The organism is Roseibium sp. (assembly GCF_051016195.1).
GTDB lineage: Bacteria > Pseudomonadota > Alphaproteobacteria > Rhizobiales > Stappiaceae > Roseibium.
The window spans coordinates 5484709-5715394 of the sequence record NZ_CP134616.1 but is presented as its reverse complement, the minus strand read 5'-3'; the positions used below and the strand labels follow the sequence as shown (position 1 = coordinate 5715394).

At 57.1% G+C, this 230686-nt stretch carries 192 protein-coding genes, 1 tRNA gene and 5 pseudogenes (1 of these 198 cut by a window edge); 100 read left to right on the top strand and 98 right to left on the bottom strand.

The annotated features are described in order from the left end of the window. Both RDA78_RS25940 and RDA78_RS25935 read left to right on the top strand, forming a co-directional pair. A protein-coding gene (locus tag RDA78_RS25940; RefSeq protein WP_434052640.1) for a hypothetical protein crosses the window boundary here: on the top strand, positions 1 to 173 show its 3' portion. It extends 337 nt beyond the left edge of the window; only the last 173 of its 510 coding nucleotides appear in the window; the start codon falls outside the window, past its left edge; the stop codon is at positions 171 to 173. Between the two features lie 12 nt (positions 174 to 185). After that, on the top strand, positions 186 to 1430 hold the full coding sequence (locus RDA78_RS25935) for an HlyD family secretion protein (protein WP_434052639.1): 1245 nt from the start codon (positions 186 to 188) through the stop codon (positions 1428 to 1430). Positions 1431 to 1535: 105 nt separating this feature from the next. Here RDA78_RS25935 and RDA78_RS25930 read toward each other — a convergent pair whose 3' ends face one another. Further along, positions 1536 to 1904 carry a cupin domain-containing protein gene (locus tag RDA78_RS25930; RefSeq protein ID WP_434052638.1) on the bottom strand — a complete coding sequence of 123 codons (369 nt, stop codon included), beginning with the start codon at positions 1902 to 1904 and terminating at the stop codon, positions 1536 to 1538. 227 nt (positions 1905 to 2131) lie between these two features. Then, a complete protein-coding gene (locus RDA78_RS25925; RefSeq protein WP_434052637.1) occupies positions 2132 to 2518 on the bottom strand; it encodes a VOC family protein in 387 nt (128 codons plus the stop codon). A 100-nt stretch (positions 2519 to 2618) separates the two neighbouring features. Between RDA78_RS25925 and soxR the strand changes: the two genes are divergently transcribed. Further along, a complete protein-coding gene (gene soxR / locus RDA78_RS25920; protein ID WP_434056213.1) occupies positions 2619 to 3098 on the top strand; it encodes a redox-sensitive transcriptional activator SoxR in 480 nt (159 codons plus the stop codon). Positions 3099 to 3231: 133 nt separating this feature from the next. On the opposite strand, the gene RDA78_RS25915 is transcribed toward soxR, so the two are convergent. Continuing rightward, a complete protein-coding gene (locus RDA78_RS25915; RefSeq protein WP_434052636.1) occupies positions 3232 to 3489 on the bottom strand; it encodes a YjhX family toxin in 258 nt (85 codons plus the stop codon). A gap of 787 nt (positions 3490 to 4276) precedes the next feature. Between RDA78_RS25915 and RDA78_RS25910 the strand changes: the two genes are divergently transcribed. Then, the gene (locus RDA78_RS25910) at positions 4277 to 4573 is read left to right on the top strand and encodes a phosphatidylglycerophosphatase (protein WP_434052635.1); all 297 of its coding nucleotides are present in this window, start codon (positions 4277 to 4279) and stop codon (positions 4571 to 4573) included. 294 nt (positions 4574 to 4867) lie between these two features. On the opposite strand, the gene RDA78_RS25905 is transcribed toward RDA78_RS25910, so the two are convergent. Then, entirely contained in the window at positions 4868 to 5110 is a 243-nt protein-coding gene (locus tag RDA78_RS25905) for a DUF6455 family protein (protein WP_434052634.1), read from the bottom strand. Between the two features lie 1211 nt (positions 5111 to 6321). Further along, on the bottom strand, positions 6322 to 6597 hold the full coding sequence (locus RDA78_RS25900) for a hypothetical protein (protein ID WP_434052633.1): 276 nt from the start codon (positions 6595 to 6597) through the stop codon (positions 6322 to 6324). 236 nt (positions 6598 to 6833) lie between these two features. Here RDA78_RS25900 and RDA78_RS25895 point away from each other — a divergent pair, with 236 nt between their 5' ends. The 8 genes from RDA78_RS25895 (at position 6834) to RDA78_RS25860 (ending at position 14484) form a co-directional block, all read left to right on the top strand. Further along, entirely contained in the window at positions 6834 to 7949 is a 1116-nt protein-coding gene (locus RDA78_RS25895; RefSeq protein WP_434052632.1) for a flagellar hook-length control protein FliK, read from the top strand. Positions 7950 to 7959: 10 nt separating this feature from the next. Next, positions 7960 to 8244 carry an EscU/YscU/HrcU family type III secretion system export apparatus switch protein gene (locus RDA78_RS25890; RefSeq protein WP_434052631.1) on the top strand — a complete coding sequence of 95 codons (285 nt, stop codon included), beginning with the start codon at positions 7960 to 7962 and terminating at the stop codon, positions 8242 to 8244. Positions 8245 to 8493: 249 nt separating this feature from the next. Then, on the top strand, positions 8494 to 9975 hold the full coding sequence (gene gatB, locus RDA78_RS25885; RefSeq protein WP_434052630.1) for an Asp-tRNA(Asn)/Glu-tRNA(Gln) amidotransferase subunit GatB: 1482 nt from the start codon (positions 8494 to 8496) through the stop codon (positions 9973 to 9975). A gap of 29 nt (positions 9976 to 10004) precedes the next feature. Next, positions 10005 to 10373, top strand: coding sequence for a GFA family protein (locus RDA78_RS25880; RefSeq protein WP_434052629.1), 369 nt, complete (start codon positions 10005 to 10007; stop codon positions 10371 to 10373). A gap of 247 nt (positions 10374 to 10620) precedes the next feature. Next, positions 10621 to 11301 (top strand): amino acid ABC transporter permease, encoded by a 681-nt coding sequence (locus RDA78_RS25875; RefSeq protein ID WP_434052628.1) that lies wholly within the window; start codon positions 10621 to 10623, stop codon positions 11299 to 11301. Beyond that, on the top strand, positions 11298 to 12008 hold the full coding sequence (locus RDA78_RS25870; RefSeq protein WP_434052627.1) for an amino acid ABC transporter permease: 711 nt from the start codon (positions 11298 to 11300) through the stop codon (positions 12006 to 12008). The genes RDA78_RS25875 and RDA78_RS25870 overlap by 4 nt, the downstream gene beginning before the upstream one ends. 38 nt (positions 12009 to 12046) lie before the next feature. Continuing rightward, entirely contained in the window at positions 12047 to 12835 is a 789-nt protein-coding gene (locus RDA78_RS25865; protein WP_434052626.1) for a transporter substrate-binding domain-containing protein, read from the top strand. A gap of 104 nt (positions 12836 to 12939) precedes the next feature. Continuing rightward, positions 12940 to 14484 carry an ArnT family glycosyltransferase gene (locus RDA78_RS25860; RefSeq protein WP_434052625.1) on the top strand — a complete coding sequence of 515 codons (1545 nt, stop codon included), beginning with the start codon at positions 12940 to 12942 and terminating at the stop codon, positions 14482 to 14484. Positions 14485 to 14493: 9 nt separating this feature from the next. Here RDA78_RS25860 and RDA78_RS25855 read toward each other — a convergent pair whose 3' ends face one another. Continuing rightward, positions 14494 to 15015: a hypothetical protein gene (locus RDA78_RS25855; RefSeq protein ID WP_434052624.1), complete on the bottom strand. Its 522-nt coding sequence runs from the start codon at positions 15013 to 15015 to the stop codon at positions 14494 to 14496. Positions 15016 to 15228: 213 nt separating this feature from the next. On the opposite strand from RDA78_RS25855, the gene RDA78_RS25850 reads away from it, so the two are divergent. Further along, positions 15229 to 15693, top strand: coding sequence for an N-acetyltransferase family protein (locus RDA78_RS25850; RefSeq protein WP_434052623.1), 465 nt, complete (start codon positions 15229 to 15231; stop codon positions 15691 to 15693). A gap of 511 nt (positions 15694 to 16204) precedes the next feature. On the opposite strand, the gene RDA78_RS25845 is transcribed toward RDA78_RS25850, so the two are convergent. Continuing rightward, positions 16205 to 16972, bottom strand: a complete 768-nt coding sequence (locus RDA78_RS25845) for an alpha/beta hydrolase (RefSeq protein ID WP_434052622.1) — start codon at positions 16970 to 16972, stop codon at positions 16205 to 16207. 321 nt (positions 16973 to 17293) lie between these two features. Here RDA78_RS25845 and RDA78_RS25840 point away from each other — a divergent pair, with 321 nt between their 5' ends. Beyond that, a complete protein-coding gene (locus RDA78_RS25840) occupies positions 17294 to 17563 on the top strand; it encodes a hypothetical protein (protein ID WP_434052621.1) in 270 nt (89 codons plus the stop codon). A gap of 122 nt (positions 17564 to 17685) precedes the next feature. On the opposite strand, the gene RDA78_RS25835 is transcribed toward RDA78_RS25840, so the two are convergent. Continuing rightward, entirely contained in the window at positions 17686 to 18378 is a 693-nt protein-coding gene (locus tag RDA78_RS25835; RefSeq protein ID WP_434052620.1) for a DUF930 domain-containing protein, read from the bottom strand. Positions 18379 to 18614: 236 nt separating this feature from the next. Here RDA78_RS25835 and RDA78_RS25830 point away from each other — a divergent pair, with 236 nt between their 5' ends. Continuing rightward, on the top strand, positions 18615 to 19379 hold the full coding sequence (locus RDA78_RS25830) for an SDR family oxidoreductase (RefSeq protein ID WP_434052619.1): 765 nt from the start codon (positions 18615 to 18617) through the stop codon (positions 19377 to 19379). A gap of 55 nt (positions 19380 to 19434) precedes the next feature. Here the strand turns inward: RDA78_RS25830 and RDA78_RS25825 are convergent, their stop codons facing one another. Beyond that, entirely contained in the window at positions 19435 to 20271 is an 837-nt protein-coding gene (locus tag RDA78_RS25825; RefSeq protein WP_434052618.1) for a helix-turn-helix domain-containing protein, read from the bottom strand. Positions 20272 to 20424: 153 nt separating this feature from the next. Between RDA78_RS25825 and RDA78_RS25820 the strand changes: the two genes are divergently transcribed. From RDA78_RS25820 to RDA78_RS25805, 4 genes are read left to right on the top strand one after another with little or no spacing between them, the layout of a single operon-like run. Then, positions 20425 to 22050: a sulfatase-like hydrolase/transferase gene (locus tag RDA78_RS25820; RefSeq protein WP_434056212.1), complete on the top strand. Its 1626-nt coding sequence runs from the start codon at positions 20425 to 20427 to the stop codon at positions 22048 to 22050. Between the two features lie 3 nt (positions 22051 to 22053). After that, positions 22054 to 23319, top strand: a complete 1266-nt coding sequence (locus RDA78_RS25815) for an alkyl/aryl-sulfatase (RefSeq protein ID WP_434052617.1) — start codon at positions 22054 to 22056, stop codon at positions 23317 to 23319. Beyond that, positions 23316 to 25397, top strand: a complete 2082-nt coding sequence (locus RDA78_RS25810; protein ID WP_434052616.1) for a TRAP transporter permease — start codon at positions 23316 to 23318, stop codon at positions 25395 to 25397. The genes RDA78_RS25815 and RDA78_RS25810 overlap by 4 nt, the downstream gene beginning before the upstream one ends. Before the next feature lie 36 nt (positions 25398 to 25433). Continuing rightward, on the top strand, positions 25434 to 26408 hold the full coding sequence (locus RDA78_RS25805; RefSeq protein ID WP_434052615.1) for a TAXI family TRAP transporter solute-binding subunit: 975 nt from the start codon (positions 25434 to 25436) through the stop codon (positions 26406 to 26408). Between the two features lie 284 nt (positions 26409 to 26692). Here RDA78_RS25805 and RDA78_RS25800 read toward each other — a convergent pair whose 3' ends face one another. Continuing rightward, positions 26693 to 26872: a hypothetical protein gene (locus RDA78_RS25800; RefSeq protein ID WP_434052614.1), complete on the bottom strand. Its 180-nt coding sequence runs from the start codon at positions 26870 to 26872 to the stop codon at positions 26693 to 26695. A 785-nt stretch (positions 26873 to 27657) separates the two neighbouring features. Between RDA78_RS25800 and RDA78_RS25795 the strand changes: the two genes are divergently transcribed. Both RDA78_RS25795 and RDA78_RS25790 read left to right on the top strand, forming a co-directional pair. Next, positions 27658 to 27747: transfer RNA gene (locus tag RDA78_RS25795), tRNA-Ser, on the top strand. A 110-nt stretch (positions 27748 to 27857) separates the two neighbouring features. Further along, positions 27858 to 29429 (top strand): DUF6538 domain-containing protein, encoded by a 1572-nt coding sequence (locus tag RDA78_RS25790; protein WP_434052613.1) that lies wholly within the window; start codon positions 27858 to 27860, stop codon positions 29427 to 29429. A gap of 124 nt (positions 29430 to 29553) precedes the next feature. Here RDA78_RS25790 and RDA78_RS25785 read toward each other — a convergent pair. After that, positions 29554 to 29682 (bottom strand): annotated as a pseudogene (locus RDA78_RS25785) (IS5/IS1182 family transposase); the annotation flags it as partial. Between the two features lie 349 nt (positions 29683 to 30031). Here RDA78_RS25785 and RDA78_RS25780 point away from each other — a divergent pair. Then, positions 30032 to 30340, top strand: a complete 309-nt coding sequence (locus RDA78_RS25780; protein ID WP_434052612.1) for an ArsR/SmtB family transcription factor — start codon at positions 30032 to 30034, stop codon at positions 30338 to 30340. Then, positions 30337 to 30744, top strand: a complete 408-nt coding sequence (locus RDA78_RS25775; protein WP_434052611.1) for a VOC family protein — start codon at positions 30337 to 30339, stop codon at positions 30742 to 30744. The genes RDA78_RS25780 and RDA78_RS25775 overlap by 4 nt, the downstream gene beginning before the upstream one ends. A 177-nt stretch (positions 30745 to 30921) precedes the next feature. Here the strand turns inward: RDA78_RS25775 and RDA78_RS25770 are convergent, their stop codons facing one another. Next, positions 30922 to 31926 (bottom strand): GlxA family transcriptional regulator, encoded by a 1005-nt coding sequence (locus RDA78_RS25770; RefSeq protein ID WP_434052610.1) that lies wholly within the window; start codon positions 31924 to 31926, stop codon positions 30922 to 30924. A 67-nt stretch (positions 31927 to 31993) separates the two neighbouring features. On the opposite strand from RDA78_RS25770, the gene RDA78_RS25765 reads away from it, so the two are divergent. The 3 genes from RDA78_RS25765 to RDA78_RS25755 all read left to right on the top strand — a co-directional run bounded on the left by RDA78_RS25765 (position 31994) and on the right by RDA78_RS25755 (position 37220). Continuing rightward, positions 31994 to 32953, top strand: coding sequence for an alpha/beta fold hydrolase (locus tag RDA78_RS25765; protein WP_434052609.1), 960 nt, complete (start codon positions 31994 to 31996; stop codon positions 32951 to 32953). Between the two features lie 699 nt (positions 32954 to 33652). After that, positions 33653 to 34261, top strand: a complete 609-nt coding sequence (locus tag RDA78_RS25760; protein WP_434052608.1) for a hypothetical protein — start codon at positions 33653 to 33655, stop codon at positions 34259 to 34261. Positions 34262 to 34379: 118 nt separating this feature from the next. Then, positions 34380 to 37220, top strand: coding sequence for a caspase family protein (locus tag RDA78_RS25755; RefSeq protein ID WP_434052607.1), 2841 nt, complete (start codon positions 34380 to 34382; stop codon positions 37218 to 37220). A gap of 18 nt (positions 37221 to 37238) precedes the next feature. Here RDA78_RS25755 and RDA78_RS25750 read toward each other — a convergent pair whose 3' ends face one another. The 4 genes from RDA78_RS25750 to RDA78_RS25735 form a co-directional block, all read right to left on the bottom strand. Then, positions 37239 to 37802: a DUF1353 domain-containing protein gene (locus RDA78_RS25750; protein WP_434052606.1), complete on the bottom strand. Its 564-nt coding sequence runs from the start codon at positions 37800 to 37802 to the stop codon at positions 37239 to 37241. Positions 37803 to 38146: 344 nt separating this feature from the next. After that, positions 38147 to 38599: a hypothetical protein gene (locus RDA78_RS25745; protein WP_434052605.1), complete on the bottom strand. Its 453-nt coding sequence runs from the start codon at positions 38597 to 38599 to the stop codon at positions 38147 to 38149. A gap of 566 nt (positions 38600 to 39165) precedes the next feature. Beyond that, on the bottom strand, positions 39166 to 40092 hold the full coding sequence (locus tag RDA78_RS25740) for a hypothetical protein (RefSeq protein ID WP_434052604.1): 927 nt from the start codon (positions 40090 to 40092) through the stop codon (positions 39166 to 39168). A 237-nt stretch (positions 40093 to 40329) separates the two neighbouring features. After that, positions 40330 to 41444 (bottom strand): IS3 family transposase gene (locus tag RDA78_RS25735; protein WP_434052603.1). Its coding sequence is split into 2 segments (ribosomal slippage): positions 40330 to 41189 and positions 41189 to 41444, totalling 1116 coding nucleotides; the frame shifts between segments, so codons are not numbered across the junction. 288 nt (positions 41445 to 41732) lie between these two features. On the opposite strand from RDA78_RS25735, the gene RDA78_RS25730 reads away from it, so the two are divergent. The 3 genes from RDA78_RS25730 to RDA78_RS25720 all read left to right on the top strand — a co-directional run bounded on the left by RDA78_RS25730 (position 41733) and on the right by RDA78_RS25720 (position 43948). Then, entirely contained in the window at positions 41733 to 42164 is a 432-nt protein-coding gene (locus RDA78_RS25730) for a hypothetical protein (protein WP_434052602.1), read from the top strand. After that, on the top strand, positions 42146 to 42670 hold the full coding sequence (locus RDA78_RS25725; protein WP_434052601.1) for a hypothetical protein: 525 nt from the start codon (positions 42146 to 42148) through the stop codon (positions 42668 to 42670). Before RDA78_RS25730 ends, RDA78_RS25725 begins: the two co-directional genes overlap by 19 nt. A 675-nt stretch (positions 42671 to 43345) precedes the next feature. Further along, positions 43346 to 43948 (top strand): hypothetical protein, encoded by a 603-nt coding sequence (locus RDA78_RS25720; RefSeq protein ID WP_434052600.1) that lies wholly within the window; start codon positions 43346 to 43348, stop codon positions 43946 to 43948. 76 nt (positions 43949 to 44024) lie between these two features. Here RDA78_RS25720 and RDA78_RS25715 read toward each other — a convergent pair. Beyond that, a pseudogene (locus tag RDA78_RS25715) lies at positions 44025 to 45123 on the bottom strand (IS3 family transposase). Positions 45124 to 45421: 298 nt separating this feature from the next. Here RDA78_RS25715 and RDA78_RS25710 point away from each other — a divergent pair. Continuing rightward, on the top strand, positions 45422 to 45634 hold the full coding sequence (locus RDA78_RS25710) for a hypothetical protein (protein ID WP_434052599.1): 213 nt from the start codon (positions 45422 to 45424) through the stop codon (positions 45632 to 45634). A 502-nt stretch (positions 45635 to 46136) separates the two neighbouring features. Here RDA78_RS25710 and RDA78_RS25705 read toward each other — a convergent pair. Continuing rightward, positions 46137 to 47219 carry a hypothetical protein gene (locus tag RDA78_RS25705; protein WP_434052598.1) on the bottom strand — a complete coding sequence of 361 codons (1083 nt, stop codon included), beginning with the start codon at positions 47217 to 47219 and terminating at the stop codon, positions 46137 to 46139. Between the two features lie 1384 nt (positions 47220 to 48603). Between RDA78_RS25705 and RDA78_RS25700 the strand changes: the two genes are divergently transcribed. Both RDA78_RS25700 and RDA78_RS25695 read left to right on the top strand, forming a co-directional pair. Beyond that, entirely contained in the window at positions 48604 to 48963 is a 360-nt protein-coding gene (locus RDA78_RS25700; protein ID WP_434052597.1) for a YybH family protein, read from the top strand. 44 nt (positions 48964 to 49007) lie between these two features. Then, on the top strand, positions 49008 to 51050 hold the full coding sequence (locus RDA78_RS25695) for a serine protease (RefSeq protein WP_434052596.1): 2043 nt from the start codon (positions 49008 to 49010) through the stop codon (positions 51048 to 51050). A gap of 4 nt (positions 51051 to 51054) precedes the next feature. Here RDA78_RS25695 and RDA78_RS25690 read toward each other — a convergent pair whose 3' ends face one another. Both RDA78_RS25690 and RDA78_RS25685 read right to left on the bottom strand, forming a co-directional pair. Further along, entirely contained in the window at positions 51055 to 52353 is a 1299-nt protein-coding gene (locus tag RDA78_RS25690) for a S8 family serine peptidase (protein ID WP_434052595.1), read from the bottom strand. A 568-nt stretch (positions 52354 to 52921) separates the two neighbouring features. Then, positions 52922 to 53647: a sugar transferase gene (locus tag RDA78_RS25685; RefSeq protein ID WP_434052594.1), complete on the bottom strand. Its 726-nt coding sequence runs from the start codon at positions 53645 to 53647 to the stop codon at positions 52922 to 52924. 722 nt (positions 53648 to 54369) lie between these two features. On the opposite strand from RDA78_RS25685, the gene rfbC reads away from it, so the two are divergent. The 5 genes from rfbC (at position 54370) to RDA78_RS25660 (ending at position 58944) form a co-directional block, all read left to right on the top strand. Continuing rightward, positions 54370 to 54921 carry a dTDP-4-dehydrorhamnose 3,5-epimerase gene (rfbC, locus tag RDA78_RS25680; protein ID WP_434052593.1) on the top strand — a complete coding sequence of 184 codons (552 nt, stop codon included), beginning with the start codon at positions 54370 to 54372 and terminating at the stop codon, positions 54919 to 54921. Between the two features lie 8 nt (positions 54922 to 54929). Beyond that, complete coding sequence (rfbB, locus tag RDA78_RS25675; RefSeq protein ID WP_434052592.1) at positions 54930 to 55985, top strand: dTDP-glucose 4,6-dehydratase; 1056 nt, start codon at positions 54930 to 54932, stop codon at positions 55983 to 55985. Further along, complete coding sequence (gene rfbD, locus RDA78_RS25670) at positions 55982 to 56830, top strand: dTDP-4-dehydrorhamnose reductase (RefSeq protein ID WP_434052591.1); 849 nt, start codon at positions 55982 to 55984, stop codon at positions 56828 to 56830. Before rfbB ends, rfbD begins: the two co-directional genes overlap by 4 nt. After that, positions 56827 to 57696, top strand: a complete 870-nt coding sequence (gene rfbA / locus RDA78_RS25665) for a glucose-1-phosphate thymidylyltransferase RfbA (RefSeq protein WP_434052590.1) — start codon at positions 56827 to 56829, stop codon at positions 57694 to 57696. Before rfbD ends, rfbA begins: the two co-directional genes overlap by 4 nt. A 348-nt stretch (positions 57697 to 58044) precedes the next feature. After that, positions 58045 to 58944 carry a glycosyltransferase family A protein gene (locus RDA78_RS25660; protein WP_434052589.1) on the top strand — a complete coding sequence of 300 codons (900 nt, stop codon included), beginning with the start codon at positions 58045 to 58047 and terminating at the stop codon, positions 58942 to 58944. Between the two features lie 148 nt (positions 58945 to 59092). On the opposite strand, the gene RDA78_RS25655 is transcribed toward RDA78_RS25660, so the two are convergent. Then, on the bottom strand, positions 59093 to 60112 hold the full coding sequence (locus RDA78_RS25655) for an O-antigen ligase family protein (RefSeq protein ID WP_434052588.1): 1020 nt from the start codon (positions 60110 to 60112) through the stop codon (positions 59093 to 59095). 826 nt (positions 60113 to 60938) lie between these two features. Beyond that, positions 60939 to 61529, bottom strand: a complete 591-nt coding sequence (locus tag RDA78_RS25650) for a hypothetical protein (RefSeq protein ID WP_434052587.1) — start codon at positions 61527 to 61529, stop codon at positions 60939 to 60941. A gap of 704 nt (positions 61530 to 62233) precedes the next feature. Here RDA78_RS25650 and RDA78_RS25645 point away from each other — a divergent pair. Together RDA78_RS25645 and RDA78_RS25640 are read left to right on the top strand one after the other, a co-directional pair. Then, positions 62234 to 68443 (top strand): Ig-like domain-containing protein, encoded by a 6210-nt coding sequence (locus RDA78_RS25645; RefSeq protein ID WP_434052586.1) that lies wholly within the window; start codon positions 62234 to 62236, stop codon positions 68441 to 68443. Between the two features lie 165 nt (positions 68444 to 68608). Next, entirely contained in the window at positions 68609 to 70465 is a 1857-nt protein-coding gene (locus RDA78_RS25640) for an FG-GAP repeat domain-containing protein (RefSeq protein ID WP_434052585.1), read from the top strand. Here RDA78_RS25640 and RDA78_RS25635 read toward each other — a convergent pair. The 3 genes from RDA78_RS25635 to RDA78_RS25625 all read right to left on the bottom strand — a co-directional run bounded on the left by RDA78_RS25635 (position 70454) and on the right by RDA78_RS25625 (position 74659). Continuing rightward, positions 70454 to 71443: a sulfotransferase gene (locus RDA78_RS25635; RefSeq protein ID WP_434052584.1), complete on the bottom strand. Its 990-nt coding sequence runs from the start codon at positions 71441 to 71443 to the stop codon at positions 70454 to 70456. The genes RDA78_RS25640 and RDA78_RS25635 overlap by 12 nt on opposite strands. A gap of 89 nt (positions 71444 to 71532) precedes the next feature. Further along, on the bottom strand, positions 71533 to 72918 hold the full coding sequence (locus RDA78_RS25630; RefSeq protein ID WP_434052583.1) for a lipopolysaccharide biosynthesis protein: 1386 nt from the start codon (positions 72916 to 72918) through the stop codon (positions 71533 to 71535). A 673-nt stretch (positions 72919 to 73591) separates the two neighbouring features. Further along, positions 73592 to 74659, bottom strand: coding sequence for a glycosyltransferase family 4 protein (locus RDA78_RS25625; RefSeq protein ID WP_434052582.1), 1068 nt, complete (start codon positions 74657 to 74659; stop codon positions 73592 to 73594). 1178 nt (positions 74660 to 75837) lie between these two features. Here RDA78_RS25625 and asnB point away from each other — a divergent pair. Genes asnB through RDA78_RS25610 form a run of 3 tightly spaced genes read left to right on the top strand, consistent with a single transcriptional unit; the run spans position 75838 to position 79654 of the window. Then, positions 75838 to 77709 carry an asparagine synthase (glutamine-hydrolyzing) gene (gene asnB, locus RDA78_RS25620; RefSeq protein ID WP_434052581.1) on the top strand — a complete coding sequence of 624 codons (1872 nt, stop codon included), beginning with the start codon at positions 75838 to 75840 and terminating at the stop codon, positions 77707 to 77709. A gap of 12 nt (positions 77710 to 77721) precedes the next feature. Further along, on the top strand, positions 77722 to 78621 hold the full coding sequence (locus RDA78_RS25615) for a glycosyltransferase (RefSeq protein ID WP_434052580.1): 900 nt from the start codon (positions 77722 to 77724) through the stop codon (positions 78619 to 78621). Between the two features lie 19 nt (positions 78622 to 78640). Continuing rightward, the gene (locus RDA78_RS25610; protein WP_434056211.1) at positions 78641 to 79654 is read left to right on the top strand and encodes a glycosyltransferase family 2 protein; all 1014 of its coding nucleotides are present in this window, start codon (positions 78641 to 78643) and stop codon (positions 79652 to 79654) included. A gap of 364 nt (positions 79655 to 80018) precedes the next feature. Here the strand turns inward: RDA78_RS25610 and RDA78_RS25605 are convergent, their stop codons facing one another. Together RDA78_RS25605 and RDA78_RS25600 are read right to left on the bottom strand one after the other, a co-directional pair. Then, positions 80019 to 80891, bottom strand: a complete 873-nt coding sequence (locus tag RDA78_RS25605) for a class I SAM-dependent methyltransferase (RefSeq protein ID WP_434052579.1) — start codon at positions 80889 to 80891, stop codon at positions 80019 to 80021. Positions 80892 to 81547: 656 nt separating this feature from the next. Beyond that, positions 81548 to 84868: a right-handed parallel beta-helix repeat-containing protein gene (locus RDA78_RS25600; protein ID WP_434052578.1), complete on the bottom strand. Its 3321-nt coding sequence runs from the start codon at positions 84866 to 84868 to the stop codon at positions 81548 to 81550. 274 nt (positions 84869 to 85142) lie between these two features. On the opposite strand from RDA78_RS25600, the pseudogene RDA78_RS25595 reads away from it, so the two are divergent. After that, positions 85143 to 85321, top strand: a pseudogene (locus RDA78_RS25595) (IS3 family transposase); the annotation flags it as partial. A 197-nt stretch (positions 85322 to 85518) separates the two neighbouring features. Here RDA78_RS25595 and RDA78_RS25590 read toward each other — a convergent pair. Beyond that, positions 85519 to 86757: a glycosyltransferase family 4 protein gene (locus RDA78_RS25590; protein ID WP_434052577.1), complete on the bottom strand. Its 1239-nt coding sequence runs from the start codon at positions 86755 to 86757 to the stop codon at positions 85519 to 85521. 286 nt (positions 86758 to 87043) lie between these two features. Between RDA78_RS25590 and xrtD the strand changes: the two genes are divergently transcribed. Beyond that, positions 87044 to 88654, top strand: a complete 1611-nt coding sequence (xrtD, locus tag RDA78_RS25585) for a VPLPA-CTERM-specific exosortase XrtD (RefSeq protein ID WP_434052576.1) — start codon at positions 87044 to 87046, stop codon at positions 88652 to 88654. Positions 88655 to 89151: 497 nt separating this feature from the next. Here the strand turns inward: xrtD and RDA78_RS25580 are convergent, their stop codons facing one another. The 8 genes and pseudogenes from RDA78_RS25580 to RDA78_RS25545 all read right to left on the bottom strand — a co-directional run bounded on the left by RDA78_RS25580 (position 89152) and on the right by RDA78_RS25545 (position 98711). Next, positions 89152 to 90066, bottom strand: coding sequence for an ExeA family protein (locus RDA78_RS25580; RefSeq protein ID WP_434052575.1), 915 nt, complete (start codon positions 90064 to 90066; stop codon positions 89152 to 89154). A 310-nt stretch (positions 90067 to 90376) separates the two neighbouring features. Further along, positions 90377 to 91081 (bottom strand): VPLPA-CTERM sorting domain-containing protein, encoded by a 705-nt coding sequence (locus RDA78_RS25575; protein WP_434052574.1) that lies wholly within the window; start codon positions 91079 to 91081, stop codon positions 90377 to 90379. 289 nt (positions 91082 to 91370) lie between these two features. Further along, a complete protein-coding gene (locus RDA78_RS25570; RefSeq protein ID WP_434052573.1) occupies positions 91371 to 92216 on the bottom strand; it encodes a CpsD/CapB family tyrosine-protein kinase in 846 nt (281 codons plus the stop codon). Between the two features lie 29 nt (positions 92217 to 92245). Beyond that, positions 92246 to 93799: a GumC family protein gene (locus tag RDA78_RS25565; protein WP_434052572.1), complete on the bottom strand. Its 1554-nt coding sequence runs from the start codon at positions 93797 to 93799 to the stop codon at positions 92246 to 92248. A 49-nt stretch (positions 93800 to 93848) separates the two neighbouring features. Continuing rightward, positions 93849 to 95966 carry a tetratricopeptide repeat protein gene (locus tag RDA78_RS25560; protein WP_434056210.1) on the bottom strand — a complete coding sequence of 706 codons (2118 nt, stop codon included), beginning with the start codon at positions 95964 to 95966 and terminating at the stop codon, positions 93849 to 93851. 99 nt (positions 95967 to 96065) lie between these two features. Next, positions 96066 to 96293, bottom strand: a pseudogene (locus RDA78_RS25555) (hypothetical protein); the annotation flags it as partial. Positions 96294 to 96546: 253 nt separating this feature from the next. Further along, entirely contained in the window at positions 96547 to 97080 is a 534-nt protein-coding gene (locus RDA78_RS25550) for a VPLPA-CTERM sorting domain-containing protein (protein WP_434052571.1), read from the bottom strand. Positions 97081 to 98057: 977 nt separating this feature from the next. Next, on the bottom strand, positions 98058 to 98711 hold the full coding sequence (locus RDA78_RS25545) for an NADPH-dependent FMN reductase (protein ID WP_434052570.1): 654 nt from the start codon (positions 98709 to 98711) through the stop codon (positions 98058 to 98060). Positions 98712 to 99132: 421 nt separating this feature from the next. Here RDA78_RS25545 and RDA78_RS25540 point away from each other — a divergent pair, with 421 nt between their 5' ends. The 5 genes from RDA78_RS25540 (at position 99133) to RDA78_RS25520 (ending at position 104247) form a co-directional block, all read left to right on the top strand. Then, positions 99133 to 100386 (top strand): ABC transporter substrate-binding protein, encoded by a 1254-nt coding sequence (locus tag RDA78_RS25540; protein WP_434052569.1) that lies wholly within the window; start codon positions 99133 to 99135, stop codon positions 100384 to 100386. Between the two features lie 67 nt (positions 100387 to 100453). Continuing rightward, complete coding sequence (locus RDA78_RS25535; protein WP_434052568.1) at positions 100454 to 101368, top strand: carbohydrate ABC transporter permease; 915 nt, start codon at positions 100454 to 100456, stop codon at positions 101366 to 101368. Between the two features lie 13 nt (positions 101369 to 101381). Continuing rightward, positions 101382 to 102221 (top strand): carbohydrate ABC transporter permease, encoded by an 840-nt coding sequence (locus tag RDA78_RS25530; protein WP_434052567.1) that lies wholly within the window; start codon positions 101382 to 101384, stop codon positions 102219 to 102221. Then, entirely contained in the window at positions 102218 to 103252 is a 1035-nt protein-coding gene (locus RDA78_RS25525; RefSeq protein WP_434052566.1) for a Gfo/Idh/MocA family protein, read from the top strand. Before RDA78_RS25530 ends, RDA78_RS25525 begins: the two co-directional genes overlap by 4 nt. Further along, the gene (locus tag RDA78_RS25520; protein ID WP_434052565.1) at positions 103249 to 104247 is read left to right on the top strand and encodes an ABC transporter ATP-binding protein; all 999 of its coding nucleotides are present in this window, start codon (positions 103249 to 103251) and stop codon (positions 104245 to 104247) included. Before RDA78_RS25525 ends, RDA78_RS25520 begins: the two co-directional genes overlap by 4 nt. A gap of 75 nt (positions 104248 to 104322) precedes the next feature. Here the strand turns inward: RDA78_RS25520 and RDA78_RS25515 are convergent, their stop codons facing one another. From RDA78_RS25515 to yghU, 5 genes are all read right to left on the bottom strand, one after another. Beyond that, a complete protein-coding gene (locus RDA78_RS25515; RefSeq protein ID WP_434056209.1) occupies positions 104323 to 104922 on the bottom strand; it encodes an RNA polymerase sigma factor in 600 nt (199 codons plus the stop codon). Between the two features lie 533 nt (positions 104923 to 105455). Then, positions 105456 to 107771, bottom strand: a complete 2316-nt coding sequence (locus tag RDA78_RS25510) for a calcium-binding protein (RefSeq protein ID WP_434052564.1) — start codon at positions 107769 to 107771, stop codon at positions 105456 to 105458. A gap of 232 nt (positions 107772 to 108003) precedes the next feature. Next, on the bottom strand, positions 108004 to 109437 hold the full coding sequence (locus RDA78_RS25505) for an NAD(P)(+) transhydrogenase (Re/Si-specific) subunit beta (protein ID WP_434052563.1): 1434 nt from the start codon (positions 109435 to 109437) through the stop codon (positions 108004 to 108006). A 12-nt stretch (positions 109438 to 109449) separates the two neighbouring features. Next, positions 109450 to 111033, bottom strand: coding sequence for a Re/Si-specific NAD(P)(+) transhydrogenase subunit alpha (locus tag RDA78_RS25500; protein WP_434052562.1), 1584 nt, complete (start codon positions 111031 to 111033; stop codon positions 109450 to 109452). Between the two features lie 386 nt (positions 111034 to 111419). Then, complete coding sequence (gene yghU / locus RDA78_RS25495) at positions 111420 to 112292, bottom strand: glutathione-dependent disulfide-bond oxidoreductase (RefSeq protein ID WP_434052561.1); 873 nt, start codon at positions 112290 to 112292, stop codon at positions 111420 to 111422. A 428-nt stretch (positions 112293 to 112720) separates the two neighbouring features. On the opposite strand from yghU, the gene RDA78_RS25490 reads away from it, so the two are divergent. Next, the gene (locus RDA78_RS25490; protein WP_434052560.1) at positions 112721 to 114121 is read left to right on the top strand and encodes a selenium-binding protein SBP56-related protein; all 1401 of its coding nucleotides are present in this window, start codon (positions 112721 to 112723) and stop codon (positions 114119 to 114121) included. An 18-nt stretch (positions 114122 to 114139) separates the two neighbouring features. After that, positions 114140 to 114781 carry a hypothetical protein gene (locus RDA78_RS25485; RefSeq protein ID WP_434052559.1) on the top strand — a complete coding sequence of 214 codons (642 nt, stop codon included), beginning with the start codon at positions 114140 to 114142 and terminating at the stop codon, positions 114779 to 114781. 50 nt (positions 114782 to 114831) lie between these two features. Here the strand turns inward: RDA78_RS25485 and RDA78_RS25480 are convergent, their stop codons facing one another. Then, positions 114832 to 116091 (bottom strand): M24 family metallopeptidase, encoded by a 1260-nt coding sequence (locus RDA78_RS25480; protein ID WP_434052558.1) that lies wholly within the window; start codon positions 116089 to 116091, stop codon positions 114832 to 114834. A gap of 96 nt (positions 116092 to 116187) precedes the next feature. Between RDA78_RS25480 and RDA78_RS25475 the strand changes: the two genes are divergently transcribed. Then, on the top strand, positions 116188 to 117075 hold the full coding sequence (locus RDA78_RS25475) for a LysR family transcriptional regulator (RefSeq protein ID WP_434052557.1): 888 nt from the start codon (positions 116188 to 116190) through the stop codon (positions 117073 to 117075). Between the two features lie 49 nt (positions 117076 to 117124). On the opposite strand, the gene RDA78_RS25470 is transcribed toward RDA78_RS25475, so the two are convergent. From RDA78_RS25470 to RDA78_RS25440, 7 genes are all read right to left on the bottom strand, one after another. Continuing rightward, a complete protein-coding gene (locus tag RDA78_RS25470; RefSeq protein WP_434052556.1) occupies positions 117125 to 117910 on the bottom strand; it encodes a substrate-binding periplasmic protein in 786 nt (261 codons plus the stop codon). Positions 117911 to 117944: 34 nt separating this feature from the next. Then, positions 117945 to 120320 carry an EAL domain-containing protein gene (locus RDA78_RS25465; protein WP_434052555.1) on the bottom strand — a complete coding sequence of 792 codons (2376 nt, stop codon included), beginning with the start codon at positions 120318 to 120320 and terminating at the stop codon, positions 117945 to 117947. 380 nt (positions 120321 to 120700) lie between these two features. Next, positions 120701 to 121135 carry a universal stress protein gene (locus tag RDA78_RS25460; protein ID WP_434052554.1) on the bottom strand — a complete coding sequence of 145 codons (435 nt, stop codon included), beginning with the start codon at positions 121133 to 121135 and terminating at the stop codon, positions 120701 to 120703. After that, the gene (locus RDA78_RS25455; protein WP_434052553.1) at positions 121132 to 123759 is read right to left on the bottom strand and encodes a TRAP transporter permease; all 2628 of its coding nucleotides are present in this window, start codon (positions 123757 to 123759) and stop codon (positions 121132 to 121134) included. Before RDA78_RS25455 ends, RDA78_RS25460 begins: the two co-directional genes overlap by 4 nt. 182 nt (positions 123760 to 123941) lie before the next feature. After that, on the bottom strand, positions 123942 to 124910 hold the full coding sequence (locus RDA78_RS25450) for a TAXI family TRAP transporter solute-binding subunit (protein ID WP_434052552.1): 969 nt from the start codon (positions 124908 to 124910) through the stop codon (positions 123942 to 123944). 53 nt (positions 124911 to 124963) lie between these two features. Further along, positions 124964 to 125833 (bottom strand): MurR/RpiR family transcriptional regulator, encoded by an 870-nt coding sequence (locus RDA78_RS25445; RefSeq protein WP_434052551.1) that lies wholly within the window; start codon positions 125831 to 125833, stop codon positions 124964 to 124966. Positions 125834 to 126128: 295 nt separating this feature from the next. Then, a complete protein-coding gene (locus RDA78_RS25440) occupies positions 126129 to 127616 on the bottom strand; it encodes an NADP-dependent isocitrate dehydrogenase (protein ID WP_434052550.1) in 1488 nt (495 codons plus the stop codon). 115 nt (positions 127617 to 127731) lie between these two features. On the opposite strand from RDA78_RS25440, the gene RDA78_RS25435 reads away from it, so the two are divergent. Then, positions 127732 to 128640 (top strand): LysR family transcriptional regulator, encoded by a 909-nt coding sequence (locus tag RDA78_RS25435; protein ID WP_434052549.1) that lies wholly within the window; start codon positions 127732 to 127734, stop codon positions 128638 to 128640. Here RDA78_RS25435 and egtD read toward each other — a convergent pair. Both egtD and egtB read right to left on the bottom strand, forming a co-directional pair. Next, the gene (gene egtD / locus RDA78_RS25430) at positions 128612 to 129559 is read right to left on the bottom strand and encodes an L-histidine N(alpha)-methyltransferase (RefSeq protein ID WP_434052548.1); all 948 of its coding nucleotides are present in this window, start codon (positions 129557 to 129559) and stop codon (positions 128612 to 128614) included. The two genes, RDA78_RS25435 and egtD, sit on opposite strands and share 29 nt — an antisense overlap. Continuing rightward, positions 129556 to 130821, bottom strand: a complete 1266-nt coding sequence (gene egtB / locus RDA78_RS25425; RefSeq protein ID WP_434052547.1) for an ergothioneine biosynthesis protein EgtB — start codon at positions 130819 to 130821, stop codon at positions 129556 to 129558. The genes egtD and egtB overlap by 4 nt, the downstream gene beginning before the upstream one ends. Before the next feature lie 548 nt (positions 130822 to 131369). On the opposite strand from egtB, the gene RDA78_RS25420 reads away from it, so the two are divergent. Both RDA78_RS25420 and RDA78_RS25415 read left to right on the top strand, forming a co-directional pair. Next, positions 131370 to 131951, top strand: coding sequence for a TetR/AcrR family transcriptional regulator (locus RDA78_RS25420; RefSeq protein WP_434052546.1), 582 nt, complete (start codon positions 131370 to 131372; stop codon positions 131949 to 131951). 52 nt (positions 131952 to 132003) lie between these two features. Next, complete coding sequence (locus RDA78_RS25415; RefSeq protein ID WP_434052545.1) at positions 132004 to 132291, top strand: YciI family protein; 288 nt, start codon at positions 132004 to 132006, stop codon at positions 132289 to 132291. 1188 nt (positions 132292 to 133479) lie between these two features. On the opposite strand, the gene metG is transcribed toward RDA78_RS25415, so the two are convergent. The 3 genes from metG to RDA78_RS25400 all read right to left on the bottom strand — a co-directional run bounded on the left by metG (position 133480) and on the right by RDA78_RS25400 (position 137787). Next, positions 133480 to 135000, bottom strand: coding sequence for a methionine--tRNA ligase (gene metG, locus RDA78_RS25410; RefSeq protein WP_434052544.1), 1521 nt, complete (start codon positions 134998 to 135000; stop codon positions 133480 to 133482). A 514-nt stretch (positions 135001 to 135514) separates the two neighbouring features. Next, entirely contained in the window at positions 135515 to 136510 is a 996-nt protein-coding gene (locus RDA78_RS25405; protein WP_434052543.1) for a YeiH family protein, read from the bottom strand. An 11-nt stretch (positions 136511 to 136521) separates the two neighbouring features. Continuing rightward, a complete protein-coding gene (locus tag RDA78_RS25400) occupies positions 136522 to 137787 on the bottom strand; it encodes a cytochrome-c peroxidase (RefSeq protein ID WP_434052542.1) in 1266 nt (421 codons plus the stop codon). Positions 137788 to 137844: 57 nt separating this feature from the next. On the opposite strand from RDA78_RS25400, the gene RDA78_RS25395 reads away from it, so the two are divergent. Then, positions 137845 to 138327 carry a tetratricopeptide repeat protein gene (locus tag RDA78_RS25395; protein ID WP_434052541.1) on the top strand — a complete coding sequence of 161 codons (483 nt, stop codon included), beginning with the start codon at positions 137845 to 137847 and terminating at the stop codon, positions 138325 to 138327. A gap of 254 nt (positions 138328 to 138581) precedes the next feature. Here the strand turns inward: RDA78_RS25395 and dctP are convergent, their stop codons facing one another. The 6 genes from dctP to RDA78_RS25365 are packed head-to-tail and all read right to left on the bottom strand — an operon-like array spanning position 138582 to position 144368. Then, entirely contained in the window at positions 138582 to 139640 is a 1059-nt protein-coding gene (gene dctP / locus RDA78_RS25390; RefSeq protein WP_434052540.1) for a TRAP transporter substrate-binding protein DctP, read from the bottom strand. Positions 139641 to 139667: 27 nt separating this feature from the next. Further along, complete coding sequence (locus tag RDA78_RS25385; protein WP_434052539.1) at positions 139668 to 141158, bottom strand: TRAP transporter large permease; 1491 nt, start codon at positions 141156 to 141158, stop codon at positions 139668 to 139670. Beyond that, a complete protein-coding gene (locus RDA78_RS25380; protein WP_434052538.1) occupies positions 141158 to 141748 on the bottom strand; it encodes a TRAP transporter small permease in 591 nt (196 codons plus the stop codon). The genes RDA78_RS25385 and RDA78_RS25380 overlap by 1 nt, the downstream gene beginning before the upstream one ends. 60 nt (positions 141749 to 141808) lie before the next feature. After that, positions 141809 to 142324: a flavin reductase family protein gene (locus RDA78_RS25375; RefSeq protein WP_434052537.1), complete on the bottom strand. Its 516-nt coding sequence runs from the start codon at positions 142322 to 142324 to the stop codon at positions 141809 to 141811. Then, the gene (locus RDA78_RS25370; protein ID WP_434052536.1) at positions 142324 to 143214 is read right to left on the bottom strand and encodes an aldo/keto reductase; all 891 of its coding nucleotides are present in this window, start codon (positions 143212 to 143214) and stop codon (positions 142324 to 142326) included. Before RDA78_RS25370 ends, RDA78_RS25375 begins: the two co-directional genes overlap by 1 nt. Further along, entirely contained in the window at positions 143214 to 144368 is a 1155-nt protein-coding gene (locus tag RDA78_RS25365; RefSeq protein ID WP_434052535.1) for an LLM class flavin-dependent oxidoreductase, read from the bottom strand. The genes RDA78_RS25370 and RDA78_RS25365 overlap by 1 nt, the downstream gene beginning before the upstream one ends. Before the next feature lie 219 nt (positions 144369 to 144587). Here RDA78_RS25365 and RDA78_RS25360 point away from each other — a divergent pair, with 219 nt between their 5' ends. Further along, complete coding sequence (locus RDA78_RS25360) at positions 144588 to 145298, top strand: GntR family transcriptional regulator (protein ID WP_434052534.1); 711 nt, start codon at positions 144588 to 144590, stop codon at positions 145296 to 145298. Between the two features lie 36 nt (positions 145299 to 145334). After that, positions 145335 to 146459 carry a Gfo/Idh/MocA family protein gene (locus RDA78_RS25355; protein WP_434052533.1) on the top strand — a complete coding sequence of 375 codons (1125 nt, stop codon included), beginning with the start codon at positions 145335 to 145337 and terminating at the stop codon, positions 146457 to 146459. A 104-nt stretch (positions 146460 to 146563) separates the two neighbouring features. Here RDA78_RS25355 and RDA78_RS25350 read toward each other — a convergent pair whose 3' ends face one another. Beyond that, positions 146564 to 146974: a hypothetical protein gene (locus tag RDA78_RS25350; RefSeq protein WP_434052532.1), complete on the bottom strand. Its 411-nt coding sequence runs from the start codon at positions 146972 to 146974 to the stop codon at positions 146564 to 146566. A gap of 242 nt (positions 146975 to 147216) precedes the next feature. Between RDA78_RS25350 and RDA78_RS25345 the strand changes: the two genes are divergently transcribed. Beyond that, the gene (locus RDA78_RS25345) at positions 147217 to 149931 is read left to right on the top strand and encodes an SH3 domain-containing protein (protein ID WP_434052531.1); all 2715 of its coding nucleotides are present in this window, start codon (positions 147217 to 147219) and stop codon (positions 149929 to 149931) included. A gap of 60 nt (positions 149932 to 149991) precedes the next feature. On the opposite strand, the gene RDA78_RS25340 is transcribed toward RDA78_RS25345, so the two are convergent. Beyond that, on the bottom strand, positions 149992 to 150453 hold the full coding sequence (locus RDA78_RS25340) for an Lrp/AsnC family transcriptional regulator (RefSeq protein WP_434052530.1): 462 nt from the start codon (positions 150451 to 150453) through the stop codon (positions 149992 to 149994). Positions 150454 to 150557: 104 nt separating this feature from the next. Between RDA78_RS25340 and RDA78_RS25335 the strand changes: the two genes are divergently transcribed. Both RDA78_RS25335 and RDA78_RS25330 read left to right on the top strand, forming a co-directional pair. Continuing rightward, the gene (locus tag RDA78_RS25335) at positions 150558 to 152024 is read left to right on the top strand and encodes an aminotransferase class V-fold PLP-dependent enzyme (protein ID WP_434052529.1); all 1467 of its coding nucleotides are present in this window, start codon (positions 150558 to 150560) and stop codon (positions 152022 to 152024) included. Between the two features lie 15 nt (positions 152025 to 152039). Beyond that, positions 152040 to 152825: a class II glutamine amidotransferase gene (locus RDA78_RS25330; RefSeq protein ID WP_434052528.1), complete on the top strand. Its 786-nt coding sequence runs from the start codon at positions 152040 to 152042 to the stop codon at positions 152823 to 152825. Between the two features lie 298 nt (positions 152826 to 153123). Here RDA78_RS25330 and RDA78_RS25325 read toward each other — a convergent pair whose 3' ends face one another. The 6 genes from RDA78_RS25325 to RDA78_RS25300 form a co-directional block, all read right to left on the bottom strand. Continuing rightward, entirely contained in the window at positions 153124 to 153489 is a 366-nt protein-coding gene (locus RDA78_RS25325) for an STAS/SEC14 domain-containing protein (protein ID WP_434052527.1), read from the bottom strand. 95 nt (positions 153490 to 153584) lie between these two features. Continuing rightward, positions 153585 to 154205 carry an HD domain-containing protein gene (locus RDA78_RS25320; protein WP_434052526.1) on the bottom strand — a complete coding sequence of 207 codons (621 nt, stop codon included), beginning with the start codon at positions 154203 to 154205 and terminating at the stop codon, positions 153585 to 153587. A 49-nt stretch (positions 154206 to 154254) separates the two neighbouring features. Further along, complete coding sequence (locus RDA78_RS25315; RefSeq protein WP_434052525.1) at positions 154255 to 154827, bottom strand: helix-turn-helix domain-containing protein; 573 nt, start codon at positions 154825 to 154827, stop codon at positions 154255 to 154257. A gap of 51 nt (positions 154828 to 154878) precedes the next feature. Then, positions 154879 to 155289, bottom strand: a complete 411-nt coding sequence (locus RDA78_RS25310) for a VOC family protein (RefSeq protein WP_434052524.1) — start codon at positions 155287 to 155289, stop codon at positions 154879 to 154881. Then, positions 155286 to 155723 (bottom strand): GFA family protein, encoded by a 438-nt coding sequence (locus RDA78_RS25305; protein ID WP_434052523.1) that lies wholly within the window; start codon positions 155721 to 155723, stop codon positions 155286 to 155288. The genes RDA78_RS25310 and RDA78_RS25305 overlap by 4 nt, the downstream gene beginning before the upstream one ends. Positions 155724 to 155802: 79 nt before the next feature. Next, positions 155803 to 156429 carry a DapH/DapD/GlmU-related protein gene (locus tag RDA78_RS25300; RefSeq protein WP_434052522.1) on the bottom strand — a complete coding sequence of 209 codons (627 nt, stop codon included), beginning with the start codon at positions 156427 to 156429 and terminating at the stop codon, positions 155803 to 155805. 394 nt (positions 156430 to 156823) lie between these two features. Between RDA78_RS25300 and phnC the strand changes: the two genes are divergently transcribed. From phnC to RDA78_RS25245, 11 genes and pseudogenes are all read left to right on the top strand, one after another. Further along, a complete protein-coding gene (gene phnC / locus RDA78_RS25295) occupies positions 156824 to 157657 on the top strand; it encodes a phosphonate ABC transporter ATP-binding protein (RefSeq protein ID WP_434052521.1) in 834 nt (277 codons plus the stop codon). 55 nt (positions 157658 to 157712) lie between these two features. Continuing rightward, positions 157713 to 158630 (top strand): phosphonate ABC transporter substrate-binding protein, encoded by a 918-nt coding sequence (gene phnD, locus RDA78_RS25290; RefSeq protein ID WP_434052520.1) that lies wholly within the window; start codon positions 157713 to 157715, stop codon positions 158628 to 158630. Between the two features lie 274 nt (positions 158631 to 158904). Continuing rightward, positions 158905 to 159753, top strand: a complete 849-nt coding sequence (gene phnE / locus RDA78_RS25285) for a phosphonate ABC transporter, permease protein PhnE (protein ID WP_434052519.1) — start codon at positions 158905 to 158907, stop codon at positions 159751 to 159753. 11 nt (positions 159754 to 159764) lie between these two features. After that, a complete protein-coding gene (gene phnE, locus RDA78_RS25280) occupies positions 159765 to 161102 on the top strand; it encodes a phosphonate ABC transporter, permease protein PhnE (RefSeq protein WP_434052518.1) in 1338 nt (445 codons plus the stop codon). Between the two features lie 91 nt (positions 161103 to 161193). Further along, on the top strand, positions 161194 to 161718 hold the full coding sequence (locus RDA78_RS25275; protein WP_434052517.1) for an isochorismatase family cysteine hydrolase: 525 nt from the start codon (positions 161194 to 161196) through the stop codon (positions 161716 to 161718). Positions 161719 to 161858: 140 nt separating this feature from the next. Continuing rightward, positions 161859 to 163058, top strand: coding sequence for a lytic murein transglycosylase (locus RDA78_RS25270; protein ID WP_434052516.1), 1200 nt, complete (start codon positions 161859 to 161861; stop codon positions 163056 to 163058). Between the two features lie 140 nt (positions 163059 to 163198). Then, positions 163199 to 163840 carry a ParA family partition ATPase gene (parA, locus tag RDA78_RS25265; protein ID WP_434052515.1) on the top strand — a complete coding sequence of 214 codons (642 nt, stop codon included), beginning with the start codon at positions 163199 to 163201 and terminating at the stop codon, positions 163838 to 163840. A gap of 204 nt (positions 163841 to 164044) precedes the next feature. After that, entirely contained in the window at positions 164045 to 169471 is a 5427-nt protein-coding gene (locus RDA78_RS25260) for an MG2 domain-containing protein (RefSeq protein WP_434052514.1), read from the top strand. 8 nt (positions 169472 to 169479) lie between these two features. Further along, positions 169480 to 171612: a penicillin-binding protein 1C gene (gene pbpC, locus RDA78_RS25255; RefSeq protein ID WP_434052513.1), complete on the top strand. Its 2133-nt coding sequence runs from the start codon at positions 169480 to 169482 to the stop codon at positions 171610 to 171612. A 120-nt stretch (positions 171613 to 171732) separates the two neighbouring features. Then, positions 171733 to 171909 (top strand): annotated as a pseudogene (locus RDA78_RS25250) (porin); the annotation flags it as partial. A 643-nt stretch (positions 171910 to 172552) separates the two neighbouring features. Next, positions 172553 to 173740, top strand: a complete 1188-nt coding sequence (locus RDA78_RS25245) for a porin (RefSeq protein WP_434052512.1) — start codon at positions 172553 to 172555, stop codon at positions 173738 to 173740. Between the two features lie 58 nt (positions 173741 to 173798). Here the strand turns inward: RDA78_RS25245 and RDA78_RS25240 are convergent, their stop codons facing one another. After that, positions 173799 to 175028 carry an alpha/beta fold hydrolase gene (locus tag RDA78_RS25240; RefSeq protein WP_434052511.1) on the bottom strand — a complete coding sequence of 410 codons (1230 nt, stop codon included), beginning with the start codon at positions 175026 to 175028 and terminating at the stop codon, positions 173799 to 173801. Here RDA78_RS25240 and dapA point away from each other — a divergent pair. Both dapA and smpB read left to right on the top strand, forming a co-directional pair. Beyond that, a complete protein-coding gene (dapA, locus tag RDA78_RS25235; protein ID WP_434052510.1) occupies positions 175021 to 175899 on the top strand; it encodes a 4-hydroxy-tetrahydrodipicolinate synthase in 879 nt (292 codons plus the stop codon). The genes RDA78_RS25240 and dapA overlap by 8 nt on opposite strands. 32 nt (positions 175900 to 175931) lie before the next feature. Next, a complete protein-coding gene (gene smpB, locus RDA78_RS25230; protein ID WP_319386839.1) occupies positions 175932 to 176411 on the top strand; it encodes an SsrA-binding protein SmpB in 480 nt (159 codons plus the stop codon). 185 nt (positions 176412 to 176596) lie between these two features. Here smpB and RDA78_RS25225 read toward each other — a convergent pair whose 3' ends face one another. The 3 genes from RDA78_RS25225 to RDA78_RS25215 all read right to left on the bottom strand — a co-directional run bounded on the left by RDA78_RS25225 (position 176597) and on the right by RDA78_RS25215 (position 178719). After that, the gene (locus RDA78_RS25225; RefSeq protein ID WP_434052509.1) at positions 176597 to 176965 is read right to left on the bottom strand and encodes an acyl-CoA thioesterase; all 369 of its coding nucleotides are present in this window, start codon (positions 176963 to 176965) and stop codon (positions 176597 to 176599) included. A gap of 86 nt (positions 176966 to 177051) precedes the next feature. Continuing rightward, positions 177052 to 178215: an iron-containing alcohol dehydrogenase gene (locus tag RDA78_RS25220; RefSeq protein WP_434052508.1), complete on the bottom strand. Its 1164-nt coding sequence runs from the start codon at positions 178213 to 178215 to the stop codon at positions 177052 to 177054. Between the two features lie 96 nt (positions 178216 to 178311). Continuing rightward, positions 178312 to 178719 carry a DUF2000 family protein gene (locus RDA78_RS25215; protein WP_434052507.1) on the bottom strand — a complete coding sequence of 136 codons (408 nt, stop codon included), beginning with the start codon at positions 178717 to 178719 and terminating at the stop codon, positions 178312 to 178314. On the opposite strand from RDA78_RS25215, the gene RDA78_RS25210 reads away from it, so the two are divergent. After that, positions 178718 to 179629 carry an AraC family transcriptional regulator gene (locus RDA78_RS25210; RefSeq protein ID WP_434052506.1) on the top strand — a complete coding sequence of 304 codons (912 nt, stop codon included), beginning with the start codon at positions 178718 to 178720 and terminating at the stop codon, positions 179627 to 179629. The genes RDA78_RS25215 and RDA78_RS25210 overlap by 2 nt on opposite strands. 1 nt (position 179630) lies before the next feature. Here RDA78_RS25210 and parC read toward each other — a convergent pair whose 3' ends face one another. The 10 genes from parC to rpoZ all read right to left on the bottom strand — a co-directional run bounded on the left by parC (position 179631) and on the right by rpoZ (position 190120). Continuing rightward, positions 179631 to 181883, bottom strand: a complete 2253-nt coding sequence (gene parC, locus RDA78_RS25205; protein ID WP_434052505.1) for a DNA topoisomerase IV subunit A — start codon at positions 181881 to 181883, stop codon at positions 179631 to 179633. Positions 181884 to 182044: 161 nt separating this feature from the next. Beyond that, positions 182045 to 182800, bottom strand: a complete 756-nt coding sequence (gene recO, locus RDA78_RS25200) for a DNA repair protein RecO (RefSeq protein WP_434052504.1) — start codon at positions 182798 to 182800, stop codon at positions 182045 to 182047. A gap of 57 nt (positions 182801 to 182857) precedes the next feature. After that, on the bottom strand, positions 182858 to 183757 hold the full coding sequence (era, locus tag RDA78_RS25195) for a GTPase Era (RefSeq protein WP_434056208.1): 900 nt from the start codon (positions 183755 to 183757) through the stop codon (positions 182858 to 182860). A gap of 99 nt (positions 183758 to 183856) precedes the next feature. Then, positions 183857 to 184564 carry a ribonuclease III gene (rnc, locus tag RDA78_RS25190; RefSeq protein ID WP_434052503.1) on the bottom strand — a complete coding sequence of 236 codons (708 nt, stop codon included), beginning with the start codon at positions 184562 to 184564 and terminating at the stop codon, positions 183857 to 183859. Positions 184565 to 184593: 29 nt separating this feature from the next. Beyond that, on the bottom strand, positions 184594 to 185346 hold the full coding sequence (gene lepB / locus RDA78_RS25185; RefSeq protein ID WP_434052502.1) for a signal peptidase I: 753 nt from the start codon (positions 185344 to 185346) through the stop codon (positions 184594 to 184596). Between the two features lie 277 nt (positions 185347 to 185623). Continuing rightward, the gene (gene acpS / locus RDA78_RS25180; protein WP_434052501.1) at positions 185624 to 186055 is read right to left on the bottom strand and encodes a holo-ACP synthase; all 432 of its coding nucleotides are present in this window, start codon (positions 186053 to 186055) and stop codon (positions 185624 to 185626) included. Positions 186056 to 186117: 62 nt separating this feature from the next. Further along, the gene (locus RDA78_RS25175) at positions 186118 to 186720 is read right to left on the bottom strand and encodes a DUF2062 domain-containing protein (RefSeq protein ID WP_434052500.1); all 603 of its coding nucleotides are present in this window, start codon (positions 186718 to 186720) and stop codon (positions 186118 to 186120) included. A 37-nt stretch (positions 186721 to 186757) separates the two neighbouring features. Continuing rightward, positions 186758 to 187339: an orotate phosphoribosyltransferase gene (pyrE, locus tag RDA78_RS25170; protein WP_434052499.1), complete on the bottom strand. Its 582-nt coding sequence runs from the start codon at positions 187337 to 187339 to the stop codon at positions 186758 to 186760. A 24-nt stretch (positions 187340 to 187363) separates the two neighbouring features. Beyond that, positions 187364 to 189610: a RelA/SpoT family protein gene (locus RDA78_RS25165; RefSeq protein ID WP_434052498.1), complete on the bottom strand. Its 2247-nt coding sequence runs from the start codon at positions 189608 to 189610 to the stop codon at positions 187364 to 187366. A gap of 108 nt (positions 189611 to 189718) precedes the next feature. Continuing rightward, positions 189719 to 190120 (bottom strand): DNA-directed RNA polymerase subunit omega, encoded by a 402-nt coding sequence (gene rpoZ, locus RDA78_RS25160; RefSeq protein WP_306145198.1) that lies wholly within the window; start codon positions 190118 to 190120, stop codon positions 189719 to 189721. A 379-nt stretch (positions 190121 to 190499) separates the two neighbouring features. On the opposite strand from rpoZ, the gene RDA78_RS25155 reads away from it, so the two are divergent. After that, positions 190500 to 191096 (top strand): NYN domain-containing protein, encoded by a 597-nt coding sequence (locus RDA78_RS25155; RefSeq protein ID WP_434052497.1) that lies wholly within the window; start codon positions 190500 to 190502, stop codon positions 191094 to 191096. A gap of 9 nt (positions 191097 to 191105) precedes the next feature. Further along, a complete protein-coding gene (locus RDA78_RS25150) occupies positions 191106 to 191771 on the top strand; it encodes a uracil-DNA glycosylase (RefSeq protein WP_434052496.1) in 666 nt (221 codons plus the stop codon). A 64-nt stretch (positions 191772 to 191835) separates the two neighbouring features. Here the strand turns inward: RDA78_RS25150 and RDA78_RS25145 are convergent, their stop codons facing one another. From RDA78_RS25145 to RDA78_RS25115, 7 genes are all read right to left on the bottom strand, one after another. After that, the gene (locus RDA78_RS25145; protein WP_434052495.1) at positions 191836 to 192603 is read right to left on the bottom strand and encodes an arginyltransferase; all 768 of its coding nucleotides are present in this window, start codon (positions 192601 to 192603) and stop codon (positions 191836 to 191838) included. 19 nt (positions 192604 to 192622) lie between these two features. Next, the gene (locus tag RDA78_RS25140; RefSeq protein WP_434052494.1) at positions 192623 to 194470 is read right to left on the bottom strand and encodes an SLC13 family permease; all 1848 of its coding nucleotides are present in this window, start codon (positions 194468 to 194470) and stop codon (positions 192623 to 192625) included. A 195-nt stretch (positions 194471 to 194665) separates the two neighbouring features. After that, entirely contained in the window at positions 194666 to 195346 is a 681-nt protein-coding gene (locus tag RDA78_RS25135) for a class I SAM-dependent methyltransferase (RefSeq protein ID WP_434052493.1), read from the bottom strand. A gap of 8 nt (positions 195347 to 195354) precedes the next feature. Then, a complete protein-coding gene (locus RDA78_RS25130) occupies positions 195355 to 195834 on the bottom strand; it encodes a pseudoazurin (protein WP_434052492.1) in 480 nt (159 codons plus the stop codon). Further along, positions 195818 to 196591, bottom strand: coding sequence for an ABC transporter ATP-binding protein (locus RDA78_RS25125; RefSeq protein ID WP_434052491.1), 774 nt, complete (start codon positions 196589 to 196591; stop codon positions 195818 to 195820). The genes RDA78_RS25130 and RDA78_RS25125 overlap by 17 nt, the downstream gene beginning before the upstream one ends. After that, positions 196588 to 197661, bottom strand: a complete 1074-nt coding sequence (locus tag RDA78_RS25120; protein ID WP_434052490.1) for a FecCD family ABC transporter permease — start codon at positions 197659 to 197661, stop codon at positions 196588 to 196590. Before RDA78_RS25120 ends, RDA78_RS25125 begins: the two co-directional genes overlap by 4 nt. Before the next feature lie 60 nt (positions 197662 to 197721). Next, positions 197722 to 198873: an ABC transporter substrate-binding protein gene (locus RDA78_RS25115; RefSeq protein ID WP_434052489.1), complete on the bottom strand. Its 1152-nt coding sequence runs from the start codon at positions 198871 to 198873 to the stop codon at positions 197722 to 197724. Between the two features lie 267 nt (positions 198874 to 199140). Here RDA78_RS25115 and RDA78_RS25110 point away from each other — a divergent pair, with 267 nt between their 5' ends. Continuing rightward, the gene (locus RDA78_RS25110; RefSeq protein ID WP_434052488.1) at positions 199141 to 199626 is read left to right on the top strand and encodes a TspO/MBR family protein; all 486 of its coding nucleotides are present in this window, start codon (positions 199141 to 199143) and stop codon (positions 199624 to 199626) included. Between the two features lie 54 nt (positions 199627 to 199680). Here the strand turns inward: RDA78_RS25110 and RDA78_RS25105 are convergent, their stop codons facing one another. From RDA78_RS25105 to hemB, 3 genes are all read right to left on the bottom strand, one after another. Beyond that, positions 199681 to 200199 (bottom strand): RDD family protein, encoded by a 519-nt coding sequence (locus tag RDA78_RS25105; protein ID WP_434052487.1) that lies wholly within the window; start codon positions 200197 to 200199, stop codon positions 199681 to 199683. Positions 200200 to 200307: 108 nt separating this feature from the next. Then, positions 200308 to 201561, bottom strand: coding sequence for a threonine ammonia-lyase (locus tag RDA78_RS25100; protein WP_434052486.1), 1254 nt, complete (start codon positions 201559 to 201561; stop codon positions 200308 to 200310). After that, a complete protein-coding gene (gene hemB / locus RDA78_RS25095) occupies positions 201558 to 202553 on the bottom strand; it encodes a porphobilinogen synthase (RefSeq protein ID WP_434056207.1) in 996 nt (331 codons plus the stop codon). Before hemB ends, RDA78_RS25100 begins: the two co-directional genes overlap by 4 nt. A 270-nt stretch (positions 202554 to 202823) precedes the next feature. On the opposite strand from hemB, the gene RDA78_RS25090 reads away from it, so the two are divergent. From RDA78_RS25090 to RDA78_RS25015, 16 genes are all read left to right on the top strand, one after another. Next, positions 202824 to 203963 carry an isobutyryl-CoA dehydrogenase gene (locus tag RDA78_RS25090; RefSeq protein ID WP_434052485.1) on the top strand — a complete coding sequence of 380 codons (1140 nt, stop codon included), beginning with the start codon at positions 202824 to 202826 and terminating at the stop codon, positions 203961 to 203963. Between the two features lie 54 nt (positions 203964 to 204017). Further along, complete coding sequence (locus tag RDA78_RS25085) at positions 204018 to 205052, top strand: enoyl-CoA hydratase/isomerase family protein (protein ID WP_434052484.1); 1035 nt, start codon at positions 204018 to 204020, stop codon at positions 205050 to 205052. Positions 205053 to 205070: 18 nt separating this feature from the next. Beyond that, on the top strand, positions 205071 to 205496 hold the full coding sequence (locus RDA78_RS25080; protein ID WP_434052483.1) for a DUF6163 family protein: 426 nt from the start codon (positions 205071 to 205073) through the stop codon (positions 205494 to 205496). 95 nt (positions 205497 to 205591) lie between these two features. Beyond that, on the top strand, positions 205592 to 206482 hold the full coding sequence (gene mmsB / locus RDA78_RS25075; RefSeq protein WP_434052482.1) for a 3-hydroxyisobutyrate dehydrogenase: 891 nt from the start codon (positions 205592 to 205594) through the stop codon (positions 206480 to 206482). A 156-nt stretch (positions 206483 to 206638) separates the two neighbouring features. Next, the gene (gene ldtR / locus RDA78_RS25070; RefSeq protein WP_434052481.1) at positions 206639 to 207154 is read left to right on the top strand and encodes a transcriptional regulator LdtR; all 516 of its coding nucleotides are present in this window, start codon (positions 206639 to 206641) and stop codon (positions 207152 to 207154) included. A 354-nt stretch (positions 207155 to 207508) separates the two neighbouring features. Continuing rightward, positions 207509 to 208828, top strand: coding sequence for a L,D-transpeptidase family protein (locus tag RDA78_RS25065; protein ID WP_434052480.1), 1320 nt, complete (start codon positions 207509 to 207511; stop codon positions 208826 to 208828). 175 nt (positions 208829 to 209003) lie between these two features. Next, complete coding sequence (locus RDA78_RS25060) at positions 209004 to 209231, top strand: DUF6898 family protein (protein WP_434052479.1); 228 nt, start codon at positions 209004 to 209006, stop codon at positions 209229 to 209231. A gap of 217 nt (positions 209232 to 209448) precedes the next feature. Then, complete coding sequence (gene glyA, locus RDA78_RS25055; RefSeq protein ID WP_434052478.1) at positions 209449 to 210756, top strand: serine hydroxymethyltransferase; 1308 nt, start codon at positions 209449 to 209451, stop codon at positions 210754 to 210756. A 26-nt stretch (positions 210757 to 210782) separates the two neighbouring features. Then, positions 210783 to 211259, top strand: coding sequence for a transcriptional regulator NrdR (gene nrdR, locus RDA78_RS25050; protein ID WP_434052477.1), 477 nt, complete (start codon positions 210783 to 210785; stop codon positions 211257 to 211259). Between the two features lie 19 nt (positions 211260 to 211278). Then, positions 211279 to 212403 carry a bifunctional diaminohydroxyphosphoribosylaminopyrimidine deaminase/5-amino-6-(5-phosphoribosylamino)uracil reductase RibD gene (ribD, locus tag RDA78_RS25045; protein ID WP_434052476.1) on the top strand — a complete coding sequence of 375 codons (1125 nt, stop codon included), beginning with the start codon at positions 211279 to 211281 and terminating at the stop codon, positions 212401 to 212403. A 1-nt stretch (position 212404) separates the two neighbouring features. Then, complete coding sequence (locus RDA78_RS25040; protein ID WP_434052475.1) at positions 212405 to 213016, top strand: riboflavin synthase; 612 nt, start codon at positions 212405 to 212407, stop codon at positions 213014 to 213016. A gap of 147 nt (positions 213017 to 213163) precedes the next feature. Next, positions 213164 to 213613, top strand: coding sequence for a 6,7-dimethyl-8-ribityllumazine synthase (gene ribH / locus RDA78_RS25035; RefSeq protein WP_422039196.1), 450 nt, complete (start codon positions 213164 to 213166; stop codon positions 213611 to 213613). A 5-nt stretch (positions 213614 to 213618) separates the two neighbouring features. After that, positions 213619 to 214137: a transcription antitermination factor NusB gene (gene nusB, locus RDA78_RS25030; protein WP_434052474.1), complete on the top strand. Its 519-nt coding sequence runs from the start codon at positions 213619 to 213621 to the stop codon at positions 214135 to 214137. A 1-nt stretch (position 214138) separates the two neighbouring features. Then, complete coding sequence (gene thiL / locus RDA78_RS25025) at positions 214139 to 215137, top strand: thiamine-phosphate kinase (protein ID WP_434052473.1); 999 nt, start codon at positions 214139 to 214141, stop codon at positions 215135 to 215137. A gap of 119 nt (positions 215138 to 215256) precedes the next feature. Then, on the top strand, positions 215257 to 216480 hold the full coding sequence (locus RDA78_RS25020) for an MFS transporter (protein WP_434052472.1): 1224 nt from the start codon (positions 215257 to 215259) through the stop codon (positions 216478 to 216480). Positions 216481 to 216698: 218 nt separating this feature from the next. Then, positions 216699 to 218837, top strand: coding sequence for a sodium-translocating pyrophosphatase (locus tag RDA78_RS25015; protein ID WP_434052471.1), 2139 nt, complete (start codon positions 216699 to 216701; stop codon positions 218835 to 218837). Positions 218838 to 218937: 100 nt separating this feature from the next. Here the strand turns inward: RDA78_RS25015 and RDA78_RS25010 are convergent, their stop codons facing one another. The 3 genes from RDA78_RS25010 to RDA78_RS25000 all read right to left on the bottom strand — a co-directional run bounded on the left by RDA78_RS25010 (position 218938) and on the right by RDA78_RS25000 (position 221699). Beyond that, on the bottom strand, positions 218938 to 219915 hold the full coding sequence (locus RDA78_RS25010) for a glycosyltransferase (RefSeq protein WP_434052470.1): 978 nt from the start codon (positions 219913 to 219915) through the stop codon (positions 218938 to 218940). A gap of 6 nt (positions 219916 to 219921) precedes the next feature. Next, a complete protein-coding gene (locus RDA78_RS25005; RefSeq protein WP_434052469.1) occupies positions 219922 to 220881 on the bottom strand; it encodes a UDP-glucuronic acid decarboxylase family protein in 960 nt (319 codons plus the stop codon). 380 nt (positions 220882 to 221261) lie between these two features. Next, the gene (locus RDA78_RS25000; RefSeq protein ID WP_029062388.1) at positions 221262 to 221699 is read right to left on the bottom strand and encodes an outer membrane protein assembly factor BamE; all 438 of its coding nucleotides are present in this window, start codon (positions 221697 to 221699) and stop codon (positions 221262 to 221264) included. Positions 221700 to 221813: 114 nt separating this feature from the next. Here RDA78_RS25000 and RDA78_RS24995 point away from each other — a divergent pair, with 114 nt between their 5' ends. The 6 genes from RDA78_RS24995 (at position 221814) to RDA78_RS24970 (ending at position 226251) form a co-directional block, all read left to right on the top strand. After that, entirely contained in the window at positions 221814 to 222362 is a 549-nt protein-coding gene (locus tag RDA78_RS24995; protein ID WP_434052468.1) for a ubiquinol-cytochrome C chaperone family protein, read from the top strand. A gap of 21 nt (positions 222363 to 222383) precedes the next feature. Further along, positions 222384 to 222953 (top strand): YceD family protein, encoded by a 570-nt coding sequence (locus RDA78_RS24990; RefSeq protein WP_434052467.1) that lies wholly within the window; start codon positions 222384 to 222386, stop codon positions 222951 to 222953. A 213-nt stretch (positions 222954 to 223166) separates the two neighbouring features. Beyond that, the gene (gene plsX / locus RDA78_RS24985) at positions 223167 to 224231 is read left to right on the top strand and encodes a phosphate acyltransferase PlsX (RefSeq protein WP_434052466.1); all 1065 of its coding nucleotides are present in this window, start codon (positions 223167 to 223169) and stop codon (positions 224229 to 224231) included. Next, positions 224228 to 225205 (top strand): beta-ketoacyl-ACP synthase III, encoded by a 978-nt coding sequence (locus RDA78_RS24980; RefSeq protein ID WP_434052465.1) that lies wholly within the window; start codon positions 224228 to 224230, stop codon positions 225203 to 225205. Before plsX ends, RDA78_RS24980 begins: the two co-directional genes overlap by 4 nt. A 143-nt stretch (positions 225206 to 225348) precedes the next feature. Continuing rightward, positions 225349 to 225663, top strand: coding sequence for an integration host factor subunit alpha (locus tag RDA78_RS24975; RefSeq protein ID WP_023003819.1), 315 nt, complete (start codon positions 225349 to 225351; stop codon positions 225661 to 225663). A 9-nt stretch (positions 225664 to 225672) separates the two neighbouring features. Further along, positions 225673 to 226251 (top strand): MerR family transcriptional regulator, encoded by a 579-nt coding sequence (locus tag RDA78_RS24970; RefSeq protein WP_434052464.1) that lies wholly within the window; start codon positions 225673 to 225675, stop codon positions 226249 to 226251. Between the two features lie 13 nt (positions 226252 to 226264). On the opposite strand, the gene RDA78_RS24965 is transcribed toward RDA78_RS24970, so the two are convergent. The 3 genes from RDA78_RS24965 to RDA78_RS24955 form a co-directional block, all read right to left on the bottom strand. Further along, the gene (locus tag RDA78_RS24965; protein ID WP_434052463.1) at positions 226265 to 227671 is read right to left on the bottom strand and encodes a hypothetical protein; all 1407 of its coding nucleotides are present in this window, start codon (positions 227669 to 227671) and stop codon (positions 226265 to 226267) included. A 100-nt stretch (positions 227672 to 227771) separates the two neighbouring features. Next, positions 227772 to 228929, bottom strand: coding sequence for a glycerophosphodiester phosphodiesterase family protein (locus tag RDA78_RS24960; RefSeq protein WP_434056206.1), 1158 nt, complete (start codon positions 228927 to 228929; stop codon positions 227772 to 227774). Between the two features lie 435 nt (positions 228930 to 229364). Further along, positions 229365 to 230615 carry a cytochrome P450 gene (locus RDA78_RS24955; RefSeq protein WP_434052462.1) on the bottom strand — a complete coding sequence of 417 codons (1251 nt, stop codon included), beginning with the start codon at positions 230613 to 230615 and terminating at the stop codon, positions 229365 to 229367. Positions 230616 to 230686: the final 71 nt, after the last annotated feature.

Sequence of the window (230686 nt, the reverse complement as noted above, 5' to 3'; positions counted from 1 at the left end):
AGAAATTTGACGGAAAGGGCGACGTGGCAGCCGATGACTACCTTGAGGCCCAGGAGATCATGAGCAGTGAGACCGGCGAGGGGCAGCCACCGGCTGAAGCTGCGCCGGAAGCCACAACAGAAAGCGCATCGGAAAGCCCGGGCTCCGAAACACGCGCCGACGTCAAGGCATAGGGAGCAGAACACGTGTTTGAGACCCTATTCTGTTCCATGATCACGATCCTGCCGGACTACCTGTTCCGCCGGTACGTCCAGGGCAAGCGGATTGGTCACGAGATCACGCTCTATTCCGTCTGGTACGAGTTGCGGTACGGCATCGTGTCCTGCCTGATGCTGACGATCTCGCTAATCACGCTCATCTTCTATTTTCATCCGTCATCCACCAGCGCGGTATCCACCTTCCGCGTTCTGCCGATCCTGCCTGAAGGCTCGGGACGGGTCTCGGAAGTCTTCGTACCCTTGTCGCTCGATACGGAGGTGAAGGCCGGCGACCAGCTGTTCAAGTTGGACAGCAGCCGCCAGGAAGCCGATGTAACCACGGCGAAGCAACAGGTTGCCGAAATCGAGGGCGAGATCGCGCTCGCCCAGGGCGAGCTCGCTGTCGCGAGCGCCCAGGTGGAGCAGGCGGAGGCCGCTCTTAAACAGGCGCAGGATGAACTTGATACCAAGCAGGAGCTGTTTGAGCGCAACGCCAATGTCGTCAGCGAGCGGGACATTGAAAAATTGCAGACCACGGTCGATTCCAGGCAAGGCGCTCTTTCGGCCGCACAGGCAAACAAGGAACTTGTCGAGACGAAGATCAACATTGCCCTGCCGGCCAGTCTCGAAAGCGCACGGGCGCGGCAGCAGGAGGCGGAAGTCGAACTGTCCAAAATGACTGTCTATGCGGGCGTCGACGGGACAGTCAGCCAGTTTGTTCTGCGGCCCGGCGATATCGTCAACCCGCTGATGCGCCCGGCTGGCGTGCTGATCCCGGCGGACTCGCAGCAGGAACGCATCGTTGCAGGCTTCAGTCAGATCGAGGCCCAGGTCATGAAACCGGGCATGGTGGCGGAGGCCTTCTGTCCTTCAGTGCCGTTCACGATCATTCCGCTTGTTGTCACCGATGTTCAGAACGTGATCGCGTCAGGCCAGGTCACGGCGGGCAGCAAGCTTTTCGACACGTCGCAGGCGGCGGCAAAACAGGGAACCGTCACCGCAATCCTGGAACCGCTCTATAAAGGTGGGCTCGACAGGCTGCCGCCGGGTGCCAGCTGTTCGGTCAATGCCTATACCAGCAACCACGACAGGCTGACATCTGACGAAAATCTCGGGACGGGCGAGTTTGTGTTCCTGCATGTGGTCGACACGGTCGGTATCGTCCACGCGATCATGATCCGGGGACAGGCTCTCAGATACCCGATCACGGCGCTGGTGCTTACGGGTCACTGAAGAGGCGCTCTGCCGCTTGGAATGGTGTGCGGCGCGCGCGCGAGCGCGCGCACCCGTCCGTGCGGGCCTGTGGCCGCGCTCAAGCTCGGACAACATGAAACTGCGTTAGTGCGCCTGTCGATCACACCAGAAAATATCGTTTTCGACGACGTTGGTTTTGAAAACTACATAAGTGAACGGAAAATCGTACTGGTTCTCGGTGCTGTGCACCTCGAGCGGTTCGCAGGTCAGCGTCTGCCCCGGTTCAAGATTGAACTCCCGGCCGTCGATCCGGAAAGTCCCCTTGCCGGACAGGACATGAAAGACCTCCGTGCACGACTTGTGATAATGCTCATTTACCTGAGTGTGCGGTGGAATCTCGACAATCTGGACGAGACCTCCATTCATGTTGATGTCCGCGTCCCGCAGCAGAACCTTTTTTCTGTAACCGGGACCGTTGGCCCAGGCGATGTCTTCGTTTCGCACCAGCTTCATGCTTCCCTCCCGATAGTTTCCCGGTTTCCTTCGATGTTTTCTCTCGTGTTTCGGACATTGGGAAATTTACACAGAAAGGGAGTGTTTCAGAAGAAAGTGCCAAAATAGGGCCACGCACCCATATGGCACTTTGCCGCGAAGACGCGGGGTTCGAGTATTGGACACCAGCTATTTGTGAGTGCGCGGCCGGTTCTCGGGAATAACTCCCCGCAAACCGGCCTATCATGTCACTCGTAGCTCACAATCTCGAATTCGATACCGTCGTCGTCATCGAAATAGAACCGGCGGCCGGGCTCGTAGTCCTGATGATTGTGCGTCTTGTAGCCACCAGCCCTGATCCGCTTCTCTGTCGCGTCGAGATCGTCGACGACAACGGCGATATGGTTCAGGCCGCCATGATGGCTGTAGCTTTCGCCCGTAACCGGCGTCGTATCGTTGGAGGGTGAGTAGGCTGCGATATAGCTGGTCTCGTTGCCGATGTGGTAGGTCGTGCCGCCATTGAGAGCGGCCCCTTTCCACCGGACTTTCCAACCGAACCAGTCTTCCAGCCGTTTTGCCGTTGCTTCGGGGTCGGTAACCGTCACGTTGACATGTTCGAGGAAGGCAGTGCTCATGGTGTTGTCCTTTCCGGGTTTGACTCCTCATGGACACATGAGATAATTCCTCAACTATACTTGAGGTCAAGGTCAAAAAGGAATTTATTTGAAAAAGGTTATGAAGGGGAGTGATCTTCTCTCGATCGGCGAGCTTGCGGACAGGACAGGGTTGTCCGTTTCGGCAATCCGCTTCTATGAAGAAAAGGGGCTTGTCCATCCCGCCAGAAACAGCGGTGGCCAACGCAGGTTCATGCGCGCCGACATTCGCCGATTGTCCTTTGCGCTCGTTGCCCAGGAATTCGGGTTCACGATATCGGAGATTGCCGTCCGGCTCGCACAGTTGCCTGAAGGGCGCGCGCCGAACAAGGCGGACTGGAGCAAAATGAGCCGTGAGTTCCGCAAACATCTCGACGACCGCATCGAGAGAATGACGGCACTTCGTGACAAACTGGATGCATGTATCGGGTGCGGATGCCTGTCCATGAAATCCTGCAATCTTTATAATGCGGGAGACGCCGCTGCGCGTCATGGACGGGGTCCGAGATATCTGCTCGGCGACGCGCCTGACCTGGCGGGCACGGATGAGGGGACGTCGTGAGCACGATCGAACATACGATCGGTCGGACTTGGTTTGCCGAACTGTGGCGGAACATGTCGGCGAAACTCGGCAAGGAAAGATGCGCACCGGCAAACCGGTGCGCACCTTTCGGGTTTGGGAAAGTCCTCCGGTGTCATCTGTTGTCCAGTTGAGCACGGACCCTTTTCAGTCCGAGCTGGGTGATCCGGTAGGGACCGCTGTTTTTTGAGGCGATCAATCGTTTGTACTTGAGCTTTCGGAAAAGTCTCAGTGAGCAGCCGCCCCAGTACCAACCGTCGCGAGTGACGGTTTCCTGATTGATGATGCGGCCATCTTCGTCTTTCTCCACGAGGATGCAGCCGCCTTGCGCCAGCAGGTGCAGAACCCGCTGTTCGGCTTTTGATATGTCCATTTCGGAAGTGCCTGAGAAATCGATACAGGTTTATGGCCGCTGCGGCCAATCGCACGCAACGCCGGTATTCACTGTCCGGCTTTCAATCAGCCGGGACTTATCGGGACTCCAGTTGTCCGGACATAAAACCTCGCTATCGGAAAGCCCGCCTATCACGGGGTGGGAGCAGGTTCAATCTCGCGCCTGGCGATAACCCCGGGTCCGGACAAGCTTTTGCGTTTCTGTTGCGGAAATGCTGCAGGTGTCAGCTGCTCTCTGCAGGCCAGTACCCGTTGTCCGGGTTCCGGGATACGGCGACCGCCTTGACGTCGGTCGACCTGCAGGATGAGCAGATCAGCGTCTCGCTGAGCGCTGACACTTTCTGGTCTTGGGAGAAGCGCGCACCATTCATGTATCTGAATCGTCCGCAGTTTGCGCACACGATCCCAAGTCGCCGATCGGATTTTCCCAGGGCGCCTATAGTTGGATCATCACTGTGGACAGCTGAGGCTAAAGACATGATTAAATGATGTGCAAATAGAATTGACTTCCGACAGATGTCGGAGATTTAACTGAGGTTCATTTGCAATATATCACAGTTATTGAAGAAGTAAAACAGCCAAAATCACACATGAATGATCGTTCATGTTGGGCGAAATGATCTGTTTTCATCCAAATCGCAGGTAAAAGTCAGGGTGAGTTAGAGAAATATTTGACCAGATAGAAAAAATTATCTGGACTGCCTCTGAATTGCGTCATGAAAGGTCTCGCCTTTGAAGCAGCGTGACGCTATGTGAGGGGAATGGACATGCTTTCTGATACTTGGATTGATCTTTTCGGATTCTCGGGGCTGTTGAATCCGTTTGCTCTGCTGATCGGCGGATACTTGGGTTGGCGTGCCGACACGGCGCAGAAGCTCTGGATCGTGGGCTTCGCCGCGGCGGCCCTGTCACTCATGCTCGAGGCTGCCGTCGGCATGCTTCAGCTGCCACAGCCGATTTCGCAGGACGCGGGAGCGCTGGCAATGTTTCCGTTTCGATTTGTCGGCGGTGCGGCGTTGGGCGGACTGATGTTCTGGCTGCGCCGGCAGCGCAAGAGGACCTGATCCCCGGTTCCGCTGTGCACTAGGTGTGCTAGGGTCAGGACCCATTCATTTGGTTGAATTGGCGCGGCAAACGGCGATGAGCTGCAAGGAAAATCGCGACAAGCGGGCTTCCTGCCCGGTTGAGCGGTTTGACGGTGCGGATCGAAGCCGTTTTTGCGTCCCGGAGGGATAGGGTGAATTTGCCCGGCAACGTCGTTGCAAATCTTTGGAAACCGGACGGTTTCCCGCAGCTTTGCGCCTCGTATCCGAACAAATTCATCCCTACCAATCCATCCAAATGAATGAGTCCTGACCCTAGTCTTCCAGCCAGCTGTCGAACAGTTCGGCGTTTGGACAATTCTTCATCGGGTGCGCCGCGCCATCCGAGTGATCTTCCAGCCATTTTTTGCAGGCTTCGGCATTTCCGCAGCTAATGCAGCGCAGCGCGGCCGTCCGCAACTCGGCATCGGATCTTATCCCGGTGGGAATTTTTTCCATTGCACCGATGGTGTCGAGCATTCTGCCCATCAAGCCGGCACGCTCGTTCAGGCGGTCCATCCAGTTCACGCTGTTTCTCCCTTCACAGCTTTCAGTCCGGGTCAGCCCCAGGTTGTCCGCGCGCAAATCGAGTGGACAAGACGGTTTCACAAGTCATCCAGGCTGGCACAATGAGCCGTTAAGGCTGCGGCAGCATTGATCAGGGTCAAGTCTGTGCAGGTCGGGAGAAAGCGGTCATAATACGGCCTTGCGAATCTCTGCCACTGCGAATGCGAGAGGCGTTGCGATGGTTGAAACGGTGAGCGCCCAGCCCTCGGCCTTGGGGCAAGGCACATCCGTCGCGGCGGCGCGGCTTGAACCTGGAACAGAGTTGAGAGCCAGGGTAGAGGCAAATTTGCCGGGCGGCATAGTTCGGTTTGCGACCGATGATGCGAAGTTCGATCTCAAGCTCCCCGTGAGATTGCCGTTGGGGAGCGAGGTCATCGTTTCCGTTTCAGGCAACAGGACCAGTCCGGTGATCCAGGTGACAACCCCGCAGGTTCTGCCCGGGGATGCGGCGGCGCCTTTGACCGCACAACAGCCTCAGCAGGCACCGCAGCCATCACAGGCCCTGCCGTCATCGCAAGCTCTGCCAGGCAGACCGGCACCAGGTCCGGCGCAGGCGCTTGCCACGGCTGGGGCAGGGGTGCCTGCGGCGACGCAAGAGAAACCACCCCTGGAAACCCCACAGACCGCACAGTCCACCAAGACCGCTCAGACTGCTCAGACTGCGCGTGTGGTGTCCGCGTCACCGGCCACAAACCAGCCGCCGGCGCAAAGCCAGCCGCCGGCGCAAAGCCCGACTACGCAACAGGGAACAGTCCTGAGAGGTAGTTCTGAGCAACAAGCTGCAGGCCCGGCCCGGCAACCCGGCTCACCGGCAGCTTCCGCGCCTCAAGTCACACCGGCTCCCGGACAAGCAGCTGTTAAAGGGACGCAGTCTGACCCGGTTGTCTCAAATCGCCTGCCGCAGTCAGGTGCCGGATCCAGCGCACTCCCGCCACCTGTCGCGTCAAAGCCCGGAGCGAACGCATTCACACCAGCTACCGCGCTCCCGCAAGGCAGCGCCAGTTCGGCGAGCCCGCCCGCAGCGCCTGCTGCGCGCGGTGCATCATCCGTTTCCAACCAGACACAGGCGCTGGCGCCACCGGCTCAACCAGCCGCGCCCGGGATCGGACGTCCAGCCGCTACACCGGGGCCTCAGGTAAACCTGCAATCGGCGGCTGAAGCCGTCAGGCAGGTGCCGCCTCCGGCGCCGTCCAACCCGGCATCAGCGGCGGCGTCCGCGACCCTTCGGCCAGGCGCGCCGGTTCCCAGACCTGAATCGCCGTTGCCGCAGACGAACCCGGCCTCGGGAGCAAAGACACAGGCGCTTCAGCCCGCGTCACCACAAACAACGGGGCTAACGTCAGACGCAGCCGCCGCAGCGCGCGCCTCAACTGCACCACCCACATCAGCAGCACCACCCACATCAGCAGCGCCACCCACATCAGCCACGCCACCTGCATCAGCGTCGACCGCTGTCACTCCGAACAGCGCGCATGCGCCGCAGGTGCCATCGTCGCCGGCGTCCGGTCCCGTCGCCGCACAATCAACCGGGCCAGGTCAATCCGCGGTCCATCCGTCGCCGGCAGGTGCGGAAAGAACTGCCCCGGCGCAGGCACCGCTTCCGGCAACCGGCGCTTTGGCCGCCAAGCCTGGAAGCGCGGCCTTCGACGTTTCAAGGCCTCAGGTCCGCGCTCCCGTGAATACGCCAACATCTCCGGCGACGTCACCTGCAGCGACCGGTCAGGCGCCAAAGGGATCGCTACAAGCGGGAGACAGCCTGCGTGTGGCGCAACACCAGCCTTATCAGCCCCCTGCGGCTGGAACGGCTCCCCGGTCTGGAACTGCATCGGCGCCGGATGCGACCACGACAACGAAACCTGCAAATCAGATTGCGCGCCAGGCCTTCCAGGCGCTCGGCGAGCAGCAGTCCGGATTGGCCAATCTCTTCGTTCAGGCGGGAAATCTGGTGTCCATGCAGGCGACAGGAAAGGTTGCCTTGCCGGACCCTGTCGTCAAGGCGATGCAGCAGATCCTCGGTTTGCGGTTGAATGCGGGGCAAAGTCCGTCCGCCGGCGATCTTCAGCAGTCCATCCGCCTGTCAGGGCAGTTCAGGGAGGCTGACATCGCTTTTCCACGCGGCGGGACGCCGAGCGCACAGGTGGATCTCAAGTCTGTCTTGATGTCTTTCAAATCACTGTTGCAGCAATTTGGAGCCGAGGCACAGGTAACGCGTCCTGCGGCGCAGCCGAAACCGCCTTCGCGGCAGGAACCGCCACAGGGGCAGGCCCAGCCGGGCGCGAGAGGTTTCCTGCCGGGCAGCACGCCTCAGGTCCTGCAGGCGCTGCTGAAGGAGACCGACGCGGCCCTCGCGCGGGTCAGGATGACCCAACTTGTCAACTCCGGACTTGCAGGTGACGAGCGCTCCCAGGCGGCGTCTCGCCCCATGGACCTTGTGCTTGAATTGCCGTTGGCGCTCGGCCAGGAAACAGGCGTGTTGCAGCTACAGGTTGGCCGGGATGGTGGCGGCCAGGCGGATGACGGCGACGGCGAACCCGCTTGGAGGCTTCGTTTTGCGATGGACCTCACGGCGACCGGACCGGTCGAGGCCGCCGTCAGCCTGCGCGGTGGGGGAACCTATGTCAGCCTCTGGGTTGAGAGATCCGCTACCTATGACAATTTGAGAGCTCTTGAGGAAACCATGCTGGCCTCTTTTGCCGATGCCGGGCTGGATCTGCAGGAATTTAGGCTGATGCGGGGGCTGCCTCCCAGGGCGGCCGCCAAGTATGGCACGCTTGTCGACAGGCAATCATGAGGAGGTGAGAATGGAGCCGGGAGACAAGCCGGAGAAAAAACTTGCCGTCGCACTTCGATACGAGAACGAGGGAGCGCCTGTCGTTACCGCGAAGGGGGGCGGCTCGATTGCCGAGCAGATCGAGAAACTTGCGCGGGAGGCCGGAGTGCCGATCGAACAGAACCCCATGATGGCGGAAGCGCTCTCGCAGATCGAAATCGACCAGGAAATCCCTTTGGAACTTTATCAGGCCGTCGCCGTTCTGATCGGCTTCATCATGCGCACGGGAACGGCACAGAATCCCGGCGTGGAATGAGTGGCAGACCGTATCCCCCGTCATTTCCGTTTTCGCTCGTCCCAAACGGTTCAAACGGCCGGGCAACCGCGTATCCCGGGTGCAATCAGGACACTTTGTGCGAAAGCTGCTGCGGCACATAAGGAAACCCTTGCAGCCGGCGCAATTCCCGAATAGGTCATCAGGCAGCTTTAAATTCGCGCCGCAGCATTCCTGCCGACCTCCCTGATCGCGTGCGCGAAATAGAACAGAACAGGATTTTTGACGAAGATGACGCTTGTCGACGTACGCACACCCGATCCGAAGAAATTCATCAAGGGCGCGACCGGCGATTGGGAGATCGTGATCGGCATGGAAGTCCATGCGCAGGTCACGTCCGAAGCCAAGCTCTTTTCCGGCGCCTCGACCGAATTCGGCAGGGCCCCGAACGATAACGTTAGCCTTGTCGACGCAGCCATGCCCGGCATGCTGCCAGTAATCAACGAGGAATGCGTGCGCCAGGCGATCCGCACAGGCCTTGGCCTGAAGGCGGAGATCAACCTGAAATCCGTGTTCGACCGCAAGAACTACTTCTATCCCGATCTGCCTCAGGGCTATCAGATCTCGCAGTTCAAGCAGCCGATCGTCGGCGAGGGCAAAATCCTGCTCGACATGCCGGACGAGCAGGTCGAGATCGGGGTTGAACGCCTGCATCTTGAACAGGATGCAGGAAAGTCGTTGCACGATCAGCATCCGAGCATGTCGTTCGTCGACCTGAACAGGTCCGGCGTCGCGCTGATGGAGATCGTCTCCAAGCCTGACCTCAGGTCGTCGGACGAAGCCAAGGCCTATCTGACGAAACTGCGCACGATCCTGCGCTACCTCGGTACGTGTGACGGCAACATGGATCAGGGCTCCATGCGCGCGGACGTCAACGTATCGGTACGCCGTCCGGGTGGTGAATTCGGCACACGTTGCGAGATCAAGAACGTCAACTCGATCCGCTTCGTCGGTCAGGCGATTGAATATGAAGCGCGCCGTCAGGTGGGTATTCTGGAAGACGGTGGCGAGATCGACCAGGAAACCCGGCTCTTCGATGCAGTGAAGGGCGAGACACGCTCCATGCGGTCCAAGGAGGAAGCGCACGATTATCGCTACTTCCCGGATCCCGACCTGCTGCCGCTGGAGTTCACCCAGGCGTTCGTCGACGACCTCTCCGGTCATTTGCCGGAACTGCCGGACGACAAGAAAGCGCGGTTCATCGGCGACTACGGTCTGACGGCCTATGACGCCGACATTCTCGTTGTCGAAAAGGCGTCCGCCGATTTCTTCGAAGATGTCGCGAAGGGACGTGATGCGAAGCTGTCTGCCAACTGGGTCATCAACGAGTTGTTCGGCCGCCTGAACAAGGAAGGCAAGGATCTCTCCGAAAGCCCTGTTTCTGCGGATCAACTCGGATCGATCATCGATCTCATCAAGGCCGGAACGATCTCTGGCAAGATCGCCAAGGACCTGTTTGAAATCGTCTGGACGGAAGGCGGCGATCCGGCACAGATCGTGGAAGACCGCGGCATGAAACAGGTCACGGACCTGGGCGCGATCGAGGCGGTTGTCGACGAAATCCTGGCTGCCAACCCGGACAAGGTCGAACAGGCCAGGGAAAAGCCAAACCTTGTCGGCTGGTTCGTCGGTCAGGTCATGAAAGCCTCTAAGGGCAAAGCAAACCCGCAGGCCGTGAATGAGCTTCTGAAACAGAAAATCGGTCTCGAATAGAGATGTCCGCGGAGGGAACGGCTTCCACGGTGGCGCTTCCGATCAAAGGGGCGTGCCACTGTGGTGCGGTGACCTTCGAGATGTCGGCCCGGCCCCGTCACGCCGTCGAATGCAACTGTTCCATCTGCAGAAGCCTGGGCACTGTGTGGGGTCACGGGGACGCGGGAACCATTGTCATCAAGGCAGAGCCGGACGCCACCATCCGCTATTCGCGGGGAGATCACGAACTCGCCTTTCACACCTGCAAAGTGTGCGGATCGACAACCCACTGGGAAGCCATTGCCGGCGAAGCGAAAGGCCGCATGGCTGTCAACTTGCGGCTGGCAGCGCCCGGGACGATCGAAGAGATCGGTCTCCGCCATTTCGACGGCGCGGATACCTGGTCTTTTCTGGATTGAACTTGCTTTAGGGTACGGACCCGAGCCGTCTGTCGCTTTTCCCGCGCACTTGCCGGTGTCGTTTGGCTAATTGTTTGGCTGGCTGCCTTTTTTCTGAGCGTTCCCATCGTTGACATCGTTTGTTGCCGGGGTTTAGCGCAGTCTCCTGCACTCGTTTCTGTTTGGCACGACCGTTGCAAAGCGATCCCGAAACTGTTTTGGGGTTGGGGGCGTCCTTGCAGACACGAAGATTACCGGATCGGTCGCAGTGGCTGATCTGAGATTTTTTGAGATCTATCGAAATCCGGAGTATCTCTGGCTACTCTTTCAAGGAGCGCTGGTCAGCGGAATGCTGACCATCGGCGGTGGCATTTTCGGCTTTATCGCTGCGCTTCTGCTTGCCGCGTTCCGGCATTACCGGATCCCGGTTCTGATGCAGCTTGCGACGGCATGGGTCGAGTTCATCCGTAACACCCCGCTCATCGTTCAGATGTTTTTCATCGCGTTCGGTCTTCCGCTTCTGTTCGGCTACCAGTGGCCCTTCTGGGGACATGCATTGCTGGCGCTGTCCGTGAACTTCTCTGCCTATTTTGCGGAAATCCTAAGGGCTGGCCTGGCGTCACTTGACAGCGGCCAGGGGGAAGCTGCCGATGCTCTCGGGATCCCGAGGTGGCTCAGCTTCATCAAGGTCAGCCTGCCGCAGGCCGTGGCCGCCATGTATCCGTCTCTCAACAGCCAGTTCATCTTCCTGTTCCTGACAACGGGCGTGATTTCGGAAATCGGCGTGACCGACCTCACATGGGCAGGTGTCTTCATCGACAGCCGCAGCTTCCGTTCGTTCGAAGTGTTTTTCACTCTCACAGTGATTTATGTGCTCATGTCGCTGATGTTCAAAAGCGCGCTCGGTCTCCTGCATGTTCGCCTGTTCAAGTGGAAGGTGGTGCGGTGAAGGACCTGTTCGCAGAGGTTTTGGGAAAACCGTTCGGGATCGTCCTTTATCAGCTTTTGGACGCGACGCAGTTCACGATCTACCTCTCGCTGATCGCTTTCCTGGGCGGTGGCGCAATCGCGATGCTCATCACGGCCGCGCGGGTCGCGCCCGGGCGCCTCCTTGCCGGGCTTGCCACAGCCTACACATGGCTGTTTCAGTCGGTTCCGCTTCTGATGCTTCTGTTTCTGCTGGGACTCGGCGTTCCGCATCTCTTTTCCCTCAGGATCGATCCGTGGCACGCGGCGGGGCTGGCGCTCACGCTCTATACCAGCGCCTATCTGGCGGAGGTCTGGTGCGGCGCCATCTTTGCCGTTCCGGGCTCGCAGCATGAAGGCGGCAAGGCACTTGGCCTCACGCTGTTCCAGATCATGCTGCTCATCATCCTGCCGCAGGCCGTTCGTCTTGCCGTGGCGCCGACGATCGGTTTCATGGTGCAGATCATCAAGGGAACGTCTCTCGCCTATATCATCGGATTTCATGACCTGATGACGGTTGGCAAACGCTGGGCGAATTCGCCTGTGCCGGGAACGCAGCCATTCGTCATCTATCCGCTGATGGCGGTCATCTACTTCAGTCTCTGTTTTCCGTTGTCTGTCTGGTCGCGCCGCCTCGAAAGGCGGCTCGGCTCGGCATCTTCAAAGAGCGGGGGCAAAGCCGCCGCCTGAAAAATCGCGCTTGTTGAACCAAAAAGGAGGGTCGCGAAATGTGGAAGAAACTGACTGGTCTTGGAGGAGCCCTGCTGTCGGCTGCTCTGGTTTTCTCCAGTCCGGCTACGGCTGAGCTGAAAGATATCCTGCAATCCGGTACGATCAAGATCGCAACACCGGAAAATTTCCCGCCATTCGGTTCGCTCGGCGCAGACGGCGAATACGAGGGATACGACATTGACGTCGCGAAGATGATCGCCGAGGACCTCGGTGTCGAGCTTGAACTGGTTCCGGTCACCTCGAAGCAAAGGATTCCGTTTCTGGAAACCGACCGGGTCGATCTCGTGATCTCGACGCTCGGTGCCAATCCGGAACGCGCCAAATCCATTTGGTTCTCTCATGCTTATGCACCGTTCTTCTCCGGTGCTTTCGCCAAGCCGGATGTCTCCGTTGCTTCGATTGCCGATTTTGCGGGGAAGAAGATAGCCGTCACCGGCGGTACGCTTGAGGATCTTGCGATCACCGAAGATGCACCCGATGGGTCCGAAATCATCCGTTTCGGCGACAACGCCGCAACCATCGCTGCCTACGTCTCGGGCCAGGCCGACATCATCGTGACCGGCAACATGGTTGCGCTGGGAATTGCGAACGACAATCCGGATTTCAATCTCCAGACCAAGTTCATCATCGCCAACTCCCCGTCCTATATCGGGGTGAAGACCGGAAACATCGATCTTCTGCAGTGGGTGAACGTGTTTGTTCTGCACAAGAAGCTCAATGGCAAGCTTGATGAGCTTTCCAAGAAGTGGCTCAAGACACCCTTACCGCCGCTGCCTGCGCTCTGACACACCATAAAAACAAGAGAGAGCGCGGCGCTTCGCTGCGCTCTCTGGCCTTCTGATCCGTTCGAAGGGTTACAGGCAATCGGAAATCATGTATCCCGCTTGCCATGACCGTATTGCAGTCCTCTCAACGCGAAGCCGAAATCCCGTTTTATGCGACCCCGCTCGGGGTGTGGGGAATCGTCGCCTTGTGGGGCGTGCTGCATCTCCTGCTGAGGGCCGTGTCGACACCGGTTCTTGGCACCGATGACATGTTCGAAAACGTCCTCGTTCAGACACTTGAACCGGGCTACATGCTGCGTCAGCCGCCTCTTTACGAATGGCTTTTATGGTCGGCGCAACAGGCGTTCGGCCCCACCATCTGGGCTGCGCTTTTCGTCAAGTACAGCCTGATTTCCGTCGCCGCCCTGTTTCTGTTCCTGATCGCGCGCAAGGCCATCCATGCACCGCGCCTTGCGGCCCTTTGCGCTTTTTCCTATTCGCTCTACTACCAGTTCGGCTGGAACCTGCACGAAGGTGTCACGCACACGGTGGTGCTGACCACGGCCTGCGCAGCAAGTGCCTTTTTCTTCATAAAGGCCCTGGAGAGCGGGCGTTTGTCCTTCTATCTGCTGTTCGGTGCCGCTGCGGGGGCAGGCCTGATCGGCAAGCATTCCTACCCGATCTTTGCCCTTGCTCTTCTTCTGGCCGCCGTCAGCGACGGCGACTGGCGTCCGCGGATTCGTCTCGCAGGTCTGGTGCTCGTGCCCGTGGCTGCGGCGGTCGTTTACAGCCCCTACGCTTTCTGGATCCTGACCGAAGGCCTGCAGCTCTTTGCCTCCGTGTCAAAGACCATGGGCGTTGCGTCGGAAACGTCCCATGTGGCAAGGGCCGGCGAGGGGCTCGGCAAGCTCGCCTTCGGTCTCATCGGGTTTTCCGTGCTTTTGGTTCCCGTTTTGCTGCTGATTTTCTGGCAGCGGTATCTGGGAAGAACGGCGGCCGAAATGCCGGCAGTGAACAATGTCGCCCGGCTATGCGGACGAACCGTTGTCGCGATGATCCTGCTCACCGCATTCATGATCGCCGTCACCGGAGCCACCTATGTCAAGGAGCGGCACATGCATCCCCTGATGCTGCTGCTGCCGATTTATCTCTTCGCGGATCTGGAACGGTTCGGGTTCCACCGGCAATGGCGCTGGCTGGCAACCGTTGTCGCCGCCACCGTGGCCGTCGTGTTTCTGGCGCGCGTTCCCGGTCTTGTCGCTCCTGACAGGTTATTGTGCGGCGGCAAGTGCCGTCACATGAAACCCTACGAAGAACTCAGGCAACCGCTTGCAGACCTTGGCGCAGGTCGCGCGACACTGATCGCGGATGATGGCTACACCGGCGGCAACCTGCGTGTGCTCTTTCCGCATGCGCGTGTTGTCACCAAGGCCATTCCGGCACGCGTCCCGCCGAGGGACAAGTGTTTCTTCGTCTGGGAGCAGGGGGACGAAGAACCGGGTCTTCCGGCGGAGCAGCGCTTTGCAAAGGTTGCCTTTGGAAATCCGGGTACGCCGCTTTCCGCGACCTACCTCAGCGGCGCGTGGCCGCATCTGTGGAAGACCCCTGGTTGGCGCACCACGTGGTGGGGCGTTGCGGAACTGGACCCGCAGGAACCGCTCTGCCAGTGACCCGACGTGTCAGGTATTGTTGACCACGAGCATTTCTGCCTTCAGTTCAAGGAACCGCCCGAGGTCCTTGTGGCCGTTCTGGAAACTTGAGCACCAGATGCGGCCGATACTGGAAACCTCGAGAAAATTGACCTGAAACGCATTTGAATGACCGACATATTCCAGGTCATCCCAGCTCACTTTCTTGTTTCTCAGGAACGGGCTGTCGAAGTAGATCGCGTTTCGGTCATAACCAAAGCGAACGAAGAACACCTGATAGACGACAAACAGTGTGACCGCGAGAAACACGGCGGTGGCAACAAAGGCGAGCGCGATGTGTTTGGCCGGTGCATGGGCCATGGCGTAGATGACAAGCACGGAAAGCGGCACAAGAGCGGCTGCGACCCATTTGCATGGTTTGCTGTAGATCAGAAAACAGGCGTGGCCCTTCGTGTTCCCGTCCGGGCGAGCAACCGCTGACAAACCCCAGACGGAGGCCGCGCTCACCACGCCGCCTCCGACAGACATCGCCCAACCGCCCAAGTCAAACATGCCGGGTCATACTCCCAAAAGGGTTCGGCCACGGCACCTTTTTGCCTGAAGAGCCAACCTGTTCCGAGCAAATGGTATGGACCTCGCTTTAAATCTGGGTACATCAGTTGGATAAAGTTTGAGTCAAGTTTTACCGGACCGGATGCGCACGGCGGCTAGTGCATGCGTCGCCAGCCGGTTCTCTTCGCTGCTTCATTGGGGATACGAAGAAAAGTGGAAACAGAAATAAAAATCAAAAAAGCGGATCTCAGCCATTTGCAAGACATCGTCTCTATCATCAATGCGGGCGCGACAAGCATCCGCAAGGACAAGGAATTCGATGACTGGCAGGAATACCGTCCGGCTTTTGAGGCGCTCATCGCAGCCCCTGAAGCAGACATCTATGTTGCCCTCAGCGGCGACGGTGACGTGATCGGCACATACCAGATCCATTTTCTGAAAGGTCTTGCCTTCAAGGGTCGCCCGCGCGCTGAACTTGAATCGGTGCATGTACGCTCGGATCAACGGGGCACAGGTGTCGGCCGTCTCATAATGGAGCATGCGGAAGGTCTGGCACGCGCACAAAACGCCTGTATGGTGCAACTCACGTCCAATCGGGAACGCGAGGGATCTCATCACTTCTACCGCCGGCTCGACTATGACCAGAGCCATCTCGGTTACAAGAAGATGATGATCTGACGGTTTTCCCGCGCGCCGGTGTCGACGTGCTGTGGCGCAGAACCGGCCCCGCCACGCCGCTTGCTCCGATGCGCCACACAGTCGGAAAAACGAGATGTCGGGGCAGCCGGATCAAGGGGATCCGGCAATCTGCTCTTGCTTGCTGACAGTCTAGTGCGGTGAATTTGAAGTTCGCATCATTGCTTCTGCAGTCTCCGAAGCGAACTTCAAATTCGTAAACCGCACTAGAAACATAGACTTGCTAGTCACCTTCGTGAATCTGAAGTTCGTTCGAAGACCGCTGCAAAATGAGTCGAACTTCAGATTCAGGTGACTAGGTGAAGAACCTATAAATGAGGCCGTAACGGTTTGAGGCGGCTTGCTCCTCCTCGACGTTGCGAGAGGCTTGATAGATGGCCAAAACGATCCAAACCAGATTGACTTCAGTTATGAGTCCGTACACCAGGTCAATTTGGAAACTTTTTTCTGGAGCAGCCGAACTCGTCGTGGTTGGCATTGCCTGCACCACGCCTCACAAAGTGCGGATCCAGTCCAGGCAACGCTGGGCCAGCGCGTCGTGGTCTTCCTCAAGCTGCATGTAATGACATCGTCCCGGAACTTCGACGAATGTCGCGAACGGGCCGTACCTCTCCGCCATTGTCCTGGCAGTTGACGGAGGGACGACCTTGTCTTCCGATCCGGACAAGAACAACAGGGGGGTGTTGGCGCGATCGAAGTCGATCCGCGTGGTCTGGTTGACGTCATACATCCAGAAGAACAACTCGAACAGGACCTGACCGGACTCGGTGTTGAGCCGGTCGCAGATCTCGTGCTGCTGTTCCACCGGCATCGTGTTAAGGCCGTAAGTCGCCAGAAGCTCGAAATCCTGGCCCGGAACTTCGTTCCAGAACGGTCCCACGCTCATGAACATCTTGCCGAGCGCACGTTCCATCTCGGTCGTCGGCACCGCGCCGTTGATGATGCTGCTGTTGATCAACACCCCCGCGGCGATCAGGTCGCGCGCGGCAAGCAACTGCGTGATCAATCCGCCGAGTGAGTGGCCGATGACCACGGGTTTCGTATTCAGCGTTGCGAGAAAGTCCGCGATGTCCTGGACATAATCGGCAATGCTCGCACCCCTGAGCGCCTTGGTGCGGTCTTCTCCATCCGGCAGATCGTGGTGGCGGTATGTCGGCGAATGACATGTGAAACCCCTTTCCTCGAAGAAGCTTCGGAAGGGCTCCATTGTCCAGGGAGATGCATTGGTGCCGTGAAGAAAGACGATTGTCGGCTCTGACATGAGATCCCGGTTCACTCCGTTGAGGGTTGAGGCTTAGGGTCCAAAAAATACCCAAACTCGCAGCGTGGTGAATAGAGGGTTTATGCGACTTCTGAAAGTCGGGGGTAAATTCCTTGAAATTTAACACGAAATCGGCTGTGCATGATTACCGGCGGGTAAATTTCAGACTTGTTTAAACTTTTGTTTTGGTTGCGTTAAACCTGTTTTTTTACGAGCCATTTAACTGCTCCTGCTGAAGTAGACCTCAAGAAACGCCGGGGAAAAACTCGCAAATACTTGCGTTTCGGGGAAGTCTGAACAGAGGACAAAAAGGGGAGCATCATGGCTCGTTTTGAAATGCATTCGGCCGATATGGCCGCCATGGGTGAAAAGCCCGTAACTGCCGACATTCTTTTCCAGATGGGTCTGGACAGCGCGTGTGGCCGCACAGGCGAAACCGATCTTGTCACCGCACACAAGTGGTTCAACATCGCCGCCTTGAAAGGCAACAAGGACGCCGTTCAGTACCGCAAGGAAATCTCCGGTGAAATGAGCCCGTCTCAGATTGCCGAAGCGCAGCGCTCCGCGCGTGAATGGCTGTCAATGCATTGATCACGAGGAAGGCGGCCGGCCAAACGGCACCTGAACCTTGTGTTTATGAGTCCGCACCCTAACGCGGCAGAGAAATCTTCTGCCGCGTTTTGCGTTTGCGCCGACCAGTGTGCGGTCCGGTTTCAGTGCACCGGAGCAAGACCGTGTTCGTCCCAGAGCGAACGGTCTATCGGATCACCAAGCGCAAACTCAAAACCGATGACTTCGCTGCCGCTTGCCGAGAGCCGGCACCTGTAGGCGATTTCATACCAGATCCTGTTGCTCCTGACCGCAGCGGCGGAGGCAATGATCTCATTTTTTCGCTGAACGGAATTCCGGAACGCGTGCGGAGCCAGGCGCGTTGGCCGAAACTTCGGATCTGTGCGCCTGACCTGCTCCATGGCTTCCAGCGCGCAAAGCTGTTCGGCCCGGTCACCGCTCACCAGTGTCGCAAGCGCCACGCGTGCCTGCGCAGAACGCGGATCGCTGAGCACATCGGCGGCGTAGAATGACGTCGCCTGTTTCCACTCGGCTTCGGGCCGGGGGAGAGCCGTGCCTGGCAACGGCGGCCGCGCATCGGGAAACGCGGCCGTTTCAGCGCCGGTTTCCATTTCTGTCTCCGCTTGGAGCAAAGGCTCAGGCGGGGCAGGTCTCGAAAGTTCTCTAAGAGGGAGAAGTTCAACGACAAGAGGTACGGGAACGTGCGTGCCGTGATGCTCCTTGAACTCGGAACTCGCCAGAACGGCAAAAAGCAAAACATGAACCCAGACGGCAACGATCCAGGAAAACCGCTCCGCCACCAGCCGGTGTATGCCCTGATATTCGACAACGCCCATCGCGCGGTGCTCTTGGTATGATCGCAACTCAGACTAGCATTACGACCCGTTCAAAGTGTCGAAAATCAGGATTGGCAAAACGTGTGTGCAGAAGATTTACGAAATTTCCGAACAGTCCCGTTTTCTTCGCACACTCTGCCATGACGACCTGACGATCAGATTGAAAATCATTCGGATTTGACGCAGGCAGCCGTTGGCAGGAAGATCGCGAGTGAAACACGTCCTGGAGGATCGACATGCGCGTGGCGTTGACCGGCGGCTCATCGGGGATCGGGGCCGAAGTGGCCCGGAAACTGACAGAAATCGGGCACGACGTTACGGCGTTCGATATCTCTGAACCGGAAGTTCCGGTCGCAAAATGGATTGAAACGGATCTGAGCGATCCGGACTCGATCCGCTCCGCGGTCGAAGCTGCAGCCGGTCCCTTTGATGCACTCATCAACAATGCGGGCCTGCCACCGCGCGCGGGTCTGGAAGAGCTCATTCTCAAGGTGAACTGGTTCGGGCTGCGCGGCTTCATGGCCGGCATGCTCGACAAGCTTGAACCGGGAGGCGCGATCGTCAACACAGCGTCGAGGGCAGGGGCCATGTGGCGCGACAACCTTGAAGAGGTGAAAGCCCTGATCGCCCTTGAGCAGGACGCACTTCCCGATTTCATCCAAGCGCGCGGCATTGACGCGACACGGGCCTACAATCTTTCCAAGGAAGCGGTCATCGTTATGACAATGGCGGAGACCGAAAACATGATCGCCCGGGACTTGCGCATGAACGCCGTCAGCCCGGCTGCCGTCAGCACGGGAATCCTGAAAGATTTCGCCGCTGCCTTCGGCGACCGGATGGCCAGAAACGTGGCACGAGCGGGCCGTCCCGGTCTGCCCGAAGAAATTGCCGATGTGATCATCTTCCTGGCATCACCGGAAAGCGGCTGGATCAAGGGCCAGGACATCACGATCGACGGCGGCATGAGCGCCATCTCGGTGAGCGAAAAGCTGGGAATTTGAGGGAGTCAGCCGGAGTTTTTAAAGCACAGTCGGCCGCACTGAAGGTCATTGGCGGTCACATCGACAGAATTTCCGGAGCCCTTATGCGCTCCCGCTCCAGCACGCCGGCAATACGACCGGCGGCCTTTTGAAGGTCGTCCAGACAGCCGAAGGCCAGCACCTCGTCGATATTCATGTCGTCGATCATCCATAAAATACTGATCGACCCGTGCACACCGGACTTTGAAATGATCGGCACCGCCATCGCGCCGAGCTCCGGGCCGGGATCGAAAGGGGCCTGCCAGTAGGAAGCTTCCCTGAGACCGAAGCCACGCTGACGTGTCTCAGCGATCTCGGTCGCAAGGAAACCGCTCTCGATCAGGCGCAACTCTTCCTTGCTGGCGATTTTTCGCAGGCTTTCAAGATGCTTCTCCGCGACGGCTTCCGGCGAGAACGCAAGAATGGCGCGCCCGTGCGCGGAGAGCACCATCGATGGCCGGATACCAAGAGCCGTGCGGGTCGGTGCCATGGGGCCGCGCAGACGCGTGCTTTCGATGATTTCGATGCGCCCCGGACCGGTCACGGCGTTGAGGTCGGATGGCAGTCCTGTCTGCCGCCCCTTGAGGTCGAGGAGAATGGGTGCGGCCAGTTCCGCAAGCGGATGGGCACGGGCCTTGTCGCCCAGCACCTTGCCGATGGAATGGGAAAGTTCGTACTGGCCTTCGACAATGTTGCGCCGGACCCAGCCCCGGTGCTGGAGACTGGCCAGAAGCCGCAGCAGTGTTGCGTTGGAATAGCCAGTCGCACGCCGCAGGTCGGCGAGGGAGGAGCGCGTGCGGCGCGATAAGAACTCGATGATCTCGAGCCCGCGCTCAAGAGATCTGACCCGTTCGCTTTCAGAAGTATTCGTCATCGCATCATCGGTCCGCCTGGCGGACCGGAGATTAGACAGGCCGGAACTGAAGAGCAATACTTCTTTCACAAACGGGCCTTGCCCGAGGGAGGAAGCCGGCCGCAAAGGCTGGCAACAAAGTGGAGAAATCCGCGTTTGAATATTCTGTTCATCATGTATGACCAGCTGCGATTTGACTATCTCGGCTGCGCCGGGCATCCGCATCTGGAGACCCCGAATTTTGACCGGGTTGCCGCGATGGGGATCCGCTTTACCAACGCCTATGTCCAGTCCCCGATCTGCGGGGCAAGCCGGATGAGCTTTTACACCGGCCGCTACGTTTCCTCGCACGGTGCGGCCTGGAACGGATTTCCCCTGCGCGTCGGTGAATTGACGCTCGGTGACCACATGCGTGCTGCGGGCATGGACTGCTGGCTGATCGGCAAGACCCACATGAAGGCGGACAAGGACGGCATGCAGCGCCTCGGCCTGTCTCCTGACAGCATGATCGGAGCACGCCAGGCCGAATGCGGCTTCGATGTCTGGATCCGGGACGACGGCCTGTGGGGCTATGGCCCCGATGGCTACTACGACGAAAAGCGCTCGCCCTATAACGAATACCTGAGATCAAAAGGATATGCGGGTGACAACCCCTGGGCGCATTTCGCAAATGCCGGAATAGACAACGAGGGCGGCGTTGCTTCCGGCTGGATGTTCGATAATGCCGACAAGCCAGCGAACATTTCTGAAAAGGACAGCGAGACGCCCTGGCTGACCGCCCGGACCATCGACTTCATCGAGGAACAGACAGCGCCCTGGTGCGCCCATGTCAGCTACATCAAACCGCATTGGCCCTACATCGTGCCGGCACCCTATCACGACATGTTCGGCCTGAACCACGTCCCGGCCGCCTGCCGCCACGAGGTGGAACGCGAGGACGCGCATCCGGTTTTTGCTGCCTATATGGAAAACAAGATCGCTTCCGCGTTTCAACAGGAGGAGGTCCGGCAGAAAGTCATTCCCGCGTATATGGGCCTGATCAAGCAATGCGATGATCAGCTTGGCGTGCTGCTCGATTACCTGGAGCAAACCGACCGCCTGAACGACACCATGATCGTGCTGACCTCCGATCATGGCGACTATCTGGGCGATCACTGGCTCGGCGAGAAGGATCTTTTCCACGACCCGTCGGTCAAGATCCCGATGATCATCTGCGACCCGCGACCCGCCGCCGACGGCACCCGCGGCACGACCTGTGATGCGCTCGTGGAATCCATCGATCTTGCACCGACATTCGTTGAGGCGGTCGGCGGCAAGGTCGCCGATCACATCCTGGAGGGCCGCTCGCTCCTGCCCTGGATTCAGGGCGAGACGCCCGATTGGCGTGATTATGCAATTTCGGAGTTCGATTATTCGCCGACACCGCAGGCAGTGAAACTGGGGCTCGATCCCAAGGATTGCCGCCTGTTCATGGTGTTTGACGGCCGCTACAAGCTGATGCATGCCGAGGGCGGCTTCCGTCCAATGCTCTTTGACCTGCAGGAAGATCCGGAGGAATTCCATGACCTGGCAAAGGGCTCTTCGCACAAAAGCGAAATCGACCGGCTTTACACCGCGCTTGCCGAATGGGGCAGGCGCTGCGCGCAGCGGGTCACTCGCTCTGACGACGATATCAGGGGCATGCGCGGGCGCTCGCTCCGCAGAGGCATTCTGCCCTTCCTTGTCGATGGTTCGGAAGTGCCCGAAGAACTGATCGAGAAGTACCGCGGCCCGGCGCTTCAAAGGCACACGGGAGACTGAACGATGCCCAATGCCGCTCTTCTTCACCACAATGAAACCCAGTTCCGCAAATCGGTTGTGGAACTGGCGCCGGGCATGTGGACGGCGGTCGGCTATGCCGCATCGACACAGCATGTCATCGAGGGCGATACGTCTCTCACTGTCGTCGACACATCGGAAAGCACCGGCGCCGCCCGGAACGTGCTCGCGGAAATCCGCAAGCTCACGAAAAAGCCGGTCGGGCGGATCATTTACACCCATAGCCACCGGGATCACATTTCCGGTGCGGCGGTCTTCGCCGAAGGACGCGACACTCCGGTCTTTGCCAACGCGAAGTTTAAGTCGGATCTTGTCGGCCAGGACGCGGACAGCATCGCCCCCCATCAGGCCTTGAACCGCAGAACCGCGGCGCAGTTCGGTATCGGCCTTTCCCCGGAGGAACGCGTCTCGCTCGGCTGCGGACCTGGCGATCGCCCGATGGAGGGCCTCGGGGCCGGATTCCTGCCGCCAAGCATTTTTGTTGGTGAGGATCAGGACATCGACCTCGACGGCGTCAAGGCGCGGCTGATCATGGCACCCGGCGAGACCGAAGATCATATGGCGGTCTGGCTGGAAGAGGCCGGCGTCCTTATTCCCGGCGACAACTGGTATCACGCCTTTCCGAACCTTTATGCCATTCGCGGCACGCCTTACCGCGACTTCGCCGCCTGGGCGGACAGCCTGAAGCTGCTGGAAGCTCTCGGTGCTGCCGTGCTGGCACCCGGCCATACCATGCCGGTCTTCGGCGCGGACACGGTGAGCGAAGTGCTCACGACAACGCGCAAAGCCATCCTCCACGTGATGAAACACACGGCTGACGGCATGAATGCGGGCCTTTCCCTGGACGATATCGCCGCTACACTCAAGCTGCCGGATGACATAGCCGGCAAGCCCTGGCTCGGTGAGTTCTACGGCAAGGCGGGCTGGTCGGCCCGGGCCTTCGCCACTGGAACCCTAGGCTGGTACGACGGCAACCCGACACATCTGGGAACCCTGTCTTCTGCACAAAGAGCCGCGCATGTCAGCGAACTGGCCGGTGGGCCCGACGCCCTGATGGCGGCGGCGCGCGCAACCAAAGACCTGCAGTGGCGGCTTGAACTCTGCGATCACCTGATCGCGCTCGGGGAACCGGCCGAACTGCTCAAGGCGGAGGCCCTGGAAACCCTTGCCGAGAATGAGATCAACGCGACGGCCCGAAATACCTGTCTCTGGCATGCCCGCCGTTTGAGGAACGGGGAGGCGGCCAGATGACACCGGTCCGGATCGAGCAGCGTATTGCCGATCTTCTGGCGTTCCTGTTCACCATGGTCATCCTGGTCTATGCCGCGTCCGGACCTTTGTCGGAACTCGTGCGCTGGCTGATCGAGGCGACAACGCCCGGTTTCGACGAACTGTCACGCCGCCAGCAACGCCTCCTGATGCGCGAACACTGGCTTGGAGGTTCCTTCAGGTCGTTCGAAAGGACGTTTCTCCTGCCGACGGGCCTGATCCTGGGCCTGCCGATCCTGTTCTCCTTCGCGGTCTCCTTTCTCAATCTGCCTGGAACGCGGCCCTGGATGAAATGGGCGCTCGCGGCCCTGTCGACACTTGTTTTCAGCATCTGGGTTGCAAACCTGTTTGCCGTTGACGGCGGTGCCCTGCCGTCCGCGCAGCCGCTCGATTTTGTACTCTTCCCGATCGCAACCGCCCTCGTTCTCTATCTGACATGGCGCGGCTTCGGCGGTTTCATCGTGGGCTTTTGCCTCTTCTGGATCATCTACTTCTTCGTGCGCGGCTGGCTGCCGGACTGGACCGGCATCCTCGCGGGGTCCGAGGCGACACTGGCGCAGAGCATGCGCTCCATGGTGCTGAATTTCTGGTCGCAGACCGGCGGCATGTTCGGTCAGCCGCTGCAGGTCGTCTCCGGCAACGTGCTGATCTTCATTGTTTTCGGCGCCGTGCTCATGGCCAGCGGGGCAGGGGATCTCCTGATGAAGATCGCCAACCGGCTGACCGGTGGCCTGACCGGGGGCGCCGCCCACGCCGCCGTTGCCAGCTCCGCCCTCTTCGGCACCCTGAGCGGAGCGGCCATTTCCAACGTCGTCTCGACCGGTGTCATGACCATTCCGGTGATCAAGCGCTCCGGTTTTCGCCCGGCCTTCGCGGCTGCGGTCGAAGCCGCCGCATCCACCGGCGGGCAGGTGATGCCGCCGGTCATGGGTGTCGTCGCGTTCTTCGTGGCCGGCCAGATCGGTCTGGAATACCGCTATATCGTCATCGCGGCGATCATCCCGGCGATCTTCTTCTATCTCGGCACATTCCTGACGGTCTATTTCGAAGCAAGGCGGCAGGGCGTCGGTCCGCTCCCTGCCGAAGAACGTCCGAAACTTACGGGTGTGGACCGCATCCAGTGTCTTGTGTTCGTGCTGCCGCTCGGTGTCCTGAGCTATTTCCTGTTCGCGCAGCCATCCGTGCCCAAGGCGGGCTTCTACGGCTTCGTTGTCGCTTTGGTCAGCGCGCTTGTCCTCTTCCGCGGGTTCCGCTCGCCGGAAAAGCTTTACAAGGCCTTTGTCAGCGCCGGGCGCATGTCCGCTTCTATCATCGTGATCGTCACGGCAATCGGCCTGATTGTCGGCCTGATCCAGGTGTCCGGCTTCAGCGGACGCCTGTCCCTGCTTCTGGCGCAACTGGCCGGTGGGCCGTTGTTCGGCACGCTGGTCGTCGTTGCCCTTGGCGCAATTGTCCTCGGCATGGGGCTGCCGCCGGGGGCGACCTATTTCATCATCGTGATTGCACTGAGTTCCGGCATTGATGCCGTCGGCATCGCGCCGCTGACCCTGCATCTGTTTGTCGTCTTCTTCGCCGTGATTTCAACCGTGACGCCCCCGGTCGCACTCGCAGCCTTCGCAGCGGCGCCGATTGCCGGGGCAGATCCCGTACGCACGGGCTTTCAGGCCGCCCGGCTGGCGCTCGCCGGCTTCATCATTCCCTTCGTTTTCGTCTATCACCCCGCCGTTCTTTACAAGCTGCAGGTGCTGTTCGGCTGGTTCGGCGGCGAGGTACCGGTCTCGAAGGCGATGATGGATATCGCGAGCGTGAGCTGGCTCGACCTCGGCTGGATCATGGTGGCCTTTGCCCTTTCCATGTGGCTTCTGACATCAGCTCTCACCGGCTTTGAGAAAAACAGGCTCAACATGGTCGAGCGCATGCTGAGGATCGCGGCGGGAGGTGCATTGCTGATCCCGGACATGACGATCGCCGGACCGGCGCTTGCCGCCGGGATCTGTCTTGTTGTCGGACACAGGTTCTTGGGAGGAGACCCGTCACCGGTCGATGCAAAATCGGCCTGAACACATTTGAACAGCAACTTTCAGGGAGGAAATTGCATGCGGAAACTGGCACTGGCTGCAAGCGCGGCCATGATCTGGGCGGCATCGGCCCAGGCACAGGACACACTCAAGATGGCAACGATCGCCCCGAGCCTCGGTCAGGCGATCACGATGGCGACTTTCGCCAATATCGTCACCGATAATCTCGATGATGTCGAAATCGAGGTCTCAGGCGGCGGTGCGGCAACGCTACACATGATGGAAGTCGCGCGCGGCAATCTGGACATGTCGATGACCAGTCCGGTGATCTACAACCTGATGTCGGCCGGCAAGGCGATGTACGCCAAGGAGCCGGACGCGCCGGAGCTTGCCAATAACTACCGGCTGCTGATGTGGTTTCCCTATGGCCAGTATCACTTCGCGGTCCGTGCCGAAAGCGACATCCAGGTCCTGGACGACATCGAGGGCGCGTCCGTCTTTCTCGGGCCGCAGGGCGGTGGCGCCTACAACGCCGCGCGCGGCTGGATCGAGGCCACCACCGGGCTCGTCGTCGGCGAGGATTACGATGCGATCAAGGCCAACTGGCAGACCGGCTTCCAGGCGTTTCTCGACGGCAAGATCGATGTCTACGTGAACGGCTGTCTCGATCCGTGCGGCCAGTTCATCCAGTTCACCGAAACGGAGAACCTGCGCTTCATCGGCCCGGAAAGCGATCAGGGCGAGGAGGTCGACCAGTGGCTCGGCAAGTGGCGCTATCGCGCCGAAGTTCCATCCGGAATGTATGACGGCCAGACCAACGAAGGCCCGGTGATGTCCTTCGACACCGCCGTCGGGATCGGCGTGCGCGCGGACCTTGACGAGGAGACTGTCTACAAGATCACCAAGACCTTCTGGGACAACCTGGAGCAGGTGACCTCCGAGGCCCCCTGGGCCAAGGCGCTCGACGTCAAGTTCGCGGCATCCAAGCGCGGCCTGATGGAGCTGCACCCCGGAGCCGAACGTTACTACCGTGAAGTTGGCGCGGCGGAGTAACCGGACGAAACAGAACGCGGGGGCTAAGCTGCCCCCGGGTTCGTGCCCGAGGCGGCGCGGCAACCGGGGCCGAAGGTCTCTAGAATCCTTGCAGTACGTTTTCGGGACCGGACCCTGCTCCGGCACCGAAATGGCAGCGGTCATGTGCAAAAGATGGGAATGGCCGGATGTTGGCCGGGTGGACGGGCAATGAAGGAGGGTGATTGCTCAATCGGCGAAAGCGTGAGCAAACAAGTGGGGGCGGTTCGAGCGGGGCTTGATCCTTGCGGCGAGCCGAATTCGTTTCAGTTGGCGGGTTTGGGCATATGAGTTGCGACGTTCACGATTCTGCCGTCCGCACCGTTTCTTGTCAGAGCGACTGCGATCGCTTTTGTGATGTCCTGCTGCGCCTTCTTTGTGAAAGCATGTTTCTCCGCAGTGTCCACAGGCAGGTTTCTCAAGTCGATTTCCAGTCTGATCTTCATGGCTCTTTCCTGTCTGGCGCGCGCTTCTGCAGAACGGCGATCATCTTGTGAAACGGCACATTTTCAAGAGCATTTCGACGGATCGTTTCCGACCGGACCAACGTCTTTGCCGGGGTCATCCGATGCCGTGACATTGCCCTTGTGCAGGACAGATTTGGGACGCCGACCACAGTACCAAGAGTTCTGGGCCCTGGGCGGGCATTCCGTGTGCCCGAGAACGAAAAAGAGGCGTGATCTTGCGCTCGGCTTGAGACAGCGGGCATGTCGGTTGCGTAGCTGTCTGTGAGAGAATTTTCCGGGTTGGACATGCGCTGGCCCTGCATGGGATTTGCTGGCTTCCTCTGTTCAGACTACGCCCGGCTTTCCGCTGGTGTTATGCAGATTGCGCAACGGTCTCCTGATAGATGCTCTGACGCACGATGCTGATCATCCGCCAGGAACGTTTCGCGTTTCAGGCCGCTTCCGCCGGCGCTGCAGTTAGTGGTCGGTCTGAAACGGTCTCGCGATTGCTTTTTCGGTGCGCCTGCATTCCGTTCCGCTCACCGTGGCCCCGGAAAAGAAGAGGTCATGCGCCGAATTCGGGAAGGTGCAGGTTGGAGAAGCATCTTTCGACGGCGGCGCTCCGGCTGGCGAAGCCTTGGGCAAACTTCCCTTGATTTGCCGCTGAACTCCCTCAGCCAAACTGCGATGGCACAACCTCATCTTGATCGAACCTTGTTGAAACCAACACAGGTGACAAAAAAGGATCTTGCAATACCCCGTGAAATCAAGGAAAAGGGCGTGCCGGAGAGGTGGCCGAGTGGCTGAAGGCGCTCCCCTGCTAAGGGAGTATACCGGGAACGGTATCGAGGGTTCGAATCCCTTCCTCTCCGCCACCAGCCCCTTAAGTCCTTGATCTTCTTAAAAGTTCAATGATTGCAATTGACTGCGCTGAGTAAAGCTGAGTAAAAACTGAGTAAATTACCCAGTCTTTCAGGGGTCGGTGATGCCGAGCATCTATAAACGCGGGAATGTTTGGGGATACCAGCGCGGAGTACCGAAAGACCTCCGGGCGATTGTCGGTAAGACCAAAATCCAACACAGCTTAAAGACCGATAGCCAAAGGCAAGCGACGGTTGCCGGTCAGAAGCTCGATACCTTTTACGACGAAGAGTTTCGCCGCCTCCGCTCCCTCGACGCTCAAGCAATCAAGACCGCTCAAATCCGCCTAGCCGATCTCGGGGTCGTTCTCGAAGAGCCTGTCTATACCGCTTCCGGCTCTCAGGAGGCGATAATCGCTCTAGCCAAACTCGCGTCAAAGCTTATCGATACGCATGAAGACCGGGTTATCGACGGGCGCGCTTCTTTCAAGGCGATAGGCGATCAAGGATTGCGTGAGATCTTCCCTGACCCGGAAGAGCGGCGTGCAAAAGTCCGCGCCCTTCAAAAACACCTCGACAAGATGGGCGAGCATCAACTCGAAGCTGAATTAAAGCCCGTAGAGCAGGCTCAAGCGGCGGTAGGTATGATCGCTCCAAAAGAATACGAGAACGCTGCGGAGCAGGCTCCTAGAGCATCCTCGGCGGGCGATATCGATTTGATTGATACTTGGGTCGCCGCGAAGTCGCCTACAAAGCAGACCGAGGGCGATACGCGGGCGATTATCAAAGGACTCATGGAATACGCCGGAGTCTCCGACCTACTCTTTATCGAGAAGTCGCATGTAGCCGGTTGGCTTGCCGCGCTTCGGAAGTTCCCGGCAAGACGTAAACCCGCCGAGCTTGAGCTTACGTTCAACGAGGTTCTAAACCTCTACAAGGATTGCGACTACCCGGCCTTATCGTCGAAGTCGGTTCAAAAGAGGTTCAATCTCGCCCAGGCGGTTTTTACGAACGCTCTCAAGAGCGGTCTTATCGAGGAGACGCCCTTCAACGGGATTACGAGTCCGACCGTAAAAAGAGCGGTAGACCGGAAGCCGTTTACCCCGGAGATCGTTCGGAAGATCTTTACGACCGAGCCTCTCGATAGCGGTCCGGTCGACGGCTTCTATTGGACGGCGGCGTTAGCTCTCGCAAGCGGTATGCGTCTCGGCGAGATATGCCTTCTAACTCGAGAGGATCTCTTCAAGAGCGAAGGCGGGGTCTGGTACTTCGACCTAACGACCAAGAAGCTCAAGACGGAAAGCTCGCGCCGTCGCGTCCCAATTCATAAGGATCTAGTCGCCGCGAACTTTACGACCTGGTCCTTAGCGCAAGCCTCGGAAACGATCATGGGTTTCAAGCCGGACGTTAAAGGCTCACCCTCCGGCCTTGCTTCGAAGAAGTTCAATCGATGGTTTAAGCGCGACGTAAAGCTTACGGACGACGGGCTCGTTTTCCATTCCTTCCGCCATACGTTCAAAGACCTTTGCCGGGAGGCGGGGATTCCGTCCGACGTCCACTCGAGGCTTACCGGCCACGCTCCGGGCTCGGTCGGTGACTCCTACGGCGATTTCCCGCTTGCTGTCCTTTCGGACGCGGTCAATAAAATCAAGCTCCCGGTCCCGATCCGCGATCCGTTCGGCCGTGTCGAGGATTAACCCGCCGCAATACGCATCAAGCCTAGTCGCCAGGTATTTTTGGCTAGGGGCTCCGCGCCTCGGGTCAAAGAGATTTTAGGGTTACGGGCAATGATTAGAACGGTCTATCTACACGGCTCCCTTAGGGACCATTTCGCACAGGTAGGTCACGCCGAGGCGCTCTCGATCTCAAGATCCAGAAGATGCCGTTCAGTGCCCGTCGATCATTCAGGCATAAGACACGTCGTGGTTTGTTTTGCAACAGTTGTTCGATGAGGCATTACTCGGCGTTGGTCAGGGCGTAGCGAATTCTGACCGCCCCTTCTCGGAGCTTGAAACACGCAAACGGACCCCGTCCAATGTCCGCTTCTTCACTAACACTGAACGCTACCATCCGCAGGCTGTTCCTCTCAAATGAGCGCAACCATTATCGTTGATGCGCTGCTCTGAACTCGAACTTCGGGCGTGGAGCGGACTTTCATTCCAGCGTGGACGAAGGTCTGCACTGCGGACCAAGCAGCCGGTCGTTCCTCCATTGGGGAGGTCCGTTTTCGTACGAGGATTGATATGCAGTAAATTTACTGCACTTTACATGCTGTAATTTTGCTGCATATCTGCTTCTGATGACGGATGACCAACTCGACCTTGTTTTTAAGGCTCTTTCTGACAGCACGCGTCGCCGCATCATCGAGCATCTGAGCAAACAACCTGCTCAATCATTGTTCGAAGTGTGCGCCGCGTCGGTTGCCGAAGATGGTATCGCCTTGTCCCGTCAAACAGTTTCCCAGCACCTCGCTGTTTTGGAGAGGGCTGGACTAATCAAGACTTCTTGGAAAGGGCGGACGAAAGCACATTCGTTGAGCATCCAAGAATGGCACATCGTGGCTGCGTCATGGCTCACACGATACAAACAGAACGGAGGAGAAACATGAAAATCTATGTGACAAACATCTTTGTCGATAACCAGGACAAAGCAGAAAAGTTTTATACCGACGTGCTCGGCTTCGCGGTGAAGAACAACATCTCCCTTGGCGAAAGTCGTTGGCTTACGGTTGTGTCTCCCGAAGAACCCGGAGGTACAGAGTTGTTACTTGAGCCAAGCGACCATCCGGCAGTGAAGCCCTACAAAGATGCACTCGTCGCTGACGGCATTCCCGCGCACTCCTTTCAGGTCCAGGACCTTGATGCGGAGCGGAAACGGTTAGGCGATTTGGGCGTTGAGTTTTCTGTGGAGCCCGTGGATGCAGGGCCTGTCCGCATGGCTGTTTTCGATGACACCTGTGGAAACCTGGTTCAATTGATCCAAATGATGGAAACAAACCAGTCACCAACGTGACGAAGACGGAGTATTCTCGACCTGAACCTTGACAGCAGTCGTTCGGTCGCAACGCAGCATCGGTTATTCCGGGCTCACTTGAGACGTTAGCTGCGCTCTACACAAAGGTCCGCTCAGCGGACAAAACGGGCTTTCGCAAGGGTTGCGCCAATGGCCGCTAATCTCAGTTCCTGGCGGCTATAGCAGCGTTGGTGTGGCACCAAATTGTTGACGATACTCTGAGACTGAAACGCCCGAGACTCGCTGAAATATCTTGCCGAACGCAGAGGGGTCCTTGTACCCGACCTCCCAAGCAATCTGATCCAATGGACGGTTGGTCAGTTCCAGAATACCTCGGGCTTTGGCAACACGGGCCTGTTGGATGTACTCGGTCGGATTGAGCGAAGTCGCTTTGGAGAAACGGCGCATAAAGGTGCGCTTTCCCAAATGCGCAACATTAGAGAGATCGTTGAGGTTCAGCGACGCAGTCAAATCAGCGTGGATATGGTGCTGGACCCGCAGGATCGCCTCGTCCCCATGATCGAATTCCGGGATAAACTCGGTGAAGGGAAGTTGCGTGGCCCGCGGCGGTTGAATGACCAGAAATCGGGCCGTCGAGAGCATTGTGCTCCGCCCAAAGAGACGTTCGACTAGGGTAAGGCCAAGATCGGTCCAGGCAAGGATACCGCCCGCTGATATGACGTCGCCATCATCCAGTACCAGATTTCGGTCAGCAACTTCGATATCCTTGTAGCGTTGTGCAAGGTGCTTGGCGAAGGCCCAATGAGTTGTTACGCGTCGGCCTTGCAGCAATCCGCTTTCCGCCAGAACGAATGCTCCGGCACAGATCGAGCAAACGCGGCTGCCCTGTTTGTGTTGTGCGTTAAGCCACGCGGCCTCTTGTGGCATGGGCTGCATCTTGTCGGGCATAACGATGCTGGGCGGGGTAATTACGTAATCCAAGTGATGTGTCTGGTTCGGATGGGTATCCCAGACGCATATGAGCTCCTTACGATCTTCGGCGCGCCAATGCGTGACCCGGACCTTTCGCGGGTTGTCGCTATCTGTCCACTCACCCGCAATCCGGAACAGATCGGTCAGACCGTAGATCGCGGACAATTGGCAGTCGGGGTAAATCAACAGGCCGATCTCGCAAACCCAGTCTTTTTTCGCTTCTGTCACTTTTGAACCTTTTTTTGTCATTTGTGACACTCGTGGTTCGCCATCCAAATTGCAACATTCCCGTCATCGAACACGCAACGAGGACCCGATGACCATACCCCAAAACGAATTGACCAGACGCACGGTTTTGCAGGCGGGCGCCGCAACGACGTTGCTCGCCGTGATGCCTGCCGCGTTTGCGGCGCAAACCCTTACTCAACAACAAGGAGATATCACTATGTCGACTATTGAAACACGCGACGGAACCAGGATTTTCTACAAAGACTGGGGGCCACGTGACGCGCAACCCATCGTTTTTCACCATGGCTGGCCACTGAGTGGCGACGACTGGGACAATCAGATGTTGTTCTTCCTTGCCAACGGTTACCGCGTCATCGCACATGATCGCCGTGGCCACGGTCGTTCGGACCAGACAGACCAGGGTCACGATATGGCAACTTACGCAAATGATGTTGTCGACCTGGCTGCGGCACTGGACCTCAAGAATGCTGTTCATATCGGCCATTCGACAGGCGGCGGTGAAGTCGCAGCCTACGTGGCCAAAGCTGAGCCCGGCCGTGTCGCCAAGGCAGCGCTGCTGGGGGCCATCCCACCCCTTATGCTGAAGACCGACGCCAACCCTGACGGTGTGCCGATTGAAGTCTTTGACGGGTTGCGTGCGGGACTTGCTGCCAACCGAGCGCAATTCTTCCTCGATGTGCCGTCGGGACCGTTCTACGGCTTCAACCGCGACGGCGCAGAAGTCAGCCAGGGTCTGATCCAGAACTGGTGGCGCCAGGGGATGATGGGCAGCGCATCTGCACACTACCAGTGTATCGCGGTATTTTCCGAGACCGACCAGACCGAGGACCTCAAGGCAATGAACGTACCGACCCTCGTAATGCACGGTGATGACGATCAGGTCGTACCGATCGTAAACTCGGCTGAGAAGGCGGTGAAGCTTCTGCCGAACGGAACGCTGAAGGTATACGAGGGCCTGTCGCACGGCTTCTTCGCTACTCACCCTGATCTGGTCAATCCAGACCTGCTCAGCTTTGTTCAAAGCTAAATTGATTGAAATGGAATTCTTGACGGGAGGGCAATGTTGCCCTCCTAAACAAATTTGGAGAACAAGATGTCAGATACAACTTGGTGCGGTAAACATCCGCACGACTGCGCACGCTTTCAGAAGCAGCGAGAACGAGAATGGCTCCATAGCCATGACATTGCGTTTGGGCCACTGGATATCGTCGCTGCAGCAGCGGTTGTGTGTTTGTGTGTGATCGCAATGCTTTGAGATGTTGGCTACGGCGTACGAACGAATTTAGGCAACACCGGGTCGGACGCAGTTCCTTGCCCGAAAGCTAGTCTTTGATGCGAAAGCAGACGTTCAGGACGGCTGTAGCATTTTTCAGTATGGGCTCATTCCGGGCCTTCGCTGCGTTCTGCACAAAGGTCCGCATCGCGGACCTTTCGGACGTTTGACCAAATGGAAGAGACGGCCCGCTGCGGTCATTAGCCCCGATTGCAGCAAATGGTTGAAATCTCTCTTTTACGTCGTTGAAACTTTGTCGCAATCTAGACAAGGCTGAATTGAATAGATTTCTGTTCTTTGACCCATCTTGGAAGAGTGGTGGGCGTTGGCGAACATCAGCAAGATGAATATGCTAACATAAATTACAATGATCGTTTTGTCCGTAATAAAAATCTAAAACCGATCTCGCCAATTGACACTTAGGTCATTTCTGAACTTATAAAGGAATCCGAAATGCGCTCAGTTTATATCATAACTCTACTCTCGGTGGGACTGATCATTTTCATTTCAGGCAGTGCAGCAGCAGCGACTCGCACGTGTATAATCACCCCTTATGATGGTAAGTCACTTAACGTTCGCGATAAGCCGAATGGTAAGGTGATAAATGCGCTCCGGTTTTGGCGGTTAGTTGATGTAGTTCGTGTGCGCAATGATAGCAAAGGCCGACCGTGGGGTTATGCGACCGGAAAATACAAAGGGAAAAAGCGAAATTGGGGTTGGGTGTTCATGGAAGAGGTAAGCTGTTCTAAACGCCAGAGGAAAAAAAACACCAAGCAATGCGGTTGGTGGGTTTTCTTGGAAAAAACGAATGTGAACGGTGCGGGAGATGTAGTTCTGAACCGTAGTGAAGCGAGTAAACTGGCTGACAAATATAACGGGACCGTTCACAAAGGTACCAGCTGGGTCAATAGTGAATGGGCTTTGTTCAACGATTCCGGGTTTGTGGTAACAGTAGGCCCCTATAACACAAAAGCTCAGGCCGAAAGGGTCGCATACACTGTTCCAACGGCAACAATTTCAAACCCTTGCAATGACATATATCTAGTTATTGAAAAGGGGTAACGCAAAAAATATCCATTATTAGGGAACTCTTTTAGTGTTACGAGAACGTAAGGTTTCTTCTTGGATAGTTCTACTATCGCTATTAATGTCTGTTAGTTTAACTACTTTTGTTGAGGCAATGGATTCTCCCGTTTTACAGCTCAATACTGGCGGACATACAGCACAAATCAACCGGCTAGTCTTTTCTCCGGATGGCGAACATTTAGTATCTGTTTCTGATGACAAAACAGCACGTGTCTGGGAGACACAAACAGGTAAATCAGTTCGGACATATCGCGGTCAAATCGGAGAGCACCGATCAGGCCAATTGTACGCCAGCGCAATGACAGACGATGGAAAGACAATCGCGCTAGCTGGATGGATTGGCGATGGAACCAGAAAACCATGCTGTGGCGATATTAGGCTGATTGATTTTGAAACAGGGAATATCATTGGAGTTCTCAAACAGCACAGGAATATTGTTCTTGATTTAGAATTCTCCGAAGACGGAAGATTTCTTTTATCTGCCGATCAAAATGGAGTCGCAATTGTTTGGGATCTAGAGACACAAAAAGGGATTGCAAAATTTGAGCATAGCTACGGCTTGTACCAAGCGATTTTCATAAATGACTACAGACAAGTAGTGACGAGTGGGTCTAACTCAGTCGTACACGTATGGGATATCGCAACCGGCGAAATCATCCACCGCTTAGATAAACATGATGCACATGTTTTTGCGCTTGTAAGATTAGACAATGAAACTTTTGCATCTGGTGATTTAAATGGGGACCTGAGGTTTTGGGATTCGCAGACTGGTAAACAAAGGTTTGAGAACTTGCGAGTCAACGGTCAGATTACTGACCTTTCGACTACTGCGAATGGGGATCACCTAGCTGTTTCATCTGTAGGTAAATGGGCTGGTCCAAAGGTTAATTTGATAAGCACCCATACGAGAAGCATTGTCCATACCTATGAAGACTTTGATAACACAATCAGAGGCATAGCAATTAACCCAAGAGGGGATCGCCTGGCAATATCTGGTGGTAGTGGGAACGAAATACACATTTGGGAAATCAGTTCAGGCCGGCCAGCACGCACATCTAATCAGAATCCGCTAGTCATTAGAGGTGTTGGTCGCCCAATAAACTCCGTCGGATTTGCCCCAGATGGCACATATATTGGTTGGGGATCTCAATACGAATTCAATGGCGAAAATAACCGAGGCCCCTTGGAGTTCAAGCTTCGGCTCCCCGATGCCCAAAATTATATGGGAAGCCCTGTGAAGCTTAGTAACGGAGAACAAAATGGCTTTGATCGTGCTCTTCAAGATTTTGGTGAGATCAGACTATCGAGGCAGAAGGGTTTCAGCGATAGACACTACTCAAAACTTTTGATCTCTGATTCTAAAAAAATTCTTGGTGAAAATGTCCGGGACGTCAACAATGGTTACTCTCATGTTTCCTTCTCATTTTCTGCGAATGGCGACGAGATTATTTCAGGAGGCGATCTCGGAGTTTTGGAAAAACTAAATCTAAAAGGAGACGGCTTGGGCAGATTCCTTGGGCACACGGGTGTTGTCCGTGCAATAACCGTTTCGGATGATGATCGATTTGTTCTTTCAGGAAGCCATGACCAAACCGTCAAACTTTGGAATCGTCAAACAAGAGAGTTGATAGTCACAATATTTCATTCTTCTGATGGGGAATGGGCCGTATGGACACCTCAGGGCTATTACATTTCATCACCGAAGGGTGACGAGTACGTAGGATGGCATATAAATAGAGGCCCGTCACTTTCTGCTGACTACACTACTGCATCTCAGCTAAAAGACCGACTCAGGAATTTGGCGGTGGTTGAAAAGGCTATACTCTACGCTTCTGCTGAGAAAGCAATCAAAGAATTACGTCCTAGGGATATTGGATTTGCAAAATTGCTTCAAAGAGGGCCTCCGCAAAATCTCGGATATGACCCTATAAAAGCACACGACATATCTAGGGATGGAATTTTGTCGCTCAATCTAAGATTCCTTGATGACCGTTTCCCAATTCGTAAAGTGGAAGCGTATATCAATCGAATCAACTATACGCCGGACAGACCGGAAGGTTTTCTCGATCCAAACTATGTAGTAGATTTCGAACAGACTCTGTTTTTGCCACTTGCGCTTGGAAAGAATGATATCAGAATTACAGTTCATACAAATTGGGGATCTAAATCCATTTCAATTGAAGTAATGAGCGACTTCGATGGATTGAAGAAGGACGAGGGAACTCTTCATCTACTTGCGCTAGGATCACAATCCTACCGATTCCTTGATAACTATGATTTGGAGTTTCCGGCTACTGATGCCGAGACTGTAGCCGAATACCTCCAGCAGAAGATGGGAAAAGGCTTCAAAGACGTTAAGACGGAAGTCATAACTATGAATAATGATCTCGGCGCAAGCGCTGAGAATATCAAAGCAGCTTTGTCCCGTATCGCCGATAGCAGAATTGAAGACACCATAGTACTTTTTCTGTCCGGGCACGGTGAGAGGGATGGTGACAGGTATCTGTTCTTGCCTGAGGATGCTCGAAGGTTCGGAAATGGCTGGGTTGAAGAATCGGTTATTGATTGGTCACTAATTCAAAATGCCCTTCAGATGGCAAAGGGTGAAAGGATTGTGTTTATGGACACCTGTTACTCAGGTAATACTTATCATCCTCGAATCATGAATGATGCCAGTGATGCCGATATTTTCCTTTTGACTGCGTCTGATCAGAACACTTGGGCAGAGGAAGACAAGAGTCTTGGCCATGGGCTGTTCACCTACGCTTTAAAACAAGGTATGGATGGTCAGGCAGACCGCGACAACGATGGTGTAATCCGCTTGTTTGAATTAGCCAGCTTCGTTTCAAAAGAGGTGATGTCTTTATCTGGTGGTGAACAAATTCCAACAATTACCAGCCAGATATCGAAAGACAGTATAATCGTGAGGCCTTGAGAAAAATAGTGCACTTTCTTACTGGCCTGAGTCTGCCCGTTTCTCCAACTCATCTATTGATGGATCTTCCTTGAGAATCCAGTCTTGAAACTCTAGAAGGTCGTTTAGTTTTTCCTGCTGCGATAAGAACTTTGCGCTTTTTATCCTAGTTCCATCTTCTGTCCATCTGGGCCCGAACAGCCTGACCGCAGCATACATAGTTTTGGCGGACAATTTGTCGACCCCGGAAGTAAGCATAGCATCAAAGAAAACACGGTGTGTACGCTGCCAAGTTTCCTGCATGGTATCACAGTAGCGGTCATGAACGACGGCAGCTTTCAGGTACTTTCCAGCAAATGGTGGGAACAACGACCAGGCAACGCGCGGAACTGAAGCACCATCGGTTTTCATACCAGCCGGAACTGTCCAAACTTCACCATTTTGGTCGATGAAGGAAAATTGTTCCGCAACCTGCAGGTTGCGTCCATCTGCAGTTACTTTTAGCACTAATGAACCTTCGAATTTGCCACTCGCTAAAGCACTGCTAGTTGGTGGAAAATTAGACACAAGGAGCAAAAGAAAAATTCGAATAATATTTCTCATCAAGAACCACTTCTTTCTGACATACTCCGCTGAAATACTATCATTTCTAGCCATGTAAACAAAGACTTGCATTGGAACTAAGCGGATTGCAGTTATTGGGGTAAATCATTCTAAGAATCCCCAAAAAAAATCAAACACCATCCACAAGACTGCGTAAACATGCATTTAGCGTCGTTTTTTACGATTATGTTTTTTGCAACGGATTACACATGTTAGAGCCGACTGAGCCCATACTGAACGACGCGAATAGTATGGGAGTAATTTTACCGATGTATACACTGTAGGGACATGTTAGCATTCTTTCAAGTTTGTTGCTCTGCTGGCCAACAATGGACACTCCTAAATCACCCCTTGAAAATGATCAAATAGTCATCGTCGCAAGGGTTATCTACCAAATTAAACCCGATCATTTCGCCAAAGGACTCCGCATCTCTCCTTGACGCAAAGGGTCCATGCGCAACAATAAATAGCCCTTCATGCTCCTGAGCAAGGTCAGACCAAGATGAGTTGGGCCATGTAGAAGCAGAGAAAACTATTCCGCCAAATTCAGACAACAATCTCTGAGCTACATTCCATTCGTTCTCTGGAATCCACAGATCCTCTTCAATCTTGTCTTCAACTATGAGCCACCAACCACATGATTGAGCGAGCAACGTATTGTCGTCTTTTGTATGCTGCGCACTTGGAGTGCCCAGTAATTTGGCAACGTCAGCTTGGCTCGAGTGAATTTCTAGAGAGAACATACAGACAGCGAGTAGTGCTATAGATTTAGGAATGTGGTACTTGGATCTGGCCAATGTTATCTCCCATCGAGAAATTGGACTTTGAGTGATAAGTTAGGAACGCCGCCAATTCGTCAATAGCGCAATGCCGAATTCCAATTTGAACGAACGTCGATATTGGGCTCGATCCGGACCTTTGCTGCGGCAAGCGCGCATGTCCGCTTTGGTCGAAACTTCCAATACCCGCCGTAAGTGCTTCGACGAGGTCAATTACGCCCGTGACTTGGATGATCGCGCCTTCGGAGCTAGCGGAGGAGCTTTACTACGCGCGAGACTTGAACCTAGAGCGAGTTGACTCTTGGGACGATATCGACGCTATCCGCATCAACGACTTGACAGTCGAGGATTTCGTAAGCTGCTCCAAATACGCCCGAGGGCAGTGAAGATACGAACCGGACGTTTGTTGAAGCCCGCATGCGGATCTACGGGAGTAGGTAGCTCCGCGCTCTCTCGGCGATTTTTTTGAGCAGGTTTAAGGGCTTCCGGGTAGTTCGTACTCGACAGGTCCGTCTTGCCTGTAGGGCAGCCACTACGCTGATCCTTGAGCAGGTTTACTCAACCTGAACGCCGTTGCTTTCGATCTATTTAAACAAGATCCGGCTTTTCGCTACAGGCTCCTTTGAAGATACGGGGTCTGATAGCACCTTTTCAGCGTACTCGATTGCCTCCTCGCTAGGTGTCATCATTTTCATGATTGCGTTAACATCGTTTTCCCAAATCTCTTGCCTTATTGCGCCGCTGTCCTTCATCTCCTTGAGCATCTCGCTGGTTGCTAAGCCTACGCTAGCTAGCTTCATAGTTGCTTCTAAGTTGGCTTCATCAGCGGCTCGTTTGACGTTTCTCGCAAAAGACACAACGGTAATGTGAGAAGCCGTTTCGGCTACACTGTAGCCGCTCTCAAGCGAGAGCAGGGCAACTCCGCAGCCGTACTCCGTGATATCGTTCCCGAGTTGGAAAACTAACTTAGATACTTCCCTGAGAGGTTCGAGCTCATCGTTTTGCGATTGATTGCTAGTCGGCTTGGTTGGTTCGACTCTTTTCGGCCTTCTTGGTTCGAATCCAATAGGGATCTGGGTAAAACCCGAACAATTGAGGTTGGTTCCAGTCAATTCCTTGAAACCTAGCGCGGCTTCCTCGGCGCACGGCATGCCACGTTCTAGTACGCTCCACATTTCTCGAGCGAATTCCCTATTAGAGGGAGCGTGAGCCGCCCGCGTTGTGTGTAGCCAGACAGCTACACCTGGGGCCATGGCCTGCAGACCTCTTTTTTGAAGGTCTTGGTATTGCCTAACAAGCTGAAGAGGGACGCTTACATCGACGGTATTGATAGGGTCGAGCAGGTCGAACGGGGCCGACAACGAATTCCGGAAATCAGTAGCAATTGCGACAACAAGCCCTAACTCCTCATCGTCAGCTCCCCTTAGCATGGCTATAAAGTGTTGAAGCTCAGCGCGTTGAACCTCATCGGCCTTCCTCTGAACTGCGCCCTTAAGCCACCCGAACACCATGTTAAACCTGCCGTCGCGAATACAATCGGTCTGCAATATCTGATTGTACTTTGAGGTAGGCTCGATTTAAACAGAAATCCCTCTCGTAGGTAGTAACCTGTAGGGCCACGGGTTCGCTGCGTGGGTCTTTCAAGCTTAGAACAATAGATATCCGCGACCTTCCTTTAGTGGCGTGACTACAACCGTAGCGCTGTAGTTTGGATATCCCTCATGACCTGCTCCCCTGATTGTCCGCATTCATAAGTTAGCGCTGTTCACGTTGTGATCCGTCATGGACTGTTTTGCAAATTCGTATGGTGTGAGCCCGTCGAGGCTCGTATGCGGTCGGTTCAGATTGTAGTCTATCCTCCAGTTTTCGATGATCTCACGAGCATAACGATAGCTTTGGAACAGGTGCTCGTTGAGACATTCGTCTCTCAAGCGTCCATTGAAGCTCTCGACAAAGCCGTTCTGCATGGGTTTGCGTGGGGCGATGTAGTGCCATTCCACGCTGCGATCCTGTTGCCATTTGAGCATGGCGTTTGACGTCAGCTCAGTACCGTTGTCGCTGACCACCATCAAGGGATAGCGACCACGGCGCTCCGCGATCATGTCCAGTTCCCGCGATACCCGGGTTCCGGAGATCGAGTTGTCGACGACAGTTGCCAGACATTCCCGGCTGAAGTCGTCTATGACACACAGGATACGGAACCGGCGTCCGTCAATCAGGGCATCGGAGACAAAGTCAAGCGACCACCGCTGATTGGCGGCTTGCGGCACAGCCATCGGCACCCGCGTTCCAAGGGCTCGTTTCCGGCCTCCACGCTTGCGCACCGTGAGACGCTCTTCCCGGTAGATCCGGTAGACCTTCTTCCAGTTGGCCTCGATGCCTTCGCGCTTCAGCAGCATGTGCAGCCGACGATAACCAAACCGCCTGCGCTCTGATGCCAGTTCCCTGAGCCTTTGGCGCAGGTCAGCATCGTCGGATCTCGTGGACCGATAGCGGTACACGCGCGGGTCGATACCGACCAGCCCGCAGGCGCGGCGTTGCGAATATCCCTTGGTCTCGATTGCCCAGCTCACGGCATTCCTCCTCAAGCCAGGCGTCAGAAGTTTTTTCCGAGCATCTCACGAAGCGTCGATACATCCATCATCGACTCCGCGAGCAGCTTCTTAAGTTTCGTGTTCTCTTCTTCGAGGGTCTTCAGACGTTTGGCCTCAGACACCTCCATGCCGCCGTACTTTGAGCGCCACTTGTAAAACGTCGCATCGCTGACGCCATACTTGCGGCATAGCTCGGCGGCTGAGATACCCGCCTGATGCTCTTTCAAAATGCCAATGATCTGTTCTTCAGAGAACCTGGATCGCTTCATCGTCTGTTTCCTTCAATTGGGAACAGACTAACCTCAAAACGAGGAAATTTCAGGGGAGCAGGTCACCTTTTCTCTTGTCGGTATGTGCGCTTATATCGTGCAAGATATAGTCGTGATAGATATCAATAGCGCGACCTAAAGTATTGTTCTTATTGTAAATTCATCGAATAGGGTGACTTTCAAGCCCTCTCGCGATTTTTAGTAGAGAGTGCGTTTCGCACTACAATTGGCTCAATAAGACAAGAGCGAAAAGCGCTCAAAGCAACACGTCAAAGAGGCTTAAATCAAATGGGACCAGCAAAGCCGTTCTGGCAGCCGGGTTATACCTTCCTTATCGACCTTCCGCCCTTCTTGAGATCATTCGACTCGAAGAGCGATCACGCGTTTATCGAGGAAGGCGACGAAGATCTTCACGAATGGGCTCCGAGCCTCTCCGATCTTGAGGAGATCAAAGGCAAGGCGGAAAAGGGCGACTTTCCGGCTCTAATCCTACGCCCGATCTCCTGGCTCAAAGGTTGCAAGACGACCGTGATGATCCAAAACACCGCCGAGAGCGTTGTCGAGAACGTCTACGCCCGCGATATCAACTTCGACCGCGTCGCCGCAACAGCCGGCTGTCGTATCGCGATCCTATTCGACGACCGCGACTTCGACGCGATCCCTTCTCACGAATTTGAGGCAGTCAAAAGATTGGGTGAGCAATGCAAACAGTCCGACTAATCGAAGGCGTTGTCGATATCGACTTCGAAACTCCGAGCGTTCTAACCGCCTACGAAAACTCCCTCCTAAGCGGCAAGCGCTTGCTAGGGATTACTGAAAAGACGGTAGGGCTCCATCCTTGGGCACCGAAGGGAGAGGAGCGGAGCGCTTTTAGGGCGAAAGTCGCTTGTACCCCAGGACCGGTTCGGATCGTTCGCCCTTGGTCTTGGCTTCAAGGCTCTAAAGATATCGTCGTTGTCTATACGACCAAAAAACGCGCAACCGAGGTTCAATACGCGATTACGCTCGACGACGCGACAATCGTCCGAGACGGCTTTTCGTCCTGGTATACGCTTCTCCAAGGTTACGAGTGGCACGATATCCCGAAGTCGAAATTCGCAACTATCGGGAAGATCCTCCGGAAGATCGAAGGCGTCGATAACCCCGACGACCTTACCGACAACGCCGGGGTAGCTCTCGATGATGAAGCGGTAAGGCTCAAGCTCGCAGGGGCGGGCTCGATCTAAATCGAGAAGACGACCGCTCCGGCGTGGTCTTCTTCCTACCTAAGCGCTGGGCTCCAACGAGCTCATAGAGCAGGGGATGCGCCTGCGAAAGCTCGGTCGGGCAGTCTCTCGACGTACAACTCGACAAGCTACGCGACTGTGACAAGATCTTCTCGGAGAAGGCTTCGGGCGTCGACGGATCGCGCCCTACGCTCACGACGTCCTCCTCAAGGAGGGTTGGACGTTTATCGGGCTCGACCCACTTTGTCGCCGCCGTACCGGCCTATTCGGCTCTATCGAAGGCGTTTCGAGAAGCCCGACCGATCCGAGAAGATACCCTCGATTACGAGTTAGAGGCTTGAGGCCGCAAAAGTCCTTCAAATTCTAAGTAGAGCAGCGCCTAATAGTTGAGTTATCATCGTCGTAGCAACCACCGTATATGGGGAGTGCGGCGTGTTTAACAGTCTTATTGGTTACGTCTTTACTAGACGGTCCGTGATAGTCGGCTGCTGCATTGCGACAGTATTGTTCTTCCTTATAGCATTTTCTCACGAGTCAACGAGAAGGTACGCGAATGAATCACTAATAAACGACATGACAAGGCCATACGCCCCTCGGCCAGACTTCTATCCATGGCAGTCGGCAAATGATAACTCTTCTTACTTGGAGGATTGTCCTGTAGCCGACTGCTGGAGGATGTTTGTCGATGATGTTTTGGATCGGTTTCCAGAAGGATCGTTTATCTACAACAGAATTACTGAATTGCGGCGAGGAAGTCCGGAGGATGTTGTCTTTAAGCTAAACTTGGACGGATCAGTCCATATGGAACTATCGGATCTTTTGAAGGGAGAAACGTTTTCAGGATTAACACCCGTTACAACTGAGATGTCGGTAACTCTGCGAGGGACGTCTGGACTAGAAGTTGTTGCTTATGGAAATGATCGCAAAACAGTTTCCCCTCTTGCGCCAACAGAATGGGCATGGAGGGTTGAGCCGCTAGATTATGCCGACACAGAGTTATTGACCCTCAGTGTTTTTGCCCACGTAGAAGAAGGTAGGGCCGTTACACTTCAAACCTTCGAAGATGAGGTAGAGGTCAAAGTGTCTCGCTGGCGCTTGGTGCAAGATTTAGCCAGTGCTATAAATCCGTATTGGGCATTTACCGTTGCTGCACTACCCGTAATGTGGAGCGGCTTCGTTTTTTTTAGAGATGAAAAGTGGAAGAAAGCTAAACCGGATCACGAACCCTACTCTCCGCCAAGCTCGCCCAAAAAAGACAAAAAGAAACCCCGCCGTTGAGCGGGGTTTTTTGATGGTGACCTGAGACCCCATCCTCTTCCGACTTAGCGCGGAGTCCTTCGGTTGATTTTTGACCTCATGCGGCCTGTGTTTGCAATGTCATTTTCAATGCGAATTCGTAGGGCGTGAGATTGCCCAGGGATGAGTGGGGTCTGTTTCGGTTGTAGTCGTCCTTCCATGATGTGATTTGGGATCTGGCTTCGGCGAGCGACGAAAACAGCGTTTCGTTCAGGCATTCATCCCTGAAGCTGCCGTTGAAGCTTTCAACGAATCCGTTCTGCATCGGCTTGCCGGGTTGGATGTAGTGCCAGTTGACGCCTGTCTCTTGACACCATTTGAGTACGGCCATGCTAGTCAGTTCGGTTCCGTTGTCGGAAACCACGGTGATCGGTTTGCTACGCAGACGGATGAGCGCATCGAGTTCGCGGGTAACGCGCAAGCCGGATAACGACGTATCAGCCACCAGCGCCAGGCACTCGCGACTGTAGTCATCGACCACGGCTAAAACCCGAAACCGGCGGCCGTCCGTAAAGGCATCCGACACGAAGTCCAGGCTCCACCGCTCGTTTGGTCTGCTTGGCAACATCATCGGTCGTCTGGTGCCCAAAGCCCGCTTCCGGCCACCACGTTTGCGGACTTGCAGCTTTTCCTCGCGATAGAGACGTCTCAGCTTCTTCTGGTTCATTCGGATGCCCTGGCGTTCCAGCATCAGGTGAATACGTCTGTAACCGAAGCGCCGGCGCTCTCCGGCAACCTTCTTCATAGCTTCACGCAGATATGCATCGTTAGGTGAAGACTTCGATACCGAACACTCGACCGGTCAATTGCCAAGACCGCACACGCCCGACGCTGGCTCACGCCGTGCGCTCCGCACAGGTGAGCCGCAGCTTCCCGTCTTGCACCGGGCGTTACCATTTTTTTGAAGCAACGTCCTTCAGCATGGCGTTGTCGAGCATGGCCTCAGCCAAAAGCTTCTTGAGCTTCGCGTTCTCGTCTTCAAGCGCCTTCAGCTTGCGGGCATCGGATACATCCATGCCGCCAAACTTGGCCTTGTATTTGTAAAAGGTGGCTTCCGAGATCCCATGCCGCCTGCAAACGTCGACCGTCCTCTGACCGCTCTCCTGCTCCCGCAAAATGCCTATGATCTGTTCTTCTGTGAACCTAGAACGCTTCATTCCGTCCGTCTCCTGATTGGGACAGACTCTACACTAAACTGGACGAGTTCTGGGGTCTCAGGTCACGAGAAATGCCGCCATCGCTCGTACAATCGTCTTTTTAGCCATCACGAAATAACCCCCTCAAAAGCAATACTCTATGATAATTGCATCGATGGAAAAGTAGCGCAACGCGTGTGCTCCATCGCTCTCTAGCGTGGCATAGTGCCGGGCGCTGGGCGGAAAATAGGCGCTAGGCTTGTTGCCAACGTTCGCACAGGGTCTGACAATAACTAACGAGCTAGAGGAGGTTTCTAAAATGACGAGTTCCGCAACGCTCAAGCCCACCTGGACCGAGATACTCCCGACGATCATTACCGCCCTCGAAGACGGCACGCCGCAAGGCAAGCAAACCGCCAAAGAGGAGTTGTTCCGAATGGCAAGAGCCGCCGATCTAGCGGTTGAGGCGAAAACGGTCCTTGGGCAAGAGCCGCTTATCGCTCTCTACGTTCCGAAGGATCTCGAGCGATAAGGTCTCGTTATTCTTCCGGCATCGCCAAGCAAAAGAAAGCCCCGCCAATCGAGCGGGGTCTTTTTGCCTCTTGCTTTGCGTCTAGCTACCGGTCGCTTTGTTGTCCTAGTCGTCGTCTACCGCGAAGGCTAGCTCGAGCTTACCGTCGTCTCGCCAATTGATCATAACGTCCGCAACCTTGTTGCCGGTCTGCGCCATTACGCGCTCAAACTCGGCTAGCGCCTCGAAACTTCTTCGTAGCTCTCAAAGCCATCCTGCTCGGCTAAGACACCCTCCGCTAATGCTGGCAAATGCAGCGGGCGAGACAAGCCCGTCATGCTGACGAAAGGCGAAGATTTCTATCCCGCGCCGGCAGAAGGTAGGGTTGCAGCGCAAAACATGAACAACTCTCCGGTTGGGTGTCCCGGATCAAGGGGCCGTGTCACACTGCACAAACAATGTCATCTATGTTCATGCAAGGTTGCTAGACAAAAAAGGGAGCAGTATCGATCCTTACGGTTGGCTATTCGTCTAATTTTTGACAAATGAAATCTTTATTAGGATTGAGTGCTGCAGATCTCAATGGGTGTACTATTCGCCAATGCCCCCCCAGTTGGAAGACACGCCAACAATTGGGAGTATCACCAAAGTGACGAGCTAGTACGGTGGGGAATGTTTCATATGTAGTAAACTTGGGCATCGACGATCTGGAAATGTATCCTTCTACACCTTCTGAGCGCCCACCCCACTTAATGTTAGAATTCTTGTTGGAGTCTGCTGAATTGCAATCTGGTGTAAGTAATGTCTTTGAGCTGTGTAATAACTGATAAACACTACTATTCAGTAAAACATCGCATTTATCATAGTTTGCTTGAAACTGTTGAACTAGATCAATAACCCGAGGCGCTTGTAGATTTGAAAGTACGGCAAGTGTACCTCGTTTTTTGGTTTTATCAAATTTGCAGACTAAGTAGTTATACTTGAATGGTTCAACGTCAATTTCGAGATTTTTCTTCCAAGCATCGTCAGAGCGTGTCGCGGGCAGATCATTAAATTCGTCAAGCTTAGAATCAGAACCTGAAACAGAATTTGGGTTACAAGCGATGTCAGTCGCATCAATTTCATATCTAATTTTTTCCGTAGTATTTACTCGCGGAAAATAAGAGATCGTAAGGTAAATCTTATTTCCATTTTCCGGAAGCTTAGCTTTAACAAGTGGAGCTCCATTTTCCGGAGAGCAATTTTCAAGCAAAGACTCTAGTCCAGTGTCAAAAAAACGATCTTCAAAAAACTCTTTTAATTTATAACTACTATCCTTTACAAAAGTTCGGCATATGTCATCCACATCAATATTGTATCTTCTATCGTTCCTTCTCATCGAGAAGGTATCGTATATGATGTGCCACTGATCACTAGATATTCTTTCTGATTTTTGCTTTTGGCACTCGTGTTGTCTAATGTAATTATAAAGCTTTTCTTCTCTCCACGACGATACCTCGCGGAAAATACCTGCTTCAACAATGCTCTTGCATTGAACCGCTGCATGGGAAATCTGAGTCTGAACGACTAACGAAAAAACAATTCCTACCCAGAAAAAACGTGCCACAAGACGCCCCTTTTAGTACCTAAGATTGCTTCTGTTTAAAATACAATTGGATTAAATGCTATTTGAGTTAGCATTTCAAGTTTGGTTTGTTTTTACGTTTTGGCGTGACAACGAGACTGAATTTTCAATGGCTCCAAACAAGCGGCGACAGTCATTTCAATACCGTTTGATAACTAGCTGGCTTGTTTCTAGCGTCGAAGGTGTCGTGAGTTAACCAAGGCTCGTCGCACCGAAAAACGCGTATAGCTGACGAAGGATTCGAACCACGTAACACGATCCACATTCGCGCCGCGCCTGCGCCGCTTAACACTCAACAGGATCTAGACCCGATTTAGGACTGAGTAAAATTGAGTAGTTTTTGAGTAAAATTGAATACTCAGACTCGTCTAAGAAATTGAAATATATAGATTAAAAATCTCAGGGGGAGACTCCCTTCCTCTCCGCCACTTTTCTCGACAAGTTTTTCCTCAGAACCATGCGACCCGTTTTGGACCGTCGCTCGGAACGCCGGCTTTGGTTGTCGGCAGCATTGGGTTCCGGACACGCAATCATGTTCGCCGAACCTTTTAACGCAGATATTGATGATCCGATCCATCTCGTCATGACGAACGCAGTGAGTTCAGTACAATACCCGGGTCAGATGTACTCCTGTCCGGTAACACGAAACGGTTCCTGTAGGGCACGTTGCCGTATGCCGACTTGTCATCCCTGCTGAAGCGCAGCGGAAGGCAGGGAACCAGTACCCCCTTGTTTCTCCAGCTCCCAAAACCTCCAGTCACACGGCGCACTAGATCCCGGTTTTGCCGCTTGCGCGCCAAACCGGGACGACAAATCCAGAAAACAAGTCGATATCCCAACTGGATACCGGACGGAGTACTGCCGCTTTCTCAGTGACATGAGTTCGACAGCAACTTCCAAATCGAACAACGATGGGTCAGATAGGGGAACACTTCGTGAGCTCGGTGACAAATGGACGGATGAAAAGCCCGCAGCGCATCTATTTGATCGCTTCGAGCGGCAGGGTGACTGATCTCAACCGTAGCGCCAACCGGAAAGCAGCCTCATGACTGGCATCGCCACTACGCCTCTACGCCGGACCGCAGTTGTAAGTCTGACCTGTTCCTTGCGCCGGCCCTGCACTAAGTCCGCGCAATGCCGGAAGGCGATCATACCCATGCGCCGCGGTGTCGTTGCATGGATGGATCGGACCAGCCGCACGAACGGATATGATCGCATCAACCGGATCTGGCCCTGAACAGGTGAGAGCTTCGCTGTGACGTCAACACAGCCGACAAGCTATCTGCTCCCATTCGGGAAATCTTCCCGGGTCTTGCCGCCGCATGCGCGAACCGCGATAGTCACGTGAGATGTGCGCGGAGGAACCATGTCCGACAAACGGGAATTCCAGTCAGTTTTCGACGGCTATGTCGCCTGCTATCGCGCCGGAGATGCAGCCGGTTGCGCGGCGCACTTTTCGCCCGACGCGGAACTTTTCTCACCCTACGGCCCGCCGGCTGTTGGTCGCGCGGCCATCGAGGCTGCGCATCTGGACTGGTTTGACGAAGACGCTGTAAACAAGAAGATCGACGTGGAGAGTGCCGGAAGCTCCGGCGATCTTGGCTGGTGCCTTGCGATATACAGTGAAGGCGCTGCCGGTCGTGGATGCTCGTTGAATGTGATGACGCGCCAGGCGGGCGGAAACTGGCTGATCCTGCGGTGCAGCCTGAACGAAATACCGGCGTAAAGGCAAACGGATCCATGAATGCCATCCAACTGCGGAAAAAGCCGATGCAAGTGATCTGCCGTCTCTCGTTCCTGGTTGTCCTGCTGGGTCTGGTGATGTTGCCAACCGGCCGCGCGCAGGCATCGCCGGAACAGGCCTTTGAACATGTCGTGTCGGTTCTTCCGGTCTGGCCCGGCCAGCAGCAGGGCGGGGCCGGTGCCCCCCCGGGGACAGCGCCTGAAGGCAGCGGCGTGGTTGTCCGGCCGGACATGATCGCCACCGCATTTCACGTCGTCGAGCCGGCGGAGCGTATCGATGTGCGTCTGTCCGACGGCAGGATCGTACCCGCCCGTCTCGTCGCCGGCGACGAGGCGAGCGACATCGCGTTGCTCAAGGTCGAGGCCGGGCTGACACCCATCGAATTCGGTCCGGTTCCCGGCCTTGCCGAACCCGTCTGTGCGATCGGAAACACGTTCGGTCTCGGGCTGTCGGTCACATGCGGTGTCGTGTCGGCCACAGCCGTCACGAACGCGGGCTTCAACGCGGTGGAAGACTTCATTCAGACGGACGCCGCGATCAATCCGGGGACGTCGGGCGGTGCCTTGATTAATAGGGACGGGCAGCTGATCGGGTTGGTCTCCGCCATATTCGCTTCCGACGCGGACGCGAATATCGGGGTCAACTTCGCCGTTTCCAACGACCTGCTGATGCGCGTGGTCGATGCGCTTTCTGAAAAGGGAAACGTGGACTACCTGACCGCCGGTTGGCGTCTCGGGCCTGCCGGCCGCGCGCAACTGGCCACGCTTGCGGCGCCGCAAGTCCGGTTCGTCGAGCCGGGCGGAGCCGCGGCAGGAGCGGGCGTTGAGCCAGGTGACCAGATCGTTCAGATCGGTGAGCGGCGCACACAAACACCCAGGGACGCGATCACCGCGCTGGCGCTGCTTCCGGCTGAAACCCGAAGCGTCCCGCTGGTGCTGCAAAGGGCGGGCGTCCGGAGCACTGTCAGCTTGTCTTTTGCCGCAGAAGCTGAGGAAGACGCGGTTTCCTCCGGCGCATCCGATCCCGAATGCCCGTATCCGGAAGCCGTCTGTCGTCAGCGCCAGGCGGTGTTCCCGATTTCCGCGTACGATCCCGCCGCGAGCGCAACGCGCATCGCCGTAGATCTCCTCGTCACCAACAGGCACGTGCTTGGCGATCGCCTGGAAGCAACGGTGCATACACCCTCCGGGCCGAGGACCGCACAGGTCGTGCCATCGGCCTATGAAGGCGATCTCGTTTTGCTGAAAACGGAAGGCCTGCCCGCGGAGGGCGCCGTGCTGGAGCTGGACGGGGCAGGTCCCGAAGCGGATCTCTTCTATGCGGTCGGCGCGGATATTGCGCGCCGCGAGATCAGGGTGTTTGAACCGGGTAAACTGATCATGCTCCCGGCAGACGGGGCGAAGCTCGGCCGGCTGCACGTTGGTGCACACATGCAGCCGGGCGTCAGCGGCGGAGCGCTCGTCGTTGAAAATGGCCGTTTGAGGGGGATTGCTGTCGGCGGCGGTGACAACCGCTTCGAGGCGATCCCGGTTTCGGCCGTCGAAGACCTGTTGCGCCGGCGCGACGACCCGGACGCGGACCGGATGACCAGACGGCTCGGCGTAAACTTCGCCGCCTGTGCCGCGGCCATCGAGAGCGCGGCAAGTAGCCAGAACCCGGCTGAGCAAACGGATCCTTTGTCGCGCGCGTGTGCGCGGTCCACAAACCATGGCCAGTTGCTGGAAGCCGGCCGTGTTCTCGCCCGTGCCGGCGCGTTCGAAGCTGCGGCGGATTTGCACGCTCAGGCGGTCGAACAGGTGCCGAATTCCATCAATTCCAGGCTGTCCCTTCTCGTATCCCTGCAGTTGGGGGCGCGGTTTGAAGACATGACGGAACACGCCCGCTGGCTGATGGAAGCCGCACCGGACGACCCGCAGGCGCTTCGCTTTTCCATCCAGTCCGGCGTCTGGGGAGGTGATCCCGAGCTTGCCGAGGAAGGATACCGGGCGCTCCTGAAAGCCGACCCGAGGCAGGCGCAGGCGGCAAGGCGCTTCATCGATGCCGCTCCGCCAAGACCGGAACGCCGCTGACCGGTCAGTCGGCTTCCGGGTCAGGGATCCAGCCGGCCGAGACGAGCCGTTCCTGCTCGAACGGAGAGGGGACGGCGCGCTCCAGGATCCTGGCTTTCAATTCTAAAGCCGTGAGATCAGGTTCTTCGACCAGCAAACGGGCGGCAAGCGCAGCGAGCCGCGGCACGGCGTAGCTTGAGCCGGATGCCACGCCGGATGCACCGCGAAAATCCGTCACCTCCATGTTTTCGGCGGGCAGCATGAGGTCGACGCTTTGCGCACCCCAGTTGGATCCCTGCGCGAGGCGTCCGAATGCATCTGCGGACGTGACCGTGAGGATGTTGTCGAGGCCGAGCGCCGCCGGATAAACGGGATTGGCGTCGATGTCGCGGCCGTCGTTTCCCGCAGAGACGATTGCCAGGATATCCTGATCCTTGAGCGCAGCCGCGAATGCGTCCCAGTCCTCGGATTTCCTGCTGCCAAGGGGCATGGCGAGGATTTTCAAACCATTTGCGAGAGCATCGCCAACCAGCTCGGCCATGCGCGCCATGTCGGGTCTTGGATAGCGGTAGGGAACCAGTGATGCCCGGGGTGCTTCGCGCGCAACGATCGAGGCGACTGCGGTTCCGTGACGGATCGGGAGAAACGCACCACGGGATATATCTCCGTCGTAGGGCCACGGATCAAGATCCCAGTAGTCGTATCCGACGGGAACCCCGTCGGCATTGCGCGCAAGCCGGTCGCGGAAGAGAGGGAGGTCATAGGCGAGACCGGAATCCACCAGGCCGATGCGCACCCCACCGGCATCCTCGCCGGGCGGCCAGGGGGCCTGAAGCGTTTCCGTCCATCGCAGCGTTTTCAGGTCTCCATCCAACTGATCGAGAAACACCCAGGGATCTTCGCCGTCTCGAATTTCACGTGCAGAGCGCACAATGCAGCTGCCATCGGCAATCGCCAGAAAGCGTGACTGGAGCGTCTTGCCGTTCTGCAACGCCACGGAGGCACGATACTGGCGCAGGGTGCCGTTTGAAAGGCGCGATTGCAGCGTGAGTTCGTGGCCTTCAGGCAGCGCAAAACGCATCAGTATCCGACCGGGAGGTCCGGTCGGCGGTTGCCTTGTATCTTCCAGCAACCAGCTGCCGGGCAGGTCGTTTTGCACGGCCAGTCCTTCCTTGCTTGGATCATCGCAAACGCGTTCGATCGCGAGGGCAATCCAGTCGCGGGCATCTTCAGGAACTTGCGCAAACGCAACGGTGGACAGTGCGCTTAGCGCGCACATCCAGGGGAAAATGGCCCATCGCCTCTTCCGGTCTGCCTGGAGCATGATTGCAGCTTCTGCAGTCTCGAGCGCAGGAGCGAGATGGAGGCCAGGTTTCACCAAGCCGGTTGCCTCGCTGTTCTTTGGAACAAGTTCATTCGTCCGAGAGAATTCTAGGTGATGGACCCATAAATGAGATTGAAATGGTTTGAGGCGGCTTGCTTCTCGTCTAGGAGCGGAAGCGCAGGAAATGTCCCTCATTTTCAAGCCTTTCGCAACGCCGAGGAGGAGCAAGCCGGTCAAATCCGAAGGACATGGAAAGGGCGTCACCCCGTGGCGTCAGCGTGCTTGACCGGGCAGGAAGCCCGCTCTGCACACCCTTCCTAACGGGATTTCGCCATTTCGCATGCCATTTCAGTTTCATTTATGGGTCCATCACCTAGGGCGCGCGAAGCTTTGCGTCCATGCCGCGGAAAGCGCGAAAAACCCGCCTGCCATGTTCAGTCGCGGCAGATCGATTTGCGGGAAGAGAAGCAGAGAATTCTTCGGCGGCAAACAAAAAGAGCCAACGGCTGTCGCTGGCTCCATTGTGAGACAAGTTTTGTTGGTTCGCCCAAACGATTCAGGGCAAGGATCAGTACCCCTTGCCCCTGAAAAACTCCTGGATCACGGTGCGCATGATGATTTTCACATCAAGAACAACAGAACGAACTTCAATGTACTTGAGATCGTAATAGAGGCGCATGGAAGCTGCATGGGCTGTCTTGGTTTCGCCGCGGAAGCCTTCAACCTGAGCCAGTCCGGTGATCCCCGGTTTCACGCGATGACGCGACTGGTAGCGAGGATCGAATTGCTCGTAAGGCACGCCGTTCGCGAGCATCCCGGGAACGTGCGGGCGCGGACCCACAAGCGACATCTCACCCTTGAGAACGTTGAGCAGCTGCGGCAGCTCGTCGAAATTACTCCGGCGCAGGAATCTTCCGATCGGGGTGATTCTGGGGTCATTCTTCACGGTCTGGATGACACCGGAATGATCGCATTGATCGACATACATCGACCGGAATTTGTAGGCAATGAAGGTCTTCCCATCAAGCCCGTGCCGATCTTGCCTGAACAAAACCGGTCCTTTGCTCGTGGTTTTGATCGCAATCGCAAGAACAGCAAAAAGCGGAGCGAGAAAAATAAGACCGAATGTTGAGCCGAAAAGATCGAGGCCACGCTTTAGAAAACTTGAGGTCTGGGCGGGATCCGCTCCCTCAATCGCTTCTCCCAGATCCGTATTATGCAATCCATAAACATTGTCTGTCATAATTAAAACTCTGAGTTTATACTGCAAATGCTCGCCAAAAAATGCGAGCAAGAGACATCCTGTGAAATTACCTCACCACTAAAAAAAACCGTGGTATCCATAAATTTGGTTAATCGGACGTTAATTCAATGTGCGGCGCAGTGCAACCTCATTTTTTCCGTAGGTTGTGCGGCAAACAAAATCTGTTCGTCCATTCAGTCAATTAGGTTATTTCCCTTTTTCGTAATTTTTGACGATGCCGTAAAAAGAGGGACCCTGAGGTGCTATCGCTTGCGCCTTCGTTCAACCCCTGAGGTCAGGTCCGCACGCTTTCGCGATTGAAGAACCGCATCAGAATCGGGGTGCTCTGCGGAAGTGCGCGGTCGCCTCGGTTTTCGTTCATCGGGCGCGGGGGCTTCTTGCCGGAAACAAGGTAAGCGTTCCGTTTTGGTGTGAATTTCGACCGAGCATCGGGCAACCGTCTCCATCAAAGCGTGGCCGGCAACAGCAAACCAGCGGCACCAACGCCTCACGCAACCCGCTGGACGCTGCCGTTACGCAGAGAATTAGTTAAGATTTTCGTCGAATTTACCACAAACCCAACAGGTCGAATAAATCTTGTGTTTTCTGCCGTCGATATCGGTATAGTCGCCGCGAAAAAATAGATTGAAGGGCTGCTGTTAGCCGGTCATGCGAACCTGTTCATTGGGCTTGTTGACCAGTGAGTTTCAGCGTCGCCCGGAGCACGTAGCCTCTTTTGATACCTGCTCTGCAAAGTTTGTTTTGAGGTCAAAATGATTGTCGATGAGACCGGATTGCCCGGTGTTTTGCAGATAACACCCAAGCGGTTTGGCGATGACCGCGGCTTCTTTTCCGAAAGCTGGAGCAAAAGAGCATTTGCCGATATCGGTGTGAATGTCGAATTCGTGCAGGACAATCATTCCCTGAGCAGCGCCAGGGGCACTGTCAGAGGGTTGCACTTTCAGGCACCTCCGCACGCTCAGGCCAAACTTGTAAGGTGCGGCCGCGGCCGGATATTCGATGTTGCTGTAGACGTGCGCCGTGGGTCTCCGACCTATGGCAACTGGTTCGGGACTGACTTGAGCTTCGAAAACGGCAAGCAGCTCTTTGTGCCTGCAGGTTTCCTGCACGGTTTCATGACACTCGAACCCGACAGCGAGATCATCTACAAATGCTCCGACTTTTATGCGCCCGAATGTGACGGGGCGGTGCGTTGGGACAGCTGTGGGATCGAATGGCCGCTTGCGGATATCGAGCCGGCACTGTCTGAAAAGGATGCAGCAGCACCAGGTCTTGCTGCGTTCGAAACACCTTTCGACTATTGAGGGATTTGATGAAGATTCTTGTCACGGGCGGAGCGGGCTTCATCGGCTCAGCCGTAATCCGACTTGCAGTTCAGCGCGGACTGAACGTTGTCAATCTCGACGCGCTCACTTATGCAGCCTGCCTCGACAATGTCGCGATGGTTGCTGACAGCCCTCTTTACGCATTTGAGCAGGCGGACATTCGCGACAGAGAGGCCCTGAAGCGGATATTCGCGGAACATCGGCCCGACGCGGTCATGCATCTCGCCGCAGAAAGCCACGTAGACCGGTCTATTGACGGCCCGTCCGACTTCATTGAGACCAACATAACCGGTACGTTCAACATGCTCGAGGCATCGCGGACCTATTGGCAGGAAGCCGGCAAACCGGAAACCTTCCGCTTTCACCAGATCTCGACGGATGAAGTGTTCGGATCGCTCGGCGACACCGGCCTGTTCACCGAGACAACGGCCTACGACCCGCGCAGTCCCTACTCGGCGTCAAAGGCAGCGTCGGATCATCTTGTGATGGCGTGGCACGAAACCTACGGGCTTCCCATTGTCCTGACCAATTGCTCAAACAACTACGGACCGTATCATTTCCCCGAAAAGCTCATTCCCGTCGTCATTCTCAACGCACTCGCCGGAAAGCCGATCCCGGTCTACGGCAAGGGTGAGAACGTGCGCGACTGGCTTTATGTCGAGGACCATGCGGACGCGCTGCTTCTGGTTCTTCAAAAGGGCAGGCCCGGACGGAGTTACAACGTCGGCGGCGAAAACGAGCGCAGGAACATTGACCTCGTTCGGACGATCTGTGGCCTGCTCGATCAGAAGCGTCCGAAGGCCGAAGGCTCATACGCCGACCAGATCACCTTCGTCACCGACAGGCCCGGCCATGACATGCGTTACGCGATCGACCCGACGCGCATTAGAGAAGAGCTCGGCTGGAAGCCGAGCGTGAATGTCGAGGAAGGCCTGGAGAAGACGGTCGAGTGGTATCTTGGCAATGAGAGCTGGTGGCGGGCGTTGCAGGATCGCAAGGGCGTAGGCCAAAGGCTCGGCGTGAAAACGGATGCCAAATCATGATGCTGGTCTTTGGTTCCTCCGGACAGGTGGCAACCGAACTCCGGGGGCTGTTGCCGGATGCGGTGTTCTGGGGGCGGGAGCAGGCCGACCTCTCGACGGACCCGGATATCGGCCGCATGATTGAGGAAGCCCGCCCGGATGGGATCATAAACGCGGCCGCATATACCGCCGTTGACAAGGCCGAGGACGAAGAAGCCCTCGCATTGCAGATAAACGCAACCGCTCCCCGGAAGATGGCGGAAGCTGCTGCAAGGCTTGGAATCCCCCTGGTTCACATCTCGACGGACTATGTCTTCGACGGGGCTGGCGAAGAGCCCTTTGTGCCCGGAGGAATGACCGCCCCGCTTGGAGCCTACGGACGCACCAAGCTGAAAGGCGAAGAGGCAATTGCCGCCATCGCGCCGGACTACGCGATCCTGCGCACCAGTTGGGTGTTCTCCGCACACGGTGCGAATTTCCTGAAAACCATGCTGCGCCTCTCCGAAACGCGGGAGCATCTTACGATCGTTTCAGATCAGGTCGGCGGGCCGACGCCGGCTTCAGCGATCGCCGAAGCGTGCGTGAAAATTGCGGGGGCGCTTAAAGACCAGTCCTCGAAAACCGGCATCTACCACTTTTCCGGCGCGCCGGATGTGAGCTGGGCGGATTTCGCGCGTGAGATCTTCAGGCAGGCGGGACGAACGGTCAGTGTGGAGGATATCCCGACCTCGGCCTATCCGACGCCGGCACGCCGTCCTTTGAATTCCCGGCTGGATTGCCGGTCGCTATCCGCATTCGGGCTGGACCGGCCGGACTGGAAGGCGGGCATTGCAGATACTTTGGCTAAACTGGGTGTAACCTCATGACAAATCGTAAGGGCATTATTCTGGCCGGGGGATCCGGCACGCGGCTGTTTCCGCTGACAATGGCTGTCTCCAAGCAACTGATGCCGATCTACGACAAGCCGATGATCTATTATCCGCTGTCCGTGCTGATGCTGACTGGCATTCGGGAAGTTGCGATCATCACAACCCCGGAGGATCAGCCGCAGTTCAAGCGTCTTCTGGGCGATGGCAGCCAGTGGGGCATGCGTTTTGAGTACATTGTCCAGCCGTCGCCGGATGGCCTGGCGCAAGCCTATATTCTCGCCGAGGATTTCCTTGACGGCGCGCCGTCCACAATGGTGCTCGGCGACAACATCTTTTTCGGCCATGGCCTTCCGGAGGTGCTCGCTGCAGCCGACAGCCGCGCAAGGGGAGGGACCGTGTTCGGATATCACGTTGCCGATCCGGAGCGGTACGGGGTCGTGAAATTCAGCGATGAGGGCCTGGCGGAAGAAATCATTGAAAAACCGAGTGTGCCACCCTCGAACTATGCGGTGACGGGCCTTTATTTCCTCGACAGCGATGCGCCGCGCCGCGCACGCGAAGTGAAACCATCCGCGCGCGGTGAGCTGGAAATCGTCTCCCTGCTGGATACGTATCTGCGCGAAGGCGCGCTGAACGTGGAGCGCATGGGCCGGGGCTTTGCCTGGCTGGACACGGGAACACACGAGTCCCTGCTTGATGCAGGTAACTTCGTAAGAACGCTGTCGGTTCGGCAGGGCATGCAGTCAGGCTGTCCCGAAGAAATTGCCTATGCCAACGGCTGGATCGACCACAACAAGCTTCTGGAGCACGCAGAGCTGTTCGGGAAAACGGATTACGGGAAGTATCTGAAGGCGCTGGTGTAAGACAAGCGAGTTGTGCGGGAGCTTGCCTGAGTTTCGCTCTTGCTTGATCGAAATCGGTCTGGTGGTTCGTTCGGTGGCAAATCGAGACACCTGCCGGCAGCACGTTGGCAAAGCGGATCACACCTAGGAGCCATGCAGGTGAGGCGGAAGAAGTTTGTTCACACTCATCGATTACTTTGTCGGGCGCGAAGTTGAGTGGATCCTTCACACGTGATCGCACCGTACCGTCGGCGGTCTGGCGGCTTTCGCTGCAACCATTCTTGCTCGGTGTATTCGGGTGCAGGAAATGACGTGTGACCGAAGCGGATCGATAGTTTTCGAAGTTTTTTTGATTATGAAGGATCTCTTATGGCTTCTTCGGATAAATTGAGGGTGAATATTGTAGTTCCCTGTTACAACCGGGAAACAACGGTCAAAAATGCAGTAACCAGCATCCTTGAGCAAGACTATGATCGCTTCAATGTGATTGTAGCGGATGATAGATCGACTGACGGCACATTGAGCGTGCTTGAAGCAGTCTCCGATGAACGCTTGGCAATTACCTCCAACGAGGGTCCAAAGGGAGCTTCCGGCGCCCGAAACTGGGGCGTTGCGCAGGGCTCTGCCCCCTTTGTCGCTTTTCAAGACAGCGATGACGTTTGGTTGCCGGGAAAATTGTCGAAACAGATGGCTCGTCTCGAGGCTGATGAGAACCTCGTCGCCTGCTACTGCGCCATGGCGATTTTTGCGGACGGCAAACAAACCGGTCGCATTCCCTACGGATTGACCTCCAGATTTGAAGGCGACATTTCTGAAAACGTCTTGCGCGATAGCTTTATTTCCGCACAGACAGTCATTATCCGGCGAGACGTTTACGAAAAGGTCGGAGGGATGGATTCTGACTATCGATCCTTGAACGACTGGGAGTTGATGATACGAGTCTCTCAAGAGGGGCCCATCGCGTTTGTGGATGAGGTTTTGGTTGAGCAACACATGTCTTCAAACTCTTTGACGCACCTAAAGTCATCCAGGCTAAGATCACAGCAAATGATCGTCGAAAAACACGAGGCGCTGTTGGAGCCGTATCCCGAGATATTTGCGTTTCATCACAACCGCATCTCTGGCGCTTTGTGGGAGGCTGGTGACGTGGTGGAGGCCCGAAAGCATGCAAGAGAGGCAGTGCGACTGGCGCCTTTCAACGTGCGTTATCACGTCAAGAATCTGATATTGAGATTTAGGCGAAGCAATGCGCAGCGTCTGAAGACATGATGTTTTCAATCTCGAACGATTGACGATTGGGACCGGTATATTTGATGGGAAACGAGACAGTTGACGGATTAGACACGAGCACAGCTCAGACCCCATAAAAGGTTGATCCAGACTGCGGTCGGTTTTCCAACTTTGAATCGGTACATGTTCATGTCTCGTTCTTGCCTAGCCTCGTCCGAGACCTTTGTGCCCTCCGTCTGCGCGCTTGCGAAATGCGTTCGCGGTTGCTTTGATCGACTGTCTCGGCGGCCTCATCGTCCACTTTAGCGTCAACGGTCCAAAGGCCAACCCCAAGAACAAACATGTAGCTCACATAGGTCGCATTCCAGAAATGCACCGACAAGCCTGCCACGAGCAGCCCAACAAGGGAAAACAGATAAGCTTTGCTACAAAGGTTGATGCCGTGCGATTTGGGTTTCTGGCTGGCAACGGCATAGAACGCTGCGGCAAACACGAACAAGTTGAGGAACAGGCCCGGAAAACCGTATCGCACACCCGGGACGAGCCAATACATGTCGATACTTGCGCCGAGCCAAAAGGGACGTGCCCATTCATTCGGCCCATGGCCGAACATCGGGTAGTCCAACATGGACGCGTAGCCATAGTTGAAGATGTTTATCCGTGCCCATGCATTGCCGGAATTGAATGTAAGGTAACGGAAAGCCACCTCAATCGGAGAGGAATTGGCAAAAAGTGCGACCACGAAATAGACAGACAGCAGGCCAGTGATCAGGATTATCCATTTGCCGCGGATAGATTTGAAAATTGCTCCCCACGCCATCAACCCGAGTTGCGCTGCCATGCCCGCAAGTGGACCGGACGACAGCGAGGTGAAACCGGCCAGAAAGACAAGTACAGCATTGGTGACGCGGCTGAAAAGTTTGTTCTCCGGCGCGCTGAGGTAAAAAATGATTGAGAAGAAAGCAAAGCAGAAGACACCAAGCAATATTGGGTGGTCGAAAGGCCCCTGCGCCCTATCGAGGCCTAATCTAGATTCATGATCTACGTAAGGGAGTGTATTCAGTACCTTTCCCAGTAAAGAGATTGGCAAAGAATTTGCCGTCAAGTTTTCAAATATTCCGATCGGTATCAATATGAGGATGATTACAAAAATGAACTTTGCAAATGCAATGAGTTTTTGTTCACTATTGATGTAAATCCTGGCCATGAAATAGGGTATGAGAGTCTCGATTGAAAATATTGTGACCGGCTCTATGGACTCGAATATTCCAAACCAGAATATGACGCACAACGAGCACCAAAAAACGTAAGTAAGTAGTATGTAATCGACAAGGTACTTTTTCGTGTATAAAAAGTAATTATATGCAACGGGGGCTGCTGCAAGAAGAAGTACGAGGCGATATGGTAGTAGAGTTACCGGGCCAAGATTTATTATTACCGGGAAGAGGAATGAACTGAAAAATACTATTACAATTATTGACAGTTTACTGTCGGATAAGAGGTTGTTTTTCGTTGAAATTCGTGTCGACATTTTTATCTCAAAAAATACTCGCGCGATAGACCGGTTCAAAAATTCTCACTTAAGTTTCTCATAGCTTTTTTGTTCTTACGTTGCCAACAGACGCTCTTGGTGTTTCTGGGTGTTTTGGCGCTGATTCAGGTTTTGTATTATAGGATCTTAAGCGTTTTTCTTCCATTACCATGCTGTCGAACCGATGCTGATGGTTTGTCGAATGATAAATTTGGTGCATCGGGATGATGGTCTCCGGTGCTGTGGGCGATAGCCCGAGGTGCAGTGTGGACGCTTGGTATTGTCGTGGTTCCTGCATTGCTCAATCAGATTTTGTGCATCCTTGAGGCTGCGGACGATTTTACCATTGAGCAACTCATCTGCGTGAACCGGTGCCGTCCCAAGACGCGACAGGTTCGACGCTCCGACACGTCGAGATGTTGACGGATATGATTGATGCAGGCTTGACGGCGGGCGGGGCTCCAGAGCTAGGGGATTTGCCGTTGCAATCACGCCACTGCTGCTACCAAGGGCCTTTGGGATGTTCCTCGGGCAAAACGTATGGTTCGCCCCAGCGTGATAGGTTCGGATCGTCGGGATCGCGCTCCGGGCAGTGCTCGGTCGCTAGAGCCGCTTTTGTGTTGACGAGGCATCGGCAGGAACTGCAGATTTTGGCATCCTTGCCGACGAAAACCTTGGCCCCACGGTAGATCAGGTCGTCCGGGGCGTCCGCCAGGAACGAACAGGCGTTGCAGGCCGCCAGTCTTGTTTCAATTTGCCAGGGTTTGGCATGCTCCAATCCTGCCATTCCCCACTTCAGCAATGCGCCTGCGGCTTGCGCTGCTACGCTTTTTTCGTTGTTTACCACCGACTGCGCTGCTTCGGTGGGTTGTCCGTGTACGCGTAGACTTTCGGCGGACTCGAGAACTTGATCCCGCAACTCCGGCATCTTTCGCAAGGACACAAGCGCCCGTGCATAGAGGGGGTTGTCGAGCGCGCGCTGTGTGGCTGCTTCGGGAGCCGGGCCCGAAAGCTCCAGGTACGCCCCCAGATGCGCCGCGGCGTCGCTCAGGGATGTCGCCTTCCGGACCTCTTCTGGCAGGAAGTCGGTCATTTGGGTGGGGTCAGTCTCTTTCTCGCTCAAAATGTACCGCCGCTGTGATGTAGGATTTTGTTCTCGATCATAGCAAGATAGCATGACGAGCTTAAACAATGCATTTATAAGCAAGTCCGATTTGAATGGGGGCTATTGATCAACCCCGCTTGAGCGGTCCGTTTTTATTATGAGTGTATGGCCGGGATTTGGTCCATCGGAATGATGGTCTCCGGTGCCGTGGGCGATAGCCCGAGGTGCTGTGTGGACGCTTGGTATTGTCGTGTTTCCTGCATTGCTCAATCAGATTTTGTGCTTTCTTGAAGTCGCGGACGATTTTACCATCGAGCAACTCATCTGCGTGGACCGGTGCCGTCCCAAGACGCGACAGGTTCGACGCTCCGACACGTCGAGGTGTTGACGGATATGATTGTCGGAAAATCAGAATGAAATGAAAGTGATTTACCCTTTTTTAATTTTCATTAAATTTTGATTAACAAACCGATACGTTTGGAGTTAAAATAAATCAACACCAGGCTTTTGATTTGTCTGCGTGGCGCACACTTCATTTTTATTGTGTAACAGATTTGTAGGGTTAAATTGTTATGTCTGGACCTCTTTCGCTCGATGGTTTTAGCGACGAACTTGTTGTAGCTCGCACTGACCTGACGGGGGGATCGCCGTTCTTTCTCCCAATCTCTATGGCGTTTCTTCCCGACAATCGGATGCTACTGCTATCCAAGGATGGTGAGATCCGCATTGTAGATCCAGAGTCTGGCCGCAGCGAAATCTACATGACGCTCTCGAATATCGATGCGGGGCAGGAACGCGGGCTTCTGGACATCACACTAGATCCCGATTTCGCCAACAATGGCTACATCTATCTCTATTACACACCAGACAGCCCGGAAAATGCACGCATCGCCCGTTTCCAGCATCAGGAAAACTCAGGCGGCCTTACCTCTATCGCAGATGTGTCGAGCGAGTTTGTGGTTTGGGAGGACACGGACGGTTATTTGGCTTGCTGTCATTATGGTGGCGGCCTTGATTTCGGCATTGACGGCAAGATTTGGTTGACCACCTCTGACAAGTTTCAGACCACAACGCCCGGCGAAGGCTCCGGCGGCGGTGCGGATCTGCCGGTGGATCTGACCAGCTCGTCGGGGAAGATCATCCGTGTGAATTCCGATGGCACGATCCCAGACGGCACCGATGGATGGGCAGCCAATCCGTTTATTGACGGAGCCGGTGGCAATGACGACTCGATTTGGGCCTACGGACTCAGAAATCCGTTCCGAGCCCGTTGGGACGAAGAATATGGAAATTTCTATATCGCCGAAGTCGGTGGCAACCAGCAAAGCCTTGCGCATGAAGATCTCCATATTGGCGGACTCGACCAAGCTGGAGCATTTTACGGCTGGCCATATTACGAAGGCACAACAAATACGCTCGTAAACGACAATTCGGACCGGAATGATCACCCGGCTCCCGATAGTGACCCGGGCAACGCAGCTGAGGGAGATTTTTACTCCGCACCGATTTGGAGTTTGCCGCACAATGGCGTCGGATCATCCATGACCGGAGGTGAGGTCTATCGCGGTGATCTTTTCCCGACTGAATGGGACGGTGTCTATTTCTACGGCGACTATACCCGGGATTATATTCGATATCTCGTGCTTGATGAAACTGGGACCCAGGTCCTTGGTGACTACGACTTCAAACCATCGACGGAGTTGCCGGGAGACACCGCTGAAGTCGTAACGATCAATGTCGGTGCGGATGGGGCTTTGTACTACGGAATGATCGTGTCCGGCGAAGTGCGACGCGTGACCTTTGGTGACAACAACGCGCCGGATATCATCAATGCCACGTTGTCCGAGACCGTCGGCGATGCGCCGCTCAACACGCAGTTTGATGCAACGCTCACTGACATCGACGGCGACGTTCTCAACTACACCTTGAACTTCGGCGACGGGAACATTATCACGGGTAGTACGGCTGCCGGTAACCCGATCTCTGTTGCAAATGAGTACACGTCCCTCGGAACCTACTACGCTTCCTTGACTGTTACTGACGGCATAGCAACGACTTACTCCAATTCGTTTGTCGTCGAGGTTGGTGACGCAGCAGTCAACGATGTTCCTGTTGTTTCCAACGAAACAATCGACATCGCAGTTGCGGAGACAGCTGAATCAATTCAGTTCAGTGCAGATCTGTTCGACGCCGATGGCGACACTCTTTCCTACACGTGGCATTTCGGTGATGGCAACACTGCTACCGGCACGGCTCAATCCGGGGATACCATTGTCGCCTCCCATTCGTACGCGCTCCAGGGGAACTACACCGCATATCTGGAAGTCAACGACGGTGAAGCGACGGTACAATCAACGAATATCAGCGTCCAGGTGGGCATACCCACGGAACTCCAGATCTCCAATGGTTTGGTGCTGTTGCTAGAGTCGGACATCAAGATTGGTTTGGAGGACGGAGATCGCGTCGTTTCCTGGCTCGACGGTTCGGGCAACGGGAACAACTTGTCCGCTCAAGGTGATCCACGTCTCGTAAGCGATGCAACACCGTCTGGCCAGCCGGCTATCGTCTTTGACGGCATTGAAGATCTTTTGGAGCGAAATGATAGTACGGAAACGATAAGCGGAATCCCCGCCGGTACAGGTGACCGGACGATGTTCTTCGTGGTCAACTACGTCGACGACAACGAAGTCTCTTCGGGTCTCGTTTACGGCGATGGTGAGCAGAATGAAGCCTTCGGTTTGGTTACCGCGAGGGAGGACAATCTCCAGGTACAGGGCTTTGGCATCGCAAATGACTTCGACTCCGGCGTAAATGGGCTGACACAAGGCTGGATGGTGCAGTCGGTTGTGCTGAGCGAAAATGTGTTCACCCACTATTTGAACGGGACGGCCATTGATAGCGGTATCCATATCTTCAATACCGATCTCGAGCGGTTGCTTATCGGTGGCGAAATCAAGGATAAAGGTCAGTCCGCGTTGGAAGTTGGGGCGGCGCTGATTTACAATCGCGCGATTTCCGACATTGAGCGCCAGCAGATCGAAGCGTTCCTCCAAGAGAAATACATTAATGGAACTCCTGATCCGAACAATTCGGCTCCGACAGCCGTCAATGACACTCTGACGTTTACCGAAGACACGGCTCTCGCGGGCGAAAATGTGCTTGCCGACAACGGCAACGGTGCCGACAGTGATCCGGATCTCGATCCGCTGAGCGTCTCGCTTGTGACAGACGTGACCAACGGGTCGCTGACGCTCAACACTGACGGGAGCTTCACCTATACGCCTGACGCCGACTTTGACGGTACCGACAGTTTCACGTATCAGATCAGCGACGGCAGGGGTGGTACGGATCAGGCCGTTGTGACATTGAACGGCACGCCGGTCGATGATCCGGCCGACGCGGTCAATGACACGTATTCTGCCGACCCGGACGGAGTTCTCACTGTTGCCGCCGCACAAGGTGTTCTGGCGAACGACAGCGATCCCGAAAATGATGCGTTCACCGTGATTTCCAACACCGACCCGTCCAACGGGTCGCTGACGCTGAACACCGACGGCAGCTTCACCTACACGCCGAACGCCGGGTTCATCGGCACGGACAGCTTCACCTACCAGGTAACCGGCGGTGATCAAGCGACGGTAACGCTGAACGTCAATGCTGGTGTTCCCGTCACTGGCGGCCTCGTCGCGGCTTATGAATCCGATCTCGGGGTAACGCTTGGAACCGGCAACGCGGTCACTGCATGGGCTGACCAGTCTGGCCAGGGCAATGACCTGAGCGCGAGCGGCGATCCGCAATTGACGGCCGCATCGACGCCGACTGGTGAAGCGGCGATTGTCTTTGATGGTGTGGGCGATCTTCTGGAGCGCGTAAACGCCACCGACGGCTTGAACGGTCTTCCGACTGGTTCGGCAAACCGCACCATGTTCCTGGTTGTCAACTATATCAACGACAATGGTGTCTCCACCGGTCTTGTTTACGGTGATGGCGCACAGAACGAGGCCTTCGGCCTGGTCACTGCCGCGGACGATCATCTTGAAGTGCAGGGCTGGGGATCGGCAAACGACTTCGATTCCGGTGTGGATAGCCTGACACAAGGCTGGATGGTGCAGTCGGTTGTCCTGAACAACAATGCATTCACCCACTACCAGGATGGTGTGGTCATCGACAGCGGCACCCACAGCTTCAATACTGATCTTGAGCGGTTGCTTATCGGTGGCGAAATCAACGATAAAGGCGAAGCTGAAATCGAGGTGGCCGGCGCATTCATCTACGATCGCGCTGTTTCCGAACTTGAGCGCCAGCAGATTGAAGCGTTCCTGCAAGCCAAGTACATCAATGGAGCACCTGATCCGGACAACCAGGCGCCGGTGGCTGCCAATGACACATTCGTGTTTACCGAAGACACGGCTCTCGCGGGCGAAAATGTGCTTGCCGACAACGGCAACGGTGCCGACAGTGATCCGGATCTCGATCCGCTGAACGTCTCGCTTGTGACAGACGTGACCAACGGGTCGCTGACGCTCAACACTGACGGGAGCTTCACCTATACGCCTGACGCCGACTTTGACGGTACCGACAGTTTCACGTATCAGATCAGCGACGGCAGGGGTGGTACGGATCAGGCAGTTGTGACCTTGAACGGTACGCCGGTTGATGATCCGGCCGACGCGGTCAATGACACATATTCCGCTGACCCCAACGGCGTTCTCACTGTTGCCGCCGCACAAGGTGTTCTGGCGAACGACAGCGATCCCGAAAATGATGCGTTCACCGTGATTTCCAACACCGACCCGTCCAACGGGTCGCTGACGCTGAACACCGACGGCAGCTTCACCTACACGCCGAACGCCGGGTTCATCGGCACGGACAGCTTCACCTACCAGGTAACCAGCGGTGATCAAGCGACGGTAACGCTGAACGTCAATGCTGGTGTTCCCGTCACTGGCGGCCTCGTCGCGGCTTATGAATCCGATCTCGGGGTAACGCTTGGAACCGGCAACGCGGTCACTGCATGGGCTGACCAGTCTGGCCAGGGCAATGACCTGAGCGCGAGCGGCGATCCGCAATTGACGGCCGCCTCGACGCCGACTGGTGAAGCGGCGATTGTCTTTGATGGTGTGGGCGATCTTCTGGAGCGCGTAAACGCCACCGACGGCTTGAACGGTCTTCCGACTGGTTCGGCAAACCGCACCATGTTCCTGGTTGTCAACTATATCAACGACAATGGTGTCTCCACCGGTCTTGTTTACGGTGATGGCGCACAGAACGAGGCCTTCGGCCTGGTCACTGCCGCGGACGATCATCTTGAAGTGCAGGGCTGGGGATCGGCAAACGACTTCGATTCCGGTGTGGATAGCCTGACACAAGGCTGGATGGTGCAGTCGGTTGTCCTGAACAACAATGCATTCACCCACTACCAGGATGGTGTGGTCATCGACAGCGGCACCCACAGCTTCAATACTGATCTTGAGCGGTTGCTTATCGGTGGCGAAATCAACGATAAAGGCGAAGCTGAAATCGAGGTGGCCGGCGCATTCATCTACGATCGCGCTGTTTCCGAACTTGAGCGCCAGCAGATTGAAGCGTTCCTGCAAGCCAAGTACATCAATGGAGCACCTGATCCGGACAACCAGGCGCCGGTGGCTGCCAATGACACATTCGTGTTTACCGAAGACACGGCTCTCGCGGGCGAAAATGTGCTTGCCGACAACGGCAACGGTGCCGACAGTGATCCGGATCTCGATCCGCTGAACGTCTCGCTTGTGACAGACGTGACCAACGGGTCGCTGACGCTCAACACTGACGGGAGCTTCACCTATACGCCTGACGCCGACTTTGACGGTACCGACAGTTTCACGTATCAGATCAGCGACGGCAGGGGTGGTACGGATCAGGCAGTTGTGACCTTGAACGGTACGCCGGTTGATGATCCGGCCGACGCGGTCAATGACACATATTCCGCTGACCCCAACGGCGTTCTCACTGTTGCCGCCGCACAAGGTGTTCTGGCGAACGACAGCGATCCCGAAAATGATGCGTTCACCGTGATTTCCAACACCGACCCGTCCAACGGGTCGCTGACGCTGAACACCGACGGCAGCTTCACCTACACGCCGAACGCCGGGTTCACCGGCACGGACAGCTTCACCTACCAGGTGACCGGTGGAGATGAGGCAACGGTAACGCTGAGCGTCGATGACGGCATTCCTGTGGTTAACGGGCTCGTTGCCTCCTACGAATCTTTCGAGAATGTTGGCGTGTCGAGTGGTGATACCGTCGCCGTCTGGCTCGACGGATCTGGCCGCGGAAATGACCTGACTGCGAGCGGTGATCCCACTATCGTGGCGGGAGCAACGCCAACCGGTGAGGCTGCGATTGTATTTGATGGGACTGGAGATCTCCTGGAGCGTGTGAATGCAACGGACGGATTGAATGGGCTCGTCGCCGGTTCGGCCGACCGGACCATGTTCTTCGTGGTCAACTACATCGACGACGAAGGTGTGTCAGCCGGACTCGTATATGGCGACGGTGCGAAAAACGAAGCCTTTGGCTTGGTCACCGCCAGGGACGACCATCTTGAAGTGCAAGGTTGGGGTTCGGAGAACGACTTCGATTCCGGTGTGGATAGCCTGACACAAGGCTGGATGGTGCAGTCGGTGGTTTTGAGTGACAATTCATTCACACATTACCAAGACGGTTTGGTCATTGACAGTGGTTCCCATACCTTCAACACGGATCTGGAGCGGTTGGTCATAGGCAGCGAGATCAATGACAAAGGTGAAGCGTTGATGGAAGTGGCCAGTGCGCTAATCTATGACCGGGCACTGTCCGAAACAGAACGGAGTGAAGTTGAGACATATTTGCAGCAGCTGTATATCGACGATCAATTCATTTTCTAGATAGGTCGTCGTGCGCATTGGTGCATCTCAATTTTGCATCGCAAAAATTGCTTTGGATCAATTCATGTCAAAGAGGATAATATCCGTGGCATAATGAAGCTTTTTTCGAAAAAATCGCTGTTTGTTCTTTTCGTTTTTGGAGTTTTCTGCCTTCTTGGAAGTGGATTGACATTCTGGTTCCTGCTTGTTCCCAAAGAACATGCGGGAACCGAAAGCTTCCCGGTCATTGAAGTACGAAGCTACTACAACGTCTCAGACGCCGGTGTGGGTGATCTTGATTCCGACGGGCTGATGGACCGTTGGACAACGAACCACAGCGGCGAACAAATGATCGAGTTCGGTCAGGCCAATAGGGCCTTTGGCGGTGAGAACGCGGTCATCGAGGTCAATCTTTCCCAGGATGCGGAGCTCCCCGGCATGGCGGCCGGTAACCCTGTTCCCGAAACAGGGCGGCAACCGGTGCGAATCTATTTGCGTGATGTTGTCTTCGTGATCGAGGCGGATCGCGCACCCGAGACGCCGGTTTCCGGCCGCGTGATGATACCATGGGGAAAGGTCAGGACGACCGCGACAGGAGCGGCAATCAGCGCGACTGAAGCGTGTCCGCCCAGTGCACGCACACCTGCGAAATTTTGTTCCGTGGTTACGTTCGAACTGACCGGCAAGGGGAGTGTAGAGTTTGTTCCGGTTCCAGCCCGATCTGACGGATTCCCGATCACGTTTGAATTCAGCGAGGATACCGACCTCGAGCAAGTAGTGTTCGGCAGCCTCGCAATTGCGCCTGATCAGCACAGAGTGAGGTACCAGTCAAAGGATCGGCACGGATTTGCTCTGGACGATACCGACCACGACGGGCGAAGTGAACTGTTTATCTCCAGGGGGGGCATTCGCGGTCTTCTGCCTCAGGTTGACCCTGTTGCCAGAGACGAATTCTTCTTTCTGGAAGACGGCCGTTTTGTGGACAGGACCCGCGAAGTTGAAATCGTGAAGGATGGTTGTCCGGGGCGGCAGACTGCCTTCGTAGATGTCAACGATAACGGCAGGATGGACCTTTATCAGGTATGTGGACGGGATGGACCGCCCAATGGTGATGTTCCGAACAGGCTTTACATCCAGGCCGAGGACGGTGTTTTCCAGGAGGAGGCGGCCGCATTCGGTCTCGATTTGAAAGGTCCTGGAACCTTCCGATTCGTAAGAAACACTGATCCGTCCGACCCACAGCTGTATCTGATCTGGGTCACGCGGGACGCGGTCACGCTTTACCTTCGCGATGAAGACGGGAGATTTCAAACCCAGTCCGTTTTGCCAAGAAAAGGTTGGACACAGGACAAAATCGCGATAACCGATCTCGGAAACGACGGATTTTGGGATGTGCTTGTCTTTTCGCGCGACGGAAATCTCCTGTTTACGATCGTCGATGGTGAAATGCTGCCGAAATCGCTCGAGGATCTGGGATTGCCAATCGCTAGTGCCGATGGCGGGTTCGTTGATGTGAACTCGGACGGCATCACCGATGTTTTTTCCGTACCGCATGGTCTTTATCTCGGCCAGGCTGATGGAACGTTCGTGAAAAGCGACCTGATTGAACTCAACCCGGCGACAGACGTGCATGAAGCTCGTTTTGCGTTCTATGACGCAGATTTGGACAACGATCTTGATCTATGGTTGTTGACGCGACACGGGCAATACGGTTCTCATTATTCGGAACGAATCCACAAGCGTCTTCCGCGGCGAATTCAGACATTTCTGGAAGATGTTTTCGGGATAGGGGCATTTAGACCGCACTATTGGTTGTCCGAGCTTTACGAAAATCGTCTGGATGCTGGCACCACACACCTTGCGGTCACGGACCCGGAGCAAAACGCCGGTCAGGGCACGGTTTTTTCGGTGACGGTAAATACACCCGGTGAGGGTGAACACCAAAGATGGCTGATTGTCGGAGAGAGCGAAATGTCTCGCGCCTCCCAGACACTGAACGGTGTGTATGTCTCGTCAGAGGAAACGCCGCGCTTAAACGACTGAAACACCATACTGCCGGTACACGAGACGGCTGCCGGAAACACGCCCCCACTTTAGCCCCAAGCGTTCTGCAAGGCTCAGGTCCTCGCTTCGACCGGAGTATATGCCGCTCCCAGTGCGGACTTTCAGGATATCCTTGTCGATGACTGTACCGCAATATTTTCCGAGTTCGTCCAGGTCAACACCGCCGGTTACAAGATCTTCGTATTTGATGGCAAACCCTTTTGTCACCTCTGCAGCCAGTTCAAATTCGCCACGAAGACGCGCCCAGTGTCGTGCAAAGCCGTAAGGAGTGAAAGCCGTTTCGAAGGGCCAGCGGGAAAACCAAGCCCGAGCTGGACTGAAGTTACAGTAAGATACGTAAGCCTCCTCGAGGTCGCGGTGAATGAACAGAAAAGAGGCTTCGGGAAACAGGTGCTTTAGTAATACAGCCTCGGACAGACCAAAACGAACTTCTTTGAGGCCCCAGCGCTCTGCCCCTCGTGCTCGGGCCGGAGCCGCAAAAGTCTGAAGCATGAAAGCCCGCAATCCTGCCTTCAGATAGGGGAGTTCGGGATAGAGGTTGGCGGTCCATCCCCTTGCCAATGCATCGAAATCGAGTGTTTCGTCAATTGTATAGTCCTTTGGCGGCCAATCGGAAGAGAAGGCGGAAAGTGACGACGAAAACGCTTGTACAAACGCACATCGGTCGTAAGGCTCACCCCAGAGAAGCGTTTTTTCTCCGGATGAAATCAACCGCTGCAGAAGTGTTGAGCCCGATCTCCATCCCGCGGAAAAAACAAACACGGGCCTGCGTTCGTACGCGGTCATGGAGGCAATTCCGGAAAATCCGCTTTTGTCCTCGCAGGAAGAAAAAAATTCTTCAAGACCGGCTCGGGGTCTGGCATGTGAGGCGAGAGAAAGCCGCCGCGCCCGTTGTGCGTTGCGGGAGCCAAAGACCGCCCTGTAAGTGGCCGAAAGCTTTGTCCTAAGTATTTTCATAGGTTCTGAAATTCCGTCGTTTTGTCGCGCACCGTCTATGTGAAAACTGTTTCAGTAATTGTGTGAAAACGTAAAAATTCGAAAGCGAGTCATTTGGCAAATTTTCTTATGACATTCATGACATCGTTTCGATATTCAGTCGTGTTGTAGATTCGGAAGAAAAATACTGCCGAAATGATTAAGCCAACCAGAATGGCTTCAAAAATTGCGTTCAAATCCAGAAACACTCGCAATCCATAGCAAAAACCACCAACGAACATAACAAATAGCACGTCGAATTTTATTGCCTTCCATACTGTAAATCTATCAAGCGGCGTATACTTTGTTGCCGCCAGGTATAAGGCAGGCCCCATGATCACTATATTCGCCAAGGTAAATGTCGCGACGAGAGTAATTAATCCATATTGTGCCGTGAATATAAGAACCATTACTCTGACGATATTGGGAATAATTCGGAAGACAAATAGTTGAAATGCGCGGCCGCAAGATACCAGTGACCAGTTGAAGCTGCTGATCGTCAGCGTGCTGATGGTCATCAGCCCTAACCAGCTTAAAATGGGGATCGCTCCAAGCCAGTTTTCTCCAAAAAGAATCAGCACAAGGGCATCCGAGCAAAGGCACATGAAAAGGCCGATGGGAACCATGATCAGGTTGCCACGCCCAATCTGCCAAACATACATGTCCCGAAACCTTTCTGGCTCGCCTTGAAGCCTGCTCAGAGACGGCACGAATGCACCAGAGAGCGGGGCTGCAATCCGGCGGCGAGGCATTTCGGCAAATGTATAACTTCGGTAAAAGAGGCCCGCGTCAGCGCTGCCGAACGCTCTGCCGATCACCACCGTTTGTAAATTCAGGATTAGTTCGTTAAGCAATCTGTCGATTGCGAGAAATCCACCAAATGACAATTCGCTGCGAGCGTCGCCGACCGGAAACCGCCATGGTAACGACGGCCGCCATCGAACGAGCGATACAAGCAGAAGGAGGTTTATCCCCTGTGCGACCAGGATCTGGACAACCAAGGACCAGTAACCTGCTCCCAGAATTGCTGCACCCACCGCGCAAAATGCGGAGACAACTACCCCTGCAAAGCTGCATATCTCGATCTGTTTGATATGCATCTGCCGCCTTAATATGGCGACGTATTGCACACAGAGTACCGAGATCATCACGTTGGGCGCCAGCGCAACAAATACCCAGGTGACTTCGGGACTTTCGAAGAAGTTGGCGGCTGGTACACCCAGTAAAGCGACCGCTATCGATAGGGACAAGCCGAGCCAGAAATTGATCCAGAACAGGACCGAAACGGTCCGGTGCATAATCTTTTTTGACTGTATCACCGCCTGCGCGAGGCCGAATTCGGACAGACCGGTCACCACGAGTACGACCGGCATCGCCAGTGCTACGATCCCTTGCTCGGCAGGTGGGACCAAACGCGCGAGTATGCTTGTTGTGAGGAGCGTAATCAGCAGCCGCATGAACGAAAACATCAATATGAGGCCAGCAGATCGCCCCGTCTTCCCGACAAGGTCAATATCGACACCTTCAGTGTCGAAGTAAGAGTCGCGAGGATCCGATACCCCTGAAGTAGGCGGAGAAGACACTATTTCAGAGCCGAGCTTGATTGAGGGAATTTAGGAACGCTTGCGAGCGCCGTCATGTTCCTGAAAAAGCAGATACCAAGCATCTTGCTCATTTTTGCCATCCTAATTTCGCGTGTTGCTGGTTCCAAGAACAACGGTCTCACTCGAGTACCAATTGATCAATAAAACTAGTCAATGACACGCAAAACCTTTCTAAAAACAATAGTTTAGACCAAGACAATGAATCTGTCGGCCAGGCAACTTTCAATTGTCTTGTCGTCACCAATGAGTTTATTGCCGGGCCGAGGAATCTTCGGTCCGAAGAGCATTAGCAGTACTATTTTGCCAATCCGTTACCAGACATCATTTTCAATTTTTTAGTCTTAATCCTGATTTACAATAAAGTGTTCGATAAACTTGGATTGCGCGAAGATCAAGTTGCATTTTCGAATGGAATAAAAATACGCGCATTTATTGAGTGTTTACATTAACGAGGATTATCCGGTTTTGATTCCGTTTCCGACTGCAGAGTTCTAATAGACTTCTTCGGTGCAAAAATCTGGGATCGTCAAGCTTTCCCGCGTGTCACTAGATTTTCGTATATCACGATGAGCCGGTTGACGACGCTTTCCCAGCTCACCTTGTCAGCTGCCCGTCTTGCAGCCTGGCTCCGGTCTTTGAGTTCACTGTCCTTCGCAGCTTTCTCAAGTGCTTTCGACAGTCCGTTATTTTCGGCGGCGCTGTACAGATAGGCGCTCTTTTCGTCGACGTAGTCCGGAATAAGTCCAATGTTGGGCGCCACAACAGGTCGCCCCGCCGTAAGCGCCAACAGCAGGCTGCCAGAAGTGAAGATATCCCGGTAGGGCATGACAACGACGTCGGCCCAACCCAGATTGTCCTCCAACTCCGCGTCACTCACGAATTTCAATTGACAGGTAACACGACTGTCCTTGCAGGCTTCGGTTTCAATCGTCTGCTTTAGGTCCGGGTCCGAAGCGTGCCCCACAATGCGCAAATGATGCGGCCCGTCCAGAGTTCCAAAGGCTTCTATTAAGTCTGGGACACCTTTGTAGGTTTTGATGCTACCGGCAAACAGAAATCGGTGGCCTTGGCTGCCAACATCTTTCGAGCAGTCTCTCGGAGGGCGATATGCAACGATCCCGTCGTAGTTTCCATGAGGAACAACAAAGAACTTTTCCTCGGAAACGCCGAGTGCCTCTTTGGCTGCGCCACGAGCACTTTCGCCGTGTATGAGAATGGCATCGGCAAGACGTGCAACAATCTTCGAATTCAATCGATCAAGCCCGGTATTTTGCTGTTCGTGATTGACGAGATTGTGCAGGGTCCAGACAATTTTTTTCCCGCGCAAGCGCCAGATCGCCAACGCGGTTGCAAAAATCGCCATGCTGGCCCAAACCTGCAGTTTGTTGGGATCGACGACATGTCCGCTGATCCAATGAAGATGTAAAATATCGCTGGGATCCGATAACAGGCGCCTTAGGAGCATCCGCGGCGATCCATTGAAGGAAACCACTCGGCAGCCCTGGTCACGTAAGGCATCGAACATCAGCGTCTGATATGGGTTTGAATCGGCGTAATCAGGATATTGCAGAACATTCATATCAAAATGCTTCAAGTCAGTTCAGTTGCTTTGATCATGCTGTGTCTGATATTCAGCGCAAATCATAAGGACAGTAATCCGAGTGACGCTTGAAAACCGTTGACCGCAGTTGGCCCCTGCGAAGTTCTTCTGATGGTTCTATCCTCGTCGACCGCGCGCGCTGCAAATATTTCCATCATTTGATGGGTCCTGTTTTCAACTAGAGTTCAGTTAGGATTTCAATTCTCGGAATGTAAAACTTGCCGAACGCGCGCTTGGCGATTCTCTTTCCCCGGCCTTGGGCGCAGACAGTGTGCGTCACGGTCTTCCGGTATTTTTACAAAACTGCTTGGAGCGGTCAAAACTCAGTAATCCGACGACACTAGATTGAATCGACTGCGCAATCAATGCCGACGGCACTTCCGTCCGCCTGAATCTGTTGTGGGGAATCATGGGAACTTCAAGCAAGTCTTGTGTTCAAGTCTGATATCGACCGACGTTTGCACCTATTAAGATCGCGGCTCGGCACAAATGGCGGTCAACGGACGGCCGCCAAAGCGATGCAAGTTACAGATCCGTACCCATAAATGAGACTGAAATGGCATGCGAAATGGCGAAGTCCCGTTAGGAAGGCTATGCGGAGCGGGCTTTCTGCCCGGTCAAGCACGCTGACGCCACGGGGTGACGCCATTTCCATGTCCTTCGGATTTGACCGGCTTGCTTCTCCTCGGCGTTGCGAAAGGCTTGAAAATGAGCCACATTTCCTGCGCTTCCGCGCCTTGACGAGAAGCAAGCCGCCTCAAACCATTACAGCCTCATTTATGAGTCCATCACCTAAAGGCTGGGTGTGGCCTTTGCATTGGATTGTGTACACGAAGAACCTACCACATCGCCTGGCGAAAGTGCGCAAATTGCCGAAAGACCCGATCCCTGGAATCAGGACGCTGTCCGGCTTTCCGGACATCACGGCATAGATTCGCAACCATGGACTTCCTGGGGCAAAAAATTCGCGTGGAAGGCAATTGGGAAAAACGTTACAAGGGTTTAAGCACCCAGCGTTGCCCGGTCCCTGACCCCGCGCAGGGCCTTGACGTTGGGTCATGATTGGATCATACACGCCTTCGTTTGCGGGTCTTGGTTTGCAGCACTCGCGGAACGGGACCAGGCGGCGCAGAACCGGCGGTGCCGGGCAAGTAGACAGGATCGACCAATATATGTGCGGAATCGCTGGATGGATCGGGCCGTACGGCACAGAAGTGCAATTGAAAGCCATGACCGATGCGGTTGCGCATCGCGGTCCTGATGGCGAGGGGCAGGAGATACTGCCCTTGGCCAATGGCGCCGTCGCAGCTTTGGGGCATCGGCGATTGTCGATTATTGACCTGGCCACGGGTGGCCAGCCGATGGCGAGCCACGACAACCGCTTCACGCTGGTGTTCAACGGCGAAATCTACAATTACATCGAAATCCGCGAAGAGCTTTTGGCGGGTGGCGCACGGTTTCAGACCAAATCCGACACCGAAGTGATCCTGGAAGCATGGCGAGTGTGGGGGCCGGACAGTCTGACCCGCTTCCGCGGCATGTTCGGCTTTGCGATATATGATGCCGAGACCCGGCAGGTGACGATCGCGCGGGACAATTTCGGCAAGAAGCCAATTTACATCGCCGAGACACAGGTGGAAGGACAGCCTTGCCTGGTCTTTGGTTCGGAAATCCAATCATTGCTTCAGCATCCCGCAATTGAGCCGAAGCTTGACGAGGCCGCTTTGCGCGCTTACCTCGGCTGGCGCTATGTGCCGGCGCCGAAGACGTTGTTTCAGGGGATCGAAAAACTCACCCCAGGCAGTTACCTTACCTGGAACGCAGAGGGTGAAGTCACCCGCGCCCGATTTTGGTTGCCGCCCGAGGAACGGGAAGAACCCCGCACGCCACCCGAAGATCCGGTCGCAGAGTTCCTTGAGGTCTTCGACCGTGCGGTAACACTGCGGCTTCGCGCGGATGTGCCCTTGGGCGCATTTTTGTCAGGCGGGCTGGACTCCACCGCCATTGTAGCTTCCATTGCCCATCACGGGATCAGCGGCATTCGCACGTTTTCCGTGGGGTTCAAGGACGATCCGGCGTCTGAATTACCCCTGGCCGAGGCCACCGCGCGGGAAATTGGGACGATCCACACACCGGTGGTGCTGGAGCCTGGCGATCTGACCGACGATCTTCCGATCCTCAGCCGTCATCGTGCAGCGCCAATCGCGGAACCGGCTGATTTGCCGATTTATCGCATGTCGATTGAAGCGGCCAAGCAGGTGAAGGTTGTGCTGTCGGGCGAAGGTTCGGATGAACTCTTCGGAGGCTATCCCAAACATTGGATGGAAGCGCGGATGGGTGGGCTGGCGCCTTCAGGGCTTCTATCCCTTCTCGGGCACGGAGCGATGGCCGCCACCTCGCTTGCGCCTGCCAAAGCGCGCCGGGTTCGGATTGCCGCCCAGGCGCTGCGCGAGCGTCGGTTCGAAGATCGAATGGTCTCCTGGTTCGCCGCCTTTCCGCCGGACCGGGCCGAAGCGCTGTGGAAAGGTCCTCCCGTAAAGCCTTGCCACGGGCCGATCCCGTTCAACGCCGCGCCGGGCGCTTCGCCGCTTCGTCAGGTGTTGCATTTCGATCAGACTTCTTGGTTGCCCGACAATTTGCTGGAGCGGATGGATATTATGACCATGGCGGCCTCCATTGAAGGGCGGGCACCGTTCATGGACATCCGGCTGGCGGAATACGCAGCTCGGCTTTCGGATGATTGGCGCATACGCGGCAAAGTGGGCAAATACATCGTGCGTCAAGCGTTGGAGCATAGGATCCCCAAAATTGTGATCGACCGGCCCAAAAATGGCTTTCGCCTGCCGGTGGCCGAGTGGTTTCGGGGCCCGTTGGCCGATCCCTTCCGCGATCTCGTGACGGGGCCTGGCTCGATTTCCGCGCAGTATTTTGATACCAAGGCTATTGGGGAGCTGCATGACGCGCACAAAAGCGGTGCCGCCACCCATGACAAGGCGCTCTGGTCGCTCTTTGCGCTTGAAACATTTTTACGTGAGTTTTTTTAAGAGAGTTTTCCAATGCTGCTGTCCGTTATTGTCCCGCATCTGAACCAAGAGGATTACCTCAGACGCTGTCTGGAAAGCCTTGATGCCCAGCAGGGCGTTAAAGCACAGGTGGAGATTATCGTGGTCGACAATGGCTCGCGCCAGCTGCCCGAAGAGGTGTGCGGGAACTGGCCCAATGTGCGGCTACTGAGCGAAAATGAGCCGGGGCCGGGTCCTGCACGAAATCGTGGCATTGCTGATGCCAAGGGTGACCTTCTGGCGTTTATTGACGCCGATTGTACCGCGAATCCGGATTGGCTCGCTTCGATTGAAACCGCGTTCCACGATCCCGCCACACAGATAATCGGCGGCGATGTGCAGGTAAGCTATGCAGATCCGGCCAATCCGACCTTTGTAGAACCGTATGAGGCAATCTATTCTTATCGCAACAATGAACATATCGCGGAAGGCTTTTCAGGTACCGGCAATCTGGCAACCCGGCCCGAAGTAATGGCCGATGTTGGCCCTTTTGCCGGGATCTCGGTGGCCGAAGACCGCGACTGGGGGCTGCGCGCGGGCGCCAAGGGTTATCCAATCCGCTTCGTTGCTGAGATGATCGTTTATCACCCCGCGCGTGACACCTTCGCAGCACTGGCGCAGAAATGGGATCGGCACGTTGCACATGATTTTCAGGATTTTCTGGAAAAGCCCCTCGGTCGACTGAAATGGGTTGCCCGCACTGTGGCGGTGGCGGGTTCGCCCGTGTTTGAGCTCAAGCGTGTGGCCACAACACCTCGGGTCAAAGGGTTCAACGAGCGCTGTTTGGCGTTTCTGTGTTTGGTTCGGATTCGCCTCCATCGCGCTCGCCGTATGGTGAGTGTAGCGGTGCAGTCTTCTAGTGGCGCACTGTCAGGCGCATGGAACCGGGAATGACGGGGAGGGGGCTGTGACCATGCCTACAGTCGATCTGATGGCAACTCCACCCGAAGCTGATTTAGTGCCTCCTGAGGTTTCCGTGATCGTGATCAGCTACAACACTCGGGAGATGACGCTTGAGTGTCTGCAAACGATCTGCGACCAGACCAAGACCGCCCATGAGGTAATCCTATTGGACAATGCCTCGAAAGACGGCTCGGTAGAGGCAGTGGCGGAGGCCTTTCCAGATACTATTTTGATGGCGGAAGCCGACAATCACGGTTTTGCCCAGGGCAACAACATCGCCATCCGGGCAAAGGCTCGGGGCCGTTATGTGCTGCTTTTGAACCCGGATACTTTGGTGCTGGACGGTGCGATTGACCGTCTCATGGCCTTCGCCAAGGCTAATCCTGATGCGAAGATCTGGGGAGGGCGAACGCTCTATGGCGACCGCAGTCTCAACCCAACCAATTGCTGGCGCAAGATGTCGCTGTGGGGGTTGATCAGTCAACTCACCGGACTGTCGAGCCTGTTCCGGAACAGCGGCCTTTTCAATCCCGAAGGCTATGGCGGCTGGTCCCGTGACAGCGAGCGGGAAGTGGACATTGTCACCGGTTGCTTTCTGCTGATCGAACGGGCGTTCTGGGATGAGTTGGGAGGCTTTGACGCGACCTATGTCATGTATGGCGAAGAAGCCGATCTGTGTCTGAGAGCGCGTGCAAAAGGCGCTCGTCCCCGGATTACCCCGGAGGCCGAAATCGTGCACTACGTCGGTGCTTCGGACACTGTTCGCAAGGATCAGTTGGTGCGGCTTCTGCGTGCCAAGACGACTCTGGTGCGTCGCCATTTTCCGGCATGGCAGCGCGGTCTGGGCATAACACTTCTGCGCCTCTGGCCGTGGAGCCGGTGGCAAGCCGCGCGCGCACGTGCAGCGCTGAGCGGCAAGGCGGACCACCGCGCATCAGCCGAGGCATGGTCCAGTGTCTGGTCCCGCCGCGCTGAATGGCGCGACGGTTATCCCGAGGTAGAGCATCAGGCGCGTGCCTGTTAGAATGGCCTTTCAGCGCCACAAACAAAGCCCCCCGGTTCATCGCATTGGGGGCATCGGGTACACGCTGTTCAACTCCCAGGTTGAATTTCTTGCTATCCAAATAGGCTGGCACTTGTCCTGATCGGACCGAAAGATCTCGAAACCCGCCGCCATGGCTCAGGTTTAGAGCTGGGCGCCGAGATCACTCAGAGGTTGAATCCATTCCTCTACATCGAGAAAAACCGCCTGGTGGACCATACATCGCCCCTCTGCTCATACAGCGAGCGGATTATTCCCGGCGATAGTTGGCGAGGCAAAAGGTAGTCCGCGTTCTCGTTGATTATCGTTCTAATGAAAATAAACAACGACTTTCGCGTGGCACAAGTCAATCTGGCTTGCGCCACGCAGCGAAAGCGAAGTGGCTCAAGCCGCTTTTTAGAGCTTGTTGATCCCAGTCGATCAAGGAATCAAAGATTGGGTCATGTTGGTCGTCAAATCTCGCCACGTAAGGCGCTAACAAATGCACCATGGTTCCGCCAATCAGCCGCATCTCTTCACCGCATCGATCTTTAAAGCTTTGAAGGATTAGATCGCTTTGAGGGGCCTCTGATGGATCTCTCATCATCATAGCCAACCTATTGAGCGGATTTTTGTAACGAAGGTCGGAAGGGTCTGCTTGCACGTAATCTAGATTGTCCGTCAAGAACTGACGCGCAAAATCGATCTCCTTTTTGGTCCACTGTAACCGTGTCGGGCCAACATAGTCATTTATCACAAGCAGGCCGCCGGGCTTCAGCGCGTCAATGCTCCATTCCATTGCGCGATCAACATCCATCATGTGGTGTAGTGCATGATCCCAGTAGACCAAGTCGTATGTATTTTTGCTATCCACTGCAAATGCGTCAGCAACATGTACTTGCATGCGATCGGCCAAATTATCGTCAGACGCCCCTTGACGGGCCTGTTCGGCCCGTGCTTCGGAAAGTTCGAACAGATCAAATTTGTCTACCAAACCCGCCTTCAGGATTGCCCGTTCCTTGCCACCTGACCCGGCTCCAACAGACACCGCACGACCCGCACTCGACCATTCTGGCAAAGCTTCCAACGCGCCGATTACTCCCCGCCCGTTTTGCGGTGAGATTGCCCTCTCAATGTATGCCTTTAGTCGCGGGACTGTCCACCAATTGGCCGTGACGCGGTTTGTGTCCCAACGCTGACCCACATACCAACTCACTGAGGCGCGTAAAAAATTTGCCATAAAATTCACCTTATCGTGTCGAATGAATAACAATCATCATGATGTGCATACCTTAAGTATCCCTCAATCCGACTAATAGTGCATCACTTACTCAAGGTCCATCTCGACAATTGCTTAAGAGATTGGTCCATCACCTAGCCGGGATCAAAAAACCAGGCCGGATATTCGCGGCGACCGGACAGTTGTGGCGGGAGACCGCCCATGTTCGTGAACAACAACCTCGACCGGAGCATCCCCGCCATGTCTGGAGCCATGACTTCATGCATCGTCGTTCCAAGGGTGTTGCGGGCCGGAGTTCGTTGCTCGAGCCGTCAAGGTCCGGATAAACGCTGTTGGGTCGAAAACCGCATACATCGAACCGGGGCAGCCCTCGGAAAAGGGATACTGCAAAAGCTTCGCGCGAGATTCCGAGACAGGTTTCTGGAAAGACGAAATCTTCTACAGCTTGAAGGAAACTCAGATCCTGATCGAAAAATGCAGGTCACATCAATTGGAAACACACTAACCGCAAAGCCCATGCATTTCAGGAGAGAAATTCATGGGAATTAGTGATCTTGGCGAGAAATCCGATACCGGGCCTTCTGCTGGGCGTTCAACAATACGCTTCGCAGAAGTCCCGGTTCGTGGATCCTGTTTCGATGGTGAAATACTAGATCTTAGAAGATGCTATCTGAGTCAGGCAGACTTGCAACTTCGTCGCTCACCATGAAGTTATGGATCGTACCGTCAAAACCTGCGTCAATACGATCGTCGCCGTCTTGGCTGCCCCAACCCAGGCCGCCGATCTGAGCAAACTGTTCGTTTTGTGCAAGGTCTAGAACAAGGTCACTGGAGCCAACCAAGTTTCCATCCACATACGCCAGAACACCTTCGTCGCTAAAGGCGATATCCACATCGTACTGCTGGTCTGACTTTACGTTTTTGTACTGAAATTTGGCATCGCTGTCCTCATCCTGTGCCCGGATGAACAGCGTGCCATCTTGAAGCCAGACTGACAGATGATTGCCACCACCATCGTAGTAATAGGCGTCTTTGGAGAAAAGGCCTTGGCGTCCTTTAACGGTATCAGCGGTAAAGCCGAACGAAATGGTGCCCTCACTAATTTCCCATTCCTCGCCGTGAGCAAGATTCACGACACTGTTCTTGCTTCCATCGAACGTTGTGTCGCCCTCAAGAGCATATGATACGTTGCTTTGATCCGAACTGTCGTCAACAGGCTCCGGTTGAGGCTGAGGTTGAGCCTCTAGCTCTGGCTCTGGAGCCGGTTCTGGTTGAAATTCGGAACTGCTCACTGCGAAATCAAAGATCTTACCGTCAAATCCGGTGTCGACCCGATCGTCGCCGTCTTGGCTGCTCCAACCGAGGCCGCCGATCTGAACGAACTGCTCGTTTTTGCTTAGATCAAGAATGAGATCGCTAGATCCAACAACGCTGTCGTTCACATATGCGACTACGCCGTCGCCGCTAAAGGCGATATCGACCTCATAAAGTTGGTTGGCGGCGATATCCTGAATTTCGAATTTAGCTTCACTGTCCTCGTCCTGGGCCCGGATGAACAGCGTGTCGTCTTGAAGCCAGACTGACAGATGATTGCCACCACCATCGTAGTAATAGGCGTCTTTGGAGAAAAGGCCCTGGCGTCCTTTAACGGTATCAGCGCTAAATCCGAACGATATAGAGCCCTCACTGACTTCCCACGCGTCGCTGTGAGCAAGATTCACGACACTGTTCTTGCTTCCGTCGAAGGTTGTCTCGCCTTCAAGAGCATAGGTCACATTGCCTTGTTTCGAACTGTCGTCAACAGGCTCCGGCTCCGGCTCCGGTTGCGGCTCCGGCTCCGGTTCGGGCTCCGGTGTCGGCTCCGGTTCGGGCTCGGGTTGCGGATCGGGATCCGGTGTCGGCTCCGGCTCCGGCTCCGGTTGCGGATCGGGTTGTGCGGTTGGGTCGCTCAGCGCGAAGTCGTGGATTACACCGTTGAACGCGTTACCGAAAGAAGATGCGCCCGTCTCGCTACCCCAGCCAAGCCCGCCTATCTGAGCATACTCGCTATTGTCTTCGAAGTTGATATTGAGATCTTTGGAGCCAATCAGCGTGCCGTTAACGGAAGCCGCGACACCATTGTCCCCAAACTGCAGTTCCACATCATAGAGTTGGCCAGTCTTGATGTTGCCAAGCGAAAATTTTGCCTCTTCACTATCGTTTTGGAACCGGGCATACAGCACGCTCCCATCCAGCCACACGGCGATATGGTTCCCGCCGCCTGTATACATATATGCATCTTTTGAGAACAGACCCTGACGTCCACTCAGATCGTTCGCCGTAAAACCAAACGAAATGACACCGTTGCCGACTTCCCAGTCACTGCTGTGGGCGACATTTACAACGCTGTTACTATTCCCGTTGAAGTTTGTTTCGCCTTCAAGAGCAAACACCACGGTTCCGTCCGCAGGAGTGTAACTCGAACTACCGTCTGAAGTGTCCGTCTCAGGCTCAGGTTGAGGCTGCGGTTCTGGCTCAGTCGGAGTGGGTGAATCGGGAGTGCTCGTCTCCGAAAGGGTTCTGGTCTCCACATTCCCGGAGAGAAGGTCGTTGAGGTAATCCAGCGCGCCGTAATGTTCGGCCAGGGATCCTTCGACCGGAAGATAATCCTGCCAGGTATCCCCATCCCCCTGAAAGAGTTTGCTTATGTCGTAATCGCGGCCGTAGAAATAGTTGTCACCGATATTGGATGACTTGGTTTCGTCAATAAGGATCTTCGCGATATTGCCGGTAACCGTTGTGCCAGAGTTGTCGTTTCCGGATTTCTCGGCCAGAATGATACTGCCGCCGCCGTCTTCATTTGGGATCAGCGAGTTATTCTGAACAACGACGTTTTTCTGACCGCCATTTATGTAGATTGAGTTCGGTGATCCGACGCTGATGAGATTGTCTTCGATCAGGATATTCTGGTAACCGCCGCTGCCGGGGTCGGAGAGAAAGATACCTTGCGTGTAGATGGCACCGGTATCCCTGTCGTCAACGATCAGGTTCCGGCTTATCACGATGTCGTGGGGTGTCGAGCCGCCACGGGCGAAGAACTGGATCGCATCCGGATGGTCGACCGTGCCGTCGCTGTAACGCACCGGCATCGCGTCAAAGAGAATGTTGTTGTCGATCAGGCCCTCGTAGCTGTCGCCAGTGACGCGGAGCAGATCCGACTGCACGTGATGCACATAGTTGTTGGTTACCGAGAAGTGGCGGACATCATTCAGCGTGATGCCGTTGTAGCCGCCGTCTACTTCGTTGTTGTCGATATCCGCGTGGTAGACGTTGCTGAAATAAATCTTTGTGTGCGAATCCTTGATCGCGATGTGGCTTGAATCGTAGACCTTGAAATCGTTGGCATCTACGCCCTGAATGCTGATATTCTCTCCGTTGGTAATATTGATATTACCGAAGTCCGCACCCAGGGTGTTCTCTGCAACTATCGTAACGGTACTGTTGTACTTCTCGTTAGAGATGTACAAATCGCCATAGTAGCCGTCTTTGAGGACTATCGTTTCCCCGCCTGACGCATTCGAAAGAGCGTTTTTTAGCTCAGAGCTGTTCGAAACGACGATAGTAGTTGTAGACATCGATTCCCTCTCAGAATTACCAAGTTGGGAATAACCTAGCGGGCAGCTGTTGACTGCCGGTTTAATGTCATCACCGTTATTTATGCAAACTTTAATAATCTCCGGATTCTTGTGTATAACTAGGCTTTCGCAGCACGAATTTTTCGAGGTTTCTACTGCCGTCTTATTCGAAAGGCTTTCGGCGTATTCTTCGCCGCTATTCAATGCACTTAGCAAATCAAAAAACTTAAAATCATAACTCGTATTTATTGCGTTAAGTAAGAATACTGTGCTCGCAATAGATATGGCGAAAAACAATGCAATAATGGGCAAAAACAAAAGGCGTCGCCGATTTTTGTAGACGCGATATGAATTTGAAGACACGCCCAGCCCCCTTTGAACCGCAACTTAATAAAAAACGGACGACAACGGCTCTGTCATCAAGTCGCGCAAACTTTTGACGAATTGAACGAGAGACGTCGTGATGTGTCAATCGCGATTGGCAAAAAGGCGCCCGGGAACTCAGGTTTCGGACCTTCGATTTGCCCTCTGAAACTGGTCCAACCTGATTTCGAGATTTGGCTGCATTTCTAGCACGAGAGTGACCCGGCCCTTGGTCCGGGCCGTCGAGCGCAGGATCCGTTCACGTTTTGCTCTGTTGCTTGACCAATGGGCCTATCTCAACAAGATGGAATTGGACTTCTCCCGGCAAGGCAAACCAACGGATGATGCTTACATTGAAGTCTTCAAAGGCAGTCTGAAGCGAACGCTTTGTGGTTCCTGTCCAAGGCAGATGCGCGGGCCCGGATCAAGGAAGGGAGGATTTTTAGCAACGAATTTTTGGCGTTGAGTGAAGTGGCGATCCAGCTGAATGAAGCCCGAAACGTCGAATGCGGTTTGCACCAGAAGTGAATTGAATTCCGCTTTCCTAACAAAATGGCGAACAACTTCAGCGGGCCTGATCACCACTGTGTGCCACAAATTTTGACCCAAACTGACATCGGACCCGTTCTTCACCGATTACCCAGGTCTGACTAAGAAACGCTAACCGATCCAGTAATCTTTGCTGATTGCTTGGGCTGCAAAAGCGTGCAGTATGCGTCGAGCATCGAATGCTTTTCGATATCCCAATGGAATTCGCGTTGTGCCCGCTCCGTGGCGTATTTCGCCATCTGCTCGCGCCGCGCCGGATCGGCCAAAAGGTCGATCATACCCTGTGCGAGGCTCTGAGGCGTGCTTTCTTCAACGACATGCGCTGCTTCGCCGGCATCAATCTTTGCCTGTTCAAGATTGAATTGTACAAAGGGCATCCCAAGCGCCATGTACTCGAACACCTTGTTCATCGAAAGCTTGTCATTGCAGACATTCGAAGGATCCGGGATCACGCCGATGTCGCACGCGGAGAGTTTTTCCAAAAGGGGTTGACCCGACACATAGCCTGCGAACTCGACATGGTCTGTCAGATTCAGTTCCTCGGACAACGCCCGCAGGCGATCGTAGTCCGGACCGTCGCCTATGATAATGCAGCCGATATCATCCCGTCTTTCAACGTTGACGATGTGGTCCATCGCCCTGACCAGGTATTCGACGCCATCCTGTTCGGCCATGATGCCGACATATCCTGCCAGATAACGGTGCCCTCGCTTTGCGGTGGGGTCCGGCTCGGCTCTTTTGAAGCGTGCGATATCAGGGAAACTTCTGACAACCCAGACCTTGTCGGACGGCATCTTGCCTGTGTTGATAGCTCTGTCTTTCAGAGTCTCATTCGTCGCCAGGCTGCCGTCGGCCAGCTTGAAGGTGCACCGTTCGAATATGGTCAGTAGTTTATGGAAAAACCCTTTCTTCCCGAACTTGATTTCATAGAGTTCCGGATTGATGTCGTGTTGGTCGAACAGAAATTTCTTGCCGAAGAACAACTTGTGAAATGCGGCAACCAAAAAGATCAGGTCCGGTGGGTTGCACGCATGGATGACATCGAACCCATGTTTGCGAAGCACTTTGATGGAAAGCCGCATCTCGTGGAAAAGCGCAGCTGAATACTCTGCAAGATAGCCAAGTACGCCTGAAGCTTCCAATGGCAGACTGTGACGGTAGATATGAATACCGTCCAGGGTTTCCTCAAGCTGCGTGTGCTTCTTCCCGGTTGGGCAAATGACGGAAACTTCATAGCCCGCCTCGCGAAGCGCAGTCGCCTCCTGCCAGACCCGCCGATCAAATGGAACGGGCAGGTTCTCAACAATAATCAGGACTTTACCGGCCGAAGGCTGCGGCATTTTGTGCGCATCAGGCAACGATCAACTCCTCAACAGAAAATGCAATATTCAAACATACCTGATATACGGCGAAGGCATTTGTCAGGTCAAACAGAGTCTGCCAAGTTTTAAATTCGAAACGAAATTAAGATTAATTCATCAAATCTTTTACTCAAATTTGAATGATCCTCGCATTGTCACCAATAATTTAGTTACAACTGGGCGCTGAATGTGGGACATATAGGCTACAGTTCAGTGCATTTGTTTTGAACGGCCAATTGTTAAGATTTTTTGGACGGAACTTTTCATGACTGTCGATATTCGTGAAAACGGTGGAGCCTTGCCGGGAGACTTTGGGTCGCTCTTCATGCGCGCAATTCCCTGGATTCTGGTTGCCTCCTTGGGCGCTGCAGCCTTTTATTGGGATGGTTTGATTTCACTTGGCGCCGCCTGGTCGCGGCCTGAATACAGCTACGGTCCTCTCGTTCCGCTCATAACCCTGTACATGACGCTGCTCGAAATCCATCGCCATCCGGTCAAGCCTGATCACGGCAGCCGGATTGTAGGGTTTGTGGTACTTGGTCTTGCGCTGCTGGTCGGTTTGCTCGGCAACCTCGTCGAGATCCCCGATATCATCACTTATGGGTTTATCCTCTACGTCGGAGCCCTGATCCTTATCCTCGCAGGTACGCGCGAAGGCTTCCGTTTCTGGCCGGGCTGGTTGCATCTGATTTTCATGCTGCCACTGCCACAGTTCATTTATCTCAGTGTCTCAACACACCTTCAGGCGGTCTCTGCGGAAATTGGAGTTGCCGTTATCCAGTTCATGGGTATCCCCGTGTTGCTCGATGGCACTGTTATCGATCTCGGCGAATACAAACTGCTTGTCGCGGAAGCCTGTAGCGGCCTGCGCTACCTCTTTCCGCTGTTCAGTTTCGGCTGGCTCATGGCCGTTCTCTACAATGGTCCCAACTGGCACAGAGTGATTATCTTTCTCGCGACGATACCGGTCACCATCCTGATGAACAGCTTCCGCGTGGGCATGATCGGCGTTCTGGTCAACTATTTCGGGATCGGCCATGCGGAAGGCTTCATTCACTATTTTGAAGGCTGGGTCATCTTCATATCGTGCACGGTGATCCTGTATCTGATCGCCTGGCTGCTCTCGCGTTTCTGCTCCTTTGGAAGGGAGCGCCCCAAATACATCATCGGAATGGACTATGAAGGCGTTCTTGGGCCGCTGCGCAAACTGCCGTCACTCAAGGCCGGAAAGTCGTTCGTTGCCGCTTCCATCATCGCCTTGGTCGCCGGTATAGCGTGGCAGATAACACCGACACCGGCTCCAGCCTCTATCGACCGCCTGCCGTTGGGCATTTTCCCGATGCAAGTCGATAACTGGCAGGGACGCGCAACGATCCTTGACCGAGAAATCGAGTATGTTCTCGGCGCCGACGAGTACCTGCTGGCGGACTACAAGTCCGGCAACGAGAATGTCAATCTGCTGATGACTTTCTATAAGTCGCAGACGCAAGGGTCGGGGATTCACTCGCCCGAGATCTGTCTTCCCGGTGGTGGCTGGGAGGTCTCCAAATGGGAGCAGAAGGCGATCACTGTCGGAAACGGCGACCAGACCAAGACGATCAACGTAAACCGTGCGATTATCCAACGCGGGCTCGAGCGCCAGCTGGTTTACTTCTGGTTCGAGCAGCGTGGCCGCCAGATCACAAATGACTTCGAAGCGAAATTTGTGTCCATGTGGGACACCTTCAATGACGGGCGGTCCGACGGCGGCCTTGTTCGTGTGGTCACGCCGATGAAACCGGGAGAGGCCGTTGATGTTGCCGATGAGCGCCTTCAGTCGTTCCTCGGGGGCATCGTGCCGCAATTGCCGACTTATTTCCCGGCGATCGAAGCCTGATATCTTACCAGCAAATTCACAGCGGCCCGCTGAAGCGGGCCGTTTTCTTTGATCCGGTTGTCCGGTTCAGAGGACACAGCCCCTGCCACAGTCCCAGCTACCCAGATTGAGCTGCTTGGTTTACATCAGTGGTGCACACTTGTCGCCCGATGCTCTAAGACGCGATGGGGCTCGGCATTTGGGACGCTGTCGACGGGGCCTCAAGCAAGCCGTTCAGGTTCACGTCATTCGATCCTGGGCGGGGCCGGGAGGGCACTGCATTCCAATCGACCCATTTTATCTGACGTGAAGGCACGAGGACCTGGTCACGCAACACGGTTTGCAGAGCTGGCAGGCGAAATCAAAGAAAATGCCCAACTATGTGATTTCCCAACTGCGCGAATTGCTGGATTGGCATTGCGGCAGGGGATTGTCGACTTCACGCATGCCCCGCCAAATTACTACGGCGCCGCGGCATAGGACCGTTCCATGGCCGTACAAATGCGCACGCTCTATGCCTATTGAGGCAGCGCCAGATCGGGTTGAACCGCAAACACGCCGAACCGGCGCTTGTCGTCGAGAACGCGCTTGACGATGTCAGGCGTTATTTCTTCGGCCTCCGTCGCGAAGCCGTAGAGCAGGGCGGTGTCGCACAAGGTATTGATCAGGCGAGGCGTTCCCTGCGTAGCATAGTAAATCAGGTCACAGGCGCCGTGCGTGAACAACGACCGTTTTGCGCCGGCCACTTTGAGACGATGTGCGATATATCCAGCAACTTCCTGCTGCTCCAGGAACGAAAGGTGGAAGTCGGATGTGACCCGTTGAACAAACTGACGCAGGCTCGGCGCACCAAGCAGTGTTTTGAGTTCCGGCTGGCCACTCAGGACAATCTGAAGCAACTCGCGATTATGCGTGTTGATGTTGGAAAGCATCCTGAGTTCTTCCAAGGTTTCCGAACCGAGGTTTTGAGCTTCATCGACAATGAGAACGGTCCTGCGCCCTTGCTCATACTGTTCGATCAGGAAATCCCTGAACTGTTTGTAGAGTTTGACGTGGGAGTCACTATCGAAGTCCTGGTCAAAAGCCATCAGGACCCATTGCAGCAGTTCGCCACCACCACCGGTGTTCGACAACAGTCCGACGCAGATATCGCCCGGCAGCTTGCCCAGCAAATGCTGGATGAGGGTTGTTTTTCCGGCGCCAACCTCGCCAGTAATCACGGTAAAACCGGCATGGTTTACGATGCCGTATTCCAGCATTGCAAATGCCATGCTGTGGGGCCCGGCCCAGTAAATAAAACGTGGATCCGGGACAAGCGCGAATGGCTTCGTCAAGAGACCGTAATACGGCTCATACATCATCGACCCCGAGGTACGTGATTGTTCAAATTTGCTGTCTTGTTGCATCGTCCACCGCCGGTAAAATTGCAACACGCTCTAAACTAATTTACCCAACTTACCGTAATGTTTGGTTCTAAATTGGTAATTTTATCGTACACTTTCAAGATTTTAACCGGAATTTGGTAAAATCGTTAACATGTCCTTTTAACACGGCAACTCTTGGAGGCACCAGATAATCTTTTGTGCTTGAAGCTCAAATTTGGTTCATGTCGACGCGCAGAACCGCAGTGAACCGGTGTCACGCAGATGCCTTGCGACGGTCGTCAAGCGGCACAATTCAATGGTTTGCTCGGAAGCAGTTGATGGAGTGCTTGGACTTGTTTGAACGAGCACCCGCATCGCTTCAGATGTTTTTGCGTCGCCGCTGAGCCATGTAGAGCCCGGCCAGGCCACAGCCCAACAGGAGCCCGGCCGCCGGGAGCGGCACCGGCGTCACGCTCACAAGATTCTGGCTGTATTTATTGTTGTTGCGTCCATAGCCAAGCGACTCGTAATAATCGATATTGTACGACTGTGTTACTGAGCCACCAATATTTGCGAGAAATGCATTGGCAAAGTTGCGTGCTTCCGAGTTTGTCGTGGACTTGAAGCTTCCGTCCTTGACGTTGAAATCACCGTTTTGCTCATAAATGATTTCCCAGAGCGCAAGCTGAAACCCTGCTGACTGATTGTTGTTCTTGAGGTCCAGACCGGAATAACCGGTTTCGAACAGGCTCTTCACGTTGCCTTTTTGCGTCTCGCTGAATGTGAATGTATTCGAAAACGGGACGCTCGTGATCTGGTATAGGCCTTTGAGCGTGAGGTTGTGCGCAATGTCAACGCACCAGGCAACGATGTCCGTCGCGCCGTTGTTCAAACGAAATCCACCCGCAGTGACGCGTTGGTCGACCATGGGATCACCATTGTTGACAATCCTAAGTGATGCCCGGCCACCATCATCGAATACAGTATTTGGATTGGTTTTCGTGAGCGAAATTGGGCTGGCAATTGCAATGCTCACGCCACAAAAAAGGAAAGCAAGAGTAGAAAGTGACGCTTTGACGATCATTGATCCGCAACCTCTGACAAAAATAAAATTATTTCAAAATTTAACTAGTTACTGGATATCATTTTCTTAGCAAGACAACAAATTGTTTATGCATATGCAAATACGCTAACTCCAAACATGGTTACTTTGACGCGGAGAACGAATTGACGCGGCGCACCGAGCGCGCGATGCCAAATCAAATTCGGGGTGGCACGACGTCGTTTAGCGGCATCCCGAACATGCAGGCAGTGTCCGTGAGAGGGCACGATGTTTTGTTGAACTTCGACGTGAAAAGGTGGCGGGGCAAAAATCAGTAATAGTAGTCTTCGGTCTGCGCATCTTCGCACTTGTTCAGGACGATCCCGAGCAGCTTATCCAATTCACTGATTTGAATTTCGCACTCGTCGACTTCCTTCGTCGTCGTGGTGCCGGATGCAACCACAAGAAGTGACGTATCCACTCTCGGAAGAAAACCAAGAGCATCGTCGCTGCTTTTCATTGGCGGAAGATCGAAAAGGATAACCTCCGGAGACAGTTCCTTTTCAACAAAGTTGAACAAATCGAGCATTTTGGGTGATTGAAGCAATTCGGACGAGGCGGGGGTGTGCCCGCTGTTCAGCCCGAGAAACAGATTCGGGTCAGCCTGAACGAAACAGTCCCTCGGATCGTCGGCTCTCCCCAGGAGGAATTGGGCAATCGAGCGGTCGGGTTCAATATTGAGGGTCGGGGCAATGGATGGGCGTCTCAGATCCAGGTCTACGACCACAGTCTTGAGGCCAGGGTTCCGCGAAAGGCTGAACGCGAGGTTCAGTGTGACCATTGTCTTTCCGCAAGCAGGCGTCGGCGAGGTGATCGCGAGCGACTTCCATTTATTGTCGGCCATTGCCTGACGGACGCGGGTGCGCAACAAGTTGAACGCGATGTGGTTGGGATCATCCATGGATTTGGAGACGATCCGTTTACGCTCCAGGTGCTTCAGGTCAATATTGACTTGGCGCAGGGGCTTTTTCGCCGGGGTGTTTGAGCTTTCGTCGGTTTCGACTTTCCTAACAGGCAGGGGAAAGGCTTTTTCGGACCTGGGGGGCGCAATTGCCGGTTCCAGACCCTCACCGTCTGTAACACCTGCCTTTTTCAGCGCACTCTTAATGTGTTCCAAGCCGTTACTCCAATGCTATGTCAGTGCGCTCAGGGTTTCAGAAACCCGGGTAGAATTGGTTCTATCTTCAGCCAAACACGTTCCGCCAACAGATCAAGTGGCACGATATACAGATGCACGACGGCCATAACGGATACAATACCAAGCAGAACAAGGAAAAATGTTAACAGGCGCCGCGCAATTTTTCGAACGCGCTCCTGCCTCGTTGTAACGTAGGGAATAACTGCGATAGGACGAAGCTGCAGGCGCCGTTCCAGATCCCTGGCAGATCGGATGCTATTGTCCAGAAACTCTAGTAGCAGGACCAGTGCGGCTCCGACCATGACGGCTCCACCGCCTCCAGCGGCAACGATTTGCGTGCGATTTGGCGCGCTCGGATCTTCAGGAATCGTCGCCTGTTCCAGCACCTCGAAGCGTTCGGCTTGACGGTCCTGTTCGAGTCTCTCGCCGATCTGCGCGTCTGTCAGTTTAGCCTTTGTCTGATTGTATTCAGCGCGCAGGTTTTCGTATTCCCTGACCATTGCGGCCATGCGAAATTCAACTGCTGGTGTCCTTTGGATACCTTCTTGAAGATTGTCTACCCGGGTCTGTAGCTCTTCGCTCTGTAGCTCTAGCAACTTCAACCGGGCCTCCGGATCAGCAGATACGCCTTCTTGAGCCATTTGGGATTTGATCGACGCGATTTCAATTTCGGACAGGGCAATCTGTCGCTCAAGGTCGTCCATCGTTCTTTTCGAAACAAATCCTTTGCTGAATAGTGGCGTAAGTTGCTCTCGTCGATCCAGATACGATTTATAGGTTAACTCTCTGGACTCGAGCCGGAAGGCAAGCTGCTGCGTTCCGGGGTCGAGCAGGGCGTCGGCGCCATTGGGTCCTTGCACCGCGCGAAGTTGCTGGTCTATCAGGCTGAGCTCAAGCTTAGCCTGAGTAAGACTGGCACGCCGCTCCTCCAGAGTTTCCGGCAGGGTGCCCTCATTTTCCCTCTTGAAGGCCGCCATTCGTTCTTCCAGCTTTGTCAGCTCCTGTTCGAAGTTCTGTAGTTCCTGTACGAAGAAATCACTCGTCTCAGCGGCGCGGTTGATCCGGGTTTCAAGATTTTGCGCAAGAATGGAGTTCACGAGTTCATTCGTCACGCGCGCCGCAATCGTGGCATCGGTGTATTGGAACGCAACGTCGAAACCAATGATTTGGGTGTTTCGCCTCGATTGGGAAACGCCCAGTTGTTCAATTATGATGTCGTCGCGCATGGCGTCGACAATGTCTGTCGCGGGCGGGGCTGAGCCATCATTGTCGCGGTAAAGCGAAAACTTTTCGGCGATAGCAAGTAGATTTTTACGTGCAAGTAGCCTCTGTTCGATGACCTTCAGTCTTTCAGTCGAATTCGCCGTTACTGTCGTAGATGCGAGCTCATTCGGGATCCGCTGCGACTCAATCAGGATTGTTGCCTTCGCCTGAAAGGTTTGAGGTATCGAAAATGCAACGGCAATGGTTGCGACACTTATGAGCACCGCCGGTACAATGAAATACATGTATCGTCGTCGCACAATTGAGAAGACTGTACTCAGGTCAAAACTCTGTTCCATCGCACCTTACCATAATTGACGGGCCTAGCCGGTAACTGCGGAAAAACCACTAGTTGGTCTTTGTGTCCAATTGGTCTTCCTTCATGCTCTTTACCGTGGCGCGGGCCGTTTCCAGGTCACCGTCTGTCATGAAAGTTTTAAGATTTATTGCCTTCTCAAGCGCTTCTGTAGCAGCTTCCTTTTGATCCAGCGCTGCCAGCGCCATTCCGTAGTGGAACACAGCAAGACCCATGCCAGGAAGCCTCTGTGAGGCATTTCGAAGCAGCGGCAGCGCTGAAGAGTATTCTCCTCTAAGATAATATATCCAGCCGAGCGTATCCAGATACTGCGGTACTTCCGATGTGCGGAAACGCTGTGCAATTTCGAAAGCACGTTCCAGAGATGCGGGATCACCGCGGCGTTCTGAAAGAAGGCTGGCAAGGTCGTTCGCAACGATCGTGGATTCAGGATCGGCGGCAAACAGTATTTCATACTGTTCGATCGCCTCATCGAATCTTTCTGTCTGCTGAAGTACCGTTGTCAGCATCAGGCGAAGCGCCGTGTTGTTTTCGGCCTTCGAAAGCCCGACACGGATTGCGGCTTCGGCGTCATCCAGCCTGTTCGTTGCAGTGTAGAACTGCGCGAGCGATGTGTCTCCCAAAACACTGTCGGGGTTTTCGGCAGCCGTTTTGAAGGTTGCTTCCGCCTCGTCTACCTTGTTTTGCGACAAGTAGACCGATCCAAGGAGAATGCGCGCCAATGTGTTGTCCGGCGATTCCTCAAGCTCGGTCAACAGGTGCGAAATCGCGGTGTCCTGACGACCGGCCTGCACATAGGCACGGATCAGGTCAGGTAGAAGTGCCTGCTCGTCACCTGCGACAGTCGCCGAACTCTGCAGTAGAGCGATACTTTCTTCATGCCGGTCCAGACCTCCGAGGGCGGCTGCGGCGATCTTGTCAGCTGTTTCAGTATCTTCCGCATCGATCTCACGAAGCGTATCTGAAATTGCCTGGGCGCCAACCCAGTCGCGTCTTGCCAGCCGTTGCTGGGCAAGCAGGGTCAGGACCTCACGGTTCGACGGATTGCGCTCTCTGACGGACTCCAGAACGCGCTCTGCCTGCTCTCCTTTGCCGTGTCGAAGGAGGAACCGAACCATCGGCAGGCCGACTTCCGGCGAATTGTTGTCAAGAGCCAGGGCGCGAGCGTATTGTTCTTCGGCCAGAACTGAAGATCCGTCACGCTCATATGCGCTTGCGAGCAATGTTCTCAGCCGGGCATCTTCCGGGGCTTCATTGAGTGCGGCGAGAATGTCATCAACCGCGCCCGCATTGTCGTTTCGCGAGGTTTTGATGGTCGAGCGAAGACGCAGGGCATCCACATTTGCGGCATCGTCTTCCAGGATTTGATTGACCAGGGTTTCCGCCTGTTCGATATCCGCCGTTTGGCCGTACAACGTCGCCAGCATAATCCGGGCCTGATTTTTCTGACGTTGGTCGCTTGTTTCCGAGACGACCGTTTGGAGCAAATCGATGGCATCAGAGGCCTGGTTCGATCTGAATAGCAATTCACCAAGGGCAATACGCAGTGCGAAGGCATCGTCGCCCTCATCATTGCGAGCCTTGATGATGTTCTCAAGTTCTTGGCGTGCCGCTTGTTGGCCCTCTTGAGCAATCAGAAACGAAACGAGGGCTAGCTGGGCTTCGTCCTCTGTCGGCCTGTCCGCGGCAAACTGCCTTATGACGCGTCCTGCGTCATCCTTCCGTCCGTTTGCCAGATACCAGCGCACCCATGCCTGGCTAAACTGAGGTGTTTCTGGGAACCTTTCGACAAGCTCGCCGAAAAGCTTCTCGATCCCTTCCTCATCGTTGAGCGCTTCCAATACAGACAGTTTCAGGACTTGCAGTCCGACGTCTTTCGTAGCGCTTTCCGGAGCCTGGTTGAGATATGCGAGTGCACCGACCGGGTCGGCTGCAGCCATACGCGCCGAGGCAAGTACCACGACGGCGTCACTAAGCATCGGGTCAGCCTTGAATGCTTCCTGAGCGGTTTTTTCGGCGCCTTCGCGATCGCCTGTCTTAAGTTGGAGCGTTGCCTTGGCCACGAGCACCTTGGGGTCAGCGGGGGAGAGCCCGATCGCCTGTTCCAGGTAACTCTGCGCTTGCTCGACCTGGTTTGCGGTCAGCAGCATGTACGTTAGCTTCAGTCGTGAAGGCAGATGGGTCTCGTCCTGCTCGGCCACACCTGTGTAAACGCCAAACGCAGACTGGACTTCGCCCTGGCGTTCCTGCAACTCGCCGAATGCAAAAAGGGCGTCTATGTGCTCGGAGTCCAGTTTGATAGCATTGCGGAACTCGAGGCCGGCCTTTGCCAGCTCGCCTTCCTCAACAAGTTCAAGGCCCCGTTTGTAGTGCTCTTCAGCCCGTTCTTCTGATGAGCTGCACCCCGCGAGAAACAATACACTTATTGAAAGCACAACATAAGCGCCAGCCTGCTTAAACCGCGGCGACAGGTGCATCGCACAAACTCCTGCAAATTTCAAAAACCTTCTATCCCCAAAATAGGGGGATGTGCATTAAAGTTCGAGTAACCAATTTGTAAAATTTGAGTCAGGGTTAAAGATGAGAGAGGCTCGTAGACCCCGTTCCCTGACTGATCCTTAGACAAACAGAAAATGGGGGATCATTCAATACTCGAACGATCCCCCATTTGATTTTTACTTCCAAGCTCTCGAATCGGACTTAGCCCAGGCTCGAGATAGCTGTCTAAGGTCAGGCAGCGATTTTACGGCGGCGGGCAATCGCACCTGCACCGATCAAAGCACCACCGAGCAGAAGCACAGAGGCTGGAACCGGCACGGCAGTTGCAGCAGAAAAGACACCCAAGCCGGTGGAACCAATCTCGTTACTGGAGAACGAGAAGATACCCGAGGTGTTGTCATAGCCTGTCGCACTCAGCGTGCCCAGGGCGTCAAACGAGATCCCGTTAGATGCGCTTACTACGGAGCCGATGATTTGTTCTATAGTGAAGCTGAAACCGCCGGCCGACCAAACGACGCCAGGCAGCAGTCCGAAATCAACGTCGTTCAAAGTAGCCGTTTGACCGACAAGACCCGAGAAGGATCCAGAAGCGCCAAGCACGGTGCCATCGCCGATAAAGCTGATACCAGAAGTATCGGACGGATCATCGACAAAGCCAAAGATCGAAATCGTGCCGCCAATCGTTGCCGCATTGGCAGTGGCAATTACACCGAACATCGCAATGCACGCAACGGCCGCGATTCTCAGTGCTCGAAATATGTTCATCAATACATTCCCTTATATGCAATAAAATGGGCCCTACTGCACAGCAGCAGGCATCTAGCGCCGCATTATCAGTCCGTAAGACAATAAAATTTGAGCAAAGTCAATCAGAATTTTTTCAGAAATCTGAATGAGTTGGGTGGTGTGGTGCTTAATTCTCAAGCAGCGGTTGCCACTACGCCGTTTGAATAAAATCTACAGCCATCCGTTTCGAAACCCTCGTTGGGTTCTCTATATTCTCCAGCACCGGGAAGTCAGGAAAGCGGCCAATACGACCCGGATTTACGTGGCCGGATTGCATTGCAGCATGCTTCACGTTCCCGAAAACCGGCTCAGATTGCTGCGGGCTCACTTTTCGCGGTAGTCAAAGGGTCGGTTGTGCTCTCTCAATCGGAGCGACTTGTGCTGCAAGAAACGATTCGGGGGCGCGCTGCCCGTGCGCGTTTGCCGCAGAGCCGCCACCTGCCAGGACATCAAATTTATCGAAAGTAGGGAAATACCTGTGCTCGTCCTTCTTAGGGGAGGGGCCGGTCGGCGTGGCGCGCGCTTTGAAAACAGACAACGATGGTCATCGCCAACACTGTCAGCGGCCAAACTGCCGCGAATGCGACCGCAGCCAGCAGCCGAAGCGTCCCAGTTCGACGCGTCTCGGCGAGTTCCATCGCGCTCAGGGCGAAAAACACAAACGCAATCGTGCAGTAAACAAATAGTCCAAACCCAATCAATAAAAGCATTATCCGAAATCCCGTCAAAAAAGACGCGCAACGCCGATGCTCATGCATCCAATATGGTTAAAAGAATACTACGCTCGCGCAAAAATGGCAAAGGGGGCCGCACTTCGCTTTCGTGACCGGGTCCGTTGCAATTGACGAGAGATCGCGGTTCTTTCGAGGTTTTAGGGCGGAATGTAATCACCTATATACGCCGAACCTCCGTTTTGACCGGTACGCTCACGTTTGCGTGAGGTTGCTGAAACGCTATCAACCCGGCGCATTGCGTTGCGAAGGCGCCCTGGTAAACGCTGTCGGCGTATCGGCGCTGCCGTATGCACGTTGCCTGCCGGCAGCTTCCGCCCACCACAGAAGTTGCTTGATCGTCCGGTCGAAGTAACCGTCCCAGTGATCCGGTTCGACGCCATCAAGATAATCTCCCGAATCGTCGAAAACCTCTTGTGCCTTGGGAACGTGGATCATCGCAGAGACGGGAAGGCACCCCAGTTCGCCGAGATAGGTGCGCATGTTGACGGCGGCCCGGGCACCGCCCCATTGCCCGGCGGAGTAGGTGACGATCGCGCTTGGCTTGTAGGAATACAGCGAGCTGCCGAAGTGGTTCAGCAGATGCGCGAGTGCCGGGGACATGGAGTGATTGTATTCGGGGCTGACCATGACGTAGCCATCGGCGGCTGCGATCTGTTCTGCAAGAGCGTCCAGCGGGTCCGGCGCTTTCCCTCGCGGATAGGAAAAATGCGGTTTGAAAGGGCTCAGAAGTTCGACCTCAAGCGGGTCGACAAAGGTGTGAGGTGCGCCACTTGCTGCAAGCCGCTGCGCACAAGCCCTGGCAACTCGTTCCCCAAGCCGGGCAGGATGCGGCGGCGTGCTCTGTCTTTCAGAGCCGATGAAGACCAGGAATGTCATGTACGTCCACCAAATTGTTCTGTCATGCAAACCTTGGGTACGGAAAAATGAACGGGGTTCCGTGCCACGCGAGGTCTGCTTGCGGAAATTGAAGCGTTAACAACGTAATACCTTTGCAATGCCTTTGACAGGGATAAACTGTCGTGAAGCCCATGAAATGCAGGTTGAGGCCGCGCATTTGGTATAAATACGGCTGATTTCACTGTGGTAAAACTTAACGGTCGACAAATGGTATTAAATAGGTATTATATTTCCAATGGCTGACGGGATGGCCCTTCCCAGGCGCCGAATTCAAAACCCGCGCGCGGGCAGGCTTTCGCAGGAATTGCGCCGGAAAGGGCAGGGAGGTGTTTTTTGCTTTCTCCCGTCGGACTGGATCGAACAAGAAGAAACCAACGTCAAAAAAACAGGGAACAGCGCAATGACACGTAAGTTACTCTCCTTGGCCTTGATCGGGACGGCCCTTGCAACAAACGGCGCCTTTGCGGAAGACGTCACACTGACGATCGAAAGCTGGCGCAACGATGATCTGGCCCTCTGGCAGGAAAAGATCATCCCGGCGTTTGAAGCGGCCCATCCCGGTATCAAACTTGTATTCTCTCCGTATGCACCGACTGAGTATGATGCTGCAGTCAACGCAAAGCTGCTTGCGGGTTCTGCAGGTGACATAATCACTTGCCGTCCATTTGATCGTTCGCTTGCCTTATTCGATGCGGGCCATCTCGTCGACCTCGACGACATGGAAGCCATGAACAATTTCTCCGACGTAGCGAAAGCCGCCTGGCAGTCCGATGACGGGTCGGCCAGCTTCTGTGTTCCGATGGCGTCCGTGATCCACGGCTTCATTTACAACAAGGACGCTTTCAACGAACTCGGCGTGTCCGTGCCAGCCACGGAAGAAGAGTTCTTCGCCGTCCTGGAAAAGTTCAAGGAAGACGGCAACTACATCCCGATGGCAATGGGCACCAATGACCAGTGGGAAGCGGCCACGATGGGCTACAACAACATCGGCCCGAACTACTGGAAGGGTGAAGAGGGGCGCAACGCCCTCATCCGCGGCGAGCAGAAACTGACCGACGAACAATGGGTCGCTCCCTATGCCACGCTCGCGAAGTGGGGTCCTTATCTGGGTGACGGCTATGAAGCTCAGACCTATCCGGACAGCCAGAACCTGTTCACGCTCGGCCGCGCCGCGATCTACCCCGCAGGAAGCTGGGAAATTTCGGGGTTCAACAGCCAGGCCGATTTTGAAATGGGCGCGTTCAAGCCGCCGGTCCAAAACGCCGGGGACACCTGCTACATTTCCGATCACACCGATATCGGCATTGGCATGAATGCGGCGACCGAACATCCGGAAGCCGCGAAAACCTTCCTGGCCTGGGTTGCCTCGCCGGAATTTGCCTCGATTTTCGGCAATGCGCTGCCAGGCTTCTTCCCGCTGTCGAAATCCCCGGTTGAGCTGGAAGACCCGCTCGCCAAGGAATTTGTCGGCTGGCGTGACGAGTGCGAAAGCACGATCCGCTCGACCTACCAGATCCTGTCACGCGGCACGCCGAACCTGGAAAACGAGACCTGGGGGGCATCCGTTGCCGCCATCAAGGGCACCGAGACACCGGAAGCGCTCGGCCAAAAACTGCAGGACGGTCTGGCCAGCTGGTACGACAAGCACAAGTAAGCCGCTTCACTGAAAACCAATCCCGGACGGGAATGCCTCGTCCGGGAGGCCTTGACCGGAGCTTCGAATGAGCAAGCCGCGCTTTCGATGGCATATCGTCGTGTTCCTGGCCCCAGCGGTCCTCGTCTACACGGCGGTCATGATCTTCCCGCTTTTCAACACGTTGCGTCTCGCTCTTTACAGCAAGATCGAACAGGAGCGCGTGTTCGTCGGGTTGCAGAACTTCACGACGCTTTTCGGCGATCCCAGCTGGGCAGACCAGTTCTGGAACGCATTGGGCAACAATTTCTGGTTCTTTCTGATCCATATGCTGGTTCAGAACCCGATCGGTATCGCGCTGGCGGCCATGCTGTCTCATCCAAGGCTCCGTTTCGCTGCCTTCTACCGCTCCGCGATCTTCATCCCGACCATTCTGTCCTTCGTGATTGTCGGATTTGCGTGGAAACTGATTCTCTCGCCGATCTGGGGGATTGCGCCCTCGATGCTGGACGCCGTTGGTTTGAAATCGCTTTATGCGCCCTGGCTCGGCAAGGAAGAATATGCGCTGACGACCCTGTCGCTGATCTCTGTCTGGCAATTCATTGGCATTCCGATGATGCTCATCTACGCGGCGTTGCTTTCCATTCCGGAAGAAATTCTCGAGGCGGGCGAGATTGACGGAATTACCGGCATGTCCGCGTTCTGGAAGATCAAGCTTCCCCTGATCCTGCCGTCCATCGGAATCATTTCGATCCTGACCTTTGTCGGAAATTTCAACGCCTTCGACCTGATCTATGCGGCGCAGGGCGCCCTGGCCGGACCGGATTTTTCCACGGATATCCTCGGCACTTTCCTTTACCGGACCTTCTTCGGCTTCCAGCTGCAACTGGGCGATCCCTATATGGGCTCGGCGATCGCCAGCGCAATGTTCGGGATCATCCTGGTCGGCGTGTGCATCTATCTCTTCGGCATCCAGACCCGGATGCGCAGATACCAGCTTTAGGGGAAGGGGACCGATGAACAAGGCACGTTCCAACCCGATCAACACCACTGCGATGCATGGCGCGCTGATCCTCTACACGCTGATCGCGCTGTTTCCGGTGTTCGTGATCCTGATCAACAGCTTCAAGAACCGGAAGGCGATCTTCCGTGAACCGCTGAGCCTTCCCAACGCCGACAGCTTTTCCATGATCGGCTACCAGACCGTGATGAAGCAGGGAGACTTCTTCCTCTATTTCCAGAATTCCATGATCGTCACGGTCGTCTCGCTGTTTTTCATTCTGCTTTTCGGCGCCATGGCTGCCTTCGCACTCAGCGAGTACAGGTTTCGCGGCAATATGCTGATGGGCCTCTATCTTGCGCTCGGCATTATGATCCCGATCCGGATCGGAACCGTTGCGATCCTGGAGATGATGGTGGCGACCGGGCTGGTCAACACACTGACGGCACTCATTCTGGTCTACACCGCGCAGGGCCTCCCGCTTGCCGTATTTATCCTGTCCGAATTCATGCGTCAGGTCTCCGACGACCTGAAAAATGCCGGCCGGATCGACGGGCTCTCCGAGTACACGATCTTTTTTCGTCTTGTGCTGCCGCTGGTACGGCCGGCCATGGCAACGGTGGCCGTATTCAACATGATTCCGATCTGGAACGATCTCTGGTTCCCGCTCATTCTTGCGCCTGCAGAGGAAACCAAGACACTGACGCTCGGCAGCCAGGTCTTTATCGGCCAGTTCGTAACCAACTGGAACGCGGTTCTCTCCGCGCTCAGCATGGCAATCCTGCCGGTTCTCATTCTTTACGTGATCTTCTCGCGTCAGCTCATTCGCGGCATCACTTCAGGAGCGGTCAAATGATACGGGTCTTGATTGCAGGCCTCGGCAACATGGGACTTTCGCATGCATTGGCTCACCACCGGAATGCGGCTGCCGAAATTGTTGGGCTCGTCAACCGGTCGGGTGACGTCGATCATCCGGAACTGGCCGGCTATCCGGTTTTCACCGACTTTGACGAAGCGCTGGAAGATACGTCCCCCGATCTGGTGGTGATTGCCACCTATTCTGACAGCCATGCCGACTATGCAGTTGCAGCCATGCAGGCCGGCGCGCATGTATTTGTCGAAAAACCGCTCGCGACGACGGTTGAGGACGCGCGGCGCGTTGTCGAATGCGCACAGGAGACCCACAAGAAACTCGTTGTCGGTTACATCCTTCGCCATCATCCCTCATGGGTCCGGCTGATAGAGGAAGCGCGCGCGCTTGGCGGTCCCTACGTCTTCCGCATGAATCTCAACCAGCAGAGTTCGGGCGTGGAGTGGGAAACCCACAAGGCCCTGATGGAAACGACAGCACCGATCGTGGATTGCGGGGTGCACTATGTCGATGTCTGGTGCCAGATCACCGATGCCAGGCCTGTGAAAGTCAATGGTATGGGACTGCGGCTTTCCGATGAAATCGCGCCGGACATGTACAATTACGGCCAGTTCCAGGTGATCTTCGACGATGGCTCCGTCGGCTGGTACGAGGCCGGCTGGGGCCCGATGATGTCGGAGACCGCGTTTTTCGTGAAGGACGTCGTTTCTCCGGCCGGGTCGGTGTCGATCGTGGAAGGCAACAAGGGGGCGTCTGCGGATGTCGACGGCCACACCAAGGTCGGCGGCCTGCTGGTTCATCGCCCGGAGGGCGACAGGAGCATCGATCTTCCCGGCGAGCCCGGCCATCAGGAACTGTGCGACGCGGAGCAGGCTTACGTGTTGCGCGCCATTACCGAAAATCTGGATCTTTCCCGGCACATGCAGGACGCGGTCAGTTCACTGGCGATCTGCATCGCGGCCGACGAAAGCGTCCGCACGGGCCAACCCGTTTCATTGAAGGAGCCAACGTCATGACGGCGCTCACGCTCAAGAACGTCAACAAGTCCTTCGGATCCGTTCACGTCCTCAAGGATGTCAATCTGGACGTCGAGGATGGCGAATTCGTTGTCTTCGTCGGCCCATCCGGGTGCGGTAAGTCGACCCTGCTGCGCGTTATCGCCGGTCTTGAGGACGTCACGTCGGGCGACATTCATATCGGCGGTGAGCAGGTGAACTTCACACCGCCGTCGAAACGCGGAATTGCAATGGTGTTCCAGAGTTATGCGCTCTATCCGCACCTGAACGTTCGGGGCAACATGTCGCTTGCCCTGAAACAGGAGCGCCAGCCCAAGGACGTGATCGATCAACGCATCGCGGAAGCAACCCGCATGCTCAATCTGGAGGAATACCTCGACCGGTACCCGTCCGAACTCTCCGGCGGTCAGCGTCAGCGCGTCGCCATCGGGCGGGCTATCGTGCGCCATCCCAAACTGTTCTTGTTCGACGAGCCGCTGTCCAATCTCGATGCGGCACTGAGGATGAACACGCGCCTTGAAATCGCGAATCTGCACCGGCAACTCGAGGCGTCGATGATCTACGTGACCCATGACCAGTCCGAGGCGATGACCCTGGCGGACAAGATCGTGGTGCTGCGCGACGGGTACGTGGAACAGATCGGCAGCCCGATGGAGCTCTACAACAATCCGGCGAACAAGTTCGTTGCCGGCTTTCTCGGCTCGCCGGCCATGAACTTCCTGCCCGCAGGTCTCCTGAGCGAGGGCGACGAGCGCACGCTCGGCGTGCGCCCGGAAGACCTGTTTCTGTCGGAAGGCTCCGGGCTCCAGGCGCGGGTCGAACATGTCGAGCACCTTGGCGGCGACACCAACGTGATCGCGATGGTCAAGGGACACCAGGTCACCGCGCGGTTGTTCGGCCAGCACGCCATCGAGCCGGGCAGGGAACTGGACCTGGCGATTTCAGAGGGAAAGTCTTATTACTTCGACGCGTCCGGAGACCGTTTGAGCGCGTAAGGCACGGAACCCACCGCCTGCGGCGGGGGCCTGCGCCGGTGCGAGGCAGACCGCAGCCAGGCCAGGCAGGTCACATCAGGCTGCGCAACGCAGCGGCGCCGGCGCCGGATCTTCGCGCAGGAGATGGCGCAGCTGTTGTTTGGCTCGCATGATGCGCGTCTTGACGGTTCCCACCGGGCAGCCAAGCATCTCCGCGATTTCTGCATGAAGGTATCCCTGAAAGTAGGTGAGTTCTATGACCGCCCGCAATTCCGGCTTCAAGCGGTCGAGTGCCTTGAAGATGTCCCGCCTTTCGATTGCATGGGCAGCGAGGTCCTGTTTGTCGCTGAGCGAACATGTGTCGATATCGAGATCCAGCTGCCGCCGGGCAAGCTTTTGCCGCTTTTTCTTTGCGATGCGGTAGGCGATGGCGAACATCCATGTCGAGACTTTTGAGCGCCTCTGAAAGCGTGCTGAAGATCGCCAGATCACGAGGAATGTATCGTTGGCCACTTCTTCTGCCGCCGCGTGGTCGCCTGTGACCCAGTGCGCGAAGGACGTCAGTTTCATGAAGTGTCTTTGATGAATTGTACTGAGTGCCTTTTCGTCACCCCTCGTCACAGCTGCCAGAAGCTGAAAGTCATCCGGCGATGTGGTGCGCGGAAAGGCGTCATGCGAAGAACCGGTATTTCCCATCTCGGCTATCGAACCTCGGGCAAGGAACGGGCGTTCGCCGGATGTGAAATGCACCGGCGTTCGCGGTTTCCTGTTGGTAAAGATCTGATGTTCCAGGGCGTTCCGTGGAACCTTCACTTACGATGCGGGACAATCAGTGCGAACGCTTATGACGCGCGTCACAACCAAGGGGCGTTTTGTTGCGCAGGCGCACCTGTCTTGCACCGGACCAGCCTTCGCCCCGAAGTTCGGCATACAGCTGCCTGGTTTTGCCGAAACGGATCTCGTGTCGCGATTCACAATAATTGAAGTTGTCATTCCGACTGAAGCGCAGCAGAAGGCCGGAACCCAATGACCGCCAGGTTCTCCCCAATCACCTAGCCTTCGGACGCAGGGGATACTGGTTCCCGGTCTTGCCGCTGACACGGCAAACCGGGAAGACAAACCCGGAGGGCAGCGGGCCAGATACAGGGATGACATCTGTCTGCACTCGGCCGCAAAAATCCCGCCGGCCCGAGGACCGGCGGGAAATGTGCAAATGTCTGGCGCAGAATTTATGCGAACAGGAAGGAGTCTGTGCTGAAGTCTTCGACCGAGGCGTTCTCGAACGTCAGAAGTTTGCCGCTGACATCGAGTTGCACATCGTCCCCGATCTGTGTCAGCTGGTCCACCAGATCGGCTGCGGACAAGCCGGCATCGGTCACAAACAGAAGGCTGTCAACGCCGATCTCGAAGTCGGTGATGATCTTCAGGCCCGTGTCGTCTTCCTTGAACACGAACGTGTCGGCACCCGCACCGCCGGACAGAATGTCGAAACCAGAACCGCTCTGGATCACGTTGTCCTGATCATCACCCGCGATGACGTCGTTGAAATCGGTGCCTGTGACGTTCTCGAAATTAACGGCGGTGGAACCGTCTCCGAGCGAGCCCGCGCCTAGGTCGACCTCGACGCCTTCGGAGGCACGCGACAGGTCCAGCGTATCAATGCCGTCGCCTCCGTCGAGGTCGAGTTCGATTTCCTCAAGGACGTTGTCGACGATCTGTGCAACATCATCGCCACTGCCAAAATTGGTTTCAAGCGCTTCCGTGTTGCGGATATCGAGCTGGAACAGGCCATTGACAGCCTGATCGTTCAATTCGACACGTGCGAATTGCACACCCTCCGGGGTGACCGAATACTCGGCGACATCCTTGTTCTGGAGATCGTCGTTGACGAGGTCGGTGTCGAAATTGACTTGAACCCGGTCAGTGTCGGCTCCGCCATCCATCAGGTCGGAACCGTCGCCGTTGTTCCACACAAGAAGGTCGTCGCCGTCTTCGCCGAAGACGAAATCATTGCCCTTGTTGGCAACAAGGATGTCGTTGCCGCCGCGACCATAGATCGTGTCGACCCCGCCAAGCCCGGAAATGACATTGTCCTGGTCGTCGCCGGTAATCTTGTCGTCGAACTCCGTGCCGATGACGTTTTCGAATTTGACTGCCTTGGAATCCTCCACGGTGCCTTTAGAGAGGTCGACCTCGACGCCTTCGGAGGCACGCGACAGGTCCAGCGTATCAATGCCGTCGCCTCCATCGAGGTCGAGCTTGATTTCCTCAAGGACGTTGTCGACGATCTGTGCAACATCATCGCCACCGCCAAAGTTGGTTTCAAGCGCTTCCGTGTTGCGGATATCGAGCTGGAACAGGCCATTGACAGCTTGATCGTTCAATTCGACACGTGCGAATTGCACACCATCTGGAGTTACCGAAAACTCGGCGACATCCTTGTTCTGGAGATCGTCATTGACGAGATCGGTGTTGAAATTGACCTGGACCCGGTCAGTGTCGGCTCCGCCATCCATCAGGTCGGAACCGTCGCCGTTGTTCCACACAAGCAGGTCGTCGCCGTCTTCGCCGAAGACGAAATCATTGCCCTTGTTGGCAACAAGGATGTCGTTGCCGCCGCGGCCATAGATCGTGTCGACCCCGCCAAGCCCGGAAATGACATTGTCCTGGTCGTCGCCGGTAATCTTGTCGTCGAACTCCGTGCCGATGACGTTTTCGAAATTGACTGCCTTGGAGTCCTCCACGGTGCCTTTAGAGAGGTCGACCTCGACGCCTTCCGCAGCTCTTGCGAGATCGAGCGTGTCGATACCGTCGCCGCCGTCAAGGTCGAGCTTGATTTCCTCAAGAACGTTATCGACGATCTGTGCGGTGTCGTCGCCGCCGCCGAAATTGGTTTCGAGAACCTCGGTTTTGCGAATGTCGAGCTGGAACAGGCCGTTGACGTTCTGGTCGTTCAGTTCAACCCGCGCGAACTGGATGCCTTGGGGCGTTACCGAGAATTCGGCGACATCCTTGTTCTGTAGGTCGTCATTGACGAGATCGGTGTTGAAGTTGACCTGGACACGATCATAGCCGCTGCCGCCATTCATGAGATCGGAGCCGTCGCCATTGTTCCAGACAAGAAGATCGTCGCCAGCACCGCCGAACATGCGGTCGTTGCCCTTGTTGCCGACGAGGCGGTCATAGCCTTTGCCGCCGCGCAGCGTGTCCTCGCCATCGCCGCCATTCAGGTTGTCATTGCCACGGCCGCCGAAGATCTTGTCGTTTCCGGTACCGCCAAAGGCGAGGTCGTTGCCGAAGCCGCCGTAGATCTTGTCATCGCCCTTGCCGCCAAACATAAGGTCGTTGCCGAACCCGCCAAAGATCTTGTCATTGCCGTGACCGCCGAAAAGGAAGTCATTTCCGAAGCCACCGAAAATCTTGTCATTGCCGCCATTGCCGAAAATGAAGTCGGACGCGAAACCTCCGAAGAGAAGCTCTCCCTTGTCGGAGCCGTTGATGAACTGGGGTTTGAAGAAATTCAGAAAGGAATAAAGGAAGCTCATTGCAGATCTCCTGTCGTTTGAAACACACCATCTGCGCCCGCCTGAAACGGCGGTTTGAAATTAAGCTCGTCGAAAATCACGCGCTGGTGTTCCCGCTGATGCGAGTACCTCTTGGTGCCTTCGGGACGCGAAAAGGTTCAAAAAAAACCGCGAGGCTTCGTTTTTTTCAGCGCTGCAAAAAAAAGCCGCCCGGGTTTCCCCGGGCGGCCCTTCAACCATTGTGCCTGAAATCTTACTCGATCATGGTGAGCAGCTTGTCCAGGCTGGCCTTGGCATCGCCGTAATACATGCGGGTGTTTTCCTTGTAAAACAGCGGGTTTTCGATACCGGAATAGCCGGTGCCCTGACCGCGCTTGGAAACGAACACCTGCTTGGCTTTCCAGACTTCCAGAACAGGCATGCCGGCGATCGGTGAATTCGGATCTTCTTGCGCCGCCGGATTGACGATGTCGTTGGAGCCGATGACGATCGCCACATCTGTTTCCGGGAAGTCCTCGTTGATCTCGTCCATTTCCAAAACGATGTCGTAGGGAACCTTCGCTTCGGCCAGGAGCACGTTCATGTGACCCGGCAGGCGGCCTGCAACCGGGTGAATGGCAAAGCGCACATTCTTGCCCTTGGCCCGCAAACGCTTGGTGAGTTCGCTGACCGACTGCTGCGCCTGCGCAACGGCCATACCGTAGCCCGGAACGATGATGACATTGTCGGCATCGTCGAGCGCCGCGGCGACGCCATCCGCATCGATCGCGATCTGTTCACCTTCAACTTCCATGGCAGGACCGGCCGTGTTGCCGAAACCGCCGAGAATAACGGAAATGAACGAGCGGTTCATGGCTTTGCACATGATGTAGGACAGGATCGCGCCGGACGAGCCGACGAGAGCGCCGACGACGATCAGGAGGTCGTTGCCGAGCGAGAAGCCGATGGCCGCAGCCGCCCAGCCGGAATAGCTGTTGAGCATGGAAACCACGACCGGCATGTCCGCACCGCCGATACCCATGATCAGGTGATAGCCGATGAAGAAAGCCAGCAGCGTCATGAGAATGAGCGTCCAGATCCCGGCGCCGCTCAGGAACAGGATCAGGAGCAGGAAGGACAGGATCGCAGCGCCTGCATTGAGCGCGTGTCCGCCCGGCAGTTTTTCCGCCTTGGAAGTGATCTTGCCCGCGAGCTTGCCGAAGGCGACGACGGAGCCGGTGAAGGTGACGGCACCGATGAAGACCCCAAGAAAGACCTCGACCTTCAGGATTGCCTGCTCGGCGCTGGTTTTCTTAGCAAGGAGCGCGGCGAAGCCTTCCAGCGCCTTGCGCTCTTCCTCGCTCATCGCCAGAACGCGGCCAAGCTCGATATAAGCGTTGAAGCCGACGAACACGGCTGCGAGACCGACAAGCGAATGCATCGCGGCGACCAGCTGAGGCATCTCCGTCATCTGGACGCGCTGGGCAACGAAATAGCCGATGATACCGCCGGCGGCGATCAGGATCAGCGACAAAAGCCAGAAACCGGAGCCTGGACCGATGAGCGTGGCGACAACGGCGAGTGCCATGCCGGCAATGCCGTACCAGACGGCGCGTTTCGCACTTTCCTCACCGGAGAGACCTCCGAGCGAGAGAATGAACAGAACTGCCGCAACCACGTAGACGGCGGTGGTGAAACCGAATTCCATGGGTCGGGCTCCTTAAGACTTCTGGAACATGGCGAGCATGCGCCGTGTAACGAGGAAACCGCCGAAGATATTGATCCCGGCCATGAAGATTGAGACGCCCGCAAGCAGGATGATCAGGAAGGATCCCGAGCCAACCTGCAGCAATGCGCCGACGATGATGATCGACGAGATCGCGTTGGTGACCGCCATCAGCGGCGTGTGCAGCGAGTGGCTGACATTCCAGATCACCTGGAAGCCGACGAAGACGGCCAGCACGAAGACGATGAAGTGCTGAAGGAAGCTGGCCGGTGCAATCAGACCGACAAGCAGCATCAGGATGCCGCCGACCGTGAGCAGGGTTACCTGCTGCTTGGTCTGCGCCTTGAAGGCAGCTGCTTCCGCGGCCCGCTTTTCCTCCGGTGTCAGCTCTTTCGGCTTCTCCTTCGATTTCGCGGCAATCGCCTGAACCTTGGGAGGGGGAGGCGGGAAGGTGATTTCGCCCTGATGCGTGACCGTCGCGCCCCGGATGACGTCGTCTTCCATGTTGTGGACGAGCTGACCGTCCTTTTCCGGCGTCAGGTCCGTCATCATGTGGCGGATATTGGTTGCGTAAAGACTGGATGACTGTGACGCCATCCGCGAGGGGAAGTCCGTATAGCCGATGATCGTGACGCCGTTGTCGGTGACCACCTTCTTGTCAGCCTCGGTGCCTTCCACGTTGCCGCCGCGCTCGGCGGCAAGGTCGATGATCACCGAACCCGGTTTCATCGCCTTGACCATGTCTTCAAGCCAGAGCTTCGGCGCAGGCCGGTTCGGGATCAGCGCCGTCGTGATCACGATGTCAATCTCCGGCGCAAGCTCGCGGAACTTGGCAAGCTGGGCCTCGCGGAACTCCGGTGACGACACGCTGGCATAGCCGCCCGTGGCCGCACCGTCCGTCTGCTCTTCCTCAAAGTCGAGATAAACGAACTCTGCTCCCATGGATTCGACCTGTTCGGCCACTTCCGGTCGCACGTCGAACGCATAGGTGATTGCGCCGAGCGAGGTAGACGTGCCAATGGCGGCAAGACCTGCAACACCGGCGCCGACCACGAGGACCTTGGCGGGCGGCACCTTGCCGGCCGCCGTGATCTGTCCGGTAAAGAAGCGACCGAAATTGTTGCCGGCCTCAATGACCGCCCGGTAACCGGCGATATTGGCCATGGAGGAAAGCGCGTCCATTTTCTGGGCGCGCGAGATACGGGGAACCATTTCCATCGCGATGACGTTGGCACCCTTTTTCTTTGCAGCTTCAAGTCCGGCCTCGTTACCGCCGGGGTTGAAGAACGAAATCAGGGTCTTGCCTTCGGTAAGGTACCCCAGCTCCTTGTCTTCCGGCTGGCGCACCTTGGCGACGATGTCGGACTGTTTCCAGAGGCTGGGTGCTGTCTTGACGATCTCGACACCGGCTTCCTTGTAAGCCTCGTCGGTAAAGCCGGCAGCCTTGCCGGCGCCGCTCTGCAAAAGACAGGTGTAGCCGAGCTTTTGCAGCTGCTTCGCTGATTCCGGGGTCATGGCCACGCGGGCCTCCCCGGGGAAAATTTCCTTGGGTGTGCCGATCTTTAGGGCTTCTGACATATGTCGCTCCAAGATGGTGACCAGGACATGGCCGAGAGTGTGGAATCGTGAGCGAGCGGAATGAGCTGTGTCCCCCCGAATGCCCCCGACTTTTGTGCGTGGCTGCATATAGAGACGAAAATTATACTTATGACAAGACGTGTTTCCGCGCGAAGGGGCGTGTATTGCGCACCCAACCTTGGATCAGGTTTTAAACTGATTTTTCATGGAAAATACGATGACGGGTATCTTAGTCTTGGCGGAGGTGATGAATGCCGCCCGTAATACTCCGATTTATATCGGAATTAGTATTATTTTCTGGGCACAGCAGCGAGACTGCAGCAGCCAATTGTTGACGCGCGGAGCGAACTGGCAGCGACCTGTCGACGCAGGCCGCTGCCGCTCTGCTATTCTGCGGCCGTTTCAACCGGCGGCTTCGGCTCCAGATCAGCGGCGGAGTGCCGCTCATGGAACTGCTCGTGTTCTTCGCCCCAGGCCTTGTTGACCCTGCGGCCACGTATGACGGCCGGGCGGGCGTCGATCTTCTCGGCCCAGGCCTTGACGTTCTTGTACTCGTCGACGGAGAGAAATTCCGCCGCATTGTAGAGCCGGCCGAGGACAAGCCCGCCGTACCAGGGGAAGATCGCCATGTCGGCGATCGTGTAATCGTCGCCTGCAATATAGGGACGATCGGCGAGTGCCTTGTCGAGCACGTCGAGCTGGCGCTTTGTCTCCATCGCAAAGCGATCGATCGGATACTCGAATTTTTCCGGCGCATAGGCGTAGAAATGCCCGAAGCCGCCACCGAGATACGGTGCGGAGCCCATCTGCCAGAACAGCCAGTTCAACGTTTCGGTGCGCGCCGCCGGATCTGTCGGCAGGAACGCGTCGAATTTTTCCGCAAGATACATAAGGATCGAACCGGACTCGAACACCCGTGTCGGCGTTTCCGTGCTGTGATCCATCAGAGCAGGAATTTTCGAATTCGGATTTGCCCCGACGAACCCGCTTGAGAACTGGTTTCCCTCATTGATGCGGATCAGCCAGGCATTGTATTCGGCCTCCTTGTGGCCGAGCGCCAACAACTCCTCCAGCATGATCGTCACCTTGACGCCATTTGGCGTTGCAAGGGAGTAAAGCTGCAGCGGATGGTCGCCGACCGGAAGGTCCTTTTCATGGGTCGCACCGGAGACCGGCCTATTGATGCTCGCAAATTCACCGCCGTTCGGCTGTTCCCACGTCCAGACTTTGGGCGGGGTATAGGTCGAGGTATCGCTCATTGGAAAGCTCTCCGGAAAATTGAAGGCAGGCCTGGTTTCGCGTGCGCTCCGCGATTGGAACTCATCGCAATCTTACGATTAGATAGGACGTTGAGCGAAGTTTGCCTAGACCGAGTTTGCATATAGGTCGGTTTTTCCATGAAGGGCTCATTTGTTCGTGCGCGCATTCGTTGAAACCTCCTCCTGACTGTTGTCGTGTTGCGTCAAACGTCAATAATTTAGAAAATTTTTGCTCTCGACCTGACCGTAACGTTAAGGCATCCTCTTTTTCCCGGGGCTTTGAACGCGGCACCTAGAACGCGCATCCGTCCCGGCCGATTGGCAGGTGAAGAGAACCAGACCGGAAGGAAAAGACGGAACCGTAGAACACGAAAATCAAAGGTGCGGGCGAACCGTCTTGATAATTGTCGCAATACAGGGAGGACGACATGAATTTGAGGCCAGATCCGAGTTTTTATCCGACTGCGCAGATGGCAATGGAGGCCCCGGTTGAAAAACTGGCCTTTACGCTGATGTTGAGCCCGGATTTCAGCAAGCCTGACGGCCTGGCCGTCGTCAATGTCGATCCCGAAAGTTCCGACTACGGCAAGATCGTTCACACGGTCATGATGCCGAACACGGGGGATGAATTTCATCACTTTGGCTGGAATGCGTGTTCTTCTGCTCTGTCCCCGCTGACCGGCCATGCGTTTCTTGAACGCCGCTATCTCATCATTCCGGGCATCCGCTCTTCCAGGATCTACGTCATCGACGTCAAGGAGCCGCTCGAAGCCAAGATCCACAAGATCATCGAACCCGAAGAAGTCTTTGCAAAAACAGGATATTCCCGGCCGCACACGATCCACTGCGGGCCGGAGGGGATTTACGTCTCGACGCTGGGCGGCGGCGGCGAGGACGGCACGGACGGTCCTCCGGGTATATTCATAATGGATTGCGAAACCTTCGAAATCCTGGGCCGCTACGAAATGGACCGGGGCATCCAGGACAAGCACTACGATTTCTGGTGGAACCTTCCGCGCGACTACATGGTGTCGTCGGAATGGGGGCTGCCGCCTCAGTTTGAGAACGGCCTCGTCCCGGAAGATCTCCTGTCCAACAAGTATGGGCACAGAATCCACTTCTGGGACCTGAGGGCGCGCAAGAATGTTCAGACCATAGATTTGGGCGAAAACCACCAGATGGCGCTTGAAATCCGTCCGGCGCATGATCCGGCCAAGCAGTACGGGTTCTGCGGCGTCGTTGTTGATACGACCAACCTGCAAGGTTCCATCTTTACCTGGTGGCGCAAGGAGGACGGGACCTTTGAGGCGAAAAAGACGGTCACGATCGATCCGCAGCCTGCCGATCCCGACGACCTTCCGGAGATGCTGAAGGGCTTTTCCGCGGTGCCACCGCTGGTTACGGATATCGATCTCAGCCTAGACGACAAGTTCCTTTACGTCGCCTGCTGGGGAACCGGTGAAATGCATCAATATGATGTCTCCGATCCGATGAACCCCAAGCTCGCCGGCAAAGTGGACATCGGCGGGATCGTGAAGAAGACCAAACATCCGAACGGAAAAGACTTCGGTTACGGGCCGCAGATGGTCGAGATCAGCCGGGATGGCAAGCGGGTCTACTGGACCAATTCGCTTTATTCCACCTGGGATGATCAGTTCTATCCGGGAGACCGGGGCGCCGCGATGGTCATGGCGAACGCGGGCCCCAATGGCGGCCTGACGCTCGACGAAAACTTCTGGGTCGAGTTTCCGCAAGGGTACAGGTCGCACCAGATCAGGCTGGAAGGCGGAGACTGCTCGACGGACAGTTTCTGCTATCCGTCGGTGTAGACCTTGGATGGAATGAGCATGACGGCCCTCTGGCTGGCCGTCATCGGCTCCGGCCTGTACCACGGTCTCAATCCGGGAATGGGCTGGCCACTGGCCGTTTCAGCAGCGCTGATGGAAAGGCGCACGCAGGCTCTGCCGCGTGCGCTGTTGTCTCTGGCGGCCGGCCACCTGCTGGCCATGCTGGCCATCCTGCTGCCGTTTTCCGCGATGATCACGCTTGTCAGCCTGGAGAACGAAATCCGGATTTTTGCGGCCTGCCTTGTGATCGGCCTGGGGCTTTATCTCCTGATCACCAACAGGCATCCGCGGTTTCTGGCGCGCATATCGCCGGCAAAGCTCGGCGTCTGGTCTTTTCTCGTGGCGATTGCCCACGGTGCCGGTCTGATGCTTGTTCCGATCTATCTCGGCATCTGCGCTGTTCAGGCCAGTCAGGGACATCAGGCGGCCGGCACGTTGATGGGGGCGGATGTTCGCATGGCGCTTCTGGTCTCTGCCGTTCACACGCTCGCGATGGCGACGGCCGGCGGGCTGATCGCCTTTGGCGTTTATTCCTGGCTTGGATTGAAATTCCTGCAAAAGGCCTGGTTCAACCTGGACCGGGTCTGGGCCGTGAGCCTTATCCTCGTCGGCATCTTCGCGCTTGCAGTCCCGCATGCCTGATCAAGGTGAGGGCGCAACAGGCGCGCAGGCGCGGTGGAGTTGCCTCGTGCCTAGTTGAGAAGATTGTCTTCGAACGGAAACAGGGAGAGGAGCTCGATCCCGGTTTCCGTGACAAGCACCTGTTGTTCCAGCTTGACGCCTTCCCTGCCGCCGTCCGCGCCAATGAAGCTTTCCACGCAGAGCGTCATTCCCGGTTCCAGCACGCCGTCATACCCGGCATCCGGGAAATCGCGACGATGGTAGAGGTAAGGATATTCGCCCGTCATACCAACACCATGTGCGGACAGGTAATAGCGGTTCTTGTAAAACTTCTCCGGAATGTTCCAGGCCCTGTCGGCGTAGTCCCGGAAGGTCATGCCGGGGTGAAGAATGTCCATGTTGTGGTGCACCTGTTCGAAAGCGACCCTGTAAAGTTCCTTCTGCGCCGCGCTTGGTTTGTCCGGGCCGGCGTGAAAGGTGCGCGAGAAGTCGGCATAATATCCATGGCATCCGACCACGTCCGTATCGAGCGCGATCAGATCGTTGGCGTTGATGGTGCTTGCGGAGGCCTCCTGGAACCAGGGGTTTGTGCGCGCACCGGCATTCAGGAGCCGCGTTTCGACATAGTCTCCGTTCTGCGCGATGATCGACTGATGCAGTACGGACCAGAGTTCCGCTTCCGTCAGTCCCGGCCGGATGGCCTCACGCAGAAGGGCAACTCCCTTTTCCGTTGCACGCAGCGAAGCGATGACGCACTTCATTTCCTCCGGCGATTTGATCGCGCGCGCCATCTCGACGGGTTGCTGTGCGTCCACAACGGTTAGCCCGGCCTCATGAAGCGCGAATTTCGAACCGGCGTTCAGGCGTTCAACGCCAACGGTTGCGTTGCGCTCGCCGGTCAGTTCCCTGATCAGGGCGGCCATTTCAAGGCCCCATTCCTCTTCGCGTTCGGCGATCTGCGGGCCGGCGGCGACGAAGCTTGCGGTTCTTGCCTGCCGCACTTCATCAACGGTTTCAAAACCCCTGGCCAGATGTTCACATCCCGTGAACTCGAACAGGATTGACCGGTCCTGCGTCATCAAAAGATACCGGGACGGCGTGTTGCGCATGGAAAAGACCTGCATGTTCCGCGTGCCCGTCGCGTAGCGGATGTTGACCGGGTCCGAAAGGATCAGCGCATCCACCCCATAGGCAAGCATCTGCGCGCGCACGCGGCCCTGCCTGTAAGTGCGGACAGCCACCTGGTCGATGCCGTCATCTGACGGGCTGCGATCCAGGTGCGCCAATCCGTGAAAATCGCTTCGCTCCGCATGCCAGTCCAGTTCGGCCATGGAACATTTCTCCCTTTTCCTACAAAAAGGAATATCACCGCAGCTTGCGAGCAAGAAAACTATGGAAATTCTCGGCAGTATGGATAACTCTCAGGAATGCAAAGCTATCGCAAATCCTTGCCGCCCCTGGATACGATTGTCTTTTTCGAGGCGGCCATGCGGCATTTGAGTTTCACCGAAGCCGCCGACGAGCTTTATGTGACCCAGGCCGCCGTCAGCAAGAGGATCAAGCAATTGGAACTGTGGCTTGGTGTCGACCTGTTCGAGCGAAGCGGCAGAAAGCTTGTGCCGACGGAGGCCGGAGCATATCTCGCCGAAAAGACCGGCATGACACTGGACTACCTCGACTATGCATTCCGGACAATCAAGGTGCCGGCGCAGCCGGTGGTGCAAATCGCCTCCGTCACTGCGCTCGCAACGTTCTGGCTTCAGGCACGGCTACGCGATTTTGCGCTCTCCGACGATGCCTGCCCGTTCAATCTGAGCACAGCGGATGAATTGGGCGATCTTCTCAGACCCGAAAACGATCTCGTCATCCTGCACGGCGAAAACAGGTTGCCGGGCTGGAACCTGGAATTGCTGTTCGAAGAGGAAATCGTTCCGGTCGGAGCCCCCGATGTCGTTGCCAGGGCGGGGGTCGCGGAAGGCGGCAACGGGCCACCGTTGCTGAATTTTGCGCGCATCGCGCCGAACTGGACGGACTGGCCGGTCTGGATACAGAGAACCGGGTGGATCGAATTCAACGCGAATGAGCGGATCGATTGCGCCAGCTACAACCAGACCATTGGCCGTGCAATCAGGGGCGAGGGGCTCGCTCTGGGCGCGTTACCGCTCCTGACCGATGAAATTGCGTCAGGTGCGTTGGTGGCAATGCAGGGTCGCAAGATGATCACCGGGAAGGGGTACTACATTGCCTGGCCGCAAACGCGGCCGCTGAGTGCGGAAGCCGCAAGGCTGAAAGCAGTTCTATCGCGCAGCACGTGATGTGCGCGCGTTTGAACGGTGTGAAGCCGGTTTGACGTTTCGTCGCTATTCAAGAATCCGACGAGCGTATGCCGTAGCCTTTCAGGATTGTGCTGTGGCTGCCGTCGCGCACCATGGAATCGAAAGCGTCTTGCAGTGTATTGATCACCTCACCGGACGTCTGATGGTGAAGAGCAAGATACAACTCGCCGCGGTTCAGGTCGTAGACGGTTTCGTACTCGCCAAGGTCCGCACCCATTTGCTGGAGACCCCAGCGCGTAACTTCGGTTTCGTAGGAAATGGCATCCACGCGGCCGGCAATGAGCTTCCGGAAATTCTGCTCGTTCGAAAGGACGGGCTCGATACGATCGTCCGGGACGCCTTGCGCGCGCAGCAGCAATTGCCCGACATCGTCTTTCACGACACCGATACGGATCTTGGCCAGATCATGCACCGTTTCGATCTTCAGGTTGCGGTCTTTGCGCGCCGTCAGGCCGACCACCGTCGACACGAAAGGGCCGACCCACCGGAACAGGCCTTCGCGGTCCTGGGTGCGTGTCGTCGAAAAGAGCGCATGTCCCGGTCTTTGCAGAGTGAGATTGTAGCCCCGCGCCCATGGAAGGAGCGCTATGTCCTTGCGCGTATGGCCCGACATCGTGCGCTTGAAGATTTCTTCCATGATCTCGACGCTGATCCCACGAAGGGCAGTGCCGTCGTGATAGTTGAAGGGAGGGTATTCCTCCGTCATGACCTTGAGGGATACCAGTTCGCTTTCAGCCCGTGAGGACGTTGCCACGGGCATGATTGTGGAGGCGGCAAGGCCGGCGACAACGGATCTTCTCGTCAATTTTTGCATTGCTTGATCCTCGATTGCTCGGGTCCGTCAATCCTTATCCGGCGTTTCGTAGTTTCTCATCCGGCAACAACGTTGTTTCAGCGCGTCCGGTCTGATCTGCGGAAAGGTAGGTTGCAAGCGGTTTCGCCTTGCCGAAGAGGTAGCCCTGACCGGTTTCCACGCCCAGCTCGACAAGGCGCTCATACTGGTCTTCGGTCTCAATTCCCTCGGCTATGACATTCAAGTTGAGCTTTTGCGACAATCCGACAACCGCCTCGATCAATGCCGCAGTCTTGTGGGTCCGCTCGGTGCCCGACCGTGCGTCCAGGCCTTTGATGAATGACCGGTCGATCTTGACGGTGTCCACCGGGAAGCGGTGCATGTAACTGAGTGATGAGAAGCCGGTCCCGAAGTCATCCAGAGCAAAGGTACAGCCCAGTTTCCGGATGTCTTCGATAAGCCCGTCAAGTCCCATACTGTTCTGCATGAGCGTTGTTTCCGTGATCTCAAGTACCAGTCGGCTCGGATCGACACGGTGGGCCGTCAGCTTCTCTTTGAGGTTCTGCGGCAGATCGGGCAGGAACTGTGCGGCGGAAAAGTTCAGAGCGACATAGGCAGACCGGCAGTCGCGGCTTTCCTGCAGCCTCTCGAGCGCGTCGAGACCCAGCTCAAGTACCAGGTCGCCGATCTCCAGGATACCTCCGGTCTGTTCGGCGGCACGGATATACTCAAGCGGCGGGAGCACGCCCCTTTCCGGGTGGACAAGCCGGAGCAACCCTTCAAAGCCGATTGTGGTTCTGCTCTTCAGGTTGACGATGGGCTGGAAATGCAGCTGGAACCAGTGGTTCTCCAGCGCTTCGGAAATGATTTCCTTGACCTCGAGCCGCTGGCTGGCCTCCTTGCCGAACTGTTCGTTGAAGACGCAGAACCCGTTTCGCCCGCTGTTCTTTTGCCGGTACATCGCGACATCGGAGGCTTTCAGGAGTTCTTCAGCGCTCTTGGCGTTGTCGGGATAGAACGAAATCCCCACGCTGGCGGAAATCTGCAGTGTCCGGCCGCCAAGATCGATTGGCCGGTTCAAGGTGCGATTGATCTTGGTGGCGAGTTCGACCGCCCGTTTCTTGCTCGACTTGCACGACAGCATGATCGCGAACTCGTCGCCGCCGAACCTTCCGAAACAGTCGTCTTCCTGCAGCAGTTCGGCAATTTCGCGGGTCACCGACTGAAGAACACGATCACCTGCGAAATGCCCCAGATTGTCGTTGACCCATTTGAAGCGGTCGAGATCGAAGAAAAGGACGGCGATGTCGTCGTCGCCGTCGGAGCTTTCGATTGCAGCGTTCAATCTGTCCGCAAAGCCCTCCCGGTTCACCAGCCCCGTGAGGTAATCCGTTCGCGCCTGACGCAGGATTTCAGCTTCGGCAGCCTTGAGCTTGCTGATGTCGGTCATGACGGACAGGGAGCTGCCGCCGTGCGCGCTGTCGTCGAAATCCTTGGTTTCCGTGATCAGCACATCAAGGCAGGTGCCGTCGGCCTTCTGGAACACCGACGTCAGTTCCAGAGTCTCGTTCCTTCCGTCCGAAAGCATGCTCCTGTTGTGCAGGTAATCGGCCTTGAAATCATCGTGGATGAATTCGCGGAACTTGTGGCCGATAACATCCTTGCGGCCGTAGCCCGTCGCGTGCAGCCAATAATCCGACACGTTGCGGATATTGTCGTCACTGTCGATCGAGTAGAGCATCACCGGCGTGTTGTTGTACAGAAATGTCAGGCGCTTGTTGGCCCGGATGAGTTGTGCCTCGTCCTGGTCCAGCCGTTCCTGCATGTCGTTGAAAGCGTTGGTGACACGCCCGAGCTCGTCCGTTGAATCCCAATCGACTTTCTGGCGCGTTCCCGAGCGCTGTGTTGCTTCGATCGCTGCATTCAGGCGCAGCAAAGGCCGCGTGATCATGAAGCGGTTCGCGATCAGCGCGGCGACAAGCACAGAAATGGTCGAGACCACGAACAAGATCGCTGATTTGACGACCTCCCGGATGGCCGCGTTGCTGATGTGGCTGGATATGAAGCGGATGCGCAAGGTGCCGACGGCATGCTCGACCCCGTCCACCCTGTGGGTGATTTCCTTGGAGAAGAGGGCGTTTTCCCTGCTGAGGGCGTTGTCTTCGCTGCCGTCTTTGGAAATCAGTGCAAGGCTCTTGTCGTTGTCATCTAGGATCTCGATGCTGAAAATGTCGCGATCATTTGCGATCGCGCCCGCCCATTTTCGCAGGTTATCGTAGTCGAAGTCCCACAATGCCTTGCTCAGGGCCTTGCTGTTGGCATCAAGGAGAACGCGTTTCTTTGCAATCATTTCGCGCTCGACCGAGTTTTTCGTCATGACAAAAAACGTAATCAGCAGCGGTCCGTTTACGGCAATCAAGGCCGCGAACATGATCGCGAGAAACTTCCTCTGCGTAGAATTTCTGATAAGCCTAAGCATGCAGAAAATTTAGCCCGGTTGCGGTAAACAAACCTCTTCCTTTCTGGTTGAGGAAGGTTGCTTTGCTTAATTTTTTGTAGCTTCTGCTAGTCGAATTCTCTGTTCGGCGCTGTGAATATATCTTGATTCGCAAGAGGGAGCCGAAAAAGCTGACAGTGTGCGAACGGGCGATGTTGGCTTGTTTGGAACAGCTATCCAGGGAAGTCTGGAGAACTGTCAAACGCTTCAGGGCGCACACCAATTCGCCATCACCGGAATGAAAAACGAAAAAGGACGGGACCGCCGCTGTGGTCCCGCCCTTTTGCAATCGAGCCGTTTGTCAGGTTCCCCGTTTATTCCCGGACAATATAGACCGAACACTGGGAATGGCGCGCAACGCGTGCCGCGTTGGGACCGAGAAGAAATTCCTTCAGATGCGGCTTGTGCGCCCCGATAACAATCAGATCGGAGCCGGCCTGCTTGGCCGCCTCCAGTATCTCCTCGTAAATGGAGCCTGCAGCGACGATGTGGCGAATGGATTTGTTCCGCTCTTCGCCGAGCACGCGGCTGACCATGTCGTTCAGGGCCGACTTCGTTTTCGTAACCAGTTCGCCCTGAAAGTTCTCGTCGAAATACGAGTTGACCAGCGTCACGCCATAGTTCGGCACAACCGTGATGACATCCAGCTGAGCCCCGTCGAGGCGCGCGAGCTTGTCACCCGTTTCAAGTACCTGGACATCGTCCTCGTGTGAAATGTCGACTGCACACAGCACAGACTTGATGCTCATGCCGGCACTCCTTTCTCGCGGCCAGCGCGGGCGCGCTGGATCAGATAGACCACCACCAGCAGCAACAGGCCGGGGATATAGACAAGTTCCTTGGGAAGCTGTTTGACTTCAACCTGCGCTTCCTTGGCGATGACGGGATTGTCGGCATAGAAGTCAAAATCGCCGAGTTCCTCGAAATAGGCTGTGCCGGGGAAGGGTTCGTCGATTTTCAGGACGCCGTCCTCGTCAAGAACGGTGAGGCCGAGCGCCTCAAGCCGCGCTTCGCCACCCTCTTCCGAACCGGGATTGACGATGATCGTTTTTTCCGTGGTCTCGCCGGTGTCGAAATCAGGCCCGCTGACCGTCACCCGGATCTCCTGACCTGCCGGTGCATTGCCGACCGCCTGGACGAACTGTGCGGGTGGGATCTGTTCAAAGGGAGGCTGGATCCGGTTCATGAAGAAGTCCGGCCGGAACAGCACGAACGCGATCAGGACCAGTGCTATGCTTTCATAGATCCGGCTCTTTGTGACGAAATAGCCCATCGTCCCTGCTGTGAAGACAAGGATCGCGATTGTTGCAACCACGAAGACAAGCGTTCCCTGCAGCCAGCCGACATCGATCAGCAACAGATCGGTGTTGAAGATGAACATGAAGGGCAGGGCGACGGTCCTGAGCGAGTAGAAGAACGCCGTGAACCCTGTCCGGATGGCGTCGCCCCCGGACACCGCCGCCGCGGCGAAGGAAGCAAGGCCCACCGGAGGCGTCACGTCCGCCATGATTCCGAAATAGAAGACGAACAGGTGGACGGCGATCAGCGGCACGATCAGACCGGACTGGGCACCCAGTTCAACCACGACCCCGGCCATGAGCGAGGACACGACGATGTAGTTCGCGGTGGTGGGAAGGCCCATACCGAGGACCAGAGACAAAACACCCACGAACATCAGCATCAGGACCAGATTGCCGCCGGATACGAACTCGACAAGGTCGGCCATGACCTGCCCGATGCCGGTCAGGGTGACCGTGCCGACTATGATGCCGGCGGTTGCCGTCGCCAGACCGATACCGATCATGTTGCGCGCACCGTCGATCATGCCGTGGACAAGATCGTTGACGCCTTCCTTCAACTCGTTGAAGGCTTCGCTTTCGCCGCGGAAAATCGCCTTGATCGGGCGCTGGGTCAGCAGGATCACGAAGAGCAGGGCGGTTGCCCAGAATGCCGAAAGACCGGGCGATTTCTGTTCGATCATCAGGAAGTAGACCAGCACGACGATCGGCAACAGGTAATAAAGGCCTGCCTTGTAGATTTCGGCGATCTCCGGAAGTGTGATTTCCTTCTCGTTCGGATCGTCCGGATGCAGGTCGTCGACCGTCGCCGCAAGTTTCAGGAGAGCGAGATAGGCGACAAACACCAGAACTGCCAGGATCCAGCTCGCGCCTTCGGGAACGGCTGCAACGATCCAGCCGACCGGGAACTTGACGCCGTAACAGAGCGCAGCGAACCCGGCGAAGAAGAAGAACATTCCAAGGACCGTGCGCAGTGTTGAAACGGTCTTGTGGCCGATGGTCGGCATGTTCCGCTTCACGGCTTCAAGGTGCACGATATAGACCAGCGCGATATAGGAAATAACCGCGGGCAGGAAGGCGTGCGTGATCACGTCGACATAGGAAATGCCGACATATTCAACCATCAGGAAAGCGGCTGCGCCCATGACGGGCGGCATGATCTGCCCGTTCACCGAAGACGCCACTTCAACGGAACCGGCCTGTTCGGATGAGAAGCCGACCCGTTTCATCAATGGAATGGTGAAGGTTCCCGTCGTGACCACGTTTGCGATCGAGGAACCGGAAATCAGGCCGGTTGCCGCGGAACCGACAACGGCTGCCTTGGCGGGGCCGCCCTTCAGGTGCCCGAGTGCGCCGAAGGCCATCTGGATGAAGTAGTTTCCGGCGCCGGCCTTGTCCAGGAGCGCACCGAACAACACGAACAGGAACACGAATTTGGTGGAGACACCAAGGGCGATGCCGAAGACCCCCTCGGAGGTGATCCACATGTGGCTCATCGCCTTTTTCAGCGATGCACCTTTCCAGCGGATAACCTCTGGAACCCATTCGGAGGAACCGAAGAATACGTAAAGCAGGAAGACCGTCGCGACAGCGGCCATTGCCGGGCCGAGTGCGCGTCTTGCGGCTTCAAACAGGACAATGATGCCGGCAAGGGCAAACCACTTGTCCATGTCGTCGGCGAGACCGCCGTTGTTCACGATTTTCTCGTAGAAGAAGAACCCGTAAAGCGCGATGAACGCGCCGAACAGCGCGAGTATCCAGTCCTGTATCGGGATGTAGTGGCGCGGACTGGTCTTGAGCGCGGGATAGGCCATGAAGGCCAGGAACATTGCAAAGGCGAGGTGGAACTGGCGGCTGTTGTTGATCAGGTCGCCGGGAAGGATGTAGTAGGCGACCGGCGATGCGAGAAGGACCTGGAACACCGACCACAAGAACGCGACACCCGCCAGCAGCAGGCCGACGCTCCCGGCCGGATTACGCGAGCCGGAATCGGAAGCGGCAACAAGTTCCTGAAGCTCGTCTTCCGACAGACCTCGCTTTGTGTCCTGGTTGTTCGGTAGATTCTGATCCGCCATGAAAATCCCCCATCCAACGGCTCACATCCAAGCCGCGCCCATGTATCCCCGGGTCTTTCGGGCCAACGGCCCTCAGCAAAACGTGACATGCAATTCGATAGCGCCGGTGTCGTTGTTTCTTGTTCTCCGGCACAAGAAAATAGGTCCGGAGATGTGATCCCCGGACCCGAAGCGTTTCTGGATCAGTTGATCCAGCCTTGCTCTTTGTAGTACTTGGCAGCACCAGGATGGATCGGCGCGGACAGGCCGTCAGCAACCATCTCTTCCGGCTTCAGGTTCGCAAAGGCCGGATGCAGCTTCTTGAAGGCATCGAAGTTTTCGAAGACCGACTTGACCAGCGTATAAACCGTGTCGTCAGCAACGTCGGCGGATGTGATGAAAGTCGCGCCAACACCGAAGGTGCCGGTGTCGCCATCATTGCCGCGGTACATGCCGCCCGGAATGGTGGCGGTGCGGTAGTAGCTGTTGTCGCCAACAAGCTTGTCGACTGCATCGCCGCCCACGTTCACAAGAACGGAATCACAGGCAGTCGTTGCTTCCTGGATGGAGCCGGAGGGGTGACCGACCGTGTAGACCATTGCATCGATCTGGTTGTCGCAAAGAGCCGCGGACTGCTCGGCTGCTTTCAGCTCGGTCGCCTGGGCGAAATCGCCGGTGGTCCAGCCCATTGCTTCCATCAGGACTTCCATGGTGCCGCGTTGACCGGAACCCGGGTTGCCGATGTTGACGCGCTTGCCTTTCAGATCCTCAAAATTCTTGATGCCGGAATCGGCACGTGCCACGACCGTGAACGGCTCGGGGTGCACGGAGAAAACGGCGCGCAGGTTCTCGAACGGACCTTTGTCCTCAAATTTCGAAGTGCCGTTGAAGGCATGGTACTGCCAGTCGGACTGAGCGACACCGAACTCAAGTTCACCTTCGCGAACCGTGTTGATGTTGTACACCGAACCGCCCGTGGATTCGACCGAGCAGCGGATCCCGTGATCCTTGCGGCCCTTGTTGACCAGCCGGCAGATTGCACCACCGGTCGGGTAGTAAACGCCAGTGACGCCACCGGTTCCGATCGTGATGAATTCTTCAGCCGTTGCTGCTCCGGTGAATGCGATGCTGGTCGCCAGAACAGCACCTGCCAGGTTCATTTTCATCATCATTTGACTAGACTTCCCCATTGTTAAATTTCTTAAGTCAAGCGTGGCACACCACCCTAGACATTTTCAATCTCGTCGAGCAAGCGATTATGCTTCTCAACTTCCTGGATCCTGGCTTCCGCTTCGGATCCGGCCCGCGCAACCAGCATGCCCGTTATGGTTTCTATCAGGACAAGCGTGGCTGCGTAAGACGAAAAAAAGTGTGGACTTTCAGTTCGTTGAATGAAGTGGTAGTCGGCGTATTGCAGGCCCGGAAAGGCGCGGCTGTCCGTCAGAACCACGACCTTGGCACCTTTTTCGGCTGCGATCTTGGCAGCCCGTACGGACCTGTGAGCATACGGGTGCTTGGAGATGATCAGCACGGTGTCCTTCCGGTTCAGCCCTGCAAGGGTGCTGCCCAGTGTTGTTCCGTTTCTTCCCGCGACGAACCAGCGGTCATCGAACCACTTTGCGAGGTAGGCGAAATAGTCCGCAAAGCCCGCCGATCCGAGCGCACCTATCAGGACGACCTTGCGCGAATCCGAGAGCTGATCCACCACCGCGTCGAGCGTTGCGGGATCAATGTCGGCGAGCAGCCCCTGGATATTGTCAATACAGGCGGAAACCTGGCGCGGAAGGAGCGGCTGGTCAGCGTCAGATTGCAGGCGGCGCGCCTTTTCCCGGAAACTGTGTTGCTCCCGTGCCGTCAGTTCAGTGCGGGCCTGTTCGCGCAGCGCTTCGTAGTCGGTGTAACCGAGCGCTCGCGCAAGCCGCGTATAGCTTGCGGGTGACACGCCGCTCGCGGTGGCCACTGATCTCAGGCTTCGGGTCGCGACTTCCACTTGATTTTCGGCAATGTAATCTGCGGCAACGCGTAATGCGTCGCTCAATTCGGCGTAACTTGCCGAAATTGCTGTCCGAATTTGCTGCTGCGATCTGGCTCCCATCGGCGCACTGTTTCATTTGTTTTTTGTCTTGTCAAACCCTGAAACAAATGTTTCTTTTCGGCCGCATTTTCTTGTCTTCGCCTCAGGGGCGCGGACCGCTTCGGTATCGGTTTTTGGCCAAAACGCTTCGCACGGTCCGGGCTTCGGACGGGACGCCGCCTTCCGGGTTCTTGCGCTCAGGCGGAGTATCTTGAAACCTGCGGTCGGGGAGGCCCGGACTGTGATTTTTGGAAAAAAAACCTTCCGGCAGGGAGCTCTGCCGGAAGGAAAAGTGGGATGGGGTCGTTCTGGTTGGTTATTGTCCCTGGCCGAGCGAGTAACCCGGTACTCCATTGAACGTATAGAGATTTTCCGTCTTGATGACTTCGATCTCCTTGTTGCTCAGGGCCATGATCAGCTCCGCAATATCCTTTTGTTTCAGGTTTCCGGAGTTGCATTCGAAGCGGCACCGCCAGTGATCCGTCTTGAAGGTTTCCGGCAGGCCCGCAGGCCAGACTTTCACCCCTCGATTGGTGATCATGGTCAGCTTGGCGCCGCATTGCTGGGTCGCAGCGATCAGCCTGACGGCCAGATTGTCGGGATCCACCACCGTGTCGCGCACGAAAAGATCCACGCCGACAAGACATCTTTTGGCCGGAACCGGCCGAACCGGGGGCGCGATTGTCGGAGCGCTTTGCTGGCCCTGAAGGGGGACAGGTTTGAGCAAATTCGGAAGCTCACCGATCCGGTCTATCACCGCATCTGCAAAGTCATCCGTTCCGACTTTCACCCGGCTTTCCGCCCCTGAATAGACATCGGCGGTGTGGATGCCGCTTTCAATGGTTTTCAGCCAGGCATTGTGGAGCCTGCTCGCGGCCTGTTGCTGCCCGAGATGCCCCAACATCTGGACGCCGGCGAGGATCAATCCCGACGGATTGGCGATGCCTTTTCCGGCAATATCAGGAGCGGACCCGTGAATGGCCTCGAACATGGCGAAACTCTCACCGATATTCGCGGACGGCGCGATCCCGACCGACCCGCTTATTTCCGCCGCGATATCGGAGATGATGTCTCCGTAAAGGTTCGTTGTCACGATGACGTCGAACATCTCGGGAGACGCAGCAAGCTTTGCCGCGCCGATATCGACGATCCAGTGATCAGCGGCGATTTCCGGGTATTCCGCCGATATCTTGTCGAACATCTTGTGAAACAGACCATCGGTCAGCTTCATGATGTTGTCCTTGGAAAAACACGAAACCTTTCTGCGTCCGTTCGACCGCGCATATTCGAAGGCATGCCGGATGATCCGCTCCGTGCCCGGGATCGAGACGAGCTTGAGGCACTGAAAGACCTCGTCCGTCTGCCGATGCTCGATGCCGGCGTAAAGGTCTTCCTCGTTCTCCCGGAAAATCACGACATCCATGCCCGGATGGTTTGAGGCAACAAAAGGCGTGAGGGCGGCGCAAGGGCGGATGTTGGCGAAGAGGCCAAGCGTTTTTCTGATGGTGACGTTCAGCGACTTGTATCCACCGCCCTGTGGTGTGGTGATGGGCCCCTTGAACAGGACGCCAGCGGAACGTAACGCACTCCAGCTGTCCGGCAGGATGCCGGACGTGTGGCCGGCTTTATAGACCTTTTCCCCGAGAACGACTTCATGAATGTCCAGGTCTGCACCCGCGGCGTGCATGCATCGCAGGGCGGCGCGCATGATTTCCGGACCGATACCGTCACCATAAGCAACGGCTATCTGCGCCGTTTCAGCGGGTGCTATGGAATAGGCGGCCTGCGCGCTGTGAACGTTCATTACTGTCTCCTGGCGTTTGAAATGTGTGTGCTCGCCACATGTAGGGGCTGCAATTGGATTGCAAAAATTAATAATCTTCAGTATTTGGATTTGAAAAACTCATAATAGGTTCGCCATGGATACCATCGACCCGGCGTTGCTGAAGGCATTTGTCCTGACAAGCCGTACCGGAAGCTTCACAAAGGCCGCGGAAAGCCTGTTCCGCAGTCAATCGGCAGTGTCTTTGCAGATCCGCAAACTTGAGGACATCCTCGGAGAGCGGCTCTTGCGCCGCAGCGCCCGCAACGTCGTGCTGACACCGGCCGGAACCCGGTTCCTGGACTATGCTCAGCGGATCCTGGAGCTGAACAATGAAGCACTGTCCGCCTTCCGGGCGCATGAAGTCACCGGTCTGGTGCGTCTTGGGACGCCAGAGGACATTGCGACCAGCTACCTTCCCAGGGCACTGGCCGACTATGCCGAGGCGCATCCGGGTGCCAGTCTGGAGGTCACGTGCGACCTCACGCTGAATCTGCTGGAAAAGTTCCGCGCCGGGCTGCTGGATGTCGTGCTCTTGAAGCGGGAACCGGCTGCCGCGATTGGCGGCCAGCGGGTGTGGACCGAGCCCCTGTTGTGGGTCTCGGCAGATCCATCGCTGCTGAAACCCGGCGAGGCCATGCCGCTCGCGGTCAGCCCGGAGCCCTGTGTTTACCGCAAACGCGCCTTTGAGGCGCTGCGCAAGGAAGGATTTGAGCCGCGGGCAGCTTATGTCTGCGGTTCGCTGGCGGGCACGCTGGCCGCCGTGCGTGCCGGCCTCGGCATCGCCGTACTGCCAAGCCACATGGCGCCGGACGATCTCGTAACCGACAACGGCTTGAAGATGCCGTCCCTGGAAAACACGGAAGTCCTGCTCGCCACTGCATCCGATGCGGGACTGGCCGCAAGACGTCTGGCGGACGTCCTTGAAGCCGCCTTCGAGGAAGAGGCGAGCAGGGATCTGGAGAAAGCAGCTTCGATTACGGAGCCTCGAGTGTCAGGACGCTGAACAGCCCGTCCGGATCCGTGTCGCTGTCCAGCACGCGCCAGCCGCTGCGGCTGGCGATCTCGGCGAAAGCCGCCTCGTCATACTTGTGCGAGTTTTCCGTGTGAATGGTCTCTCCGCTGACAAACTGGATCTCGGTTTCGCCGATCCGGACGGTCTGGTCGCAAAGGCTCTCCAGGTGCATTTCGATGCGGCTTTCCGCGCTATTCCAAAGGGCCCTGTGCTCAAACGCTGCCAGGTCGAAATCCGCACCGAGCTCCCGGTTGATCCTCTGCAGGAGATTGAGGTTGAACGCGGCGGTGACGCCTGCCGGGTCGTCATAGGCGTCAACCAGCACGGCCTCATCCTTGGGACGGTCAACGCCAACGATCATGTGAGCGCCCGGCATGGCGGTCCGGATGCTTTTCAAAAGGGCAACCGCTTCGCTCTTTTCGAAGTTTCCGATGGTCGAGCCGGGGAAGAAGACCAGCACCGGAAGTTCGGGCAGCAAAGGCAATTTGCCGAGCGGCTGGGTGAAATCGGCTGCCACCGGGATCACCGCCAGCGATGGAAAGGTGCGCCGGACCCTGTCGGCCGCTTCCTTGAGATGGTTGGCGGAGATGTCGACCGGCATGTAGACGGACAAGTCCGGAAACGCTCCAAGCAGAAGATTGGTCTTCCGGCTTGAACCGCTGCCGAGCTCTACCATCGCGCCTCTGGCGCCCGGCAGCCGCGCATATTTGCGCAGCTGAGCCTCCAGAATGCCCAGTTCGGTGCGGGTCGGGTAATAGGCATCCAGTTCCGTGATCGCCTCGAAAAGATGCGATCCGACATCGTCATAGAGCCATTTGCTGCTGACGGCTTTTCGGTCAGCGGTCAGGCCCTGAAGAATCTCTTTGCGGAAATCCGCGTCCTGCTGTGCGGGAGGTACGTGTTTGGTCATTGGTCTGCCGCCAGTCTCAGTCCCAGCATCTGCCAACGCTGGTGTGGGTAAAAGAAGGTTCGATAAGAAGAACGCATTTGAAGCCTGGGGGTTGCGCACGAACCGCCGCGCAGAACCATCTGGTTCACCATGAACTTCCCGTTGTATTCGCCGATCGCGCCCTCGGGTGGCTTGAAACCCGGATAAGGGGAGAATGCGCTGCTGGTCCATTGCCAGACATCGCCCCACAGTCCGGCTTCGCGGCCGAGCGGCATGAAGGCACCGCTTTCCAGAAAATTTCCGGCAATTTCTGTGTGCTGGGCGGCGGCTTCCCATTCCGCTTCTGTTGGCAGACGGTGTCCCGCCCACCTGGCAAAGGCATCGGCTTCGTAATAGCTCACGTGAACGACGGGCGCCGCAAGATCGACCGGACGCGGTCCCTGGAGCGTGTAGGCCCACCACTGACCATCCTGCCTCCACCAGTACAGCGGAGAGTCCCAATCATTCTGCTCCCGGACGGCCCAGCCTTCCATCAGCCAGAGCGTCTGGTTGTCATAACCGCCATCTTCCATGAAGGCGATCCACTCGCCGTTGGTCACCGGACGGTCCGCCAGCCTGTAGGGCTCCAGCCAGACCTTGTGCCTCGGGCCTTCGCAGTCATAGGCAAACCCGTTCCCGTCATGCCCGATCTCAAGAAGGCCTCCTGCGTAGCGGGTCCAGCCCCGGTCCGGAATGCTCTGGACGGCTTCCGGCTGCGGGGTCGTGTAGGCTGGCAGGAGAGGGTTATGGGACAGCGCATGCAGGAGATCCGTGACCAGCAGTTCCTGATGCTGCATCTCATGGTGGCACCCGAGCGTGATCAGCGCGTCCAGGTGTTCCGGTTCCAGCGCGAACTTGTCGTAGATCATTCCTTCGCGCAGCGCGTCTTCCACATGTGCCCTGTAGGAAGTAACCTCCGTGACGCTCGGACGCGACAGGAGACCCCGCTTGGAGCGGGTGTGACGCGGGCCCGCCTGCACATAATAGGAGTTGAACAGAACGGCGAACCGCTCGTCCCGAGGCGTGTAACCGGGCAGATGAGGCTTGAGGATGAACTCCTCGAAGAACCAGGTCGTATGCGCCAGGTGCCACTTCGGCGGGCTGGCGTCTTCCATGGATTGAAGCCCCATGTCTTCGTCGCTGAGAGGGGCGGTCAGGCTTTCTGTCTGTGTCCTTGTGTCGTAGAAAAAATCCAGAAGATCGGTGTCGGAAGACGGCGCGTTCCGTTCATCCACGTAAGTCATATCTGTCCCTCCACATGGGCGTCGGCGTGATTGCCTCCCGCCGGCCCTGTGACTGCCACCAAGCGATCTGAACGTAGGCATCGCAGTGGCGATTCCAACGGGTCAAAACGCACCGCGCCGGTGCAAAAATGCGCATTGCTGACACGCACGCCATTTGTGTTGACGAAAAACATCAGTGTTCCGGAATTCATCGCAAATGGCACCAATTTTGATTTAGTTCAGCAAGCCGTTGAAATCAGACGCAAAAATGCAGGGTGACGTCTGTTCGCTTGCCGCCGTTGATGCCGCGGAAGGTAACGGACCCTTCCTGACAGCTGTCTGTCAGGATTGTTTGACAGCACGCTTCACAAAGGTGTGAGCGGGTTGAGATGCCAACTGCAAGCTGTGCGGTGAAACGCGGCCGGCCTGACACCCAGGCGTCATTTTCCCAGGATGCGGAGTTCGGATTTGACACTCTAGGACAAGTGTCCTAAACATGTATTAGGTCATTTGTCCTAATTTTCGATTGGGACTGGATATATTCGGTGAACGGGCAGCGAAGAACGAAAATGAAAACGAGTCCCACGAGACAGCAGATCATCAATGCGGCGGATGAGCTGTTCTATGCGCAAGGTTTTGGTGAAACCTCATTTGCCGACATAGCGAAAGCAGTCAGCATTTCACGGGGAAACTTCTATTATCACTTCAGAACCAAGGACGAGATCCTCAACGCAGTCATCGAAAAACGTCTGTCCGACCGGGAGACGTTGCTTCGGACCTGGGACGAGATGTCCGAAGACCCGGCAAGTCGGGTCGCCTGCTTTGTCCGCATCCTGATTGTCAATCAAACCAAGATCATCGCCTATGGTTGCCCCGTCGGGACGTTGACCACGGAACTCGCCAAGCTGGACCACGACGCGAAGCACAAGGCCAATGGGATCATGGCGCTGTTCCGGGACTGGTTGACGGGCCAGTTTCGCGACCTTGGCTGCGGCGCGGAAGCTGAGGCGCATGCGCTGCACGTGCTGGGCTGGAGCCAGGGCGTCGCGACCCTCGCGCAGACCTTCAAGGACGAGGCATACGTCGCGCGGGAAGTCGATCAGATCCTCGCCTGGGTCGACCGGGTTTCGCAGAAAACCAGACCTTCTTGATCCCTTCAGACCGGCTCTGCATGCCGGCAATGCAACTTCAAAGGAGAATGAAATGTTTGTCGTGACACTGAAGTTTTCGGACAACAAGGCGCGTGCGGACGAACTGATGGAGGCACACAAGGCCTGGATCAAAAGCGGTTTCGATCAGGGGCTCTTCCTCATGGTCGGCAGCCTCCAGCCGAACAGGGGCGGCGGCATCATCGCCCACAACACGAGCTTCGAAGATCTGGAAAATTTCGTCGGAAAGGATCCGTTTGTCCTTGAAGGCGTTGTCAGGGCCGAAATCCTCGAAATCACACCGGCACGGCTGGACGAGCGCCTGGAGTTCCTCGCGGCGTAAGCGACGGGCGGGGAAGGGGAGAATAAAAGCAAGAGAGAAACTTCATCCTGACAATGCGCGTCCGCGCTGTTTCGAAGGATAAAGCGGGCTTATGGATCATGGGTTCGTGAACTGATCACAGTCCGATCGGCGGTCATTGCCAGACTTGATCTGGCAATCCATGCCTTGGTTATCGACACGGCGGGGCTGCGTAAATGGCGACAAAGCGGCATGGATGCCATGGTCAAGCCATGGCATGACCTGGAAAATGATCGGAAAACACACTCAGATGGGCCAGGATCTTCACTGAGACTGAAGACCTCATCCTGAGGAGGCGCGTCCGCGTTGTCTCGCAGGATAAGCGGGCTTTTGGATCGTGGGATAGCGCACTGATCCCCTTCCTATCGGCCGTCATTGCCAGACTTGATCTGGCAATCCATGCCATTGGCTCTCGACACGGCGGGGCTGCGTAAATGGAGACATATCGGCATGGATGCCATGGTCAAGCCATGGCATGACCGGGAATGTGATCGGGACACACACTCAGATGGGCCAGGTTCTTCACTGAGACTGAAGACCTCATCCTGAGGAGGCGTGTCAGCGCTCTCTCGCAGGATACGGCGGGCTTATGGGTCATGGGTTCGTGAACTGACCACAGTCCGATCGGCCGTCATTGCCAGACTTGATCTGGCAATCCATGCCCTTTCCTCTCGACGCTGTGGGGCTGCGCAATTGGAGACACAGCGGCATGGATGTGATGGTCCAGCCCACCGTGGTCTGTTTTGCCTAGTAGAGGTTCTCGTGAAACTATCTCCAATCAAGAGACCTGTCATTCCGGCTGAAGCGCAGCGGAAGGCCGGAACCTAGTAACCTCTTGTCTCTCCGTATTCCATTAGTCCTCGGCCACACGGATTACTGGGTCCCGGTCTTGCTGTTTGAGCAGCAAACCGGGACGACAATTCCGGGAAAAATTCTGTATCCCGCCTTGGCGCAGGACGGACGGAACTATGCCGCATTCTCAACCAAACAAACTGGACAGTGCTTTCTGACCCGGACAGCGGTGCATCAAGCCATTGCATGACCTGGAAAATGAGCGGAACACACCCACCGATCGGCCGGGAGGACGGCGGGTTGAAACCTCTTCCCCAAGCACAGCCGAAAAAAAGGCGCCAGGTCGGGCGCCTTTCAACTGGTTCGGTGTCGTCCCGCTTACTGAACGCGCGGAAATAGGGACTCGATGTCGCCGAGGTCGCCATTGCCCTCAAGCCTGTCCAGAACCGGGGCCCAGGGACGGGGCGCTTCGGGTGCGTTCAGCATGGCAAGTGCCTTGTCGGCAGAGCCCGGGATAACCTGCTGCAGGGCCTCCATGATGACGCGCAGGCAGTCGAGGGTCACGTAAATCACCGTCTGGCAGCGCTCGCGGGTGTCGTCGCTCTTGAACAGCGTCCACGGGGCCTGCTTGTCGATGTATTCGTTCATCTCTTCTGCCAGTGTCACGATGGCCTGCGTGCGCGCCGGAATGTCCTGAAGGTCGATCCAGCGGCTGAAGCCGGCTGTCGCCTCGACAACAGACTTGCGCAGGGCCTCGTCCTCCGCGCTCAAGGGCCCGGGTGCCGGAACCTTTCCGCTGAAGTTCTTGTTGGAGAACTTGGCGACGCGCGACAGGAGATTGCCGATCTTGTTGCCCAACTCGCTGTTGTATGTCTGGGTGATCAGCTCCACCGAGATCTGGCTGTCGCTGTCCGCCCGCATGTGCCGCGCCAGATACCAGCGCAGCGCATCGACGCCAAGCTTTTCGACAACCTCGATCGGGTCGACGACATTGCCGATCGACTTCGACATTTTGACGCCGCCGGCACCGACCCAGTGGCTGTGCACGGAGAGTTTCTTCGGCAGCGGCAATCCGGCGGCCATCAGCATGATCGGCCAGTAAACGCCGTGCGGCTTCAGAATATCCTTGCCGATCAGGTGCTCGCACTCCGCCCACCAGCTCTCATAGCCTTCTGATGGCCAGTCGATGTTGGTCAGGTAGTTTGTCAGTGCGTCGAACCAGACATAGGTGACGAAGTCCTGGTCAAACGGCAGATCGACGCCGAGGGTGACACGCGATTTCGGCCGGGAGATGCACAGATCTTCCAGCGGCTCTGCGAGCATCTGTTTCAGCTCGTTGCGAAAGGCCTCGGGCTGAACGAACTCCGGATGGTCGGCGATGTGCTGCAGCAGCCGTTCGCGAAACGGTTCCATCTTCAGGAAGTAGTTGGTCTCTTCCGTCTGCTCGACCTGCATGGTCGGGTGCAGCGGGCACTGGCCGTCTTCGGTCAGATCCGATTCCTTCTTGAACTCCTCGCAGCCCTTGCAATAGGTGCCGGTGTAGTTCTTCTTGACGATCAGGTCCTTGTCGAAAATCGTCTGCTCCATCCCGGCGACGGCCTGCTTGTGGCCGTCGCGGCTGGTGCGCACGAAATAGTCGTAGGCAATGCCGACAAGGTCGAAGACGCTCCGGAATTCCGCGCCGCGCATGTCGAGAAATTCCTGGTAGCCCATGCCGAGTTCGGCGGCGGCTTCCTGGTTCTTCTGGCCATGCTCGTCGACGCCGGTGGACAGCATCACCTCGCATCCCAGCGCCTGACGGTTGCGCTTCAGGATATCGGCCATCACGGAGGTGAAGGCGTGTCCGATATGCGGAGAACCGTTGACGTAATAGATCGGGGTCGTGATGTAGCTTTTCATCCAAACGCTTTCGAAGTTCCTTGGCGTTGCGGGCGAACCGGTGTTGAACGCGTGCCGCACGCCCTTTGAGGCGGTCCCGAACCGGGGACCGCAGCTATATTTCATACTCAAGGGATCAAGGAAACCCCCATGCCGGGTTTCGGGCATCAATGTGGGGTTTCCGGGCAGAAAGGCAATGCTCCGGTCATGTGTGTTTTGCCCTTCATTCAAGACAGGTGAGGCGACACCGATCGTTAATCTGGTTTCCGGATCGGCGCGCAGCTGTTGCGGCACTTGTCCGGAAGGACGGTTCTTTCCAGCCGATTGTTCTCTCCCTTGTCATCCCTGCGAAGGCAGGGATCCAGTACTCACTTGTCTGACCCTCTTGATCAATTGCAGTCGAAACGGAGTACTGGGTCCCGGTCTTGCCGCTGGCGCGCCAAACCGGGATGACGACCCGGGGGGGGGTACCGAATTTGGTCCGCTGCGCCAAAGCGCCCCGGCATCAGGCAGAGAGTGACGGGATCGAAACCTGCTAACCGATCAACCAGATACCGCCGAGGACAAACAACGCCAGGAACACTGTCTGGGTCACCACCATCCAGATGGCTGGACCGCCGACCTCCAGCAGTTTTGGGATCGAGGTTTTCATGCCGACGGCGGCGATGGCGGCCAGCAGGGCCCACCGCGAAACCTGTCCGGCCGCATCCTTGGCGGTGTCCGGAACGAGGCCGAAGGAGTTGAATGCCGCCAGCACGAGAAAGGCGATCACGAAGGCGGGCATCAGCGGCGGACGCGAAGACCCGGGCTCTGCACTGCCGCGCAGGATCAGCGCCGCGACAAGGACGATCGGTGCCAGCAGGGTCACGCGGATAAGCTTGACGAGCGTGGAGAGGTCGCCGGTTTCTTCGGAAACCGAAAATCCGGCTCCGACCACCTGCGCGACATCGTGAATGGTGCCGCCGAGGAAGACGCTGGTGGCATCGAGCGACAGGCCGAGATTGCTCGTCAGGATCGGGTAGACGATCATCGCCAGGGTGGAGAGGACCGTCACTGTAATGACTGTGAAGGCAAGATCCCGTTCGGCGTGCTTGCGTTTCGGCAGGATCGAGCCGATCGCCATGGCGGCCGACGCTCCACAAATGGCGACCGCGCCGCCCGAGAGGAAAGCAAACAGCCGGTCCTTTCCGAACAGGTTTCCGATCATCAGCGAAAAGACAATGGTTGCCAGAACACCAAGGATGACCAGCAGCAGGAAGGGCAGGCCGAGCGCTTCAACCATCTCGATGCTGATGCGCACGCCCAGGAGCGCGACACCGATGCGCAGCAGCGTCCTGGCGGCAAAGGCAATGCCCTCGGAGGTACGCTGTTCTTCAGAGAGAAAGTTCAGCGGCATGCCCAGGAGGATCGCCATCAGCATGGCGGGGGCACCGTAGTGCTCGTTCAGAAACTGCGCCGATATGGCAACAAGCCCGGCGATGGCAATGCCGGGAAACAGTTCGTTTGCCCGGTGCTTCAATCTATCCAGCATGGGTATCCAGTTCAGGGTAGGTCGACCGGAAGTCCGCTGGGAACGCTGTCGGGGATCCCGAAAGGGGGATTGGAAACGGAGGACGTTCCCGTCAGGGCTTTCAGAAACGCAACAAGGTCGGAGACTTCGCGGTCGGTAAGGGCAGTCGGCTCGACATCCCGGAAAAGGGCTTGTCTGGCCATCTCACGTTTGTCATTCCAGACGACGAAGTCAATGGCTTCCAGCCAGGGTGCGTCAGGAAGCGCAGCCTCGTCAGGCGTCCACTTCGCCAGCATCCCGTCCGGGTCGAGGTGATGACGCACAATGCCTTCAAGTGTCGGATAGGCGCCATTGTGGCCGTAGGGGGCCGTCAACTCGACATTGCGCAGCATCGGGGTGCGGAACCGGTAGGCATCCTCCAGGCGGTCGCTTTCCCCCATCCGGCCGACATCGCGCACCATCGGGTCGAACCGGCGCGTGCGGCCGGGACCAAATGGTGGCAGGCCGAGCGCATGGAATTTCTGGTCACTGAGAAGCTGGCCGGAATGGCAGCTCGCACAATTGGCCTTGCCGTAAAAGAGGTCGAGACCGCGCTTTTGGTCGGCATCGAGTGCATCGTCATCGCCCGCGAGATATTGGTCGAAGGGACTGTCGAAGCTCGTCCACTCGATCGCCTGAAACGCGGCGAGCGCATTTGCGATTTCGGCGATCGTGACCTGCTCCGGTTCCTCGATATGGTTGAAGGCCTCCACGAACATCTGCCCGTATTCGGGGATCACACGGACGCGTTTGGCAAGGATCGGCCAGGAGGCGTCGATCCGGTCATGGACGGCACCGGCAATCTCGTTTTCCTTTGGATTTCCCGCCATCTCGAACTGGGCGACGAGGGGAAAGATCGCCTGGGCTCCAAGCAGTGTTTCAAGGCCTGCAGGCAGCCACTCCTCGGACGGAGAATTGAAGCCGTTGTCATAGTCGTCGGAGATGGACAGGCGGCCGTCATGAAACAGGGTGTGAAGCTCCTTTGCTCCGAGATTCCAGAGACCTGGCGCGTTTCGCGGAATCCGTTTCTTAATCCGGTTTTCAGCGACGAGGGCCGTCCGGTTCCGTCCGAGGCCTTCGCCGCCTTCCCCGATCCCGAGGGAAAGCCCGTCGCCGGTTCCCAGCGTCGGATGATGACACGTTGCACAGGCAATATTCCTGTTGCCGGAGAGGATCTTGTCGTAAAAGAGGAGCTGACCGAGCGCGGCCTGTTTTCTGTCGAAGGCGATGAAATCGTCCGCGCCGAGAGGCGCCGGCAATTCAGCCGCAATGGCTGGCGCAGACAGAAGAACAACAAGAGGGAACGACCGAAGCAAATGAGAAAGACGCTTGAAGCCGCCTTGTTTGGCCTTGTTCTGATGGCAACGCCCGTCCATGCAGAAATCGAGGCGGCGCGCGACCTGATGGAAGCGGGGCAGTTTGAAGAGGCCAAGGAGCAGCTTTGGCCGGCGGCGCGCTCCGGAAACGCGGATGCCGAGGAACTGATCGGCGTCATGTACGCCATGGGTCTCGGCGTGGAGCGGGACGACCAGCGGGCTTTCGAATGGTACCTCCGAAGCGCCATGAAGGGGCATCCCGGCGCGCAATCCGGTGTCGGCTGGTACTACGAGGTCGGCCGCGGCATGCCGGCGCCCGATCTCGTGCGCGCCTACATGTGGTACACGCTGTCCGCCATTGGCGGCGACCCCGATGCCGCGATCTCGCTGGAAGAGGTCGTCAAGAAAATGACCAAGGAAGAAATTGATAAGGCGCATATTCTGGTCGATGACTACAAGGTCTGGATGTATCCGTTTCGGTGAAGGTGCCCGTCTCTTCAACCGCCGCTGCGATCAGGTCTGGGACTGCAACATCATAGCCGTTGAACAAAGTCGATTGTCTGCCGCAAGTCATCCCATGGCTCGACCACGGGATCCATGCCGTTCCATCACAGCAAAACTCTGATGTTGATGCGACGGCACGGCTTGGATTGCAAGGTCAAGCCTTGCAATGACAAAATTCCCTGATGTAACACCACGCCCGGTCAAGACGGGCGTGGCGTCAGGTTTTTCAAGGTTTAGTTCACGTCGGCGTCGCGAGCGCCGTTGATGTCGGTTTCAGCTGCCTTCACGGCTTCTTCAAGGGCACCGAAAATTTCGCCGCCACGGCCGACATTGGCCTTGAACCAGTCGTAGACCGGAGACGCGGCTTCCTTGAAGGCAGCCTTTTCTTCCGGCGTCGGAACATAAAGGTCACCGCCACCGGCGACGAAGTCCTCATAGGCCTGGATGGACTTGCGCTTCGGCGAAGCGAAGGTCGCCTGTTGAAGGGCATGGAACCCGTCAACAACAACGCGGCGCATGTCTTCCGGCATGGACAGGAATTTCTCGTTGCTCATCCACCACAAGGCACCCATGTAGGCATGGCCGTCGAGGGTCACGTATTGCAGGCCGGCATCCGGGAATTTCATGCCCATGATGTCGGTAATGCCGTTCTTGGATCCTTCAACGACGCCGGTCTGGAAGGAGGTGAACAGCTCAGGCCACGGGATCGGGGTCGGAGACGCACCAAGTGCTTTCACCAGTTCCTGCGGCAGGTCGGCGACGACCGTGCGGATCTTCAGGCCTTCCATGTCGGCAGGGGCAGCAACGCGGCGCTTGGTGTTGGCGAAGTTCCGCCAGCCGCCGGTGTTGCCGACCGTCATCAGGCGGATCGTGTTGTCGGAATCTTCAAGCGCCATCGCCCGCATGGTTCGCACGAAATCGCCGGAAAGGACATGCTCGGCAATCCGGTCGTCGGACATCATGTAGGGCAGGTCGAGAACCTGTACATACGGGAAGATGCCGGAAGCGCCGCCCGATGTTGAGATGTAGATGTCGATCGCGCCGCCGGCGACACCCTGAAGGCATTCAGCACCGTTGGAGCAAAGCTGCGTACCGATGAAGAGTTCGACTTCGATCGCGCCGTTGGAAGCGGCTTCAACGAAGTTCTTGAAAACGACAAGACCGTCATAGTCCTCGTCGTTCTCGTTGGAGTTGGCAGTTGCGCGCAACGTGTAGTCCGCGGCAACGGCACTCAACGACGATCCGGCAAGCATTGCCGCGACGGTGAGTGTTTTCAGGGCAGATTTGAGCATCAGGTACCTCCCATATTAAGCTCAAGATCAGTTGGCAAATCCGGTCAATCGCGGGATCGTCATCGAAAGTGCCGGTATGTAGGTGATCAAAAAGATCACCGCGATTTCTACCGCCAGGAACGGCAGAATGGCTTTGGCAATGGTTTCAACCCTTTCTTTTGAAACCGATGCGGCAACGAATAACACCAGTCCCATGGGTGGTGTGGCAAGACCGATGGTCAGGTTCACGCTCATGATGATGGCAAAATGGATCGGATCAACACCCAGTTCCACGAAAATCGGGCCCAGGATCGGTCCGAGAATGATGATGGCCGGTCCCGCGTCCAGGAACATGCCGACCACGAACAGAAGCAGGTTGATCAGGAACAGCAGGATCAGCGGGTTCTCGGACAGAGATAGCACGAAATCGGCCATGATCTGCGGCGCATAGCTGAGACTGACCACGGTCTTGAACGCCATCGCAGCACCCACCAGCAGCAGAACAACGGCCGACGTGATGCCGGCCCTGTTCAGGATGCCCGGAATTTCCTTCATCTTGATGGAGTGCAGGACGAAGAAGCCTATCAGCAGGGCATAGGCCACCGCAACAGCCGCAGCTTCCGTCGGAGTGAAAACACCGATCAGGATACCGCCGAGAATGATGATCGGCGTTTGCAGCGGCGCAACGGCCTTTTTACACACCATTCTGAAATCGTCCGAAACGGCACCGCGCAGGCCCATCAGAATGAAGTGCGATATGGCAAGCAGTGCGACGAACAGGATCGCCGTCGTCCCACCTGTCAGCTCAAGCGACATCTGGCCCGCGATCGCAAAGGCGAGGGCAAGCAGAATGGATGCAAGATTGACGCGCAGAAGCGCGAACGAGACCCAGTATTCCACCGGAGCCATTTTCTGCCCGGGATTCACGATCCGTTGTGCCTTGGGCAGGTCATACTTGTCCGCCATCAGCCGCACCACGAGCATCAGTCCGACGCCCACCATGACGCCGGGCACGATACCGGCCAAGAACAGTGCGGCGACGCTCTCGCCCATGACATAGGCGTAGATGATCATGATGCCGGATGGTGGAATAATGGGCCCGATGACGGAGGAGGCCGCCGTGACGGCCGCTGCGAACCGCCGCGTGTATCCCTGTTTTTCCATGGCCGGGATCAGCATGGAACCCAATGCGGATGTGTCGGCCACTGCCGATCCCGAGAGCCCCGCGAACAGCATGGATGACAGGATGTTCACATGCGCAAGACCGCCGCGCAGATGGCCCATGAGCGCCTGGCTGAACTCCACCAGGCGGGTTGTGATGCCGCCCTTGTTCATGAGTTCGCCGGCGAGCATGAAAAACGGAATCGCCATTAGAGGAAAACTGTCCATACCGTTGTAAACATTACGGTAAAGCAGGGTGATGTCGCGTTCTTGGCCGCTCATCCAGAGCAGGATGCCCGGTGCTGCGAGCAGTCCGAAAAAGACCGGCAGTCCGATCATCAGGAAGAACAGGAAGACGGGAAGGAACCAGATCAGCATCAGTCAGCCCCCGCCATGTCTGCATCGGGGATCTCCGGCAGGCGATCATTGCCGCCAACAATTGAGATTACGCTGCGAAGGATGAGCTCGATGTTCACCAGCGTGAGCAGGATGACCCCGACAAAGAGGGACGTCATCATCCAGCTTCTCGGCACCCGGATCCACTCCGTAAGGGTGAAATTGCCCGGAACGTAGAGAGAGGCCGTGGCGAACTTGCCACCGAATCCGGTCACCTCGGCATAGCCGATCTGCACGGCGATCACGAGAACGAGCAGCGATATCAGCAGGAGAAAGAGCGAGAGCACCTTTCCGATGGACTGGGGGAGAGCATGACCGAGCATGTCGATCGCCACGAATCCGCCGCGTCGAAACGCCGTCGGTGCCATCAGGCCGGTCATCCACAACATGCAAAAACGCGCCGCCTCGTCAGGCCAGGGCAGCGCGTTGTTGAACACGTAACGGAAAACCACCTGGATCAGGATCGCTACGACCATCAAGGCCACGGCAACGATGCCTATCGCCCGGCCAATTCGCAACAGCTGCGAATTGACGTAAGCAAGCGGTGCAAGAACCGCCAGCAATGCCCCCATTCGGGCTCCTCCCTAGTATTTCTTTTTGAACCGGGCAGAAGGCCGCCCGGCATTGGACTCCTATTCTGGAGCGATTTGTCCGAGTTTGCCTGCAAAAAATGTCAGCGCCTCCCCGTGACGCATTTCTGCCTGCATGACCTGTCCCAGTACGATCAGGTGATCGCCGCCTTCGTAGGCCGCGAACCGTTTGCACTCGAACCGCGCCAGGCAATGGTCCAGCAGCGGCACGCCGTTCTCGTCGATCGTATGCGGCAGCTGGTCGAAGGCGTGGGCGTTTCTGACGAAACCGTTGCACACCTCGGCCTGATGATGGCTGAGAATGTGAATGGCATAGTTTTCCGCCGTTTCGAAATATTGGAACCGGCGCGATCCCTTGTCCGGCATCCACAGCACCAGCGGCGGGTCGAGTGAGACCGATGAGAAGCTGTTTGCTGTGATCCCGACCGGGCCGTCGTCCGATCCCGTCGTGACAACGGTGACACCCGTTGCAAATCGGCCGAATGCATCGCGCAGGAGACGGGTATTGTCCGTGTGCGGTGCAAAGGTAACGGGATGATTGGCGTTTTGCATGGTCATCAGGGTACCTCGTTTCCAAGGGCGGCTTCGTAGAGCCGGTACCAGGTTTCACGATCCAGTGTGACTTTGAGCGCATCGGAAATCCGGGCGATGCGTTCGATGTTGTTGGTTCCCATGACAGGGAGAAGCTTGGCCGGGTGGGCAAGCAGGAAGGCAATGGCAACAGCAGACCTGTCCACACCTGAGGCGCCGGCAATCTCGTCCATGACCATGCCGAGTTGACCTGTTTCAGTGATCAGCGATCCGCCACCGAGCGGTGACCAGGCCATGAGTTTCGTGCCAAGTCGCTGGTGAAAGGCCAGATCGCCATTGGTGAAAGGCGAAATCTCGGCAAGCGAGATCTCGATCTGGTTGGTCACGAGCGGGTTGGACATCGCAGACTGCAGCAATTCCCAGTCCCAGGGCCGGAAGTTGGATACGCCGATGTTCTTCACCTTGCCGCTCTTGACGAGATCGTCGAGCGCAGCGCCGGTTTCATGGTGATCCATGAGCGGGTCGGGACGGTGAATGAGCAGGAGATCGATCGTGTCGATGCCCATTTCGCTCAAGGACGTTTCAACCGATTTCTCGATATGTGCACGCGAGGTGTCGTAATGTTTCACCTTGGCGTCGGCGTAGCGGCCGACCGGGGCGACGATGTCGCATTTGGTGACGATTTCCATACGGGCGCGCAAGGCCGGGTTCGCTTTCAGCGCGCCGCCGAGAACGGCTTCTGCTGCATAGCCACCGTAGATGTCGGCCTGGTCGAAAGTGGTGATCCCCTGATCGAGACAGACCTGGATCTTCTTCTCGACATACGCCGCGGACGTATCGGTATCGTCTCCCAGCCGCCACATGCCGTAGATCAGGCGGGACAATTCCAGAGTGTCGGAGAGTTTGACACGTTCCATTAGCGGCGGACTCCATTGCCAAGCGGTGTTGCTGGTGTATCGGCCGGAACGCGGCCATAGGCGTGGGGCAGGGAACAGGTCTTCAGGTTCGGCAGCACGCGCGCCCCGAAATGCTTTGCCTCTTCGATGTGAGGGTAACCGGAGAAGATGAAGGCGCGGATGCCCATCTTCTGGTAACCTTCGATCTTGGACATGACCTGGTCGGTCGAACCGACGAGCGCAGCGCCGCAGCCGGAACGGGCCCGACCGACACCGGTCCAAAGGTTCGGCTCGATATATCCGAATTCGTCGGCAACTTCCCGGTTCTTGGCCTGATGGCTGACACCGAGCGACTTGGCGTCGAGTGCCCGCTCGCGAATGGCTGTGCCTTGAACGTCATCGAGCTTGGAAACGATGTAGTCGGCGTATTCCTGGGCTTCTTTTTCCGTGTCGCGCACGATCATGTGGACGCGCAAGCCGTAGTCCAGCGTGCGGTCGTATGTCTCGGCAACCGCGTTCACGGCCTTCATGCGGCCTTCCAGTTCCTCGACTTTTTCCGGCCACATCAGGTAAACGTCGCAATGCTGGCCGCACAGTTCAAGCGCCGCCGGGGAGTAACCGCCGAAGTAAAGCAGCGGACCGCCCGTTTGGTAGGGTCTGACAGGATCGGTGGTGAGGCCGGCGAAATTGTAGACCTCACCCTCGTAGTTGATCTCGTCCTGCGTCCAGGCCTGTTTCAGGATCTCGACAACTTCGCGCGAGCGCTGGTAGCGATATCCGCTGTCCGCCTGTTCACCGGGAAAGTCGGAGGAAATGATGTTGACCGTCAGCCGCCCATTGAGCATGTGATCCAGCGTCGCGATCGTCCTGGCAAGCATGATCGGCTGCATTTCACCGCAACGCACCGCTGCCAGCAGATTGATCATGTCGGTGATCGGGGCACAGCCGGCGACAAAGGACAGCGTGTCCTGTCCGACCTGGTAGGATGACGGACACAGAATGTTCCGGAAACCCTGCTCCTCGGCGGTCTTCACAATTTGCGAGCAGTGATCCCAGGAGGAGCGCAGATCGCCCTCGGGAACGCCCAGGAACTGATAATCGTCGGAACACAGTGCGGAAAACCACGAGACCTCCGCAGCATCCAGATCCGGCGATGTCACTGGGACAACTGTCATAAATTCCTCCTTGGGAATGTCCGCGCGGACACGAACCCTAACACCTTCATTTCGATCAGCTTTGCCCGGTAGCAGCCCGTGGGGGAGCCTCATGCGGGGATCGAACTTTCGTTTGATTTCGAACAGCTTCACTTTACCGTCGATTTATTCTTGCTTATCATCCGGTTTGATGTAAATCAATAGTGTATCAATTTTAAAAAATCAGAGCCCCTGACCACCATGCAGACATCGTCGCAGACCTCGAATGCGCTGCCGCTGTATTTGCAGATCAGCGAGCTTTTGATCAGGGATATTGCCGCTGGGCGGCTGATCGACGGAGAGCGCCTGCCGCCTGAACGCGACATGGCGGACGAACTTGGAATCTCCATCGGCACGCTGCGCAAGGCGCTTGCCGATCTTACGGAGAAGGGCTTATTGGAGCGGATCCAGGGTTCGGGAAACTACATACGCCAGGCCGGGACCCATGAGAGCATCTACGCGATGTTCCGTCTCGAGCTTCTCACCGGGGGCGGATTGCCGCGTGCCGACATTCTGAGTGTTGAGCGCACGCGCAAGCCGACCGATTTCCCGGAGTTTGGAACGAGCGGGGAGGGGACGCGCATTCGCCGTCTCAGGTACCTGAATGACGTCATCATCGCGGTAGAGGAAATCTGGCTCGACGCAGATGCCGGTCATGTGAGACCCGAGCTTCTGTCGGACTCCCTTTACCGGTTTTACCAGAAACATCTCGGCTTCTGGATCGTGCGCGCAGAGGACCGGGTCACCATTGACGCCGTTCCGGAGTGGGCGCCCGAACCCTTCACGCTCAAGCCGGGAACGATCACGGGCTACATTGAAAGGTTCAGCTGGGCAGACCGTCCTGAACCTGTGGAATATTCACGCACCTGGTTCGATACGGACAGGGCGCACTATGTACAGCGTTTGAAATAGGCGGGTCGGAAGAAACCTGCCAAGAAGGAGACTTTGATGCCTGCGAAGGTAAGATACGGGGTTATCGGCTGTGGCATGATGGGGCAGGAACACCTGCGCAACATTGCCTTGCTGCCGGACACGGACGTCACCGTGATCTTCGAGCCCGATGCGGAAATGGCGGCAAAGGCGGCTGAGATCACGCCGGGCGCGAAACTCGTTTCGTCAGTGTCCGACCTGCTGGACGTCCCGGAACTGGATTGCATCCTGATCGCCAGCCCCAACCATTGCCATGTCCCGCAGATGCAGGAAATCCGGCAGAAGCGTCCCTTGCCGTTGCTCGTTGAAAAGCCGCTTTTCACCGATCCGAAGGAGCAGGCGGAACTGGAGGCGTTCAAGGCGGCTTATCCCGCGCCGATCTGGGTTGCGATGGAATACCGCTACATGCCGGCGATTGCGGCCCTGATCGATCAGGTGGAAGAGGCGACAGGCGGCATCAAGATGCTGACGGTCCGCGAGCACAGGTTCCCGTTTCTGGAAAAGGTCGGTGCCTGGAACCGGTTCAACAGGTATTCGGGCGGCACGTTCGTCGAAAAGTGCTGCCATTTCTTCGACCTCATGCGCCTGATGATGAAATCTGAGCCGGTTCGCGTCATGGCCTCTGCCGGACAGGATGCGAACCACAAGGATGAGACCTATGACGGTGAGCAGCCGGACATCCTCGACAACGGCTACGTGATCGTCGATTTCGAAAACGGATCGCGCGCATTGCTTGATCTTTGCATGTTTGCTGAAGGGTCCAGATACCAGGAAGAAGTGGTCGCCGTCGGTCCGACCGGAAAGATCGAGGCCTTTGTTCCGGGTCCCGGCCGATTCTGGCCGGAGGATCTTGGCCAGCCGCCGGTGGCCCAGCTTGTCGTGTCCCCGCGCCGGCCGAAGGGTCCGCGCACGCTGGAAATCCCTGTTGATCCGGCCTTGCTGGATGCAGGCGACCACAATGGATCGACCTTCTATCAGCACGAACGGTTTGTGGCGGTGGTCCGCGGCGAGATCGATCTGCCGGAAGTCACTCTGGAAGATGGTCGCCGCGCCGTCGAGATGGGGCTTGCTGCGCAACAGTCTGCGCGTACGGGGCAGGTCGTGACACTATCGACGCCAGGTGTTTCCTCTGTCGCCTGCTGATGGGGCTGAGCTTCGGTTTCGGGATGAAAATGGCGGCGGCGAATGCCGCTTGATCAGAAATTTGAACGGACCGGCGCGAATGCGGACGCGCCGGTCCGTATTTGCTACCAGCGGTCGACGGCACGCACGAGGGGGGCAGTATTCGTGCTGAAACCGTTACGCCCGCGGCGCAAATTGAATTCCCGAATCGCAACCTTGTACTCACGCCCGTTATGCGTGTTCTTGCATTGCTGCGTTCGAAGCGCGAGGTTGTCGGGCACGCCCTTGTGGTTCTGCACGAGAACGCAGAACAGGTCATAGCGGCCGTTGATGGCGACATTTTTCCGGGCTCCCTGCGCAAGAACGATCTGGCTGTGCCGGCTGAAGCTGGTGTCAAAGAGAAGAAAGTTGCAGTACTTCGCCGCGCCGTTGGGAGTTTGCGTGCTCTCGCAGATGAAAGTTTCGGCCGATGCGGGAGAGGGCGAAAACACGGCTGCAAACAGGGCAAGGCCCGCGCCGAACAAGCTGGTTTTCAAGGCGAATTTTCCTGAGAACATTGTCAAAACCTCCTAGCCTTACAGGGCTTCAAAATCTGTGCCATGGTGGTGTGAGAGCAAACTACCGCGGCGTGCGTTTTCACACCTGTGACGCTGGGCACAGGCAACGCATGCGGTGGAGTGTGGTTCTTGGAAGTTGATCGCAGTCTCTGGAAGTGCAGCCAGTGGATGCAGTCATTCAAAAGCGTTCTAAAAGCATTTTCCGCCTTTGGGAGGGCCAGATGCGCAAGACTATTTCGGTAATTCTGTCTTCAGCATTGATTGTGCAAACCGTATTCGTAAATGGCGCTTTCGCTGCGCCCGCCGTGACAACCGCCAACGTGAACTTCCGGCAGGGACCAGGCACCGGGTTCGGAACGCTCGGCACCGTGCCGAACGGAACGCCGGTTGAATTGGAGAACTGCGACGACACCGGGGCCTGGTGTTCGATCAGCTACAACGGCCAGAACGGGTTCGTCAGCGGCCGGTACCTCCAGCTCACGGAACCCGAACAGACGACCGGATGGCCCCGTTCCTTTGAAACGGACGGCGGCGCAACCCTGATCCTGTACCAACCGCAATTTACAGAGTGGACCGACTTCAAGACACTCAAGGCGCTGGTCGCTGCCGAGTATGTCAAGGACAAGGATGCCAAGCCGGTCTTCGGCGTGATCGGCGTCAGCGGCCAGACCGTGGCCGATCCCCAGAACGGCGAGGTTGCCGTCAGCGACATTCAGGTCACGCAGTTGGACTTTTCCTCGCTGGACAGAAATTCACTGACCGACCTGACCCTGCAGGTCGGCAAGATCATGCCGACCGGAACAGTCACCGTGAAGGAAGACCGGATTACCGCGGGCCTTGCGGAATACCAGCGCATGGAAGATGTCGAGGGCCTGAACGCGGAAGCACCGCCAATCTTCGTCGAGACCGAACCGTCCATCCTGGTCCAGACCGAGGGCGCGCCGATCCTTGCTCCCGTTAAGGGCGACCAGGGCCTGAGCTTCGTGGTCAACACCAACTGGGACATACTGAAGATCGACGAAACGGAGGAGTTTTTCCTGAGGGATGAAAAGTCCTGGCTCTCTACCAAGGACGTATCGAGCGGCTGGCAGCCGGTCACGGAACTGCCGGACCTGATCAAGAACCTTCCTGATGACGACAACTGGTCGGAAACCCGCGAGGCGATCCCGCCCGAGCCCTTCGCCGACAACAAGCCGCCGAAAATCGTCTATTCCGACAAACCGGCGGAAATGATTGTTTTCGAAGGCGAGCCGAAGCTTGAGCCCGTGGGCAGCACCGATCTGGAATGGGCCTCGAACACGGAAAGCGACGTCTTTTTCCTGAAGACAACGTCGACCTGGTACATCCTCGTGTCCGGCCGCTGGTTCAAGTCGGGCTCTCTAGACGGTTCCTGGGAATTCACCACGCCAAGTCTTCCGCCGGAATTCCAGAACATTCCCGAAGATGCGCCGTACTACTCCGTGCTGTCATCGATCCCAGGGACGTCCGAAGCCGCACAGGCGCGCCTGAAGGCGAGCATACCGACGACGGCGCGCGTCGAAGTCGGTGCAGTGAGCGCGGACATCGCGTATGCCGGTGATCCCGAATTCGAACCGATCGAGGGGACTTCAATGTCCTACGCGGTCAACACCAACGACCAGGTCATCCAGGTTGGGGCGAAATACTATGTCCTTCAGGATGGCGTCTGGTTCGTCGGCGACAGCCCCGAAGGTCCGTTTGTCGTGGCAACGGCGGTTCCGGACGAGATCTACACGATCCCGCCGTCGTCGCCCGTCTACAACACCACTTACGTTCGGGTTTATGAAACGGAGCCGAACGCGGTCTGGTACGGCTACACGATGGGCTATCTCACCGGGTTCCTCGCCTGGGGCGTTTTCGTCTACGGCTCCGGCTGGTACTACCGTCCCTGGTATCGTCCAGGCATTCGGCCGATCTACTTTCGGCGGCCCGTCACCTACGGCATCGGGGCGTTCTATAATCCCGTGCGTGGCACTTTCGGCCGCTACGGCTACGCCTATGGTCCGAGGCGCGGTATCGCCGGGGGCGGCATCTACAATCCCCGCACCGGCGGTTACATTCGCGGCGCGGCCATTAGCGGCCCGCGTGGCAGCGCCGGCTTCATAACCGCCTACAACCCGCGCACGGGCAACCGGATCGTGGCCGGCGGCGCACGTGGCATCTACGGTTCCTGGGGTGGTGCCGCTGTTTCCGGCCCGGCCTGGTCCCGCACGCGTGACATTCAGGCGGGCGCGGCCAAACGCTGGAAGGAAAGCGGTGATCTCGGCCGCATCGGCAGCCTTGACCGCAGGGGCGACGTCTTTGCAGGCCGCGATGGCTCAGTCTATCGCCGTGATGGTGAGAACTGGCAGAATTTCGAGGGGGGGCGCTGGGGCGAAGTCGCAGCTCCCTCGCGAGACAACATCCAGAACCGTCTCGGAGATATAGGTGCCGGTGCGGCAATCGGCGCTGGCGCAGGCGCGGCAATTGCCAACCGTCCGGCGGGTGACCGGATACAGAACCGGCCCAATGCCGGGCAGGGCAACCTGCAGCGGCCGCAAAACCGGCCTGCAGGAGACAGGCCGAACATTAACCGCCCTGCGGGAGACAGGCCCGCTGCCCAACGTCCGAATACGCAGCGCCCGAGCACCCAAAGGCCGAGCACGCAAAGGCCGAGCACGCAAAGGCCGAGTACCCAAAGACCTGCCCAGAGACCCGCAACACGTCCGGCACAGAAGACGCGTCAGGCGCCGGCGCATCTCAATCGCGACCGGAAGGCGCGCAACGCGGGCAACAAGCAGGTGAACCGGAATCGCAATGTGCAGCGCAATCGTCCGCAGCAAACACGCCCGCAACGTCAGGCGCGCCCGCAACAGGCAAGGCCGCAGCGCGGCGGTGGCGGCGGCCAGAGGCGCGGTGGTGGACATCGCAGGCGGTAACGGGCGGTGTCCGCACGCGTTCGCGGATAGTCGGCCAACCTGACGCGCCGGGATAGTCTTTCAAAGCGGCAGATCGCGGGCGTCCGCGATCGCCTCCATCGTCATGTAGGATGTGACCGTGTCCAGATCGACCTTCTCGATCAGGCGCTGGTAGACGCTGTCGAAGGCATTCATGTCCTCTGCGACGACCTTCAGCATGTAGTCGTAGTCACCGGCGACACGGTAGAAATCGATCACGTTCGGGATCGCCGACACTTCGCGCCGGAAGCTTTCGAGCCAGTCCTTGGAGTGATGCCGCGTCCTGATCATGACGAAAACCGTCAGGTTGAGTCCCAGACGCGCCGGGTCCAGACGGATGGTATGGCTCTTGATCAGGCCGTTCTCGTAAAGCGCCTTCAACCTGCGCCAGCATGCGTTTTGCGACAGCCCGACGATGTCCGCCAGTTCCCTTTGTGAAAGGCGGGCGTCTCTTTGAAGGGCGCGAAGTATCGTTCTATCGATTTGATCGATTTTTTTCTCCATATCAGATCAATTGACACAAAATGAAACTTAAGACAAAACATTTCTGTGAGGTTTTCACATTCAGAAAGGTCATATGATTGATTCAACGCGAGTTGGAGCAGAAAATGACACACAGGACCGGAACGGCAATCGATCATTTCAAGGCATCTTTGGACACGCCGGATCTCGTTGGGCAGCTTCGCGCAGGGCTGATCGGAGAGGGGACCCGGATCATGGGTCCACTGGGCGAGCGCGAGATGATCTACGCCGACTATGTTGCGTCCGGCCGCGCATTGCGCCAGGTCGAAGACTTTGTTCTGGAAGAAGTGCTGCCTGTCTACGCCAATTCTCACACCGAGGCGTCCTATTGCGGCAGTGCCATGACGCGGATGCGGGAAGCCTCGCGGTCAGAAATTGCGCGGATCTGCGGTGCGGACGGGTCGTATGCAACGATCTTCTGCGGCTCCGGTGCGACGGCGGGCCTCAATCGGCTTGTGCACCTGCTCGGCGTGAGCGAAGCCCTCAAAAGCGGCGAAAGGCCCCTGATCCTTCTTGGGCCCTACGAGCACCATTCCGACATTCTTCCTTGGCGCGAAAGCGGTGCGGAAGTCATCGAGATCGGTGAGGACGAGGCAGGCGGCCCCGATCTGGCGGATCTTGAGGCCAGGCTGCTGGCCTGCGGCAGGGACAGACTGGTTATCGGCGCGTTTTCGATGATGTCGAACGTGACCGGTATCGTGACGGATGATCTCGCCGTAACCCGTCTTCTCAAGAAACACGGTGCATTGAGCGTTTGGGACTGCGCCGGGTCCGGTCCCTACCTTCCAATTGACATGCAGTGCGGCACGGATGCGCAAAAGGATGCTGTTGTGGTGTCGCCGCACAAGTTCCTCGGGGGACCGGCCGCATCTGGTGTAATGATCGTCCTCAAGGACGCCGTCACACGCAATGTACCGGTTTTCCCAGGCGGCGGCAGTGTCCGCTTCGTTTCACCCTGGGGGCATGACTATTCGTCCGATCTGTGTGCACGCGAAGAAGCGGGGACCCCCAACGTGATCGGGGATATTCGCGTCTGCCTGGCTTTTCTTGTGAAGGAAGCCATCGGGCAGGATCTGATGGATGCCAGAAACGCTGCCTGGCGCAGCAGGGCACTCGCGGTCTGGCGGGACAATCCGGCGATCGAGATCATGGGTAACCCGCATGCTCGCCACGTGTTACCGGTCTTTTCCTTCCGGGTGCACGATCTTCAGCGCGGCGGATACATTCACCAGCAACTCGTAACGCGAATGTTGTCGGATGCCTATGGAATCCAGGCGCGGGGAGGCTGCGCATGCGCAGGGCCTTACGCGCATCGCCTGCTTTCGATCGGTGCCGACGAATCGGATAGGCTGCGCGAGGGCATTCTTGCCGGGGAAGAGCTGAAGAAGCCGGGATGGACGCGGCTCAATTTTTCGGTTCTGCTCACGGCGGACAAGGTGGACAGGATCATTTCTGCGGTCGATGAACTCGCGCGCTCGCCCTATCCGCTTGCGGACTGGTATGAATGCGACCGGGAAACCGCGCGTTTCAAGGCAACCAGAACCGCTGCATGACGAGGATGAGACAAGATGTGCCGATGGGCAGCCTGGAGTGGTGCACCGCGATATCTGGAAGAGGTCATTTGCGACCCTGCCCACTCGCTGATCGATCAGAGCCGCAATGCGCTGTCGTGCAAGACCGCCGTCAACGCGGACGGTTTCGGCGTTGCCTGGTATGGCGACCGGGAAACACCCTGTCTGTACAAGGACGTGCGCCCTGCCTGGTCTGATCCGAACCTCCTTCAGATCGCACGCCACATCCGCTCGGGACACTTTCTGGCGCATGTGCGCGCCTCCACGGGCACGGCGACGACCCGCGACAACTGTCACCCCTTCACCCATCAACGCTGGGCGTTCATGCACAACGGCCAGGTTGGCGGTTATGAAAAGGTCAGGCGGCGCCTCGACAACATGATCCCGGATGACCTTTACCGGCACCGCATGGGCGGGACGGACAGCGAGTGCCTGTTTCTGATCGCACTTGCCTATGGACTGCGTCAGCACCCGCGCGCCGCCATGGCACGCGTGGTTCACGAGGCCGAAGCGCTGTCCCGCTACGCCGGGGAAAAACCCCATATGCGGTTTGCCTCCGCCTGGTCGGACGGAACCACACTCTATGCCGCCCGCTACGCGTCCGACAACTTGCCGCCGACGCTCTACTACCGGCAGTTCGATGACGGGGTCATGGTGGTTTCAGAGCCGCTCGACGAAGCGCCCAGCCGCTGGGTTGAAGTCCCTCAGGGACACATGATCGAGGTGAAGGAGGGCCGCGTTCGGCAGGTCGCATTTTTGAGCGAGGAACAACTGGCGGACTGATGAAGCCCGCTGTTGTCCGGTTCGGAAAATGCAATTTGATCTATGTTGTTGGAAAATGACGAAGTTCGGTTTTCATCCCGGTTTGCCGTGACCGCGGAAAGACCGCGAACCAGTACTCCGTGTGGCTAGTAGCTTGAAAGTGTTGTAGAAACAAGAGGTTACTGGGTTCCGGCCTTCCGCTGCGCTTCAGCCGGAATGACAAGATCATTAACTGGTGATCGCCACACCAGATCCATTTCGGGTCAAACCGGAAAGCAGTGGATGAAGCCATGCCACGCGGTTCATCGGTGCAACCACGCTAGCTTTCAATCCAGTGCCAGGCCGTTTCGATCTCATCCGTGGAATAGTGCATCTCCTCGATGCCGACCGCTTTGGCAAACAGCGAATCGACGGCGACAAGCGCGGCGAGCAGCTTGCTGTCGGCAACGATGGCGACTTTCCGCAAGTGGCGCATGTGCGTCAGTATCCACTTGATATCGGACATCGCTGCCTCGAATGAAACGCTTGGCTGGTCTCCGAGCAGCACGAGGATGCTGATCTTGTCGTGTTCCGCGATCAGTTGTTCCGCTTTGGCGGTCAGTTCCTGTTCCTGGCCAATGTCGAGTTTGCCGGAGATCTCGACGCCGAGAACGGCATCGTTGCTGCGGGGGAGGATCGTGTACATCTGGATCGTCCTTGAAACCGGGTCTTGCCTTTAATACCGGTCGCCAGCTTAGAGCAGGTCTTTTGCACCGTTCAAGGGCAAGCGCCTGGCGGCGCTCAGTCGTTTCTGTCTTGAGCTTCCGAAACGAGCGCGCGCGTCTGGCTGTCAACGATTTCGCGGATTTGGCGCGTCAGCGGGAATGCGTCCGTCCGGGACCTTCCGTAGGTCAGGTTGAAAGCATGAAATTCCGCGCTTTGCGGCGGCATCAGGTGATGCTGCAGGACTGTCTCAAGCTTGTCGAACGCCTTTGCCAGTCTGGCTTCGGCTGTGCTGGCGGCGGCATACTCGTCCCAAAGGCCGAGAAGATCGCCTGCAACGTCTTCGGCAAGTCCGGCGCAAAGGATCTGAAAGTCCTGCCGTTCGCGTGCCTCCCGGTCGTCGCCGTCCTGTTGCAGCGGAGCCGGGATATCGCCCGATATCGCTTCACCCAGGTCGTGCACCACGCACAGTTTCACCAGCTTGAGAAGGTCTATCCCCTCCAGTTCCTTCTGGAACAGAAACACCATGAGCGTCAGCCGCCAGCTGTGTTCCGCCGTGCTTTCCGGCCGTCCTTTTCGTGTCGAGCCGGAACGGATCGTGTCCTTGAGGCGTTCAGCTTCCTGAAGAAATGTCAGGATGCCTGCGAGCCTGTGCGGCTCCATCGTGTCTGCAGGGTGTCTTGAAACGTCTTGGGTCATGCCGGGCATCGTAGCCGGTCGCACCGGGCCTTGCGATGGTTTGAATAATTTATGCGGGAAGTGCATTTTCGTCTCGGACAAGACGCGCAAAACGTCCGTCCGACAGCGCAAGCCGTGAAATGCGGATGCGGCTTTCCGGGATGGTCAGTTCCAAAAATTCGGCGCGCTCGGTCAGGTAGACGATGTCGGGACCCAGCGGCTCGAACCAGCCGCTGTCCGCCAGACCGTCCTCGGCGACCCGTATGCCTTCCGATGCAAAGCGCCAGAGCGGGGTGTCGATGAGATCGGCGACCGGAACCCGCCAGTCTTTTGTGCGGGCCGGCGAAGCGGCGAGAAGCCTGTGGGTCAGGTCGCAGACAAGATGAACGGGCATTGCTGCCTGCGTCACGAGCTCCAGGAGGGCGCGGTCCGACGCCGTTTCGGGCCGTGCGCGCAGCAGTCTCGTGATTTTCTGCCGCTCGACCGCGTCAGGCTCTGCCTGTCCGCTCTCCCAGCGCGATATCCTGCTCTGGGAAACGCCGAGATCCCGGGCCAAAGCCTGCTGCTTGACCCGGTTGAGGATGCGCCATCTCCTTAAAGACGGGCCGAGGCTGGAGGCTAGAACGGCGGTTTCGTTGGTCATTGCCGGAGTTTACAGCGGCTTGCGGGAAAGGTGGAGTGGCAATCGCTGAATTCAGATTGACTTAAATGCCCGGCTGGAGACCTGCAACGCGTTTCCGTCCGGATCCTTCGCGTTGGAGAACTCATATCCGTCTGCATTGTGAATAGCGCCGAATTTCAGGCCTTTCCGTGCTGCCTGTTCCCGAAATGCGGGAACATCTGCAACGTCGAAGACCAGCTTGACGGCAACCTGACCCAGTTTTTGCGCCTTTCCGGCCTTGTGGAGCAAAAGGTGTGCGCCACCGCTTGCCGGCACCAGCTCGGTGATGCGGTCCGTTGGCGTCGTTACGACCCTGAAACCGAAGAAAAACGCGTAGAACGAGGCGCTGATATCCACGTCGCGCGCGTAAATGATGATTCGGTTGATGCCCGCGGAAACGCCGACCTCGTTGCCGACGGTCTCGGGGAGGTCTATTCCGCTCATTTCTGGAGTTCGCCTTGTGTGAACGCAATGGACGGATCGGACGAGTGCTCGATTCCTTCGATCTCGATCTCCACCCAGGGGTGCTTCCGGTGTTCGTAAACCGAGAAACGGGGATGCGGAAATTCCGGGTCCGCAAACGCTCCGACCGGTATGGCGGTCACACCAGGCCATCCCTCGATGACGAAAGCGAGCGTCGAACCGCAAACCGGGCAAAAACGATAAGTGGCGACATGACCGCTGTCGCAGTCACGGTGCCATTCGTTGAAGTCCCCGGTCAGCCTGACATTTTCATCGCGCCACCGCGCCTGAACGGCAAACACGCTCCCGGTCCGTTTCTGGCATTCAAGGCAGTGACATGCAGATATGCGCACAGGCTCACCCTTGCACTCGGCACGCAGCTGTCCGCACCGGCAGGTCGCCGTTCGTGTGCTCATCGGTTCGCCTCCGTTCGCGTTCGCTTTCAAGGAAAGCACTGGCAAGCGAGGCGCACAATAGGGCTGAAGTGAAAGAGACTTATCGATATTTTTCAATAAACGCGTCAATGGGGAGTTCGCGGAAGTCCGGCAGGCGCTCCTTCAGCCGGTCATGCGGCCAGTCCCACCAGCAGATATCCATCAGTGCCTGCTCCTGTTTTTCGCTGAAGCGCCGCTTGATCTGTTTGGCAGCAACACCGCCGACGACCGTGTAGGGGGCAACGTCTTTCGAGACGACGGCACCTGCCGCAATGATCGCCCCCGTGCCGATTGTGACACCTGCAAGCACGGTCGCATTGTGTCCGATCCACACATCGTGCCCGATCGTCACCCAGTCATCCTTCCGCCACTGGAAGAAGCCGGCGTCGTCGTCTCCGAGTTCGTAGGCTGCGGCGCGATAGGTGAAGTGGTGCTGGGATGCGCGCCAGGTCGCGTGGTTGCCCGGATTGATGCGCACGCGACGCGCGATGGAACAGAATTTTCCGATGCTGGACCAGACCACGTCGCCTTCCTGAACGATATAGGAATAGTCGCCCATTTGGCTTTCGCGCATTTCGGTGCGGGCGCCCACTTCCGTCCAGATCCCGAGTTCGCAGTTCAGCACGCTGGCTTCCGGGTGGATGTTCGGGGATTCGGTCAGGCTGGGTTTTTGCGTTGGCGCGGACATCTGGTCTCCGTCGAAGTTGATCACTACCGGCTGTGTTTCTAGCGGGGCCGGGCCTGCGGCAAGTGAAGTTTTGATGACAAAGTCATGACGAGTTCTGCCGCTCCTGACCTGTGAACACCGTGGAAAACAGGGAATGCCTGATTTTGGGGCGCATGAGGGACAGGTGTATTGCCTCAAAAATAGGCGTAATGCGCGTGTAACCGCGATAGGCCAACAGCCCAAAACTCAATGAGAAAAAACATTACCCGTCTAAATCACGTGGACGATAACTGCCTCCATGTCATTGAAAAGACATAAATTCTTAGCCTGAACGTCAGAAACTTGTCATCTGACTGTAATCGACCAATGGCTCTTTCCCCCGGGCGCTAAGCATTTTAACGGACAGGGCTGTCGGGTGATTGAATTCCAGAATGTAACCAAGACCTTCGGGTCTCGGACTGCGGTTAACAAGGTCAGCTTTAACATTGGCAAGCCGCAGATGGTCGGCATCATCGGCCGCTCCGGTGCGGGTAAATCGACCCTGCTGCGGATGATCAATCGGCTGACGCCGGCAACGTCGGGCGAGATCCTGTTTGAAGGCAGGGATATTCTTCGATTGAGGGGCGCCATGATGCGCCGATGGCAGCGTGACTGCGCCATGGTGTTCCAGCAATTCAATCTCGTGCCGCGCCTCGATGTCGCCACCAACGTGATGCTGGGGCGTTTGAACGGCCACGGCACGCTCAAAAGCCTTTTCAACATCTTCAGTGCCAGCGACGTTGGCGACGCACTTGAAGCGCTCGACCGGCTCGGCATCGTCCAGGAAGCGACTAAGCGCGCCGAGGAATTGTCCGGCGGCCAGCAGCAGCGCGTCGCGATTGCCCGTGCGCTGATGCAAAACCCGCACATGATCCTCGCTGACGAACCGATTGCGTCGCTCGATCCAATGAACGCCAAGATCGTCATGGACGCTCTGCGCGAAATCCACGAGCGCGACAACAAGGTGGTCATCTGCAACCTGCATACGCTCGATACCGCGCGAAGTTATTGCGACCGTGTGATCGGGATGCGCGACGGTTTCATCGTTTTCGACGGCAAGCCGGAAGAACTCACCACACACGCGGCCCGCGAGATCTACGGCGCGGACGAAAGTTTCAACGAGGCAGCCACATCCACTGCCATTGATGCCGGAAACGCCGGCGCTCAGGAATCCGCCGGTGCGATGACCCCGGCGGCAGCAGCGGTTTGAACCGCCTGCGCACCTCAAAACGTCATCGGATTCAGACTCTCGGGGAGTGTCCCAAATGAAAATCGTTTCTAAAGTAGCTGCGCTAGCTGCTGTCAGCATGATCGCCCTGAACGCTTCGGTCGCAGGCACAGAAGAAATCACCGAATTCCGCATCGGCATTCTCGGTGGTGAAAACGCCTCCGACCGCCTGCGCGCCTATGAGTGCCTGGAAGAGAAAACCGCTGACCTGCTCGGCGTTCCGGTCAAGCTCTTCGCCCCTGCCGACTATAACGGCGTGATCGAAGGCCTGCTCGGCGGCAACCTCGATCTTGCCTGGCTCGGTGCGTCCAGCTACGCCAAGGTATACCTGACGGATCCGGAAGCCGTTGATCCGGTCCTGGTTAAGGTCAATGTTGACGGCGGCTATGGCTACTACTCCATCGGTTTTGCCCGCAACGACAGCGAAATCAACTCGCTGGAAGACATGAAGGGCAAGGTTTTCGGCTTCGGTGACCCGAACTCCACCTCCGGTTATCTGATCCCGTCCATCGCCATCCCGCAGGAAGGCTATTCCATGGAAGCCGGAGACTATTTCGGCGACGTTGTCTTCACCGGCGGTCACGAACAGACCATCGTTGCCGTTTCCAATGGTGACATCGATGCAGGTGTCACCTGGGCCGATGGTCTTGGCGAGTGGGAAGACGGATACAACTCCGGAGCTCTGCGCAAGGCATCCGACGCCGGCCTCGTCGACATGACCGAACTGCGTCAGATCTGGCAGTCTCCGGTGATCCCGGAAGGCCCGATTGTTCTGTCCAAGACCTTGCCGGAAGATGTCAAGATCAAGATGACCGGCCTGATCGCGTCGCTGAACTCCATCGATCCGGACTGTGCCTACAACATTGCAGCTGGTGAGACGAAGGGCTTCATGCCGATCACACACGAAGCCTACGTGAACATCGTTGAGGCCCGTAAGGCCAAGAACAAGAACTAAGGTTCAGATGAACCGGGACACGGGCCGCTTGCCGGCCCGTGTTTCCATGAAGCCAAGGCTTTGATTGTAATACAGTTTCAAGCAAAGCCCCGGGCTGCGGTCCCGTGCTCACAGGACTGTTTTTCTAAACCACCACGCTCCTGCCTGTGGTTACCGGATCTCTGCCGCTGTCTTCGTCCGCAAAAGCGGGTGTAGGGGTGACGGAACAAAGACCGCGCTGGGCAGCACGGCGCTGCCGACATGCCAGAATCTTTCACAGAAGGCTCTTAAGAACATGGCCGTTGCCGCTCTTGAACAGGAAATCCTGCTACTGCGCAAACGCCGCCAGCTGTACTCGTTGATCGGGTTGCTGCTTGTCATTGCAGTGCTCTTTTCCGGTTTCTCGAAATCCAACGAGATGAACTCCGGCGGTTTCCTGCAGGGGCTTTCAAAGTTCTTCGACTATCCCGGCGAAATTGTCGCCGAAGCCTGGCAGGCCGGGCCGGCGTTCTTCGGGCTCATATTGAACTTTGTCCCGGCGATGCTGGAGACTTTGAACATAGCCGCGGTTGCGACGCTTTTGGGAGGTGCAATGGCAGTCGTGCTTGCCATGGCTTCCACGCGCAACGTCGACAGCTGGGGACCTCTCATCCCTGTCGTCCGCCGCATTATGGACATCACAAGAGCATTTCCAGAGCTGATCATCGCCCTGTTCCTGATTTTTGTTCTCGGGTCCAGCCCTGTTCCGGCAATGATCGCGGTTGCAGTCCACACCGCGGGTGCTCTCGGAAAACTCTTTTCGGAAGTCAACGAAAACATTGATCGCAAGCCGATCGAAGGCCTGTCTGCCTGTGGTGCCAGCTGGTTGCAGCGCATCCGCTACGCCGTGATGCCACAGGTCGCGCCGAATTACCTGAGCTATTTTCTGCTGCGTCTTGAAATCAACGTCCGCGCCTCTGCCATTCTAGGCTTTGTAGGCGCAGGCGGTATCGGGCAGGAACTGCGCCGGACAATCGGCTGGGGTCAGGGCGCAGGAGACGAAACAGCGGCGATCTTCGTGCTTCTGTTCTGCACCATCATGATGATTGACCAGGTCTCGTCCTACCTGCGTGGCAAACTCGTCGGCTCCGGCCGGGCGCATTGAGGAATTTCGTTATGGCAGTCGACACGCTCAAAGAACCGGTCTTCGACCGCGACACCGTTTTCCGGAATGTTCGCCGCCGGGCCTGGCTCACCATCGCTGCCCCGCTGGCGGTCGTTCTATATCTGACCTACACATGGTTTGCCTTTGGCGTGCCGGAACTGCTCGCGAAAGCGCAGCCCGAAAGAGCGGTTATTCTGGCGACCGACAGTGTCGCCTACAAGGTCCATGTCACCAAGCTTCTGCGGCGCGACATCATGGAGGTCGCCATCGAAGGGGAGCGCCGGGCCACCTACGGCCAGGAGGACTTGCCCGACTGGGTGGACGTTGATGGAACGAATGCGATTGTCGATCTCGGCGAAGGATATGAAGTAGCGATAACCGGGAAGGTGATGGAGTTCACCGTACCCGACTACGGCACCATCAAGGTCACGGCAACGAACAGCGGCGTGACGACCGAATTGCCGCCCGGTCCCGTTCCTGAGTGGTTAAAGGACGATCCGAGAAAGTTCGATGCCCGTCCGACACTTGATCGGCGTGTTCAGGTAACGAAAACGAAAATTGAAGTGCACAACTACTTTGGTGGTTGGGAAAACTTCTGGTTTTCTTTCCAGTCCGAACTGCATGGCATGTCCTTCAGCCAACTTTGGGCGATTGCGCTCTCCAATGAACGCATAGATCCGTCGCAATCCAATATGTCGCTGATCATGCACGACTTTCTCGGAAACCCCGACTGGCAGCATGGCGAGGTGTTCACCGCACTCTTTGAAACGATCATGATGGCTGTTCTGGGCACGCTCATCGCTGCTTTTGTGGGTTTACCGCTGGCATTTCTGGCCGCACGCAACTTCACGCCATCTCTCCTGTTGCGTTTCGGCATGCGCCGTCTGTTCGACTTTCTCCGCGGCATCGACATGCTGATCTGGTCGCTGATATTCATTCGCGCTTTTGGTCTCGGGCCGTTGACCGGAGCGCTTGCAATCGCATTCACCGATACCGGTACCCTCGGCAAACTGTTTTCCGAAGCGTTGGAGAACATCGACAACAAGCAGGTGGAGGGTGTCCGGGCGACGGGTGCCAGCCAGATCCAGCGCTACCGTTTCGGTGTTATCCCGCAGATCCTGCCGGTCTTTGTGTCCCAGGTCCTTTATTATCTGGAATCCAATACCCGCTCGGCGACCGTGATCGGGGCGCTTGGGGCAGGGGGCATCGGTCTGATGCTAGTCGAAACGATGAAGACCTCCCGTGACTGGGAAAATACAAGCTACATTATCATCCTGACGATTTTGGTCGTCATCATGATGGATCAGGCCTCTGGCTGGTTGCGCAGGAAACTGATCGAGGGCAAATAAACAACCTGGCCTGTCCGCGGATCCGGTCATGAGACGGCTTGCGTAATTCGCAGCGCTGTGGTCGCCTGTCCACCATTGGGAGGCGGCCACAATGCAGAATCATGTCGGATTGCTGATCGTCGATGTTCAGGCGGGTTTCGTTGCCGCCGGGACAGACCACATTCCCGGCATTGTCGAGAACCTGCAGCAAAATTATCGCCACGTTGCCGCATCGAGGTTCGTCAATCACGACAACTCGCCGCATCGCCGATTTCTGAACTGGAACAGGTTTCTGCCGGACACGGCTGAAATCGAGCTTGCCTTCACACCGGCCTCCAACGCCTTCGTGTTCGACAAGCCGCACTATTCGGCGGTCTCTTATGATCTGCTCAGATGGGTGCATCTGAACGGCATATCCGAAGTGCATGTGTGCGGGATCGATACCGAGATCTGCGTGCTCACATCGGCCACCGCCCTGTTTGAAGTCTCGATCAAGCCCGTCGTCCTTGCTTGGGCATGCGCCTCGGGCGGCGGCGGCGAGGAAGGCCACGCTGCCGGCCTGATCGCGTTGAAGCGGCTGATCGGGCGGGCGAATGTGTGGGCCGACAGTTCCGGAAAGCGCTTTTTTGACGGATAACCGGCCTCTCCGGCGCGGAATTGGACCCGGGATTTGCGGGCCCTCGGTGGTAAAGTGCGAACTCATCCCTTTTTCGCCGCATTTCCGTCGTGCGATAATCGAAATATCCCGCAGAGGAATCAATGCTCTTGGAGGGGCTCATGCCGAGATTTGGGTTGAGAAGACTGACGCTCCTGGCGCTTGGGTCGGGTCTGATCTGGACCGCAGGTTCGCCGAGCGCCCACGCGATAGAGAGTTGCGTTGCATCGTTGAAGCGCGAAGCGGTTTCCGCAGGTGTGCGGCCGGAGGTTGCCGAACGAATGCTCAAGGGAGCATCTTTCGACGAAAAAGTGATCCGGTTCTCCACGTCCCAGCCGGAGTACAAGACCGAAATCTGGGATTACATGGCATTCCTGGTGGATGCTGAGCGCATCAAGGACGGCAAGAAAAACCTCCGGAAACACCGGCAGACACTTTCCGCCATCGAACAGCGGTATGGCGTCAACCGTCACGTCGTGTTGGCGGTCTGGGGAATCGAGAGCGATTTCGGCCAGTTCAAGGGGGATTTCTACACACCCCACGCGCTCGCCAACCTGGTCTGCGCCGGAAAGCGGCGCCAGAAATATTTCCGCGGCGAACTCATCAAAACACTTCAGATTGCCTCGCGAGGCGATGTGCCCGTGAACGATTTCCAGGGCTCCTGGGCGGGTGCATTCGGTCAGACGCAGTTCATGCCCAGCACCTATAACAGCTTGGCGGTCGATTTCGACGGGGACGGCCGAAAGGATCTGGTCAATTCCGTTCCCGACGCCCTGGCATCGACCGCAAATTTCCTCAAGAATGCGGGCTGGAGAGACAGCCGGGCCTGGGGCTACGAGGTCACGGTGCCTTCCGGGTATTCGGGGCCGACAGGCCTCAAGAAGCGCGCTTCGCTGTCCACCTGGGGCCAGCGCGGCTTCAAGAAAATCGGTGGCGGCAGCATGTCGGGCAAAACCGAGGCGGCTCTGATCCGCCCTGCCGGAGCGAATGGCCCGGCTTTCCTGGTGACGCGGAATTTCAACGCCCTGCGGTCCTACAACGCCTCGACGTCCTATGGTCTCGCGATCGCGCTCTTGTCTGAACTTGTTGCCGACGGTGAGCCGTTCAAGACACCCTGGCCGACGGACAATCCCGGTCTTTCGCGCGCGCAGCGCCTTGAATTGCAGAAGCTTCTCAACCGGAACGGTTTCAATGTCGGTGAGCCCGACGGCAAGGTCGGACCGCTGACCCGCGCCGGGATCCGTAAGGCCGAAGCTAAATACGGCTTGCCGGTGACCGGGAGACCTTCGTGGAACGTTTACAGCGCTCTTGGCGGAAAATAGACACCGAACCGGGCGGCCTTGTAGTGGAAAACGCAGGGTTGAGCAGGCATCCTTGGTGATTTATTCCGTATTGCACCATTGTTTTGTTGCGCTGCGAAAACTTGCGTCGCACAATGCAGGCCTCATTCTGGAGAAGTGTGATGTCAGGCCGAATATTGACAGTTGCCCAACAAAAGGGCGGATCCGGCAAAACCACGCTCGCGGCTCATCTCGCGGTTGCGCTCGCCAAGCAGTCAGGCGAACCGGTGGCGATCCTCGATGTCGATCCGCAGGGGTCGCTCGGAACCTGGTTCGAAGCGCGGGAAGAGACCCTGGGAGAAGACGAGACCGGACTTGAGTTCCGCACGGCGTCCGGCTGGGGCGCACGGCGCGAGGCCAGGTCGCTGGCACGCTCTCACGGCTATGTTGTCATTGATACGCCGCCAAAGACGGATACCGATGCGAAGCCCGCGATTGATGCAGCCGATTTCGTCATCGTCCCGGTGCAGCCCACCCCGGTCGACCTTTGGGCGACATCCCAGACGATCGACCTTGCGAACCGCGAGAGCACACCGGCCTTGCTGGTGTTGAACCGTGTGCCCCCACGCGCCTCGCTAACGGGAGAAATGGCTGAGGCCATTGCGGAGTCTGGCTATGAGACGTTGAATGCCCGCCTCGGCAACCGAACGGTGTTTGCCTCTGCGATGGGCAAGGGGGTGGCGGTGACCGAAGACGCGCCGTCCAGCAAGGCGGCGAACGAGATCGCCTCGTTGATTGACGAATTGCTCGACCGGATCGGCTGAATAGCTTTCTCCCACACCGCGCACTAAATTTGCCTTGTCCTTGTCACGTTCCGGTGCCTTGATATAGAAAATTCTCGGTCCGGGAGGACAGGCATGTTTGTTTCATTCAACGTTTTCAATTCAATCAATTTTTTTACAGGGCACTTGAGAAAGCGCTCTTTCAAGGCGCTCGCAGCACCTTTGGTTTGCACTTTGGCGATCACGATGGTCCCGTCGGCCAGTGCCCAGGAGCGGCGGATCGTGACGATTGACGATGCGGATTTCTTCGGCGGCGACTATCGAACCGTCAAGGATGTCGATCTGAACGGCTGCACCGCCGCCTGTCTTGGCGACAACCAGTGCCGCGCCTTCACGTTCAACAGCTCTGCCGGCTGGTGTTTTCTCAAGTCCGATTTCGGGGAGCTCCAGAGCTTCCAGGGGGCTATTGCCGGACGGGTTGTCGAGGTTCAGGCACCGCGTGCCGACCAGAGCGCAGACCGCAAGGCAGAATTGCCATTTGTTTCGCGTGCGCAACTGGAAAGCGCGGAAACTTACTCGCAAAGCCTTGCCAATAGCCGCCGTACCAGCAGGGCAACAGTCGAACAACTGCGCGCGGAAGCACTTGCTGCTCTCAGAAACCGGAACGCTGCGCTTGCAGAAGCGGACTTTGTGCAACTGATCATTCTGGAGCCGGGCGATTTCGCGGCGTGGACCCAGCTCACCCAGGCATTGCTGGCGCAAAATCCGCAGAACTGGCAGGAGAGGGAAACCAAGCAGAAAAACGCGGTTTCTGCGGCGATCAACGCCTATCTGCGGTCAGTGACACCGCAGGAGCGGTCTTACGCGCTGGACCTGCTCGGCAGCGCCCTTGTGCGCAGAAGCGAGTTTAAGCCGGCGATCAAGTCCCTGAGAGCGTCGCTCGCGCTTGGCGACAACCCCGATCTGCGCCGCCGCTACGATGAGCTTGTCGCGCAGCACGGCTTCCGAATCGTGGAGCATCAGGTGGACTCCGACAGCACGGCTCCAAGGATCTGCCTCGTCTTCTCCCAGAAACTGCCGCTCGGCGAAGACTTGACGTCCTATGTCTCTGTTCGCGGCCCGACCACCGCCTCGATCGAGGCCGAGGGAACACAGATCTGTGCCGACGGCCTTGAACACGGCGCCCGCTATCAGGTGACCGCACGCAGCGGCCTTCCAGCTGCGGACGGTGAGAAACTGGAAAAGACGTCCGAGCTGTCGATCTACGTCAAGGACCGGTCTCCGTCGGTTCACTTCCTGAGCCGGTCCTACGTGCTGCCCTCGGGCGGCAATCCGACCATTCCGATCGTGTCGGTCAATACAAGTGAGGTCGAAACAACGATTTATCGCGTCGGCAACCGGTCGGTCGCGGACGTCCTTCGCGACAACCGCTTTTTGCGCCAGCTCGACCCCTGGCAGGCAGACCGCATTGAAGACGAACTCGGCGAAAAGGTCTGGTCGGGCATTGTCGAAACCGAGAACCCGCTCAATCTGGACGTAACGACAGCGTTTCCGGTCGGTGAAACCGGAATTGATCTCAAGCCCGGCATTTACGCGTTGACCGCGCGCTCGAAGCTCGACGTGAAGAATCGCTGGGGCACGCTTGCGACCCAGTGGTTTCTTGTTTCCGATCTCGGGATAACCGCGCTGAACGGTGACAACGGGATTGCCGCGAATATTCGCTCGCTCGCCTCTGCCGAAGCGCTCGAAGGTGTGACGGTGCGATTGCTGGCCGTCAACAACGATATCCTTGGAGAAACCGTCACCAACGCGGACGGTTTCGCCGAGTTCGCGGCCGGACTGGCACGCGGGCGCGGCGGATCTGCGCCAGGTGTGCTGATTGCCGAGACGGCCGAAGGTGACTATTCGTTCCTCGACCTGCGCAAACCGGCCTTTGACCTGTCAGACAGGGGTGTCGAGGGGCGTCCGGCCCCGGGCCCCCTGGATGTCTTCGCGTGGACAGACAGGGGGATCTACAAAGCGGGTGAAACAGTTAATGCGCAGGCACTCCTGCGCAGCGCCAAGGCCGTTGCGCAAGAAAACTTTCCGCTGACCTTCGTGTTCAACCGTCCAGATGGGGTGGAGCATGCCCGCTTTACTGTCTCTGATGCCGGCCTGGGGGGACATCTTCAGGATCTCGATCTCGGCGCATCGGCGCAGCAGGGCATCTGGTCGTGGCAGATTTTTGCAGATCCGAAGGGCCGCGCGCTGGCCCAGGAAACCTTCCTGGTGGAGGACTACCAGCCCGAGCGCGTCGATTTCGAGCTGGACACACAGGCGAATGCCTTCAGCAGAACGTCGCCGACAGCCATCTCACTGGAGGCGAAATTTCTCTACGGATCTCCTGCCAGCGGCCAGTCGCTCGAAGGTGATGTGATTGTCCGGCCCGCACGAACGATGAAAGATCATCCGGGCTATGTCTTCGGGCTCGAGAGCGAGGAAACCTATTCGCGGCGCGGTGAGATCCCCTCGGGGCTCAAAACAGACGCGGAGGGGAGGGTGTCGTTCGACGTGACCATGCCGGCATTGCCCGAGACAACCGCTCTTTACGACGCAACGCTTGTTGCGCGGCTTGTCGAGGCCGGTGGTCGTTTTGTCGAACGTGATCTTGAGCTGCCGGTTGCCTTGGACGGTCCGCGTATCGGCATCAGGCCAGCATTTGATGGCGGCGTTGACGAAGGTGGCCCGGCGGCCTTTTCGATCATTGCCGTCAATGAAAACGGCAAGGAAATGGATGCAGGCGGTCTGACCTGGACGCTGTCCAAGGTCAGTCGCAGATACCAGTGGTACAGGCTCGACGGGCGCTGGTCCTTCGAACCGATAACGACTTCGCAGCGTGTTTCAAGCGGCGAACTCGAAACCTCGGCGGGAAGTCCAGGCGGCCTTTCGCTGCCCGTGGAGTGGGGTGAGTACCGGCTCGATATCAAGGGCAGCGGTGCGCTCCAGACTGCAACGAGCCTTTCCTTCAATGCCGGTTGGTACTCGGCGGATGCGACAAGCGACACTCCGGACTATCTCGATGTGGGTCTGGACAAGGCAAGCTATCGGCCCGGCGAGGTCGCAAAACTGCGGCTGAAACCGCAAATGCCTGGTATCGCCGTGGTGAACGTTGTGGCCGGCGGGTTGCTTGCGAGCCGGACGGTCGAAGTCTCCGCCGAAGAGGCCGAAATCGATATCCCGGTCAGCGATGACTGGGGGGCGGGGGCCTATGTGACGGCGAGCCTTTACCGGCCAATGGATCTCGATCAGAAGCGCATGCCGTCCCGCTCGGTGGGCTTGTCCTGGTTGCAGGTCGATCCCGGCGATCGGGTCATCGATGTGGAAATATCCGCTCCGGATCGCATCCTTCCCGAAACAACACTCGATGTGCCGATCAGGCTTGCCAATCTCCAGACCGGGACACAAGCCTACGTGACCGTGGCTGCGGTCGATGTCGGTATCCTCAACCTGACCGACTACGAAACGCCGAACCCGGACGAATGGTACTTCGGTCAGCGCCGTCTCGGAACCGACATCCGGGATCTTTACGGACAGCTCATCGACAGGATGGCTGGAACGTTGGGCCGGGTGCGGTCCGGCGGGGATGCCATGTCACTCCGTCTTGATTCGCCGCCACCTGACGAAGAGCCTGTGGCGCTGTTTTCAGGATTGGTGGAAGTCGGTCCCGACGGTGAGACCTCGGTCTCTTTCGATGTGCCCGCATTCAACGGCGCCCTGAAACTGATGGTGGTTGCGTGGAGCGCCGACGGCGTCGGGCATGCGGAACAGGAAGTCGAAGTCCGCTCACCCGTGGTGATGACGGCAAGCACGCCGTCGTTCCTCGCGCCGGGCGACGTTTCACGTATCGCGATCGAGATCGACAACGTTGACGGCGTGACGGGGACTTATGAACTGGAAGTCTCGTCGGGGGATGGCCTCACGGTCGACAATGCACCGAAACAGGTTCGCAGCATGGAGATCGAAAACGGCAGGAAGGCGCTCGTGCTTCTGCCGGTCGGTGCCGGTACCGAAACGGGCAGGAGTGAGTTGGTCGCGGCTCTGACCGGCCCCGACGGCGCAGGCTTCGTCAAGCGTATCGCTCTTGATGTCAGGGATACCCAGCCGGAAACCGTTCGGCGGTCGTCGTTCCAACTGGCGGCTGGAGGACGATTGACCCTGAGTGCCGACAGTTTCGACGGCCTCAAGCCGTCCACGGTCGATGTGACACTGACCGCCGGCGGTGCGGCAAACATCGATCTTGCCGGTCTTCTGGCCGCTCTTGACCGGTATCCTTACGGGTGCACCGAACAGACGACAAGCCGCGCCTTGCCGTTGCTCTACCTGAGCGAGGTCGCCGAAACGGCCGGTCTTGGCAGCGACGACGCCATACGCGAACGCGTCGTCAAGGCGATTTCGTCGGTTCTCGCCAATCAGTCGTCTTCTGGCGATTTCGGTTTGTGGAACAGCTATGGCGGCGGCGATACGTGGCTCTCTGCCTATGTGACGGACTTTCTGACCCGCGCGCGCGAACGCGGATACAGCGTTCCCGATCTCGCCTTCACGACTGCGTTGGACAATCTCGAAAACCGGCTGTCCTACGCATCCGACTTTCAGAATGGCGGCGAGGATATCGCCTACGCTCTCTATGTGCTTGCGCGAAACGGCCGGGCGTCGATGGGCGATCTGCGCTACTATCTCGATGCAAAACTGCAGAGTTTTGCAACGCCGCTCGCCAAGGCGCAGGTGGCCGCCGGCCTGTCACTTTATGGCGAGCGGGAACGGGCTGAAATCGGCTTTTCCGCTGCGCTTGCCGACCTCCCGCGTGATACCTCCACTGTCTACAGGGAGGACTACGGGTCACGATTGCGCGACAGCGCAGCTGTGACCGACTACGTGGTCTCCGCTTTGGCAGGCACACGGCTGAGGGACGAGGCGGTGGATCAGCTGGAAGTTGCCCAGAGCCAGACACCGAACCGGTCAACCCAGGACATGGCCTGGCTGCTTCTGGCGGCGAATGCGCTTAATGAATCCGCCGAAGAGGCACGCATTTCGGTAGCCGGCGCCGAATCGCCGGGGCGCCTTGCCTGGTCTCTGGAAGGATCCGAGCTGGCCGGATCGCCTGTCGAGGTTCTCAACAATGGCGCGACCGCAACCGACATTCTCGTGTCCGTGTCGGGGCAGCCCCTCGTTCCGGAGCCTGCGGGGGGGCGGGACTATTCAATCGAGCGCACGGTCTACAATCTCGACGGCAACCCGGTCGATCCGTCTGCGGTTCCCGTGAACACCCGTCTGGCGGTTGTTCTGACAGTGCGCGCGCTGACGGGTCAGCCCGGGAGGCTGATGGTCGTCGACCGCTTGCCTGCAGGTTTGGTTATCGACAATCCGCGACTGGTACGCTCAGGAGATATCGGTGCTCTCTCCTTCCTGTCGACCGTCGAGTCGCCCGAACATGCCGCCTTTTACGAAGATCGGTTCGAAGTCGCCGTGGACCAGAACCGGCAAAGCGGTGAGGAATTGACCTTTGCCTATCTGGCGCGTGCCGCGACACCAGGCGTTTTCGCGCATCCACCGGCCTCGGTAGAGGACATGTATCTGCCGAACAGGAGGGCAATCACCGAAACGTCCCGCTTCACCGTGCTGGGACCAACACGGTAACGCCCGGCATGCTGGACGGTCTCTGGCAAAAGGCACGAAGACATCGGCGATCGCTTGCGGTCACCGGCGTCTGCTGCGCCGTCTTTGCCTTGCTGGGTGCATGGAAAGTCCACAGCGACTTCAAAGCGCTGTCTCTGCCGCCCGATGCTGCCTCCTTGCCCTTGTCGGTCGTTGTGCTTGACCGCAACGATCATCTCCTCAGGGCCTTCATCAGCGATGACGAAAAATGGCGCCTGCCGGCGGATCTGAGTGACATAGACCCGATCTATTTCGACATGCTGCTGGCATTTGAGGACAAGCGCTTCTTCGAGCATGGCGGCGTCGACATCCGGGCGCTCCTGCGTTCAGCCGCTCAAAGCGTGCGCCACGGGCGCATCGTGTCGGGTGGCTCTACGCTCACAATGCAGGTCGCCCGGTTGCTTGAGGAACGGCCGACGAAGAGTTTGCAACGCAAATACCAGCAGATCCTGCGGTCGATCCAGTTGGAAGAGACCTTCACGAAGGAGGATATCCTCAACCTTTACGTCTTGCGCGCTCCCTTCGGCGGCAACCTGGAGGGCGTGCGGGCTGCGAGCCTGACCTGGTTCGGCAAGGAACCCGGTCGCCTGACGGCTGCCGAGGCGGCGTTGCTGGTGGCCCTGCCGCAGAGCCCGGAAACACGGCGCCCCGACCGGTTCGCCGAAAATGCGCGCCTGGCACGCAACCGCGTTTTGGCCGTTGCAGCTTCCAGAGGCGTCATTTCTCCAGCGGAAGCTGCATCTGCATCTGCGGAACCGGTTCGCACGCGCCGGTACGCGATGCCGATGGTGGGCGCTCACGAGAGCCGGTTCGCCCGGATGAAGGCACCCGGCAAAGCGGTACATCGGCTTACGCTGGACAAGAAGCTGCAGGCAACGCTCGAAGCGCAGGCGCGGCGGCGGGTCGCCGACTTTCCCGCTCCGGTCTCGCTCGCGGTCGTGGTCGCCGATCACGAAAGCGGCGAGATCCTCGCCAGGATCGGTGCTCCGGATCTTCTCGATGAGGCACGTCTTGGACACATTGACATGTCGCGCGCGGTGCGTTCGCCGGGATCGACCCTGAAACCGTTCATTTACGGACTGGCTTTCGAGGAGGGGATCGGTGTCCCGGAGAGCCTGATCATCGACCGCCCGATCGATTTTGGCGGTTATCGGCCAACAAACTTCGATCGCGCGTACCAGGGAACCGTGACGCTGCGCGAAGCGCTTCAGCTTTCGCTGAACACGCCGGCGGTGCAATTGCTGGAGACCATCGGGCCAGCGAGATTGATGGCGCGCCTGAAACGCAGCGGTGTTCGGCCGGTCCTCGACAAGAGCAAACCCGCCGGCCTTGCGGTCAGCCTCGGCGGGCTCGGGCTCACGTTGGGCGAATTGGCGCAGGTCTATGCAGCGCTGGCGAGGGGCGGTGAGAGAACCGACCTTGCTGGCTGCCGGGATGCTTGCGTGTCGTCATCCGGCGTAAAGACGGCAGCGCCGCACGTTCTTTCAAAAAAGGCAGCGGCGATGGTTAGCGACATCCTGATTGGAATGCCGCAGACACGAAGCGCTGAAACACAGCATTTTGCATACAAGACCGGCACATCATACGGCTACCGGGATGCGTGGGCGGTCGGGTATGACGGACGATTCGTTGCTGCAGTCTGGGTCGGGCGGCCTGACGGCTCACCTGTTCCAGGGCAAACGGGCCTGAAAGCTGCGGTGCCGGTCCTCCAGGAGGTGTTTCAAAAACTGGGCCCGAACCGCGAACCGTTGCCGGTTTACTTTGACGCCGGTGGCGCACTCCGTGATGCGGCAGTGCCTCTTTCGTTGCGCTACGCGAGAACCACGCAAAGCCGTGACACGCGGCAGCTTCGGGACAATTTGTCGATCTCGTATCCTCCGGACGGAGCCGAACTTCACCTTGGGTTTGAGACGGACTTGAGCGGCTCTAGGGCATCACAACCGATCGTCGTGAAATTCAATGGCGGAACTGCGCCATACGCGATTCTCGTCAATGGTCGACCGCAACGCGTGGATCCCTTGCAAACTCAGCTTGTCTGGCAGCCAGAGGCACCTGGCTACGCGCACGTGACAATCCTCGACGCAACTGGCCGAAGCGCGGCTGTTTCATTCCTTATGAAGTAAGTATCTGAAAAATTTAAATTTTTCATATTCATGCCGCTATTTTCCAACTCGCTTCACCGGCTCCGTGCACCATTGAAGACTGACGCGAGCAGTGCTGAGATAGTCTAACTTAAGGGCTTGATGCTCGGCGTCTTGTCTGCTGCTAAAGCTACAACCGCTCAGGCGGCCGATCTTCCGGTTGCTCCGGAGCCGGTCGACTACGTTCGCGTCTGTGACGCGTACGGTTCCCGCTTCTACCACATCACGTACACGGAAACCTGCCTGCGCGTTGGTGACCGTCTGAGAACGCAGCTCATCGGTGCCACCGATGCGGATATCGACCGTTGGGCAATCGACGGCTCCGTGCAGTGGGAGCCGGTATCCGGTTTCGTCCTTGGTGCTGACGTCGGTTACGCCAACACCAGCGCCGACATCTCCGGCGCAGATATTGACGATCTCGACGAACTCAAGTTCGGTGTTCGTATGCAACGCACATTCTAATCTGACGGTTAGAATCCTGACTGAGAGTTTCTGAACTCCGGTCAGTCATGCGGCTCGGCAGGCTCCAATCTGCCGGGGCGTCTCCTTTCTGAGCGACCGATTCTTTGCCCGCATTCGCGATAGCGTGAGCTGTTTGACCCGTATTACGTCGTAGTTTTGTGTCGCTACGAGAGGCTCTAGAGCGCTCATTTCCTAACAGTTTCTAAAGATTAGCCCCGTTTTTGTGACATTCGCGCAACACCGGATTTTGAAAACAGCGCCTGGGCAGGGTGGAAGGCGTATTCGATGTTGAACCGCGAAGGTGGATGCGTATGGTCATGGTGCGAGCGGCTTCGAGCCGCACTGGTTTGCATGCCACGGACATCCAACCTCCGATCGGAAGCAAACGCAGACTTAATTCGCGGGGACAAATGGCGCTTCTGTTTTAGTGCCAATTGAAATGACTGATTGGAGGTCAGAAATGAAACTCAAGGGCTTGATGCTCGGCGTGGCAGCTGCTGCTACCGCTACCACCGCTCAGGCGGCCGATCTTCCGGTTGCTCCGGAGCCGGTCGACTACGTTCGCGTCTGTGACGCTTACGGTTCACGCTTCTACTACATCCCGGGCACGGAAACCTGCCTGCGCGTTGGTGGCCGTCTGCGTACGCAGTTCGTTGTCAACAACGTTCTGGATGACGACAACTCTCCGGGTGCATGGGGCGCTCGTGACTCCGACGGCTACTCCTGGCTGACGCGCGGTTACGCTTACCTCGATGCTCGTAACGCTACCGAATTCGGCACCCTGCGTGCTTATGTTGGTCTGCGCATGGACATCACCAACGGTGCAAGCGGCTTCAAGCTGGACGCTGGTTACATCCAGTGGGGCGGCCTGACAGCTGGTTACCTCGGTTCTAACTTCAACATCTACACCGGTCAGGTGTTCATGGGTGTTGTCACACGTGACTGGTCCGACTCCACGGTCAACCAGATTGCTTACACCGCTGCTTTCGGCAACGGCTTCTCCGCTACGATCGCTCTCGAAGACCGTTCCGGCCGCGAAGTTGGTCCTTACGGCGGAACCCGTATGCCTGACGTTGTTGCTGCTCTCAGCGTTTCCCAGGGCTGGGGTGCTGCACAGCTCTCCGGTGCTCTGCACCAGGTTTACCCGGATGCAGCCTTCAACGCTACAGTTCCGCACGGCGGTAGTGAAGATAGCCTCGGCTGGGCAATCGGCGCTGGTGTGAACGTCAACCTGCCGTTCGCCAACTCCGGTTCCAACATCTACTTCCAGGGCTTCTACGCTGACGGCGCTCTGTCCTACATCGGTAACGGCATCACCAGCCTGACCGGCGTTCAGGACTACTCGCAGGGCAACGGCGACACCAACAGCGGTTACTCCCTGTCTGCTGGTGTATACGTCCAGGCAACCCCGACCATCGGTCTGGCAATGGACGGCTCCTACGCTCACGTTGACACCGACTCCACTGACACCATCGGTGACGTGGATCGTTGGGCAATCGACGGTTCGGTCCAGTGGCAGCCGGTTTCCGGTTTCGTCATGGGTGCAGACGTTGGTTACGCCAACAACTCCATCGGTGGCACGGGCGGAAACGGCGACAACGACTTCGACGAACTCCTCTTCGGTGTTCGTATGCAGCGTACGTTCTAATCAATCCTCACTCGAGGTTTGATGGAAAACCCGGCGGAAACGCCGGGTTTTCTTTTGTTTATGATCTATTTTTTGAGTGTTTGACCGGACAAAGTTCTCTCAAGAACCGTGCCACCGCTTCATGTGTATCTGTTTCCCACAAGACCGGCGCATGCCCCTGGCCCGAAATTGTCTTGAGCCGCGCATTCGGATGCGTTTCGATCATGCGTTTGCAGGTATCTGCGCTCAGGAGATCCGATTTTTCGCCATGAATCACCATGACAGGGCGATCGATCAGCCTGTCATAGAGCGGCCAGAGGTCGGGGGCGGGGGCTGCATCATCGAGGCTGGCGAATTGATGGGCGAGAGCGGGATCGTAGTCCATGACGAACCCGTCTTTGCTTTCGGAGGCAAGTTGACCTGCAAGTTTTAGCCAGTCTTTGCCCACAAAGGCCGGAAATTGCAAACCGATGGTATGTTCCAGGTTTTCGGCAACCTGCTCCAGTGAACCTGCACTCATCCGGTGACCTAGGGTTGCTGCAATGCGGTGGACCGCGCGCATCTCGATATGCGGTCCGACATCGTTGAAAATGACGCCGGCCATTTGTTCGGCAGGATACCGGCCCGCCATGACGAGTGCGTGGAGCCCGCCTCTGGAGGTGCCAAGCACCGCGAACCGCTTCAGGCCAAGCTTTTCGATGGCAAGGGCAATATCGTTTTCTTCGATCGGGAGGGCGTAGTTTCTCCAGTCTGAATCCCAGTCGCTTTTGCCACGCCCCCGATAGTCGAGGGCAATGACATGATGATTCTGTTCCTGAAGATAATGGGCTATATCATTGAAATCACGAGAATTTCTGGAAAGACCGGGCAAGCAGACCACCGGGATGCCGGCTTCATCGGGCGGCGAGTCCACAATCCAGTTTCGGCCATAGAGCTGAAGGCCGTCAGCGCTTTGCCAGGTAAAATCCCGCGGTGGCGCAAAGGCTTTTTGCACACCACCCGCGTGCGCTTCTTTAGGCGCAGTGCTCATGATCGTCTCCAAACGCGTTTCCTGATTAGGTTTTTTCAAAAGATAGGGGTGCACATGACGCTCTGCCAATAGGAAAACAGCGCAAGCGCAGTGCTCTTTGAAGCGAAGTGTCTCTGAAAAGGCGCATCGCGCTGAATAAAAAGGGCCGAATCCTGTCGAAGGGCAACGGAACCATTGCCCCATTCGCAGCTGATGAGTATGTTGCGCCACCAATGAGACAGGGCAGTCTACCCTGTTGGCAAAAACACGACTCATCCAAGAGGAAACCGAGATGTTCAAAGGCTCCATTCCAGCGCTTATTACCCCGTTCAAGGACGGAGCGCTTGATGAGAAACGGTTTCAGGATTTCGTCGAGTGGCAGATACAGGAAGGCTCCAACGGCCTCGTCCCTGTGGGAACCACCGGTGAAAGCCCGACACTGAGCCATGTCGAGCACAAACGGGTGATCGAGCTTTGCGTTGAAGCCGCCTCCGGACGTGTGCCTGTGATTGCCGGTGCCGGATCCAACAACACGGTTGAAGCAATTGATTTTGCCCAGCACGCCGAAAAAGCGGGGGCAGATGGTTTGCTGGTGGTTACGCCGTACTACAACAAGCCGAACCAGGCGGGTTTGAAGGCACATTTCAAGGCGGTGAACGATGCGGTCGGCCTGCCGATCATCATTTACAACATTCCGGGCCGGTCGATCATCGACATGACACCGGAAACCATGGCCGAGCTTTATGAAACTTGCGAGAACATCAAGGGCGTCAAGGACGCGACCGCGGACCTTTCGAAAACAAGCCGCCAGCGGCATCTCTGCGGCCCGGAGTTCAATCAGCTGTCTGGTGAGGATATCTCCGCGCTCGCCTTTAATGCACATGGCGGCGTCGGCTGCATTTCGGTGACCGCAAATGTTGCCCCGCGCCTTTGCTCAGAGTTTCAGGCCGCGACACTGGCGGGTGATTTTTCCAAGGCGCTTGAGTATCAGGACCGCCTTGCACCGCTGCATCGGGCGCTTTTCCTTGAACCGAGCCCCGGCGGGTCCAAATATGCGCTTTCGGTTCTTGGCAAGATCGAAGAGGAAATGCGCTTGCCTCTCGTTCCGGTGACCGATGAGACCAGGGCGGAAATTCGCGACGCGATGGCACATGCGGGTCTGATTAACTGATCGAGTGGGGCGTCATGCCCTGAAGGACGAGAATGGCTTCGAAAAAGGGGGGCGATCCGGGACGGAAGATCATTTCCGACAACCGGAAAGCCCGTTTCAACTACGAAATCGAAGATACGCTTGAGGCTGGTATCGAGTTGCGGGGCACGGAGGTTAAGTCTCTGCGCAACGGCAAGGCGAATATTGCCGAATCCTATGCGGCCGAATATGGCGGCGAAATCTGGATCTATAACGTCTATATCCCGGAGTATCTGCAGGCCAACCGGTTCAATCACGAGCCCAGGCGTCCGCGGAAACTGCTTCTGCACAAACGCGAAATCGGCAAGCTGGCCGGTGCCGTGCAGAAGGAGGGCAAGACAATTGTGCCACTCAAGCTTTATTTCAACGACAAGGGCAGGGCAAAGCTCGAATTGGCTCTTGCACGGGGGAAAAAGCTGCATGACAAGCGGGAAACCGAGAAGAAACGCGACTGGCAGCGCGAGAAATCCCGTCTTATGAAGAACTTGGGCTGATCCCTTTTTCCACATGTTGAAAACACGCCATGCCTGCGTTTTCCCATTCTGTTGACATGCTGCGGATAACTTGTGGATTGCCTGTGAGTTCATGGTGTTCCGCGCAATCGCTGTTCAACCGGTTATCCCGTGAACAAGCTGATGAAAACCTCTGGATCTGTTGCAGGCAGACCGGATGGCATTTCCTACGCCATCAAACTTGATAGAATGCCCCTCGCTCTATCGGAAATCCGCACCGGCCGCCGGGATTCCCGGTCGACAAGCACGTGAACGAAGCGGCCGAGGGCAGCCGTTTCATCTTCTTTGCCGGCAAACAAGCCGATGCGAAAAACAACAGAGCTGGAGCCGAGTTTCTCGATTCGAAGCCCGGCAAAAACTGTCGACGGAAATGTCAACTCTGAAAAGTAATGGCACCCGGTTTCGACAACGAGAAAGACTTCGGAACCGGCCCTGGGATCGAGAAGACCGTTGGCGACATACCAGCCGTTTACGGCCGTATCGAAGAAGCTCAGGTACTGCACGTTGTTTACATGGCCATAAATGTCCACATCCATCCACCGCGTGGGGATTTCCTGAAAAACCGGGAAGGCTGCCCTCGAAAGCGGCGTTGGTCTGATGTCCTGTGGATAACTTGTGGAAGTCATAGCGCGGATCTGTAGATATCCAATGCGTCGGCCTCGGTCATTTCGCGTGGATTGTTGATCAGAAGCCGGGTCTGTTTCATTGCGTCCCGCGCGAGTTTCGGAACGTCTTCTTCCGTGATGCCCAATTCGCTTAGCCGGGTTTGCAATCCGAGTTTCGACGCCAGTTCGGCCAGTTTTTCAGCAAATGCATCAGCGCGCACATGTGGGTCTGCGATATCAGATAACTCGGGAAAGAGCGACGGAGCAATCTCGGCATAAGTTGTTGCGGCAACGCTGTTGTTGAATCTCAGCACATGCGGGAGAACCAGTGCATTCGACAGCCCGTGAGCAATGTGGAAGGTTCCGCCAAGCGGATAGGCAAGTGCGTGGACAGCTGCGACGGGGGAGTTGGCAAATGCCATGCCGGCGAACATGGATCCAAGCAGCATGCTGCCTCTGGCGTCTTCGTTCCCAGGGTTTGAGACGGCCGTTTCAATGTTGGCGCCGAGAAGCCGCAGCGCTTCGATGGCCAGCATCCGCGACGCAGGATTGTTGTTGGCCGATTTGGATGCATAAGCCTCGATTGCATGGACCATCGCGTCGATCCCGGTCGCCGCGGTGACGGCTGCAGGCAGACCCAGCGTCAGCAGAGGATCGAGCACCGCAAGGTCCGGCAGAAGGAGCGGGGAGACAACACCGCGCTTCTCTTCTTCTCCGACTGTTATGATCGATATCGGCGTGACTTCCGATCCGGTGCCTGCAGTTGTGGGGATCAGAACGAGCGGCAGACGCGGCCCCTTGGCGTTGCCGATTCCCCAGGCGTCGTCCAGATCTTCATTGCTTTTCGCAAGCAGTGCCACGAGTTTCGCGACATCGAGAGAAGATCCACCGCCGAAACCGACCACGGATGTTGCCTGATGCGTCTTCGCTGCCTCGACGGCCTTTTCAACCAGCGCTCTTGGAGGATCAGGGACAACATCCGAAAACTGTCCGACCTCCAGACCTGCCCGGGTCAGAGCGGCCAAAGCCGGTGCATGCAGACCAAGAGCGACGATCCCGGGGTCTGTGACAATAAAAGGCCGGGACCCAAGGCAGAACTCGGCAGTCTGATCGAGTTTCGCGGCGGCCCCGCTTTCGAAAACGATACGTTGGCTGGTATTGAACGTGAACGGCTCGATCATGTCTTCCCCTGACTCATGAAGCCGACAGATTGCCCGCTCCGCTCCGATCCGTCGAGAGGGAGCAGCGTGGAATATTGCCTGAATTGACAGGGAGACTCATGAGTGCATGCGCGCACCCTTGGTGATCTTGTCGGCAACTTTCTTGTCCGCGTGAAACGCTATGCCGACGACCCGCGCATCGTCAGGTTCATGCCTTGCAAAGACCTCCCTGTTCGCGCTGTCGTGACCGGTCGCAAACATCTCCTCGATATAAAGACTTGATTTCACGTCTCTTTGCAGCGTACGGGCGTGTATCTTGCCGATCAGGTCTGAGTTGGCAGACAGGATGATAATGGGCTGAACACTCATGGAATGGTAGCTGTTGCCGGCAGCATCGCGATAGGCTTCACCTATCAGGTCAGGTTTGGCGGCAGCTATTCCGGTTGACAGAAACGCTGTTACATTGAGTTTTTGCCAGACGGCAAGGTCTTCACGGACAACGACGACAAACTTGGTATCAAACATGAGTGCAAACTCCACGAAAGGCATCAGATCGGCACGGGTTCGCACCAACCTGGCACCTCATGGGGACAGTCGTCTTGAACGTTTGTGCAGGGCCAACGAAGATTCGATCAGGGTGGCGCCGGCGGAAGGGGGCATTGAACGGATCGAAGCGCGCTTCAAAGGCAAGGGTTTTGATCCCCACCGGCATGATACCTACGCGATCGGTCTGACGCTGAACGGTGTGCAGACCTTCAGATATCGTGGAAATTCGCACGCGTCACTGCCCGGACAGATCATCGTCATTCACCCCGATGAACTGCATGACGGGGGCGCCGGAACGCAAATCGGCCTCCGGTATCGCATGATTTACATTCAGCCGGAAGACATGCGCGAAGCGCTGGAAGCGACCAGCACAAGATGTTTGCCCCATCTTGCCGATCCCGTTTGTTCCGACCCGCACTTGCAGGAACTTCTGCGCGGGTGCCTCGAAGACATCGAGAGCGAAATGGGGGAGCTCAAGCGCACGTCGTTTCTGGCGGAACTGGCGACCTGTCTTTCAAGGGTCGGAAGTCACGATTCTCCCGGCCTCGGCACGATGGACTGGTGCGCGCTGGAAAGGTGTGCCGACTTTCTGAAGGAGAGTTTCAGCGAACCAGTGCGGGTGAGCGACCTTGAAAAACTCGCCGATCTCGATCGTTTCACCTTGTCGCGGCAATTCAGGCGCGCTTATGGCACAAGTCCGCATCGGTATTTGCTCATGCGCCGCCTTGCCCACGCGAAACACTTGCTTGCGAAGGGGAAACCGCTCGCCGACGCTGCGCTCGAAAGCGGTTTTGCCGATCAAAGCCACATGACCAGGCACTTCAGGCGCACTTTCGGCATGCCTCCCGGAGCATGGCGGCAGCTCACCACCGCCAGCGAGGGCGATTGACCTAGAGTGATCCGGGACCGAACTTGTTGGACCGCGGGAAACCGGTCGGGGGCAAGCGCCCGGCATTGCCGCGATCTCCGCGCCAGTCGGCCAGCTCTTCCATTGTCCGGGTGAAACTGCGCCCCGAACTGTCGGTCCAGGTCAGGCCGTCTTCCGCCTTGAAGACCCGGATGTCGGCGACCATTCCGTCCCGGTAGCGCTGCAGCCGCACGCCCCGGCCGCGGCTCATCTGCGCCACCTGCGCGATTGGGAAGACCAGCAGCTTCCTGTTCTCGCCGATGATCGCCACCTGGTCTCCAGTCGCGTCCACACAGAGCGTCGCCTCCGTCGGCGCGGTCAAGTTGAGAACCTGCTTGCCTTTGCGCGTGTTGGCAATCACGTCATCCTCGCAAACGACGAACCCGCGTGCCTCGTTGTTGCAAACGAGGAGGTTGCGCCCCGGCTTGTGAACGAATGCATTCACAACATCCGCCGCTTCGTCCATTTCCACCATGAGCCGGATCGGCTCGCCGTGCCCGCGCCCGCCGGGTAGTCGGTCCGCGCCTAGCGTGAAGAACTTGCCGCCAGTCGAGAACACAAGGATCTTGTCGGTCGTTTCGGCATGGAAGGACAGTTTCAGCTTGTCGCCCTGCTTGAAGGAGAGCGTGGAAAGGTCGCTCTGATGCCCCTTGAGCGCACGGATCCAGCCTTTTTCGGAAATGATGACGGTGATCGGTTCCTTTTCGATCATGGCCTGCTGGATGTCGACCAGGTCCGCTTCCGGCGCTTCGGACTTGTCCGTGCGTCGTTTGCCGATCTCGGTTTCAGGACCGTAGACCTTGGATATCTCGGCGATCTCCTTGGAAATGCGTGTCCACTGGCGCGCGTCCGACCCGAGCAGCGTCGTCAGTTCGTCTTTCTCATCGGTAAGCTTCTCGTGTTCCTTGCGGATCTCCAGCTCTTCGAGTTTACGCAGGGATCTCAGGCGCATGTTGAGAACGGCTTCCGCCTGAACGTCCGTCAGTTCGAAGGTTCGGATGAGTTCAGCCTTGGCATCATCCTCTTCTCGGATGATGCGGATCACCTCGTCCAGGTTCAGGTAAGCGATCAGATAGCCGGCCAGAACCTCCAGCCGGTGGTTGATCTGCCCGAGCCTGTGTTCAGACCGGCGGATCAGAACGACCTTTCGATGATCCAGCCATTCCCGCAGAACCTGCTTCAGGCCCATCACCATGGGCACTTTGCCCATGGAAAGAACGTTCATGTTCAAGGAGAACCGGTTTTCCAGATCGGTGAGCTTGAACAGCGATTCCATGAGCAGGCTAGCGTCGACATTGCGAGACCGGGGCACAAGCACGATGCGAATGTCTTCAGCCGATTCATCGCGAACATCATCAAGCAGCGGCAATTTGCGTGCGGTCAGCAGTTCGGCGATTTTCTCGATCAGCCGTGACTTCTGCACCTGGTAGGGGATCTCTGTGACGACGATCGCCCACTGGCCGCGGCCAAGGTCCTCGACCTCCCAGCGAGCGCGGATACGGAAACTGCCGCGGCCGGTCGCATAGGCCTCGCGGATCGACCCCTGGTCGGAGACAAGCAGCCCGCCGGTCGGAAAATCCGGGCCCTTGATGTATTCAAGCAATTCGTCGATCTCGGCCTTCGGATGCTTGATCAGATGGAGACACGCCTGGCAGAGCTCAAACGCATTATGCGGCGGAATCGAGGTCGCCATGCCGACGGCAATGCCTGAGGAACCGTTGCCGAGCAGGTTCGGAAATCCGCCCGGCAGGACGATGGGCTCCTTGTCCTCACCGTCATAGGTCTCGCGGAAATCGACGGCATTTTCATCAAGACCGTCCAGCAGACGCTTGGCCGTGTCGGTCATGCGCGCTTCGGTGTACCGCATGGCCGCGGCATTGTCGCCGTCGACATTGCCGAAATTGCCCTGTCCGTCGATCAGCGGGTAGCGCTGCGCGAAGTCCTGGGCGAGGCGCACAAGTGCATCGTAGACGGCTTGGTCGCCGTGGGGGTGGTATTTACCGATGACGTCGCCCACGACGCGTGCGCATTTCTTGAAGCCTGCGCCCGGGTCCAGTTTCAACAGGCGCATTGCGTAAAGCAGCCGCCTGTGAACCGGTTTCAACCCGTCGCGCACATCGGGCAGCGCCCGGTGCATGATCGTGGAAAGCGCATAGGCCAGATAGCGTTCTTCAAGCGCATCCTTGAGGCTGATCCCCTCAATGCCGCTCGGTGGTGGTGTCGTCTCTTTTCCCATATCTGTTTGCTAACCGTTTCACATCCGCTCCGCAATTCGAGACCGGGCAATCGGGACACGAAATGGCGGATTTTCAACGGATTTCGCATTGGTGATCGGGCAACGCACCCTGTATGAGGCTCAGTGGTCTTGCCGGAAAAAGTATCTGTCAATCCGGTCTGTCAGAAATTCCAGGGAAAGTCCTTGCGGTAGCCCCGCTCCAGAGCGCCGATCAGGTGCTGGCGCGTCCCGGGGTCCGGGTTGCCGCGTTCCTGTAAATGGCTGGAAACGAAATAGGACGTCAGGGTGAAACCCTCTGTAACATCGGTCCAGGTCAGTTCACTTCCGGCCTGACGTTGGCCTTTGAGAAGGAAGGCGGGCAAGGGCAGCATCCGGTCATGATAGGGTTTACCTGCGTCGCGGCTGACTGCGCGCCCTGATTTCGGTGAGACATAGGCCAGATCTTCGCTTTGCCCCGTCGCCGCACAGGACGTCAGATCAAGCCCCATGCCCAGGTCGCGTAACAGTTCCAGTTCGAAGCGGATAAGCAGGGCCGCCGCCGCATCAGGCGCGTCGAGATGTTCCAGAACCACGTTGAGAGCGTCGTAAAGGTGCGGATAGGGATGACGTTCTGGCAGGAGTTTCAGCAGAAAGGCAAGATGCTGCAGTCCGGCAAGTCCGATCGCGCTTGTCATCAACTGGCCTGCACGCAGGGTTTGCGGTTCGAGGGCGAAGATGCCGAGATGGTCTGACAGGCGGGCTTTCCACGTCAGGTCAAGTTCGTTTCCGGGCTGGAGCACAGGCCGGTGGCGCTGTGAGCGCCCGCCGCGCACCAGTCCGAGATGCCGTCCGTGGTCAAGCGTCAGGGCTTCCAGGATGACATCGTTTTCGCCGTGTTTGCGCGTGGTCAGCACCACGCCGCGGCTGGTCCACTCCAAGGGAAACACCTTGTTCTGCCGCCGGGCTGTCCCGATCGTGCCCGGCTCAACACCCGCTTACTTGGGAAATTCGAGACCCATTTCCCGGTAGCGTTCCGGGTCATCCGCCCAGTTCTCGCGCACTTTCACGAAAAGGAACAGGTGCACGGGGGCTTCGATGATATCGGACAGCTCTTCCCGCGCGGCTTTTGAAATTGCCTTGATTGTCTGTCCGCGCTTGCCCAGCACGATGCTTTTCTGGCTGTCGCGCTCGACATAGATCGTCTGTTCTATGCGCGCCGACCCGTCCTTGCGGCTTTGCCACTGTTCGGTTTCGACCGTCGAGATATACGGCAGTTCCTGGTGCAGGCGTTCAAACAGTTTTTCGCGTGTGATCTCTGCCGCCAGAATGCGCAAGGGCAGGTCCGATGGCTGGTCGTCCGGATAGAGCCACGGTCCGTCGGGCAGTTTTGACGCGAAATGATCCAGTATCGTCTGCGTGCCGTCGCCGGTCAGGGCGGACACCATGAAGGTTTCCTCGAAATCGAGAAATTCATTTGCCTGCTGAGCGATCTGAAGCAGCTTTTCGCGCTTTGCCACATCCGTCTTGTTGAGGATCAGGACCTTGGGTGCGGACTGGTTCTTGAGGCGCTTGAGGATGTTCTCCACTTCCTCGTCTATGCCCTTGCGCGCATCGATCAGCAGCGCAATCAGATCGGCGTCGCGCGCACCGCCCCAGGCGGTGTCGACCATCGCCCGGTCAAGGCGGCGCTTGGGCTTGAAGATGCCAGGCGTATCGATAAACACCAGCTGGGCAGTGCCATGCATGGCAACGCCGCGAATGATGGAGCGCGTGGTCTGAACCTTGTGCGTCACGATCGACACCTTGGTGCCGACAAGCTGGTTGATCAGGGTCGACTTGCCCGCGTTCGGCGCGCCGATCAGCGCGATGAAACCGGCTTTCGTATCCTTTGGCATTTCGCCGAGGGGGGCGGGCAGGGGAATATCGAACCGGCCCTTTTCCGGAACGAATTCGGTGCCCTCGTCGACGGTTTTGTCTTCGTCATTCAATGGATGTCATTCCTTCCAGACACCTTCCCGGCGCAAGACGCTCTCGGCCGCGTTTTGTTCGGCGATCCGCTTCGACCCGCCCTTGCCTTCGCCCGGAGCCAGCCCTTGCACGATGACCGCAACCGTGAAGTTGGGCGCGTGGTCAGGTCCGTCGCGGTCGGTGACTTCATAGCGCGGCGTCGGCAGGCTCTTCGATTGCGCCCATTCCTGCAGCGTCGTCTTGGCGTCCCGCAACGGCCCCGTCCACGATAACATGCGAGGTTCCCAAAGACGCCTGACAAATTCTTCGGCCGCTGCAAATCCGCCGTCGAGATAGATTGCGGCGATCACGGCTTCGCAGATATCGGCAAGCAGCGCCGTCTTTTTTCTGCCTCCGGTCTGCGCCTCGGCGAGGCCGATCCGCATGGCATCGCCGACGCCCAGTTCCTGTGCGATCTCGGCGCAGGTCTCGCGTTTGACCATGTGATTGAAACGCCGTGCGAGTTCGCCTTCGTCTGCTTTTGGAAAATGTTCATGCAGCATGGAGGCGACGACCAGTCCCAGAACGCGGTCGCCAAGGAACTCCAGCCTCTGGTAGCTGCCCGACACCGTTTCCGAAGGGGCGAGGGCGCTCGCATGGGTCAGCGCGACCCGGAGCAGTTCCAGGTCGCTGAATTCATAGTGCAGTGCCGCCTTGAGGGCCGACACCGCGTTTTTCTTCTGGTTCTGTGTCATACGGCCTGCTCCGGCCCGCTGCGGCTTGTCTAAAGGGTCTTGCCGATCCGGTCCCAACGCACCGTCCAGGGCCATGTCCAGATGTGGTAGGCCGGTGTTCCGTCGCCAATCGAGAAGAACAGGATTTCCGCGCGTCCCATGAAGTTTTCGAGCGGCACGTATCCAACCTTGGACAGAACGCGGCTGTCGACGGAGTTGTCACGGTTGTCGCCCATCATGAAGTAATGTCCCTCGGGAACGGTATATTCGCGGGTGTTGTCCATTTGTCCGCGCGTGGTCAGGTCCAGCGTGTCATAGGAGACGCCGTTGGGCAGCGTTTCGCGGAAGCGCGGAACCCGGCGCACAGCGCCAGATGCAGAGGTCTCGATGTAGTCGTCGATCTGCTCGCGCTTGACCGGGTCGCCATTGATGAAGACCACGCCGTCCTGCACCTGGATCGTATCGCCGGGGAGACCGATCACGCGCTTGATGTAGTCGATGGACGTGTCAGTCGGCAGCTTGAAGACGGCGACATCTCCGCGCTTGGGTTCTGCAGACCAGACCCGGCCGGAAAAGGGGACGATCCCGAAGGGAAACGAATATCTGGAATACCCGTAGCTGTATTTGGAAACGAAGAGATAGTCGCCGATCAGCAGCGTGTCTTTCATGGACCCGGAAGGAATGTTGAACGGCTGGAACAGAAAGGTGCGAACGATCAGGGCAAGCAAAAGTGCCTGCACGACAACCTTCACGGTCTCGTACAGACCGCCGTCCTTGTCTTTCTTGTTTTCAGACACGCTCATTTTATCCCTTAAAGCAATTTACGGTGGATCGGGTTTTCCGGGCGACACCCGAGCGCGACTCTTAACGGTTCACGGCGGTTGACGCAATGCGCTGTTCACCGTCACGAAACACCAGGTGATGGACCCATAAATGAGACTGAAATGGCAAGCAAAATGCCTGTACCTCGCAGCGTCACCGCGCGTGACCGGGCAACAAGCCCGCTTCGCACACGCTTCCTCCCGAGATTCTGCCCTTTCTGCCGCCAAATCAGCTTCTTTTCTGAGTCCGTGTCCTGGGTTACCGGGAATCTGTTAATGGCGGCAAGGGCCAATCTGATGGCCATGCAGAGATCACGACAAACGCCTGGGCGAGGGGGAAATCATCGGTGATGGTCAGGTCTATGGTCGTCTTGAAACCGGTTGGCGTCATGGCGGCCAGTCTCTCGGCTGCGCCGCCCCGCAGCGAGATCGTCGGCTTCCCGCTCGGCAGATTGACGACCCCCATTTCCCGCCATGCGACTCCCATCCGGATGCCGCTTCCCAGTGCCTTGGAACAGGCTTCCTTGGCGGCGAAGCGCTTCGCATAGGAGGCCGCACGTTGTGCGCGCCGGTCCGATTTCGCCCGTTCGATTTCCGTGAAGACCCGGTTGGTGAACCGGTCGCCGAAGCGGTCGAGTGTCTTTTCGATCCGCCTGATGTCGATCAGATCGCTGCCTATCCCTAAGATCATTCTGTTGCGGGCCCGTTTCCTGAGAAGTTCTGGGCACTTAATTGGGGTCGTTCCCGCAAAACTCAACCGCTTCCTTCATCCTCGACAGTCGAGGCTCCGCTCGAGTAGGGCGCTTTTCCCCGATCGGCGAGCGTTTGACGCCTTTTGCGCTGATACACTTCGACGCTTTTGTAGACGATGATGTAGGAAATCGTACCGACCACCAGTCCGAGCGGGACACCACCGATTAACATCGGCTTCAGCATCGGCCAAAGCGAGTCCAGGGACTTTTCGAACAGTCCTTCCTGGAAACGTTGATGAACCTGGTGCGGATCCGCTTTCGGGGCCCTTCCGTGAAGGATCCACTGACCGATCTTGAAGGTCGATGCCCAGATGAAGGGGAAGGTCAGCGGATTGCCGATGGAGGTGCCGAGCGCCGCCGCGATCATGTTGCCGCGGACGATATAGGCGAAGACAAACGCCGTGAGGAAGTGGAAACCCACCAGGGGAGTGCAAGATGCAAACGCTCCGGCCGCGAACCCGATTGCGATGGCATGCGGCGTTGCCGTCAGGCGAAGGACCCGTTTGCCGAAATATCTGGTCGAGCGTGCCCAGCTGTTCCGCGGCCAGACCGCAACGCGAAAGCGCTCGATGCGCGAGGGTCTATTTCGGCGTTGGAACAGCATGAATTCGTGTCGTGTCCTGTCAGCAGCGCGTTGTCATTCAGCTCAAGCCCCGGCTTCCCGGTTTGACTGCGGGAAGGGCAGCCAGTTCCGGTGGAAGATTGTCCGGCTCGTAAGCAGGTACCTTGTATTCGGCCAGCGCCACGATGGGAACAGAGGCATCGGCTTCGCCTCCAGACCGGTCGATCAGGCAGGCCACGGCCAGGACTTCAGCACCAAGAGCTTTCAACGAAGTTACCGTCTCGCGGCTCGATAGACCTGTGGTAACTATATCCTCAACAACGATGACCCTGGCACCCTTGGGCATATCGAAACGGCGCAGCCTGAATTCGCCGTCTTCACGTTCCACCCACATGGCCGGAACCGCCAGATGCCGCGCGGTTTCGTATCCCGGTATCAGCCCGCCGAGCGCCGGCGAGACGATATAGTCTATCTTTCCGAGACCGCTGGCAGCGATCTTCTCGGCAAGGGCCTTGCAGAGTTTTTCCGTCTTGTCGGGATACATGAATACCCTGGCTTTCTGGAGAAAGACCGGACTGCGCAGGCCTGACGTCAGAATGAAATGACCCTCAAGGATCGCACCGGCTTCACGGAACAAGGCCAACACTTCGTCGCGGTTCATCAAAATCTCCCTGTCATGTTGCGGCTATCCATTAACCCGGTTGACGCTTGATACATTAGGTTTTGAGCGCAACTGATTGATGATCCGGTTCAGGTGTTTCAGGTCCCAGACCTCAAGATCGATCACCATCTGGTGAAAGTCCGGGGCACGTTGAACCATTTTCACATTGTCGATATTTCCGCTGTTCTCGCCGATAACCTGTGCAATCGCCGCAAGTGATCCCGGTTCGTTGGCAGCCGAGATATCCAGCCGCGCCGGAAAGCGCTCCGGATTGTTGACGTCGATATCCCAACGGACATCCACCCAACGCTCGGTCTGGTCGTCGAATTCCTTGAGCGACGGCGATTGTATGGGATAGATGGTCAGTCCCTCTGACGGGGTCAAGATACCGACGATCCTATCGCCCGGAACAGCTCCGCCATCGGGCGCGAAGCTGACCGGTATGTCGCCGGAAAGGCCGCGGATCGGCAGGGCGGGGCCTTCACTCGCCGGTTCGTTCTCGTCGGATTTCAGTTTGCCGTTTTCAAGCTCTCCGGGCGGAATACGGAACTTCAGTCCATGACCCTGTTTGAGCCCGAACCAGCCTTCTTCCATTGGCGTCCCGGCGATCGCGACCCGCTCGTCCTGATAATCGGGATGCGCCGACTTCAGCACCAGTTGCGCACTGAGGTCCCCGCGGCCGACCGCTGCCAGAAGGTCGGCAACGCTCGACTGGTGGTGCTCGCTCAGGACGGCCTCGAGCAGATCCTCCGAAAAGACCTTGTCTGCACGGGCAAAAGCCCGCTTCAGGATATGCTCACCGAGTGCGCCATATTGCTTGCGCACCGATTCACGGGTCGCCCGGCGGATAGCGGCGCGTGCCTTGCCGGTAACGGCGATTGCTTCCCAGGCCGGCGGCGGTGTCTGAGCGGCGGAGCGGATGATCTCGACCTCGTCGCCGTTGTGGAGCTCCGTTACCAGCGGCATGATCTTGCCGTTTATCTTGCAGCCGACGCAGGTGTTGCCGATACCGGTATGCACCGCATAGGCAAAGTCGATCGGTGTGGCGCCGCGCGGAAGCGCGATAAGACGGCCCTTCGGCGTGAAACAGAATACCTGGTCGTGAAAGAGTTCCAGTTTCGTGTTTTCCAGGAATTCTTCCGGCGTATCGCCCTGTGCAAGCAGCTCGGTCGTGCGCCGCAGCCATTCGAAGGCGCGGCAGTCTTCGGTATGGCGCGCAATGTTCCGGCCGCCAAACTCGCCATCCTTGTAAAGCGCATGGGCCGCAATGCCGTATTCGGCGACACGGTCCATGGAGATCGTCCTGATCTGCAGCTCTACCCGCTGGCGTGAGGGCCCGACGATTGTCGTGTGGATCGACTTGTAGTCGTTCTGCTTCGGCGTGGAGATATAGTCCTTGAAGCGCCCCGGGACGGTCGGCCACGTGGTGTGGATGACACCGAGCACGCGGTAACATGCTTCGACGGTCCCGACGGTGACACGGAAGCCGTAAATGTCCGAAAGCTGTTCGAACCCGATCGCCTTGCGCTGCATCTTGCGGAAGATCGAATAGGGGCGTTTCTCCCGTCCCCTCACTTCAGCGGCCATCCCGCGCTCGCTGAGCCGCTCCGTCAGTGTCGTTTCAATGTCGGCAATGAGGTCGCGGTTTTTCTCGCGAAGATCCACCAGGCGGTCGGTGATGGTCTCATAGGCCTCCGGATTGAGCGTGTGAAAGGAAATATCCTCCAGTTCCTCACGCATGTCGTGCATACCCATGCGCCCGGCGAGCGGCGCATAGATTTCCATGGTTTCCTCGGCAATGCGGCCACGCTTGTGGGCCGGCATGTGCTGCAGTGTGCGCATGTTGTGCAGCCGGTCGGCGAGCTTTACAAGCAGGACACGCACATCATCGGCAATGGCAAGCAGGAGCTTGCGGAAGTTTTCCGCCTGCTTGGCTTTTTGCGAAACCAGGTCGAGCCGCTTGATTTTGGTCAGTCCCTCGACCAGCTTGCCGATTTCTTCACCGAACAGAGCGTCTATCTCGGCGCGCGTCGCATCGGTGTCCTCGATCGTATCGTGCAGGAGCGCGACGGCGATGGTCGCGTCATCGAGGCGCAGATCCGTGAGGATCGCGGCAACTTCAAGCGGGTGTGAGAAATAGGGGTCACCGGATGCGCGAGTCTGCGGGCCGTGCTTCTGCATGGCATAGACATACGCCTTGTTGAGCAAGGCTTCGTCTGCTTCCGGGTTATAGCGTGTAACCCGTTCAACGAGTTCGTATTGACGCATCATGGCCGCAACCGACCCAAACAACCGGCTGAGACATCAGCAGGAATAACAAAATCCGCCTGGAACGCGAGTACCTTGCGGTTGCGTTTCAGGCGGGAACTTGACGAAAAATCAGACGTCGTCGGTGCGCTCCGGTGGCACCAGACCTTCCAGACCGCGCAGAAGATCTTCTTCCGACATGCGATCGAATTCAACGGCACTGTCGTCGACAGTGTTGACCTGCGTGACCTGGTGCTGGTTCGCGGAAGGCACCACGGGCACAGCTTCGGTTTCCGGCTCATCCACTTCCACAAACTTCTGCAGCGAGTGGATAAGGTCTTCTTTCATGTCTTCCGGGCTGACGGTCTGCTCGGCAATCTCGCGCAGCGCGACGACGGGGTTCTTGTCGTTGTCGCGGTCGATCGTAAGCGGAGATCCGCTCGAGATCATGCGGGCACGATGCGCAGCAAGCAGCACCAGCTCAAACCGGTTTTCGACCTTGTCGATGCAGTCCTCGACGGTCACGCGCGCCATTCGACGTCTCCATAGGCTAAAGGAACTTGAAAAAAGAGCGTATAGTGACCACAATTCCAAAATGCAACCCCTTGAGGGATTTCAGAGGAGATAGCCGCTTTTTGCAGGTTTTTTATCGATTTTTTTTGGCTGCAATCTCTTTTGCATTGCAGCGGTCCAATCTTTTGGTGTAGGGCACTACTGGGGACCTATAAGAATCAATAGGGTCGGTGGGAAAAAGATAACAATAAGCTGAGCAAAAACGGCGATGGGCGTTAAATGTATTCTCAGCAAAAATGCGTTTGCCGGGTGAAAGGCACAATGGGTCTGGCTGCGGGAGCCCGATCTTGCATTGTTTTACCTTCAAAAGCGCATTTAACTCGGAAAGGTTTCACTTAATATGTTTGACGCTAGAGAAAAGGTTGCTTTGTTCATTGATGGAGCCAACTTGTACTCGACGGCCAAGGCGATCGGATTTGATATCGATTACAAACGGCTGTTGAAGGAGTTCCAGGGACAGGCATATCTGCTGCGCGCATATTACTACACCGCGCTTATCGAGGATCAGGAGTACTCGTCGATCCGGCCGCTTATCGATTGGCTGGATTATAACGGCTACAAGGTCATCACCAAGCCGGTGAAAGAATTCGTTGACAGTGCCGGACGCCGCAAGGTCAAGGGCAACATGGATATCGAGCTTGCGGTTGATGCCATGGAACTCGTTAAGTCCGTAGATCATATCGTTCTGTTCTCGGGCGATGGCGATTTCCGTTCGCTCGTCGAAGCGCTTCAGCGCAAGGGCAGGAAGGTGAGTGTCGTTTCGACGCTCAAGACCCAGCCGCCGATGATCGCCGACGATCTTCGCCGCCAGGCGGATCACTTCATCGATCTGGCGAGCCTTGCCAACAAGATTGGCCGGGATCCGTCCGAGCGCCCCGTGCGCCCGCAAATGTCGTCGCATGTCGATGATGACGATGACGAGGACGAGGACTACTAAGAAGCCGTCATGCCGGCTGAAATAGATAAAAACATTCCTACCGATCCGCCGCTTAACTGCCCGGTCTGTCCAAGGCTGGTGGCCTTGCGCGAAGAGCTGAAAGCGGCGCATCCGGACTGGCATAACGCGCCGGTTCCGTCGTTTTCAGCTGAAAATCCGCGGTTGCTCGTCATCGGGCTTGCGCCCGGAATGAAGGGTGCCAATTGCACCGGGAGGCCATTCACCGGCGATTTCGCCGGCGACCTTCTCTACAAGACAATGCTCGAATTCGGATTCGCCGAGGGGACTTACCAGGCACGCCCGGATGACGGTCTGGTGCTGAAAGACGCCATGATCACCAATGCCGTGCGCTGCCTGCCCCCGCAGAACAAGCCGACCGGCCCGGAAATCAAGGCGTGCCGCCCCTATTTGCTCGCGACCCTTTCGGCCAATCCGTCCATCCAGGCTGTTCTGGCACTCGGAAGGATCGCACACGAGACCTTTCTGACGGCACTGGACCTGCGGCGTGCGGCGTATCCATTTGCGCATTGCGCGGAGCACCGGCTCCCTGGCCATGACATGTCATTGTTCGATAGCTACCACTGCTCGCGCTACAACACGAACACCGGCCGTCTGACCGAAGACATGTTCCGTGCGGTGTTCGAGAAAATCAGAGACCACATATCGCCGGAGTAACCTGCACCGGTCCGGCAGGTCCCGCCGCTGGATATTTCTTCTCCAGGCGTGTCGTGGAAATGGCTTAGCCGCTTTCTGCCGCGTCCGTCTCGACCACCGTCCAGCCATTGGGCCCAAGGTGTTCCTGCGGTTTGAACCGGCCCTTGTAGGCCATCTTTGCCGATCCTTCGACCCAGTATCCAAGATAGACGTAAGGGAGCCGCATCTTTCTGGCGCGCTCTATGTGATCGAGGATCATGTAGGTGCCGAGTGCTGTTTCCGTGTAGCTGGGGTCGTAGAACGAATACACCATCGACAGCCCGTCTGAGAGCTGGTCGCTCAAGGCGACACCAAGCAGCGGGCCTTCCCCGGCGCCGGTCACGAAGCTGTCCGGTCCGCGTTGCCGGTATTCGAGCACCAGTGTCTCGACATGCGTGTCCTCGACCATCATTGCATAGTCGAGCACGCTCATCTCCGTCATGCCGCCATCTTCGTGGCGCTCCTGGAGGTAGTCCCGGAAAAGATCGTATTGTTCCGCAGACGGGCTGGCCGGCAGGCGCGCGCCGATGAGGTTAGCACCCGATTTCCAGACCCGCCGAAGCGACTTGCTCCACTTGAAATCGTTCACGCGGACGCGCACGGAAATACAGGACTGGCATTGTTCGCACGCCGGGCGATAGGCGATGTTCTGGCTGCGGCGAAAACCGCCTTGCGTCAGCACCTCATTGAGTGCGGGCGCGCCGTGGCCTACCAGATGGGTGAACACCTTTCGCTCGTGCTTCCCCTCCAGATAGGGGCAGGGGGCTGGCGCCGTCAGATAGAACTGCGGATGGTCGGTCGGGTGTCTTGTCACCTTGTTGTCCCGCGATACCTCAATGCGTTGCTAACATTCCATAGTACCATGGCGCGACCAACGAGAACGTCAACCATAAAATGAGCGCCAGCGGAACACCTGCGCGGACGAAGTCGATGAACCGGTAATGGCCCGGGCCCATCACGATCAGGTTTGTCTGGTAACCGATCGGTGTCGCAAAGGATGTGTTTGCAGCGATGATCAGGCAGACGACGAAAGCCTCCGGAGGTTGCCCGATCTGGTTGGCCAGGTTGATCGCGATCGGCGTGAACAGAACCGCTGCCGCGTTATTGGAGAGAAAATTCGTCAGTACCATGACGAGAAAAAACAGGGCGGAGAGAATGACGGGCGCGGATGCCCCGTGCAGCGCATAAACGAGCGCGGAAGCAATTGCCGTGGCACCGCCCGTCGCTTCGAGCGCGACCGCGGCTGCCAGCGATGCGCCGACCAGCATGAAAATCCTGCTGTCGATCGCACGCATGGCCTGGCGGATATTGAGGCAGCCTGAGGCGATCATCGCAAAGGTTCCCGCGATTGCCGCCGAGACGATCGGGACCAGCCCGGACGCCGCCAGTGCGACGACGCAGGCAAAGATAGCGAGCGCCCTCGGCGCGTAGCGCCGTCTTGGAACTTCGGCCGTCGACCAGTCGAGCAGAAGGACGTCCCGATTGCCGCGCAGGCGCGCAATGTCCTCTTCGCTGCCGGCAACCAGCAGCACGTCTCCCGCTTCGAGCCGGATATCGTTCATCGCCATGCGCGGCATTCGGCTGCGTCTCTGAATGCCCATGACAAGGCAGCCCGTATCTGCGTAAAAGCCGGATTGCGGCAAGGTCCTGCCCATCAGCCGTGACGCCGGGGCAACGACCACTTCAGCCAGGCTGATCGACCCTGGTTGAACCGCCTGCTGGTCCCGCCCGGGACTGGCCTGTTCCGTCTCCGCCTCCATCAGCGGCTGCCGGCGCGCGAGCGCGTTGGCAAGCGCGTTTCGTGTTGCGGCGACAATCACCGTGTCACCAGGGGACAACACGACATTCTCGAATGGCGGCAGCAACGGTTCCTGGCCGCGCTGCACGAGGCGAACCGTCATGTCCTTGAGCTTTGGAAACATGCCGGAAACTGCCTCGACGCCGACAAGCGGATGACCATAGGTGATTTCGATCTGCGCGATGAACTGCTTGCCCGACGTTGACTGAAACTCTTCCGCCATTGTCTTGCGGGCCGTCATCAGGTGCGGCATGACGAAGAAAACATAGAGGGAGCCGACGCCCGCAACGATCAGGCCGATCGGCGTGAAGCTGAAAAAACTCAGCTGGAGGTCGGACGACTGCGCGGCATAATTGGCAACCAGCAGGTTGGTTGAAGATCCGATCAGCGTTGTCATGCCACCCAGGATCGCGATGAAGGACAGCGGCATGAGAACGCGGGAGGAGGACTGCCCGACCGTCGCTGCAACCGCGGTCAGGATCGGCAGAAACATGACGACAACGGGCGTATTGTTCAAAAAGGCGCTGAGAACGGCGACAACCAGCAGGATCGGTACGGTCGCGAAGGCGGACCGGCCGCGCGTCATCCTCACGATTGTCTTCGCCGGAGCTTCCAGAGCGTCCGTCTGGAACAGGCCCTGGCCGATGATGAGCAGGCAGATCACCGTCACCAGCGCCGGATTGGCAAATCCCATCAGAAAATCGGCGGTTGTTACGGCGTGGCCGTCCGGCGTTTCCACCGGCAGAACAGAAAAGATGACGATGAAAGCAGTCACGGATCCAAGCGCGACCGTCTCGATCGGGTAGCGCTCGACGGCATACAGGATGACGGTTGACGCGATGACCACAAAGGTCAGCGCCATCGCGATATCAACAGAATGCATTCACCTGCCCAAAGCCTTGCATGGCCACACTTGACGAACGCACAGTCTAGAACAGGCGGTCCGCTCATTGAAAGAGCCTTAAACTCAAGTGCCCGTTGATACGTAGTGGATCATCCTCTGCATAGCGCGTTGCAGAGAAAAACGTTTCTTACACACCGGAAACGCAACTCTCCGGCATCGAGCAGTGAAATGAACTCATCCCGTCGCCTCGAAGCGGAACATCAGCTTCCATCGGCTGTATGTTTCCAGGCGGTCCGCGTCGGTCGGAAAGTAGTCGCTCGGCTCGCCGAGTGGCACGAAAGCGTTGGCCACAAAGCGGCGGGCGGAGACAACGAAACCCGCCTTTCGGAAGGCTCCGGCAATGTCGGCAATGCAGTGATTGGGAACGGGCACGTTTGAGAACTCCTCGATCCTGGCCCGCCACATTGCCCACAAGGGACTGTCGCGGTGGCAGCAGGTGACAGCATAGTAACTGCCTCCCGGTTTCAGCACAGCGGCCATTTGCCGTGCGTGAGCGTAAAGGTCCTCAATCAGATAGATGACCTCATGAGAGAATGCGAGATCGAACGTCGTTCCCAGATTGGACAGGTCGGTGGTCGCCCGGTAGGAGATCGGACGGTTTCCCTTCAGTGTCTCGGCGATTGCCACGGGACGGCGCGCAATATCGACACCGACGCCAGACCTGAACGGGCGCAGGTCGTGGAGCAGCCGCAGAAATCCGCCCTGATTGCAGCCGAAATCAAGGACGTCCACGTCGGACAGATTGGTCTCGTTGATTGCATCGATCATTTCGCACCAGATCCAGGTGTGATCGGCCGTCATCGTATCTTCTTCAGTCGAAAGACTGGACCATGTTTCAATCAGGTTCGTTTTCACGACAGTACCTATGCCTTTGCTTCCAGTTCCTTCAGGAGCGCGCGGAACACTTTGCGTGCGTTGCCGGGATGCCTGATTTTCTTGACCGATTTCAGGTTGGACATGTCGTTTCCAACGACAATCAAGCCGACCATTCCCCACTCGTAGTGGGGCACGCAGATGTGCCCGTAGATCCCGGGGACGGTGAAATCGACGGTCATGTTTGCGTCAATCGCGCCATTCCAGGGCTCTGCACCTTCCGGGATCATGCCGCGCTTGGAGGCCGAGTTATGACCGGCATCCGTCGGCACGAATGTGACCCTGTCACCGGAGTTGATCCGAAGGATAGCCGGTTCGAAGACATTCGGCGCGTCAGGATCGGCGCAAGCCGCATTCAGCATCAGCACGCCGTGTTCTTTTCCCGTGAAGGCAGGGGCAGGGCAGGCGATTGCCGATCCGGTGCCCGCCAGCGCCGCCGTGGAGATGATGAATTCACGACGCGTAAGCATGAACGATGAGTTCCTCCCTTGGCCCCTTCGAGGTTTCGATCGCCACCCCGTAGGTGTTCGATATGGCTCCGGCGCGCAAAACCGCCGCAGGCGACCCCTGAGCAAGGATCCGGCCTTCGCAAAGCAGGATCAGATGGTCGGCAAAACGCGCTGCAAGGTTGAGGTCGTGCAGGGCAACGACACCGATGGCGCCGCGGTCCGCGACGGCGGTCTTGATCTGCCCGAGCACATCCAGTTGGTGGCGCAGGTCGAGTGCGGATGTCGGTTCGTCGAACAGATAGACATCCGATTTTCTGATCAAGGCCTGTGTGACCGAAACCATTTGCGACTGACCGCCTGAGAGTTCACTTACATAGGCTTCCGACAGGTGCCCGATGCCGGCTTGCTGCAGGGCGGTGCCGACTGCGACCATGTCGGCCTCATTCACCCGCCATCCCTTGAGCTGCTTGTGGGCCATCATGACCACATCAAAGACGGTGAGCGCGGCATTCGCCGTGAAGAACTGGGGCATGAAGCAAACACGTTTCAGCCGCGTGCGTGTCGGCAGCGTGTCGAGATCGGTGCCACCGAGATGGACCTTGCCGGTTTCAGGTTTCAGGAGGCCGGCGATCAGGCGGAACAGCGTGGATTTGCCTGCGGCGTTCGGTCCGATAAGCGCCGTCAGCTGACCAGGCGCGATCGGTTCAAATCCGGCGCGGTCGAAAATCTGCCGAGAGCCATATGAAAATGTCAGGTTTTCTGCCGTCAGCGCGTTCATTGCCAATGCCTCTTGCGCTGTCCAAGGATGAGAAGAATGAAGAACGGGATACCGATCAGGGAGGTGATCATTCCGATCGGATAGACAATGCCCGGCGTGATCGCCTTGGAGGCGATCGAAGTTCCGGAAAGAATGAGTGCTCCGCAAAGCGCCGAAAGGGGGAGGAACCCGCGCTGGTCCTCGCCGACGATCATGCGCGCGATGTGCGGACCGACAAGGCCGACAAACGCGATTGCACCAACGAAAGAGACCGCGACGGCCGCAAGCAGCGAAACACCTGCAAGCACAGTGATCCGCAAGAGCCCGACATTGACGCCCAGTGCGGCGGCCTTGTCTTCCCCCATGCGCAGGGCCGTTAGCGCCCAGGAGCGGCTCATGAACCAGGGCATCATCAAGAGGAGGATGGCAAAGCAGATGCCGACCTTGCCCCAGGTCGCGCGCGCCAGCGAACCGAGTTGCCAGAATATCAGTTGCGCCAGCTGGATTTCAGAAGCGCCGTATTGGAGAAACGCCAGGAGCGCATTGAACGTGAACAACATGGCGATCCCGACCAGGATCATGGCTTCCGGCGTGACCCCTCGCAGCCGGGTGAAGAGGAACAGCGCGCAGGAGGTCAGCATTGCGAAGACGAAGGCGTTTACAGACACGAACAGACCGCCGACGCCGGGGATCACGGACCAGCCGAGCACGATGGCAAGGGCGGCACCGAAGCCGGCTGCAGAACTGAGGCCAAGCGTAAACGGATCAGCGAGCGGATTATTGAGGATAGTCTGCATTTCGGCGCCTGCGACCCCCAGCATCGCACCGACCGCAATTGCCATGAGGGCAACGGGCAGGCGCAACTGCCAGATGATGACGTCTTCCTTGGGCGTGGCCATTGAGCGATCCAGAATGACTTCGATCGTGCGCCAGATGGAGAGATCCGCGGGCCCCGTCGTGATGTCGACAACGACGAGGCCAGCGAGCAGAAGAACGGCGGAACAGACGAGCAGAATGCGTCGCAGGTGACGGAGTTTATAGGCGCGCACCAGCGCCAGGGCTTCGCCTGTTACAAGTGTGCTGTCAGACATGATAGATCCCATGCGTGCGTCCCCAACACACGGCGGAGTGGAGACGCACGAGAAAGAAGACTAGTTTTTCAGGGTGATCCAGAACTGGCCGGATGGCTCGTAAGGCAGGAACCGGTCATGCAGTTCCTGGAATGTCGCCGCCGGGTCGAGATCTTCGAAATCCGCAGGGTGCAGCCATTTCGCAAGCACCTGGACCGCAACGAAATGGTAGGGAGAATTGTAGAACTGGTGATAGATCGAGTGGAACCGGCCCTCCTTGACGGCGCGGAGATCGGCAAACCCGGGACGTGCGGCAAGGGCGGCAAGGCGTTCGCCATTGACTTCCGGATCGCCATCATAGCCGAGAAGCGTCGATGTCACTTCCGGGCGGGCTTCCTTCCAGTTTGCACCGGTACCGAACACAACATCCGGATCGGCCTCGATAATGCCTTCGAGACTGAGATCCACCCTGTAGGCGTTGGCGAGCGTTGACCCGTGGTTCTTGCCGCCGGCGAGCTCGACGAAACGGCCGTAGTTGTAGGGCCCGAAGGACCAGCAGCAGAAATCGGTCTGCCATCCGGCAGCATTCTCAACCACCACCAGCGGACGGTCTTCGGCCGGAATCGTGTCGACGACGTTCGTCACCTTGCGCATCTGGGCAATGTAGAAATCGATGAATTCGGCAGCGCGCTTTTCCTCACCGAAGATGCGGCCGAGAATGAGCATGGAGGGGACGGCGTTTTCGGTCGCATTGCGGCGAAAGTCGATGAAAGCAACCTGAACGCCAGCAGCGCCGAGCTTTTCGATCAGACCGGTCTCTTCCGCCTTGAACAGGTTGCCGACGTCAAGCAGTACAAGGTCGGTTTCTGCTTCCAGGACGGCTTCGATGGAAAAGTCACCGGCGTAAGGATTGCCGAAATCGATCATCCGGGCCGTGTCTTCCGGAAATGCGCCTTCATATTTGCGGAATGCGTCCGGATCGTATTGAACCAGGTCGCTTTTCCAGCCGACGATCTTTTCAAACGGGTTGCCGTCTATGAGCGGGGCAATGCCGTACATCATCCGGCCTTCGCCCAGAATGATCTTGTCCGGCATTTCCGGCAAGGTGACTTCGCGGCCTGCAACATCGGTGAAGGTCAGCGCCTCGGCCAGAGCGCTTGAGGAGGGCGTGGCCAACAGGGAGCCGGCCACGAACGCGCACGTCAGTGCGCCTACGCGTTTGAAGAAAGTCATAGCGTTTTCCGTTAGTTAGATTGCAGCGCAGCAATACCAAATTTGGATTTTAAAGTCGACTCAAATATTCAGGTTTTTTCTTTTTCGGGGTTCGCGCTTCGGTAGTGCGCGGGAAACGCAGCGAAACTCCGGCTCGGGCGGAGGCCCCTCGACGCCTGTTCGGTTGGGTTCGAATGCGTGATTTGTCCGCGGCACTCAGATGGCTCTGGCCATCGGGCCTGCACCGTGAAAGGCTGAGATTCGGAAAACAGGAAAGCACCGCGGGATATGCCGATAGAATCGCCATTGAAGCTGAACACTCCGGGCGCAAGCGCGACCCTTGCAGCTTTTGTCGTTGTCGTTCTGGCGATGGGAATTTTCATCGGCATGCAATCGGCGCCGGGCGACTGGTACCAGAACCTTCAAAAGCCGCCGTTCAACCCGCCGAACTGGATCTTCGGACCGGTCTGGACCGTGCTTTACGTGTTTATCGCACTTGCCGGCTGGCGCACCTACCGACAAGCACCGCGATCTGCCGCCATGAAGCTCTGGATTGCCCAGATGGTGCTGAACTGGGCGTGGTCACCGGTCTTTTTCGCCTTACACCAGCTTTGGTTTGCGCTGGTTATCCTGCTGGGAATGCTGGCGGCCATCATTTTCTTCATAGCGGACAGGTGGCAGCGGGATCGGACCGCCGCGCTCCTGTTTTGTCCCTATGCAGCCTGGGTCGGTTTCGCGGGCGTGCTCAATTTCTCGCTGGCTTTGCTGAACTGACTGGCATCAGGGCGAGAGGCGCGATTGACTTCCGGCAACCCGGGCCGGTTTTTCTCAGTGCGTCGCCTGAAAGCGCACATCCACGTATTGCTGATGATACGCCGAGTTAACGACAACGACGCCGAGGATCATGTCGTGGAGCAGACGCTTGCGGTCCGAGAACAGCGAGACCAGCAGGACCAGCGGGGTCAGCAGCGAGACGGAGAACCAGAACAGCAGCGCATGAACGGCTGCCAGCAGCGGGTACGGTTTCGCGCCGTACCAAAGGCGCATTTCCAGTCCCATGGCGCGCATTCCAAGCGTCGAGGCCTGGGGCCCGCCGAGCGTAAAGGCAACATAAAGGAGGGCGACCGTAGCCGGCAGGATAGCGTAGAGCAGGAACCCGAGCCCAAGTGTGAAGACGCCGAGGAAGAACACCAGGATGCCGGCTCCGAATGTCAGGAGAGCGATCACGATCACGTCGATGAAAAACGCAAAGATCCGGCGGCTGCGCACCCCGGAGAAAAGCTCCGGATGCAGGCCAGGATCAAAAACGTCTTCGCGGACATGGTCGGTCGAAGTCTCGGCGGACATTAAGAAGCTCCTTGGATTGTGATGTGCTTCATGTGGGCATTGGAGAGGCAAAACGCAAATTCAGGGCGACTGAACTGGAAAGCAGCGCTGAGAGAGTGTCTCTTGGGATCAGCCCATGCGCTCGCCGATTTCCAGATAGCGGACGACAAAGCCGCGCTCTCGAAGCGCCGCGACGATGCGCTCGCCGTGGTCGCGGTCGAAGGCTTCGAAGGAAACGTCCAGTGTCGCACCCTTTGCGGGCACGTTCAGGAACAGCCTGTGATGCTCGACATCGACGACATTGCCTTGCATGTCGCCGATCACCGTGGCGATTTCACCGAGAGTGCCGGGGCGGTCGGGCGTGTCGATCCTTATGGAAACGAGTTTGCCGTCGCGGGCCAGCTCACGGACAACGATCTTGGAAAGAAGACGCGGATCGATATTGCCGCCGCACAGAACAAGGCCGACCTTTCTGCCTTCAAAGCGCTCACGATCCGAAAGAAGCGCCGCCAGACCGGCAGCTCCAGCGCCTTCGGCAATGGTTCGTTGCAAGGTCAGATAGGCGTTGATCGACCGCTCGATGCTGCTTTCGGACACAAGAACCACATCGTCGACGATTCTTTTGACGACGTCGGTCGTCAGAACGCCGATGTCGCGAACCGCAATCCCTTCGGCGATGGTCGCGCCTTCGCAGACAACCTCCTTGCCGTAGAAGGCACCCCACATGCCCGGGTAAAGCGTCGTTTCGACACCGATGGCTTCGATGGTCGGCTTGAGCGCCTTGGCAGCTGTCGCGATACCGGCGATCAGCCCGCCGCCGCCGACGGGGACGACGATCACATCCAGATCGGGTTGGGCCTCCAGCATTTCGATCGCGATCGTGCCCTGTCCGTGGATGACATGGGCATCGTCATAGGGGTGGACCCAGACCAGATCCTTTTCAGCCGCCAGCCGGTCGGCCTCCTCCTTGGCTTCCGCAAGTGTGTTGCCTGCCAGAACCACGTCCGCGCCGTAGCCGCGTGTGGCGGAGATTTTCACGAAGGGCGTCAGAACCGGCATGACGATGGTCGTCGGTATGCCGAGGCGGCCGGCGTGGTAGGCAACGCCCTGTGCATGGTTCCCGGCGGACACGGCAATCACGCCGCGGCGCTTCTCGTCGGGGCTCAGACTGGACAGTTTGACAAGGGCACCCCGCTCCTTGAACGCACCCGTCACCTGCATGTTCTCGTATTTGACGAATACATCGGCGCCGGTGAGCTGCGACAGGCGCGGTGCGGGCAGGCACGGCGTCTGGAGAACCGCACCCTTTATGAGGTCTGCGGCCGCCTGGATGCTGTCGAAAGAAATCTGTTTGTGATCTTGCTGACTGCCCGTAAACGTCATTTGCGCTCAGCCAGCATCGCGGCGACCTTCGGCGCGAAATAGGTCAAAATGCCGTCCGCGCCCGCACGCTTGAACGCCAACAGGCTCTCCAGCATCGCGCGGTCGCCGTCGAGCCAGCCATTGGCGCTGGCGGCTTTGATCATCGCGTATTCTCCCGACACCTGGTAGGCGTAGGTCGGGACCTGGAACTCATCCTTGATGCGCCGGACGATGTCGAGATAGGGCAGGCCCGGCTTGACCATGACCATGTCCGCGCCCTCGGTGATGTCGAGCTCCGCTTCGCGCAGGGCTTCGTCCGTGTTCGCTGGGTCCATCTGGTAGGTGCGCTTGTCGCCCTTGAGCGTTCCCGAAGACCCGACGGCATCGCGGAACGGGCCGTAGAACGCGGATGCATATTTAGCGGAATAGGCCATGATCTGGGTGCCGCGATGGCCCTGACTGTCAAGCGCCTGGCGGATCGCTCCAATCCGCCCGTCCATCATGTCGGATGGCGCGATGACATCCGAACCGGCCTCGGCCTGCACGAGAGCCTGTCGGCACAACTGATCCACGGTCTCGTCATTCAGGATCGTATCGCCGTCCATCAGGCCATCGTGACCATGGCTGGTGTAGGGATCGAGTGCGACATCTGTCATCAGGCCGACATTCAACCCTTCCGCCTTGATGGCACGCAGGGCGCGGCAGGTGAGGTTTTCCGCGTTGAGCGCCTCGCTGCCTGTGTCATCACGCAGGTCCGGATCCGTGTAAGGAAACAGGGCAAGAGCCGGAATGCCGAGTTCCGCCGCACGGGTTGCTTCGCGCACGGCTTCGTCCACGGAAAGACGGACCACGTCCGGCATCGAAGGCACGGGTTGCCTGACATTGTCTCCATCCACAAGGAAGATCGGCCAGATGAGATCGTCCGCCGTCAGCGTGTTTTCGCGCACGAGGCGCCGGGACCAGTCAGTCTGCCGGTTGCGCCGCATACGTGTGCCGGCCAGGAGCGTGTCCATATGGTCTGGCGTGATCTGAGGGAGCGGCTTTTTGGACGGCATGGCGGGTTTGGACTCAGGTTTTGGAAAGATGGTGCACAGTGTGCCGGATGTCAGAGCGCAATCTATCACGCAGATTGACGCATTCCAACATTCTGTAAAACAACTGAAAATAATAAAGAAAAAGAGATTGTTTGACGTTCGCGTCAAATATGGTTTAGTGCTGCAGCCGCAACGCGAACACGGACGGCTGTCACCTTTTTCGGGTGAAGCTCTGTTGGGAGGAACGACGTGGACTTTGCACCGAACGAAGATCAGCGCGCTTTTCAGGATATGGCGGCCAGTTTCTCAAGGGACGAGCTTGCGCCTTTTGCGAAGGAATGGGACGAGGAAAGCATCTTTCCGATCCCGACACTGCGCAAGGCGGCCGAATTGGGATTTGGCGGCATATACGTGAAGGAAGACGTAGGCGGCTCGGCGTTGGCACGGCTTGATGCCGCGCTGATATTCGAAGAGCTCTCCAAGGGGTGCACGTCCACGGCAGCCTACCTGTCCATCCACAACATGGTCGCCTGGATCATCGACACCTTCGCTTCTGAAGACCTGCGCCAGAAATTTCTGCCGCGGCTCTGCACGATGGAGCTGCTGACGAGCTACTGTCTTACCGAACCCGGTTCGGGCTCCGATGCGGCGAGCTTGCGCACCAGCGCGCGGGACGATGGCGATCACTACGTTCTCAACGGTTCCAAGGCCTTCATTTCGGGCGGGGGGGTGAGCGACCTTTATGCCGTTATGGTCCGTACGGGCGGCGAAGGCCCCTCGGGCGTTTCCTGTCTGCTTGTCGAAAAGGGAACGCCCGGCCTCAGCTTCGGTGCTAACGAGATCAAACTCGGCTGGAAGAGCCAGCCGACAGCACAGGTCAATTTCCAGGATTGCCGGGTTCCGAAATCGAACCTGATCGGCGAAGAAGGGCAGGGTTTCAAGATTGCCATGTCCGCGCTGGACGGCGGACGGCTCAATATCGGTGCCTGTTCGCTGGGTGCCGCGCAGGCCTGTCTGGACCATGCCCTTTCCTACATGAAAGAGCGCAAGCAGTTCGGCCGGCCGATTGCCGATTTTCAGGCACTGCAATTCCGGCTAGCCGACATGGCAACGGAGCTCGAAGCCGCAAGGCTGCTTCTGCACAAGGCCGCGGCGGCCGTGGACGCAAAGTCCCATGAGGCGACGAGGCTTGCAGCAATGGCCAAGCGTCTTGCCACCGACACCGGGTTCAAGGTCGTTAACGAGGCATTGCAGCTGCATGGCGGATACGGTTATCTCCGCGACTATCCTATCGAACGTTTTTTCCGCGATGTCAGGGTGCACCAGATCCTGGAAGGGACAAACGAAGTCATGCGGCTGATCATTGCGCGCGATCTCTTGAAAGACTGAGTGAAGCCTTACCCGTTTCCCTTTGAAATGACTCCCATTCCACAAGGCAATGCAATGAACGACGAAATCCTGTTCGAGGTGCGCGGCAAGGCGGGGTTCGTGACCCTGAACAGGCCCAAGGCGCTCAATGCGCTGACACATGACAAAGTGAAAGCACTTGCTGCGCAGCTTCAGACCTGGGCGGATGACCCGGACGTCCGGCACGTCGTCATCCGGGGAGCAGGCGGCAAGGCCTTTTGCGCGGGAGGGGATATCCGCAGCATCTATGATGCCGGGCTCGCCGGTGAAACAGCTGGACTGAAGACCTTCTTCCGGGACGAATACACCCTCAACGCCTACATCAAGGCCTACCCCAAGCCGTACATCGCGCTGGTCGACGGTATCGTCATGGGTGGTGGTGTCGGCGTTTCGGTGCATGGAAGTCATCGCATCGGCACTGAAAACACGCTGTTTTCGATGCCCGAGACCGGGATCGGGTTTTTCCCGGATGTCGGCGGCACATATTTTTTGCCGCGCATGCCGAAAAAGACCGGAATTTATTGCGCGCTGTCGGCGGGCAGGCTGAAACAGGCGGATGCGCTCGCGTTCGGGGTCCTCACGCATGCAATTTCGCAGGAGAGCCTGACCGATCTTCAGTCGGCGCTGGAAACAACAGACGATGTTGACGCAACTCTGGAACGTTTTCAGGTGTCTCCGGAAACGGGTCCCGTGGAGCCGCACGGCGAACTGATCGAGCATGCCTTCTCGGCCTCTTCCGTCGAAGAGGTGCTCGACCGTCTTGACGCAGCCGACGAAGCTTTTGCCGGGAAGACAGCCGACGCAATCCGGGCAAAGTCGCCGACCAGCGTCCTGATCGCGTTCGAGCAGATGAGGCGCGGCGCGGCTTTAAGTTTCAACGATTGCATGAAGCTGGAATACCGGATCGTGTCGCAAATCCTGACGGGCGAGGATTTCTTTGAAGGCATCCGTGCCGTTGTGGTCGACAAGGACCAGTCTCCGAAATGGAACCCTAATCAGCTCGCACAAGTGGACAGAACCGGGCTGGCGTCGTATTTCGAAGAACCGTTTGACGGAGATCTTCCTCTTTAAGGCGCTATCGTTTCGCACATGATCACAAGCTTCCAGGACCTGATTGACGCCCGCCCCCCGTGGAGCACGATCCTGATACTCTATCTGCGCTGCATCGCGCTGATCCTCATGGGTGGCGGCGTGATCTATTGGGCGCGCATCATCGGCATCGTAGAATGGCACGGCAATTTCTTCTGGGACATGCCGATTGCCCTGCAGGGCGCGACCGTCTTCTTTGCGGTGCTGGATCTGGTCGCCGCGACCGGTCTCTGGCTGACCGTTTCCTGGGGTACGGTGATGTGGATTTTCAGATGTTTCTGCCAGATCCTGATGCATACCGCCTTTTCAGATCTCTATGGCCGCCGGCCATACGAAATCACCTTCTATCTGATCACGATCGCGATCTATGCGGCGCTGGCCTATCTCATGCACAAGGAAAACCGCGCGGCCGCGACAACCGGGTGACGACTGCAGGCGAACGGAAATCAGCTGATTCAAATCATAAGGAACTCCGCCCAACCGATTCCGGAAGAAGGCGGAATTCATCTGGGAGAGACAACATGACGAGCACAATCGGTTTCATCGGTCTGGGAAACATGGGCGGACCGATGGCCGCCAATCAGGTCAAGGCTGGGCACAGGGTTCTGGGATTTGATCTCTCGGAGGCGGCGGTAAGTGCACTTGTCAGTGCCGGAGGTGAAAAGGCGGATGGTGTCGCTGGCCTTGCCGCGGAGGCAGACGTCATTGTCACGATGTTGCCTGCAGGAAAGCATGTCCGCCAGATCTATCAGGGAGAAGGCGGCATTCTGGACAATGCGAAAGCCGGCACGCTCCTGATCGATTCCTCCACGATCGACGTCGACAGCGCACGTGCGGTTTCTTCGGTGGCAGCCGAAAAGAACATGCCCATGGTGGATGCGCCGGTTTCAGGTGGCGTTGGCGGTGCCACGGCCGGCACGTTGACCTTCATGGTTGGCGGATCAGAAGAAGCTTTCGCCTCCGCCAAGCCATTTCTCGACATCATGGGCAAGACGATTGTGCATGCCGGTGGGGCGGGCAACGGTCAGGCTGCCAAGATCTGCAACAACATGATCCTCGGCATTTCCATGATCGCGGTAAGCGAGGCTTTTGTACTCGCCGAAAAACTCGGACTGGATGCACAGAAGCTTTTCGACATCTCGTCAACCGCATCCGGCCAGTGCTGGTCGCTGACGTCCTATTGTCCGGTTCCCGGTCCGTTGCCGTCGTCTCCGGCGAACCGGGATTACGAGCCGGGCTTTGCCGCTGCGATGATGCTCAAGGATCTGAAACTGGCTCAGGAAGCCTCGAACTCCTCGGGTGCGGCAACGCCGCTCGGGGCCGAGGCTGCTGCGCTGTATGCGCTGTATTGTAACTCCGGGGAAGATGCTAAGGACTTCTCGGGTATCGTGAAATTCCTGCGGGGGTCGTGATTAACAAAAGATGAAAGAGGGTGCTCAAAAGCGGTTCAAACGTTAACGAACGATTCAGTGTGTCTCTTAAGCGGATTTTAGAAACACTCGGCTAGATTGAGTGACAAGGCGGGAAAATATCCGCCCATCAACAGGTATTATAAGAGGCGCAAACACATGATCACCGCAAGTAGGGCAGTCGACGCTGTTTCACCGAGCGAAGCGGGCGAAGTGGAAATCAAGCCACTCTACCTTGAAGCTCTGACTCTTGTCGAAAGACTGCATCGGCGTCTTCTGGACGTCATCAAGGATGAGTTCGACCGTATGGGACGTTCCGATGTCAACAGCGTGCAGGCATTGCTGCTGTTTAACATCGGCGACGCGGAGCTGACCGCCGGTGAGCTGCGCACACGCGGCTACTACCTCGGCTCAAACGTGTCCTATAACCTGAAGAAACTGGTCGAGACCGGTTACATTCACCATCAGCGGTCCCGCATGGACCGACGTTCGGTGCGTGTCAGCCTGACCGACAAGGGCCAGGAAGTCGCCACGATCGTCAATGATCTTTATGAGCGTCACATTCTGTCCGTCGAACAGGTTGGCGAGATCGGTGCCGAGGATTTTGTTGCACTCAACAAGTCTCTTCGCCGTCTCGAGCGGTTCTGGACCGACCAGATCCTTTACCGGCTCTGATTTAAGCGGCATATCCAGATGACAAAGCACCGCCCAACCGGGCGGTGCTTTTGTTTTTGGGTCTTCACGCATTTGTGGCTTTTGTTTCGAGCCTTTTCTTCTTATCCGGTGGTTTGGGCACAGCTCATCTGAAAAGAACTCGGATCTTCAGGATTTTGTGTTCTGCGGCTCTTCGGTGACATCTTGTGGTCACAAAAGAATGGCTTTGTGCAGCGCTCTCGGCAGCAGCATGGTTAAAAATTCAAGCGATTTATTAACCTCTGCCGGATAGAAATTTGTTTTGGAACACGAAGCCGGAGCTGTTTTACTGGCCCGGTTCAATACCACGAGATCTGAAGGCGTAGGGCGTTGCAAATGAAGTTGGCGATGCACATGAAGGTCGGCCAGTCCGGAAAAGCGGGTTCTCCTGCGTGGCGTGCCGGGAAAACATTCCTGGGTGTGTGTGCCCTTGGGATAGGCGCTTTGCTGGCACATGACGGCACTGCAACCGCACAAACGGCTCTGCAGTCGCTGCAGCAGAACCGGCAAAATGTCGAGTGGACCGACAACTTCGATATCGCCACGGAGAACATCACCGAGGTGAACTCCTCGGCGCCGACCCTGTCGCCCGAGACAGCCGACTATATCGCCGTTGCGATCGACCGCTATCAGCGCATCGTGCAGGCCGGCGGTTGGGGTACGGTTACAGGCGGCGGCAAGGCGCTCAGGATCGGGGCGAAGGATCCGCGCGTCGTTGAATTGCGCCGGCGTTTGATTGGTTCCGGTGATCTGGAGCAGCAGGCCGGATTGTCCGACGCGTTCGACTCTTATGTTGAAGCAGCCCTGCGCCGTTTCCAGCTGCGTCACGGCCTGATCCCGGATGGCGTCATGGGTAACGACACCGTCCAGGCGCTCAACGTTCCGGCGCATGTGAGGCTTGGCCAGCTCGAAACCAACCTCGTGCGCATGCGCTCCATGTCTGGGTTCCTCGGCGATCGCTACGTGATGGTGAACATTCCCGCAGCGGAGATCGAAGCAGTGGAAAACGGCAGGGTCCGTTCGCGCCACACGGCGGTGGTCGGCAAGATCGACCGGCAGACGCCGATCCTGAACAGCAAGATCTACGAGCTGAACTTCAATCCCTACTGGACGGTTCCGGTCTCGATCATCCGCAAGGATCTCATCCCCAAGATGAAGGAAGATCCGGAATACCTTTCGAAGAACAACATCCGCATCTTCGACTGGAGCGGCAACGAACTTGCCTGGCAGCAGATCGACTGGAACACTGACGAGGCGACGCAGTACCGGTTCACCCAGGACCCGGGCGCGGAAAATTCGCTCGGCTCGGTCCGGATCAATTTCCACAACAAACACCAGGTTTACCTGCACGACACGCCGTCCAAAACGCTTTTCGGTGAAAGCCAGCGGTTCCACTCTTCCGGATGCGTTCGTGTCCAGAACGTTCGCGAACTTGTGACCTGGATGCTCCAGTCGACGACACCGGACTGGGATCGTACGCGCGTGGATTCGGTTATCCGGACAGGCGAGCGTGAAGATGTGAAACTGAAAAAATCGATTCCGCTCTACATGACCTATGTGACCGCGTGGGCCAATGCAGATGGCGTCGTGCACTTCCGCGACGATATCTACAACAGGGACGGTGTTCTCGCCACCGAAACGCAAGCACGTCTCTAGTCACCTTCCTGAATCTGAAGTTCGACTCATTTTGCAGCCGGCTTCGAACGAAGTCCAAATTCGAAAACCGCACGAGGTTCTCAGAGCAAATCTGATGCGTGGGAATGAAACGCCGGCCTTGATAAGGCCGGCGTTTCATGTCTTCTAGGAGACAACTGCAGCAGGGAGATGCCAGATGAGTCGCGAACCGCGGCCAGGCGAGATCTATCTCGAATTTCATCCGATCGGTGGGCAGGTCAAGGTCACCGCCATCGATGCTGCTACCGGCATAGAAGTCTCCACATTCGGTCCCGCGAATACCGCGCAGGAAGACCTGAAGCGCCTTGCGGTCCGCAAGCTCAAACGCCGGATCAGCCAGATTGCCGAACGTGATGGCCCGTCGGCCGATCCGACACTGTACTGATCGGTGTTTTGCCGTCGAACGCTGAAAAGCCATTTAGGTGAACGGTTTTGACATGATCCTCTGTCGTTTTCCCAGTTGGCCGCGTCGGTATGCCCCTTGGTTCTGAAAGGGGGCTGTGTTACTTCCTCGCGCCAAGAAGACCAAGCGGCCTGGCATCGCCTCAACGGGCGAAGGGCCAAAGTCTGGTCCCGCGTCATACCAAAACAGGGAAAGTGCGATGTCTTTGATGGAAAGCTCCGGGCAGTCTCATTCCGGTTTCTTCACAAGTACCCTTGCCGAAATCGATCCCGATATTTTCGGCACCGTTCAGCAGGAGCTTGGGCGTCAGCGCCACGAGATCGAGCTGATCGCATCGGAAAACATCGTGTCGCGGGCGGTTCTGGAAGCCCAGGGATCGATTTTCACGAACAAGTACGCAGAAGGTTATCCGGGAAAGCGCTACTACGGCGGTTGTGAATTTGCGGACGTTGCCGAGACGCTGGCGATTGAACGCGCCAAGGAACTGTTCGGTTGCCAGTTTGCCAACGTCCAGCCAAATTCCGGAAGCCAGATGAACCAGGCCGTGTTCCTCGCGCTTCTGCAGCCCGGCGATACGTTCATGGGGCTCGACCTCAATTCCGGCGGGCACCTGACCCACGGTTCCCCGGTGAACATGTCCGGCAAATGGTTCAACGTCGTTTCTTATGGCGTGCGGGAAGGCGACCATCGTCTCGACATGGAAGAAGTCGAGCGCCTTGCAAACGAACACAAGCCGAAGTTGATCGTCGCTGGCGGCACCGCTTATTCCCGTTTCTGGGACTGGCAGAAATTCCGTGAGATCGCGGACAGCATCGGCGCTTACCTTATGGTGGACATGGCCCATATTGCCGGTCTTGTCGCAGGCGGTGTGCATCCGTCCCCGGTACCGCATGCTCATGTTGTGACCAGCACCACTCACAAGTCCCTGCGCGGTCCGCGCGGCGGCCTGATCCTCACCAATGACGAGGCGATCGCCAAGAAGGTCAATTCGGCTGTGTTCCCGGGGCTACAGGGCGGTCCGCTGATGCATGTCATCGCGGCAAAGGCCGTCGCGTTCAAGGAAGCGCTCCAGCCCGAATTCAAGGCCTATGCACGTGCCGTTGTCGAGAACGCCAAGGCGCTTTCCGAAGCCTTGAAAGAGCAGGGGCTGGATATCGTTTCCGGTGGAACCGACAACCACTCCATGCTCGTCGATCTTCGGCCGAAAAACGCAACCGGCAAGGTTGCGGAAAAAGCGCTAGGGCGCGCCAACATCACCTGCAACAAGAACGGCATACCGTTCGACCCGGAAAAGCCGTTCGTGACCTCCGGTATCCGTCTTGGCACGCCGGCGGCGACCACGCGCGGGTTCGGTGTTGCCGAATTCAGGGAAGTTGCCGCGCTGATCACGGAAGTGTTGGACGGTTTGAAGACCGCAAACAGTGAAGAGGGCAACGCGGCGGTTGAAGCTGCGGTCAAAGCCAAGGTAGAAGCACTGACAGCCCGGTTCCCGATCTACGGGGGATGATCCGGCTCGCTCAGGAGCTTTGAAACATGAGATGTCCGTTTTGCGGTGGCGAGGAAACCCAGGTTAAGGATTCCCGCCCGACCGAGGACAACACGACCATTCGCCGCCGCAGGATCTGCAACACCTGCGGTGGCCGTTTCACGACGTTTGAGCGGGTTCAATTGCGTGAACTCATGGTGCTCAAGCGCTCCGGACGCCGCGTGACATTCGACCGCGAGAAACTGATGCGCTCCGTTCAGATCGCAGTGCGCAAGCGTCCGGTCGATCCCGACCGCATCGAACGCATGGTCAGCGGAATCGTGCGCCAGCTCGAGAGTTCCGGAGAAAGCGAAATCACCGCCGAGACGATCGGCAATCACGTCATGGAGGGTCTGAAGGGCATCGATGATGTCGCCTATGTCCGGTTTGCCTCCGTCTACAGAAATTTCCGAGAAGCCAAAGATTTTGAAGCGCTCCTGGACGAACTCAGCGAAACAGAGAACGCGCCACTAAAAGACCAATGATCTTTGCGATTTGATTGACATGTCTTTTGAAACCACGACCGATACGCGGTTCATGGCCGCGGCCGAACGTCTTGCCCGCCGTGGACTTGGTCGCGTCTGGCCGAACCCCGCCGTTGCAGCTCTCATCGTGCGTGAGGAGGCGGCTGGACCGATCCTCGTCGGGCGCGGTGTAACCTCCCGGCCGGGTATGGCTCATGCAGAGGTGAATGCACTCAAAAATGCCGGAGAACGGGCGCGGGGAGCGACCTGCTATGTCACGCTGGAGCCCTGTTCCCACTACGGCCGCACGCCACCTTGCTCGCTGGCCCTCATCGACGCGGGGGTCTCGCGCGTGGTGATCGGGATGCTGGATCCGAACCCGCGTGTCGCCGGCAGAGGCGTGAACATGCTGAAGGATGCGGGTGTCGATGTCGTCGTTGGCGTGCGAGAAAAGCAGGTCAGAGATCTCTATCACGGCTTCACGCTTCGCCAACTCAGGCAACGGCCGCACGTTTTCCTGAAACTTGCCGTGTCAAGGGACGGATTTATCGGCCGCTCGGGCGAAGGTCAGGTCAAGATCTCCGGTGCATTGTCGATGCGCAAGGTGCACGGGTTCCGCGCCGAATACGACGCCATCCTGGTCGGAACGGGAACCGCGCTCGCCGATGATCCGCAGCTGACCTGCCGTTTGCCAGGGCTCGGAGCGCGTTCTCCGGTTCGCGTGATCGTGGACAGGTGCGCGCGCTTGCCAATCGAATCGAAGCTCGTCCGCACCTGCGTCGATGTTCCGGTGTGGCTCATTTGCGGTAACGATGCGGATCCGGACAAGATCGAATTGCTGGTAGCCGCAGGCGTCAACGTGATCCGGGTGCCTGCGGGGGCGTGTTCGATTGAACCTTCGGTCGTTTTGAGCGCGCTTGCAACAAGGGGGATCACCCGTGTCATGGTGGAGGGCGGTGCGCGCATGGCGACTTCCTTCCTGGAAGCAAATCTTGTCGACGACCTGTGTGTCGTCACCGGAGATCTGGTGATCGGTGAGGGCGGCATACCCGCCTTGCGGGATCTGTCGCTTGAAGATGTGCTTTCAGACCCCAAATTCGAACGGGTCGACGCAGGCGCGTTCGATCAGGACCGCTTCATATATCTCAGACGCCGTGGAGGCTGACATGTTCACCGGCATAGTGACCGACATGGGTGAAATCATCTCGATATCCGATATCCCTGCCGGAAAGCGGACGCGAATCCGGACGTCCTACGACACGCAGACATTCGATATCGGAGCGTCCATTTCCTGTTCCGGTGTCTGTCACACCGTCACGCGGAAGGCGAATGAAGCGGCCGGCAACTGGTTCGAGGTGGAATCTGCTGCTGAAACCCTCGCCCTGACAACGGTGTCCGACTGGCAGGAAGGTCAGAAACTCAATCTGGAGCGGTCGCTGACACTTGGAGCGGAGTTGGGCGGACACCTTGTTCTCGGTCACGTGGACGGGATTGCGCGCGTCGTGAAACGAGAGGATCATCCGGATTCGGTCTACTTCCAGTTCGACGTGCCCGAAGACGCGGCGCCTTTCATCGCGAAAAAGGGTTCTGTCGCGCTTGATGGCACATCGCTCACCGTAAACGAGGTCGACGGCTGCCTGTTCTCCGTGTTCCTGATCCCCCATACGCTCGAAGTCACGACCTGGTCGGACCGGCATGTCGGCGACGGGATCAATCTCGAAGTTGACATGATGGCCCGCTATGCCGCGCGACTTGCGGAATTCGGAAAGAACGGGTAGGGGACGTTCCAACCTATCGCAGGAACGCTCCTTGGCTATTCCGGCCAGGAGGATGCCGTCCGGTTCTGGCTGCATTGCACGATTGAGACTGGACAAAAAGTGACAGACGTGGTTCCTGTCGCCGCCCCAAACAGGATAGACTGACCCATGAGCGCTGCATCGAAACTGCTGATCATCGAAGCCAGGTTCTATGACGACCTGGCCGACGCGCTTGCCGAGGGAGCCATCAAGGAGATTGAGGCTGCCGGTGCAAGTTACGACCGCATCGCCGTGCCTGGCGTTCTGGAAATACCCGCGGCGCTTTCCATGACGATGACGGCCATGGAAAATGACGGCGTGCTGTATGACGGTTTCGTCCTTTTGGGCGTGGTTATCCGTGGGGAAACAACCCATTACGACATCGTTGCAAATGAATCCAACCGGGTGATCATGGACCTGATCGTGGATGCGGATCTTGCTGTCGGAAACGGAATTCTGACGGTCGAAAATGACGAACAGGCCTGGGCGCGCGCGAAGGTTGGGGACAAGAACAAGGGTGGTGCCGCGGCACGGGCTGCTCTCGACATGATTGCGTTGCGCGAACGCCTTGGAGTTTAGAAAGAATGACCGGCAAGGCCGACCCGGAACAACCCGAAAAGACTGTACGCCCGGCCAATAAGCGCGGCGTTGCGCGGCTTGCCGCCGTACAGGCCCTTTACCAGATGGACGTTGGCGGAGCGCCGCTGACGAGCGTTGTCAGCGAGTTCACCACCTTCCGTCTCGGCAAGGAGATCGACGGTGCGCAGTACCGCGATGCCGACGAGCAGTGGTTCAAGCAGATCGTCGCCGGGGTCGTTGAGGACCAGAAGTTCCTGGATCCGTATATCCACACGGCTCTGACCGAAGGCTGGCCTCTCAAGCGGATCGACAGTCTTCTGCGCGCGATCCTGAGATCGGGCTCCTACGAACTGCTGCGCCGCAAGGACGTACCGCCCAAGGTGATCATTTCCGAGTACATCGATGTCGCGAAAGCATTTTTCGAGGACGATGAACCGGGTCTCGTGAACGGCGTTCTGGACCGGCTTGCACACGAACTGCGCAACGCGGAACTCGACAGCGGCAAGGCGGACGGCGCGTCCTGACATGTCGAAGGACCGTCCCGGCGAATTCGAACTGATCAGGAAGTTTTTCGCACCGCTGGCAAGCGATCCCGGCAGTCTCGGGCTCACGGATGACGCCGCGGTGTTCGTTCCCGAGGACGGATGCGACCTGGTTCTGACAAAGGACGTGCTTGCGTCCGACGTGCATTTTTTCAGGGACGATGCGCCGGAAACGATCGCGGCGAAGGCGCTCAGGGTCAACCTGTCCGATCTTGCCGCAAAGGGAGCCCGGCCACGCGGATACCTGCTCGGACTGGCCTTGCCCTCCGATTGGACAGAGGGCTGGCTGGAGCGGTTCTGTGCCGGTCTGAAAGCTGACCAGTCCGCATTTGATATTCATTTGCTTGGCGGTGACACGATCCGCTCCGGCAACGGGTTGCAGGTTTCCATTACGGCAATCGGTCAGGTCCCGGCCGGCAGGACAGTTCGGCGATCGGGTGCGAACCCGGACGATGTCCTCTTTGTCACGGGAACAGTCGGCGATGCGGCCGCAGGCCTCAAGATACGTCTCGACGGCGGATTTTCCGCGCAAAACGGCCTGACGGCCAGCGACGAAAGACATCTTCTCGACAGGTATCTGCTTCCCAGACCGCGGCTGGCCTTGGCAAGGCTTTTGACCGAATACGCATCGGCTTCGATGGATGTCTCGGATGGTCTCTTCGCTGATAGCGCGCACATGGCTATGGCTTCAGGTGTGGATATCGAGATCGATCTTGCGCGCGTTCCCGTCTCCAATGGCCTGAAACGGCTGCGATCAAACGCGCGCAGCACCTATGTTGCGTGCCTGAATGGCGGCGACGACTACGAAATCCTTGCGGCCGTCCCTTCATCCCGGGCAACGGCATTCACAAAGGGCGCGGCCTCGGCCGGATGTCCGGTGACGGCAATCGGAACTGTTTTGGAAGGCGGGGGCCATGTAACCTGCCTTGAGGACGGAGTGCGTGTCGATTGGCAAAGCGCAGGCGGGTTCACGCATTTCTGAGCAGCGGCGGCCATGTTGACGCATGCCGCAAGCTTGTGTTTTACGCAAAGACCGCACCGTGCTACCCGTTCAGCCTCTTTCGCCGTACGCCGTAACCGGCAAGTCCCGAGACCAGAAGCATGACCACCGCACTGCCGGAGCACTTTGTTGATGATCGCCTTGCGAAACGCAATGCCGTTCTGCTTGCGCTGGCCCAGGCTCTTGGCGGGGCTTCGGCTTCAATCGTGATCGCAACGGGTCCGTTGGTCGGATACATGATGCTCGATCAGGACAAGTCGCTGGCAACGCTTCCTGTCTCCGCGATGGTGCTGGGGACCGCATTCGGGACGATTCCGGCCGGGATGATCATGCGCAGGTTCGGTCGAAGGGCAGGGTTCACCGGAGCGGCGGTCTTGGGAGTGCTTTCCGGATTGCTTGCTTCGTTCGCGGTCTTCCGCGACCAGTTCCTGTTGTTCTCGCTGGCATGTTCCATGGGTGGATTCGCGGGTGCCTTCGTACAGCAATACAGGTTCGCTGCCGCTGACACTGCGAGCGACGCGTTCAAACCAAAGGCGATTTCCTGGGTGCTTGCCGGGGGGGTGTTGGCAGGTGTCGTCGGGCCCCAGACGGTAATCGCGACAAAGGACATGCTCGCGCCGATCATGTTCGCGGGCACTTACCTTGCGCAAGCCGGCTTGGCGCTTTTGTCACTTTTTCTGCTTGCCTTCATCAGGATACCCAAACCTCCAGTGCAAAACAGGAAACAATCGGGCGGGCGTCCCCTTCGCGTGATCATGATGCAGCCCCGGTTCATCGTCGCTGCGGCCTGCGGCATCTGCTCCTATGCGCTGATGAGCCTGGTCATGACGGCAACGCCGCTTGCGATGATCGCCTGCGGTCTTTCGGAAACCGACGCGGCACTTGGCATCCAGTGGCACGTCCTGGCGATGTTCGGCCCCAGTTTCTTCACCGGCAGTCTCATTGCACGCTTCGGCAAGGAGCGGATCGTTTCAATCGGTCTCAGTCTTCTGGCCGGCTGTTCGATTGTTGCGCTGATGGGCATTGAACTGACCCATTTCTGGACCGCGCTCGTATTGCTGGGGCTTGGCTGGAACTTCGGCTTCATTGGTGCAACTGCCATGCTGACCGATACCTATCGTCCCGAGGAACGCAACATGGTGCAGGCCACGAACGACTTTCTGGTTTTCGGTTTTGTCGCCGCGGCATCGTTTTCTTCCGGCGCGCTCCTCAACGCTTTTGGCTGGGGAACGGTCAATGTCCTCGTCTTTCCGTTCGTTGTGCTGTGTATCGGATTGCTGGTTTGGCTGGTTCAGTCCGAAAGAAAAGCAGTTACAACCGTTTAAAGTATCTTCCAGAATCTCCTTCGTCGGTGCAGCAAAAATACTGCATTGCAGCAAATCTTATCCCAACGGAAGAGTGAAATTAAACGATGTGAGAGCTTGACGAAACGCTCCGCTTTGTTGCTATCGTGTGCGCGCCTCTCGCTGAGGAATCTGTGTGGGGTGCGATCTGGCGGCCAAAACATTGATAAAAAGGTTCCGCCGCAGTTCTGGGAGGAAGTATGATCGAGCTTGTCATCATTGTTGTTTGTGGCCTCTTGTCCATTGCGTATGGCGCGTGGGCAATCCAGTCCGTCATGGCGGCGGACGCGGGAAATGCCCGCATGCAGGAAATCGCCGGGGCGATTCAGGAAGGGGCCAGTGCCTACCTCAACAGGCAATACACAACCATCGCCATCGTTGGCGCCGTCGTTTTCGTGCTCGTCTGGCTACTGCTGTCCGGACCCGCGGCAATCGGTTTTGCCATCGGGGCGATCCTTTCTGGAGCTGCCGGCTATATCGGCATGATGGTTTCGGTACGTGCCAATGTGCGCACGGCCCAGGCCGCCAGCCAGAGCCTTGGCGCCGGGCTGGAAATCGCCTTCAAGGCCGGTGCCGTCACGGGTCTTCTGGTTGCGGGCCTGGCCCTGTTGGGTGTTGCCGTCTATTACGCCATCCTGACAGGCATGATGGGATACGAGGCGACGGACCGCACCGTCATCGATGCCCTGGTCTCATTGGGCTTCGGTGCCTCCCTGATCTCGATCTTTGCGCGTCTCGGCGGCGGTATCTTCACCAAGGGCGCTGACGTCGGCGGCGATCTGGTCGGCAAGGTCGAGGCCGGTATTCCCGAGGATGACCCGCGCAACCCGGCCACGATTGCCGACAACGTCGGCGACAATGTCGGCGACTGTGCAGGCATGGCGGCCGATCTGTTCGAGACCTATGCTGTGACCGTTGTTGCAACCATGGTCCTTGCGTCGATCTTCTTCACCGGCGAACACGCCACGGATCTCATGTTGCTGCCGCTTCTGATCGGTGCAAGCTGCGTCGTGACCTCGATTATCGGGACCTTCTTCGTCAAGCTTGGCGAGAACAACTCGATCATGGGCGCGCTTTACAAAGGCTTTATCGCGACGTCTGTGCTGTCGGCTGTTGCCCTGGCCGTGATCGTCTTCGGTTGGCTGGGATCGGGCACCGAATTCACCACATCAGGCGGAACGACCTTCACCGGTTTCGACCTGTTCGTGTGCGGTGTTGCCGGTCTGCTGGTGACGGGGCTCATTATCTGGGTCACGGAGTACTACACGGGTACGGAATACCGCCCGGTGAAGTCCATCGCCCAGGCCTCCGTCACGGGTCACGGTACCAACGTGATCCAGGGTCTCGCCGTTTCGCTTGAAGCAACAGCGCTCCCGGCGATCATCATTATCGCGGGCATCCTGGTGACCTACAGCTTTGCCGGGTTGTTCGGGATCGCCATCGCCGTAACCACGATGCTTGCCCTTGCTGGCATGGTTGTGGCGCTCGACGCGTTCGGACCGGTCACCGACAACGCGGGTGGTATCGCTGAAATGGCGGATCTGCCGGCCGAAGTGCGCACGACAACGGATGCGCTTGACGCCGTGGGCAACACAACCAAGGCCGTGACCAAGGGCTACGCCATTGGTTCTGCGGGCCTTGGTGCACTGGTGCTGTTCGCCGCCTACACGGAAGATCTGAAATACTTCTCCAGCACGGCTGAGGAAGGCTCGATCTTCGCGGGCATCAATGTGGACACGCTGTTCACCCTCTCCAACCCGTATGTCGTTGCCGGCCTCTTGTTCGGCGGCCTGCTGCCGTATCTCTTCGGTGGTATTTCCATGACAGCCGTTGGCCGCGCTGCCGGCGCTGTGGTGGAGGAAGTCCGCCGTCAGTTCAAGGAGAAGCCGGGCATCATGGAAGGCACGGAACGTCCGGACTACGGGCGCGCTGTCGACATGCTCACGAAGGCCGCGATCAGGGAAATGATCATACCTTCGCTGCTGCCGGTTCTGTCGCCCATCGTCGTGTTCTACGTCGTTCGCGCGGTTTCAACGCCTGCGGATGCGTTCGCGGCGCTCGGCGCCATGCTGCTCGGCGTGATCGTGACCGGCCTCTTTGTGGCCATCTCGATGACGGCAGGCGGCGGTGCTTGGGACAATGCCAAGAAGTCCTTTGAGGACGGCTTTACCGACAAGGACGGCGTGACCCACGAGAAGGGTGGCGAGGCTCACAAGGCGTCCGTCACGGGCGATACGGTTGGCGATCCCTACAAGGACACGGCCGGTCCGGCGGTGAACCCGATGATCAAGATCACCAACATCATGGCGCTCTTGCTTCTGGCAATCCTGGCACATTGATGGCCAGTTCCCGCGCGTTCAACGAGCGGGAACACCTGTTTCGAAGAGAAGAAAGTTCCGGCGGGTCTCCGAGGAGGCCCGCCGTTTTTTTCCGCTGGATTCAGGAAACGATCTTGGTCTGCTGGGAGAGTTGCCGGCTGACCAGGATTTCCTCGATGAAATCCTGATAGTCGAGTTCCGATGTGACAGTTCCGCTTCGCACCACACCGGTCAGCATGAGTGTCATCAGTGCGAGCACACCGGTCTGCAGGAACATGAGGATCATGATCCCGAGAACAACCGATGCCCAGCCGGGAGTAGAGTATCCGATTGTCTTCAGGATAACGGCGGTCGATCCGAACACAACGCACAGCGTCGCGACGATCGCCGAAGCGATGCCGACGCGCACAAGGACGTCTTCGGCAAAAACCATCATGCCTTTGAAGCCGTGAAGGGCCAGGCTGACGAAATTCATCTTCGACTGGCCGGCGTAGCGTGGACCGCGGTCCTGTGGGCAGGTCGCTATTCGGAGTTTTGAAGCGAGCACCGCGGATGCCACGTGGATCGAAAGCTCCGGCATGGCTGCCAGTCGTTTGAGGCCCCTCGGCTTCATCGCCATGAAGTTGCCGAAGCTGATCGTTCTGCCGGTAATGATGCGGAACAGGCGCTTGTAGATCTTGTAGAACGTCTTGAATCTCATCGTCTCGAAACGGCTCTTGCGCCGTGCGACGACCACATCGACATCGTCCTTCTGCAGTTCGTTCAGCAGTTTGGGGATGGATGAGGGCAGATCCTCACCGTCGGAATCCATTACCACCGCCAGCTGGTTATCGCTGATATGCGTTGCGACGTATCCGACACCGATTGCAATCGCCTTCTGGTGGCCGACATTGCGTCGCAGCTTCAGCACGGTACCCCGTGCTCGCGCGAGATCGAGACCGGACGTATCAAGCGGTTGCTTTACCGAACCGTCATCAACCGCGATGATGTAAACGCGGTCGCCGAGTTCGGCCTGCAACTCCTGGAACAGGCGGCTGCTGGCCTCAAAGTCTTCGTAGACCGGGGTAACGATAATGATTTGGACGTCGGTTGGGATCATCACGGCTCACAGGTCCCTGAAATAGGCGATGGTCTTCTGCAATCCCACTTTGAGAGGGATTTCGGGAACCCAGTCAAGCTCAGTCCTTGCGAGCGAGATGTCCGGCTGCCTTTGTTTCGGATCGTCATGGGGAAGCGGGCGGTAGATAAGTTTCGATCCACCTCCAACAAGTTCCAGAACCGCTTCGGCGAGTTCGCGAATGGTGAACTCGGAAGGATTGCCGAGGTTGATCGGCCCGGTCAGATCCGCGGGAGAGGCCATCAGCCTGACAATCCCCTCAATAAGGTCGTCGACGTAGCAGAAGCTGCGCGTTTGAAGACCGTCGCCGTAAATCGTGATGTCTTTGCCCTGCAGGGCCTGCACAATGAAGTTGCTGACGACGCGCCCGTCATTGGGGTGCATCCTCGGCCCGTAGGTGTTGAAGATACGGGCAACCTTGATTTCCAGCCCGTGCTGGCGGTTGTAGTCGAAGAAGAGCGTTTCCGCACAGCGCTTGCCCTCATCGTAGCAGGAGCGAACACCAATTGGATTGACGCGGCCCCAGTAATCCTCGGTTTGCGGATGGACCTCAGGGTCTCCGTAAATTTCGCTTGTGGATGCCTGGAAGATGCGTGCTCCGGTGCGCTTGGCGAGACCCAGCATGTTGATCGACCCATGAACACTCGTTTTTGTCGTCTGGACCGGGTCGCGCTGGTAGTGAACGGGTGAGGCCGGGCAGGCAAGATTGTAGATTTCATCGATTTCCAGATAGATCGGAAACGTGACGTCGTGCCGTTGAAACTCGAAATGGGGGTTTGTCAGCAGATGGGAAATGTTGTCCCTGGTGCCGCTGTAAAGATTGTCCACGCACAGTACATCCGCGCCTTCGTCCAAAAGACGTTCGCAAAGATGCGAGCCCAGGAAACCTGCGCCGCCCGTGACCAGAATTCTCTTCCTGTTCGCAACTTTCATGGAATGGAATCCCATGCGTTGGGTTTTGTTCCCCGCCAGTGATCCAGCCTTCGCCCCAAAACCCGAAAGAGGCCGTTGGACCTGCTAAGGGAAATGCGCGTTCCGCGCTGGGTTGTGCGAGCGCAGGCCTGATTTCCCTGAACACATGCGGTTTACTCCGAAATCGGGAGCCTTCACAAGGTCGGCGTCGCGCGACGCGTCAAGCCGCACATGGGTGATGTGCCGCGAAATCGGTTTCGTCGGGGTTTGCAGGGTATGGCAGCAGAAGTGGCACCGCTGGCGGTATCAGGAAAACACTCGATTCGCTGGATTGCAGGACCGGCTGCCGCTGACGACCCCACTTCCGTGAGGCGCAGCCGGCAGCCCTTATCAGGAAACGAGTTTCACTGCGGTCGTTACAGCCCGAGGCCCGGGTTTGTCGCGCCACGCAGGATCTGCGTCAGGAAGCCGTAATCCGCACCGCCTGTACGGGTCTTGCGCGTGACGATATCCACGATCTTGCCGTCTTCGAGCGTGTAGTTGCCGATATCCTGTACGAACCCGTCATCGTCAAAGTAGATCGCCACGACGCGTTGTTCCACAATATCGGGAGCCAGAAAGGCCGTGGTGGCCGTTTTCTGTGAGATATAGTAGTAGGCGTCCCCACTCAGGCTTGAAGTCGTCGATGGCGAGCCTAGAACCAATTCGACCTGCTCCCGGCTAGAGCCCACCTGCACCTGGTTGAGCATGGACGTCGTGACAACATGGCCATGCGTATAGGTGGAGGTGAAGCAACCGCCGAGTGGCAGGGTCGCCAGAAGCGGAAGGATCAGGGCGCTCGCCTTGAAGTTCATCTAAGAAGTCCCGTTTCGCCTGGCCACTACGGCCGCTATTGTATTTCGTTGCTTGGCAAAGTCACTATCGTGGGATAGGGCACAAGGCAACACCTGAGTTTGATGGAGACCGCCATGGTATTCGGCCTGTTTCGCCGCCGGTCCACTGAAGCTGAGCACAAGGTCTATTGTGAAATCGTGGCTCAAGCGCGGCAGCCCGTGTTTTATACAGACTTTCTGGTTCCAGATACGATCGATGGCAGATTTGATCTTATCGTGTTGCACGCAGTGCTTTATTTCAGGCGAATGCGGGGCGAGGGCGCAAAGGCTTCGGAGTTTGCGCAGGCTGTTTTCGACCTGTTCTTCCAGGATATGGACGCCTCTCTTCGCGAAATGGGTGTAAGCGATACGCGCGTACCGAAGAAGGTCAAGGTCATGGGTGAAGCCTTCTACGGCAGGGCGGACGTCTATATTCCGCCGATCGACAGCAAGGATGCCAGTGAACTTGCCGGAGCACTGGGTCGCAATCTCTTCCCCGACAGTCCCGAGCCCATGGCGCAGATGCGGCTTGCCCGGTATATGCTTGAAGCTGCGGACGAATTGTCAGCGCAAGCAACCGGAGAGCTCATGCAAGGACTGCTCAGTTGGCCGGACCCCGAGGCTTTCAAGGACCTGCCGGTGTAAACCGGCATCGGAAACCCGAAGATGACAGACCAAACTTTCCCATACGCTTACAAAGTGAACACGAATCGGGTCGTCGACAAGGACGAAACGATTACCGTTGTCCCCGATGCTGCCGGCCTCAACGCCATTGCCAGGACCTATGATCTCGTCAGCATTGGCAACCTTGAGGCGGACTTCACGCTGAAACCCTATCGCAAGGCGGGCGTTCGGGTTGTCGGCCCGATCCGCGCATCGATCACACAGACGTGCGTTGTCACGCTCGAGCCCTTCGAGAGCGATATCACACTGGACGTGGACAGGACGTTCGAACCGGCAACGAGCAAACCCAGGAAGATCCGGGGTCTGAACGATGAGGGTGAAATTGAAATTGATCTCGAATCGTTGGACCCGCCCGACCTCGTGGTCGATGGAGTTCTGGATCTCGGGGCGGTAATCTGCGAAGAACTCGCACTTTCACTGGATCCATTTCCTCGCAGACCAGGCGTGGAGTTCGAGGGCGGAAGTGCAGAAACCGAAGTGCAGGAAGACGCGGAGACGGAACCTTCGCCTTTTGCTGCTCTGGAGGCTTTAAAATCAAGGCCGGAAGACTGAAATAGCGGGTTCGATAGGGCGTGACGGGCATCCGTGCAATGTCATGCGTGGAAGTTTTGGGCGTAAGTTCGCAATGAGTTCAGGAAAACGGTTGTCACTCCGGGCAAAACCGTTATGTTCGCGCCCGACTCCAGCCCCTTCGGAGAGGGCGTGAACCCGTAGGCGCGCTGATCTGTGCCGTCCTTTTGTGTGAAACGTTAAAAGACCTTCTGAATGGCGAAAACAATTCCGATTTCCTTGGATGCCATGGGCGGCGACAGCGGGGCCGAAGTCGTTATTCCCGGTGCCGAGATTGCTCTTGTTCGTCACCCGGAGATCCGCTTCCTGCTCTATGGAAATGAGACTGTCATTCGTCCGCTGCTCGAGCAGTATCCGAGGGTAAGGGACGCCTCGGTTCTCCATCATTGCGACGTGTCGATCGCCATGGACACGAAGCCGAGCCAGGCCCTGCGGCAGGGGCGCTGGCGCTCCAGCATGTGGCGCTCCATTGAGGCCGTGAAGTCCGGGGATGCCTCCGTTGCCGTCTCCGCCGGCAACACGGGCGCATTGATGGCCATGTCGAAGTTCTGTCTGCGGACGATGGCAAACATCGAACGTCCCGCCATCGCGGCGATCTGGCCGACCACCCGCGGCGAGTCGGTCGTTCTGGATGTGGGAGCGACCATCGGTGCGGACGCTCAGCAGCTTATCGATTTCGCAATTCTCGGCGGCGCCATGGCACGAGCCCTGTTCGGTGTACAGCGGCCGAGCGTCGGTCTGCTCAACATCGGCGTTGAGGAAGTCAAGGGCCTCGAGGAAGTCAGGACCGCAGGCCGGCTCCTGCGGGAAACACCGCTTCGCTCGCTCGACTACGCAGGTTTCGTAGAGGGAGATGACCTCGGCAAGGGTACGGTCGATGTGGTCGTGACAGAGGGCTTTGCGGGCAATATCGCGCTGAAAACCGCCGAGGGCACGGCCAAGCAGATCGGCAGTTACTTGCGCTCAGCGATGAATCGAACCTTTATGTCGAAGATCGGCTATCTGTTCGCCAAAGGCGCCTTTGATCTGCTGCGCGAGAAAATGGACCCGCGCAAGGTGAACGGCGGCGTTTTCCTCGGGCTGAACGGAATTGTGATCAAAAGCCATGGCGGCACGGATGCCGAAGGCTATGCGTCGGCGATTGATCTGGCCTATGACATGGTAAAAAACGAGTTGACGCACAAGATTGCACAGGATCTTGTGCACTACCATCGCGGCCGCTTCGCAGAAGCCGCGCCGACAGCGGAAGGTGATTTGTGAGCGTAGTCCGTTCGACCGTGACCGGGTGCGGCAGTTTTCTGCCCGACAACGTTGTTACCAATGACGACCTTGCAAAGCGGGTCGACACCTCTGATGAGTGGATCGTTCAGCGGACCGGCATCAGGCAACGCCACATTGCCGCCGAGGGAGAGGTCACCTCGGATCTCGCGCTGGAGGCGGCGAAGCGGGCGCTTGAAAGCGCGGGACGCAAGGCGGAAGAGATTGACACGATCATCCTCGCAACGGCGACCCCTGACAATACGTTTCCGGCAACATCCGTGACGGTTCAGGCAAGGTTGGGCATCACGCACGGCTTCGCATTCGATGTGCACGCGGTCTGCTCCGGTTTTGTCTATGCCATGTCCACAGCCGACGCTTACATTCGCGCCGGAATGTCCGAAAGGTGCCTGGTGATCGGAGCGGAAACCTTCTCTAGGATCCTGGACTGGGAAGACCGGACCACCTGCGTGTTGTTCGGTGACGGTGCCGGTGCTGTTGTGCTTGAGAAAACCGAGGGAACGGGAACCAATGCGGACCGGGCGATTCTCACCAGCCATCTGCGTTCGGACGGCAGGCACAAGGAAAAGCTCTTTGTCGACGGCGGGCCGTCATCGACACAGACGGTCGGGCATCTTCGCATGGAAGGGCGCGAGGTCTTCAAGCACGCGGTGGGCATGATCACCGATGTCATCGAGGACGCGTATGCGGCAACAGGACTGACATCGGAAGATCTGGACTGGTTCGTGCCGCATCAGGCAAACAAGCGCATTATCGACGCGAGTGCGAAGAAACTCGGAATTGCTCCGGAGAAGGTCGTTACCACCGTGCAGTTGCACGGTAACACATCTGCAGCTTCCATTCCTCTAGCCCTCGACACGGCGATTAAAGACGGACGTGTCAGAAACAACGATCTGGTCATGCTTGAAGCGATGGGTGGCGGGTTCACCTGGGGATCGGTTCTTCTGCGCTGGTGATCGGCGACAATTGCATTGCCGACAAATATTATCTTGAGGCGGAGTTCCGGTTGACCGGCCCGCCATGAGGCAATACCGTAGGGCCTTGCGTTGGAGTTCCATTGCAAAATCAGCCAGATCGCTGGCATCTTTGTGGAGGGGTCATGGGCAATCGGACTATTACCCGTGCGGATTTGTGTGAAGCCGTTTATCAAAAGGTCGGCCTTTCACGAACCGAGTCGTCAGAACTGGTCGAGCGTGTACTTTCTGAAATTTCGGACTGTCTTGTCACCGGCGAATCGGTAAAATTATCAAGCTTCGGTTCATTTGTGGTTCGCTCCAAGGGAGAGCGTATAGGCCGTAATCCGAAGACAGGTGAGGAAGTACCGATTTCACCGCGTCGCGTGATGGTATTTAAACCATCCAACGTTTTGAAGCAGCGGATAAATGATGCGCTGACAGGGCAGGCAAGCAAATAAATTGACCGGATGAGCTCACAGGAAAAAAGCCCGGACGCCTTTAGAACGATAAGCGAAGTCGCAGAAGATCTGGACTTGCCTCAGCACGTGTTGCGCTTTTGGGAGACGCGATTTTCGCAGATCAAGCCGCTGAAGCGTGGAGGCGGACGCAGGTATTACCGGCCTGACGATGTCGAACTCCTGAAGGGCATTCGGCATCTCCTTTACGGCGAAGGCTACACCATCAAGGGTGTGCAACGCATTTTGAAGGAACAGGGCCAGCGCTTCGTGACGCAAATCTGGCGAGAAGACGCATCGCCACTGGCGACGATGGCCACCCAGTCTGAAGACACCCAGTCCTCCGCCGTCGCCGAGGCCGCTTCATTGCAGGAAGAACCGTTGCCGAGCGGTGTGCTGCCGGAAAACAGCGAAGAGACCGCGCCTCCGGCATCGGGCGGCATTAACTTCCTGAACAGGCTGAGAGGCGAAAAGCCAACGCCGGCAACGGTGTCGGGGTCTTCTGCAGTTTCCAAGGAAGACATCCGACGGCTGCAGGCAACCTTGTTTGAATTGCTGGAATGCAAGCGTACGCTGGATCAGGCCAGGTAGCGCGGACCACGGCCTAACCTGATCTGCCGTTGAACATCTTTCCGATGAAGCCACGCTTTTTCGTCGCAACGTCCCTGTCTTTCTGGGCGACCTGAGCTTCTTTCGCAAAATTTCGGAGCTCTGCCATCGACATGCGTTTGGGTTGGAGCTTTTGTGGCCTTGGCCGCTGCTCTATCTCGGTGTTTGCAGGCTCCGGCGCAGTGGTGCTCGCCAAAGCGGGTTCAGGCGCAGGTTCTGCCGCCACCGGTTCCGGCGCGTCCTCGACAGGTGTCGAAACGCCTTCAGGGGCGTTCGTGGCGGCCACTTCTTCTTCGGGGCAGGCCGTGTTGATTTCCGCCAGCCGCTGCAGAATCGCGGCGTCAACGGGATTGTCAGGATCCAGCTCGGCGTCTTCGTCGTCGAAATCCCGGAAGTCGGCTGTCGGCGACAGGCGAAGTTGTGCTTGAGCATCTGCCGGCAATTCCAGTGGTGCCGGGTCGGTATCTTCCGTCGCTTGCGCATCGGGCTCTTGTGCGCGCTCTGGCTCATCGTCATCTGTATGAGCCGGCTCGTCTTCATCAACAACCTGCAGCAGGATGCGGCCCGGCGCGTAGCCCTCAGACGGTTCCAGCTGGATCTGTATTCTTTCCTCGTCATGTCTGCCGAAAGACAGTCCGTCGGCTCCGACGCTGTCGGACTTGAGAGCCGTGCGAACGAAATCATAGACCTTTTCAACAAGATATTCCGGCGGCTGCGGACACGGTTTGATCTCGACATACCGTCCCAAAAGCCACTGGGCGCCGGCGGCAACAACACCGGTCAGCGTTTCACCGCTCTTCGGATCGTTCTCGGAAAAAAGGTGACAGTGCAAATAAAGGAGAAGTTCTTCTTTCGCGGCCGCCAGCCGTTTGAATGTATCCGGCTCTAGCAGAAAGGTGCTCGGGCCCCAAAAGACCGAAACGGCTTCCGTTTCCTCCAGGAGACGGGCCACGATCGCCTTGGCGAACGACATCGCCTCAAGCGCGCTTTCGGTGTCCTCGAAAACAGCCTGGTTGCCGGCACCAGCGGTCTTTGTGCTTCTCAGCTCGGTCACATTTCTGTCGGCAATGGGCTGAATGGACACATGCGTACAGGCTGTTACTGCATCGTCGATGCGTTGGTCGCCCTTGATGAAGTTCTCAAGTGAAAACGTATCCAGAGCGACCTGCAGGTAGTCGTCTTCGGCAAAGGGAATCGACTGCACAACGGAGACTTGCAGGTCCGCGAGATGCACAGTGACGTCGTGCTGCGATTCCGTCTCCTGCCGAATGCAGTCTTCGGCCTGCAGACCGACATCCGCGGCCGCTTCTGCAAGGACATGCATGATCCTGTCATCGCCCAGTGGCCGGAATTCTTGATGCAGGATCTGGCTGTCGACGCTTGAAAGAGGATGTATTTTCAACTCATTGACCGCAGACTTGTTTTGACGCCGCGCAAGAGTAAACAAAATCGGTGAACAAGGTCTTAGCAAAATTCGCAATCACGACGGTGCAAACCGCGCATCACTTCAATCCCATGCAACTGGCATAAAAGCTGGTCGTTGCGGGCCAGTCGGAAAAAATGCCTTCAACACCGACATCCTGCGCAAGCACGTGCATGACCTCCATCATGTCTCCGTCGCCCTCGATCGCATCCCCGACGGTCTGATAGTACCAGCCACCGCCCGAATTGAGCGGACCCGATCGCTCGAGTGTCCAGGTAATCAGTTTGAGTCCGGCAGCCCTGGCTGCCTCGGCATAGGGTGACGGCACGATCTTGCCGTTTTCCAGCGTGAGCAGAACGAAGAGAGGCGGTGCCAGGTAGTTGACACCCATCTCCTTCAATTCGGTCATGGAGGGGGAAAAGGTTGACGGGTCGAGGGGGTTGAGACCGCGCCGCCCATCAAGATAGACGGCCTGCTTTCCGAAGTCCGGTTCGTTTTCGATCCAGTAGAGAACATCTTCAAGATTGAAAGACTGAGCGAACACGTCCGCAGCCGGAATGCCGGCAGCCTTGTATTCATCAATCAGCTTTTGCGCATAGTCGGACTGTGAAAACCCGTCGAACGGCATGGTAACCTTGGGAGCCTTCAGTTCCGGAGTGAACTTGATACCAAGGTCCTTGAAGAGCGCGATCGACTCCGCATGGGTCATCAAGGTTCCCGTATGGCCGTAGAGTTCGGTCCGCCAATCGGCAGTCCCCTTCAGGTAATCTTCGACGTTTTGCGCGGCCTTGTCGGCGCTGTCCATCTTGCCGCGCAAGGTTCTGAACTCGGCAAGGGTGATGTCCGAAGTGCGGCACTCGGCGGACGCAGGCGTATCCCCTTGTGCCGGAACGAACGCCCCGGTGCATTTGCCTGCCAGATCGGTTGCCAGGATGTCTGTGGTCGTGTGCAGGTCACTCTGCGAATGGCGGCAGACAAGTTCCTTGTCTTTCGTGAAGGTGACATCGCATTCCAGGATCCCGGCTCCCATCAGGGCCCCTGCGCGATATCCTTCTTCCGTATGCTCGGGAAACTGCAGTGGTGCCCCGCGATGGGAGATCGAAAACAGGGTTTTCTGCACAGGCTGGCCGATACAGCTTTGAAGTTCTGTCTTCAGCTCGCCATCCGCCATCTGGCTGACGAGATAGGCAGGGCGGGGACCGATGGAAACCGTTTCTGCGACGCCCGATGACTGCATCCCTGCAATGGCGAGCCCGGCAAGACCGACGGAAGACGTTTGTTTGAGGAAACCGCTGATGCGGTTGTTCTGTCGAAGTTTCGCAGTCAAGGACATGGCAAGGTCTCTCATTTTCAGGTCTATCAGGACGCAGGCTGGCATGGCTCGCCCAAAACTGCGGGAAAACTCGGGAAAGGTGCTTGGTCTAGGTGATGGACTCATAAATGAGGCCGTAATGGTTTGAGGCGGCTTACTTCTCGTCAAGGCGCGGAAGCGCAGGAAATGTCCCTCATTTTCAAGCCTTTCGCAACGCCGAGGAGGAGCAAGCCGGTCAAATCCGAAGGACATGGAAATGGCGTCACCCCGTGGCGTCAGCGTGCTTGACCGGGCAAAAAGCCCGCTCCGCACACCCTTCCTAACGGGATTTCGCCATTTCGCATGCCATTTCAGTCTCATTTATGGGTCCATCACCTGGTGATTCTTCCATCGAATTTGGAGTGATTCAGGCCCTCTAACCGACAATCCCCGTTTGTAGGTTACCGTCTCTTCCACAAGTTCTACCGAATTGAAGCGTCTCAGCAAAGTCGAGAAAATTATGTCCATGTCCAGCCGAGCAAGGTGATTGCCGAGGCAGAAATGCGAACCGCGCCCGAACGCAATGTGCCAGTTCGGGGAGCGTCCGACATCGAACCGGTCAGCATCCGGAAACTGCTTCGGGTCCCGGTTCGCCGCGCCGTAAAGAACGCCGAACTTTGTCCCGCGCGGAAAACCCTGACCGCAGATTTCGACATCCTCCGTGCAGTATCGATGGAAGAACGGAAGCGGCGACTCATATCGGAACATCTCCTGAACCGCGGTTTTCATCAGCCCCGGTTCGTCACGCAGGCGCTGCATTTCGGCAGGAAACCTCAAGAGCGCATGCATCCCGCTGCCCAGAACATCGATTGTCGATCCGTGTCCGGCCATCAGGATCAGCATGGCAGTGGAAAACAACTCGTCATGGGACATATGCCCCTGCCTTTCGGCGTCGATCATGACGGAAAGGAGATCGTCCCTGGGCGCTTTCTCGCGGCTTGCCTTCAGGTCCAGAAGATAGTGGTAGAACTCGGTCGTGTTGCGCTCGGCAAGCGCCTTTCGCTCGTCGGAGCGGTCGATATCGAAGAACTGGACGATGTTTTCAGACCAGGTGCGGAGTTGCGGGCAATCCTCATCCGGCACACCGAGAATGCGGCCGATGATGTGTCCTGGAACATGTGCCGCAAGATCCTCCACGAAATCGATCTCGGATCTGTCCGCGAGTGCGTCGAACAGCGCATCGACGGTGGCCTGAATGCTGTCGTGCAGATTGTTGACCATCACAGGCGTGAACAGCTTGAACACCTGCTTTCGCAAACGGTCATGCACCGCGCCGTCGCTGTCGAGCAGGGAGAACTGGACGAAGCGGCTGTGATGCGGCATGTCGTGCCAGTTGCCGGCGCGTTTCTGGTCTGCAATCTCCTCCGGACCGGCAACATGATCGAGCGAGCGAACCATCTTGTCGTGCATGACGACTTCCGACACGTCGTCGAACCTCGCAGCCAGCCAGACATCGAAGTCTTCAAAATAGGTCAACCCGGGTTGCGCTCTCAAGGCAGCATAAAAAGGGTGCGGGTCCTTCGCGAACGCGTCGGAGAGGGGCTCGAATGCGGGAACCGGGGAGGGGCTCATTCTTGGCTCGCAGATCAGGAACACACGGATTGTCGGCGGTGATACATCGAATGCCGGAGATTTTGAAGGCT

What these genes read in the sequence shown, in the direction of transcription:
- RDA78_RS25930 (WP_434052638.1), bottom strand. Translation starts at nt 1,904, where the DNA reads ATGAAGCTGGTGCGAAACGAAGACATCGCCTGGGCCAACGGTCCCGGT.
- dapA (WP_434052510.1), top strand. Translation starts at nt 175,021, where the DNA reads ATGTTCAAAGGCTCCATTCCAGCGCTTATTACCCCGTTCAAGGACGGA.
- RDA78_RS25365 (WP_434052535.1), bottom strand. Translation starts at nt 144,368, where the DNA reads ATGACAGTTGTCCCAGTGACATCGCCGGATCTGGATGCTGCGGAGGTC.
- plsX (WP_434052466.1), top strand. Translation starts at nt 223,167, where the DNA reads ATGGCGAAAACAATTCCGATTTCCTTGGATGCCATGGGCGGCGACAGC.
- RDA78_RS25825 (WP_434052618.1), bottom strand. Translation starts at nt 20,271, where the DNA reads ATGACGAATACTTCTGAAAGCGAACGGGTCAGATCTCTTGAGCGCGGG.
- RDA78_RS25080 (WP_434052483.1), top strand. Translation starts at nt 205,071, where the DNA reads ATGATCACAAGCTTCCAGGACCTGATTGACGCCCGCCCCCCGTGGAGC.
- ribH (WP_422039196.1), top strand. Translation starts at nt 213,164, where the DNA reads ATGAGCGCTGCATCGAAACTGCTGATCATCGAAGCCAGGTTCTATGAC.
- RDA78_RS25385 (WP_434052539.1), bottom strand. Translation starts at nt 141,158, where the DNA reads ATGCTGATCTGGTTCCTTCCCGTCTTCCTGTTCTTCCTGATGATCGGA.
- parC (WP_434052505.1), bottom strand. Translation starts at nt 181,883, where the DNA reads ATGGGAAAAGAGACGACACCACCACCGAGCGGCATTGAGGGGATCAGC.
- RDA78_RS25210 (WP_434052506.1), top strand. Translation starts at nt 178,718, where the DNA reads ATGAGTGCAAACTCCACGAAAGGCATCAGATCGGCACGGGTTCGCACC.
- RDA78_RS25100 (WP_434052486.1), bottom strand. Translation starts at nt 201,561, where the DNA reads ATGACGTTTACGGGCAGTCAGCAAGATCACAAACAGATTTCTTTCGAC.
- asnB (WP_434052581.1), top strand. Translation starts at nt 75,838, where the DNA reads ATGTGCGGAATCGCTGGATGGATCGGGCCGTACGGCACAGAAGTGCAA.
- RDA78_RS25085 (WP_434052484.1), top strand. Translation starts at nt 204,018, where the DNA reads ATGAACGACGAAATCCTGTTCGAGGTGCGCGGCAAGGCGGGGTTCGTG.
- RDA78_RS24990 (WP_434052467.1), top strand. Translation starts at nt 222,384, where the DNA reads ATGACAGACCAAACTTTCCCATACGCTTACAAAGTGAACACGAATCGG.
- RDA78_RS25855 (WP_434052624.1), bottom strand. Translation starts at nt 15,015, where the DNA reads ATGTTTGACTTGGGCGGTTGGGCGATGTCTGTCGGAGGCGGCGTGGTG.
- RDA78_RS25020 (WP_434052472.1), top strand. Translation starts at nt 215,257, where the DNA reads ATGACCACCGCACTGCCGGAGCACTTTGTTGATGATCGCCTTGCGAAA.
- soxR (WP_434056213.1), top strand. Translation starts at nt 2,619, where the DNA reads ATGAAGGGGAGTGATCTTCTCTCGATCGGCGAGCTTGCGGACAGGACA.
- rfbA (WP_434052590.1), top strand. Translation starts at nt 56,827, where the DNA reads ATGACAAATCGTAAGGGCATTATTCTGGCCGGGGGATCCGGCACGCGG.
- RDA78_RS25760 (WP_434052608.1), top strand. Translation starts at nt 33,653, where the DNA reads ATGCGCTCAGTTTATATCATAACTCTACTCTCGGTGGGACTGATCATT.
- RDA78_RS25775 (WP_434052611.1), top strand. Translation starts at nt 30,337, where the DNA reads ATGAAAATCTATGTGACAAACATCTTTGTCGATAACCAGGACAAAGCA.
- acpS (WP_434052501.1), bottom strand. Translation starts at nt 186,055, where the DNA reads ATGATCTTAGGGATAGGCAGCGATCTGATCGACATCAGGCGGATCGAA.
- phnE (WP_434052519.1), top strand. Translation starts at nt 158,905, where the DNA reads ATGGCCGTTGCCGCTCTTGAACAGGAAATCCTGCTACTGCGCAAACGC.
- RDA78_RS25015 (WP_434052471.1), top strand. Translation starts at nt 216,699, where the DNA reads ATGATCGAGCTTGTCATCATTGTTGTTTGTGGCCTCTTGTCCATTGCG.
- RDA78_RS25480 (WP_434052558.1), bottom strand. Translation starts at nt 116,091, where the DNA reads ATGGCCGAACTGGACTGGCATGCGGAGCGAAGCGATTTTCACGGATTG.
- RDA78_RS25245 (WP_434052512.1), top strand. Translation starts at nt 172,553, where the DNA reads ATGAAACTCAAGGGCTTGATGCTCGGCGTGGCAGCTGCTGCTACCGCT.
- RDA78_RS25110 (WP_434052488.1), top strand. Translation starts at nt 199,141, where the DNA reads ATGCCGATAGAATCGCCATTGAAGCTGAACACTCCGGGCGCAAGCGCG.
- RDA78_RS25865 (WP_434052626.1), top strand. Translation starts at nt 12,047, where the DNA reads ATGTGGAAGAAACTGACTGGTCTTGGAGGAGCCCTGCTGTCGGCTGCT.
- RDA78_RS25475 (WP_434052557.1), top strand. Translation starts at nt 116,188, where the DNA reads ATGCAAAGCTATCGCAAATCCTTGCCGCCCCTGGATACGATTGTCTTT.
- RDA78_RS25630 (WP_434052583.1), bottom strand. Translation starts at nt 72,918, where the DNA reads ATGCGGCTGCTGATTACGCTCCTCACAACAAGCATACTCGCGCGTTTG.
- RDA78_RS25610 (WP_434056211.1), top strand. Translation starts at nt 78,641, where the DNA reads ATGCCTACAGTCGATCTGATGGCAACTCCACCCGAAGCTGATTTAGTG.
- RDA78_RS25340 (WP_434052530.1), bottom strand. Translation starts at nt 150,453, where the DNA reads ATGGAGAAAAAAATCGATCAAATCGATAGAACGATACTTCGCGCCCTT.
- RDA78_RS25765 (WP_434052609.1), top strand. Translation starts at nt 31,994, where the DNA reads ATGACCATACCCCAAAACGAATTGACCAGACGCACGGTTTTGCAGGCG.
- hemB (WP_434056207.1), bottom strand. Translation starts at nt 202,553, where the DNA reads ATGGACACGCTCCTGGCCGGCACACGTATGCGGCGCAACCGGCAGACT.
- RDA78_RS25040 (WP_434052475.1), top strand. Translation starts at nt 212,405, where the DNA reads ATGTTCACCGGCATAGTGACCGACATGGGTGAAATCATCTCGATATCC.
- RDA78_RS25910 (WP_434052635.1), top strand. Translation starts at nt 4,277, where the DNA reads ATGCTTTCTGATACTTGGATTGATCTTTTCGGATTCTCGGGGCTGTTG.
- gatB (WP_434052630.1), top strand. Translation starts at nt 8,494, where the DNA reads ATGACGCTTGTCGACGTACGCACACCCGATCCGAAGAAATTCATCAAG.
- RDA78_RS25695 (WP_434052596.1), top strand. Translation starts at nt 49,008, where the DNA reads ATGCAAGTGATCTGCCGTCTCTCGTTCCTGGTTGTCCTGCTGGGTCTG.
- glyA (WP_434052478.1), top strand. Translation starts at nt 209,449, where the DNA reads ATGTCTTTGATGGAAAGCTCCGGGCAGTCTCATTCCGGTTTCTTCACA.
- RDA78_RS25515 (WP_434056209.1), bottom strand. Translation starts at nt 104,922, where the DNA reads ATGGGAAATACCGGTTCTTCGCATGACGCCTTTCCGCGCACCACATCG.
- RDA78_RS25415 (WP_434052545.1), top strand. Translation starts at nt 132,004, where the DNA reads ATGTTTGTCGTGACACTGAAGTTTTCGGACAACAAGGCGCGTGCGGAC.
- RDA78_RS25460 (WP_434052554.1), bottom strand. Translation starts at nt 121,135, where the DNA reads ATGAGCATCAAGTCTGTGCTGTGTGCAGTCGACATTTCACACGAGGAC.
- RDA78_RS25335 (WP_434052529.1), top strand. Translation starts at nt 150,558, where the DNA reads ATGACACACAGGACCGGAACGGCAATCGATCATTTCAAGGCATCTTTG.
- RDA78_RS25155 (WP_434052497.1), top strand. Translation starts at nt 190,500, where the DNA reads ATGTTTGACGCTAGAGAAAAGGTTGCTTTGTTCATTGATGGAGCCAAC.
- RDA78_RS25060 (WP_434052479.1), top strand. Translation starts at nt 209,004, where the DNA reads ATGAGTCGCGAACCGCGGCCAGGCGAGATCTATCTCGAATTTCATCCG.
- RDA78_RS25605 (WP_434052579.1), bottom strand. Translation starts at nt 80,891, where the DNA reads ATGGCAAATTTTTTACGCGCCTCAGTGAGTTGGTATGTGGGTCAGCGT.
- RDA78_RS25010 (WP_434052470.1), bottom strand. Translation starts at nt 219,915, where the DNA reads ATGATCCCAACCGACGTCCAAATCATTATCGTTACCCCGGTCTACGAA.
- RDA78_RS25435 (WP_434052549.1), top strand. Translation starts at nt 127,732, where the DNA reads ATGGATACCATCGACCCGGCGTTGCTGAAGGCATTTGTCCTGACAAGC.
- RDA78_RS25005 (WP_434052469.1), bottom strand. Translation starts at nt 220,881, where the DNA reads ATGGGATTCCATTCCATGAAAGTTGCGAACAGGAAGAGAATTCTGGTC.
- RDA78_RS25590 (WP_434052577.1), bottom strand. Translation starts at nt 86,757, where the DNA reads ATGCCGCAGCCTTCGGCCGGTAAAGTCCTGATTATTGTTGAGAACCTG.
- pbpC (WP_434052513.1), top strand. Translation starts at nt 169,480, where the DNA reads ATGCTGGACGGTCTCTGGCAAAAGGCACGAAGACATCGGCGATCGCTT.
- RDA78_RS25175 (WP_434052500.1), bottom strand. Translation starts at nt 186,720, where the DNA reads ATGCTGTTCCAACGCCGAAATAGACCCTCGCGCATCGAGCGCTTTCGC.
- RDA78_RS24975 (WP_023003819.1), top strand. Translation starts at nt 225,349, where the DNA reads ATGGGCAATCGGACTATTACCCGTGCGGATTTGTGTGAAGCCGTTTAT.
- RDA78_RS25105 (WP_434052487.1), bottom strand. Translation starts at nt 200,199, where the DNA reads ATGTCCGCCGAGACTTCGACCGACCATGTCCGCGAAGACGTTTTTGAT.
- RDA78_RS25655 (WP_434052588.1), bottom strand. Translation starts at nt 60,112, where the DNA reads ATGGCCAGGATTTACATCAATAGTGAACAAAAACTCATTGCATTTGCA.
- rnc (WP_434052503.1), bottom strand. Translation starts at nt 184,564, where the DNA reads ATGACACAGAACCAGAAGAAAAACGCGGTGTCGGCCCTCAAGGCGGCA.
- RDA78_RS25125 (WP_434052491.1), bottom strand. Translation starts at nt 196,591, where the DNA reads ATGAACGCGCTGACGGCAGAAAACCTGACATTTTCATATGGCTCTCGG.
- RDA78_RS25120 (WP_434052490.1), bottom strand. Translation starts at nt 197,661, where the DNA reads ATGTCTGACAGCACACTTGTAACAGGCGAAGCCCTGGCGCTGGTGCGC.
- nusB (WP_434052474.1), top strand. Translation starts at nt 213,619, where the DNA reads ATGACCGGCAAGGCCGACCCGGAACAACCCGAAAAGACTGTACGCCCG.
- era (WP_434056208.1), bottom strand. Translation starts at nt 183,757, where the DNA reads ATGCCAAAGGATACGAAAGCCGGTTTCATCGCGCTGATCGGCGCGCCG.
- RDA78_RS25330 (WP_434052528.1), top strand. Translation starts at nt 152,040, where the DNA reads ATGTGCCGATGGGCAGCCTGGAGTGGTGCACCGCGATATCTGGAAGAG.
- RDA78_RS25905 (WP_434052634.1), bottom strand. Translation starts at nt 5,110, where the DNA reads ATGGACCGCCTGAACGAGCGTGCCGGCTTGATGGGCAGAATGCTCGAC.
- RDA78_RS24955 (WP_434052462.1), bottom strand. Translation starts at nt 230,615, where the DNA reads ATGAGCCCCTCCCCGGTTCCCGCATTCGAGCCCCTCTCCGACGCGTTC.
- RDA78_RS25360 (WP_434052534.1), top strand. Translation starts at nt 144,588, where the DNA reads ATGCAGACATCGTCGCAGACCTCGAATGCGCTGCCGCTGTATTTGCAG.
- RDA78_RS25650 (WP_434052587.1), bottom strand. Translation starts at nt 61,529, where the DNA reads ATGACCGACTTCCTGCCAGAAGAGGTCCGGAAGGCGACATCCCTGAGC.
- metG (WP_434052544.1), bottom strand. Translation starts at nt 135,000, where the DNA reads ATGAAAAGCTACATCACGACCCCGATCTATTACGTCAACGGTTCTCCG.
- RDA78_RS25000 (WP_029062388.1), bottom strand. Translation starts at nt 221,699, where the DNA reads ATGAACTTCAAGGCGAGCGCCCTGATCCTTCCGCTTCTGGCGACCCTG.
- RDA78_RS25380 (WP_434052538.1), bottom strand. Translation starts at nt 141,748, where the DNA reads ATGGGGGCATTGCTGGCGGTTCTTGCACCGCTTGCTTACGTCAATTCG.
- smpB (WP_319386839.1), top strand. Translation starts at nt 175,932, where the DNA reads ATGGCTTCGAAAAAGGGGGGCGATCCGGGACGGAAGATCATTTCCGAC.
- RDA78_RS25310 (WP_434052524.1), bottom strand. Translation starts at nt 155,289, where the DNA reads ATGAGCGGAATAGACCTCCCCGAGACCGTCGGCAACGAGGTCGGCGTT.
- ribD (WP_434052476.1), top strand. Translation starts at nt 211,279, where the DNA reads ATGTCTTTTGAAACCACGACCGATACGCGGTTCATGGCCGCGGCCGAA.
- RDA78_RS25115 (WP_434052489.1), bottom strand. Translation starts at nt 198,873, where the DNA reads ATGACTTTCTTCAAACGCGTAGGCGCACTGACGTGCGCGTTCGTGGCC.
- RDA78_RS24960 (WP_434056206.1), bottom strand. Translation starts at nt 228,929, where the DNA reads ATGCAGTCATCGGGCGTCGCAGAAACGGTTTCCATCGGTCCCCGCCCT.
- RDA78_RS25615 (WP_434052580.1), top strand. Translation starts at nt 77,722, where the DNA reads ATGCTGCTGTCCGTTATTGTCCCGCATCTGAACCAAGAGGATTACCTC.
- rpoZ (WP_306145198.1), bottom strand. Translation starts at nt 190,120, where the DNA reads ATGGCGCGCGTGACCGTCGAGGACTGCATCGACAAGGTCGAAAACCGG.
- RDA78_RS25485 (WP_434052559.1), top strand. Translation starts at nt 114,140, where the DNA reads ATGACGGCCCTCTGGCTGGCCGTCATCGGCTCCGGCCTGTACCACGGT.
- RDA78_RS25835 (WP_434052620.1), bottom strand. Translation starts at nt 18,378, where the DNA reads ATGGGCGTTGTCGAATATCAGGGCATACACCGGCTGGTGGCGGAGCGG.
- RDA78_RS25860 (WP_434052625.1), top strand. Translation starts at nt 12,940, where the DNA reads ATGACCGTATTGCAGTCCTCTCAACGCGAAGCCGAAATCCCGTTTTAT.
- RDA78_RS25220 (WP_434052508.1), bottom strand. Translation starts at nt 178,215, where the DNA reads ATGATCGAGCCGTTCACGTTCAATACCAGCCAACGTATCGTTTTCGAA.
- RDA78_RS25815 (WP_434052617.1), top strand. Translation starts at nt 22,054, where the DNA reads ATGCCCAATGCCGCTCTTCTTCACCACAATGAAACCCAGTTCCGCAAA.
- RDA78_RS25720 (WP_434052600.1), top strand. Translation starts at nt 43,346, where the DNA reads ATGTTTGTCGATGATGTTTTGGATCGGTTTCCAGAAGGATCGTTTATC.
- RDA78_RS25710 (WP_434052599.1), top strand. Translation starts at nt 45,422, where the DNA reads ATGACGAGTTCCGCAACGCTCAAGCCCACCTGGACCGAGATACTCCCG.
- RDA78_RS25900 (WP_434052633.1), bottom strand. Translation starts at nt 6,597, where the DNA reads ATGCAGGTGGCGTGGCTGATGTGGGTGGCGCTGCTGATGTGGGTGGTG.
- xrtD (WP_434052576.1), top strand. Translation starts at nt 87,044, where the DNA reads ATGACTGTCGATATTCGTGAAAACGGTGGAGCCTTGCCGGGAGACTTT.
- RDA78_RS25915 (WP_434052636.1), bottom strand. Translation starts at nt 3,489, where the DNA reads ATGGACATATCAAAAGCCGAACAGCGGGTTCTGCACCTGCTGGCGCAA.
- RDA78_RS25165 (WP_434052498.1), bottom strand. Translation starts at nt 189,610, where the DNA reads ATGATGCGTCAATACGAACTCGTTGAACGGGTTACACGCTATAACCCG.
- RDA78_RS25140 (WP_434052494.1), bottom strand. Translation starts at nt 194,470, where the DNA reads ATGCATTCTGTTGATATCGCGATGGCGCTGACCTTTGTGGTCATCGCG.
- RDA78_RS25225 (WP_434052509.1), bottom strand. Translation starts at nt 176,965, where the DNA reads ATGGATGTGGACATTTATGGCCATGTAAACAACGTGCAGTACCTGAGC.
- RDA78_RS25260 (WP_434052514.1), top strand. Translation starts at nt 164,045, where the DNA reads ATGGTCCCGTCGGCCAGTGCCCAGGAGCGGCGGATCGTGACGATTGAC.
- phnE (WP_434052518.1), top strand. Translation starts at nt 159,765, where the DNA reads ATGGCAGTCGACACGCTCAAAGAACCGGTCTTCGACCGCGACACCGTT.
- RDA78_RS25300 (WP_434052522.1), bottom strand. Translation starts at nt 156,429, where the DNA reads ATGTCCGCGCCAACGCAAAAACCCAGCCTGACCGAATCCCCGAACATC.
- parA (WP_434052515.1), top strand. Translation starts at nt 163,199, where the DNA reads ATGTCAGGCCGAATATTGACAGTTGCCCAACAAAAGGGCGGATCCGGC.
- RDA78_RS25540 (WP_434052569.1), top strand. Translation starts at nt 99,133, where the DNA reads ATGACACGTAAGTTACTCTCCTTGGCCTTGATCGGGACGGCCCTTGCA.
- RDA78_RS25830 (WP_434052619.1), top strand. Translation starts at nt 18,615, where the DNA reads ATGCGCGTGGCGTTGACCGGCGGCTCATCGGGGATCGGGGCCGAAGTG.
- RDA78_RS25465 (WP_434052555.1), bottom strand. Translation starts at nt 120,320, where the DNA reads ATGTTCGCGGCCTTGATTGCCGTAAACGGACCGCTGCTGATTACGTTT.
- rfbB (WP_434052592.1), top strand. Translation starts at nt 54,930, where the DNA reads ATGAAGATTCTTGTCACGGGCGGAGCGGGCTTCATCGGCTCAGCCGTA.
- RDA78_RS25925 (WP_434052637.1), bottom strand. Translation starts at nt 2,518, where the DNA reads ATGAGCACTGCCTTCCTCGAACATGTCAACGTGACGGTTACCGACCCC.
- RDA78_RS25150 (WP_434052496.1), top strand. Translation starts at nt 191,106, where the DNA reads ATGCCGGCTGAAATAGATAAAAACATTCCTACCGATCCGCCGCTTAAC.
- RDA78_RS25725 (WP_434052601.1), top strand. Translation starts at nt 42,146, where the DNA reads ATGCAAACAGTCCGACTAATCGAAGGCGTTGTCGATATCGACTTCGAA.
- rfbD (WP_434052591.1), top strand. Translation starts at nt 55,982, where the DNA reads ATGATGCTGGTCTTTGGTTCCTCCGGACAGGTGGCAACCGAACTCCGG.
- RDA78_RS25730 (WP_434052602.1), top strand. Translation starts at nt 41,733, where the DNA reads ATGGGACCAGCAAAGCCGTTCTGGCAGCCGGGTTATACCTTCCTTATC.
- RDA78_RS25660 (WP_434052589.1), top strand. Translation starts at nt 58,045, where the DNA reads ATGGCTTCTTCGGATAAATTGAGGGTGAATATTGTAGTTCCCTGTTAC.
- RDA78_RS25645 (WP_434052586.1), top strand. Translation starts at nt 62,234, where the DNA reads ATGCTACTGCTATCCAAGGATGGTGAGATCCGCATTGTAGATCCAGAG.
- egtD (WP_434052548.1), bottom strand. Translation starts at nt 129,559, where the DNA reads ATGACCAAACACGTACCTCCCGCACAGCAGGACGCGGATTTCCGCAAA.
- RDA78_RS25840 (WP_434052621.1), top strand. Translation starts at nt 17,294, where the DNA reads ATGGCTCGTTTTGAAATGCATTCGGCCGATATGGCCGCCATGGGTGAA.
- RDA78_RS25575 (WP_434052574.1), bottom strand. Translation starts at nt 91,081, where the DNA reads ATGATCGTCAAAGCGTCACTTTCTACTCTTGCTTTCCTTTTTTGTGGC.
- RDA78_RS25545 (WP_434052570.1), bottom strand. Translation starts at nt 98,711, where the DNA reads ATGACATTCCTGGTCTTCATCGGCTCTGAAAGACAGAGCACGCCGCCG.
- RDA78_RS24995 (WP_434052468.1), top strand. Translation starts at nt 221,814, where the DNA reads ATGGTATTCGGCCTGTTTCGCCGCCGGTCCACTGAAGCTGAGCACAAG.
- yghU (WP_434052561.1), bottom strand. Translation starts at nt 112,292, where the DNA reads ATGAGCGATACCTCGACCTATACCCCGCCCAAAGTCTGGACGTGGGAA.
- RDA78_RS25490 (WP_434052560.1), top strand. Translation starts at nt 112,721, where the DNA reads ATGAATTTGAGGCCAGATCCGAGTTTTTATCCGACTGCGCAGATGGCA.
- RDA78_RS25510 (WP_434052564.1), bottom strand. Translation starts at nt 107,771, where the DNA reads ATGAGCTTCCTTTATTCCTTTCTGAATTTCTTCAAACCCCAGTTCATC.
- mmsB (WP_434052482.1), top strand. Translation starts at nt 205,592, where the DNA reads ATGACGAGCACAATCGGTTTCATCGGTCTGGGAAACATGGGCGGACCG.
- RDA78_RS25505 (WP_434052563.1), bottom strand. Translation starts at nt 109,437, where the DNA reads ATGGAATTCGGTTTCACCACCGCCGTCTACGTGGTTGCGGCAGTTCTG.
- phnD (WP_434052520.1), top strand. Translation starts at nt 157,713, where the DNA reads ATGAAAATCGTTTCTAAAGTAGCTGCGCTAGCTGCTGTCAGCATGATC.
- RDA78_RS25525 (WP_434052566.1), top strand. Translation starts at nt 102,218, where the DNA reads ATGATACGGGTCTTGATTGCAGGCCTCGGCAACATGGGACTTTCGCAT.
- RDA78_RS25275 (WP_434052517.1), top strand. Translation starts at nt 161,194, where the DNA reads ATGCAGAATCATGTCGGATTGCTGATCGTCGATGTTCAGGCGGGTTTC.
- RDA78_RS25345 (WP_434052531.1), top strand. Translation starts at nt 147,217, where the DNA reads ATGCGCAAGACTATTTCGGTAATTCTGTCTTCAGCATTGATTGTGCAA.
- RDA78_RS25805 (WP_434052615.1), top strand. Translation starts at nt 25,434, where the DNA reads ATGCGGAAACTGGCACTGGCTGCAAGCGCGGCCATGATCTGGGCGGCA.
- rfbC (WP_434052593.1), top strand. Translation starts at nt 54,370, where the DNA reads ATGATTGTCGATGAGACCGGATTGCCCGGTGTTTTGCAGATAACACCC.
- thiL (WP_434052473.1), top strand. Translation starts at nt 214,139, where the DNA reads ATGTCGAAGGACCGTCCCGGCGAATTCGAACTGATCAGGAAGTTTTTC.
- RDA78_RS25530 (WP_434052567.1), top strand. Translation starts at nt 101,382, where the DNA reads ATGAACAAGGCACGTTCCAACCCGATCAACACCACTGCGATGCATGGC.
- RDA78_RS25845 (WP_434052622.1), bottom strand. Translation starts at nt 16,972, where the DNA reads ATGTCAGAGCCGACAATCGTCTTTCTTCACGGCACCAATGCATCTCCC.
- dctP (WP_434052540.1), bottom strand. Translation starts at nt 139,640, where the DNA reads ATGCTCAAATCTGCCCTGAAAACACTCACCGTCGCGGCAATGCTTGCC.
- RDA78_RS25565 (WP_434052572.1), bottom strand. Translation starts at nt 93,799, where the DNA reads ATGGAACAGAGTTTTGACCTGAGTACAGTCTTCTCAATTGTGCGACGA.
- egtB (WP_434052547.1), bottom strand. Translation starts at nt 130,821, where the DNA reads ATGACTTACGTGGATGAACGGAACGCGCCGTCTTCCGACACCGATCTT.
- RDA78_RS25395 (WP_434052541.1), top strand. Translation starts at nt 137,845, where the DNA reads ATGAGAAAGACGCTTGAAGCCGCCTTGTTTGGCCTTGTTCTGATGGCA.
- ldtR (WP_434052481.1), top strand. Translation starts at nt 206,639, where the DNA reads ATGATCACCGCAAGTAGGGCAGTCGACGCTGTTTCACCGAGCGAAGCG.
- RDA78_RS25450 (WP_434052552.1), bottom strand. Translation starts at nt 124,910, where the DNA reads ATGATGATGAAAATGAACCTGGCAGGTGCTGTTCTGGCGACCAGCATC.
- RDA78_RS25065 (WP_434052480.1), top strand. Translation starts at nt 207,509, where the DNA reads ATGAAGTTGGCGATGCACATGAAGGTCGGCCAGTCCGGAAAAGCGGGT.
- RDA78_RS25890 (WP_434052631.1), top strand. Translation starts at nt 7,960, where the DNA reads ATGGAGCCGGGAGACAAGCCGGAGAAAAAACTTGCCGTCGCACTTCGA.
- RDA78_RS25550 (WP_434052571.1), bottom strand. Translation starts at nt 97,080, where the DNA reads ATGAACATATTTCGAGCACTGAGAATCGCGGCCGTTGCGTGCATTGCG.
- RDA78_RS25750 (WP_434052606.1), bottom strand. Translation starts at nt 37,802, where the DNA reads ATGAGAAATATTATTCGAATTTTTCTTTTGCTCCTTGTGTCTAATTTT.
- RDA78_RS25405 (WP_434052543.1), bottom strand. Translation starts at nt 136,510, where the DNA reads ATGCTGGATAGATTGAAGCACCGGGCAAACGAACTGTTTCCCGGCATT.
- RDA78_RS25535 (WP_434052568.1), top strand. Translation starts at nt 100,454, where the DNA reads ATGAGCAAGCCGCGCTTTCGATGGCATATCGTCGTGTTCCTGGCCCCA.
- RDA78_RS25520 (WP_434052565.1), top strand. Translation starts at nt 103,249, where the DNA reads ATGACGGCGCTCACGCTCAAGAACGTCAACAAGTCCTTCGGATCCGTT.
- RDA78_RS25800 (WP_434052614.1), bottom strand. Translation starts at nt 26,872, where the DNA reads ATGAAGATCAGACTGGAAATCGACTTGAGAAACCTGCCTGTGGACACT.
- nrdR (WP_434052477.1), top strand. Translation starts at nt 210,783, where the DNA reads ATGAGATGTCCGTTTTGCGGTGGCGAGGAAACCCAGGTTAAGGATTCC.
- RDA78_RS25215 (WP_434052507.1), bottom strand. Translation starts at nt 178,719, where the DNA reads ATGTTTGATACCAAGTTTGTCGTCGTTGTCCGTGAAGACCTTGCCGTC.
- RDA78_RS25470 (WP_434052556.1), bottom strand. Translation starts at nt 117,910, where the DNA reads ATGCAAAAATTGACGAGAAGATCCGTTGTCGCCGGCCTTGCCGCCTCC.
- RDA78_RS25790 (WP_434052613.1), top strand. Translation starts at nt 27,858, where the DNA reads ATGCCGAGCATCTATAAACGCGGGAATGTTTGGGGATACCAGCGCGGA.
- RDA78_RS25440 (WP_434052550.1), bottom strand. Translation starts at nt 127,616, where the DNA reads ATGAACGTTCACAGCGCGCAGGCCGCCTATTCCATAGCACCCGCTGAA.
- RDA78_RS25315 (WP_434052525.1), bottom strand. Translation starts at nt 154,827, where the DNA reads ATGACCAACGAAACCGCCGTTCTAGCCTCCAGCCTCGGCCCGTCTTTA.
- RDA78_RS25455 (WP_434052553.1), bottom strand. Translation starts at nt 123,759, where the DNA reads ATGGCGGATCAGAATCTACCGAACAACCAGGACACAAAGCGAGGTCTG.
- lepB (WP_434052502.1), bottom strand. Translation starts at nt 185,346, where the DNA reads ATGAGCGTGTCTGAAAACAAGAAAGACAAGGACGGCGGTCTGTACGAG.
- RDA78_RS25420 (WP_434052546.1), top strand. Translation starts at nt 131,370, where the DNA reads ATGAAAACGAGTCCCACGAGACAGCAGATCATCAATGCGGCGGATGAG.
- RDA78_RS25635 (WP_434052584.1), bottom strand. Translation starts at nt 71,443, where the DNA reads ATGAAAATACTTAGGACAAAGCTTTCGGCCACTTACAGGGCGGTCTTT.
- pyrE (WP_434052499.1), bottom strand. Translation starts at nt 187,339, where the DNA reads ATGAACCGCGACGAAGTGTTGGCCTTGTTCCGTGAAGCCGGTGCGATC.
- RDA78_RS25740 (WP_434052604.1), bottom strand. Translation starts at nt 40,092, where the DNA reads ATGGTGTTCGGGTGGCTTAAGGGCGCAGTTCAGAGGAAGGCCGATGAG.
- RDA78_RS25325 (WP_434052527.1), bottom strand. Translation starts at nt 153,489, where the DNA reads ATGTACACGATCCTCCCCCGCAGCAACGATGCCGTTCTCGGCGTCGAG.
- RDA78_RS25445 (WP_434052551.1), bottom strand. Translation starts at nt 125,833, where the DNA reads ATGGGAGCCAGATCGCAGCAGCAAATTCGGACAGCAATTTCGGCAAGT.
- RDA78_RS25810 (WP_434052616.1), top strand. Translation starts at nt 23,316, where the DNA reads ATGACACCGGTCCGGATCGAGCAGCGTATTGCCGATCTTCTGGCGTTC.
- RDA78_RS25370 (WP_434052536.1), bottom strand. Translation starts at nt 143,214, where the DNA reads ATGGAACGTGTCAAACTCTCCGACACTCTGGAATTGTCCCGCCTGATC.
- RDA78_RS25130 (WP_434052492.1), bottom strand. Translation starts at nt 195,834, where the DNA reads ATGCTTACGCGTCGTGAATTCATCATCTCCACGGCGGCGCTGGCGGGC.
- RDA78_RS25355 (WP_434052533.1), top strand. Translation starts at nt 145,335, where the DNA reads ATGCCTGCGAAGGTAAGATACGGGGTTATCGGCTGTGGCATGATGGGG.
- RDA78_RS25560 (WP_434056210.1), bottom strand. Translation starts at nt 95,966, where the DNA reads ATGCTGCTGACCGCAAACCAGGTCGAGCAAGCGCAGAGTTACCTGGAA.
- RDA78_RS25270 (WP_434052516.1), top strand. Translation starts at nt 161,859, where the DNA reads ATGCCGAGATTTGGGTTGAGAAGACTGACGCTCCTGGCGCTTGGGTCG.
- RDA78_RS25500 (WP_434052562.1), bottom strand. Translation starts at nt 111,033, where the DNA reads ATGTCAGAAGCCCTAAAGATCGGCACACCCAAGGAAATTTTCCCCGGG.
- RDA78_RS25375 (WP_434052537.1), bottom strand. Translation starts at nt 142,324, where the DNA reads ATGACCATGCAAAACGCCAATCATCCCGTTACCTTTGCACCGCACACG.
- RDA78_RS25780 (WP_434052612.1), top strand. Translation starts at nt 30,032, where the DNA reads ATGACGGATGACCAACTCGACCTTGTTTTTAAGGCTCTTTCTGACAGC.
- RDA78_RS25320 (WP_434052526.1), bottom strand. Translation starts at nt 154,205, where the DNA reads ATGACCCAAGACGTTTCAAGACACCCTGCAGACACGATGGAGCCGCAC.
- RDA78_RS25690 (WP_434052595.1), bottom strand. Translation starts at nt 52,353, where the DNA reads ATGCTCCAGGCAGACCGGAAGAGGCGATGGGCCATTTTCCCCTGGATG.
- RDA78_RS25755 (WP_434052607.1), top strand. Translation starts at nt 34,380, where the DNA reads ATGGATTCTCCCGTTTTACAGCTCAATACTGGCGGACATACAGCACAA.
- RDA78_RS25770 (WP_434052610.1), bottom strand. Translation starts at nt 31,926, where the DNA reads ATGACAAAAAAAGGTTCAAAAGTGACAGAAGCGAAAAAAGACTGGGTT.
- RDA78_RS25820 (WP_434056212.1), top strand. Translation starts at nt 20,425, where the DNA reads ATGTATGACCAGCTGCGATTTGACTATCTCGGCTGCGCCGGGCATCCG.
- RDA78_RS25700 (WP_434052597.1), top strand. Translation starts at nt 48,604, where the DNA reads ATGTCCGACAAACGGGAATTCCAGTCAGTTTTCGACGGCTATGTCGCC.
- RDA78_RS25305 (WP_434052523.1), bottom strand. Translation starts at nt 155,723, where the DNA reads ATGAGCACACGAACGGCGACCTGCCGGTGCGGACAGCTGCGTGCCGAG.
- RDA78_RS24970 (WP_434052464.1), top strand. Translation starts at nt 225,673, where the DNA reads ATGAGCTCACAGGAAAAAAGCCCGGACGCCTTTAGAACGATAAGCGAA.